The 164,053-nt window shown below is 67.2% G+C and carries 158 protein-coding genes, 1 pseudogene and 1 riboswitch; of the genes and pseudogenes, 74 read left to right on the plus strand and 85 right to left on the minus strand.

The window, feature by feature from the left end:
* Positions 1 to 21 precede the first annotated feature (21 nt).
* The gene (locus FG99_RS26690; protein WP_043269424.1) at positions 22 to 540 is read right to left on the minus strand and encodes an Hcp family type VI secretion system effector; all 519 of its coding nucleotides are present in this window, start codon (positions 538 to 540) and stop codon (positions 22 to 24) included.
* A gap of 693 nt (positions 541 to 1,233) precedes the next feature.
* On the opposite strand from FG99_RS26690, the gene tssA reads away from it, so the two are divergent.
* The 29 genes from tssA to FG99_RS26800 all read left to right on the plus strand — a co-directional run bounded on the left by tssA (position 1,234) and on the right by FG99_RS26800 (position 35,997).
* Positions 1,234 to 2,790: a type VI secretion system protein TssA gene (gene tssA, locus FG99_RS26695; RefSeq protein ID WP_043273228.1), complete on the plus strand. Its 1,557-nt coding sequence runs from the start codon at positions 1,234 to 1,236 to the stop codon at positions 2,788 to 2,790.
* A 32-nt stretch (positions 2,791 to 2,822) separates the two neighbouring features.
* Positions 2,823 to 3,326 carry a type VI secretion system contractile sheath small subunit gene (gene tssB / locus FG99_RS26700; protein WP_043273230.1) on the plus strand — a complete coding sequence of 168 codons (504 nt, stop codon included), beginning with the start codon at positions 2,823 to 2,825 and terminating at the stop codon, positions 3,324 to 3,326.
* Positions 3,327 to 3,353: 27 nt separating this feature from the next.
* Entirely contained in the window at positions 3,354 to 4,829 is a 1,476-nt protein-coding gene (gene tssC / locus FG99_RS26705) for a type VI secretion system contractile sheath large subunit (protein WP_043273232.1), read from the plus strand.
* Positions 4,830 to 4,843: 14 nt separating this feature from the next.
* On the plus strand, positions 4,844 to 5,251 hold the full coding sequence (gene tssE, locus FG99_RS26710) for a type VI secretion system baseplate subunit TssE (protein ID WP_043273235.1): 408 nt from the start codon (positions 4,844 to 4,846) through the stop codon (positions 5,249 to 5,251).
* A gap of 10 nt (positions 5,252 to 5,261) precedes the next feature.
* Positions 5,262 to 5,786: a PAAR domain-containing protein gene (locus tag FG99_RS31680; protein WP_081884740.1), complete on the plus strand. Its 525-nt coding sequence runs from the start codon at positions 5,262 to 5,264 to the stop codon at positions 5,784 to 5,786.
* 11 nt (positions 5,787 to 5,797) lie between these two features.
* On the plus strand, positions 5,798 to 6,769 hold the full coding sequence (locus tag FG99_RS32285) for a DUF6402 family protein (RefSeq protein ID WP_043273236.1): 972 nt from the start codon (positions 5,798 to 5,800) through the stop codon (positions 6,767 to 6,769).
* A 3-nt stretch (positions 6,770 to 6,772) separates the two neighbouring features.
* A complete protein-coding gene (locus FG99_RS31685; RefSeq protein WP_081884741.1) occupies positions 6,773 to 7,159 on the plus strand; it encodes a hypothetical protein in 387 nt (128 codons plus the stop codon).
* A 478-nt stretch (positions 7,160 to 7,637) separates the two neighbouring features.
* Positions 7,638 to 8,198: a hypothetical protein gene (locus FG99_RS32290; protein WP_134163373.1), complete on the plus strand. Its 561-nt coding sequence runs from the start codon at positions 7,638 to 7,640 to the stop codon at positions 8,196 to 8,198.
* Positions 8,199 to 8,413: 215 nt separating this feature from the next.
* Positions 8,414 to 10,192 (plus strand): type VI secretion system baseplate subunit TssF, encoded by a 1,779-nt coding sequence (gene tssF, locus FG99_RS26720; protein WP_043273237.1) that lies wholly within the window; start codon positions 8,414 to 8,416, stop codon positions 10,190 to 10,192.
* Positions 10,156 to 11,172, plus strand: a complete 1,017-nt coding sequence (tssG, locus tag FG99_RS26725; protein WP_043273238.1) for a type VI secretion system baseplate subunit TssG — start codon at positions 10,156 to 10,158, stop codon at positions 11,170 to 11,172. Before tssF ends, tssG begins: the two co-directional genes overlap by 37 nt.
* A 13-nt stretch (positions 11,173 to 11,185) precedes the next feature.
* The gene (gene tssH / locus FG99_RS26730; RefSeq protein WP_043273239.1) at positions 11,186 to 13,762 is read left to right on the plus strand and encodes a type VI secretion system ATPase TssH; all 2,577 of its coding nucleotides are present in this window, start codon (positions 11,186 to 11,188) and stop codon (positions 13,760 to 13,762) included.
* Positions 13,763 to 13,772: 10 nt separating this feature from the next.
* A complete protein-coding gene (locus tag FG99_RS26735) occupies positions 13,773 to 15,287 on the plus strand; it encodes a sigma-54 interaction domain-containing protein (protein ID WP_043273240.1) in 1,515 nt (504 codons plus the stop codon).
* A 54-nt stretch (positions 15,288 to 15,341) separates the two neighbouring features.
* A complete protein-coding gene (locus tag FG99_RS26740; protein WP_043273242.1) occupies positions 15,342 to 15,482 on the plus strand; it encodes a hypothetical protein in 141 nt (46 codons plus the stop codon).
* Positions 15,483 to 15,501: 19 nt separating this feature from the next.
* A complete protein-coding gene (gene tagH / locus FG99_RS26745) occupies positions 15,502 to 16,701 on the plus strand; it encodes a type VI secretion system-associated FHA domain protein TagH (protein WP_043273243.1) in 1,200 nt (399 codons plus the stop codon).
* Between the two features lie 5 nt (positions 16,702 to 16,706).
* Positions 16,707 to 17,192, plus strand: coding sequence for a type VI secretion system lipoprotein TssJ (tssJ, locus tag FG99_RS26750; protein ID WP_043273244.1), 486 nt, complete (start codon positions 16,707 to 16,709; stop codon positions 17,190 to 17,192).
* Positions 17,193 to 17,194: 2 nt separating this feature from the next.
* Positions 17,195 to 18,526, plus strand: coding sequence for a type VI secretion system baseplate subunit TssK (tssK, locus tag FG99_RS26755; RefSeq protein WP_043273245.1), 1,332 nt, complete (start codon positions 17,195 to 17,197; stop codon positions 18,524 to 18,526).
* A 4-nt stretch (positions 18,527 to 18,530) separates the two neighbouring features.
* Complete coding sequence (icmH, locus tag FG99_RS26760) at positions 18,531 to 19,400, plus strand: type IVB secretion system protein IcmH/DotU (protein WP_043273246.1); 870 nt, start codon at positions 18,531 to 18,533, stop codon at positions 19,398 to 19,400.
* 16 nt (positions 19,401 to 19,416) lie between these two features.
* Positions 19,417 to 22,953 carry a type VI secretion system membrane subunit TssM gene (gene tssM / locus FG99_RS26765; RefSeq protein ID WP_043273247.1) on the plus strand — a complete coding sequence of 1,179 codons (3,537 nt, stop codon included), beginning with the start codon at positions 19,417 to 19,419 and terminating at the stop codon, positions 22,951 to 22,953.
* Positions 22,953 to 23,681, plus strand: a complete 729-nt coding sequence (locus tag FG99_RS26770) for a PP2C family protein-serine/threonine phosphatase (RefSeq protein WP_043273249.1) — start codon at positions 22,953 to 22,955, stop codon at positions 23,679 to 23,681. The genes tssM and FG99_RS26770 overlap by 1 nt, the downstream gene beginning before the upstream one ends.
* A complete protein-coding gene (locus tag FG99_RS26775) occupies positions 23,678 to 24,697 on the plus strand; it encodes a serine/threonine-protein kinase (protein WP_232245033.1) in 1,020 nt (339 codons plus the stop codon). Before FG99_RS26770 ends, FG99_RS26775 begins: the two co-directional genes overlap by 4 nt.
* A gap of 22 nt (positions 24,698 to 24,719) precedes the next feature.
* Positions 24,720 to 26,762: a type VI secretion system Vgr family protein gene (gene tssI / locus FG99_RS26780; protein WP_043273251.1), complete on the plus strand. Its 2,043-nt coding sequence runs from the start codon at positions 24,720 to 24,722 to the stop codon at positions 26,760 to 26,762.
* Between the two features lie 61 nt (positions 26,763 to 26,823).
* A complete protein-coding gene (locus FG99_RS26785; RefSeq protein WP_051879286.1) occupies positions 26,824 to 29,448 on the plus strand; it encodes a lysozyme family protein in 2,625 nt (874 codons plus the stop codon).
* Position 29,449: 1 nt separating this feature from the next.
* The gene (locus FG99_RS32295; RefSeq protein WP_141766295.1) at positions 29,450 to 29,962 is read left to right on the plus strand and encodes a hypothetical protein; all 513 of its coding nucleotides are present in this window, start codon (positions 29,450 to 29,452) and stop codon (positions 29,960 to 29,962) included.
* Between the two features lie 67 nt (positions 29,963 to 30,029).
* Positions 30,030 to 31,073, plus strand: a complete 1,044-nt coding sequence (locus FG99_RS32300) for a tetratricopeptide repeat protein (RefSeq protein WP_160336946.1) — start codon at positions 30,030 to 30,032, stop codon at positions 31,071 to 31,073.
* An 81-nt stretch (positions 31,074 to 31,154) separates the two neighbouring features.
* A complete protein-coding gene (locus FG99_RS32305; protein ID WP_141766293.1) occupies positions 31,155 to 31,865 on the plus strand; it encodes a hypothetical protein in 711 nt (236 codons plus the stop codon).
* 258 nt (positions 31,866 to 32,123) lie between these two features.
* Positions 32,124 to 32,897 (plus strand): tetratricopeptide repeat protein, encoded by a 774-nt coding sequence (locus FG99_RS32310; protein WP_141766292.1) that lies wholly within the window; start codon positions 32,124 to 32,126, stop codon positions 32,895 to 32,897.
* Positions 32,898 to 33,367: 470 nt separating this feature from the next.
* Positions 33,368 to 33,679: an ArsR/SmtB family transcription factor gene (locus tag FG99_RS26790; protein WP_043273253.1), complete on the plus strand. Its 312-nt coding sequence runs from the start codon at positions 33,368 to 33,370 to the stop codon at positions 33,677 to 33,679.
* 47 nt (positions 33,680 to 33,726) lie between these two features.
* On the plus strand, positions 33,727 to 34,890 hold the full coding sequence (locus FG99_RS26795; RefSeq protein WP_043273254.1) for an MFS transporter: 1,164 nt from the start codon (positions 33,727 to 33,729) through the stop codon (positions 34,888 to 34,890).
* A 57-nt stretch (positions 34,891 to 34,947) separates the two neighbouring features.
* Complete coding sequence (locus FG99_RS26800) at positions 34,948 to 35,997, plus strand: alkene reductase (RefSeq protein ID WP_043273255.1); 1,050 nt, start codon at positions 34,948 to 34,950, stop codon at positions 35,995 to 35,997.
* Between the two features lie 430 nt (positions 35,998 to 36,427).
* Here the strand turns inward: FG99_RS26800 and FG99_RS26805 are convergent, their stop codons facing one another.
* The 3 genes from FG99_RS26805 to FG99_RS26815 form a co-directional block, all read right to left on the minus strand.
* Complete coding sequence (locus FG99_RS26805; RefSeq protein ID WP_009615887.1) at positions 36,428 to 36,673, minus strand: hypothetical protein; 246 nt, start codon at positions 36,671 to 36,673, stop codon at positions 36,428 to 36,430.
* Positions 36,670 to 37,155, minus strand: a complete 486-nt coding sequence (locus FG99_RS26810; RefSeq protein ID WP_043273256.1) for a hypothetical protein — start codon at positions 37,153 to 37,155, stop codon at positions 36,670 to 36,672. Before FG99_RS26810 ends, FG99_RS26805 begins: the two co-directional genes overlap by 4 nt.
* A gap of 262 nt (positions 37,156 to 37,417) precedes the next feature.
* Positions 37,418 to 38,257: a kinetochore Spc7 family protein gene (locus FG99_RS26815; protein ID WP_043273258.1), complete on the minus strand. Its 840-nt coding sequence runs from the start codon at positions 38,255 to 38,257 to the stop codon at positions 37,418 to 37,420.
* Between the two features lie 263 nt (positions 38,258 to 38,520).
* Between FG99_RS26815 and FG99_RS26820 the strand changes: the two genes are divergently transcribed.
* Positions 38,521 to 38,790: a hypothetical protein gene (locus FG99_RS26820; RefSeq protein ID WP_024128440.1), complete on the plus strand. Its 270-nt coding sequence runs from the start codon at positions 38,521 to 38,523 to the stop codon at positions 38,788 to 38,790.
* A gap of 81 nt (positions 38,791 to 38,871) precedes the next feature.
* Here the strand turns inward: FG99_RS26820 and FG99_RS26825 are convergent, their stop codons facing one another.
* Complete coding sequence (locus tag FG99_RS26825; protein WP_043273260.1) at positions 38,872 to 39,861, minus strand: NAD-dependent epimerase/dehydratase family protein; 990 nt, start codon at positions 39,859 to 39,861, stop codon at positions 38,872 to 38,874.
* A gap of 178 nt (positions 39,862 to 40,039) precedes the next feature.
* Between FG99_RS26825 and FG99_RS26830 the strand changes: the two genes are divergently transcribed.
* Positions 40,040 to 41,092: a saccharopine dehydrogenase family protein gene (locus tag FG99_RS26830; protein ID WP_043273261.1), complete on the plus strand. Its 1,053-nt coding sequence runs from the start codon at positions 40,040 to 40,042 to the stop codon at positions 41,090 to 41,092.
* On the opposite strand, the gene FG99_RS26835 is transcribed toward FG99_RS26830, so the two are convergent.
* A complete protein-coding gene (locus FG99_RS26835) occupies positions 41,079 to 41,978 on the minus strand; it encodes a LysR family transcriptional regulator ArgP (RefSeq protein WP_009615882.1) in 900 nt (299 codons plus the stop codon). The two genes, FG99_RS26830 and FG99_RS26835, sit on opposite strands and share 14 nt — an antisense overlap.
* A 175-nt stretch (positions 41,979 to 42,153) precedes the next feature.
* Here FG99_RS26835 and FG99_RS26840 point away from each other — a divergent pair, with 175 nt between their 5' ends.
* The 9 genes from FG99_RS26840 (at position 42,154) to FG99_RS26880 (ending at position 55,767) form a co-directional block, all read left to right on the plus strand.
* Positions 42,154 to 42,756: a LysE/ArgO family amino acid transporter gene (locus FG99_RS26840; RefSeq protein ID WP_009615881.1), complete on the plus strand. Its 603-nt coding sequence runs from the start codon at positions 42,154 to 42,156 to the stop codon at positions 42,754 to 42,756.
* A gap of 309 nt (positions 42,757 to 43,065) precedes the next feature.
* Complete coding sequence (sodB, locus tag FG99_RS26845) at positions 43,066 to 43,647, plus strand: superoxide dismutase [Fe] (RefSeq protein WP_009615879.1); 582 nt, start codon at positions 43,066 to 43,068, stop codon at positions 43,645 to 43,647.
* A 192-nt stretch (positions 43,648 to 43,839) separates the two neighbouring features.
* Positions 43,840 to 45,912, plus strand: coding sequence for a putative bifunctional diguanylate cyclase/phosphodiesterase (locus FG99_RS26850; RefSeq protein ID WP_043273262.1), 2,073 nt, complete (start codon positions 43,840 to 43,842; stop codon positions 45,910 to 45,912).
* Between the two features lie 128 nt (positions 45,913 to 46,040).
* The gene (locus FG99_RS26855; protein ID WP_043273263.1) at positions 46,041 to 47,387 is read left to right on the plus strand and encodes an imelysin family protein; all 1,347 of its coding nucleotides are present in this window, start codon (positions 46,041 to 46,043) and stop codon (positions 47,385 to 47,387) included.
* A gap of 174 nt (positions 47,388 to 47,561) precedes the next feature.
* Positions 47,562 to 48,980, plus strand: coding sequence for a di-heme oxidoreductase family protein (locus FG99_RS26860; protein WP_043273265.1), 1,419 nt, complete (start codon positions 47,562 to 47,564; stop codon positions 48,978 to 48,980).
* A 10-nt stretch (positions 48,981 to 48,990) separates the two neighbouring features.
* A complete protein-coding gene (locus FG99_RS26865) occupies positions 48,991 to 50,052 on the plus strand; it encodes an imelysin family protein (RefSeq protein ID WP_009615871.1) in 1,062 nt (353 codons plus the stop codon).
* Between the two features lie 139 nt (positions 50,053 to 50,191).
* Positions 50,192 to 51,289: a DUF1513 domain-containing protein gene (locus FG99_RS26870; protein WP_043273266.1), complete on the plus strand. Its 1,098-nt coding sequence runs from the start codon at positions 50,192 to 50,194 to the stop codon at positions 51,287 to 51,289.
* Between the two features lie 223 nt (positions 51,290 to 51,512).
* Positions 51,513 to 52,625 carry an efflux RND transporter periplasmic adaptor subunit gene (locus FG99_RS26875; RefSeq protein WP_043273267.1) on the plus strand — a complete coding sequence of 371 codons (1,113 nt, stop codon included), beginning with the start codon at positions 51,513 to 51,515 and terminating at the stop codon, positions 52,623 to 52,625.
* An 88-nt stretch (positions 52,626 to 52,713) separates the two neighbouring features.
* Complete coding sequence (locus tag FG99_RS26880; protein WP_043273268.1) at positions 52,714 to 55,767, plus strand: multidrug efflux RND transporter permease subunit; 3,054 nt, start codon at positions 52,714 to 52,716, stop codon at positions 55,765 to 55,767.
* Between the two features lie 277 nt (positions 55,768 to 56,044).
* Here the strand turns inward: FG99_RS26880 and FG99_RS26885 are convergent, their stop codons facing one another.
* The 4 genes from FG99_RS26885 to FG99_RS26900 all read right to left on the minus strand — a co-directional run bounded on the left by FG99_RS26885 (position 56,045) and on the right by FG99_RS26900 (position 58,956).
* Positions 56,045 to 57,415 (minus strand): spinster family MFS transporter, encoded by a 1,371-nt coding sequence (locus tag FG99_RS26885; RefSeq protein WP_043273269.1) that lies wholly within the window; start codon positions 57,413 to 57,415, stop codon positions 56,045 to 56,047.
* Positions 57,416 to 57,871: 456 nt separating this feature from the next.
* Positions 57,872 to 58,489 (minus strand): SOS response-associated peptidase, encoded by a 618-nt coding sequence (locus FG99_RS26890; RefSeq protein WP_043273271.1) that lies wholly within the window; start codon positions 58,487 to 58,489, stop codon positions 57,872 to 57,874.
* Positions 58,490 to 58,507: 18 nt separating this feature from the next.
* Positions 58,508 to 58,774 (minus strand): putative signal transducing protein, encoded by a 267-nt coding sequence (locus tag FG99_RS26895; RefSeq protein ID WP_043273273.1) that lies wholly within the window; start codon positions 58,772 to 58,774, stop codon positions 58,508 to 58,510.
* Positions 58,774 to 58,956 (minus strand): CPXCG motif-containing cysteine-rich protein, encoded by a 183-nt coding sequence (locus tag FG99_RS26900; RefSeq protein ID WP_043273275.1) that lies wholly within the window; start codon positions 58,954 to 58,956, stop codon positions 58,774 to 58,776. Before FG99_RS26900 ends, FG99_RS26895 begins: the two co-directional genes overlap by 1 nt.
* A gap of 136 nt (positions 58,957 to 59,092) precedes the next feature.
* Between FG99_RS26900 and FG99_RS26905 the strand changes: the two genes are divergently transcribed.
* Positions 59,093 to 60,250: a 1-acyl-sn-glycerol-3-phosphate acyltransferase gene (locus FG99_RS26905; RefSeq protein ID WP_043273277.1), complete on the plus strand. Its 1,158-nt coding sequence runs from the start codon at positions 59,093 to 59,095 to the stop codon at positions 60,248 to 60,250.
* Between the two features lie 119 nt (positions 60,251 to 60,369).
* Entirely contained in the window at positions 60,370 to 61,680 is a 1,311-nt protein-coding gene (locus FG99_RS26910) for an IS4 family transposase (protein WP_043268243.1), read from the plus strand.
* A gap of 68 nt (positions 61,681 to 61,748) precedes the next feature.
* On the opposite strand, the gene FG99_RS26915 is transcribed toward FG99_RS26910, so the two are convergent.
* Entirely contained in the window at positions 61,749 to 62,036 is a 288-nt protein-coding gene (locus FG99_RS26915) for a hypothetical protein (RefSeq protein ID WP_009615852.1), read from the minus strand.
* A gap of 271 nt (positions 62,037 to 62,307) precedes the next feature.
* Here FG99_RS26915 and FG99_RS26920 point away from each other — a divergent pair, with 271 nt between their 5' ends.
* Entirely contained in the window at positions 62,308 to 62,517 is a 210-nt protein-coding gene (locus FG99_RS26920) for a hypothetical protein (RefSeq protein WP_009615850.1), read from the plus strand.
* A 64-nt stretch (positions 62,518 to 62,581) separates the two neighbouring features.
* Here the strand turns inward: FG99_RS26920 and FG99_RS26925 are convergent, their stop codons facing one another.
* The gene (locus tag FG99_RS26925; protein WP_009615848.1) at positions 62,582 to 63,169 is read right to left on the minus strand and encodes a YajG family lipoprotein; all 588 of its coding nucleotides are present in this window, start codon (positions 63,167 to 63,169) and stop codon (positions 62,582 to 62,584) included.
* 513 nt (positions 63,170 to 63,682) lie between these two features.
* On the opposite strand from FG99_RS26925, the gene mqo reads away from it, so the two are divergent.
* The gene (gene mqo / locus FG99_RS26930) at positions 63,683 to 65,167 is read left to right on the plus strand and encodes a malate dehydrogenase (quinone) (RefSeq protein WP_043273278.1); all 1,485 of its coding nucleotides are present in this window, start codon (positions 63,683 to 63,685) and stop codon (positions 65,165 to 65,167) included.
* Positions 65,168 to 65,228: 61 nt separating this feature from the next.
* Here mqo and FG99_RS26935 read toward each other — a convergent pair whose 3' ends face one another.
* The 3 genes from FG99_RS26935 to FG99_RS26945 form a co-directional block, all read right to left on the minus strand.
* Positions 65,229 to 65,630, minus strand: a complete 402-nt coding sequence (locus FG99_RS26935) for a VOC family protein (RefSeq protein WP_009615843.1) — start codon at positions 65,628 to 65,630, stop codon at positions 65,229 to 65,231.
* 208 nt (positions 65,631 to 65,838) lie between these two features.
* Positions 65,839 to 66,126 carry a PA4642 family protein gene (locus FG99_RS26940; protein WP_043273279.1) on the minus strand — a complete coding sequence of 96 codons (288 nt, stop codon included), beginning with the start codon at positions 66,124 to 66,126 and terminating at the stop codon, positions 65,839 to 65,841.
* Between the two features lie 81 nt (positions 66,127 to 66,207).
* Positions 66,208 to 66,693 (minus strand): hypothetical protein, encoded by a 486-nt coding sequence (locus FG99_RS26945; protein WP_043273280.1) that lies wholly within the window; start codon positions 66,691 to 66,693, stop codon positions 66,208 to 66,210.
* A 133-nt stretch (positions 66,694 to 66,826) separates the two neighbouring features.
* On the opposite strand from FG99_RS26945, the gene FG99_RS32315 reads away from it, so the two are divergent.
* Entirely contained in the window at positions 66,827 to 66,991 is a 165-nt protein-coding gene (locus tag FG99_RS32315) for a hypothetical protein (protein ID WP_156060103.1), read from the plus strand.
* Positions 66,992 to 67,245: 254 nt separating this feature from the next.
* Here the strand turns inward: FG99_RS32315 and FG99_RS31690 are convergent.
* From FG99_RS31690 to FG99_RS26955, 3 genes and pseudogenes are all read right to left on the minus strand, one after another.
* Positions 67,246 to 67,419: pseudogene (locus FG99_RS31690) on the minus strand (aldehyde dehydrogenase family protein); the annotation flags it as partial.
* 7 nt (positions 67,420 to 67,426) lie between these two features.
* Positions 67,427 to 67,903 (minus strand): WbuC family cupin fold metalloprotein, encoded by a 477-nt coding sequence (locus tag FG99_RS26950; RefSeq protein ID WP_043273282.1) that lies wholly within the window; start codon positions 67,901 to 67,903, stop codon positions 67,427 to 67,429.
* A 3-nt stretch (positions 67,904 to 67,906) separates the two neighbouring features.
* Positions 67,907 to 68,464: a hypoxanthine-guanine phosphoribosyltransferase gene (locus tag FG99_RS26955; protein WP_009615834.1), complete on the minus strand. Its 558-nt coding sequence runs from the start codon at positions 68,462 to 68,464 to the stop codon at positions 67,907 to 67,909.
* Positions 68,465 to 68,680: 216 nt separating this feature from the next.
* Between FG99_RS26955 and upp the strand changes: the two genes are divergently transcribed.
* The 3 genes from upp to FG99_RS26970 all read left to right on the plus strand — a co-directional run bounded on the left by upp (position 68,681) and on the right by FG99_RS26970 (position 71,824).
* A complete protein-coding gene (gene upp, locus FG99_RS26960) occupies positions 68,681 to 69,319 on the plus strand; it encodes a uracil phosphoribosyltransferase (protein ID WP_009615833.1) in 639 nt (212 codons plus the stop codon).
* A gap of 3 nt (positions 69,320 to 69,322) precedes the next feature.
* Positions 69,323 to 70,612 (plus strand): uracil-xanthine permease family protein, encoded by a 1,290-nt coding sequence (locus FG99_RS26965; RefSeq protein ID WP_043273283.1) that lies wholly within the window; start codon positions 69,323 to 69,325, stop codon positions 70,610 to 70,612.
* Positions 70,613 to 70,822: 210 nt separating this feature from the next.
* Entirely contained in the window at positions 70,823 to 71,824 is a 1,002-nt protein-coding gene (locus tag FG99_RS26970) for a glucosaminyl phosphatidylglycerol flippase (protein WP_043273284.1), read from the plus strand.
* Between the two features lie 408 nt (positions 71,825 to 72,232).
* On the opposite strand, the gene FG99_RS26975 is transcribed toward FG99_RS26970, so the two are convergent.
* From FG99_RS26975 to purU, 3 genes are all read right to left on the minus strand, one after another.
* The gene (locus FG99_RS26975) at positions 72,233 to 73,216 is read right to left on the minus strand and encodes a zinc-dependent alcohol dehydrogenase family protein (protein ID WP_043273285.1); all 984 of its coding nucleotides are present in this window, start codon (positions 73,214 to 73,216) and stop codon (positions 72,233 to 72,235) included.
* A 26-nt stretch (positions 73,217 to 73,242) separates the two neighbouring features.
* Positions 73,243 to 73,428 carry a hypothetical protein gene (locus tag FG99_RS26980; RefSeq protein ID WP_043273286.1) on the minus strand — a complete coding sequence of 62 codons (186 nt, stop codon included), beginning with the start codon at positions 73,426 to 73,428 and terminating at the stop codon, positions 73,243 to 73,245.
* Positions 73,429 to 73,613: 185 nt separating this feature from the next.
* On the minus strand, positions 73,614 to 74,465 hold the full coding sequence (purU, locus tag FG99_RS26985) for a formyltetrahydrofolate deformylase (RefSeq protein ID WP_009615828.1): 852 nt from the start codon (positions 74,463 to 74,465) through the stop codon (positions 73,614 to 73,616).
* Positions 74,466 to 74,716: 251 nt separating this feature from the next.
* On the opposite strand from purU, the gene mvaT reads away from it, so the two are divergent.
* Positions 74,717 to 75,091 (plus strand): histone-like nucleoid-structuring protein MvaT, encoded by a 375-nt coding sequence (gene mvaT / locus FG99_RS26990; protein WP_009615827.1) that lies wholly within the window; start codon positions 74,717 to 74,719, stop codon positions 75,089 to 75,091.
* 83 nt (positions 75,092 to 75,174) lie between these two features.
* Here the strand turns inward: mvaT and sbcB are convergent, their stop codons facing one another.
* Positions 75,175 to 76,608, minus strand: a complete 1,434-nt coding sequence (sbcB, locus tag FG99_RS26995; RefSeq protein ID WP_043273287.1) for an exodeoxyribonuclease I — start codon at positions 76,606 to 76,608, stop codon at positions 75,175 to 75,177.
* Between the two features lie 116 nt (positions 76,609 to 76,724).
* Between sbcB and FG99_RS27000 the strand changes: the two genes are divergently transcribed.
* The 7 genes from FG99_RS27000 to FG99_RS27030 all read left to right on the plus strand — a co-directional run bounded on the left by FG99_RS27000 (position 76,725) and on the right by FG99_RS27030 (position 84,440).
* Positions 76,725 to 77,480 carry an integral membrane protein gene (locus FG99_RS27000; protein WP_043273288.1) on the plus strand — a complete coding sequence of 252 codons (756 nt, stop codon included), beginning with the start codon at positions 76,725 to 76,727 and terminating at the stop codon, positions 77,478 to 77,480.
* A 90-nt stretch (positions 77,481 to 77,570) separates the two neighbouring features.
* A complete protein-coding gene (locus FG99_RS27005; protein ID WP_043273289.1) occupies positions 77,571 to 78,296 on the plus strand; it encodes an RDD family protein in 726 nt (241 codons plus the stop codon).
* Positions 78,293 to 79,276 carry a stage II sporulation protein M gene (locus FG99_RS27010; RefSeq protein WP_009615817.1) on the plus strand — a complete coding sequence of 328 codons (984 nt, stop codon included), beginning with the start codon at positions 78,293 to 78,295 and terminating at the stop codon, positions 79,274 to 79,276. The genes FG99_RS27005 and FG99_RS27010 overlap by 4 nt, the downstream gene beginning before the upstream one ends.
* Entirely contained in the window at positions 79,263 to 80,834 is a 1,572-nt protein-coding gene (locus FG99_RS27015; RefSeq protein WP_043273291.1) for a DUF4129 domain-containing protein, read from the plus strand. The genes FG99_RS27010 and FG99_RS27015 overlap by 14 nt, the downstream gene beginning before the upstream one ends.
* Positions 80,831 to 82,105 (plus strand): DUF4350 domain-containing protein, encoded by a 1,275-nt coding sequence (locus tag FG99_RS27020; protein ID WP_043273292.1) that lies wholly within the window; start codon positions 80,831 to 80,833, stop codon positions 82,103 to 82,105. The genes FG99_RS27015 and FG99_RS27020 overlap by 4 nt, the downstream gene beginning before the upstream one ends.
* A complete protein-coding gene (locus FG99_RS27025; protein ID WP_009615810.1) occupies positions 82,102 to 83,112 on the plus strand; it encodes an AAA family ATPase in 1,011 nt (336 codons plus the stop codon). Before FG99_RS27020 ends, FG99_RS27025 begins: the two co-directional genes overlap by 4 nt.
* Positions 83,109 to 84,440 (plus strand): DUF58 domain-containing protein, encoded by a 1,332-nt coding sequence (locus FG99_RS27030; RefSeq protein ID WP_043273293.1) that lies wholly within the window; start codon positions 83,109 to 83,111, stop codon positions 84,438 to 84,440. Before FG99_RS27025 ends, FG99_RS27030 begins: the two co-directional genes overlap by 4 nt.
* 380 nt (positions 84,441 to 84,820) lie before the next feature.
* On the opposite strand, the gene FG99_RS27035 is transcribed toward FG99_RS27030, so the two are convergent.
* From FG99_RS27035 to FG99_RS27045, 3 genes are all read right to left on the minus strand, one after another.
* The gene (locus FG99_RS27035) at positions 84,821 to 85,180 is read right to left on the minus strand and encodes a PilZ domain-containing protein (protein ID WP_009615807.1); all 360 of its coding nucleotides are present in this window, start codon (positions 85,178 to 85,180) and stop codon (positions 84,821 to 84,823) included.
* Positions 85,181 to 85,239: 59 nt separating this feature from the next.
* Positions 85,240 to 85,665 carry a DUF4124 domain-containing protein gene (locus tag FG99_RS27040; protein ID WP_009615806.1) on the minus strand — a complete coding sequence of 142 codons (426 nt, stop codon included), beginning with the start codon at positions 85,663 to 85,665 and terminating at the stop codon, positions 85,240 to 85,242.
* Positions 85,666 to 85,741: 76 nt separating this feature from the next.
* Complete coding sequence (locus tag FG99_RS27045) at positions 85,742 to 86,113, minus strand: tetratricopeptide repeat protein (protein ID WP_043273299.1); 372 nt, start codon at positions 86,111 to 86,113, stop codon at positions 85,742 to 85,744.
* Between the two features lie 101 nt (positions 86,114 to 86,214).
* Here FG99_RS27045 and FG99_RS27050 point away from each other — a divergent pair, with 101 nt between their 5' ends.
* The 3 genes from FG99_RS27050 (at position 86,215) to pyk (ending at position 89,532) form a co-directional block, all read left to right on the plus strand.
* Positions 86,215 to 87,021: a tetratricopeptide repeat protein gene (locus tag FG99_RS27050; protein WP_043273300.1), complete on the plus strand. Its 807-nt coding sequence runs from the start codon at positions 86,215 to 86,217 to the stop codon at positions 87,019 to 87,021.
* A gap of 64 nt (positions 87,022 to 87,085) precedes the next feature.
* Positions 87,086 to 88,015, plus strand: a complete 930-nt coding sequence (locus FG99_RS27055; RefSeq protein ID WP_043273301.1) for a universal stress protein — start codon at positions 87,086 to 87,088, stop codon at positions 88,013 to 88,015.
* Between the two features lie 65 nt (positions 88,016 to 88,080).
* Positions 88,081 to 89,532, plus strand: a complete 1,452-nt coding sequence (gene pyk, locus FG99_RS27060) for a pyruvate kinase (RefSeq protein ID WP_043273302.1) — start codon at positions 88,081 to 88,083, stop codon at positions 89,530 to 89,532.
* A 634-nt stretch (positions 89,533 to 90,166) separates the two neighbouring features.
* Here the strand turns inward: pyk and FG99_RS27065 are convergent.
* The 3 genes from FG99_RS27065 to FG99_RS27075 are packed head-to-tail and all read right to left on the minus strand — an operon-like array spanning position 90,167 to position 93,044.
* On the minus strand, positions 90,167 to 90,940 hold the full coding sequence (locus FG99_RS27065; RefSeq protein WP_043273304.1) for an enoyl-CoA hydratase: 774 nt from the start codon (positions 90,938 to 90,940) through the stop codon (positions 90,167 to 90,169).
* Positions 90,941 to 90,988: 48 nt separating this feature from the next.
* Entirely contained in the window at positions 90,989 to 91,924 is a 936-nt protein-coding gene (locus FG99_RS27070) for an iron-sulfur-binding ferredoxin reductase (RefSeq protein WP_043273305.1), read from the minus strand.
* Positions 91,917 to 93,044, minus strand: coding sequence for a GGDEF domain-containing protein (locus FG99_RS27075; protein WP_043273307.1), 1,128 nt, complete (start codon positions 93,042 to 93,044; stop codon positions 91,917 to 91,919). The genes FG99_RS27070 and FG99_RS27075 overlap by 8 nt, the downstream gene beginning before the upstream one ends.
* A 254-nt stretch (positions 93,045 to 93,298) precedes the next feature.
* Here FG99_RS27075 and FG99_RS27080 point away from each other — a divergent pair, with 254 nt between their 5' ends.
* Positions 93,299 to 94,822, plus strand: coding sequence for a fumarate hydratase (locus tag FG99_RS27080; protein ID WP_043273308.1), 1,524 nt, complete (start codon positions 93,299 to 93,301; stop codon positions 94,820 to 94,822).
* Between the two features lie 143 nt (positions 94,823 to 94,965).
* Here FG99_RS27080 and FG99_RS27085 read toward each other — a convergent pair whose 3' ends face one another.
* The 10 genes from FG99_RS27085 to FG99_RS27125 all read right to left on the minus strand — a co-directional run bounded on the left by FG99_RS27085 (position 94,966) and on the right by FG99_RS27125 (position 105,321).
* On the minus strand, positions 94,966 to 95,562 hold the full coding sequence (locus tag FG99_RS27085; RefSeq protein WP_043273309.1) for a putative adenosine monophosphate-protein transferase Fic: 597 nt from the start codon (positions 95,560 to 95,562) through the stop codon (positions 94,966 to 94,968).
* Positions 95,563 to 95,564: 2 nt separating this feature from the next.
* Positions 95,565 to 95,732 carry a YhfG family protein gene (locus FG99_RS31695; RefSeq protein WP_009615782.1) on the minus strand — a complete coding sequence of 56 codons (168 nt, stop codon included), beginning with the start codon at positions 95,730 to 95,732 and terminating at the stop codon, positions 95,565 to 95,567.
* Between the two features lie 420 nt (positions 95,733 to 96,152).
* On the minus strand, positions 96,153 to 96,455 hold the full coding sequence (locus tag FG99_RS27090) for a ribbon-helix-helix domain-containing protein (RefSeq protein WP_024128433.1): 303 nt from the start codon (positions 96,453 to 96,455) through the stop codon (positions 96,153 to 96,155).
* A gap of 33 nt (positions 96,456 to 96,488) precedes the next feature.
* Positions 96,489 to 97,070 (minus strand): DJ-1/PfpI family protein, encoded by a 582-nt coding sequence (locus FG99_RS27095; RefSeq protein ID WP_009615778.1) that lies wholly within the window; start codon positions 97,068 to 97,070, stop codon positions 96,489 to 96,491.
* A gap of 93 nt (positions 97,071 to 97,163) precedes the next feature.
* Positions 97,164 to 98,813: a GMC family oxidoreductase gene (locus tag FG99_RS27100; protein WP_043273311.1), complete on the minus strand. Its 1,650-nt coding sequence runs from the start codon at positions 98,811 to 98,813 to the stop codon at positions 97,164 to 97,166.
* A gap of 53 nt (positions 98,814 to 98,866) precedes the next feature.
* Positions 98,867 to 100,084 carry a mandelate racemase/muconate lactonizing enzyme family protein gene (locus tag FG99_RS27105; RefSeq protein WP_043273313.1) on the minus strand — a complete coding sequence of 406 codons (1,218 nt, stop codon included), beginning with the start codon at positions 100,082 to 100,084 and terminating at the stop codon, positions 98,867 to 98,869.
* Complete coding sequence (locus FG99_RS27110) at positions 100,081 to 101,379, minus strand: MFS transporter (protein ID WP_256568159.1); 1,299 nt, start codon at positions 101,377 to 101,379, stop codon at positions 100,081 to 100,083. Before FG99_RS27110 ends, FG99_RS27105 begins: the two co-directional genes overlap by 4 nt.
* Positions 101,380 to 101,467: 88 nt before the next feature.
* Entirely contained in the window at positions 101,468 to 102,892 is a 1,425-nt protein-coding gene (gene aldA / locus FG99_RS27115) for an aldehyde dehydrogenase (protein WP_043273316.1), read from the minus strand.
* A gap of 212 nt (positions 102,893 to 103,104) precedes the next feature.
* Positions 103,105 to 104,049 carry a LysR substrate-binding domain-containing protein gene (locus FG99_RS27120; RefSeq protein ID WP_043273317.1) on the minus strand — a complete coding sequence of 315 codons (945 nt, stop codon included), beginning with the start codon at positions 104,047 to 104,049 and terminating at the stop codon, positions 103,105 to 103,107.
* Positions 104,050 to 104,139: 90 nt separating this feature from the next.
* Complete coding sequence (locus FG99_RS27125; RefSeq protein ID WP_051879288.1) at positions 104,140 to 105,321, minus strand: porin; 1,182 nt, start codon at positions 105,319 to 105,321, stop codon at positions 104,140 to 104,142.
* A gap of 233 nt (positions 105,322 to 105,554) precedes the next feature.
* Here FG99_RS27125 and FG99_RS27130 point away from each other — a divergent pair, with 233 nt between their 5' ends.
* Both FG99_RS27130 and FG99_RS27135 read left to right on the plus strand, forming a co-directional pair.
* Entirely contained in the window at positions 105,555 to 106,430 is an 876-nt protein-coding gene (locus FG99_RS27130; protein ID WP_009615764.1) for a LysR substrate-binding domain-containing protein, read from the plus strand.
* A 174-nt stretch (positions 106,431 to 106,604) separates the two neighbouring features.
* Positions 106,605 to 106,865: a hypothetical protein gene (locus FG99_RS27135; protein WP_009615762.1), complete on the plus strand. Its 261-nt coding sequence runs from the start codon at positions 106,605 to 106,607 to the stop codon at positions 106,863 to 106,865.
* A gap of 173 nt (positions 106,866 to 107,038) precedes the next feature.
* Here FG99_RS27135 and FG99_RS27140 read toward each other — a convergent pair whose 3' ends face one another.
* The 17 genes from FG99_RS27140 to FG99_RS27205 all read right to left on the minus strand — a co-directional run bounded on the left by FG99_RS27140 (position 107,039) and on the right by FG99_RS27205 (position 122,135).
* Entirely contained in the window at positions 107,039 to 107,581 is a 543-nt protein-coding gene (locus FG99_RS27140) for a GNAT family N-acetyltransferase (RefSeq protein WP_043273318.1), read from the minus strand.
* Between the two features lie 22 nt (positions 107,582 to 107,603).
* The gene (locus FG99_RS27145; protein ID WP_009615760.1) at positions 107,604 to 108,056 is read right to left on the minus strand and encodes a hypothetical protein; all 453 of its coding nucleotides are present in this window, start codon (positions 108,054 to 108,056) and stop codon (positions 107,604 to 107,606) included.
* A 158-nt stretch (positions 108,057 to 108,214) separates the two neighbouring features.
* Positions 108,215 to 109,576 carry an MFS transporter gene (locus FG99_RS27150; protein WP_043273319.1) on the minus strand — a complete coding sequence of 454 codons (1,362 nt, stop codon included), beginning with the start codon at positions 109,574 to 109,576 and terminating at the stop codon, positions 108,215 to 108,217.
* A gap of 119 nt (positions 109,577 to 109,695) precedes the next feature.
* Positions 109,696 to 111,135 carry an NAD-dependent succinate-semialdehyde dehydrogenase gene (locus FG99_RS27155; protein WP_043273321.1) on the minus strand — a complete coding sequence of 480 codons (1,440 nt, stop codon included), beginning with the start codon at positions 111,133 to 111,135 and terminating at the stop codon, positions 109,696 to 109,698.
* Positions 111,132 to 112,166, minus strand: a complete 1,035-nt coding sequence (locus tag FG99_RS27160) for an aldo/keto reductase (RefSeq protein WP_043273323.1) — start codon at positions 112,164 to 112,166, stop codon at positions 111,132 to 111,134. Before FG99_RS27160 ends, FG99_RS27155 begins: the two co-directional genes overlap by 4 nt.
* A 10-nt stretch (positions 112,167 to 112,176) precedes the next feature.
* Positions 112,177 to 112,689: a formaldehyde-activating enzyme gene (gene fae / locus FG99_RS27165; RefSeq protein WP_043273324.1), complete on the minus strand. Its 513-nt coding sequence runs from the start codon at positions 112,687 to 112,689 to the stop codon at positions 112,177 to 112,179.
* 275 nt (positions 112,690 to 112,964) lie between these two features.
* Positions 112,965 to 113,564, minus strand: a complete 600-nt coding sequence (locus FG99_RS27170) for a DUF2846 domain-containing protein (RefSeq protein ID WP_043273325.1) — start codon at positions 113,562 to 113,564, stop codon at positions 112,965 to 112,967.
* Between the two features lie 85 nt (positions 113,565 to 113,649).
* Positions 113,650 to 114,927, minus strand: a complete 1,278-nt coding sequence (locus tag FG99_RS27175; RefSeq protein ID WP_043273326.1) for an acyltransferase family protein — start codon at positions 114,925 to 114,927, stop codon at positions 113,650 to 113,652.
* Positions 114,928 to 114,972: 45 nt separating this feature from the next.
* Positions 114,973 to 116,052 (minus strand): phospholipase D-like domain-containing protein, encoded by a 1,080-nt coding sequence (locus FG99_RS27180; protein WP_141766258.1) that lies wholly within the window; start codon positions 116,050 to 116,052, stop codon positions 114,973 to 114,975.
* A gap of 74 nt (positions 116,053 to 116,126) precedes the next feature.
* A complete protein-coding gene (locus FG99_RS27185) occupies positions 116,127 to 116,702 on the minus strand; it encodes a YceI family protein (RefSeq protein WP_043273328.1) in 576 nt (191 codons plus the stop codon).
* Positions 116,703 to 116,810: 108 nt separating this feature from the next.
* Positions 116,811 to 116,966: a hypothetical protein gene (locus FG99_RS32320; protein WP_232244833.1), complete on the minus strand. Its 156-nt coding sequence runs from the start codon at positions 116,964 to 116,966 to the stop codon at positions 116,811 to 116,813.
* Positions 116,967 to 117,363: 397 nt separating this feature from the next.
* The gene (locus FG99_RS31700; RefSeq protein WP_081884742.1) at positions 117,364 to 118,086 is read right to left on the minus strand and encodes a DUF4225 domain-containing protein; all 723 of its coding nucleotides are present in this window, start codon (positions 118,084 to 118,086) and stop codon (positions 117,364 to 117,366) included.
* A complete protein-coding gene (locus FG99_RS31705; RefSeq protein ID WP_081884743.1) occupies positions 118,083 to 118,568 on the minus strand; it encodes an Hcp family type VI secretion system effector in 486 nt (161 codons plus the stop codon). Before FG99_RS31705 ends, FG99_RS31700 begins: the two co-directional genes overlap by 4 nt.
* A gap of 278 nt (positions 118,569 to 118,846) precedes the next feature.
* Positions 118,847 to 119,167 carry a hypothetical protein gene (locus FG99_RS27190; RefSeq protein ID WP_043273330.1) on the minus strand — a complete coding sequence of 107 codons (321 nt, stop codon included), beginning with the start codon at positions 119,165 to 119,167 and terminating at the stop codon, positions 118,847 to 118,849.
* Positions 119,164 to 120,291, minus strand: coding sequence for a serine hydrolase domain-containing protein (locus FG99_RS27195; protein ID WP_043273331.1), 1,128 nt, complete (start codon positions 120,289 to 120,291; stop codon positions 119,164 to 119,166). The genes FG99_RS27190 and FG99_RS27195 overlap by 4 nt, the downstream gene beginning before the upstream one ends.
* Before the next feature lie 90 nt (positions 120,292 to 120,381).
* Positions 120,382 to 121,167, minus strand: coding sequence for an oxygen-binding di-iron domain-containing protein (locus FG99_RS27200; protein ID WP_043273332.1), 786 nt, complete (start codon positions 121,165 to 121,167; stop codon positions 120,382 to 120,384).
* Between the two features lie 71 nt (positions 121,168 to 121,238).
* Positions 121,239 to 122,135, minus strand: a complete 897-nt coding sequence (locus FG99_RS27205) for an acyl-CoA dehydrogenase middle domain-containing protein (protein WP_043273334.1) — start codon at positions 122,133 to 122,135, stop codon at positions 121,239 to 121,241.
* A 143-nt stretch (positions 122,136 to 122,278) separates the two neighbouring features.
* On the opposite strand from FG99_RS27205, the gene olsB reads away from it, so the two are divergent.
* Together olsB and FG99_RS27215 are read left to right on the plus strand one after the other, a co-directional pair.
* Entirely contained in the window at positions 122,279 to 123,037 is a 759-nt protein-coding gene (olsB, locus tag FG99_RS27210) for an L-ornithine N(alpha)-acyltransferase (protein ID WP_043273335.1), read from the plus strand.
* The gene (locus FG99_RS27215) at positions 123,037 to 123,801 is read left to right on the plus strand and encodes a lysophospholipid acyltransferase family protein (protein WP_043273336.1); all 765 of its coding nucleotides are present in this window, start codon (positions 123,037 to 123,039) and stop codon (positions 123,799 to 123,801) included. The genes olsB and FG99_RS27215 overlap by 1 nt, the downstream gene beginning before the upstream one ends.
* A 156-nt stretch (positions 123,802 to 123,957) precedes the next feature.
* Here the strand turns inward: FG99_RS27215 and FG99_RS27220 are convergent, their stop codons facing one another.
* Positions 123,958 to 124,824, minus strand: a complete 867-nt coding sequence (locus FG99_RS27220) for a universal stress protein (RefSeq protein WP_009615728.1) — start codon at positions 124,822 to 124,824, stop codon at positions 123,958 to 123,960.
* A gap of 51 nt (positions 124,825 to 124,875) precedes the next feature.
* Positions 124,876 to 125,490 carry an acyl carrier protein phosphodiesterase gene (locus FG99_RS27225; RefSeq protein ID WP_009615727.1) on the minus strand — a complete coding sequence of 205 codons (615 nt, stop codon included), beginning with the start codon at positions 125,488 to 125,490 and terminating at the stop codon, positions 124,876 to 124,878.
* Between the two features lie 119 nt (positions 125,491 to 125,609).
* Here FG99_RS27225 and FG99_RS27230 point away from each other — a divergent pair, with 119 nt between their 5' ends.
* The 3 genes from FG99_RS27230 (at position 125,610) to dxs (ending at position 129,243) form a co-directional block, all read left to right on the plus strand.
* Entirely contained in the window at positions 125,610 to 125,852 is a 243-nt protein-coding gene (locus FG99_RS27230; RefSeq protein ID WP_009615726.1) for an exodeoxyribonuclease VII small subunit, read from the plus strand.
* A complete protein-coding gene (gene ispA / locus FG99_RS27235) occupies positions 125,849 to 126,736 on the plus strand; it encodes a (2E,6E)-farnesyl diphosphate synthase (protein WP_043273337.1) in 888 nt (295 codons plus the stop codon). Before FG99_RS27230 ends, ispA begins: the two co-directional genes overlap by 4 nt.
* Before the next feature lie 596 nt (positions 126,737 to 127,332).
* Positions 127,333 to 129,243 (plus strand): 1-deoxy-D-xylulose-5-phosphate synthase, encoded by a 1,911-nt coding sequence (gene dxs / locus FG99_RS27240; protein WP_009615724.1) that lies wholly within the window; start codon positions 127,333 to 127,335, stop codon positions 129,241 to 129,243.
* Between the two features lie 16 nt (positions 129,244 to 129,259).
* Here the strand turns inward: dxs and FG99_RS27245 are convergent, their stop codons facing one another.
* The 20 genes from FG99_RS27245 to eutS form a co-directional block, all read right to left on the minus strand.
* Entirely contained in the window at positions 129,260 to 130,444 is a 1,185-nt protein-coding gene (locus FG99_RS27245) for an acetate/propionate family kinase (protein WP_043273338.1), read from the minus strand.
* A gap of 98 nt (positions 130,445 to 130,542) precedes the next feature.
* Complete coding sequence (eutR, locus tag FG99_RS27250; RefSeq protein ID WP_043273339.1) at positions 130,543 to 131,601, minus strand: HTH-type transcriptional regulator EutR; 1,059 nt, start codon at positions 131,599 to 131,601, stop codon at positions 130,543 to 130,545.
* A 109-nt stretch (positions 131,602 to 131,710) separates the two neighbouring features.
* Complete coding sequence (locus tag FG99_RS33115) at positions 131,711 to 132,259, minus strand: BMC domain-containing protein (protein ID WP_009615720.1); 549 nt, start codon at positions 132,257 to 132,259, stop codon at positions 131,711 to 131,713.
* Complete coding sequence (locus tag FG99_RS27260; protein WP_043273340.1) at positions 132,259 to 133,614, minus strand: 4Fe-4S dicluster domain-containing protein; 1,356 nt, start codon at positions 133,612 to 133,614, stop codon at positions 132,259 to 132,261. The genes FG99_RS33115 and FG99_RS27260 overlap by 1 nt, the downstream gene beginning before the upstream one ends.
* Positions 133,611 to 134,105: a BMC domain-containing protein gene (locus FG99_RS27265; protein ID WP_043273341.1), complete on the minus strand. Its 495-nt coding sequence runs from the start codon at positions 134,103 to 134,105 to the stop codon at positions 133,611 to 133,613. Before FG99_RS27265 ends, FG99_RS27260 begins: the two co-directional genes overlap by 4 nt.
* A gap of 13 nt (positions 134,106 to 134,118) precedes the next feature.
* Positions 134,119 to 134,778, minus strand: a complete 660-nt coding sequence (gene eutL / locus FG99_RS27270; RefSeq protein ID WP_009615714.1) for an ethanolamine utilization microcompartment protein EutL — start codon at positions 134,776 to 134,778, stop codon at positions 134,119 to 134,121.
* A 25-nt stretch (positions 134,779 to 134,803) separates the two neighbouring features.
* On the minus strand, positions 134,804 to 135,685 hold the full coding sequence (gene eutC, locus FG99_RS27275; RefSeq protein ID WP_043273342.1) for an ethanolamine ammonia-lyase subunit EutC: 882 nt from the start codon (positions 135,683 to 135,685) through the stop codon (positions 134,804 to 134,806).
* A gap of 10 nt (positions 135,686 to 135,695) precedes the next feature.
* Positions 135,696 to 137,057 (minus strand): ethanolamine ammonia-lyase subunit EutB, encoded by a 1,362-nt coding sequence (locus tag FG99_RS27280; protein ID WP_043273343.1) that lies wholly within the window; start codon positions 137,055 to 137,057, stop codon positions 135,696 to 135,698.
* Positions 137,058 to 137,066: 9 nt separating this feature from the next.
* Positions 137,067 to 138,485: an ethanolamine ammonia-lyase reactivating factor EutA gene (locus tag FG99_RS27285; RefSeq protein WP_043273344.1), complete on the minus strand. Its 1,419-nt coding sequence runs from the start codon at positions 138,483 to 138,485 to the stop codon at positions 137,067 to 137,069.
* 9 nt (positions 138,486 to 138,494) lie between these two features.
* A complete protein-coding gene (gene eutH, locus FG99_RS27290) occupies positions 138,495 to 139,751 on the minus strand; it encodes an ethanolamine utilization protein EutH (RefSeq protein WP_043273346.1) in 1,257 nt (418 codons plus the stop codon).
* The gene (locus tag FG99_RS27295; protein ID WP_009615706.1) at positions 139,748 to 140,995 is read right to left on the minus strand and encodes an iron-containing alcohol dehydrogenase family protein; all 1,248 of its coding nucleotides are present in this window, start codon (positions 140,993 to 140,995) and stop codon (positions 139,748 to 139,750) included. Before FG99_RS27295 ends, eutH begins: the two co-directional genes overlap by 4 nt.
* Before the next feature lies 1 nt (position 140,996).
* Entirely contained in the window at positions 140,997 to 141,833 is an 837-nt protein-coding gene (gene eutJ, locus FG99_RS27300) for an ethanolamine utilization protein EutJ (RefSeq protein ID WP_043273348.1), read from the minus strand.
* Between the two features lie 7 nt (positions 141,834 to 141,840).
* Positions 141,841 to 143,262 (minus strand): aldehyde dehydrogenase family protein, encoded by a 1,422-nt coding sequence (locus FG99_RS27305; protein WP_218187154.1) that lies wholly within the window; start codon positions 143,260 to 143,262, stop codon positions 141,841 to 141,843.
* Between the two features lie 94 nt (positions 143,263 to 143,356).
* Complete coding sequence (gene eutN, locus FG99_RS27310; RefSeq protein WP_009615703.1) at positions 143,357 to 143,644, minus strand: ethanolamine utilization microcompartment protein EutN; 288 nt, start codon at positions 143,642 to 143,644, stop codon at positions 143,357 to 143,359.
* A gap of 115 nt (positions 143,645 to 143,759) precedes the next feature.
* On the minus strand, positions 143,760 to 144,053 hold the full coding sequence (gene eutM / locus FG99_RS27315) for an ethanolamine utilization microcompartment protein EutM (RefSeq protein ID WP_009615702.1): 294 nt from the start codon (positions 144,051 to 144,053) through the stop codon (positions 143,760 to 143,762).
* A 96-nt stretch (positions 144,054 to 144,149) separates the two neighbouring features.
* Positions 144,150 to 145,151 (minus strand): phosphate acetyltransferase, encoded by a 1,002-nt coding sequence (locus tag FG99_RS27320; RefSeq protein WP_043273350.1) that lies wholly within the window; start codon positions 145,149 to 145,151, stop codon positions 144,150 to 144,152.
* Positions 145,148 to 145,990 carry an ethanolamine utilization cob(I)yrinic acid a,c-diamide adenosyltransferase EutT gene (gene eutT, locus FG99_RS27325; RefSeq protein ID WP_043273351.1) on the minus strand — a complete coding sequence of 281 codons (843 nt, stop codon included), beginning with the start codon at positions 145,988 to 145,990 and terminating at the stop codon, positions 145,148 to 145,150. The genes FG99_RS27320 and eutT overlap by 4 nt, the downstream gene beginning before the upstream one ends.
* A gap of 7 nt (positions 145,991 to 145,997) precedes the next feature.
* Complete coding sequence (eutQ, locus tag FG99_RS27330) at positions 145,998 to 146,693, minus strand: ethanolamine utilization acetate kinase EutQ (protein ID WP_043273352.1); 696 nt, start codon at positions 146,691 to 146,693, stop codon at positions 145,998 to 146,000.
* Positions 146,690 to 147,157 carry a EutP/PduV family microcompartment system protein gene (locus FG99_RS27335; RefSeq protein WP_009615695.1) on the minus strand — a complete coding sequence of 156 codons (468 nt, stop codon included), beginning with the start codon at positions 147,155 to 147,157 and terminating at the stop codon, positions 146,690 to 146,692. Before FG99_RS27335 ends, eutQ begins: the two co-directional genes overlap by 4 nt.
* Before the next feature lie 2 nt (positions 147,158 to 147,159).
* On the minus strand, positions 147,160 to 147,495 hold the full coding sequence (eutS, locus tag FG99_RS27340; RefSeq protein WP_009615694.1) for an ethanolamine utilization microcompartment protein EutS: 336 nt from the start codon (positions 147,493 to 147,495) through the stop codon (positions 147,160 to 147,162).
* Positions 147,496 to 147,805: 310 nt separating this feature from the next.
* A riboswitch (cobalamin riboswitch) is annotated at positions 147,806 to 148,007 on the plus strand.
* A gap of 84 nt (positions 148,008 to 148,091) precedes the next feature.
* On the opposite strand from eutS, the gene FG99_RS27345 reads away from it, so the two are divergent.
* On the plus strand, positions 148,092 to 149,957 hold the full coding sequence (locus tag FG99_RS27345; RefSeq protein ID WP_043273353.1) for a TonB-dependent receptor domain-containing protein: 1,866 nt from the start codon (positions 148,092 to 148,094) through the stop codon (positions 149,955 to 149,957).
* Positions 149,958 to 150,765: 808 nt separating this feature from the next.
* On the opposite strand, the gene FG99_RS27350 is transcribed toward FG99_RS27345, so the two are convergent.
* From FG99_RS27350 to FG99_RS27365, 4 genes are read right to left on the minus strand one after another with little or no spacing between them, the layout of a single operon-like run.
* Entirely contained in the window at positions 150,766 to 151,365 is a 600-nt protein-coding gene (locus FG99_RS27350; RefSeq protein ID WP_043273354.1) for an HAD family hydrolase, read from the minus strand.
* Entirely contained in the window at positions 151,362 to 152,231 is an 870-nt protein-coding gene (tesB, locus tag FG99_RS27355; protein ID WP_009615691.1) for an acyl-CoA thioesterase II, read from the minus strand. The genes FG99_RS27350 and tesB overlap by 4 nt, the downstream gene beginning before the upstream one ends.
* Complete coding sequence (locus FG99_RS27360) at positions 152,228 to 153,844, minus strand: nitroreductase family protein (protein WP_043273355.1); 1,617 nt, start codon at positions 153,842 to 153,844, stop codon at positions 152,228 to 152,230. Before FG99_RS27360 ends, tesB begins: the two co-directional genes overlap by 4 nt.
* Positions 153,841 to 154,404 (minus strand): GNAT family N-acetyltransferase, encoded by a 564-nt coding sequence (locus FG99_RS27365; RefSeq protein WP_043273356.1) that lies wholly within the window; start codon positions 154,402 to 154,404, stop codon positions 153,841 to 153,843. The genes FG99_RS27360 and FG99_RS27365 overlap by 4 nt, the downstream gene beginning before the upstream one ends.
* A gap of 110 nt (positions 154,405 to 154,514) precedes the next feature.
* On the opposite strand from FG99_RS27365, the gene FG99_RS27370 reads away from it, so the two are divergent.
* The 4 genes from FG99_RS27370 to FG99_RS27385 all read left to right on the plus strand — a co-directional run bounded on the left by FG99_RS27370 (position 154,515) and on the right by FG99_RS27385 (position 158,232).
* Positions 154,515 to 155,435: a histone deacetylase family protein gene (locus FG99_RS27370; RefSeq protein WP_043273357.1), complete on the plus strand. Its 921-nt coding sequence runs from the start codon at positions 154,515 to 154,517 to the stop codon at positions 155,433 to 155,435.
* A gap of 479 nt (positions 155,436 to 155,914) precedes the next feature.
* On the plus strand, positions 155,915 to 157,156 hold the full coding sequence (locus FG99_RS27375; RefSeq protein WP_081884747.1) for a TIGR03862 family flavoprotein: 1,242 nt from the start codon (positions 155,915 to 155,917) through the stop codon (positions 157,154 to 157,156).
* Between the two features lie 37 nt (positions 157,157 to 157,193).
* Positions 157,194 to 157,799: a GNAT family N-acetyltransferase gene (locus tag FG99_RS27380; RefSeq protein WP_043273358.1), complete on the plus strand. Its 606-nt coding sequence runs from the start codon at positions 157,194 to 157,196 to the stop codon at positions 157,797 to 157,799.
* Between the two features lie 61 nt (positions 157,800 to 157,860).
* Positions 157,861 to 158,232, plus strand: coding sequence for a VOC family protein (locus tag FG99_RS27385; RefSeq protein WP_043273360.1), 372 nt, complete (start codon positions 157,861 to 157,863; stop codon positions 158,230 to 158,232).
* A gap of 34 nt (positions 158,233 to 158,266) precedes the next feature.
* Here FG99_RS27385 and FG99_RS27390 read toward each other — a convergent pair whose 3' ends face one another.
* The 3 genes from FG99_RS27390 to FG99_RS27400 all read right to left on the minus strand — a co-directional run bounded on the left by FG99_RS27390 (position 158,267) and on the right by FG99_RS27400 (position 160,945).
* Positions 158,267 to 159,598, minus strand: a complete 1,332-nt coding sequence (locus FG99_RS27390) for an RNA helicase RhlE1 (protein WP_043273361.1) — start codon at positions 159,596 to 159,598, stop codon at positions 158,267 to 158,269.
* A 45-nt stretch (positions 159,599 to 159,643) separates the two neighbouring features.
* Positions 159,644 to 160,120, minus strand: coding sequence for a LabA-like NYN domain-containing protein (locus FG99_RS27395; RefSeq protein ID WP_043273362.1), 477 nt, complete (start codon positions 160,118 to 160,120; stop codon positions 159,644 to 159,646).
* A gap of 87 nt (positions 160,121 to 160,207) precedes the next feature.
* Complete coding sequence (locus FG99_RS27400) at positions 160,208 to 160,945, minus strand: DUF2076 domain-containing protein (RefSeq protein ID WP_009615682.1); 738 nt, start codon at positions 160,943 to 160,945, stop codon at positions 160,208 to 160,210.
* Between the two features lie 172 nt (positions 160,946 to 161,117).
* Here FG99_RS27400 and FG99_RS27405 point away from each other — a divergent pair, with 172 nt between their 5' ends.
* Positions 161,118 to 161,771, plus strand: a complete 654-nt coding sequence (locus FG99_RS27405; RefSeq protein WP_043273363.1) for a YciC family protein — start codon at positions 161,118 to 161,120, stop codon at positions 161,769 to 161,771.
* A gap of 27 nt (positions 161,772 to 161,798) precedes the next feature.
* On the opposite strand, the gene FG99_RS27410 is transcribed toward FG99_RS27405, so the two are convergent.
* On the minus strand, positions 161,799 to 162,638 hold the full coding sequence (locus tag FG99_RS27410) for an SDR family oxidoreductase (RefSeq protein WP_043273365.1): 840 nt from the start codon (positions 162,636 to 162,638) through the stop codon (positions 161,799 to 161,801).
* A 208-nt stretch (positions 162,639 to 162,846) separates the two neighbouring features.
* Between FG99_RS27410 and FG99_RS27415 the strand changes: the two genes are divergently transcribed.
* Entirely contained in the window at positions 162,847 to 163,596 is a 750-nt protein-coding gene (locus tag FG99_RS27415; RefSeq protein WP_043273366.1) for a substrate-binding periplasmic protein, read from the plus strand.
* Positions 163,597 to 164,053 lie beyond the last annotated feature (457 nt).

Consider the following 164,053-nt stretch of genomic DNA (forward strand, 5'->3'; position numbering starts at 1 on the left):
GACAGCACGTGTCGCGACCGATCAGGAAGCGATCGGGGTGCGCCAGTCGTCGGAGCCGGAGGTACCGGAAACCTCATGGGTCCAGACGATCTTGCGGTAGGTGAAGTAGACGTCTTCCAGGTGGGTGAAATGCGCCATGTTCGGGTCCTGGCAGTTCGGCATGCGCGACTGCACGTCGACGATCACCGCGTCTTCCAGTTCGATGGTGAAGTAGTGCTCCTGGGTGCCGGTGGAGGAGGTGCGGTACCACTCCAGGCGGCACTTGTTCAGGCGCTCGCCGGAAGTCAGGGCGTTGAAGATCAGCGGCGAGGACTTGTCGAAGACCTTGGTGATCATCAGCGGCTTGTGCACGCGCTGGCCGGTCGGCTGGCCGGACTGCGGGTCGCGCGGGATGATGACCTGGTGGTTGAACGCCTGGACCAGGACCTGGTCTTCGTGGCCTTCCTGGAAGATGTTGCCGACCGAGTCCTCGGTGAAGGTGCCGGCGGTGATCAGGCCCTGTTTGGTGCCTTCGAGGGACAGGTATGCGGGTGTTGGCATGAAAGCTCTCCTTGCCGTGTGAGTTGATGGCCCCGGGGTTCAAAACCCTGTGGGTGGCCGGGCTATAACAATTTGCGTGCCAATCACTTCTCAGCGCCCGGAATACAAGGCTTTCGATAAAACATCCATTGTTCTTGAACAACTCATGCCGCGATTACTGCGCAACTTCTTGCACACCACTGCGCAACTTCTTTCACACCAGGCATCCATCCCTACTCCCATCTGTTCGGAAGCAGCTCAACCCTTGCTTTCTCGATGAAAATCTCGGCAAGAATTTGCACACCTGGAATATCGCCCCCAACACACCAAGGCTGTAAAAAGTTCCCGGGGAAATGATATCAAACCGATATCAAACGACACGAACCGAAGATTAAGAAATTTCTTAGCAATGCCATAAGAGTGCGACAAAGCGTCTGGAAAACCGCTGAAAACCATCGTTCTAGAGCCATCCGCGAGGAGTGAAGATTGTGTGCGCCAACTCACACGACCTCATTTGGGCTTGAAAAGCCTACAAATAAAATAGCCAATGTCCTACAAGACATCCCTGGCCAATACATGCACTATTGCCCGCCACTTGAGTGGCAGTTTTTTGCCACCCAGGAACGTCCCGTCGCTTGCCCGGGTATCTCATACCGGAACTTTTAGTACGGCGTCATATAGATAGTTCAGCCTAATCACGGAACGATTGCAGGGATGAGCCACACCAGAAAACTTGCATCGCATTATCTCGAACTGGCCGATACGCCTGCCTCGCGGGAGAGCTACGCCGGTGAGGACGTCCGTTATTCGGTGGAATTCGAAGCGCTGGAAACCGAGCTGGGCAAGGCCACTTCCCTGCATGGCAGCGGCCCGATCGACTGGCAGAAGATTCTGGAGGGCAGCGAGCGCCTGCTGCGGGAGCAATCCAAGGATCTACGCGTCGCTGCCTGGCTGACCTGGGCCCTGCAGCAACGCGAATCCTTTTCCGGCCTGCTGGCCGGCCTGGGGATGCTCCTGCGGCTCTGCGAGCAGCACTGGGATGATCTCCACCCGCGCAAGCCGCGGACCCGCGCGGCAGCCCTGGAATGGCTGGCGACACGTCTGGAGCCCCTGTTCGCCGACGACGTTGCGGTAAAGGAGCAACTGCCGCTGTTCCGCCAGTTGGCCGACACCCTCAAGAAGCTGGAAGAGTTCCTCCACGAGAAGCTGGGCGATGATGTCCCCAGGTTGCTTCCGCCGCAGAGGGCCCTGGAGGCGATGGTCGAGCGGGCCTCCCAGGCGCAGCCCGAACAGGGGCCGGTCGGCGCGGTCATGGCCCAGATGAAGCAGGCCGCCACTCAGTTGCTGGCGCCTGTCAGCAGCATCGAGAACGAGAAGGATGCCCACAAGGCCCTGCGCGCCCAGCAGGATGGGGCCCGCCCGCTCTGCGCCTGGTGGCTGAAGCAGAAGGCCACCGACCTGCGCGCACTACGCCTGAACCGCACCCTGCTGTGGCTGCCGATCGACAACCTGCCAGAGCGCAATGCCGAACAGCTCACGGCGCTGCGCGGCCTGCCCCAGGACAAGCTGAACAACTACCGCGAGCGTTTCGAGAAAGGCCACTACGCCGACCTGCTGGTCGACCTGGAAGGCAGCCTCGCGCGTTCGCCCTTCTGGTTCGACGGCCAGCGCCTGGCCTGGGAGTGCCTGCAGGCGCTGGACGCCGAACACGCCATGCGTGAAGTGGAAATCCAGCTGGCGCTGTTCCTGCAGCGGCTGCCCGGGGTGGTCGAGTTGCGCTTCCACGATGGTAGCCCTTTCGCCGACCCAGCCACTCGCGCCTGGATCAGCGCCTATGTCCTGCCCCATCTGCAGGCGCCGGCCAGCGTCCGCGAAGTGCCGGTGAGCCAGGAACTCCCGGCCTGGGAACAGGCCCTGCAGGAAGCCTTGCCGGTGTTGCGCAAGGACGGCCTGAAACCCGCGGTACAGCAGCTCAAGCAGGGGCTGCAGAGCGCCTATGGCGGCCGCCAGCGCTTCTTCTGGCAACTGAGCATGGCGCGCCTGTGCTACCAGGCCAAGAAATACGAACTGGCTCGCACCCAACTGGAATCCCTCGACCAGGAACTGCAGGACACCGGCCTGCACGACTGGGAACCCGACCTCGCCCTGGAGGTGCTGCACCTGTTGCACAGCTGCTGCGAACTGCTACCGCAGAACCATGCCGTGCGCGAGCGCAAGGACGAGGTCTATCGCAGGCTGTGCCATCTCGACCTCGAGATGGTGCTCGACTAGGCCTTCGGGCCCTAACGCAAAGGAGACATGCCATGGCCAAAGAAGGCTCGGTAGCCCCCAAGGAACGCATCAACATCACTTTCAAGCCGGCTACCGGCGGCGCTCAGGAAGAAATCGAGCTGCCGCTGAAGGTACTGGTACTCGGTGACTTCACCCAGCGCGCGGACGAACGCAAGGTCGAGGATCGCAAGCCGATCGGCATCGACAAGAACAACTTCGACGAAGTGCTCGCCAAGCAGGAACTGGGCCTCACCCTGAGCGTGCCGAACCGACTGCAGGACGAAGGCGGCAGCGACGAGTTGGCCATCGCCCTGAAGATCAATTCGATGAAGGACTTCAACCCCGCCAACCTGGTCGACCAGGTACCGGAGCTGAAGAAACTGATGGAGCTGCGCGAAGCCCTGGTCGCCCTGAAGGGCCCGCTGGGCAATGCCCCGGCCTTCCGCAAGGCCATCGAAGGCGTGCTCGCCGACGAGGAATCGCGTGGCCGCGTACTCAACGAGCTCGGCCTCGACGGCAACGAGCAGGACGCCTGAGCCAAGGACTGAAAAGGAAGCCAACACATGAGCACCAGCGCAGTACAGCAAAACGGCGGCGCCAGCGCCGAATACGGCATTCTCGACCGCATCATCGCCGAAACCCGCCTGAGCCCGGACGACGACGCCTACGGCATCGCCAAACGCGGCGTGTCGGCCTTCATCGAGGAGCTGCTGAAGCCGCAGAACCAGGGCGAACCGGTGAAGAAGGCCCTGGTCGACCGGATGATCGCCGAGATCGACGCCAAGCTCAGCCAGCAGATGGACGAAATCCTCCACCACGCCGAGTTCCAGGCGCTGGAGTCGTCCTGGCGCGGCCTGAAGCTGCTGATCGACCGCACCAACTTCCGCGAGAACATCAAGGTCGAGCTGCTCAACGTCTCCAAGCAGGACCTGCTGGATGATTTCGAGGACTCCCCGGAAGTGGTCCAGTCCGGCCTCTACAAGCACATCTACACCGCCGAGTACGGCCAGTTCGGCGGCCAGCCGGTGGGCGCCATCGTCGCCAACTACTACTTCGACCCGAGCGCGCCCGACGTCAAGACCATGCAGTACGTGGCCAGCGTCGCCAGCATGTCCCACGCACCCTTCATCGCCGCCGCCGGCCCGAAGTTCTTCGGCCTGGAAAGCTTCACCGGGCTGCCGGACCTGAAGGACCTGCGCGATCACTTCGAAGGCCCGCAGTTCACCAAGTGGCAGAGTTTCCGTGAGCAGGAGGACGCGCGCTACGTCGGCCTGACCGTCCCGCGCTTCCTGCTGCGCAACCCGTACGACCCGGAAGACAACCCGGTGAAGACCTTCGTCTACAAGGAAAACGTCGCCAACAACCACGAGCACTACCTGTGGGGCAACACGGCCTATACCTTCGCCAGCCGGCTGACCGACAGCTTCGCCAAGTTCCGCTGGTGCCCGAACATCATCGGCCCGCAGAGCGGCGGCGCGGTGGAGGACCTGCCGCTGCACCACTTCGAGAGCATGGGCGAGATCGAGACCAAGATCCCCACCGAGGTGCTGGTATCCGACCGCCGCGAGTACGAGCTGGCCGAGGAAGGCTTCATCGCCCTGACCATGCGCAAAGGCAGCGACAACGCGGCGTTCTTCTCCGCCAACTCGGTGCAGAAGGCCAAGAACTTCGGCATCAGCGAGGAAGGCAAGATCGCCGAGCTCAACTACAAGCTCGGCACCCAGCTGCCCTACCTGTTCATCGTCAACCGCCTGGCGCATTACCTGAAGGTGCTGCAACGCGAGCAGATCGGCGCCTGGAAGGAGCGCACCGACCTGGAGCTGGAGCTCAACAAGTGGATTCGCCAGTACGTCGCCGACCAGGAGAACCCCAGCGCCGAAGTCCGTAGCCGCCGTCCGCTGCGCGCCGCGCAGGTGGTGGTCAGCGATGTCGACGGCGAGCCGGGCTGGTACCGCGTCAGCCTGAGCGTGCGTCCGCACTTCAAGTACATGGGGGCGGACTTCACCCTGTCGCTGGTCGGCAAGCTCGACAAGGAATGAGCAGGAGCTGAGCGATGAGCGGATACGGCAGCCTTTTCGAACGCCTCGGCGGCGAAGCCGGCCAACGCGCCGGCTGGAGCCGGGAGGTCGCCGCCATGGCGTCGGTGGCTGCCCATCTGGCCAAGATGCTCAGCACCCGTGCGGGCAGCGTGCAAACGCTGCCCGACTACGGGCTGCCCGACCTCAACGACATGCGCCTGAGCCTGCACGACGCCCTGAACCAGGCCCGCAATGCCATCGAGCGCTTCATCGAAGCCTATGAGCCGCGCCTGTCGAATGTCCGTGTGAGCCCCCTGCCCCGCGAACGCGACCCGCTGCACCTCGCCTTCTCCATCGAAGGCGTGCTCGAGGTCGACGGCCTCAAGCGTCCGGTCAGCTTCGCCGCGAGCCTGAATGGCAGCGGCCAGGTCCAGGTCAGCTAAGGAGAACCCCATGTCCGGAAAACCCGCCGCCCGCGTCACCGACCCGACCGCCTGCCCCGTCCCGGGCCACGGCGTGAACCCGATCGCCGCCGGCTCCCCCGACGTGCTTTTCGACGGCCTGCCCGCCGCCCGACAAGGCGACCCGTCCGCTTGCGGCGGCGCCATGGTCGACAATGTGATCCCGAACGTGCTGATCAACGGCAAGCCGGCCGTCGTGGTCGGCAGCGTGGGTAGCCATGGCAATGTGGTAGTTGGTGGGTCGGGGACGGTGGTGATTGGAACCAGTCATTCGGCAGCCGCCTTTATACCACCGACTCCGCTCGCTCTTTCTGGTCAATTCGATGAGTACTTCATCCTCAGTCACTCTGTGACAGGCGAACCTTTAGCAGAGCATCCCTATCGTATTGAAACCGAATCGGGGAAGGTGCTTACAGGCGTCACCGATGCGAATGGCAAGACTCAAAGAGTTACGTCTTCAAAGGCTGAAAGTGTATCGCTGAGACTCATGCCTCAAACTTCGCTCGTCATTGGTTGAGGAAATAACCGATGCCTACCGATTTCATCCTCTCCAAGACGACACCTAGCAATCAGACAGCCGGCAAAAGCGCCGTGGTGGACGTATTCAAAATTACCGAAATCCCCACATCCATGGATCGATTGGGGTGGACGCAAGGTGCTCGCTTGATGCGCAAGTGGTTCGACAATCCAGCCTACGAACTACCAATGGATGTGAAAACCGGTAAAGCATCGGCCTCCATGCTGAGTCCACAGCAATTGCTGACGGACCTTCCATTCGAGTGGCTGTTTAGCACATCGACACGTGTAAAAGCCCCCATCGACGAACTAATAAATAATCTTCGAAATGTAGAAGAATTCAACGAATTCATCGGCCGATTGAGAAATCCACTGACTCAACTCTCCACAGGACTTCTTGTGTTCCTGATGCGGCTCAAGCGTATCGGGCACATCGATACAACTAATGGCTTACTTCAAAACGCTGATGAAGATTTCAGCGGACTTTCGGCTATGCAACTTGAGGAGACCTCGCAGTTCAATTTTATCCGTATCGGAGCGAGCCTCTGGGAGAAAGCAACAGACGATTTAGATGACGTTTACGGAGCCTTGGGTAGCTTCGCCATAAAAGTGGCTGCAACCAGGTTCCGTACTCGGACCAACGATAATGGCTGGCCTGCAATATTCATCGATGAGATCGGCCTATACATTCGTGACAGCTATGATTTCCTAAATGTCGGAGACGACCAACTACTCGGCTATTGGAATCGAGAGAAAGTCATTCGGCCCGGCCCGATCGACTACTTCGTGGAGCCCGATTACCTCGAAAAAGGTGGCTCTCGCCACTTCAAAGTCTCCAACGAATCCTTCAGCCAGTATCGCAATAAGAAGAAAAAAGGGGGTGACTTTATGGTTTTTTCTACAGTGAAGCACTACCCGGTATCGATCCGCTTACATCTGAGTAATGTAGACTTTCAGGAGTTTGCGGATCGGAGTGCGGACTGAAAAATGTTAAAGACCAACTCCATTCTTTCCGTGGCATTCATTCTCATCCTAGTGGCAACGCCAGGTATCTGTTGGCTCTATGTGAAACTCAGTCTAGCCAAGGAGACAGAGCCGTTCATGACGTACTGGAACGACTCTCGCAGTTGCTATATCAACGCCTATGTCCCTCGATTCTCCTCTTATGGGGTCGCAGGGAAACTCGTGAAGCTTTTCAGCAGCGATGCATTTTTTCGCGTGTATAGCAAAGATGGCGCTCTTCTCAAAAGCTCCGAGTGGCGACTCTGGCAACGTGAGTTTGCCGAGTCCGAAAAGGCCATCTGGGTCGGCAATCGCGCTGTCTATCCAACAAACAATGGGTATGAAGGATGGGCACTTGATGAGTGTCATTAAGTCTTACCCAACGAAGGAGGAGCAGTCTCTTCCGGGAAGAAGTTACCCGAGACTGCTATTGACTGCCTGCCTGTGCCACCTGACTCCATGCGTTGCTTTCGTGATGGTTAACGACGTCGGCCTAAGCATTCATCAGAACCTCCTGACAGATACCGGCTCACGCGGAATCGCCCCCGGAGCAGTAACACGGCTCGCACTACTGCAGTTCGTCATCAGCGGTGCCCTCATTGCACTTGTCCCAGCACACAGACTCAAGCTGGCCGTGATTGCGGTGGCCATGGCGGTACTCGCTTGGTGCCTGCTCCCGCTGTATCCGATAAGAACGATCTTCTATTGCACCTTGAGCGGCGTACTTACCGCAGCAGCAGTCATGGCCACACGCTGGAGTGCGCAAAGGCTGGACGCTTATTGGCCCGCGAGATAGGCGACCAGCGAAACCCTGGGCGTCGACGAAGTTTAGCGAATCGGTGAACTATAGATGAAAGCAATGAATTCTCCGTTAGAAAAAGTCCGCCAACAGTGGCCTAGCTCCCATTTCCCTTATCTGCCAGAAAATCCAGAGATCACCAAGGGTAGTGAGAAATTTCATACCTACCCACCCAAGTGGTTCCTGGGGAGCCAAGGTAATTACGCGTACTATGTGGAAATGGCTCTCGAAAATGAAGAGCTGCCCATACTGCTAGCTCTCATCAAATCCCACTTCCCAACCACCGAACCAATAAACCAATCGATGTTCAGTAATGAAAATCAGGAATCGCTAGCCCTTTCCTATCGAGATGAATTCGGCGGAATACTCGTGGAGGCAACAACCAACTCCATATCATTATTACAGTCATTTGATGAGCGATTCAGGTGTCCGCCAGCACCATGGATCGCTTTCCCGGACATGGCCCCCATAGAAGCAAGCCTCCCCAAACAAGGTAGCCTTGAGTACTGGTGGGATCACATCTGGACGCCATTCTGGACGAGTCAATCTGCGAGCGAGAAAGAACAGTATCTACACAACGCTACCGAAGAATGGCGGGAGGTTCTCTCTTGAGCGCCTTTCTCAAAAAACCCTGCATCTATTGGATCAATTTCGACAAAGAGAAATAAGGCATTAGAGATGGGTGAGCCGAACCGGCAAAACATCGGATTAAGCATCTTCATCAGCAATACGCCATACCGGAGCAATGAGAACTGACGCCTCGGCGTCAACAAGTGCATCGCAGGGCGGGACGCCCGGCAGACAGAGAAATCCTCAGGGACTGCAGCATGTCATTCAACCACTACTACCAAAGCGAACTGAGCGCCCTGCGCCAGCTGGGCCGGCGTTTCGCCGAGCGCAGCCCGGCGTTGGCGCCGTTCCTTGCGCAGAGCGGGCGCGATCCGGATGTCGAGCGCCTGCTGGAGGGTTTCGCCTTCCTCACCGGGCGCCTGCGGCAGAAGCTCGACGATGAACTGCCGGAGCTGACCCATTCGCTGATGCACCTGCTGTGGCCGAACTACATGCGGCCACTGCCGGCGTTCAGCATCCTGCAGTTCGATCCGCTGCCGCATCCCGGCCCGGCGCTGCTGGTTCCGCGCGATACGCCCGTGGAAAGCCAGCCCATCGCCGACGTGCGCTGCCGCTTCCGCACCTGCTATCCCACCGAGGTCCTGGCCCTGCGTACCAGCGGCCTGAACTACTCGGTGAAGGGCGATGGCGCGCTGCTCAGCCTGCGCCTGGAAATGACCTGCGATGGCCACCTCGGCGAACTGCAGCTGAACCGTCTGCGCTTCTACCTGGCCGGCGAGCGCTACATCAGCCAGATGCTCTACCTGGGCCTGGTGCACGACCTCGACAACGTCGAGCTGGTACCGCTGGACGGCGACCACAAGCCCCTCGTCGAAGGCGAGAAGCCGATGCGCCTGCCGGGCGACCGGGTACAGCCGGTCGGCTTCGCCGAAGACGAGGCGCTGATCCCCTACCCGCTCAATACCTTCCGCGGCTATCGCTTCCTGCAGGAATATTTCGCCTTCCAGGACAAGTTCCTGTTCGTCGACCTGCTGGGCCTGGACCGCCTGCGCACCCTCCCCGAGGACAAGCTCAAGCAGGTACGCGGCCTGGAGCTGCGTTTCGACATCCGCCGCAGCGGCATCCAGCGTCTGCGGCCAACCCTGGACAACCTCAAGCTGCACTGCACGCCAATCGCCAATCTGTTCAGCCACGACGCGCTGCCGATCCGCCTGGATGGCAAGCAGGACGAATACCTGCTGCTGCCCGCCGAGTACGACGTGCAGAACTGCGGCGTCTTCGCCGTGGAGAACGTCACCGGCTGGCGTCCCGGCGGCCTGGGCCACCAGGAGTACGTGCTGTTCGAGTCCTTCGAGCACGACGCCAGTTTCGACGTGCCCAGCAGCCGCCCGCACTACAGCGTGCGCCAGCGTTCCTCGCTGCTGCACGACGGCCTGGACACCTACCTGAGCTTCGGCGTGCGCGACTACGAAGAGCACGAGACCCTGTCCATCGAGCTGACCTGCACCAACCAGAACCTGCCGCGCCGCCTGAAGCTGGGCGACATCAACCTGGCCAGCGAGAAGACCCCGGAGTTTCTCAGCTTCCGCAACATCACCCCGGTGACGTCCAGCTACGCGCCGCCGCTGAATCGCGACTTCCTCTGGAAGCTCATCAGCAACATGTCGCTGAACTACCTGTCGCTGGCCAACATCGAGGCGCTCAAGGTGATCCTCGAGACCTACGACCTGCCGCGCTACTACGACCAGCAGGCCGAGAAGGTCAGCAAGAACCTGCTCAACGGCCTGCGCTCGGTCCGTCACGAACCGGTCGACCGCCTGCACCGCGGCCTGCCGGTACGCGGCCTGCGCACCGAACTGACGATCGACCCGCAAGGCTACATCGGCGAAGGCGACATGTTCGTCTTCGCTTCCGTGCTCAATGAATTCTTCGCGCTCTACGCCAGCCTCAACTCGTACCACGAGCTGCAGGTGAAAAGCACACAGGGAGAGGTGTACCAATGGACACCGCGCATGGGACAGCAGCCCCTGCTCTGAGCCGGCTCAGCCGGGACATTCGCGAGTACTCGCTGTTCCAGGCCGTGCTCCTGGTCATCGAGCGCCTGCGCCAGGCGACCCCGGAGGGCCTGCCGTGCAGCGACGAGGCGCTCTACGAACGCCTGGAGTTCCAGGCCAACCCGAGCCTGGGTTTTCCCGGCAGCGATATCCACAGCGTGCAGTTCTTCGAGGAGAACGGCGAGCCGCGCGCGCGCCTGCGCCTGAACCTGGTCGGCCTGTGCGGCTCCGGCTCACCGCTGCCGGCCTTCTATGGCGAGCAGGCGCTGGGCGACAGCGAGGACGGCAACCCGACCCGCGATTTCCTCGACCTCTTCCATCACCGACTGCACCGGTTATTGCTGCCGATCTGGCGCAAGTACCGCTATTACGCCCGCTTCGAAACGGGCGCGCTGGACGCCTTTTCCGAGCGTCTGTTCGCCCTCATCGGCCTGGGCGGCGAGCAGTTGCGCCGCGCCGAGGAGCTGAACTGGAAGCGCCTGCTGCCGTACCTGGGCCTGCTCAGCCTGCGAGCCCATTCCGCAGCGCTGATCGAGGCGGTGCTGCGTTACTACTTCAAGCACGCCGCGCTTTTCATCGAGCAGTGCATCGAGCGCAGCGTGTGCATCCAGGCGGACCAGCGCAACCGCCTCGGCCTGGCCAACAGCCGCCTGGGCGAGGACCTGGTGCTGGGGGAACAGGTACGCGACCGCAGCGGCAAGTTCCGCATCCACATCCGCGAACTCGACTGGGAGCGCTTCCACGACTTCCTGCCGATCGGCAACGGCTATCAACCGCTCTGCGCCCTGGTGCGCTTCACCCTGCGCGACCCGCTGGACTACGACCTGCGCCTGGAACTGCACCACGAGGCCATCCGCGAGCTATGCATAGGCGCCGACAACCCTTGCCGCCTGGGCTGGACCAGTTGGCTGGGACGGGAGCATGCCGACGGCATCGTCACCCTGGGCAGCCGCATTCATTAAGGACCGATGACCCATGATCAACCTCGACCTGCAACAACTCGTCCAGGCCCTGGACACCGAGACCCGCCGCGACCTGGAAGGCGCCGCCGAGCGCTGCGTGGCCCGCAACGGCAGCAAGATCCTCGTCGAGGATCTGCTGCTGGCGCTGCTGGAACGCCCCCAGGGCCTGTTGCAACGCGCCCTGCAGGATGCCGGAGTGGACGCCGGCGAGCTGGCGGCGGCGCTGCAGCCGCGCGCCGAGAACAGCGCCTCGCGCAACCCGGTGTTCGCCGTGGAGCTGATGCAGTGGCTGCAGGACGCCCTGCTGGTGGCCAACCTGGAACTGCGCCAGAGCCTGATCGACCAGGCCGCGCTGATCCTCGCCCTGCTGCGCAATCCCCTGCGCTATGCCGGCAGCCACTACCAGGAGCTGCTGGCCAGGCTGAACGCCGAGCGCCTGCGCGAATACGCCCTGGCCCAGCAGGAGCGGCAGCCCGCCGCAGGCGGCGCCAATTCCGGCGAGTCGATGCTCGAGCGCTTCACCCACAACCTCACCCGCCAGGCCCGCGAAGGCCGGCTGGACCCGGTGCTGTGCCGCGACGACGCGATCCGCCAGATGATCGACATCCTCGCGCGGCGGCGGAAGAACAACCCCATCGTGGTCGGCGAGGCCGGGGTGGGCAAGACCGCCGTGGTCGAGGGGCTGGCCGCGCGCATCGTCGCCGGCGAGGTGCCCGAGGCGTTGCAGGGCGTCGAACTGCTGTCCCTGGACATGGGCCTGCTGCAGGCCGGCGCCAGCGTCAAGGGCGAGTTCGAGCGCCGCCTGAAGGGTGTCATCGAAGAAGTGAAGGGCGCGGCCCAGCCGACCATCCTGTTCATCGACGAAGCCCACACCCTGATCGGCGCCGGCGGCCAGGCGGGCGGTTCGGATGCGGCCAACCTGCTCAAGCCGGCCCTGGCGCGCGGCGAGCTGCGCACCATAGCCGCGACCACCTGGGCCGAATACAAGAAGTACTTCGAGAAGGACCCTGCGCTGGCGCGGCGCTTCCAACCGGTGCAACTGCACGAACCCAGCGTGGCCGAGGCGGTGACCATCCTGCGTGGCCTGGCCAAGGTCTACGAGGCCAGCCACGGCATCTACCTGCGCGACGACGCCGTGGTCGCCGCGGCCGAGCTCTCGGCGCGCTACCTGGCCGGCCGTCAGTTGCCGGACAAGGCCGTGGACGTGCTCGACACCGCCTGCGCCCGTGTGCGCATCAGCCTGGCCGCCGCGCCGGAAAGCCTGGAGCGGCTGCGCGGCGAACTGGCCGAAGGCGAGCGCCAGCGCCAGGCCCTGCGCCGCGACCGCGAGGCCGGCCTGGCGGTCGACGAGCAGGCCCTGGAGGCATTTCAGCAACGCCTGGAACAGGCCGCTGTGGAACAAACCGAGCTGGAACAGCGCTGGCAACGTCAGCGTGAGCTGGCCAACGAACTGCTCGACCTACGCCAGCGCCTGGCCAAGGCCCGCGAGGACGCGGAAGAAGATTCGGAAGGCCTGGAAGAACGCCTGCACCAGACCCACGCTGCCCTGCGCGACGCCCAGCAGGACGAACGCCTGGTCAGCTTCGAGGTCTGCCCGCGGCTGGTCGCCGAGGTCATCAGCCACTGGACCGGCGTGCCCCTGTCGCAACTGGCCCGCGAGCACAACGCCAAGGTCGCCAGCTTCGCCGCCGACCTGCGCCAGCGCGTGCGCGGCCAGGAACAGGCGGTGCAGGCGCTGGACCGGGCCATGCGCGCCACCGCCGCCGGCCTGAACAAACCCGACGCGCCGGTGGGCGTGTTCCTGCTGGTCGGCCCCAGCGGCGTCGGCAAGACCGAGACCGCCCTCGCCCTGGCCGACCTGCTGTATGGCGGCGAGCGCTTCCTCACCACCATCAACATGTCCGAGTTCCAGGAGAAGCACACCGTGTCCCGGCTGATCGGCGCGCCCCCCGGCTACGTCGGCTACGGCGAAGGCGGCATGCTCACCGAGGCCGTGCGCCAGAAGCCCTACTCGGTGGTGCTGCTGGACGAGGTGGAGAAGGCCGACCCGGACGTGCTCAACCTGTTCTACCAGATCTTCGACAAAGGCATCGCCAACGACGGCGAAGGCCGCGAGATCGATTTCCGCAACACGCTGATCCTGATGACCTCGAACCTCGCCAGCGAGCGCATCGCCGCACTCTGCGCCGATGGCCAGCGGCCCACCGCCCAGGCGCTCGAGGAAGCCATCCGCCCGGCGCTCAGCCGTCACTTCAAGCCAGCCCTGCTGGCCCGCATGCGCGTGGTGCCCTACTACCCGGTGGAGGGTGAAGTGCTGCATGAGCTGGTGCGCCTCAAGCTGGCCCGCCTGGGCGATCGCCTGCAGCGCCGCCAGCTGCAGTTCAGCCATTGCGATGCCCTGGTCGAGCACCTCGCCGCTCGCTGCACCCAGGGCGACAGCGGCGCCCGCCTGATCGACCAGTTGCTCGACCAGCACCTGCTACCACAGATCGCCGACCGCCTGCTGCAGGCCATGGCCATGGGCGAAACGCTGAACCGCGTGCACGCCACCCTCGAGGGTGGCGTGGCCGTTACCTGCGAGTTCGCCTGAGGTGCCGGTCATGTTCAAGCGCATCTCCCAGCCGCTGCGCTACGCCGAAAGCCTGCTCGGCCACTACAACGAGCTGGCCCGGGCAGCGGACGCCCAGGGCCTCCTGGGCGGGTTCGTCCGCGCGGCCGGAGCGCTCAGCGGCTGCGAACTGGTCCAGCTGTACCTGCTGGATGCCACCCACACCAGCCTGGGGCTGCATGCGGAGTGCCTGGAGGGGCGCCTGCAACCGCGGGAGGCAACCAGCCTGCCGGCCGACTACAAGGACCAGCAACTGCTGCAATACAGCCTCTGCCAGAACCGTGTGCTGAGCCTCGCCGAGCTCAACCCCAGCCTGCACGAAACCGCCTTCCTGCCGAACGGCGGGCAACCGTGGCGCGCCCTGCTCTGCGTACCCCTGCGGAATGGCCAACAGGCGGTGCAGGGCCTGCTGCTGTGCGTCGGCCGCCAGGCCCATGAACTGGGGGGCTTCGCCGCCTCGCTGGAACAACTGGGCACTTTCGCCCTCTCGCAACTGCAACTGCTGCAACGCCTGCGCCTGCGCCGGGGCGAAGCCACTCCGCCATCCACCCCGGCGAGCCCCTGCGCCAGCGGCTACGGCCTGATCGGCGACAGCCCGGCCATGCGCCAGACCTACCAGATGATCGGCAAGGTGCTGCACAGCCCCTACACCATCCTGCTGCAGGGCGAGACCGGCACCGGCAAGGAACTGGTGGCACGCGCCATCCACGACTGCGGTCCGCGCCGCAGCAATGCCTTCATCGTGCAGAACTGCTCGGCGCTGCCGGAGCATCTGCTGGAAAGCGAGCTGTTCGGCTACCGCAAGGGGGCGTTCACCGGCGCCGACCGCGACCACCGGGGCCTGTTCGACGCCGCTGACGGCGGCACCCTGCTCCTCGACGAGATCGGCGACATGCCCCTGCCGCTGCAAGCCAAGCTGCTGCGAGTGCTGCAGGAGGGCGAAGTGCGGCCGCTGGGCAGTACCCGCACCCACCGCATCGACGTGCGGATCATCGCCGCAACCCACCGCGACCTGAATGCGATGGTCGCCACCGGGGAATTCCGCGAAGACCTCTACTACCGGCTGGCGCAGTTCCCCATCGAATTGCCGCCGCTGCGCCAGCGCGGCGAAGACATCCCGCGCCTGGCCCGGCACTTCGCCGACAAGGCCTGCGCCTTTCTCCAGCGCGACCTCTGCCACTGGTCCGACGCCGCGCTGGACTGCCTGTCCGCCTATGCCTTCCCCGGCAACGTGCGCGAGCTCAAGGGCATGGTCGAACGCGCCGTGCTGCTTTGCGAAAGCGGCGAACTGCAACCCTCGCACTTCGTCCTGCGCGAAGAGCCAGTGGACCCCGACCGCAGCCTCAACCTGCGCGAACGCCTGGAACAGGTGGAACGCGCCCTGCTGCTCGACTGCCTGCGCAAGAACGGCGGCAACCGCACCCTGGCCGCCCGCGAGCTGGGCCTGCCCCGACGCACCCTGCTGTATCGCCTGGGGCGCCTGAACATCCATTCGACGGAGGCCTGAGCCGCCATGTCGAGCCCATCCACCACCGCTCTGCCATCAACCGGAGGTCGTCCGATGTCCCCTCTTTCCTGGCGCGCCGCGCTGCTCACCCTGGCCGTTCTGCTCGGCCTGGCCGGATGCAGCGGCAACTACAAGTTCAACGACAAGGACTACCGCCCGCTGGGCGACCCGCAGACGCTCAACCGCGGCAACTGACCGCAAGGAGTCCACGACCATGGAACTGGTTTTCGAAATGGTGAGCGCCCAGCAATTCGTGCCCGGGCTACTGACCAACAAGACCTTCAAGCAGGCCGGCGGAGTGATCGGCCGTGCCGAGGACTGCGATTGGGTGATTCCCGATCGCCGCCGGCACCTGTCCGGCCACCACGCCGAAATCAGCTACCGCGATGGCGCCTTCTACCTGACCGACACCAGCAGCAACGGCATCCAGCTCAAGGAGAGCGGGGCCCGCCTGCGCAAGGGCGAGGCCCTGCGCATCGAGCACGGCTGCGTGTACTGCCTGGGCGACTTCGAGATCCGCGCGCGTCTGGTCCAGGACCCGGCGCAGTTCCTCGACCAGGTCGGCCGCCCGAGCGCGGCCGGCAGCATCATCCCGGACGACGCCTTCCTCGACCTCGACCCGCTGACCGCCCTCAACCAACAGGAGCGGGCCTACGTGCAGAGCGACGATTTCGGCCTGCTCGGCGCCCACCAGCAGACGGCGCGCCAGCAGGCCGACTATGCGCGCATCGACATGGAAAGCCTGCCCCTGCCGGAACTGGTGCCCGCCCCGCAGCCGGCGCCGGCCGCCGAGCCGCCTGCCGAGCCGCAACGTCAGCCGGACGGCTTCTGGCAGCGCTTCGCCGGCGCGCTGGGGGTAACCCTCGACGACCTCGACCAGGATGCCCGCGAAGCCCTGGCAGTGGACGCCGCGCGCCTGCTGCGCCAGTGCGTGGGCGGCCTGCAACAGAGCCTGCGCACACGCACCGAGCTGAAGAACGAATTGCGCCTGGCCCTGACCACCGTGCAAGGCGCTGGCAACAACCCGCTCAAGCACAGCGCCGACAGCCACGATGCGCTCAACGCCCTGCTGCGCCCCGGCAAGCCCGGCCAACTGCCCGCCGAACAGGCCGTGGCCCGCGCCTTCCGCGACCTGCAGGCGCACCAGGTGGCGTTGCTCAGCGCCAGCCGCGCCGCCGTGCGCGAGGCCCTCGAACACTTCGCCCCGGAACAGCTGGCGCTGCGCTTCGAACGCGACGGCCAGGTCTCGCGCTTCGCCGGCGCCGCCGGCCGCTGGCGCGCCTATGGCCGCTACCACCAGAGCCTGCGCCAGGACGACGAGTGGAGCGAACGCCTGCTCGCCCGCGATTTCGCCCAGACCTACGAAGAACAGGTCCGGCTGATCGCCACCCTCAACAGCGACTCCCAAGGATGATCTCCATGCCCCGCATGAAACCCTTCGCCGTGCTGGCCCTGCTGCTCCTGTGCAGCGCCTGCTCGAGCCTTTCGCCCTATTCCCGGCTGACCAAGCTCGACCTCGAGCTCAGCGCCAGCGAGCAGCTCAACCCCGATCTCAACGGCCGTCCCTCGCCGATCGTGGTGCGCCTGTTCGAACTCAAGCATCCCGTGGCTTTCGAGAACGCCGACTTCTTCAGCCTCTACGAGCGCGCCAAGGAATCCCTCGCCCCCGACCTGGTGGCGAGCGAGGAACTGGAACTGCGCCCCGGCGACAAGCGCGAACTGAAGCTCAGCGTCAACGACGGCAGCCGCTACGTCGGCGTGCTCGCTGCCTACCGCGACCTGCCGGAAAGCCAGTGGCGCTACGTGGTGCAACTCGCCCCGACACGACAGACCCGTGCCCAGCTGCGCCTGGAACAGGACGGCATCCACGATCTGGGCGCCAGCCTGGCGAAGAAGGGTGACTGAGCATGACGGCACACAAGGTCATCTGGCGCGAAGGCATGCTCCTGCGCCCGCAGCACTTCCAGCAGAACGATCGCTACTACGATCACCAGCTCAAGGCCCGCACACGCCTGTTGAACCGCTACAGCTGGGGCTTCTTCGAACAGGAAGTGGACACCCAGGGCCTGGCCATCGGCAAGCTGGTGCTCAACCGCGCCTCCGGCGTACTGCCCGACGGCACCCTGTTCGACCTGGGCAAGCTCGCCCAACCGCTTGCGGTGGACGTTCCGTCGAACACCAGCAACACCCCGGTGTACCTGGCTCTGCCGCTGGTCACCGGCAACCACATCGAGGCCCGGCGCCCGGAACAGCTGGACTTCCTCGCGCGCTATACCTGCCGCGAGCAGGAAGTGGCCGACTCCAACGCCGGTGACGACAGCAGCAGCCAGGTCACCTGCGCCCACCCCGACTTCCAGCTGCTGCTGGGCGAGCAGCGCAACGACCAGGCCTACGTGCGTCTGAAACTCTGCGACATCCTCGACACCTCGCTGGAAGGCGGCATCACCCTCGACCCCGAGTTCATTCCCACGCACCTGCACTTCCACGCCAGCGGCTACCTGCTGTCGTGCCTGAAGGAAGTGGTCAGCATGCTCGGCCACCGCGGCGAAACCCTGGCCGAACGCATCCGCTCCACCGGCACCGTGGGCGGCGCCGAGGTCGGCGACTTCCTCATGCTGCAACTCATCAACCGCACCGAACTGGTCCTGCGGCATTGCATGGACCTGGAGCAGGTGCACCCCGAGGAGGTCTACCGCACCCTGCTGGCGATGCTCGGCGAACTGGCCACCTTCGCCAGCGACAGCAAGCGCCCGCGCCTGGATGGGCGCTACCAGCACAGCGACCAGGGCGCCAGCTTCCGCAAGCTGATGGAAGCGATCCGCCAGGTGCTGTCGATGGTGCTGGAACAGCACGCCATCGAGCTGGTCCTGCAACAGCGCCAGTACGGCATCCTGGTCTCGCCGCTGCATGACCACAAACTGCTCGGCAGCGCCTCCTTCGTCCTCGCCGCCAGCGCCCAGTGCGACGCCGAGACACTGCGCCAGCGCCTGCCAGCGCACCTCAAGGCCGGCCCGGTGGAGCGCATCCGCCAACTGGTCAACCTGCACCTGCCGGGTGTCCGCATCAAGCCGCTGCCAGTGGCTCCGCGGCAGATCCCGTTCCACGCCAACAAGACCTACTTCGTTCTCGAACTCAGCCCGGAAGAACAGGCGCAACTGGAACGCTCCGGCGGCTTCGCCTTCCACGTCACCGACGAATTCCCGGGACTCGAGCTGAAGTTCTGGGCCATCAGGAACTGAGCGCATGATCAAGGAAATGGACTATTCGCAGGACGACAAGACCGTCCTGCTCGACCGTCGCACCGAGGAGCCGGCCCGCGGCCCGCTGACCGACCTCGAGGAGCCGCCACGCTTCGAGCACCTGGAGCAGCGGATGATCTACGCCGCGCGCCTGCGCCCGGCGGAAGCCATCAACATCGGCCTCAATCCGCTGGTCAGCGCCGCCGCCGAACTGCTGTCGGAAGTGGTGCGGCTGAAGCACAGCCCGGCCGGCGAGGAGTTGCAGGGCCTCAACCAGCACCTGTCCGATGGCGTTCGCCAGTTCGAGCTGCTCGCCCTGCAGGACGGCGCCGACAACGGCCAGGTCATGGCTGCCCGCTACGTGCTCTGCACCGTGCTCGACGAGGCGGTGGTCACCACGGCCTGGGGCAACGAGAGCGAGTGGGCGCAGATGAGCCTGCTGAGCAACTTCCACAACGAGACCTTCGGCGGCGAGAAGTTCTTCCAGCTGCTCGAACAGGTCACCCGCAACCCGGTCAAGCACCTGCACATGCTCGAACTGATGTACCTGTGCCTGGCGCTGGGCTTCGAGGGCAAATACCGGGTGCTGCCACGCGGCCTGCTCGAACTGGAGGCGATCCGCGACAGCCTCTACCGGCAGATCCGCCAACTGCGCGGCGACGTGCCGCGCGAACTGTCCCCCCACTGGGAAGGTCTGCGCGACCAGCGCCGCGGCCTGGTGCGCATCGTGCCCTGGTGGCTGGTGGCGCTGTTCACCCTGGTCTGCCTCGGAGTGATCTATTCAGGCTTCGCCTGGGTCCTCGGCGAACAGCGCGAAAGCGTCCTGCAACCCTATCAGCAGCTCGACCCGGCGACGGTCGAGCCCACGTCGTAACACAGGGATTGGTGCAATGAAGAACTTCCTCAAGAAGACCGGCGCCTTCCTGCGCCGGACCTGGGTCTGGAGCCTGCTGCTGGTGCTCCTGCTGGCCCTGCTGGTGTGGTTCGCCGGCCCGCTGCTGGCGGTGGACGACCACAAGTTCTGGGCCGGCGCCAGCGCGCGGCTGCTGAGCATCGCCGTGCTCTTCCTGGCCTGGGGCCTGTTCATGGTCTTCGTCAGTTGGCGCAGCACGCGCCGGCGCAAGCAGGAACAGGAGAGCGAAGATGGCCAGCAGCGCCTGCGCCGCGAAGAGATGATGGACGAGGAGCAGCGCGAGCTGCGCAGCCGTTTCAAGGACGCCCTGCACACCCTCAAGGTCTCCAGCCTCTACCGCGGCCGCAGCGAGCGCTGGCGCCAGGAACTGCCCTGGTACCTGCTGCTCGGCCCGCAGGGCAGCGGCAAGACCAGCCTGCTGGACTTCTCCGGCCTGGAGTTCCCGATCAACCGTATCGACCGCAAGCTGACCCGCGACACCAGCGGCACCCGCTACTGCGACTGGTACTTCGCCGAGCACGGCGTGCTGATCGACAGCGCAGGGCGCTACCTCACGCAGCCGGCCAGCGAGGTCGACAGCAGCGCCTGGCACACTCTCCTCGACCTGCTGCGCAAGCGTCGTCGCGCACGCCCGCTCAACGGCGTGCTGGTGAACCTGCCGGTGGACCTGCTGCAGCGCGGCAACGAGGAGGAACTGACCCTCCTGGCGCACCAGGTGCGCGCGCGCCTGCTGGAAATCCACCAGCGCCTGCACGTCGAGGTACCGGTGTACGTGGTGCTGAGCAAGGCCGACAAACTGGCCGGCTTCGAGGAATTCTTCGACCAGCTGTCCCGCGAGGAAAGCGACCAGGTGCTCGGCACCAGCTTCCGCAAGGAACAGAACGGCACCGATATCACTGTGTTGCGCCAGGAGTTCGAGGAACTGCTGCGCCGCCTGCACAGCCAGATCATCATGCGCATGCACCAGGAGCGCGATACCCAGCGCCGCGGCCGCATCCTCGACTTCCCGCACCAGCTCGGGCAGATCGGCGAGCTGTTGTGCCTGTTCGTCGACACCGCCTTCACCGGCAACCGCTACCAGCGCGCCACCCAGTTGCGCGGCTTCTACCTGACCAGCGCGCCGCACCTGACCGCCAAGGTGGACAACAGCACCGCCCAGGTCGGCGCCAACGCCGGGCTCGCCAGCAAGGCCCTGCCGACCTTGCGCAATGGCCGCTCGCGCTTCATCCAGCACCTGTTCAGCCGGGTGATCTTCCCCGAAGCCGACCTCGCCGGGCTCGACCACAAGGAGCGGCGTCGCATCAACTGGGGACAACGTGCGGTCTACGCCACCGCCCTGGTCGTCCTCGGCCTGTTCGGCCTGCTCTGGGCCAACAGCTTCTCCAGCAACCACGGGCGCCTGGAGCAGGTGCGCGACATCGACCGCCAACTGCAGGAGCAGCACGCCGCGCTGGCCCCGCAGGACGACGCCCGGGCCGCGCTCAAGGCGCTGGACAGCGCCTATGCCGCCAGCCAGGTATTCCCGCCCAAGGGCGATGTCTCGCTGCTCGAACGCAGCGGCCTGTACCAGGGCGAGAAAAGCACCCCGGTACTGCAGGCGGCCTACCAGCGCGAACTGCAAAGCCAGCTGCTGCCGCGCGTCGCCCGCACCCTCGAAGGGCAGATCCGCGCCAACCTCGGCGACCGCGAGCGCCTGCTCGGCAGCCTGCGCGCCTACCTGATGCTCAACCTGCCGGAACGCCGCGACCCGGCCTTCCTCAAGGATTGGCTGGCGGCCGACTGGTCGCTGCGCTACAGCGGCGACGCCGTGGTGCAGAACGGCCTGGGCAGCCACTTCGCACGCCTGCTCGAACTGCCCTTCGTCCACCCGCTAAACGACCAGTTGGTGGCCCAGGCACGCCAGGTGCTGCGCGCCGAATCCCTGGCCAGCGTGGTCTACCGCGTGCTCCGCGAACAGGCCCGCGACCTGCCGCAGTACCGCCTCAGCCAGCATCTGGGTCCGCAGGGCGCGCTGTTCTCCGGCACCGACTACGTGATTCCCGGTCTGTACACCCGCAACGGCTACCAGCAGTACTTCATCGCCCAGGGCACGCCCATGGTCCGCGAGATCCTCCGCGACAACTGGGTGCTCGGCGAAGGCAGCAGCCTCAGCGGCCAGGACCTCAGCCGCCTGATGGTCGAACTGCAGCAGCTGTACTTCCGCGACTACGCCAACCACTGGAGCGAAGCGGTCAACCAGGTGCGCCTGCAACCGGTGGTCGACGCCGGCCGCGGCGCCGACGAAGTGGCCGGGCTCACCGCGGCCAACTCGCCGCTGCTGCAACTGCTCCAGGAAGTGCGCGACAACACCCGTATCCCGGGCCTGGCGGACAACGCTGGGGACGTCGCCGCGGCGGCCGGCGCGGCCAGCGATGCCGGCGGCAAGCTGGGCAAGGTCGGCAAGATGGCGGCGGCCGCCGCCGAACAGGCCCAGGACGCCCTCGCCAAGAACCTGCCGGATACCGCGCGGCAAGCCATGCAGCGGCGCTTCGAGCCACTGCACCGCCTGCTCGACGACAACGGCGGCCCCACCGCCGACCTGGCGCCGGTGATGCAGGCGCTCAACGACCTGCAACTGCAACTGGCCGCCCTGGCCCGCGCCAGCCAACCACAGCAGGCCGCCTTCGAACTGGCGCGCAACCGCATGGGCGGTCAGCTCGACGCCCTGGCCAACCTGCGCAACGCCGCCACGCGCCTGCCGCAGCCGGTCAGCGGCTGGCTGGCCCTGCTCGCCGAGGACAGCTGGACGCTGGTGCTGGGCGACGCCTACATCTACCTCAACCAGCGCTACCAGAGCGAGCTGTACAGCTTCTACTTCAAGGCCATCAACAAGCGCTATCCGTTCAACCCGCAGAGCAGCAGCGACGTGGCCATCGCCGACTTCCGCGAGTTCTTCAAGGCCCAGGGCGTCGCCGACCGCTTCTTCGAAAGCTACCTGCAGCCCTTCGTCAGCGGCGATCCGGGCAACTACCGGCTGCGCAGCGTCGACGGCCACAGCCTGCCGATGTCGCGCGCCTTCCTCGAGCAGATGGGCTACGCCCAGGCGATCCGCCGCAGCTTCTTCGCCGACAACCCGGCCGAGCCCCAGGTGCAGTTCAAGCTGGAGCCCTACTCCATCGACTCCAGCCTGAGCCGCGCCGACTTCCGCTTCGGCGACCAACAGCTGGAATACCGCCACGGCCCCATCGTGCCGGTGGCCTTCAAATGGCCCACCGACGCCGACGACGGCCGCACCAGCCTGGTTCTCGAGGAACTCGGCGGGCGCCGCGTGAGCCTGGAGAAGAACACCGGCCCCTGGTCGCTGTTCCGCCTCTTCGACCAGATGCGCACCGAGTACCACAGCGGGCGCGACGTGCTGATGCTCAAGGCCGACCTGAGTGGCCTGCGCGCCAACTACCTGGTGCTGGCGCAGCGCTCGCCGAACCCGTTCGACCTCGGCACCCTGCGCAGCTTCCGCCTGCCGGTGTCGCTCTGATGCCGTCTGCCAGGCCCTGGCGCAGCGCCGCGCGCACCGACCCCGGCAAGGTCCGTGCGCGCAACGAGGACGCCTTCCTCGACTGCCCGGAGCGCGGCCTCTGGGTGGTCGCCGACGGCATGGGCGGCCACCATGGCGGCGACCGCGCCAGCCGGCTGATCGTCGAAAGCATCGCCGCGCTGCCGGGCGATTGCGGTTTCGAGGCTCGCCTGCAGCAGTTGCGCCAGTGCCTGCACTGGCTCAACCGCCGCTTCGGCCAGGAACTCACGGTCACCGCCGACCAGCCCTCGCGCATCATGGGCAGCACCGTCGCCGCCCTGCTGCTCGACGGCCAGCGCGCCGCCTGCGTCTGGGCCGGCGACAGCCGCTGCTACCTGTGGCGCGGCGGGCGCCTGTACCAACTGACCCGCGACCACTCGCTGCAACAGCAACTGATCGACGAACAGGGCCTGAGCCCGGAGGACGCCCGCCAGCACCCTTCGGCCCACGCCCTGACCCGCGCCATTGGCGCCAGCGACGACCTGACGCTCGATATTCTCGAGCTACAGGTCTACCCCGACGACGCCTTCCTGCTGTGCAGCGACGGCCTCTACCAGTACGTCAGCCAGGAAGCCCTGGGCTACGCCCTCAGCCTGGCCTCGCCCACTGCCGCGCTGGAACGCCTGTTCGACCACGCGCTGCTGGGCATGGCCCGCGACAACCTCACCGCCGTGGTGGTTCGCCGATGAGCAAGCAGAGCATGGCCACGGACCAGGCCGAAGCCGGCAACCTCACCTACTTCGCCTTCATCGACCCGGAGCGCGCCGTGCCGCTGGCCGGCAGCGAACCGCCGCCGGCCCCGGCCACGCCGACCTTCAGCCCCCAGGCGCTCCCCGAAGTGCTGGGCGGCCGCTACCGCCTGGAACGCCTGCTGGGCGTCGGTGGCATGGGCGCCGTGTACCGCGCCCGCGACCTGCTGCGCGAGCAGTTCGGCGATCCCGATCCCTACGTGGCGCTCAAGGTGCTGAGCGAAGAGTTCGCCGAATACCCCGACGCCAGCGCCCTGCTCTACAGCGAATACGCCCTGACCATGCGCCTGCGCCACCCGCACGTGGTGCGCCTGCACAGCTTCGAAGTGGACACCGCCTGCCAGCGCGCCTTCATCACCCTGGAACTGATGCGTGGCCTGACCCTCGACCAGCTGCTCAGCGAGCGCCCGCAAGGGCTGCCCTGGGACGAGTTCCGGGAAGTGGCCGGCGCGCTGCTCGACGCCCTGGCCTATTCCCACGAACGCGGCGTGCTGCACGGCGACCTCAAGCCCAGCAACGTGATGCTCGGCGAAGACGGGCTGCGCCTGTTCGACTATGGCCTGGGCCAGGCCCGCGATGGCCTGCTCGACGGCCTGCCGAAACTCTGCCGCGCCCGCATCGCCGCCTGGACGCCACGCTATGCAGCCCTCGAACTGCTCGAAGGCGCGCCACTGTCACCGGCCAGCGACCTCTACGCGGTGGCCTGCGTGCTCTACGAACTGCTGTGCGGCACCCACCCGTACCGGCGCCTGAACGCCAAGCAGGCCAAGGCCATGCAACTGGAGCAACAGCTGGCGCCTCCCGCGCAGCTGCCGCGCCCGGCCTGGCAGGCCCTGCGCTGTGCACTCGCACTGAATGAAGCGGACCGCCAGATCAGCGTCGCGCAGCTGCGCGATGCGTTCCACACACTGCCACCCCAGGGGCTGCGCCGCTGGTTCCGGTGGCGCAACGGATGACTTTCGAACAGGGAGCCCGAGCATGTTCAACCCGGCCAACCAGACCCACTTCAGCCTGACCCTCGACGGCCTGGAGCACGACTTCCAGGTCCTGCGCTTCCACGGTCGCGAAGCCATCAGCCAGCCCTACCGCTTCGAGCTGGAACTGGTCAGCGAACGCCCCAGCCTCGACCTGGAAGCCCTGCTGCACAAGCCCGCGTTCCTCGCCTTCAGCCCCGCCGGGCCGGGCGTCCACGGGCTGATCCAGCAGGCTGGGCAAGGCGACGCCGGCCAGCGCCTGACCCGCTACCGGGTGGTCCTGGCGCCGCAGCTGGCCTACCTCGCGCTGCGCAGCAACCAGCGCATCTTCCAGCAGCTGACGGTGCCGCAGATCATCGCCCGGGTGCTGGAGGAGCACGGCATCCTCGCCGATGCCTACCGCTTCCAGCTCGGCCCCACCGTCTACCCGCCGCGCGACTACTGCACCCAGTACGACGAGAGCGACCTGCACTTCGTCCAGCGCCTGTGCGAAGAGGAAGGCCTCCATTACCACTTCGAGCACAGCCCCGACGGGCACCTGCTGGTGTTCGGCGACGACCAGACCGCCTTCCCGCGCCTGGGCCAGCCCACGCCCTACATCGCCGACACCGGCCTAGTGGCCGACGAGCCGGTGATCAAGGGCTTCGTCCTGCGCCTGGAAGGCCGCACCAGCCGCGTGACCCGCCGCGACTACGACTTCCAGAAGCCGCGCCTGCGCATGGAAGCGGCCTACCGGCCGCAGCAGAAACAGGACCAGCCGGACCTGGAAGACTACGACTACCCCGGCCGCTTCACCGACCGCGAGCGCGGCAAGCTGCTGAGCCAGCGCAGCCTGGAAAGGCACCGCGCCGACTACCGCCAGGCCGAGGGCCGCAGCGACCAGCCGAGCCTGCGCAGCGGCCATTTCCTGCCCCTGCGCGAGCACCCGCGCGGCGAGTGGAACGACCTCTGGCTGCTCACCGAAGTGCGGCACGAAGGCAGGCAGCCGCAGGTGCTGGAAGAGTCCATCACCAGCGACACCGCCGACAGCCAGGACGACTTCCACCAGGGCTACCGCAACCGCTTCCTCGCCACCCCCTGGGACGTGCACTACCGCCCGCCGCTGGCCCACCCCAAGCCGCGGGTGCTGGGTACCCAGACCGCCGTGGTGACCGGCCCGGCGGGCGAGGAAATCCACTGCGACAAGTACGGGCGGGTCAAGGTGCAGTTCCACTGGGACCGCGAGGGCCAGGCCGACGACAAGACCAGCTGCTGGCTGCGCGTGGCCAGCGGCTGGGCCGGCAACGCCCTGGGCGCCGTGGCCATCCCGCGCGTCGGCATGGAAGTGCTGGTGGACTTCCTCGAAGGCGACCCGGACCAGCCGCTGGTCAGCGGCTGCCTGTACCACGCCGAGCACCTGCCGCCCTACGAACTGCCGGCCCACAAGACCCGTACCCTGTTCAAGAGCAACAGCTCGCCGGGCGGCAGCGGCTACAACGAACTGCGCATCGAGGACCGCAAGGGCCAGGAACAGATCTTCATCCATGCCCAGCGCGACTGGGACGAAAACATCGAGCACGACCAGAAGATCCGCGTCGGCCACGAACGCCACGACACCGTGGAAGCCAACGCCTACAGCGAGTTCAAGGCCGAGGAGCACCAAACCATCCACCTCGACCGCAAGGTGGAGGCCAAGCTCGACGACCACCTGGCGGTGGCCAACAACCAGCACATCCGCCTGGGCAACGCCCAACTGACCCGCGCCGGCCGGGAAATCCACCTCAAGGCCGGGCAGAAACTGGTGATCGAGGCCGGCCAGGAACTGACCCTCAAGGCCGGCGGCAGCTTCATCAAGCTCGACGCCAGCGGCGTCACCGTGTTCGGTCCGCTGGCGAAGATCAACGCCGGCGGCTCGCCGGGCAGCGGTTCGGGCATCGCCCTCAAGTCCCCCCTGCAACCGGGCGCCGCGGATGCGGACAAGGCCGGCGGGCCGATGGACGAGGCGCTGGCCAATCAACCGCTGGAGCGGACGATCGACAGGCCCCGAATGGTCAATTTCTCCTTCTGAACACCAGGCAAGGTCGCGCGCTGGTGCGCCGTCCCAACGGAACTGAAAACGGAACATCACCATGGAAAAGCAGAAGAAAGTCGAGCGCTGGTCCTACCCCTTCAAGGCCAAGGGCAGTAACGGCGGCGCAAGCAGCGAAATCACCGATCCGCAGGTCTACTACGACGCGCTGGCGAAGGCCGGAAGCGGCTTCTACCCGGTCTCCAGCAACGGCCTGTGGCACGGTGGCGTGCACTTCGACCAGAACACCGGCGCACAGCTGGACCAATCGTCCGTCCGCTGCATCGCCGACGGTGAAGTGGTCGCCTATCGCATCGACGGGAAGTACAAGACGCTCACCTATGGCGAAGGCGCGAGCGCTCACGAGACGATCTACTCCACCGGCTTCGTGCTGGTGAGGCATCGACTGGAATTGCCACCGGCTCCCGCCCCGGCCACTCCAGCTGCCGGCGGCACCCAGCCCGCCGCGACGCCCCCGGCCGTGGAACCGGACCTGACGTTCTACAGCCTGTACATGCACCTGATGGACTGGCAGGGCTACCAGGACAAGCCCGAGCTGGAACGGCCGGCCTTCTGGGCAGGCGACACCCGTACCGTCAAGCAGAGCGCTCCCGACAAGCTCCAGGGCCTGCGGGTCCGCGCAACGCCGAACGGCACCGTACTGGGTGTGCTGCCCCGCGGCACCCTGGTCGAGGCGGAAGCCGCCGGGCCGGGCATCAACCCGAACTGGTTGAAGTTCATCCGCGCCACCCCCGCCGTGGCGGGGCTCGCGGAAAACACCGGATACCTGCACAAGGGCCCTGCCGACGGTTCGGTGCTGAAAGCACTGGGTGAAGGCCGCTATATCGTCAACCACAAGGCCAAGGACCCCATCGAGCCCGCTCAGAAAGGCGCGAACATCCGCTTGGCCGCCAACGGGAACTCTCCCATCCTTGGCCTTCTCCCTGCGGGAACCCAGGTACGCGTCTCCCCCACCGCCACCACCAAGAGCTACCACAAGCTCCTCGCGATCACCCAAGGCAGCGCCACGCCCGCGGTGAGCGCCGAGCAACTGGCAAGCGAAGGCTACGTGTGGGTGAAGGACCTGGAAGCAGTCAAGGAACCACAAGCGCGCGACAGCGTGTTCCTCGTCGAGCCGCCCGTCCCCATCCAGGCCGGCGCGCTGATCGGCCACCTCGGCAAGTACCAGGCCGCGACGCAAGGCGCCCCGCAGGATCTCCTGCATCTGGAAGTCTTCACCTGCGACGACATGGAGTCCTTCGTTACCCAGAGCCGCGCCAGGGCGAAGCAACTCAAGCCGGAACAGAAGACCCTGCTGAAGATCCCCTCCGAAACCAAGCTCATCACCCGGGAAGACGCCACCCAAGAGAACCCGCCGCAGGTCTCCGACCCCGGCCAGCCCACCGCCTACGACATGATCCTGCCCCTGGCCGTACTCGAAGCCCTGCCAGCGGAAAGGAAAATCACCCTCACCACGACCACGGGCGGCACCACCACCACCGAACGATGGTGGAAGCTGGAAAACATGCCCGGCAAGGATGGCCAACCGATCGGAGGCTGGGTGAAGGAAGACGAACTCATCACCCCCCGCCTGCATCCCTGGGACTGGGAAGGCTTCGACTTCATCAAGGAAACCAGCACCCTGAGCGACCAGTACGCGTGCAAGCTCAGCAGCGATGGCGTACTGGACGATGGCGAGAAGACCAACTACCAGGCCCAGATCAACCAAGGCGACAGCGGCCCCATCAAGGAACGGCTGTACGACATCATCGACACCAACCACGATGAAAAACTCACCCCCGAGGAGATCAGGAACGCCCTCGGCAAACCCTGGCACGCACAGTCGATCAGCCGGCTGATTGTTCAATATGAGAGTGAGTGGTATGCCGACCCTGGTTTAAGTAAGTGGGAGGCGTTGAATTGCTATATGACCAAGGAAGGTGAGAAGGATTGGGCAAAGGAAAAAGAAAGAATAAAGTCACTTATCTGGTGGACCGGTTCGATGGTTAGCAACGAGCAATCTGATACAGGAATAGCATCCCACCTCCATCCTTTAGGTTTATTATCGCACTTTTCCAAAGTAGCGAAGCGAAGTGACTTGCTTGTTCGGAGAGGCCAGGTGACCTTTGATGCAGAAGGCAATGACATTCCCGGAAATCTTTACTTCAGCCGACGACTCCATTGGCCTGGTGGTGCTTCAGGCGTAACTTTAGGGCGAGGCTATGACATGAAGCAACGTACACCTACCACAGTTTATGCAGATTTAATTGCTGCAGGTGTTGAACCCAGTGCTGCTCAAAATTTTTCACAAGGAGCTCAACTCTCGGGCCATGCGGCCAGAGATTTTGTCAATAATAATAGAGAGACATACGGAGTAATATCCAGGAAAGCTCAACGCATACTTTTCGAAGACATAACCTATCCAAGATACGAGACAGCTGCAAAGACTAGATATACAAATGGGACAGCTGGAGAAACAGATGCAACACCATGGGAGAGCCTAAACGACCGGATAAGAGATATTGCTGTTGACCTAACCTATCAACAGGGGAGCATATGGGACAGACAGCTCCCACATATATCATCTAATGACCCAGAAGCACTTGCTGAATACATTCGCAATACACCAGAACTGTCTCAATATGAAGGCGGCCGACAAAGGGCCAGATACTTAACTGGAAACTAAGATGAACAAAGCAATCCTAGCGATAACTTTACTACTAACCACCAGCTCATGCTTTTCCACTGAGGATCAAAAAAATAACCATGATAACAAAGTAGACACTGCTTCAATGCATAAAATATCTTGGACTGGATGCTATAAGCAAAAAAGCTATCTCTGCACATCACCACAAGATGGCAGCAACTGTGAAGACAAATTCAATGACACACTAAAAATAACTTACACCCCCCCTAGGTATGCCGTTCAACTAAATAGTACGCAAGCCAATCAAAATATTTGCTCCTTCAACTTTGAGATGACAGAAAGCAACGGCCAATTAGTACATGAAACAGAGTTTGGTCGAATTCTAATTTTCCTCAAAGGAAATACCATAGAGATATCATCAAAAGGTATCGACCCAACCGCTCTCGGTTTGGGAGTTTGCGGTAATCATGCAGACATAAATGAATTGACATACAGTCTCGCAAACAAATCTGATAATGACTCAGATTGCGCCAAAATGGAGAGCGACCAATAAGAACGTGAATAAACCAAACCTCGTAGAGAAAAATTACAATCCTATTTAAAGCATGCATAAACATAAAATGAGACTTCTTTATGCCATACCAACTTTACTCATGGCATCATCGGCCACATTTGCAAGCTCTCCAACCGAAAAGCTATCTAATCCTTCTGGTGCCACGCAGAAATACATAATATCAATTCATGCTCCAGAGGCCGATGGCACACAACGCTTAGTTATTCGCACATCGGATAGTGATCATGTACTCATTGACTCCACCACTATACTCTCCCTAATTCCAAGCAAGAGTCCATTTGGCGGCCATGATGGCTTCATGCTCAGAACAAGCAGTAATCAGAAGGGTTCCTTGTTTTTAATAGACAACCAGTCAGAAACTCTCGAAATACCTCAGGCTACCAAAGACCCAATCGACAGAATCGTCCTAATTACTGAGGAGGAGGAGAACACTCAAAATAATTTCAACTTAGTTTATGACTACAAGGATGACACAAAGGACTTCGTGCTCAATGCGTTATATTCTGTACAGAATAACAGCCAGTGTGATCAGTCCGCCACAGCCATTTACAAGATAGCAAGCCCTTCAATAGAGAAAACTCTCAGTAAATTTGACGGAACTGAGACCTTCGGGCGCTTAAAAGCCATCAGAAAACAGTTGAACTCAAATGAGTCCTATGGAGAAAAGATCCTAACCAACCAAACATTATCGATCTATGAAAACGCCATAAAAGAATACAAATTGCGAAACAAAGGCAAACTAAAAGAAATAATTACCTCCCTGATTGAATCAGGCGGCGACTCCGAAACATGCCCACCAGAAAGCTATATCATCTCAAAATATTACCTTCCACAAGATCTTACTTTCAGCAACAACCTAGGGTTCCTCTTTGAGCAGACCGGCCACTATGCTGAAGCAATTACGCTACTACGAAAGGTAATCCAGGATAACCCACAGCGAACAGTTGCATACCTCAACCTTGCTGACAGTTATTGGGGAGCAGGGAATCACGCTTCAGCCAAGGAGAATTATCTTCACTATGTGAAACTAATGAGATCTGCAGACAAAGGTGGAAAAATTCCATCACGAATTTTGGAGCGCACACAGTAATACTGACACAGGCCAACTTAATATAATGAAAATACAGAAGCATAGTATTTCCATAGACTTTGAAGGAAAAGTCGAATGTGCATGAGATATAAGGACCTATATCTATACATAGGAGCGTTACTATCTGCATTTTCAAGCATGGTAAACGCCAGCACTAATGCCGAGTGCCCTAAAGAAGCTGGCTACGTAAAATATAGCGAAGTAAGATTTGAAAACTCAGTAGCTTGCATAACAAGCAACAACAGGTTAGCAAAATTAATAATAAAAAATGCGAATCCCGCCCAAACAGCAACGGAAAACACCACATTAATAGAACCATCTGACATACAAGAGAGAACAGTTCACCTTGAGAAAATCAATAACCAGGCAAACCTATACTTTGAATACCCAAACAATATATATCTTATAGCTATAAATACGAACAATACAAAATTAATTTATGCCACTCATTCAATAAAGGTCCCAGCATCAAGCGAAAATCTAGCCAACTCAGAGCTCACTCTAAAAACAAAAAATCAATTCTTAGAGTCAGCCAATATAAAAAGTATCACAAAAGATTTCCTGTTCAACAGCAGCAAGTTAGAGCTTTCATCTGAAACAAGATTAAAAATCACATCCAAAAAAGCTCTGCTTTGGGACTCACCGACTGCTGAAACCCCGACAAAAATGTATTTGATAAAAGGAGATATAGTCAGAACCACAGAATATAAGGATGGAAAACTAAAAATAAAATACATAACAGCCAAAGGAAAAGAAATCGAGAAGTGGATAAAAATCTCCGCCATCCTGTAATACAAGGCACCGTATTTCATGGCTAAAAAATAATACATATAAAACTAATTCCTTATCCAAGCACACCGTCCGCCAACTCAGATCAGAAGCAATTCTTCTTTATCTGTCTAGTAGAGTGATGTGACACGGTTGAGAACAATGATTAACATGTCAAAACCTATAGTTACGTCTATCACCTTAGTTCTCTCGGTTTACACTTGTGAATCCAAGGGAATGACAGGCGCACCGGAGTTACTCAAAGGAGTGGATACCCAAGTCATGCTGGATAACTGGAGCGATCATGCAAAAGCATGGCAAAAGATAACATTTAAAGACCAACAAAAGCAGTTCCAGATATACCAGAAAGAGCAACCCGCAGGACATAGCAGTATAGATAATACAAAAGAGTTCTTCTCTATATTTGGCGAATCACTCTCTCCAAGTAAAAAATTCCTTATTCTCCAGCGCGGAGAAACTGGGACACTTTATCTTGAAGATGGATCAACGAAAGAAACTGAATTATCGCATTGCGAAGTTATCAACATGAGCAATGGCTGCGTAATGCAGTCAAGATCTGCAGCGTACTGTACTGGACAATGGACATCCGATGATGAATGGATAAACCAAATCTCAGGAGGTGGTCAACAACCTCCAGTACTGGAGACTCCATCCCCTGTACAGCTAAAAGAAAAGATAGCAAAATTTTCTAGCCTAGATGAAAAAGCGTCAATAATCCAAGACCAGATGTACATGGGCTCCGCATCCTATCTGGCTTGTTTTCCTCCGTCTAAAAGGAACATTACCGATCTAAATGATATCGCTTACTTCTTAGCTGAGTCAGGAAAAAACCAGGAAGCATTAGAAATATACAAAGCACTAGAGATTGCTATCCCATCTAGGATGGTACTGAAACTGAATATGGCAGACTCTCTTTGGGCTGAAAACCAAAAACCAGAGGCCAAATCATACTACTCCGACTATAAGGAGTTAATGACAAAGTCCGGATTGACAAAAAAGATTCCTGCCAGGGTTTTTGAGCGAATATCAGATTAAGCAAAAGAAGTTCATGCGAATGAAGGCGTACCTCACCATCATACTTGCCACGCAAGTACCTTTGCTTGTCTCGGCCAATGCAGCTGAAATAACAAAAGAACAAGACGGAAGCATAATCTTAGAACATTCTTAAGACATGTAGAACAACATTCAGAAAATATGAGTAAATGGATTTTTATGCAACCGCCTCATTTCTGAGAGATTTACAGTTTTCGCATAGCGGGAGAAGATTTATTCTCTCTCCCTTACTAACCAGACCGAACCAACACAGTAAAAGTACATCATCCCCTTCTGCCCACGATCTCCCCTGCCCCTTGGCCGGCCCCACGCCAATCGGCCTAGTGACATCCCCTCTCTCCCACCACCCGCCTACTATCAACCCCATCGATCATCATCATCAGCTCAAACGAATTCATATCGCTTTTCACCGATATATAGTTCGTTCCCAAGCGATACACACAAAGGCAGCGATGAGCGAAGCACTGAACCTCGACGAGATCTTCAAGGCCCTGGCCCACCCCGTGCGGCGCGACATGCTGCGCTGGCTGAAGGAGCCGGAGCGCTATTTCGACGAGCAGGAGCACCAGCCTTTCGCCATCGGCGTCTGCGCCGGGAAGTTCGACCAGCGCACCGGGTTGTCGCAATCCACCGTGTCGGCACATCTGGCCACCCTCCAGCGCGCCGGATTGGTGACCAGTCGGAAAATCGGTCAGTGGCACTTCTTCAAACGCAATGAAGACACCATCGCGGCTTTTGTTCGCCACTTGAGCGAAGCGCTGTAGTCGCAGCGATCTGCCTAGAACGTCCCACTTTTTTCAGGAGCAGGCGCATGCCCCTTCCGCTTCTCGTCCTCGCTTTGTCCGCGTTCGCCATCGGCACCACGGAATTCGTCATCATGGGGCTGCTGCCGGACGTGGCCGGCGACCTCGCGGTGTCCATCCCCAGCGCCGGCTGGCTGGTCAGCGGCTATGCCTTCGGCGTGGCCATCGGCGCGCCCATCATGGCGATGCTCACGGCGAAACTGCCGCGCAAGCGCGCGCTGCTGATGCTCATGGGCATCTTCATCCTCGGCAACTTCCTCTGCGCGGTGGCTGCCAGCTACGGCATGCTGATGCTGGCGCGGATCGTCACCGCGCTCTGCCATGGCGCCTTCTTCGGCATCGGTTCGGTGGTCGCCGCCGGCCTGGTGCCGGCCAATCGCCGGGCTTCCGCCGTGGCGCTGATGTTCACCGGACTGACCCTAGCCAACGTGCTCGGCGTGCCCCTGGGCACCGCGCTGGGCCAGGTCGCCGGCTGGCGCTCGACCTTCTGGGTGGTGACGGTGATCGGCGTGTTCGCGCTCATCGGCCTGTGGCGCATCCTGCCCGCCGGGCACGACGAAGAGGCCGTGGACCTGCGCCAGGAAGCCGCGGCCCTGCGCAGCGGCCAACTGTGGCTGGCGCTGGCCACCACCGTGCTGTTCTCCGCCGCGGTGTTCGCCCTGTTCACCTACGTCGCGCCGCTGCTCGGCGAAGTCACCCAGGTGTCGCCGCGCGGCGTGACCTGGACACTGGTGCTGATCGGCCTGGGCCTGACCTTCGGCAACATCCTCGGCGGCCGCCTCGCCGACTGGCGCCTGGGCACCACCCTGGCCGGGGTGTTCGCCACCATGGCCGTGGTTTCCGCGGCGCTGAGCTGGACCAGCCACGCGCTGCTGCCGGCCGAGATCACTCTGTTCGTCTGGGCCGCGGCCGCCTTCGCCGCCGTGCCGGCCCTGCAGGTCAACGTGGTGCGCGTCGGCCAGGCCGCGCCGAATCTCGTCGCCACCCTGAACATCGGCGCCTTCAACGTCGGCAACGCCATCGGCGCCTGGGTCGGCGGCAGCGTCATCGACCACGGCCTGGGGCTGACTCGCGTGCCCCTGGCCGGCGCCCTGCTCGCAGTATTGGCGCTGATCGCGGTGATGATCGCCTTCAGCGGTAAGCCCAACCAGGCCCAACCCGTCCTGGACTGAACCCACCGTGCATCTACCGAACATCCACCGAACATCCCGTAACGGAGCACCGCAGCAATGACCACGCTCTTCGACCCGATCACCCTCGGCGACCTGCAACTGCCGAACCGCATCATCATGGCCCCGCTGACCCGCTGCCGCGCCGACGAGGGCCGCGTGCCCAACGCGCTGATGGCCGAGTACTACACCCAGCGCGCCGGCGCCGGCCTGATCCTCAGCGAAGCCACCTCGGTGACGCCCATGGGCGTCGGCTACCCCGACACCCCCGGCATCTGGTCCGACGACCAGGTGCGCGGCTGGAGCAACGTGACCAAGGCCGTGCACGCCAACGGCGGGCGCATCATGCTGCAGCTGTGGCACGTCGGCCGCATCTCCGACCCGCTGTACCTGAACGGTGAAACGCCGGTGGCGCCCAGCGCCATCAAGCCGGCCGGGCACGTCAGCCTGGTGCGTCCGATCAAGGAGTTCGTCACCCCGCGCGCGCTGGAGACCGAGGAAATCGCCGACATCGTCGAAGCCTACCGCCAGGGCGCCGAGAACGCCAAGGCCGCCGGCTTCGACGGCGTAGAGATCCACGGCGCCAACGGCTACCTGCTCGACCAGTTCCTGCAGAGCAGCACAAACCAGCGCACCGACCAGTACGGCGGCTCCATCGAAAACCGCGCGCGCCTGCTGTTGGAAGTCACCGACGTCGCCATCGAGGTGTGGGGCGCCGGCCGCGTCGGCGTGCACCTGGCGCCGCGCATGGACTCCCACGACATGGGCGACGCCGACCCGCTGGCGACCTTCGGCTACGTGGCCCGCGAACTGGGCAAGCGCGGCATCGCCTTCATCTGCACCCGCGAGAAGGAAGGCCCCGACAGCATCGGCCCGAAACTGAAGGAAATCTTCGGCGGCCCCTACATCGCCAACGAGCGCTTCACCAAGGCCAGCGCCAACGCCTGGCTGGCCAGCGGCAAGGCGGACGCAGTGGCCTTCGGCATCCCCTTCATCGCCAACCCGGACCTGGTGGAGCGCCTGGCCAAGGACGCGCCGCTGAACGAAGCGCATCCGGAAACCTTCTACGCCAAGGGGCCGGTCGGCTATCTGGATTACCCGCGGCTGTAAGGACAGGGCATGAAGAAAAGGGCGCCTCCTGGAGGCGCCCTTTTCGTTTGCGGCGGATATGTTGCCAACTGCGCCGGCGCGCTTTTCGTAGGATGGGTTGAGCCTGCGAAACCCATGCGGTGGTGGGTGATGGGTATCGCTTCGGTTGAGGGTTAAGAGCCTAGAGCCCTCTCCCCAGCCCTCTCCCTGAAGGGAGAGGGGGCTTGTCCGTGCCGAGAGGGGGCCTGGTTTTAACCGGTAATCTCTGTGCTAGCCGGCTGACTCCATCCAAGCGCTCCGAACGATCCCCTCTCCCTTCAGGGAGAGGGAACGGAGCCAACCCAAAGCACGAAAGCCACCGGTGAATACCGTTACAAACCATGTAGGAGCGCGCCCTGCGCGCGAATCGCGGGCAGGGCGCGCTTGCGACAATAAATCTTAGCGAGGTCCCTCACTCGTCTGCCGCCTTGTTGCGTTCGTAAAAGAAGCAGACGCCGATGATGAAACCGAACAATCCCACTGTAGGCAAGTCGATCATCCACAGCCGGAATGGTGGCTGCCAATACATCAACACACCCCCTATCAACACCAGCGCCACCGCCAGCCAAGTCCTGCTGGAACTTTTCCTCACGCAGCGGAACAGCACCAGCATCAGGACAAAGGCGACGAACAGATGGATCAACTCGCTGAGCATCATGTCGGGTGGGCTCGGGTAATCAGAGTCGATTGCAAGGTGGCCTGGGGACCGATACCGCCACCGACACTGGCCGCCACGCTCAATATCCTGTCGCCGGCATGAAAACTCCTCAGCCGAGAAAGTGAGTACTTTCTTACCGCCCCACCTGCGGCAATACCGGCAAACTTGTTGCCGAAGCCTACCAGGCCCCCGGCAATGCCACTCAGGGTGAGCGCGACCTGGAGATTCTGCCTATTTAGAGCATCCGCCACTTGTCGAGTCAGCGGTTCGGACAGGGCGACTTCAAGACTGCATTCCCTGTCTTTGACCTGCATATAGTCGAAGACTTCAATGACGAAGTCGGCGACATCCTGATTCGGCAGCGACGTCGATGAATAGCGCAGCAACCTCAGGCGATTGCGTTCATGGGGCTGCAAATGGATGCTGGTCAGCGCAAAACAGATGCCCCGGCTGCTGCAAATCGATCGTTGTTGCGTCTCCACATACCGAGCCTTTGTCCATAAAAGGCCCTAGCAGAATGGAATCGCTTTGCCCGGCATAGCCCGCGGAGCACAAAGACGAAAGTGCTGACATGCATACAAGAGCCTGGACATTCCAGGTCGTATGAGCGCTATAGGATTTATCCGCGATCCAGCCCCAGTGCAGGCCTGATGCTTATCGCGGATAAGATTCGCCCCGCACATTCCCATGTAGGAGCGCGCCCTGCGCGCGAATCGCGGGCAGGGCCCGCTCCTACACGGGCGCTCAGCGATTGGTCAGCTGCTGCTGGAGGTTCTGCACCTGCGCCTGCAGCGCGTTGATGTTGCGCGTGACCTGGGCGCGGAAGGCGTCGAATTCGGCGGTGCTGCCGCCCTGCTGGCCCTGCTTGCCTTCGACTTCGCTGCGCAGGATCAGCAGGTCGTCCTGGATGCTCTTGATCGACTGGCTCTGGTCGCCGCGCTTCTTCAGCGCCGCGACGTCGGCGCTCAGGTTCTGGATCTGCGCGTTGGCGGTGGCCAGGTCGCCCTGCAGGCTCTTCACCTTGGCCTGTTCGTCGGCCAGCGACTTGATCTTGCCGTCGAGCTGGGCGATCAGCTGCGCGGCGCTGTCCTGCTGGGCCTTGAGTTCGTTGCTCAGTTGGTCGAGGCGCTTGGCCTGCTGGCCATCGATCTGCGACAGCGAGTCCTGCTGCTGGCGCGCCTGGTCGGCGAGCCGGCCCTGCAGCTGCTTGACCTGCAGCTTGAGCTGCTCGCGCTCGCTGGTCACCGAGGACTCGTTCTGGACGAACTTGCCGCGGATGTCGTCGAGGCGGCCGGCGGCTTCCTCGCTGATCTTGGCGAAGCTTTCCTGGGTGGCGATCAACTGGTGCTCCATCAGCGCCAGTTGCTGGTGGCTCCACCAGGCCAGGCCGCCGAGGGCGATGGCCATGGCCGCCACCAGCGCCCACAGCGGCCCGGTGCTGGCGCCGCCCTTGGGCTGGGGCGCCAGGCGCTGGCCACCGGGCTCGTAGACGCGGCGCGGATGGTGGCCGAACTCGTCGCGGTCGGCGGCGTCGGTGGTCAGGCTGGGCACATCGTCGAAGTCGTCGAAACTGTCGTTACGCATGAAGGAAACCTGTGGGGGGAAAGCGGCATGGCGCCTGCGCAGGGCGCAGTATATCCGTTCGCGCCGGCGGCTTGGACAGCGCGCCATCGGGGGGCGCGGCGCACCGCGGCGGCGCGCACGGGCCCTGGCAGAGACCACGCCGGCGCGGCCGGGGTTCCCGCCAGGCCGCGGAAATAGTGGCAAGGCGACAGTATGGCATGTGCCTTGCTCCGCCTCCGCACCGGCGCCGCCCTGGCGCCCACTGCGGGGGAGGGAGTTGGGTGATCGAATTCAACAAGGCCATCCTGGACTGCATGCGCGAACTGCGCCGCCGTCTGCGCGAAGAACAGGCGCTGGACATCCGGTTCCAGCAAGCCGACGCCATCGCACTCATGCTGCGCGCCTGCGAGGGCTCCAGCCGGGACGACACCCGCGAACTGGGCCAGCGCCTCAGCGAGCTGAGCGGCGTGCGCCTGCCGCGGGTGGTGCAGGAGCCGAGCTTCCTGCCCAGCGAGTCCGGGCAGCGGCATTACTCGGGGCCGCTGCGCGGATGACGGCGGGGTCGGGTGCAGCATGGGCCCGGGCGATGGGTTTCGCTGCGCTCTACCCATCCTACGAAAGCCGCGAAGGGCTCTTCAGAGCCCGCTGGCCTTCCACCAGTCGCAGAACTCGTCCACCGCGTCCCACAGGCTGGCGCGTGGCTCGTAGCCGAGGAACTGGCGGGCGCGGCCGATATCCAGGCTGAAGTCCTTGGCCAGCACCGCCATTCCCATGCGCGTCAGCACCGGCTCGGGGCGGCCCGGACGCAGATAGCAGAGGCCTTCGTTCAGCGCCGCCACCGACCAGGCCAGGGGATAGGGCATGTGCGCGGTCACCGGTGGCAGGTCGAGGCGGCGCATCACGTAGTTGACCACGTCCCACAGCGGCACCGGTTGGCCGTTGCTGATGTTGTAGGCCTGGCCCAGCGCGGTGCCGGTGACCAGCAAGGCGCTGAACAGGGCGTCGTTGAGGTTCTGGATGCTGGTGAAGTCGACCTTGTTCAGACCCTTGCCGATGATCTTCAGCTTGCCCTTGCGCTGCGCCGCGATCATCCGCGGGAAGATGCTGGTGTCGCCGGCGCCGGTGACGAAACGCGGGCGCAGCGCCAGCACCTCCAGGCCGAACTCGGCGGCGCCCAGGGCGACCTTCTCCGACTGGTACTTGGTGGCGCCGTAGTGGTTGGCGAAGCGCGTCGGCACCTGGTCCTCGTTCAGGCCGACGTGGGCGCGGCCGTCGAAGTAGATCGACGGCGAGGACAGGTGCACCAGGCGCCGCACGCCCTGCTTCAGGCAGGCCTCGACCACGCTCTCGGTCATCACTACGTTGGCCTGGTGGAAGTGTTCGTAGGGGCCCCACACGCCCACCGCGCCGGCGCAGTGCACCACCGCATCGACGCCCTCGCACAGGCGCCGCACCAGGGCCGCGTCCGCCAGGTCGCCCGGCATGAACTCCGCGCCCCGCCGCACCAGCGGCTCCAGGGCCTCGGCGCGGCGGCCGTTGACGCGGACCGCCAGGCCCTGCTCCAGGGCGAAGCGGGCGAAACGCCCGCCGATGAACCCGCTCGCGCCGGTGACCAGAATCTTCATGCACGCACCTCTATAGTTGTTGTCTGCCGACTCTAGCAGGCCACCCGCCCGGCCACGCTGGCCGCGCACGCCAGAACGGCATCCTTGCGAGCCGCCCGACTCGCGGCCGGGTGACAGCCGGCGGCAAGGCCGGTTAGAACCCCGGCGATCCTTCCCCGTTCCCTGTGCGAGGCCCCGAATGAGCAAGCCCTACTGGATGATCTATGGCGCCAACGGTTATACCGGCCGCCTGCTGGCCGAGGAGGCCCGGCGCCAGGGCCTGAGCCCGCTGCTGGGCGGGCGCGATCCCGCCGCCGTGCAGGCGCTGGGTAGCGTGCTGGGCCTGGAGTGCCGGGTATTCGGCGCCGAGGGCGCGGGCGCGGCCCTGGCCGACGTCGCCGTGCTGGCCAACTGCGCCGGGCCCTTCTCCGCCACCGCCGCGCCGCTGCTGGAGGCGTGCCTGGCCAATGCCACGCACTACGTCGACATCACCGGCGAGATCGGCGTCTTCGAACACGCCCACGGCCTGGACGAGCGCGCCCGCGCCGCCGGCTGCGTGGTCTGCCCCGGCGTCGGCTTCGACGTCATCCCCACCGACTGCGTCGCCGCCTGCCTGGCCGAGGCCCTGCCCGACGCCACCCAACTGGCGCTGGGCTTCGACACCGGCAGCGGGCTCTCGCCGGGCACCGCCGCGACCACGGTGGAAGGCCTGAAGCTGGGCGGCAAGGTGCGCCGCGACGGCCGCCTGGTGGAGGTGCCGCTGGGCTACAAGCGCCGCGACATCGACTTCGGCCGCGGCCTCAAGCATGCCGTGAGCATTCCCTGGGGCGACGTCGCCACCGCCTTCTACAGCACCGGCATCCCCAACATCGAGGTGTACCTGCCGGCGCCGCCGCTGGCGGCCATGGGCATGCGCCTGATCGACCCACTACGCCCGCTGCTCGGCCGCGACGGCGTCCAGCACTGGCTCAAGCGCCAGGTGCAGCGGCGCGTGAAGGGCCCCGACGAGCAGGCCCGCAGCCGGTTGCGCACCTGGGTCTGGGGCGAGGTGCGCAACGGCCGCGGCGAGCGGCGCACGGCGCGCCTGGAGACCGCCAACGGCTACGACGTCACCGTACACGGCGTGCTCCTGGCCGTGCGCCACCTGCTCGGCCACGACGGCCCCGGCGGCTACTTCACGCCCTCGCAGCTGTTCGGCCCGCGCTGCGTGGAGGCCCTGCCGGGCAGCGGGCGCATCGTCATCCGCGGCTGATCGGCACCAGGCTGGCGGCGGCCCGGCGCAGCAGGTGGGCGGTCAGCGCGGCGAGCAGCTCGCCGCCGTTGCGCCAGTGGTGCCAGTACAGCGGCACGTCGATGACCTGGCCCGGCAGCAGTTCCACCAGCTCGCCGCGGGCCAGTTCGCCCTGCACCTGCTGCTCCGGCACCAGGCCCCAGCCCAGGCCGCCGCAGGTCATGCGCACGAAGCCCTCGGACGAGGGGCACAGGTGGTAGATGAAGGTGCCGTCCACGCCGAGGTCGGCAAGGTAGCGGTGCTGCAACTGGTCATCCGGGCCGTAGACGATCGCCGGCGCCCGCGCCAGGGCCTCGACGCGCACGCCCTCGGGGAAATGCCGGGCGACGAACGCCGGGCTGGCCAGGCCGCGGTAGCGCATCGCTCCCAGCGGCTCGCTGCGCGCACCCGCCACCGGCCGCGGGCTGGCGCACAGGCAGCCAGCCACCTCGCCGGCGCGCATGCGCTTGAGGCCCACCTCCTGGTCTTCCACCACCAGGTCCAGCAGCACCCGGCGCTCGGCGCAGAAATCACCGATGGCAGCGGCCCACCAGGTCGCCAGACTGTCGGCGTTGAGCGCCAGGCGCAGGCGCTCGGGCGAGCCGCCCTCGTCCAGCGCCGGCACCCACTGCTGCAGGTCGCCCTCCAGCAGGCGCACCTGCTGCACGTGGTTGAGCAGGCGGCGGCCCAGCTCGGTGGGCTGCGGCCGCGCCGCGCGCACCAGCACCGGCTGGCCGACGCGCGCCTCGAGCAGCTTGATGCGCTGCGAGATCGCCGACTGCGACAGGCCCAGGGCCTGGGCGCCGCGTTCGAAGCCGCCCTGCTCCACCACCGCCGCCAGGGCGGCCAGCAACTTGTAGTCGAACATCAGTTTTCCTAATGAGCCATCAACAGGATTCGTTTTCCTTATACAGGCACAAGCCCCAGACTCGCCAGGCATTCCCCCTCGAACCCGCCCACCGGAGCCCGACCATGCCTGGCCTGACCCTCCCCGTTCCCTCGCCGTCCCGCCAGTGCTCCAACTGCCAAGGGAGAGCCTGAACATGTGGCAGAGCTACCTCAACGGCCTGCTGGTGGCCGCCGGCCTGATCATCGCCATCGGCGCGCAGAACGCCTTCGTCCTGGCCCAGAGCCTGCGCCGCGAGCATCACCTGTCGGTGGCCGCGCTCTGCGTGCTGTGCGACGCCGTGCTGGTCAGCGCCGGGGTGTTCGGCCTGGCCAAGGTGCTGGCAGAGAACCCCACGCTGCTGGCCGTGGCCCGCTGGGGCGGGGTGATCTTCCTGACCTGGTACGGCGCCAAGGCGCTGCGCCGCGCCATCGCCCCGCAGGCCATGGCCGACGCCGGGCAGACCGGCCCGCGCTCGCGCCGGGCGGTGCTGATGGCGGCGCTGGCGGTGACCCTGCTCAACCCCCACGTGTACCTGGACACCGTGCTGCTGATCGGCTCCCTCGGCGCCCAGCAGGCCGCGCCCGGCGCCTATGCCATGGGCGCGGCCAGCGCCTCGCTGCTGTGGTTCTTCACCCTGGCCCTGGGCGCCGCCTGGCTCGCGCCCTGGCTGGCGCGCCCGGCCACCTGGCGGCTGGTCGACCTGATGGTGGCGGTGATGATGCTCGGCATGGCCAGCCAACTGGTGTTCGCCGCCTGAGCCCGGCGACGAAACAGATCGAACCCCGGAGCCCCACGGCAGTCGACCCCAGTGCGCGGGAACGCCCCGCACCGGCACTGGCGCGCGGCTTTGCCCCTACAGTTGCTGCGTGGATATGCCGGGGGGCGGGTGCTATGATCCGAGGTTCGCGGCGCCAGCCTGCCAGGCCTGCTGGACGCACCCGACGCGCGCCTCGCTCTGCGGAGCAGGGGCGCTACGTACGGATGCCGCGACAATCACGAACCGGCCCCGTGTACCGGTCGCGCGTTCGCCGCGCTAGCCCTGACCTGAGGAAATAGGAGAAACACCATGGCTTTCGAATTGCCGCCGCTGCCTTACGCCAAGAACGCCCTTGAGCCGCACATTTCCGCGGAAACCCTCGAATACCACCACGACAAGCACCACAACACCTACGTCGTGAACCTGAACAACCTGATCCCGGGCACCGAGTTCGAAGGCAAGAGCCTGGAAGACATCGTCAAGACCTCTTCGGGCGGCATCTTCAACAACGCGGCCCAGGTGTGGAACCACACCTTCTACTGGGAATGCCTGACCCCCAACGGCGGTGGCCAGCCCACCGGCGCCCTGGCCGATGCCATCAACGCCGCCTTCGGTTCCTTCGACAAGTTCAAGGAAGAGTTCACCAAGACCGCCATCGGCACCTTCGGCTCCGGCTGGGCCTGGCTGGTGAAGAAGGCCGACGGCTCCCTGGCCCTGGCCAGCACCATCGGCGCCGGCAACCCGCTGACCAGCGGCGACACCCCGCTGCTGACCTGCGACGTGTGGGAACACGCCTACTACATCGACTACCGCAACCTGCGTCCGAAGTACGTCGAAGCCTTCTGGAACCTGGTCAACTGGGACTACGTGGCGAAGAACTTCGCTGCCTGATACCCTCGGTTGCTCCGCGGAAACCCGGCCTGAAGCCGGGTTTCTGCTTTCTGCGCGCCAGAAGGACAAGGCTCGGCTAACCTGAGAGTCGGATTTGGTCGGAAAAGGGTGATGGCCCTTTGACGTCAAAGCTCCGTTTGCCAATACTCAGACCTGTCTTTCGCCGGATGGCGATGAACAAGGAAAGCACCCTTGAAACTGGACCCCCGGCACAGGCTCTCCCTCAAGCTGCTGCGCGTCGTATTGCTCGCGGCGCTGGTGGTGGGTGTCGTCCTGAGTTGCGCGCAGATCGTCTTCGACGCCCACAAGGCGCGGCAGGCGGTGCACAACGATGCCCAGCGGATCCTCGCTATGGTCCGCGACCCGTCCACCCAGGCGGTCTACAGCCTGGACCGCGACATGGCCATGCAGGTGCTCGAAGGCCTGTTCCAGCATGAAGCAGTGCGCTACGCCGCCATCGGCCACCCCGACGAACCCATGCTGGCGGAGAAATCCCGCCCGCTGCTGGACTCCCCCACCCGCTGGCTCACCGACCCCATCCTCGGCCCCGAGCAGCACTATGCCATCCGCCTGGTCGGCCGCGGCGAGCCCGGCGAATACTACGGCGACCTGAAGATCACCCTGGACACCGCGCCCTACGGCCAGGACTTCGTGGTCACCTCGGTGATCATCTTCCTCTCCGGCATCCTCCGCGCCCTGGCCATGGGCCTGGTGCTGTTCCTGGTCTACCACTGGCTGCTGACCAAGCCGCTGTGGCGCATCATCGACCACCTCACCAGCATCAACCCCGACCGCCCCGGCGAGCACAAGCTGCCGATGCTGGCCGGCCACGAGCACAATGAACTGGGGTTGTGGATCAACACCGCCAACCAGTTGCTGGAATCCATCGAGCGCAACGGCCACCTGCGCCGCGAGGCGGAGAACAGCCTGCTGCGCATCTCCCAGTACGACTTCCTCACCGGCCTGCCGAACCGCAAGCTGCTGCAGCAGCGCCTGGACCAGATACTCGCCGACGCCGGCCGCGAGGAGCGCCGCGTGGCGGTGCTGTGCCTGGGCCTGGACGACTTCAAGGGCATCAACGAACAGCACGGCTACCAGTTCGGCGACCAGTTGCTGATCGCCCTGGCCGACCGCCTGCGCGGCCACAGCGCCCAGCTCGGCGCCCTGGCGCGCCTGGGCGGCGACCAGTTCGCCCTGGTCCAGGCCGACATCGAGCAGCCCTACGAGGCGGCGGAACTGGCCCAGCAGATCCTCGACGACCTGGAGCTGCCCTTCCAGCTCGACGAGCAGCCGGTGCAGCTGCGCGCCACCATCGGCATCACCCTCTACCCCGAGGATGGCGAGAGCACCGAGAAGCTGCTGCAGAAGGCCGAGCAGACCATGACCCTGGCCAAGACCCGCTCGCGCAACCGCTACCAGTTCTACATCGCCAGCGTCGACAGCGAGATGCGCCGCCGCCGCGAGCTGGAGAAGGACCTGCGCGAGGCGTTGTCGCGCAACGAGCTGCACATCGTCTACCAGCCGCAGGTGGACTACCGCGACCACCGCGTGGTCGGCGTCGAGGCCCTGCTGCGCTGGCAGCACCCGACCCAGGGCTGGGTCGCGCCGGACCTGTTCATCCCCCTGGCCGAGCAGAACGGCAGCATCTTCTCCATCGGCGAATGGGTGCTCGACCAGTCCTGCAAGCAACTGCGCGAATGGCACGACCAGGGCTTCGACGACCTGCGCCTGGCGGTCAACCTGTCCACCGTGCAGCTGCGCCACAACGCCCTGCCCAGGGTGGTCAGCAACCTGTTGCAGATCCACCGCCTGCCGCCGCGCTCGCTGGAGCTGGAAGTCACCGAGACCGGCCTGATGGAAGACATCTCCACCGCCGCCCAGCACCTGCTCAGCCTGCGCCGCGCCGGCGCGCTGATCGCCATCGACGACTTCGGCACCGGCTACTCCTCGCTCAGCTACCTGAAGAGCCTGCCGCTGGACAAGATCAAGATCGACAAGAGCTTCGTCCAGGACCTGCTGCAGGACGACGACGACGCCACCATCGTCCGGGCCATCATCCAGCTGGGCAAGAGCCTGGGCATGCAGGTCATCGCCGAGGGCGTGGAGACCCTCGAGCAGGAGGCCTACATCATCGACCAGGGCTGCCACGAGGGGCAGGGCTACCTGTACAGCAAGCCGCTGCCGGCGCGCGAGCTGACCCTCTATCTGAAGCAGGCGCGGCGCCTGGCCGAGGCCGCCGGCAGCTCCAGCATCGAACGCCGCTGATCCCCCCGCTGTGAAGGCTGCTGGCAAATCGCAAGCGCGGCCTTTTCAAAAATGCAAATCTTTCGCATTATGTTGCCGCTTTCGTTGCGCACACCTTTTTGCGCCACCCTCATGCTAAGGAACCCGCCATGACTCGTATGCCCTGGGCCACCGCCAGCCTGCTGGCCATCGCCATCTCCCTCGCCGGCTGCGGCGACGACAAGAAAGAAGCTTCCGCCCCGGCCAGCCAGGCAGCCACCCCGGCCGCCAGCACCCAGAGCGCCGCCCCGGCCGCCGCCAAGGTCGACGAGGCCGCGGTCAAGGCCGTGGTGAAGAACTACGCGGACATGGCGGAGGCCGTCTTCAGCGACTCCCTGACTACCGCCCAGGCCCTGCAGAAGGCCGTCGACGCCTTCCTCGCCAAGCCCAGCGAAGAAACCCTCAAGGCCGCCCGCGAGGCCTGGCTGGCCGCGCGCGTGCCCTACTCGCAGAGCGAAGCCTTCCGCTTCGGCAACAAGGTGGTCGACGACTGGGAAGGCGCGGTCAACGCATGGCCGCTGGACGAAGGCCTGATCGACTACGTCGCCAAGGACTACCAGCACGCCGAGGGCAACCCGGCCGCCAGCGCCAACATCGTCGCCAACACCGAGATCCAGGTCGGCGAAGACAAGATCGACGTCAAGGAAATCACCGGCGAGAAGCTGGCCAGCCTGAACGAAGTGGCCGGTTCCGAAGCCAACGTCGCCACCGGCTACCACGCCATCGAGTTCCTCCTCTGGGGCCAGGACCTCAACGGCACCAAGCCCGGCGCCGGCAACCGCCCCTACACCGACTACGTCCAGGGCAAGGACTGCAGCAACGGTCACTGCGACCGTCGCGCGGCCTACCTGAAGGCCGTCACCGACCTGCTGGTGGCCCAGCTGGAAGAAATGGTCGGCAACTGGAAGGCCGGCGTCGCCGACAACTACCGCGCCAAGCTGGAAGCCGACGGCGCCGACGCCAACCTGCGCAAGATCTTCTTCGGCATGGGCAGCCTGTCCCTGGGCGAGCTGGCCGGCGAGCGCATGAAGGTGGCCCTGGAAGCCAACTCCACCGAAGACGAGCACGACTGCTTCAGCGACAACACCCACCACACCCTGTACTTCAACGCCGAAGGCATCCGCAACATCTACCTGGGCGAGTACAAGCGCGTGGACGGCAGCCTGGTCAAGGGCCCGAGCGTGGCCGACCTGGTGGCCAAGGCCGATGCCCAGGCCAACACCGACCTGAAGGCCGACCTCGACGCCACCCAGGCCAAGATGCAGGCCATCGTCGACCGCGCCGAGAAGGATGGCGTGCACTTCGACCAGATGATCGCCCCGGCCGACGAGGCCGACCACAAGATCATCAGCGACGCCATCGCTTCCCTGGTCAAGCAGACCGGCGCCATCGAGAAGGCCGCCGCCGCCCTGGGCATCCAGGACCTGAAGCCGGACAACGCCGATCACCAGTTCTGATCGACGCCCGCGCTGCGGCAACCAGCCGCAGCGCACTGGCCAAGCCAAGGCCCCGTGAACCGGGGCCTTGGCGTTTCATCCGGGCCACACGGCAATAGCGAATACAAATTTTTCATATTTGCATTTGCCCAACTGCTAAGATGGCCCGCCCGTTTTTCAGCCTGGATCGCCTCGATGTACCGCCGTCCAACCGTCGCCCTCGCCGCCCTGCTCGCTACCCTGGCCCTCGCCGGCTGCGGTCGCGAAGAGCCCAAGGCGGTGGCCGAACCGGGCGAGGCCCTGTCCGGCGGCGGCGCCACCGTCTACCAGGCCGACCGCAACGCCTACTCCATGCCCTCGGGCAACCTCACGCCCAGCCGCCGCCTGGACTTCAGCGTGGGCAACAGCTTCTTCCGCAACCCCTGGGTGATCGCGCCCACCACCACCACCGCGCGCGACGGCCTGGGGCCGCTGTACAACACCAACGCCTGCCAGAACTGCCACATCAAGGACGGCCGCGGCCATCCGCCGGGGCCCAGGGACATCAACGCGGTGTCCATGCTGGTGCGCCTGTCGATTCCCGCCGGCGCCGAGGACGCACGCACCCTCAAGCGCCTGGGCGTGGTGCCCGAGCCGGTCTACGGCGGCCAGTTGCAGGATTCGGCGATTCCCGGCGTGGCCCCCGAGGCGCGGGTGCGCATGGACTACCAGCCGCTGAAGGTGAGCTTCAAGGACGGCACCGAGGTCGAGCTGCGCAAGCCGATCCTGCGCCTCACCGAGCTGGGCTACGGCCCCATGCACCCGGACACCCAGTTCTCCGCCCGCGTCGCCCCGCCGATGATCGGCCTGGGCCTGCTGGAGGCCATCCCCGAAGCGGCGATCCTGGCCAATGCCGACGCCGAGGACCGCAACGGCGACGGCATCCGCGGCCGCGCCAACCGCGTCTGGGACGACGCCCGCCAGCAGACCGTGCTCGGCCGCTTCGGCTGGAAGGCCGGGCAGCCCGACGTGGCGCAGCAGAACGCCCACGCCTTCTCCGGCGACATGGGCCTGACCAGCCCCCTGCTGCCCGGCGACGACTGCACCGAAGCCCAGACCGCCTGCCGCCAGGCCGTCGACGGCGGCAAGCCCGAGGTCAGCCAGCGCATCTTCGACCAGGTCGCCTTCTACGCGCGCAACCTCGCGGTGCCGGCGCGGCGCAAGGTCGACGACCCGCAGGTGCTGGCCGGCAAGGCGCTGTTCCACCAGGCCGGCTGCGCCGGCTGCCACACCCCGAAGTTCACCACCGGGCCCGACGCCGCCGAGCCGGAGCTGGCCAACCAGGTGATCCGCCCCTACAGCGACCTTCTACTACATGACATGGGCGAGGGACTCGCGGACAATCGCCCGGAATTTCTCGCCAGCGGACGCGACTGGCGCACCCCGCCGCTATGGGGCATCGGCCTGACCGAGGTGGTCAACGGCCATACCCAGTTCCTCCACGACGGGCGCGCGCGCAACCTGCTGGAAGCCGTGCTCTGGCACGGCGGCGAGGCCGAGGCGGCCAGGCAGCGGGTACTGGCCTTCGACGCCGCGCAACGCAGCGCCCTGCTGGACTTCCTGAATTCACTCTAAGGAGCCGAACATGTTCCGCCCCCGACTACTGCTCACCAGCCTCGCCATCGCCCTGGGCGCCTGCTCGCCGCAGGACCCGCAGGCGACCACCAGCGCCGCGCTGGCCCAGCAGGTGATCCTGCCGGCCTACAGCCGCTGGGTCGACGCCGACCGCGCCCTGGCCGCCAGCGCCCTGGCCTTCTGCCAGGGCAAGGAAGAGCTGGCCAAGGCTCGCGCCGATTTCGTCGCCGCGCAGAAGGCCTGGGCCGAATTGCAGCCGCTGCTGATCGGCCCGCTGGCCGAGGGCAACCGCGCCTGGCAGGTGCAGTTCTACCCGGACAAGAAGAACCTGGTGGCGCGCCAGGTCGAGCAACTGCTCAACGGCGACGCGCAGATCACCCCCGCCACCCTGGCCAAGTCCAGCGTGGTGGTGCAGGGCCTGACCGCCTACGAATACATCCTCTTCGACGCCAGGATCGACCTGGCCGACGCCGCCACCCGCGCGCGCTACTGCCCGCTGCTGGAAGCCATCGGCGAACACCAGCAGGCCCTGGCCCAGGACATCCTGACGCGCTGGAAGGCCGACAACGGCATGCTCGCGCAGATGAGCAAGTTCCCCAACGAGCGCTACGCCGACGCCCACGAGGCCATCGCCGAGATGATGCGCGTGCAGGTCACCGCCCTGGACATGCTGAAGAAGAAGCTCGGCACCCCGCTGGGCCGCCAGAGCAAGGGCATCCCGCAGCCGTTCCAGGCCGAGAACTGGCGCAGCGACATCTCCCTGGCCAGCCTGGAGTCGAGCCTGAATGGCGCCGAGGCGCTGTGGAAAGGCACCGACGGCAAGGGCCTGCGCGCCCTGCTGCCGAGCGAGCAGAAGGACCTGGCCGGCAAGATCGACGCCGCCTACGCCGACGTCCACGGCAAGTTCGCCGCGCTCAAGCAGCCCCTGGGCGAACTGCTCAAGGACGATGCCGGCGTCAAGCAGCTCAACGAGCTGTACGACAGCCTGAACGTGGTCCACCGCCTGCACGAGGGCGAACTGGCCAAGGCGCTGAACGTGCAACTGGGCTTCAACGCCAACGACGGCGACTGACCAGTCGAGCGTCGGCCATGCGTCGTTGGACAGACACGTCGAATTCGCAGATGCGAACTCCGCATTCGCCGTGTCTCTCCGCCTGGCCTGGCTCTAGCTCGCCGGATCAGGGGTGAATGAAGTGAAAGAGGTGAACGCCATGCTGCGACGTCACGTGATCGGCCTGGGCAGCCTGCTGCTCGGCGCCCTCTCCTTCGGTGGCTGGACGCTGTCGCGCAAGGGCAAGGAGCCCCTGCTGCTGTCCGCCCGCGACGACGCGGATGGCAAGCACTACGCGGTGGGCTACCGCCTGGACGGCAGCTGCGCGTTCGCCACCGAGGTGGGCCTGCGCTGCCACGCCATCGTCCAGCACCCGACGCTGCCGCTGGCGCTGTTCGTGGCCCGCCGCCCGGGGCGCCAGAGCTACCTGGTGAGCCTGGAGGACGGCCGCCTGCTGCAGACACTGGACTCGCAGCCGGACCGCCACTTCTACGGCCACGGCGTGTGGCACAAGGACGGCGAGTGGCTCTACGCCACCGAGAACGACACCACCGACCCCGGCCGCGGCCTGCTCGGCATCTACCGCTTCGACGGCGAGAAGCTGGCGCACGCCGGTGAAGTGCCGACCCATGGCCTGGGCCCCCACGAAGTGGCCTGGCTGCCCGACGGCGAAACCCTGGTGGTGGCCAACGGCGGCATCCGCACCGAAGCCGAAAGCCGGGTGGAGATGAACCTCGACGCCATGGAACCGAGCCTGGTGCTGATGCGCCGCGACGGCTCGCTGGTCTCCAAGGAAACCCTGCCCCAGCAGATGAACAGCGTGCGCCACCTGGCCATCGCCGCCGACGGCACCATCGTCGCCTGCCAGCAGTTCATGGGCGACGCCCACGAGGCCGCCGACCTGCTCGCCATCAAGCGCCCCGGCCAGAGCTTCCAGCCTTTCCCGCTGGGCGAGGAACAGCGCCAGGCCATGGTCCAGTACACCGCCAGCGTGGCGGTGCACGACGAACTGCGCCTGGTGGCCCTGACCGCGCCGCGCGGCAACCGCTTCTTCATCTGGGACCTGGACAGCGGCGCCCTGCGCCTGGACGCGCCGCTGCCCGACTGCGCCGGCGTCGGCGCGGTGAAGGACGGCTTCGTGGTCACCTCCGGCCAGGGCCGCTGCCGCCTCTACGACTGCCGCGGCGAAAAGATCGCCGCCGAGGTGCTGCAACTGCCGCCGGCGTTCTGGGACAACCACCTGCACCTGGCGTCCTGAACCGCGCAGGGCCGCGCTAAATCCCCCGCGAGGGGAAACGTCCTGCAATCAAGGCACTTTGACGCGGCAGCGAACTCCGTCTAATGTGCGCACTTCTGCCCCGCAACGGGGCATTCCCGCCAGGCTCCGGGAACCGATGCAGTCCCGCGAAGGCAGGGCCGGTCATACAGGAACGGGCCCCTCGCAGCGCAGAGCCGCCAGGCACTTACCAAGGAACAGGAACATGTTGCGCCGCATGCTGATCATGCTCGGCGCGGTCGCCGTCATAGTCGCGGTGCTCGCCGGCTCCAAGTACTTCTCCATCCAGAAGCAGATCGCCCAGTTCACCGCGCCGCGCCCGCCGGTCAGCGTCACCGCGGTCAAGGCCGAGGAACTCACCTGGCAGAGCCGCCTGCCGGCCATCGGCACCCTGCGCGCCAACCAGGGCGTGGTGCTCACCGCCGAAGCCTCGGGCACCGTGCGCCAGGTGCTGTTCGCCTCCGGCGAGAAGGTCCGCGTCGACCAGCCCATCGTGCAGCTGGAGAACGACGTCGAGGCCGCCACCCTGCGCACCGCCGAGGCCGACCTCAACCTGGCCCAGGTGGAATTCGAGCGCGGCCGCAGCCTGGTCGGCCGCCAGGCCATCTCCAAGAGCGAGTTCGACCGCCTGGCCGCCCAGCTGCAGCGCTCCAGCGCCACGGTCGCGCAGCTCAAGGCGGCGCTGGCGAAGAAGCGTGTGCTCGCCCCCTTCGGCGGCACCATCGGCATCCGCCAGGTGGACGTCGGCGACTACGTCTCGCCGGGCACGCCCATCGCCACCCTGCAGGACCTTTCCACCCTGCTGGTGGACTTCTTCCTGCCGGAACAGGACTTCCCCCGCCTGCAGGTCGGCCAGCGCGTGCTGGTCACGGTCGCGGCCTACCCGGGCCAGGTGTTCGAGGCGCGCATCCAGGCGCTGAACCCGCGGGTGGACAACGAGACGCGCAACCTGCAGGTGCGCGCGGCCATGGCCAACCCCGACGGCAAGCTGCTGCCGGGGATGTTCGCCAGCCTCGAGGTGCAGCTGCCGGAAACCGCGCAGCGCGTGGTGGTGCCGGAAACCGCCATCGCCTTCACCCTGTACGGCAACTCGGTGTACGTGGTGGGGCCGAAGCAGGACAAGGACGGCAAGCCGCAGAACGATGCCAAGGGCCAGCCGCTGCTGGGCGTGGAGCGCCGCTTCGTCAAGGTCGGCGAGCGCCGCGAAGGCAAGGCGGTGATCCTCGACGGCCTGAAGGTCGGCGAACAGGTGGTGACCAGCGGCCAGCTCAAGCTGGACAGCGGCACCCCGGTGGCCATCGTCGACGACGTGCGCTGAGCCGCAACCCAAGCACCAGGGCCGCCCGCGCGGCCGCCGAACCCCGCCCGGCCACGGCCGCGCGGGCGCAACGACAAAGGACTGAACCATGGCCTTTACCGATCCCTTCATCCGCCGCCCGGTGCTGGCGACGGTGGTCAGCCTGCTGATCGTCCTGCTCGGCATGCAGGCCTTCAGCCGCCTGGTGATCCGCGAATACCCGCAGATGGAGAACGCGCTGATCACCGTCACCACCTTCTACGCCGGGGCCAACGCCGAGACCATCCAGGGCTACATCACCCAGCCGCTGCAGCAGAGCCTGGCCAGCGCCGAGGGCATCGACTACATGACCTCGGTGAGCCGGCAGAACTACTCGGTGATCTCCATCTACGCGCACATCGGCGCCAACACCGACCGCCTGGTGACCGAGCTGCTGTCGAAGATCGGCGAGGTGAAGACGCAGCTGCCGCCCGACGCCGAGGACCCGGTGCTGGACAAGGAAGCCGCCGACGCCTCGGCGCTGATGTACATCAGCTTCTACAGCGAGCACATGGACAACCCGCAGATCACCGACTACCTGTCGCGGGTGATCCAGCCCAAGCTCGCCACCCTGCCGGGCATCGCCGAGGCGGAAATCCTCGGCAACCAGGTGTTCGCCATGCGCCTGTGGCTGGACCCGGTGAAGATGGCCGCCTACGGCATCACCGCCAGCGACATCGACGACGCCGTGCGCAAGTACAACTTCCTCTCCGCCGCCGGCGAGGTGAAGGGCGAACTGGTGGTCACCAGCGTCAACGCCGCCACCGACCTGAAATCGCCGCAGGCCTTCGCCGCCATCCCGCTGAAGACCCTCGGCGATCGCCGCGTGCTGATGAGCGACGTGGCGCGGGTGGAACTGGGCGCGGCCAGCTACGACTCGGTCAGCTCGTTCAACGGCATCCCCTCGGTGTACATCGGCATCAAGGGCACGCCCAGCTCCAACCCGCTGGACGTGATCAAGGAAGTCCGCGCCAAGATGCCCGAGCTGGAGGAACAGCTGCCGCCGGACCTGAAGGTGTCCATCGCCTACGACGCCACGCGCTTCATCCAGGCCTCCATCGACGAGGTGGTGAAGACCCTCGGCGAGGCCATCCTCATCGTCATCGTGGTGGTCTTCCTGTTCCTCGGCGCCTTCCGCTCGGTGCTGATCCCGGTGGTGACCATCCCGCTGTCGATGATCGGCGTGCTGTTCTTCATGCAGCTGATGGGCTACTCCATCAACCTGCTGACGCTGCTGGCCATGGTGCTCGCCATCGGCCTGGTGGTGGACGACGCCATCGTGGTGGTGGAGAACATCCACCGCCACATCGAGGACGGCAAGTCGCCCTTCCAGGGCGCCATCGAAGGCGCCCGGGAAATCGCCGTGCCGGTGGTCACCATGACCATCACCCTGGCCGCGGTGTACGCCCCCATCGGCTTCCTCAGCGGCCTGACCGGCGCGCTGTTCAAGGAGTTCGCCTTCACCCTGGCCGGCGCGGTGATCATCTCCGGGGTAGTGGCGCTGACGCTGTCGCCGATGATGTGCTCGCGCCTGCTGCGCCACGACGAGAACCCCAGCGGCCTGTCGCACCGCCTGGACCTGCTCTTCGAAGGCCTGAAGCGACGCTACCAGCGCAGCCTCCACGCCACCCTGGACAACCGCCCGGTGGTGCTGGTGTTCGGCGCGCTGGTACTGGCGATCATCCCGCTGCTGCTGGTGTTCACCCACAAGGAACTGGCGCCGGAGGAAGACCAGGGCATCGTCTTCCTCATGGCCAACGCGCCGCAGACCGCCAACCTGGACTACCTGAACAAGTACACCGGCGAGTTCGAGCGCATCTTCCGCAGCTTCCCCGAGTACTATTCGGCGTTCCAGATCAACGGCTACAACGGTGTGCAGAGCGGCATCGGCGGCATGTTGCTCAAGCCCTGGGACGAACGCGAGCGCAGCCAGATGGAGCTGCTCCACGCGGTGCAGGCAGAGCTGGACAAGATCCCCGGCCTGCAGATATTCGGCTTCAACCTGCCGTCGCTGCCAGGCACCGGCGAGGGCCTGCCGTTCCAGTTCGTGATCAACACCGCCAGCGACTACGAGTCGCTGCTGCAGGTGGCCGAGCGGGTGAAGAAGCGCGCCGAGGAATCCGGCAAGTTCGCCTTCCTCGACCTCGACCTGGCCTTCGACAAGCCGGAGCTGGTGGTCGACATCGACCGCGCCAAGGCGGCGCAGATGGGCGTGTCCATGCAGGACCTGGGCATCACCCTGGCCAGCCTGCTGGGCGAGGGCGAGATCAACCGCTTCACCATCGACGGGCGCAGCTACAAGGTGATCGCCCAGGTCGAGCGGCGCTTCCGCGAGAACCCCGAATGGCTGGGCAGCTACTACGTGAAGAACGGCCGCGGCGAGCTGCTGCCGCTGTCCACCGTGGTGACCCTGCACGAGCGCGCGCGGCCGCGCCAGCTCAACCAGTTCCAGCAGCTGAACTCGGCGATCGTCTCCGGCGTGCCGCTGGTGAGCATGGGCGACGCCATCGACACCGTGAAGCAGATCGCCGAGCAGGAGTCGCCGCGCGGCTTCGCCTTCGACTACGCCGGCGCCTCGCGGCAGTTCGTCCAGGAAGGCAACGCCCTGCTGCTGACCTTCGGCCTGGCCCTGGCGGTGATCTTCCTGGTGCTGGCCGCGCAGTTCGAGAGCTTCCGCGACCCGCTGGTGATCATGGTCACGGTGCCGCTGTCGATCTGCGGCGCGCTGGTGCCGCTGTTCCTCGGCCTGTCGAGCCTGAACATCTACACCCAGGTGGGCCTGGTGACGCTGATCGGGCTGATCAGCAAGCACGGCATCCTCATCGTCGAGTTCGCCAACCAGCTGCGCCACGAACGCGGCCTGGGCGTGCGCGAGGCGGTGGAAGAAGCCGCGGCCATCCGCCTGCGCCCGGTGCTGATGACCACCGCGGCCATGGTCCTGGGGGTAATCCCGCTGCTGCTGGCCACCGGCGCCGGCGCGGTGAGCCGCTTCGACATCGGCGTGGTGATCGCCACCGGGATGACCGTGGGCACGCTCTTCACCCTGTTCGTGCTGCCGTGCGTGTACACGCTGGTGGCGAAGAAGGACCTGACGCCAGAGGGCGATCCAAGCCCGGCGCACTGAACACGGACAGAGTCCTACCCCTCCCCCGTAGGATGGGTGGAGCGAAGCGACACCCATCACCGTGACTGCATGGGTTTCGCAAGCTCAACCCATCCTACGAAAGGCACCTCGGCGCAACGTAGGGCGGATAACGTTCGACGTTATCCGCCGTTTGACCTCGGCCCCGGACCGCTGCGGATTCGAACCCGCAGCGCCTGTCCGGAGCGCTCCGATCATGACCGCGAAGCCGGGCATGGGTTTGGGTGTGGCGGCGTATAACCGCGAACGGTTATACGCCCTACGCCGGCTGCCGCTGCATCCTGCCCTTGTCCTGCCCGGGTTCGCGCTGCAGGCTCCAGTTCTGCAGGTGCTCGCGGCTCTGGCGGTAGGGCTTCAGGCCCATGCCCAGCAGCACCACGCCGCCCAGCAGCGCCAGGCTGGTGACGATCAGCAGCGAGTAGCGCAGCGCCATGTCGTCGTGGAACACGAAGTCGGTGACCAGCGCCACCGCGGTGGGGCCCACGCCCAGGCCGAACAGGGTGACCACGAACAGGTAGATGGCCGAGGCCTGGCCGCGCATGGAGTTGGGCATGATCTCCTGGATCGCCGCCGGCGCCACGCCGAAGGGCATGCTCAGGCAGAACACCGTCGGCGCCATCAGCAGGGCCACCAGGTTGGCGTCGTCCAGCAGCGGGAAGGTCACCGACAGCGGCAGCGCCAGGCAGGCCGCCAGCAGGCCCACGCGCATGTTGGCGTCGGTCCTGCCGCGCTTGGCCCAGCGGTCGGCCAGGCGCCCGCCGAAGACGATGCCCAGGCAGCCGAACACCGCCACTATGCTGCCGTACACCACGCCGACGTGGCCGGCGTCCCAGCCGTAGGTGCGGACGAAGAAGGTCGGCACCCAGGCGCCGCTGCCGTAGCTGGCGAAGGAGATGCAGGCAAAGCCGAAGTTGTGGCAGATCACCGTCCTGCGGTTGGCCCGCAGGTAGGCGCCGACCTCGCGCATCGGCACCTCGACGCCGGCGCCCACGCCGTGGCGCTGCGGCTCCTTCACCGCCAGCATCAGCAGGGTGAAGAGCACACCGGCGGCGCCGAGAATGAGGAAGATCAGCTGCCAGGGGCGCACTTCGCCGAGCAGCGGCAGGTGCACGTCGCCCTGGGCCGAGGCGAACTTGATCACCAGCCCGCCGAGCAGGAAGGCCAGCCCGGAGCCTAGGTAGATGCCCATGGAATAGACGCTGATGGCGGTGGCCCGGCGCTGCGCCGGGAAGCTGTCGGCGATCAGCGAATAGGCCGCCGGCGACAGCGCCGCCTCGCCCACGCCGACGCCGACGCGGAACAGCAGGAACTGCCAGTACTGCCGGGCCAGGCCGCAGGCCGCGGTCATGGCACTCCAGATCAGTACGCCGACGGTGATCAGCCCGCGCCGGCTGCGGCTGTCGGCCATGCGCCCGAGGGGGATGCCGCAAAGGGTGTAGAAGAGCGCGAAGGACAACCCCATGAGCAGGCTCATCTGGGTGTCGCTGATGGCCAGGTCGCGGCGGATCGGCCCGACCAGCAGGTTGAGGATCTGCCGGTCGATGAACGACAGGACGTAGGCGACCATGAGGATCGCCACCGTGGACCAGGCCACGGCACTGGAGGGGTAGCCGTTGTTGTTATTGTGCATGCCGAACTCCTGTTCGCCGCCAACGCGGCCAGAGCGAAGGGGTGGAGTGCAGCTTAGGCAAGCGCAGGGGAAACTGGCGCGCACTATCAGGCTGCTGAATGCGAGTGGGGGCCTCTGGATGATAAGGCGGAGGCTTTTCGTAGGAGCGAGCTTGCTCGCGAAGGGGGGTGCGTGGGTGCCTACCCTGAAGAGCGCCCTCTCCCTAACCCTCTCCCTGAAGGGAGAGGGGACCGTTCGGCGTGCATGGGTATTCCTGCGTCAGCCGGCAAGCGCGGTGGTTTCCGGCTGAAACCATGCCTGTTCTCGGCACGGTCTAGCCCCCTCTCCCTTCAGGGCGGGGCGCGCAGCCGAGGGCTGGGGAGAGGGAGCGGAGTCAATCTGTCGCACCTCGACAATCGGGAGGCGCCATTCGCGAGCAAGCTCGCTCCTACGAAAAGCCCCTTCAGCGCTCCCGCATCAAGCCGGCGTCAAACACTCCGGCCCATCGCAAGCCGGATCGTTGACTATGCTCGCCAGCGCCTGCTCCCGCAGCCGCACCTGCGGTCGGGCCAGCAGGCTCAACAGCTTGGGCAGCGGCGTCTCGTCACCCAGCCAGAGCGCCCTGTCCTCCTCGCTCTCCAGCAGCAACGGGCGGCGCAGCGGACCGGCCGCCTGGGTCACCAGGGCCAGGCTCAGCCAGGTGTGGCCGCCCACCGGATAGGCCTCCCAGACCGCGGCGAAATAACTCAGGCCACTGGCTCCGGCCACCCAGTAGGGCCGCTTGCGCACCCCGCGCCATTCGTAGAAACCGTTGGCCGGCACCAGGCAGCGGCGGCGGGCGAAGGCTTCGCGGAACATCGGCTGCTCGTGCAGCGTCTCGGCGCGGGCGTGGGCCGGGGTGCGCGACAGGTCGGTGAGCCAGGCCGGGGTCAGGCCCCAGCGCGCCAGGTCGGCGCGGCGCGCGCCGGCCTCCTCGCGCAGCATCAGCAGCTGCGCGCCGGGGGCGAGGTTCCAGTGCGGCGGGTGGTCCTTGGGAAAGCCCGGCAGCTCGGCGAGCTCGCGGGTCCAGCGGAACAGGGCAAAGCGGGCGGTCATCGGCGCTCCAGCGCGGACTCAACAGAGCAGCACGCCACTGGCCGGGCCGAACTCGTCGGCCGGGCCGGGCAACGGCTGCGCGGCATTGTACGCCTGGATCAGCTCCCGCGCCTGCTGCGCCTCCCCGTCGTCGACCCACAGGTGCAGCAGCCCGTGCAGCGGCAGCTCGCCGATGCCACCGAGCAGGTGGCGGCCGCCGAGGTGGCAATCGATGCCCTCGCTGGCCAGCATGCCGGCCAGCAACTCGGCCTCGGCCAGGTCGGCCGGTTCGTAGACTCGCTGCATCAGTCGTCCTCCCGGTGAACCTCCAGCGTCCACTGGGCGCCGTCGGTGTACAGCTGGAACAGGATGGGCCGGCAACACACCGGACAATCTTCATAGTAGCTCTGGTCGCCGCCGGAGAGGTCTAGCACGGCCTCGACCGCTTCCCCGCAATAGGGGCAGTGGTAAGCCTGGGTCTCGAGCATCTGAAGGTCCCCTGTGACTTCCGTTATACTCCCGCGGTCTTTTTATCCGGCCAGGCCCGCGGGCATGGTCGGTTTTCCGGGGGAGAGGCCCGCGCCAGACGCGTGCCGTGCCAGTTACACCCATGAACAAGAGAGCATGATGGGCGAGTTCGAAGCCATCCGACCGTACAACGACGCCGAAGTCCCGGCCGTTCTCCAGCGCCTGCTGAGCGACGACGCCTTCCTGGGTATTCTGGCGCGTTATCGTTATCCGCGCCTGTCGCGCCCCTTCGGCTGGCTGCTGCGCCCGCTGATCGCCCACCGCCTGGCCCGCGAGGTCACCGGCATCCGCAGCGTGGTGGAACTGCAGGACAAGTGCGAGCCCTACGTCGACCGCACCATCGAGCACGCCACCGACGGCGTCACCTACTCCGGGCTGGACAACCTCAAGAGCGGCCGCGCCTACCTGTTCATCGCCAACCACCGCGACATCGTGATGGACCCGGCGTTCTGCAACTACGCCATCTACCACGCCAAGCTGCCGACGCCGCGCATCGCCATCGGCGACAACCTGCTGCAGCGGCCCTTCGTCAGCGACCTGATGCGCCTGAACAAGAGCTTCATCGTGCACCGCTCGATCAGCGGCCGGCGCGAGAAGCTGGCGGCCTACACCACCCTTTCGGCCTACATCAACCATTCGATCCGCCACGACGGCGAGTCGGTGTGGATCGCCCAGGCCGAGGGCCGCGCCAAGGACGGTGACGACCGCACCGACTCGGCGATCCTCAAGATGTTCCACATGAGCCGCAAGGACGAGCCCTTCGCCGAGGTGATCCGCGAGCTGCACCTGATCCCGGTGTCGATCAGCTACGAATACGACCCCTGCGACGCCGCCAAAGCCCGCGAGCTGTACACCCGCGCCACTACCGGCGAGTACCGCAAGGCGCCGGGCGAGGACGACGCCAGCATCGCCCAGGGCATCACCGGCTACAAAGGCCGCGTGCAGATCAACTTCGGCGCCGAGATGGACGGCGACTACGCCGACGCCAAGCAGCTGGCCGCCGCCCTGGACCGGCAGATCCTCGGCAACTACCGGCTGTTCCCGGTGCACTACCTGGCCTACGAGATGTCCGAGCTGCGCGACCCGGCCCTGGCCGTGCCCGGCGCCGAGAGTCTGTTCGGCACCGAGGAACTGCGCCGGGCCCGCGAGCAGTGGCAGCAGCGCCTGCAGGCCTGCCCGCCGGAGCACCGCCCCTACCTGGTCCTGCAGTACGCCAACCCGGTGCTGAACCAGTACCGGCTCAAGCAGGCCTGAGCCACCGCATGAACGAAAAGGGCGCCCATGGGCTAATGCCAGTCAGTTAAGGCTGACACATTGACCTTTAGTCTGCAGGCCGCAAAATCCGATGCTTGGAAACGAGCATCGGATTTTTTATGCGCCTGTCACAAGCCCTGTCCCTCACTCACGAAATGGCATCGCGGCCTCATGCGCTGGAGGGGCTGGGAGCTTTGCTCGATCCAGACATCGTGAAACAGGCTTTCGAGACTGCAGGTGTCTCGACCATTCGCAAGCGTCGTCTTCCGCTTGAAAGCCTGGTGTGGTGCATCATCGGCATGGCGTTGTTCCGCCGGATGTCGGCTTGGGATGTCGTGAACCACATGGACATCATGCTACCGGGCAAGCGGCCGCTGGTGGCGCCCAGCGCTGTTGTGCAAGGGCGGCAGCGGCTGGGTAGCGAAGCTGTACGCGAAGTCTTTACGCTGACCCAGCAGCGATGGCACGAAGAAACCAAACATCCGCAGTGGTTGGGATTGACGCTGCTTGGCGTGGACGGCGTTGTCTGGAATACGCCTGATACCGCAGAAAATCGTGCGTGCTACGGCAGCGCGACCAACCAGCATGGTGACGGCAGCTTTCCTCAAGTTCGGATGGTCTGTCAGATGGAGCTGACCAGCCATCTACTGATAAGCAGCACTTTCGAGGGCTATCACAGTAGCGAAATGAAGCTGGCAGAACAGCTGATCGCCACCACGCCGAATCATTCGTTGACCCTGTTCGACAAAGGTTTCTACTCGTTGGGCTTGCTGCATCACTGGCAATCGCACGGCGAGCATCGACACTGGCTGATCCCTTTGAAAAAGGGCACTCAGTATGAGGTAGAGCACAAGCTTGGGCGCAATGATGCCCAGGTCGTTCTGCGTACATCGCCTCAGGCTCGCAAACAATGGCCAGACTTGCCGTTGGAAATTCGAGCGAGGTTGCTGAGCAAAACGATCAAAGGAAAGGTGGTGAGCGTCTTGACCTCAATGACCGATCCGCTGCGTTTCCCTGGCGATGAGATCGTCGATCTTTACAGTCAGCGCTGGGAAATCGAACTGGGCTATCGGGAGATCAAGCAAGGACTTTTGGGCGGCGAATACACCCTGAGAAGCAAGACTCCGGAGATGATTGCGCAAGAACTGTGGGGCGTGCTGCTGGGCTACAACCTGTTACGTTATCAGATGGTACAGATGTCGAGGCAGTGCCCGGGGGTATACCCATGCGAAATGAGTTTTACCGCCTGCAGTTGGGCAATCCTGGGCTTGCTGCATGGCACGTCGCTGAACCATCCCGGTAACTTGCCAGGATTTCTGGCAGATTTGCAGGCCTCAGCGGCGCAGTATGTCCTACCTCATCGGCGACCTGATCGCTGGTTCCCGAGAACGGTGAAGCAGCGACCAGCAAAATATTCGACACGAAAATGAAAATGCCAGTCAGCTTAACTGACTGGCATTAGCCCATGGGCGCCCTTTTGCATCGCGACGGTGCGTTTTCAGCCCGGCAGGTGCGTGCTGTACTGGCTCAGCGCGACGGCCAGGGCCAGGCAGGCGAAGCCGAAGAGGTAGAAGAAGCGGTTGATCCTGGCCGTCGAAGGCTCGGCCTCGGCCAGCGGCGCGGCCACGCCCTCGCCACCGGCGACCAGGCGTTGCAGGGCCTGGCGCTCGCGCCGGCGGGTGGCCAGCAGCAGCCAGGCGCCGGCCAGGGCGAAGAACAATGCCAGGTCGTTGAGAACCCGGGCGGGATGGGCCTGGAACAGATTCCAGAGCGCCTGCAGCGACATCACGACCTCCACACTTCAGGACTGCACGCCCGGAAGCCAGAAAGCGCCAAGGCCGAGTTCTGTACGAAGCGACGAACCGCAGCGGGTGCGTCACAGGACTGAAAGAAAGACGCCCGATTGTATCTGTCAGGAGGAAGGCACAGCCAGTTCGGTCGTCTTATTCACGACGAACGTCAGCCTTATCGAGAAGGGTTCTAAGCCTTTTCCGACACCTGGCACGTGACTGGCTAGTCACCTTTCGCCATCCGGTATCCCGCCTAGGAGATTCGCCATGCTCGAAATCGTACCCCACGAAAGCGCCTACCTGATCGAACATCTGGATGAAATCGAAGCCGTGGTCACCGACCTCTCCTTCAACGTCCAGGACGACCACTGGCTGGTGTACTGCCAGGCCTGCGGCCACGAACACCTGGACCTGCCGGAAGCCGACGAGCGCCAGCCGGCCTACGAGACCGACCCGTTCCGCCAGGCCGCCGCCTGAATTCCCGCGACCATGAACGAAAAAGCCCGGCGAGTGCCGGGCTTTTTCATTCGCGCCAGGACGATCAGCGCTGGTTCAGCGTCTGCCCGATGGTCGGGTCCTTGAACACGCGGTCCAGGGCGTCGCTGAGCACGTCGCTGACCAGCTTGGTGTTGGTCTGCTGGTTCGGCGCCATGCCGAAGCGCTGGTTCAGGCTGGAGCCGTAGCGGCCGTTGTAGCGGCGCCCGCCGGCCTGCACGTCGACGCGGAAGGTCGCGCCTATGGTGGCCTCGGTGACGTAGATGCCGTCCTTGGGCGACTGGTACTTCAGCTCGGCCAGGGTGAGGGTCAGGGTCGGGGCGTTATAGGCATTCGGCGAGGGAGTGAAGCCGAGCAGGCGCACCGCCGCCTCGGTCTGCGCCTGCAGCTTGGGAATCACGTCCTGGCTGCGCACGGTGACCGCGCTGGTCTCCGAGTAGAGGCCGCCACGGGTGCCCAGCTCGGTGCTCTGGCGGCCGTCGACCACCTTCACCACCACCGGCTGGCCCTGGCCGACGGCGACCGGCTGGCCCTTGAATACCGGGTCCGGGTTCAGTTGTTGCGGGCTGAGGGCACAGCCGGACAAGGCCAGGGTGCCGGCGGCGATCAGACTGAGCAACAGGCGCTGCAACATGTTCGTGTCTCCATGGGTTGGGCTCGGAACGGCGGGCAGTATACCGGCCGTCGGAGCGCCCTGATAGCGCTCTGCAGCTTGGACGCTGGCACTTTGTTGCAGGTTCCTTGGCGGCGACATGCGCAAGGGCATGGCGCACCATATTGGTGCAAAAATAGGAAATCCGGTGACTGGAACTCGGAAAAAAGTCTAAGTACGAGGGCTTTTTTTGCTTTTCGTCGTTATAATCGCGCCCCGATTATAAGGACGCCTCCTGATCGGGTCCCACAGCACGACAGCCTTGCGCCCGTCGGCCTGTCACACCCTCCTAGAGAGTCGCCAATTGCGCCGTGGCCACCGGTCCCGCGCTTTGTACCGATCGTTGCGACGACACTTTCAGGCAAGGATTGCCGCGAGTCCCCTCCGTACCGAGTCCGGACCCGCCCGCAGCGACGACCCCCTTTGAGCTTCACGTCTCCATAAGAGCGTGATTTGAAGGTTTTTCACTACTTCACGAGAGTGTGGCGAGCGAGAATGGCGAACGAACACGAAGCGTTGGATGTGCTGCTGGTTGGCGCCGGCATCATGAGCGCAACCCTGGCGACCCTGTTGAAGGAAGTCGAACCCGGCACCCGCCTGGAGATCGTCGAACTGCAGGAGTCCGGAGCCATCGAGAGCTCCAACCCCTGGAACAACGCCGGCACCGGCCACGCCGGCCTCTGCGAGCTGAACTACACGCCGCAGGCCGCCGATGGCTCCATCGACATCAAGAAAGCGGTGCAGATCAACGCCCAGTTCGAGGTGTCCAAGCAGTTCTGGGCGCACCTGGTGGACAAGGAAGGCTTCGGCAATCCGCGCAACTTCATCAACCCGGTGCCGCACCTGAGCTTCGTCCGTGGCAAGGACGTGCCCTTCCTGAAGAAGCGCTTCGAGACGCTGAGCCAGCACCACGCCTTCGAGTCCATGGTCTACACCGAGGACCGCGAGCAGCTGGGCCAGTGGGCGCCGCTGACCATCCCCGGCCGCCCGGCCGACGAGCAGGTCGCCGCCACCCGTGTGGAGCATGGCACCGACGTCAACTTCGGCGCCCTGACCAACCAGCTGCTGGCCCGCCTGGGCAAGCAGGACGGCGCGAAGGTCAGCTACTTCCAGAAGGTCGTGGGCCTTGAGCGCGACGGCCAGGACTGGATCGTCGACATCAAGAACACCCAGAACGGCCAGTCGCGCAAGCTCCGCGCGAAGTTCGTCTTCCTCGGCGCCGGCGGCGGCGCGCTGCCGCTGCTGCAGATGTCCGGCATCCCGGAAAGCAAGGGCTTCGGCGGCTTCCCGGTGAGCGGCCAGTGGCTGCGCTGCGACAACCCCGAGGTGGTCAAGCAGCACCAGGCCAAGGTCTACAGCCAGGCCGAGGTCGGCGCCCCGCCGATGTCCGTGCCGCACCTGGACACCCGCGTGGTCGATGGCAGGAAGTCCCTGCTGTTCGGGCCCTACGCCGGTTTCTCCACCAAGTTCCTGCGCCACGGCTCCTTCCTCGACCTGCCGCTGTCGGTGCGTGGCAGCAACCTGATGCCGATGCTGGCGGTCGCCCGCGACAACATGGACCTGACCCGCTACCTGGTGCGCGAAGTCATGCAGTCCATGGACCAGCGCCTGGAAAGCCTGCGCAAGTTCTACCCGCTGGCCAACCCGGCCGACTGGCGCCTGGAAACCGCCGGCCAGCGTGTGCAGATTATCAAGAAAGACGCCAAGAAAGGCGGCATCCTGCAGTTCGGCACCGAGCTTGTGGCCTCGGAGGACGGCACCATCGCCGCCCTGCTGGGCGCCTCCCCGGGCGCGTCGGTCACCGTGTCGATCATGCTCGGCCTGCTGGAGCGCTGCTTCCCGCAGCAGTACAAGTCCGAAGCCTGGGGCGCCAAGCTCAAGGAAATCTTCCCGGCCCGCGAGAAGCAGCTGGAGACCGATGCCTCGGCGTACCGCGAGATCAACGCCTACACCTGGCAGAAGCTGCAGCTGGATCAGTGATCCAGCGCCAGCGCAAAAGGCCCGCCATCCGGCGGGCCTTTTCGTTTGTGCAGCCTTCGTTTCAGCGAGCGCTGATCATCCAGCCGACGCCGAAGCGGTCGTGGAGCATGCCGAAGCGCTGCGCCCAGAAGGTCTTCTCCAGCGGCATGTCCACCTGCCCCTCCTCGGCCAGCGCGGCGAAGGCCTTCTCGGCGGCGGCCACGCTGTGCAGGGCCAGGTGCAGCGAAAAGCCATTGAACGGCGCTTCGTGCTCGCCGCGGCCGTCGGACATCAACACCTCGGTCTGGCCGATCTGCAGGCTGGCATGCATGACCTTCTCGCACCAGCCGTCGGGCACCTGCAGCGGCCCCGGCGCCTCCTCGTAGCGCATCAGCGCGTTGAGCTGCGCGCCGAGGGCCTGCTGGTAGAAGGCGATGGCTTCGTCGCACTGGCCGTGGAAGAACAGATAGGGCTGTACATGCATGTCGGCGTCCTCACCTTGTCGTTGTTCTACCTGCAAGTCTAGGCGGGGGCGGGGGATCTGCGCCGATGCGCTCTTCGTAGGATGGGTTGAGCTTGCGAAACCCATGCGGCCATGGCGATGGGTATCGCTTCGCTCCACCCATCCTACGGGGCCAGGCATCAGGCACGAAAAAGCCCGCACACGGCGGGCTTCTTCACGGCGAGATCGATCAGCCGCGGGCGGCTTCGATCACCTCGATGTAGGGCTCGGCCTGGCGCTGGTCGTGGATCAGCGCGACGAAGTCCTCGCCCTTGGCGTTCTTCGCGCCGAGGTCGTAACCGGCCTCGACGAAGAACTTCACGAAGCGCTCGAAATCGTCGATGCGCAGGCCACGGTAGGCCTTGATCAGCTTGTGCAGCGACGGCGGGGTGTCGTCGGCCGGTTCGACCTCGAGGAACAGCTTGATCGACTCGTCGCCGATCTCTTCGCCAATCACCTGCTTCTTGTCTTTACGCATCGCTCGCTTCTCTCTACGGCACCAGTCGACGGCCCGGCCGTCATCAAAGGCGGGCAGTGTAACCCCGCGGCGGGCGCCGGCTCAACGCAGGCGCACGGCGCCGCTGTGCAGGTCGGCCCAGACGTGGCCGTTGGGATAGCTGAGGAACTGGCAGAACACCGGGCCATGGCGCAGCAGGTCGAGCAGTTGGGTATAGGACGAGGCCGGGTAGGACAGGCTCAGGGTGCGGCTGGCGGCGTCGTAGCTGGGCTTCTTCAGGCTCTTGCCCTCGCTGTCGAAGCTGATCAGCACCTGGGTCACGGCGCCGCCCTTGTTCAGCGGCTTGCCCTTCAGGCGCAGCAGCGCCGGGGTGGTGATCGGGATCGGCTGCTGGTTGGACTGGCGCTGGTTGCCCAGCACCACGCTGTATTCGGTGACCTGCAGCAGTTGCTGCTGCTCCGGCGCCTCGCCGCGCAGGTTGTTGTCGTCCGGCGGCAGGAACTGGGCATGGGCCACCGGCGCAGCGGCGGCGAACAGCGGCCCGGAGAAGGCCAGGAAGGCAAGGCAGAACAGGTGGCGCAACGTCATCGTGAACCCCGCGGGAAAACTCGTCCGGCACTCTAGCACGGGCCCGGCGGCACTCGTACAGGTACGTGGTGGGGGCTTTCACGCATCGATAAGATTCGATGCATTCGCTCCGCCAGATGGATGCAGAGGCCCCATGCTGCACAACGTTTCCGACCTCGACCTGCGCCCGCTGCTCGCCGAACGGCTCGGCTACGGCATCGAGCACAGCCTGCTGCTGTGCGACGATGCGGGCCACAACCAGGCCCTGCAGGCGCTGGTGGAGGACCTTTGCGCCGTGCATGGCGTATCCCTGCCCTAGCCTGTGAACACGCTCAGGAATCCGGCTATCGCGGACAAAGTCCGCTCGTTGCAGGCGAGCTCGGCGCTGCCTGCAAGACGGGCGTAGGCGCTATGCGCCCTACATTGCTATGCCCTCCGGCAAACACAGCCCCCCGTAGGATGGTGTTGAGCGAAGCGATACCCATCACCATGGCCCGATGGGTATCGCAAGCTCAACCCATCCTACGAAGAGCATCTCGGCGCAGCCTGCAAGACCGTGCTTCCTACGATGTGTCAGCGCGGCGCGGTGATGTGCTTGATGCCGAGGAACGCCGACAGCCCCCAGGGCCCCAGCTCGCGCCCTATGCCGCTGGCCTTGCCGCCGCCCCAGGAGGTCTGCGGGAACACCACCTGCGGCGAGTTCAGCCAGACGTGGCCGGCCTCCAGGCGCTCGCTCCTACGAAAAGCCTCGCACTCAGGCGGGAAACTGCGCCCGCATCCAGGCCAGGTATTCAGCCGCGCCGGGCTCGCCCTCGCGCGGGGCCCAGACGCCGCGTTCGTCGTCGGCCAGGGCCTGGTAGGGGCCGGCCTTGCACTCGAACATCAGGCTGTCCGGCGCCAGCGCCACCAGGGCGTGGAAGGTGCCCGGCGGCAGGTCCACGCCGGGGCAGTCGCCTTCGGGCGACAGCTCACGGGTGGCGAGCAGTTCGCCGGCCTCGGAGAAGATCAGCAGGCCCAGGCGCCCCCTGAGCACGATGATGCTCTCGGCCTTGTCGGGGCTGCGGTGGCAGTGCGGCTGCACGTAGGTGTCCGGCTGCAGCGCATTGAGCAGGCGATGGCAGGGCTCTTCCATCGCGTGCAGGTTGTGATGCTGGCGGCGGCGCGGGCTGGCGGCCGCCTGACCGGCCAGCCCGGCGAACAGGACCTGGTCGAGGAAACGCGGCCCGGCCACGGCTCAGAGGCCCTTGACGGCGAAGATGCCCGGGGCGTTGCGCCAGTAGCCCTTGTAGTCCATGCCGTAGCCGAAGATGTAGCGGTCCACGCAGGACAGGCCGACGTAGTTGGCCTTCAGGTCCGGGCGCGCCTTGCGGTCGTGGTCCTTGTCGATCAGCACCGCGGTGTGCACTTCGCGGGCGCCGGCGTGGCGGCAGAAGTCGATGATCGCCGAGAGGGTGTGCCCTTCGTCGAGAATGTCGTCGACGATCAGCACGTCGCGGTCGATAAAGGAGATTTCCGGCTTGGCCTTCCAGAACAGCTCGCCGCCGGTGGTCTCGTTGCGGTAGCGGGTGGCGTGCAGGTAGGACAGCTCCAGGGGGAAGTCCAGCTTCGGCAGCAGCTTGCCGGAGAAGATCAGCCCGCCGTTCATCACGCAGAACACCACCGGGTTGCGCTCGGCCAGGTCCGCGTTGATCGCCTGGGCGACGCGACCGATGGCGGCGTCCACTTCGGCGTCGTTGTACAGGCAATCGGCTTCGGCCATGACTTGGCGGATGTGCGCGAGATCGACGGACATTGGCGGGCTCTCCCGGAAAAAGTGCGCAAAGGTACCCATCCCTCTGCCCTGGAGCAAGTACCGGCGGACGAAAGTCGCCGACAATCCCGGGCCAGGCCAGGCGGGTTCCGGCAGTAGGCGGCCGGCGGCTATTTGTCGCGCACCGACTGCCAACTGCCCCTAAGATGCTTTACGCTACCGCAATTTTTTGCCAGCCCCCTCCCGGAGACCCCGTCCATGCCCGTGCACGAGATTCGCCATCCCCTGATCCGCCACAAGATCGGACTGATGCGCCGCCACGATATCAGCACCAAGAATTTCCGCGAGCTGGCCCAGGAAGTGGGCGCCCTGCTGACCTACGAGGCGACCGCCGACCTGCCGCTGGAGAACTACGAGATCCCCGGCTGGGCCGGCTCGGTGCAGGTGGAGAAGATCGCCGGCAAGAAGATCACCGTGGTGCCCATCCTGCGCGCCGGCATCGGCATGCTCGACGGCGTGCTCAGCCTGATCCCCGGGGCCAAGGTCAGCGCCGTGGGCGTGGCGCGCAACGAAGAGACGCTGCAGGCGCACACCTACCTGGAGAAGCTGGCGCCGGACATCGCCGAGCGCCGCTCGCTGATCATCGACCCGATGCTGGCCACCGGCGGCTCCATGGTCGCCACCATCGACCTGCTGAAGAAGGCCGGCTGCAGGGAAATCCGCGCCATGGTGCTGGTGGCCGCGCCCGAGGGCATCAAGGCGGTGGCCGAGGCGCACCCGGACGTCATCATCTATACCGCCTCGATCGACCAGGGGCTGAACGAGAACGGCTACATCATCCCCGGCCTGGGCGATGCCGGCGACAAGATCTTCGGCACCAAGCAGAAGGAAAACTGATCCATGGCCGATGAATTCCATGACCCGCTGTGGCGCCAGGTCATCGCCGGCGCGCAGATGCTCTTCGTCGCCTTCGGCGCCCTGGTGCTGATGCCGCTGATCACCGGCCTGGACCCGAACGTGGCGCTGTTCACCGCCGGCTTCGGCACCCTCATGTTCCAGCTGGTGACAGGGCGCCAGGTTCCAGTGTTCCTGGCCTCCAGCTTCGCCTTCATCACCCCGATCATCCTCGCCAAGGGCCAGTTCGGCCTGGCCGCGACCATGGGCGGGGTGGTCGCCGCCGGCTTCGTCTACACCTTCCTGGGCCTGGCGGTGAAGATCAAGGGCACCGGCTTCATCGACCGCCTGCTGCCGCCGGTGGTGATCGGCCCGGTGATCATTTCCATCGGCCTGGCCATGGCCCCCATCGCCGCCAACATGGCCATGGGCAAGGCCGGCGACGGCACCGAGCTGATCCCCTACCGCACCGCCATGCTGATCTCCATGCCGGCGCTGGTCACCACCCTGATAGTCGCGGTGTTCGGCAAGGGCATGCTGCGCCTGGTGCCGATCATCAGCGGCGTGCTGGTGGGCTACGCGCTGTCGTTCATGTTCGGCGTAGTCGACGTGGCCAAGATCGTCGCCGCGCCCTGGCTGGAGCTGCCGAAGTTCACCGCGCCGGAATTCAACTGGCAGGCCATCCTGTTCATCGTCCCGGTGGCCCTGGCCCCGGCCATCGAGCACATCGGCGGGGTAATCGCGGTGGGCGGGGTGACTGGCAAGAACTACCTGAAGACCCCGGGCCTGCACCGCACCCTGCTGGGCGACGGCATCGCCACCTCCGCCGCCGGCCTGTTCGGCGGCCCGCCGAACACCACCTACGCGGAAGTCACCGGCGCGGTGATGCTGACCAAGAACTACAACCCGAAGATCATGACCTGGGCGGCGGCGTTCGCCATCGGCCTGGCCTTCGTCGGCAAGTTCGGCGCCATCCTGCAGAGCATCCCGGTGCCGGTGATGGGCGGCATCCTCTGCCTGCTGTTCGGCACCATCGCCTCGGTGGGCATGAACACCCTGATCCGCCACAAGGTCGACCTGTCCCAGGCGCGCAACCTGTGCATCGTCTCGGTGACCCTGGTGTTCGGCATCGGCGGCGTGCTGATCGGCTCGGGCACCGGCCCGGACGACTTCGGCCTGAAGGGCATCGCCCTGTGCGCCATCGTCGCCATCGTCCTGAACCTGATCCTGCCCGGCGAGGAAGGCTGGCAGAACAAGGCGCTGGAGGAAGGCGCCAAGGAAACCGAACACCCGTGAGCCCCGGATGCCCCGGACCGACGAAAGGACCGGGGCGCCACTGCCGAGGCTGCCGTAGACTCCCCTCAGCGACTGCGAACGCCTGCCCGAAGCGGTAGTCCACAGAAGAGGGAAGCGCACAGTCCCGGAGGTAACCGTCATTTTCGTCTGCCGCAACACCCCGCGCCCCGAACTGAACGGAGCGCGCCCCACTCGCCGCGAGGCCCGGCCATGAGCCGCGCCTGGTGGCTGCTGATCGCCCTGCTCGGCGCCTCGCTGGTGCCGCTGGTGCTGGGTGGCCGGCCGATGCTCGAGCAACTGGCGAGCTTCCCGCTGGACAACCTGCTGCTGTTGCTCGGCATGATCCTGCTGTGCTGGCTGATCAACGCCCAGAAGCTGCGCGTGCTGCTGGCCGGCCGCGCCGGGCCGCTGAGCCAGCGGCAGTCGATCGGCATCATCATGGCCTCGGAATTCGCCTTCTACGCCACCCCCGGCGGCAGCGGCGCGCCGCTGACGCTGATGGCCCTGCTGGCCCGCCGCGGCCTGCGCCCGGCGCAGAGCAGCGCGATCTTCGCCGTCGACCAGTTGAGCGACCTGCTGTTCTTCCTCAGCGCCCTGCTGGTGGTGCTGTGCTACACGCTGTCCCACAGCCTGAGCCCGAACCTGGAATCCTCGCTGCTGGTCAGCGCCGTGCTGCTGGGCGGCATCCTGTTCGGCGTGGTGCTGCTGGCGCGCTTCCAGCGCCGTGTGATCCGCGCCAACGGCCGCCTGCTGGCGCGCCTGGGCGTCAAGCCGCGGCGGCGCCTGCACTGGGCGCGCAAGCTGCTGCACTTCCGCGACAGCATCGCCACCAGCCTCAAGCAGCCGCGCAGGCGCCTGGCGCTGGTGTTCCTGCTCACCAGCAGCCACTGGCTGCTGCGCTTCTCGGTGCTCTACCTGATCCTCCAGGCCATGGGCGTGGAGCTGCATTGGGCCTGGACCTTCCTGATCCAGCTGCTGTCCCTGGCCGCCGGCCTGGCCACCCTGCTGCCGGGCGGCGCCGGCGGCACCGAGCTGACCTCGCTGGCGATGCTCAGCCCGCTGGTGGGCAAGCCGACCGCGGCCGCGGCCATCCTGGTCTGGCGGGTGGTGACCTACTACTTCTACCTGGTGGCGGGCGCGCCGGTGTTCGCCATCATGGCCGGACGCCCGCTGCTGCGCCGCCTGATCGGCTTGCGCAACCGCGACGCCTAGCGCCGGCCCTGCCGGCGATTTCGCGCGCAGGGCGCGCTCCTACAGGGGAATGGCGCGGATGGGGCAGTGTAGGAGCGGACCTTGTCCGCGATAGCCGGAACCACCGGCGCGTTTCGCGGATAAGATCCGCTCCTACACCGTCCGGCAAACCCATCGCCATGGTCCGATGGGTATCGCAAGCTCAACCCATCCTACGAAAAGCACCTCGGCGCAGTCCTACCGTACGGACAGGCACGGCTTCCCGTAGGAGCGAGCTTGCTCGCGAACCGCATGTCACCGCAGCTGCCGGGAAAATCTGTTCGCGAGCAAGCTCGCTCCTACGAAGAGCACCTCAACTCAGCCCGCAGCACGGTCGTAGGAGCGGACTCCGTCCGCGATGGCCGGGCCTCCACACCAGGCCCCCACCCTTTACGGCACCAACACCGCCGCGCCCTGGAAACGCCCGTGGCGCAGATCGTCCAGGGCCTGGTTCGCCTGCTCCAGCGGATAGCGCTGCACCTCGGTGCGTACCCCGGCCCGGGCGGCGACGGGGAAGAACTCCAGGCCGTCGCGGCGGGTCAGGTTGGCCACCGAAACCAGCTCGCGCTCGCCCCACAGGATCGAATAGGGGAAGCTCGGAATGTCGCTCATGTGGATGCCGGCGCACACCACCCGGCCACCCTTGCGCACGGCACGCAACGCGGCAGGCACCAGCTCTCCGGCCGGGGCGTAGATGATCGCCGCGTCCAGCGGCTGCGGCGGCGCCTGGTCGGACGGCCCGGCCCAGACGGCGCCCAGCGAGCGGGCGAAAGCCTCGGCGGCGTGGTCGCCGGGACGGCTGAAGGCATAGACCTCGCGCCCCTGCCAGCGCGCCACCTGCAGCACGATGTGCGCCGCCGCGCCGAAGCCGTACAGGCCCAGGCGCCGGCCGTCGCCGGCCTTGACCAGCGAGCGCCAGCCGATCAGCCCGGCGCAGAGCAGCGGCGCCAGCTCGGCATCGTCGCCCGCTTCGCCCAGGGCGAATGTGAAACGCGCATCGGCCACCACGTACTCGGCATAGCCTCCCGGCCGGGTGTAGCCGGTGAACTGCGGCGCGTCGCAGAGGTTTTCCTGGTCGCGGGTACAGGGCGGACAGTGACCGCAGGTATGCCCCAGCCAGGGCACGCCGACCCGCTGGCCCAGGGCGAAACCCTCGACGCCTGCGCCTAGGGCATCGACGTAACCGACGATCTCGTGCCCGGGGATCACCGGCAGGGGCACCGCCGGCAGTTCGCCGTCGACCACGTGCAGGTCGGTACGGCACACCCCGCAGGCCGCCACGCGCACGCGCAGCTCACCTGGGCCGGGTTGCGGCACGGGCAGCTCGCGCAGTCGCAGCGGCTGGCCCACCTGTTCGAGCAGCATGGCGCGCATGGGTCACCTCCACACGGGCGATTCGGCTAGGGTTTCTTCGGCAGCGCCTCGGGGCGCGCCCCGTCGTCCTGCAGTTCGCGCCAGAGTTCGGCGGCGCCGGGGAACTCGGTGCCGTCCTCCTCGCTCAGCGCATCGATGTCGTAGCGGCTGGTACAGCCCTCGCCCAGGGTGGGCGGCGGGGTGGCTGTGCCGGGGGCTTTCTCGTCGGACATGGCCGGACTCTCCTGCAATGCGGGTTCGCCCGGCCGACGCGGCTCAGGGCCTGTTTACGATCTCGCGAGCTAGAGCAGAACAAGGCAGAAACAGGCGAGAGAGCGCAGTTTAGTCCGCTAAATGAGCATCGCTCGCCTGTTTTTAACGCCGTTATGCCGACGCGCAGCAGATCGTGGACAGGTCCTCAGTCGAACACCACTGTCTTGTTATCGTGCACCAGCACGCGGTCTTCCAGGTGATAGCGCAAACCGCGCGCCAGCACCATCTTTTCCACGTCCTTGCCCAGGCGCACCATCTCCTCGACGTTGTCGCGGTGGCTCACGCGCACCACGTCCTGCTCGATGATCGGGCCGGCGTCCAGTTCCTCGGTGACGTAGTGGCAGGTCGCCCCGATCAGCTTCACGCCGCGCAGCGACGCCTGGTGGTAGGGCTTGGCGCCGATGAACGAGGGCAGGAAGCTGTGGTGGATGTTGATCACCTGGTGGCGGTACTTCTGGCACAGGTCCGGCGGCAGGATCTGCATGTAGCGCGCCAGCACCACGTTGTCGGCCTGGTGCTCGTCGATCAGCCGCGACACCTCGTCGAAGGCCGGCTGCTTGTTCTTCGCATCCACCGGCACGTGGAAGTAGGGGATGCCGTGCCATTCGACCATGCTGCGCAGGTCGTCGTGGTTGGCGATCACGCAGGGGATCTCGCAGTCCAGCTCGCCACTGTGCCAGCGGTGCAGCAGGTCGGCCAGGCAGTGCGACTCGCGGCTGGCCATCAGCACCACGCGCTTCTTCACCGCCGAGTCGGTGATGCGCCAGACCATGTTGAACTCGCGGGCGATGGGGGCGAAGGCCTGGCGGAACCCGTCGAGGTCGAACGGCAGGGAGTCGGCGCGAATCTCGTGCCGCATGAAGAACCAGCCGTTGTCGTTGTCGGAGTGATGACTGGCCTCGGTGATCCAGCCGTTGTAAGTGGCCAGGAAATTACTCACCTTGGCGACGATGCCGACCCCGTCGGGACAGGCGATCACCAGTCGGAAAGTGCGCATGGGTGTGGCTCCAGATACTTCGCGAAGGCCGCCATTCTAGCGGCTGCCCGGGAAAACCGCGACCGCCGCCAAGGGACATTCGGACAGGTCCTGATTTAAGTGCGCGGACAATACGTCTATCGAAGCAACTTAAATATTACGTTAAGTAGCCAGAAAACTTTATCCAATGGTTTACTCGAACAAATCGGCTGACTATTATTGGGAGTACTAATATTCCAGCAACGCTTGACCTCAAGACAAGGTACGCCGACATGTCACTGATCAATGAGTACCGCGCCACCGAAGAAGCCATCAAGGAACTTCAAGAGCGCCTCAAGTCCCTGGAAAAGGACGACAAGCTGAAGAAGGAACTGGAGTTCGAAGAGAAACTCCGCACGCTCATGGGCAGCTATGGCAAGTCCCTGCGCGACATCCTCGCGCTGCTCGATCCGGACGCCAAACTGAGCAAGGCCCCGCGTGCCGCCAAGGCCACCGGCAGCAAGCGCGCGCGCAAGGTCAAGCAATACAAGAACCCGCATAACGGCGAAGTCATCGAAACCAAGGGCGGCAACCACAAGACGCTCAAGGAATGGAAGGCCAAGTGGGGCGCCGACACCGTCGAGAGCTGGGCCACCCTGCTGGGCTGAGCCCGCCCCGCCGCGTCACGCGCATTGCGAAAACGCCAGCTTCGGCTGGCGTTTTTTATTGCCCGCGAAGAACTCGTCGAACACTAAAGGCAATAACGCTGACGCAAGACTGCGGCATATGCCTGCCACTCCTGCAGCAATGCCCTGCCCTGCAGCCCAGTATTTTCGAGCTGTTCGGCCAGAGCCACTTCGAAGTTCGCCAGGGTATTGGGCGCGCCGTACTCGTCGAGCATCAGCCGGCAACGGCAGAACTCCCGCCATTGTTCCTGCTCGGCCGTAGACAAAGTTTCCGGAAAATTCCGCGCGCGATAACGGAACAGAAGTTCCACCAGGCGCGGATCGTCGAATGGCCATTGTTCTCGTCCCAGGCGCACGGGGTCCGCCTGGCGTACCTGTTCGCAGAGCCGCCGGTCACGGTCGCCGATAAAACCGTCATATAGCTGCTGTTCCGGATCGGCGACGCCGGGGAAGTTCTCTTGTTCATATATCGCGGCCAGCTTGTCCTGCCACTGCGGCTTGCCTTCGACCAGCACCTGCGCGCGCGCTTGCCAGGCCGCCAGGTCGATGCCCAGGCGCGCCTGGTCCTGCTCGCGCAGCACCGCCAGCGGCGCCAGCACCGGGCAGCGGTTGACGTGCACCAGCTTCAGCGGCACCGGCAGCTCGCCCTCGCCCAGCTCCTCGCGGCGGGTGTACAGGCGCTGGCGCAGGGTCTCGGCGTCCAGTTCCAGCAACGGCGCCGGGTCCAGCCCCAGGTCGCAGACGATCAGGGCGTTGCGGTTGCGCGGGTGCCAGGCCAGCGGCAGCACCAGCGACAGGAAGCTGCGCGCCGCCGAGAAACGCCCGGACACGTGCACCAGCGGCTTGAGCAGTTGCACCTGGTCGAGCACCGCGTGCTTGCCGCGCAGGCGGTAGAGGAAGTCGTAGAGCTTGGGCTGGCGCTGGCGGAGCAGCCGGGCCATGGCGATGGTCGCGCGCACGTCGTACAGCGCGTCGTGGGCCTGGCCGTGCTCCAGGCCGTTGGCCTCGGTCAGGCGCTCCAGCTTCAGGGTGACCACGCCCTCGTCGTTCAGCGGCCACTGGATGCCTTCCGGGCGCAGCGCGTAGGCGGTGCGCACCAGGTCGATGAGGTCCCAGCGGCTGTTGCCGCCCTGCCATTCGCGGGCGTAGGGGTCGAAGAAGTTGCGGTAGAGGCTGTAGCGGGTGACTTCGTCGTCGAAGCGCAGGGTGTTGTAGCCGGCCACGCAGGTGCCCGGGCGCGACAGCTCGGCGTGCAGGCGGGTCATGAACTCGGCTTCGCCCAGGCCCTGCTCTTCCAGGCGCTGCGGAGTGATGCCGGTGATCAGGCAGGCCGCCGGGTGCGGCAATATGTCGTCGCTGGGGCGGCAGTAGAAGTTCAGCGGCGCCTCGATCTCGTTGAGCGCCTCGTCGGTGCGGATGCCGGCGACCTGCAACGGGCGGTCGCGGCGCGGGTCGATGCCGGTGGTCTCGTAGTCGTACCAGAAGATGCTGGCGGTCATGACGCTCTCCCTTGGCCTGGCCGGGCAGTCTACCATCCCCCCGCGGGCTGCCCGGAACCTCGGTATGGGTTATGGTGTAGGCGCGGTTTCCTTCACATCACCAAGGATTGGCTCATATGAACCAGGAATTCGAACAGAACCCCTACGCGACACCGGCCAGCCAGCTGCAGCAGAACCCCACGGGCGCGGGCGCGCCCAGCATCGAGGAAGCCCTCGCCCGCGGCTACGACTTCCGCATCGGCGACGTGCTGGGCGAAGCCTGGCACAAGGTCAAGGGCATGAAGGGCACGCTGGTGGTCGCGGCGATCATCTACGCCGTGGCGGTCAACCTGCTGAGCTTCGTCATCGCCTTCGTCCTCGGCCTGCTGGGCCTGATCCACGACTCCGAACCCAGCGTGCTGCAAATCCTCGTCAGCGTCCTCGCCGGCGCGCTCTGCTACCCGCTGCTGGCCGGGCTGAACATGATCGGCATCCGTCGCGCCGCCGACCAGCCGGCGACCATCAACGAGCTGTTCGCCTACTTCGGCCTGTTCGTCCCGCTGCTCGTCACCGGCCTCGCGATCACCGTGCTGACCTACCTGGGCCTGATCCTGCTGGTGCTGCCGGGCATCTACCTGGGCGTCTCCTATGCCCTGGCCATCCCGCTGGTGGTGGAGCGCGGTCTGTCGCCCTGGCAGGCCATGGAGGCCTCGCGCAAAGCCATCGGCCAGCACTGGTTCAAGGTCTTCGGCCTGTTCCTGGCGCTCGGCCTGATCATGCTGCTCAGCGCCATCCCGCTGCTGATCGGCCTGGTCTGGACGCTGCCGCTGGCCTTCATCGCCATCGGCGTGCTCTACCGCACCATCTTCGGCGTCTTGCCGCCGGCCAACTGAGAAACAGCCCGGAATTGCCCGCCGCCCTGGTTGCCTAGCAGGGCGGCGCTGGCTAGCATCGGACTTTCCCTCTAGCGACTGCCAACGCCCTTGATCGCCGCCGCGCCACCACGCCCCGCCAGCCCACCGCTGGACACCCGCTACCAGGTGGAAACCCCGGAAGGCATCGACCTGCTGCTGCGTCCGGCCGGGCCGGTGGCCCGCGCCCTGGCGTACCTGATCGACCTGGGCATCCGCGTGCTGCTGATGCTGGTGATGTACATCCTGCTGGCCTTCCTCGGCCAACTGGGCACCGGCCTTGGCCTGTTGCTCACCTTCCTCGTCACCTGGTGGTACATGGTCCTGTTCGAAGTGCTCAACCAGGGGCGCTCGCCCGGCAAGCAGGTCATGGGCCTGCGCGTGGTCCACGACGACGGCACGCCGGTCGGCTGGCCTGCCTCGCTGCTGCGCAACCTGCTGCGCTTCGCCGACATCCTGCCCTTCGGCTATACCCTGGGCCTGCTCGCCTGCCTGTCCAACCCGGCGTTCAAGCGCCTGGGCGACCTGGCCGCCGGCACCCTGGTGATCTACCGCGACCCGCCACCGAGCCGGCCGCCGGTTCCCCAGGTGCCGCCGCAACTGCCGCCGTGCCCGCTGAGCCTGGCCGAGCAGCGCGCCGTCACCGGCTTCAGCGAACGCGCCGCGGGCCTGTCGGCGGCGCGCCGCGAGGAGCTGGCGGGGATTCTCGCCGAGCCCCTGGGCGTGCCCGCGGAACAGGCCGAGGCGCGCCTGGCCGGCATTGCCAGCGGCCTGCTCGGCGGAGGCCTGGCGCCATGAAGCAGAGCCTGTTCGAGCAGCGCCACCGCAACGACTGGAAACGCTTCGCCAAGCGCCTGGAGCAGTTGGAGAGCGGCAAGCGCGAGGAATCCACCCGCGACGGCGACTTCGCCAGCGACTACCGCAGCCTCTGCCAGCAACTGGCCCTGGCCCAGGACCGCGGCTACAGCAGCCACCTGATCGACCACCTGCAGCAGCTGGCCATGCGCGGCCACCAGCAGTTCTACCGCCACCGCAGCCACCTCGGCTCGCGGCTGATCGGCTTCCTGCTGGCCGGCTTCCCGCGCCTGGTGCGCGAAGAGTGGCGCGCCATCGCCGTCGCCAGCCTGCTGTTCTACGGCACCCTGCTGCTCATGGGCGTGCTGGTGTACTGCTTCCCCGACCTGGTCTACAGCGTGCTCAGCGCCGAACGGGTGGCGGAGATGGAAAGCATGTACGCCCCCGACGCCGCGCGCCTGGGGCCGCTGGGCGAGCGCGGCGCCGGGGACAACTGGCAGATGTTCGCCTTCTACGTGATGAACAACATCGGCATCGCCTTCCAGACCTTCGCCAGCGGCCTGCTGTTCGGCCTGGGCAGCCTGTTCTTCCTGTTCTTCAACGGCCTGATGATAGGCGCGGTGGCCGGCCACCTGACGCAGATCGGCTACGTGCAGACCTTCTGGTCCTTCGTCATCGGCCACGGCGCCTTCGAGCTGACCGCCGTCACCTTCGCCGGCGCCGCCGGGCTCAAGCTCGGCTGGGCGCTGCTCGCCCCGGGGCGCCTGAGCCGCGGCGAGGCACTGCGCCAGGCCGCGGCCAAGGCCATCCAGCTGGTCGCCGGGGTGATCCTGCTGCTGCTCGTCGCCGCCTTCGTCGAGGGCTACTGGTCCTCGCTCACGCGCTTCCCGGCCACGGTCAAGTACGGCGTCGGCGCCGCGCTCTGGCTGCTGGTCGGCAGCTACTTCCTGTTCGCCGGACGCCAACGCCATGCGCCTGACTGACGCCAGCGTGGCGATCCGCCCGCGCAGCGCCTGGGAGGCGCTGGACCTCGGCGTGCTCCTGGCGCGGCGGCATGCCGGGCTGCTGATGGCCAGTTGGGCGCTGGTCACGCTGCCGGTGTTCGCCGTGCTCAGCCTGCTGCTGTGGGACTACTCCAGCCTGGCCATCCTGATCTTCTGGTGGCTGAAGCCGGCCTTCGAGCGCCTGCCGCTGTACATCCTCTCCCGCGCCCTGTTCGCCGACACCCCGACGCTGCGCGAGGCCCTGCGCGCCTTCCCCGGCCTGCTGCGGCGCCAGCTGCTGCCCAGCCTGCTGTGGCGGCGCTTCAGCCCGACGCGCAGCTTCGACCTGCCTGTGTTGCAACTGGAGGGCCTGGCCGGCGCGGCGCGCAGCCAGCGCCTGGTGGTGCTGGGCCAGCGCAACGCCGGCGGCGCCACCTGGCTGACGGTGGTCGGCATGCACTTCGAGCTGGCCCTGTACCTGGGGCTGATGGCGCTGCTCTACCTGATGCTGCCGCAGCAATGGCTGTCGGACTGGAAGTGGCAAGCCCTGCTGGACGCCCTGCAAGGCGACTGGCAATGGCTGGAGCACCTGTCCAACCTGCTCTACGCGCTGGTCCTGGTGGTCTGGGAACCGGTCTACGTGGCCTGCGGATTCACCCTCTACCTCAACCGCCGCACCGAGCTGGAGGCCTGGGACATCGAACTGGTGTTCCGCCGCCTGCGCCAGCGCCTGGTGGGCAGCGCCTACGCCCTGCTGCTGGTGTGCGCCGGCGCCCTGGCGATGCTGCCCGGCAGCGCGCCCTGGGCCGCGGAAAGCGCCACCAGCTGCCCGCTGCCCAACCAGGACCCGAACGGCCCCGAAGCCGCGCGCCTGCTGCACCAGAAGCTGACCAGCGAACAGTCGCGCCAAGCCGTCGATGCCCTGCTCGACGCCCCGCCCTTCCGCAACAGCGAGACGGTCACCCGCTGGCGCCTGGGCGAACCGCCCAGGGAGAAGGCCGGCAAGGGCAACGAGGACGACCTCAAGGCCTTCTTCGAGGCCCTGGCCCACTGGCGGCCGCTGGGCCTGATCCTGCAATCGCTGCAGACGCTGCTGTGGGCCGCGCTGATCGCCGCCGTGGTCCTGCTGCTGTGGCGCTACCGCGAATGGCTGCGCCTGTTCGCCAGCCGCCTGGGCCTGCCGCAGAAGGCCCCGCGCGAGGCGCCGGCGGTGCTGTTCGGCCTGGAACTGGCGCCGGAAAGCCTGCCCGAGGACGTCGCCAGCGCCGCCGAACGGCTCTGGGACGAGCAACCCCGCGCGGCGCTGGGCCTGCTCTACCGCGCCCTGCTCAGCCGCCTGCTGCACGACTACCGGGTGCCGCTGCGCGACTCCAGCACCGAAGGCGAAGTGCTGGGCCAGGTGGAAGGCCTGCAGCAACCCGAGCTGGACAGCTACGCGCGGGAACTGACCGGCCACTGGCAGGCCCTCGCCTACGGCCACCGCCCGCCGCCCGGCGAACTGCGCCAGGCGCTGTGCGACGGCTGGCGCCGGCTATTCGGCCCGGGAGCGCCGGCATGAGCCGCTCCACTCGCTGGCTGCTCGGCCTGCTGGTGCTGCTGGTCGGCGCCGCCGTGGGCTGGTACCTGTACCAGAACCTGCGGCCCTACCCGGAGAAGATCGAACACGGCCCCTCCCCCGAGGTGCGGGCCAATCCCTACCTGGCCGCCGAACGCTTCCTCCGCAGCCGCGGCCTGCGTGTCGACAGCGCCAAGGGCCTGGAGGTGCTCGACAACCTGCCCAGCCAGGGGCATACCCTGATCCTGCTGGGCGGCCGCGAGAACGTCACCCCCGCGCAGAACCGCGCCCTGCTCGACTGGGCGCGCCGCGGCGGCCACCTGATCGTCACCGCCGAGCGCCTGTGGGACGAGAAGGACGGCAAGAGCGGCGACCTGCTGCTCGACCCGCTGGGCATCCAGCAATACCTGACCGAGGACCTGGACAAGGGCGCCAGCGCCGACAAGCCCGAGGCCGACGGCGAGACCGCACCGCCGGCCAAGGTGCCGCCGCCCAAGGGCGTCGAGCAGCCAGCGTCCCCCGCGGCGGACCCGGCCAAGGCCGGGGAAGAAGAGGACGCGGACGCCTACCCGGACCTGACCAAGCTCTACCTGGAGAACGAGCAGGCCCCGGCCTACATCGGCTTCGACACCGAGTACCACCTCTACGACTCGAAGAACCTCGCCTACGCCTGGGCCAACAGCCACGACGCCACCCACCTGCTGCAACTGCAGCTGGGCGACGGCCTGGTCACGGTGCTGACCGACAACTGGATCTGGCAGACCGCCAACCTCGACGCCTACGACAACGCCTGGCTGCTCTGGTACCTGACCCAGGACAGCTCCGTCACCCTGGTCTACCGCGCCGACGGCGACAGCCTGCTCAACCTGCTGCTGCGCAACTACCCGCAGGCGCTGGTCGCCCTCGCCCTGCTGCTGGCGCTGCTGCTGTGGCGCGCCGGCCAGCGCCAGGGCCCGCTGCAACCGGTGCCCAGCGGCGCCCGCCGGCAGTTGGTGGAACACCTGCGCGCCGGCGCCGACTTCCTGCTCCGCCAGCGCGGCCACGTGGCCCTGGTGCAAGGCCTGCAGCGCGACGTGCTGCGCCGCGCGCGGCAGCGCCAGCCGGGCTTCGAACGCCTGCCGATCGCCGAACAGTGGCAACTGCTCGGGCGCATGACGCGCCTGCCGGTCAGCGCCATCAGCCAGGCCATGCGGCCCTACCCGGCGCCACGCATGAGCGCCGCCGAATTCACCCGCCAGGTCGCCCACCTGCAAAGCCTCAGGAATGCCCTATGAGCGAACAGACGCCCGAACCCAGCGCCACCCCGTCCGCCAACCCGGCGGCCCAGCGCCAGCGCGCCAGCCAACTGGCCCAGGCCCTGCGCCACGAACTGCAGAAGGCCCTGATCGGCCAGGTCGGGGTGATCGACGACGTGCTCACCGCCCTGCTCGCCGGCGGCCACATCCTGGTCGAGGGCGTGCCGGGGCTGGGCAAGACGCTCCTGGTGCGCGCCCTGGCCCGTTGCTTCGACGGCGCCTTCGCGCGCATCCAGTTCACCCCCGACCTGATGCCCAGCGACGTCACCGGCCACGCCGTGTACGACCTGGCCAGCGAGCAGTTCAAGCTGCGCAAGGGCCCGGCCTTCACCAACCTGCTGCTGGCCGACGAGATCAACCGCGCCCCGGCCAAGACCCAGGCGGCGCTGCTGGAAGTGATGCAGGAACGCCAGGTCACCCTGGAAGGCCGCGCCCTGCCGGTGCCGCAGCCGTTCATGGTGCTGGCCACGCAGAACCCCATCGAGCAGGAAGGCACCTACCCGCTGCCCGAGGCCGAGCTGGACCGCTTCATGCTCAAGCTGCGCATGGACTACCCGCAGGAGGCCGAGGAACAGACCCTGGTGCGCCAGGTGACGCGCTCGGCGCGCAGCGACATGCTCGACGTGGCGCCGCTGCGCCCGCTGCTCAAGGACAAGGACGTGCTGGCGCTGCAGAAGATCGCCGCCGACCTGGCCATCGACGACCAGGTGCTCGACTACGCCGTGCGCATCGCCCGCACCACCCGCAGCTGGCCCGGCCTGGCCCTGGGCGCCGGGCCCCGCGCGTCCATCGCCCTGGTGCGCTGCGCCCGCGCCCGCGCGCTGCTGCGCGGCGGCGACTTCGTGATTCCGGACGACGTGAAAGGCTGTGCCCTGGCCGTGCTGCGCCACCGCGTGCGGCTGTCGCCGGAGCTGGACATCGAAGGCCTGTCGGTGGACCAGGTGCTGCAACAGTTGCTCGACCAGGTACCGGCGCCGCGCCTATGAAGCCATCGCGCGTCCTGCTCGCGCTGCTCGCCGCGCTGGCCCTGGCCGCCATCGGCCTGGGCAGCGCCACGGCCCTGGGCAGCCCGGCGCCGGCCTGGCTGCAACAGCTGTGGTGGGTCCTGCTGCTGGCCCTGCTCGGCCTGGCCCTGGGCGATGCCCTGTGGCTGCGCCGCCTGCCCAGCCCGCGCCTGCAACGCCAACTGGCCGGCAACCTGCCACTGGGGCGCTGGAGCGAGGTACGCCTGCAACTGCAGCATGGCTTCGATCAGCGCCTGCGGGTGACGCTGTTCGACCACCTGCCTTCGGGCATGGACTTCGAGCACCTGCCCCTGGCCGCGGAACTGCACCCGGGCGAGACCACCCAGCTCGGCTACCGCGTGCGGCCGCTGCAGCGCGGCCACTTCGTCTTCCCCCGCTGCGAGCTGGAACTGCCCAGCCCGCTGCGCCTGTGGCGCGGCCGGCGCTTCCTCGAGGTGCGCGACGAAACCCGCGTCTACCCCGACTTCGCGCGCATCTACGGCGCCGAGCTGATGGCCGTGGACCACTGGCTAAGCCGCATCGGCGTGCGCCCCGGCCAGCGCCGCGGCCTGGGCCTGGAATTCCACCAGCTGCGCGAATTCCGCGACGGCGACACCCTGCGCCAGATCGACTGGAAGGCCACCGCGCGCAAACGCACGCCCATCGCCCGCGAATACCAGGACGAACGCGACCAGCAGATTCTCTTCCTGCTCGACTGCGGCCGCCACATGCGCAGCAAGGACGGCGACCTCTCGCACTTCGACCACGCCCTCAACGCCAGCCTGCTGCTGGCCTACGTGGCCCTGCGCCAGGGCGACGCCGTGGGCCTGCAGACCTTCGCCGGCGAGCGGCCGCGCCACCTGCCGCCGGCCAAGGGCAATGCCCAGCTGGGCGCGCTGCTCAACGCCGTCTACGACCTGGACAGCAGCCAGCGCCCGGCGGACTACGCCGCCGCCGTGCAGGCCCTGCTCACGCGCCAGCGCCGCCGCGCCCTGGTGGTGCTGGTGACCAACCTGCGCGACGAGGACGACGAGGAACTGCTGGGCGCGGTGCGCCGCCTGGGCCGCCAGCACCGCGTGCTGGTCGCCAGCCTGCGCGAGGAAGTGCTCGACCAGTTGCGGCAAACGCCGGTGCAGGGCTACGAGGAAGCGCTGACCTATTGCGGCGCCCTGGACTACCTGAACGCCCGCGCCGGCCTGCACGAGAAACTGCTGGCCAATGGCGTGCCGGTGCTGGACGCCAGGCCCAGCCAGCTGGGTCCGGAACTGGTCAGTCGCTACCTGGGCTGGAAGCGCGCCGGGACGCTGTGACCGGCGCCTGCATTGCGCGTAGGTTCCAGGGAAGCACGGATGTAGGAGCGGACTCCGTCCGCGATTGGATTCACCGGCCCCGCCGGACGTCCCGGTGGCACGGCCGACGGTGGCGATGGGTATCGCTTCGCTCAACACCATCCTACGACGGCGTTTCTCCCGCACTCGTAGGAGCGGACCTTGTCCGCGATAGCCTGGCGTATCGGCGCGATTCGCGGATGAGATCCGCTCCTACGGGTCGCCCCACACGCCACGCACATGTAGGAGCGCGCCCTGCGCGCGAATCGCGGGCAGGGCCCGTCCTACACGTATCATTCGCGTACCGCCGATATTTCCCTTTCCTTCACTACCGCCCAGGTCGGTTCAGCGCATCCCGCGGCTCAGACCGACTCCACCTGGCGGCGAAAACTGAAATAACGGCGCAGCGCTTCGACCAGCTCGACGTACTCCGCCGGCGGCGCCACCAGGCTGAAGCCGGAGTCGAAGCTGCCCGGGGTGACGTCTTCGTGGCACCACTGGCAGGTGCCGCTGAAGTCGATGTGCTGGAGCTTGCCGTCCTGCCCGGGAATCTTCAGGCGCATGTCGAATCGCCCGCCCACCAGCATCGGCAGCTGGCTGATCAGCAGCATGCCGTCCAGCGATACGTTGCCCAGGTAGCCCATGGGCTTGTCGGTGATGCTATTGAACACCTTCAGGTAGTACGGCAGCTGATGGCGCTCTATGTGTCGTTGATGACGCATAATGGCTATTCGCTATGAGTTTTACCCAGTATGACGGCGCGACCGCCCTGCGGCCAGCACTAACGGCAACCTTCGGCCACTCGCTCGGCCAGCGAGCGACGAGCGGCATCGATCTGCTCGTCGCTATAGTAGAGGCGTTCACCCTTGGTATCTGTGGAGTAGTAGCGGCCGCCGCGCTGCAAGGTCGCCAACTGGTCGCGCAGGCGGTCGCACTCGGCGCCCGCCTTGGCCTGCTGCTCGGCGGCACGGCTGCGCGCCGCGGCCTGCTCCTCGCTGCGCGCCTGGTAGAACTGGCGGGTACGCTCCTCGCGCTCGCGCGTGGCGGCATCGCGCTCGACCACCTGCGGCCGGACCTCGACGCGCTGGGCGCCGGGCGGCGGGGTTTCGCTGAAATGCACCTTGCCCTGGGCATCGGTCCAGCGATAGATGTCGGCCGCTGCCAGCAAGGGGGCCAGGGCCATGCACAGGCATAGCAACGCACGCATCGCAACCTCCTCCTTGAAGGCAGCCTCTTGAGCTTAGCGAGCACCCGGGCCCGCTCAAGCCGGCAACGACCGGCGGTCAGGGACGCGCCGGCAACGGTTGGGCGGCCTCGCCCGTCAGGCGCCCATTCTGGCGCAGCGTCTCCAGGCGCGCCTTGGCGCGGTAGGCATATTCGCTGCTCGGGTAGCGGGCGATGATGAAATCGTAGGTCTGCGCCGCGTCGACGTAGTACTTCTGGCGCTCCAGGCACAGGCCGCGGAGCATCGAGATCTCCGGCTGCAGCCAGGGCCGCGCGCGGCTCTTGCGCTCGGCGCGCGACAGGTCGAGCATCACCTGCTCGCAATCGCCGCGCTCGTAGGCGCGGTAGGCGTTGTCCAGGTTCTTGTTGGTCGACCAGCTGTTGCAGCCGGTAACACTCGCCGCCAGGGCCAGGATGCACAGGGTTCGCATGGGGCATATCCTCCGTTGGGAACTGTATCGGCGCGCCTTGGCCGCGCTGAAGGGCATCACTAGACTGCGCAGGGAACCCGCCCCGGCGCCAAGGAGATGCCATGCGCTTGCACCCCGCCCTGCCCCTCGCCGTCCTGCTGGGCCTGCTGGCCGCCTGCTCGCCGACCACCCCGCTGTTCGTCGCCCAGGTCACCACCGGCGAAGTCGCCGAGTACAAGAAGCTCAAGAGCGACCGCATGACCGCCGCGGTGGAGGAAGAAGGCGACCTGCTCACCTACAGCGCCCAGGCCATCCGCGACAACCAGAGCGCCGAGGCCGAGCGGCTCTACCTCAGCGGCTACGACAATAGCCGCTACAGCCCGGACGTGCGCGCCATCGCCCTGTACCAGATCGGCCTGATCTACATGAGCCGCTACAACGACCAGCGCGACGACGCCAAGGCCCTGGACTACTTCCAGCGCATCGACCGCGAGTTCCCCGGCACCGCCGCGGCCAGCCACGCCGACGCGCGCATCCTGATGATCCGCCAGCGGGCGAAGGAGCCGGTGCAGAAGAACGCCCGCGAGCTGCTGGCCACCTGGAAGCCGCAGCAGAACCTCGACCTGAACAAGACCAGCCTCGACCCGGACATGACCCTGCTGTCGCGCCGCGCGGTGCTCAAGGACCGCGTCGCCGAGGCCGAGCAGCTGTACCTGCTGGCGGTCAACGACCCGGCCATCCCCGCCGACATCAAGCAGAAGGCGCTGTACCAGTTGGGCCTGATGTACATGGCACCCGACAACCCGCACCCCAGCCGCGCCAAGGCCATCGGCTACCTGCGCCACCTGCTGGTGGACTACCCCGACGGCGAGCTGGCGAACAAGGCCGCGCGCCACCTGGACCAGGCGCTGAACCAGGGCGGCGACTGACGCAGGTCAAGCCGGGCCGGCTACGCTTGCACTGCAATGGCAGCAGCCAAGCGAGGAGCCGACCATGAAACTGCAGCACCTGCTGGTGGTCATCGACCCCACCCGCGACGACCAGCCAGCCCTGACCCGCGCCCAGTGGATCGCCGAACGCAGCGGCGCCAGCGTGGCGCTGCTGGTGTGCGACTACAACCCGGCGCTGGACAACGGCCTGCTGATCCCGCAGCACGAACTGGAACGGGTGCGCATCCTGCAGCAGACCGAGCGCCTGGACTGGCTCGACAAGCTGGCCGCGCCGCTGCGCCAGGCCGGCCTGGACGTGCGCTGCCACACCCGCTGGGGCAAGCCGCTGTACCGCGAGATACTCGCCGCGGTGGCCGAGCACCAGCCCGACCTGGTGCTCAAGTCCAGCAGCCGCCACGGCCTGCTCAAGCGCCTGTTCCTGACCAACACCGACTGGCAGCTGATCCGCCATTGCGAGACGCCGCTGTGGCTGGTCCACCACGGCACCTGGGAAGGGCGCAAGCTGTGCGCCGCCCTCGACCCGCTGCACGAGGGCGACAAGCCGGCGAAGCTGGACCGCCGGCTGATCGCCACGGCGCTGGAGCTGAACCGCCGCCTGGGCCTGCACGCGAGCTACCTGCACGCCTACGTGGCGCTGCCGCAGACCCTGGCCTTCGACGCCCAGCTGCTGGGCAGCTACGACGAACACCTGAAGGCCACCGAGGCGCACCACCGCCAGGCCCTGCACATGCTGATGGCCGCCCACCCGGCCATGTCCGCCGGCGACACCCACCTGCTGCAGGGCTTCCCCGAGGAGGTGATCCCCGAGTTCGTCCGCAACCAGGGCATCGACCTGCTGCTGATGGGCGCGGTGGCCCGTGGCCAGCTGGAGAGCGCGCTGATCGGCCACACCGCCGAGCGCGTGCTGGAAGAAGTCAAGTGCGACCTGCTGGTGCTCAAGCCGGCAGGCGAACCGTCATCGGAAAAGGGGTAAGATGGCCGCCGGGCCGGCCCGGCTCCCGCCGCCGGCCCGCACGCTCGTCTTCCAAGGAGTCCCGCATGTCCGTCCGCCGCACCAAGATAGTCGCCACCCTCGGCCCAGCCAGCCAGTCCCCCGAAGTCCTCGAGCAACTGATCCTCGCCGGGATCGACGTCGCCCGCCTGAACTTCTCCCACGGCACCCCCGACGAGCACCGTGCCCGCGCCCAACTGGTGCGCGACCTGGCCGCCAAGCATGGCCGCTTCGTCGCCCTGCTCGGCGACCTGCAAGGGCCGAAGATCCGCATCGCCAAGTTCGCCAACAAGCGCATCGAACTGGCCGTGGGCGACAGCTTCCGCTTCTCCACCAGCCACCCGCGCGACGCCGGCACCCAGGAAGTCGTGGGCATCGACTACCCGGACCTGGTCAAGGACTGCGGCGTGGGCGACGAGCTGCTGCTGGACGACGGCCGCGTGGTCATGGTGGTGAAGCAGGTGAAGGCCGACGAGCTGGTCTGCGAAGTGCTGATCGGCGGCCCGCTGTCCGACCACAAGGGCATCAACCGCCGCGGCGGCGGCCTGACCGCGCCGGCCCTGACCGAAAAGGACAAGGCCGACATCAAGCTGGCCGCGAGCATGGACCTGGACTACGTCGCCGTGTCCTTCCCGCGTGACGCCAAGGACATGGAATACGCCCGCAGCCTGCTCACCGAAGCTGGCGGCAAGGCCTGGCTGGTGGCCAAGATCGAACGCGCCGAAGCCGTGGCCGACGACGAGGCGCTGGACGGCCTGATCCGCGCCAGCGACGCGGTGATGGTGGCCCGCGGCGACCTCGGCGTGGAAATCGGCGACGCCGAGCTGGTCGGCATCCAGAAGAAAATCATCCTGCACGCCCGCCGCTACAACAAGGCGGTGATCACCGCGACGCAGATGATGGAGTCGATGATCCACAACCCGATGCCGACCCGCGCGGAAGTCTCGGACGTGGCCAACGCCGTGCTCGACTACACCGACGCCGTGATGCTCTCGGCCGAGAGCGCCGCCGGCGAGTACCCGGTGGAAGCGGTCCAGGCCATGGCGCGCATCTGCCAGGGCGCGGAGAAGCACCCGACCACCAAGAAATCCAGCCACCGCCTGGGCCAAACCTTCGAGCGCTGCGACGAGAGCATCGCCCTGGCGGCCATGTACACCGCCAACCACTTCCCGGGCATCAAGGCGATCATCTGCCTCACCGAGAGCGGCTACACCCCGCTGATCATGTCGCGCATCCGCTCCTCGGTGCCGATCTTCGCCTACTCCCCGCACCGCGAGACCCAGGCCCGCGTGGCGCTGTTCCGCGGCGTCGAGACCATCCCCTTCGACCCCGCCGCGCTGCCGCCGGAGCGCGTCAGCCAGGAAGCCGTGGACGCGCTGCTGCAACGCGGCGTGGTGACCAAGGGCGACTGGGTGATCCTGACCAAGGGCGACAGCTACACCACCCAGGGCGGCACCAACACCATGAAGGTGCTGCATGTGGGGGACCTGCTGGTCTGAGTGGGATGGTGAGTGATGGAGGCCGCCTTTGGGCGGCCTTTGTTTTTTGGGGATTTCGCCGGGGGTATCGCGGCGTTGGCTCGGCTCCGTTCCCTCTCCCCAGCCCTCTCCCTGAAGGGAGAGGGGGCCGTCCGTGCAAGTGGGAAATAATGGTTTTCGCCGGCAACACCGAAGTTGCCGGAAAGCACCGCGGTTACAGTTCGCGCCGAACCAGTCCCCTCTCCCTTCAGGGAGAGGGTTAGGGAGAGGGCAGCGGCCAAGCCACCATCCAAGACCAACCGGCGTGTGCCCCCATCGCCACGGCCGCCTTCAAGTCAGTTGATCAAAACCCGGCCAGCGCCGCCCAACCCTAGCAACCACGCGCCCCCGGCCCTTCCGCCCCAAGCTTATCCACAGGCCTTCCCACAGTTATTGTGGGCAAGCCCGGTGCGCTGATCGCACAACTCGCGCCACCGGCTGACTGTAGGACAATTCCAGCAAATCAGGCACTTACGAAGGCCCCGGCCGGCAGCGGAACGGGCGATGGATCAAATACCGCACAACATCGCACAACCCAGGCCCGGCGGGCGCCCGGGCAGTTGGCCCCAAGGTTATGCACAGCTCTGCCCACAGTTTCTGTGGGCAGCCGTCCAGCTCAGGCGAGGCGCGAGAAGTCCGGCTGGCGGCGCTGGGTGAAGGCGCTCAGGGCCTCCAGGGCTTCCGGCGAACTGAGGCGCTGGACGAACAGTTCGCCCTCTTCCGCCACCACCTTGCGCAGCTCGTCCATGTATGGCGCCTTGAGCAGGCGCTTGCTCAGCGCCAGGGCCGCCGGCGGCAGGGCCTGCAGGCTCTGGGCCACTTCGCGGGCGCGTTCGAGGGCGGCGGCGCCGTCGGCCAGGGCCTCGTTGGCGATGCCGAAGGCCACCGCCTGTTCACCGCTGAAGCCGTCGCCGCGCATCAGCAGGCTGGCGGCGCGGACGTGGCCGAGCAGGCGCGGCACCAGGAAGCTGGAGCCGAATTCCGGGCACAGGCCGAGGTTGACGAAGGGCATCTTCAGCTTGGCGCCGCGGGCGACGAAGACCTGGTCGCAGTGCAGCAGCAGGGTGGTGCCGATGCCCACCGCCGGGCCGGCCACCGCCGCCAGCACCGGCTTGCTGAACTCCATCAGCGCGCGCATGAAGCGGAACACCGGGCTGTCCTGGCCGCTGGGCGGGTACTGGAGGAAATCGTGGATGTCGTTGCCGGCGGTGAAGCACTCGGCGTTGCCGGCGATCAGCACCACGCGCACGCCGCGGTCGTGCTCGGCGGCCTCCAGGGCGTCGGCCAGGGCCGCGTACATTTCCCGGGTCAGCGCGTTCATCTTGTCCGCGCGGTTCAGACGCAGGGTCAGCAGGCCCTGCTCGCGCTCGACGAGAATCTGTTGGCTCATGGCAACTCCTTGGCAGCAGGCTGTGGCGGCCGGGCTCTGCGGCCCGGCTCAGGCGTGGGAGAGGAACAGGTCGGCCAGGGTCTGGCCGCGCGGCACCCCGGCCAGGTACAGGTGGCGGGCGAAGCGCTCGACGCTGGCGGGCTGGCCGCAGAGTAAGGCGATGCTTCGCCGCGAGACAAGGCGGAATTGCGCCAGATGCGCGTCCAGATCGGCCGGCAGCGCCAGCGCCACCTGCAGGTCGGGATGGGCCGCGGCCAGCGCCGCCAGTTCCGCCGCCAGGTAGTGCTCGGCCGGCGTGCGCGCCAGGTGCAGCAGGCGGATCGGCCCCTGGTGCCCTTCGTCCAGGGCCTGGCGCAGGATGCCCCACAGCGGCGCCAGGCCGGTGCCGCTGGCCATCAGCAGCAGCGGGCGCTCCTGCCATTCGGCGTCGTAATGCAACGCGCCGCCGCGCAGTTCGCCCAGGCGCAGTTCGTCGCCCACCCGCAGCTGGCGCGCCGCGTCGCAGAAGGCGCCGGGGGCCTGGCAGGCGATGTGGAATTCCAGCCAGGGCTCGGCGTCCGGCAAGCTGGCGAGAGAGTAAGGACGCGCCACCTCGCCCAGCCACAGCACCAGGTGCTGGCCGGCTCGATAGCGCAAGGGCCGTTGCGGCTGCAGGCGCAGGCGCAGGATGTCCGCCGCCGGCCAGTGCAGTTCGGCGACCGTCGCCGGCAGGCCGTCACGTTGGGGGTCGAAGACCTCGACAACGCAGTCCGCTACCACCCGGCACTGGCAGGCCAGGCGCCAGCCCTCGGCGCGGCGCGCGGCGTCCAGCGCCTCGGGGCGATCGTCGAGCAGCTCGCCGCCACTGCAGCGCACCAGGCAGGCATGGCAACTGCCCGCGCGGCAGCTGTAGGGAATAGCGATCCCCTCGGCGCGCAGGGCATCCAGCAGGTTGCTTCCGGCGGCCACTTCCCAGTGTCGGCCGCCGGCATGCAGTTCAGGCATCGCTCTCCTCCCATGCCGCCTCGCAGCGATTGCGTCCGCTACGTTTGGCACGGTAGAGCGCCTGGTCGGCCCGCTGCAAGGCCTCGTCGAGATCGTCGCCGCTCTGCAGCAGCGTCATGCCGGCGGAAAGGCTCAGCACCGGCACTTCCACACCCATCGGCTCGGCCGCCGCATAGGCCTGGCGCAGGCGCTCGCAGCAGGCGGCGAGGCGGTCGCTGTCGGCCTCGGGCAGCAGCAGCACGAACTCCTCGCCGCCGTAGCGCGCCAGCACGTCGCCCTCGCGCAGGCAGGCCCGCGCCACCGCGGCGAAGGTCTGCAGCACGCGGTCGCCGGCGGAATGGCCGTGGACGTCGTTGATGCGCTTGAAGTGGTCCAGGTCGATCAGCGCCAGGCCGTGGCGCTGCCCCTCGTCCAGATCGTCCAGCGCGCGCCCGGCCAGGCGCAGGAAGTGGCGGCGGTTGAACAGCCCGGTGAGTTCGTCGGTGGCCACCAGGTCTTCCAGCTGGCGCATCATCCCGCGCAGGGTGTCCTGGTGCGCCTGCAGCGCGTAGCGGCGTTGGCGCATGCGCTGGCGCAGGGCCTGCACATAGCCGGCGAACAACGTCAGCCAGACCAGCACGATGAACAGCACCAGCAGTTGCAGCACGGCCTGCCCGGGCAATTGCAGGCGCTGGCGGAAGGCTTCCCAGAGGTTGAGGCCGGCGAAGGCGATGAAGGCCAGGCCCGCGCAACGGGCGAACACCCGCGGCTGCAACTGGAACACGCCGAACAGCAGGATCAGCACGTAGAGCACCATCAGGGTGCCGCGCACGCTGTCGACATGGGCCAGGAAGAAGGTGGTCCAGACCAGCGCCACCAGCACCTGCGGCTCGGTCAGGCTGGCGTCGACGAAGCGCTGGTTGCGGCCGCTGGCGAACAGCCAGAAGAACACCGCCTGGCTGGCCACGGCGCACAGGGTGGCGGCCAGCGCCAACGCCGGGGAGCCATGGTAGAAGTCGCCGATCACGGTCAGCCAGAGCAGCAGCAGGGCCATCGCGTAGGTGCCGAGGGCCATGCCGAACCGCCTGAACAATAGTTTTTGGAGGGCGCGCTGCTTCAGCGGGGAACTCGGTGTGCTCATGGGGGCTCCATCCCGTAATGGCACTTGGCCCTCACTCTACTATCAAAGCCACAGCATGCCTAGCCGACCGGAAAGTGGGCGCTTGCCGCCCCTGCCGACCAAGGTCGGATCGCCGGCGCGTGCGCCCGGCCCTGGCACGGCGCTATACTACGGCGCCCTTTTTGCGCCGGTGCCTGACCGGACGCGTTCGGTGTACGTGGCTTAGCCGCCTGAAATACCCGCCTGACATACCCGCCTGAAGAGGACCGTGCTCCATGGCCGTGATCAAGCAAGACGACCTCATCCAGAGCGTCGCCGATGCCCTGCAGTTCATCTCCTACTACCACCCGGTCGATTTCATCCAGGCCATGCATGAGGCGTACCTACGCGAAGAATCGCCGGCCGCCCGCGATTCCATGGCGCAGATCCTCATCAACTCGCGCATGTGCGCCACCGGCCACCGCCCGATCTGCCAGGACACCGGCATCGTCACCGTGTTCGTCCGCGTCGGCATGGACGTGCGCTGGGACGGCGCCACCATGAGCGTCGACGACATGATCAACGAAGGCGTGCGCCGCGCCTACAACCTGCCGGAGAACGTCCTGCGCGCCTCCATCCTGGCCGACCCGGCCGGTGCGCGTAAGAACACCAAGGACAACACCCCGGCGGTGATCCACTACTCCATCGTCCCGGGCAACACCGTGGAAGTGGACGTCGCGGCCAAGGGCGGCGGCTCCGAGAACAAGTCGAAGATGGCCATGCTCAACCCGTCCGACTCCATCGTCGACTGGGTGCTCAAGACCGTCCCGACCATGGGCGCCGGCTGGTGCCCGCCGGGCATGCTCGGCATCGGCATCGGCGGCACCGCCGAGAAGGCCGCGGTGATGGCGAAGGAAGTCCTGATGGACCCGATCGACATCCACGAGCTGAAGGCCCGCGGCCCGCAGAACCGCATCGAGGAACTGCGCCTGGAGCTGTTCGACAAGGTCAACCAGCTGGGCATCGGCGCCCAGGGCCTGGGCGGCCTGACCACGGTGCTCGACGTGAAGATCATGGACTACCCGACCCACGCCGCCTCGCTGCCGGTGTGCATGATCCCCAACTGCGCCGCCACCCGTCACGCCCACTTCGTGCTCGACGGCTCCGGCCCGGCCGAGCTGGAAGCGCCGCCGCTGGACGCCTACCCGGAAATCGTCTGGGAAGCCGGCCCCTCCGCGCGCCGCGTCGACCTGGACAAGATCACCCCGGAAGAAGTGCAGAGCTGGAAACCGGGCGAGACCCTGCTGCTCAACGGCAAGATGCTCACCGGCCGCGACGCCGCGCACAAGCGCATGGTCGACATGCTGAACAAGGGCGAAGAACTGCCGGTGGACCTGAAGGGCCGCTTCATCTACTACGTCGGCCCGGTCGACCCGGTAGGCGACGAAGTGGTCGGCCCGGCCGGCCCGACCACCGCCACCCGCATGGACAAGTTCACCCGGCAGATCCTGGAAAGCACCGGCCTCTTGGGCATGATCGGCAAGTCCGAGCGCGGCCCGATCGCCATCGAGGCGATCAAGGACAACAAGGCCGTGTACCTGATGGCCGTCGGCGGCGCCGCCTACCTGGTGGCCCAGGCGATCAAGAAGTCCAGGGTCCTGGCCTTCGCCGAACTGGGCATGGAAGCGATCTACGAGTTCGACGTGAAGGACATGCCGGTGACCGTGGCGGTCGACACCAACGGCGAGTCGGTGCACATCACCGGTCCGGCGATCTGGAAAGACAAGATCGCCCACAGCCTGGCGGTGGAAGTGAAGTAAGCCTTCGCTTCAGCGCCAGGAAAAAGCCCGGCCATGCGCCGGGCTTTTTCATATCTGCGGAAACCGTAGGGCGCATAACGCCCCAGGCGTTATCCGCCACCACGCCAACGCCAACGGCGGATAACCGCGAACGGTCATCCGCCCTACGATCCGATGGGTTGGCCGATGCAGCGCGCGAAGATGCGTTCCAGCGCCCTGTAGTCGCAGAGCACTGCGTCGATGTTGGCGCCAATCCACTCGTTCTCTTCCACCGCCCACCAACTGACCTCGAAGCCGACGTTGACGATCAGGTGCTCGAACAGGATGCGCTGGGCCCGGCCATTGCCCTCGCGGAACGGGTGGATCATGTTGAGGTCGCCGTAATGCTCGGCCACGGCCACTATCAGTCGCTCATGCTCGTAGCCCTCGAACCAGTTGGCTCGCGCCATGGCGCGGAAAATCTTGTCCGCTTCCGGTTCGATGCGATTGACGTTGCAGAAATGGGTGTCGCGCTTGGAGATATCCACGCTGCGAATCTGCCCGGCCCAGTCGTAGAGGTCCTGGAACAGGATATGGTGGATGCGTTTCAGGTATGCCAGGTCGTAAGGCGGCGGTTCGAAGTCGAGATGACTGGCGGCGATTTCGGAAAGGTCGCGCTCGGCGCGGGACAGCAGGTCATCGCTGTGAAGATCGAGACGATTGCGCAGGACGCTCGTACCCGGATAGCAGTACGGGTCCTGGCCGGCACCGTACTTGTCCAGGCTCAGGCCTGCTTGCGGTAGGCGCGCAGGACCGCTTCGCGGCTGGGCAATTCGCGGGCGGCGTCGCTCTCAGTAACTTCGTAGCCTTCCAGACGCAGGCTGGCCGCGTAGTTGGAACGACGGGTCTTGGCGCAGTAGGCCTTCTTGGCTTCCAGGCTGGGGGTTTTCACCAGTCGATGCCTCGCTTCAGGGGCTGAAATTCCATTATACGTGAGCTGGCGCGACTTGGCCGCGTATTCCCCGGCGCGGATTCCTCCGCGATTGCGCCAAGGCGCTCTTCGTAGGATGGGTTGAGCTTGCGAAACCCATGCGGTTGCGCTGATGGGTATCGCTTCGCTCAACACCATCCTACGAAAAGCGCCCCCTGCGGCATTCCCATGTAGGAGCGCGCCCTGCGCGCGAAATCGCGGGCAGGGCCCGCTCCTACAGGGCCGGGGATCAGGCGCTGCGCGGCACCCGGCTCAGTTGCGCTGGTGGGTATCGCTTCGCTCAACGCCATCCTACGAAAAGCGCCACCTGCGGCATTCCCATGTAGGAGCGCGCCCTGCGCGCGAAATCGCGGGCAGGGCCCGCTCCTATAGGGCCGGGGATCAGGCGCTGCGCGGCACCCGGTTCAGCTCCACTATGTTGTCGCGGCGCTGGGCCAGGTAGCGGGTGCAGCTCACGCGCAGGAAGGAGGCGAAGTTGACCACTTCGCCGCGGTAGTCCATCACCTCGTCGTAGAGCTTAGCGATCAGCTGGTTGGTGGTCATGCCGTCCACTTCGGCGATCTCCCGCAGGATGTCCCAGAACTGGTTCTCCAGGCGCAGGGTGGTGACCACGCCGCGGATGCGCAGGGAGCGGGAGCGCGACTCGTAGAGGATAGGGTCGGCCTTCACGTAGAGTTCGCACATGCTCTGCCTCCTTCTATAGACGCGAACGCCAGTCTACAGGCTGATCTTCGTGCCGAGCACTTCGAGGAACTTCGCCAGCCACGCCGGGTGCGCCGGCCAGGCCGGGGCACTGACCAGGTTGCCGTCGACGTGGGCGGCGTCCACCGGGATGTCCACGTATTCGCCGCCGGCCAGCTTCACTTCCGGGCCGCAGGCCGGGTAGGCGCTGCAGGAGCGGCCCTTGAGCACGCCGGCCGCGGCCAGCAGCTGGGCGCCGTGGCAGACGGCGGCGATGGGTTTCTTCGCGGCGTCGAAGGCTTTCACCAGTTCGATCACCCTGGCGTTCAGGCGAAGGTATTCCGGGGCGCGGCCGCCGGGGATCAGCAGCGCGTCGTAGTCTTCAGCGCGAACAGTGGCGAAGTCGGCGTTGAGGGCGAAGTTGTGCCCCGGCTTCTCGCTGTAGGTCTGGTCGCCCTCGAAGTCGTGGATGGCGGTGCGCACGCTCTGCCCGGCCTTCTTGTCCGGGCACGCCGCGTGGACGACGTGGCCGACCATCTGCAGCGCCTGGAACGGCACCATGGTTTCGTAGTCCTCGGCGTAGTCGCCGACCAGCATCAGGATCTTCTTCGCGGCCATCGCAGCATTCCTCCGGGCAGAGGCCCGGCCATGGGCGGCCGGGCATGCCAGACAGGTTAGCCACTCCCCGCCGCGGCGGGTAATAGGCCGCTACTACACCGCCAGGCGCTGCGGCACTTCGGCCCGGACCTGGCGGGCATCCTCCAGGATCAGCTCGGCGCCCTTCTCCGCCACCATCATCACCGCCGCGTTGGTGTTGCCGGAGGTGACGTTGGGGAAGATCGACGCATCCACCACGCGCAGGCCCTCGATGCCGTGCACCCGCAGGCGCTTGTCGACCACGCTGGACTGCGGGTCGGCGCCCATGGCGCAGCTGCCGCACAGGTGGTAGATGGAGCCGCAGTTCTCGCGGAAGTACTGCAGCATCGCCTCGTCGGACTGCACCGCCGCACCCGGCAGCACCTCTTCCACAGTCACAGCCTTGAGCGCCGGTGCATTCATGATCTTGCGGATCAGCCGGCTGCCCTGGATGGCTTCGTCTATGTCCTTCTGCGTGCTCAGGTAGTTGGGGTCGATCAGCGCCGCGTCGGCCGGGTTCTTCGAGGCGATGCGCACTTCGCCGCGGCTGGTCGGCCGGCACGGGTTGAAGCACAGCAGGAAGCCCGAGTACGGCTCCGGCTTGAGGCTGGCCTTGCTGCTCTTGGGAATCTGGTAGGACAGCGGGTTGAAGTACAGCTGCAGGTTCGGGTGCGCCTGGCCTTCGTCGCTGCGGAAGAAACCGCCGCTCTGGTTAACGCTCATCGACAGCGGGCCCTTGCGGGTGAACAGGTACTCCAGGCCCAGCTTCGCCTGGCCCAGCAGCGAGCCGAAGTCGTCGTTCAAGGTGCGCACGTTGGCCTTGTAGTAGTAGCTGACGCACAGGTGGTCCTGGAGGTTCTTGCCCACCGCCGGCAGGTGCAGCACTTCCGGGATGTGGTGCTGGCGCAGCAACTCGCTGTCGGCCACGCCGGAGAGTTGCAGCAGCTTCGGCGAATCCACCGCGCCGGCCGCCAGTATCACCTCGCGGCGGGCGCGGAATTCGCGCTGCACGCCATGCTGGCTGAGGCTCACGCCGATGGCGCGCCTGTTCTCGTCGAACAGCACGCGCTCCACCTGGGCGTGGCGCTCGATGTTCAGGTTCGGCCGGCCCAGCGCCGGGTGCAGGTAGGCGAAGCTGCTGGAGCAGCGCTGGCCGTCGCGGGTGTTGACGTCGTAGATGCCGGCGCCTTCGAAGTGCGCGCCGTTGAAGTCCTCGCTGCGTGGGTAGCCGAGCTCCTCGCAGCCCTCGAGGAAGGCGTCGCAGATCGGGTGGGTGTGGCCCTTCATCGGGCTGATGCGGATCGGCCCGCTGGCGCCGTGGTACTCGCTGGCGCCCAGCGGGTGGGACTCCAGCTTGCGGAAGTACGGCAGCACTTCCTTGAACGACCAGCCGTCGTTGCCATTGGCCGCCCAGTCGTCGAAGTCGTGGGCCTGGCCGCGCACGTAGATCATCGCGTTGATCGAGCCGGAGCCGCCCTGCACTTTCCCGCGCGGCGCGTACAGCTGACGGCCGGCGAGCTGCTGCTGCGGCTGGCTGTAGTACATCCAGTTGAAGGTCGGGTTGTAGTAGAGCTTGGCGAAGCCCACCGGCACCTTGAACCAGGGCGAGGAATCCTTGCCGCCGGCTTCCAACAGCAGCACGCTGTGCTCGCCGGATTCGCTCAGGCGGCTGGCGAGGATGCAGCCGGCCGAGCCGGCGCCGACGATGATGTAGTCGTAAGTCATGAATCTCGTACCGCAAGTAAGGGGACCCGCGCCGGCCGGCGCGGGCGCGGGTGTCAGCCCTTGGCCGGGGCGTTGTCCTTGACGTCGACCGGCTCCGGGCCCATCTGCAGGTGCAGGCGCTCGCCGGTGTAGGGGGAATGCCGGCGCACCACGTCCATGTCCAGCTCCACGCCCAGGCCGGGCTCGCTGGAGGGGATGATGTAGCCGTCTTCCCAGTGCAGCGGCTTCTTGAGGATTTCCGCGTGGAAGCCGTCCCAGGTGCCGATGCTTTCCTGGATCAGGAAGTTCGGCGTGCAGGTCGCCAGCTGGAAGCTGGCCGCCGCGCCAATGGGGCCGTTGTACAGGTGCGGGGCGATCTGCGCGTAGAAGGCCTCGGCCATGGAGGCGATCTTCTTGCCTTCGAGCAGGCCGCCGCAGCGCCCCACGTTCATCTGCAGGATCGACGCGCCGCCGGCCTGCAGCAGGCGGAAGAACTCGTACTTGGTGGTCAGCCGCTCGCCGGTGGCGATGGGGATGCTGGTCTTGGCCGCGACCTGGCCCATGGCCTCTTCCTGGCCCGGCGGGATGGGCTCCTCGAACCACAGCGGGTCGTATTTCTCCAGGCGCCGGGCGAGGCGGATGGCCGAGGACGGCACCATCTGCCCGTGGGTGCCGAACAGCAGGTCGCACTTGCTGCCCACCGCTTCGCGGATCTTGCGGCAGAAGGTTTCGCAGCGCTCCAGCACTTCCAGCGACAGCTGGTGGCCGGAGAACGCGGTGTAGGGCCCGGCCGGGTCGAACTTCAGCGCAGTGAAGCCCAGGTTCATGTTGTGCACCGCGCATTCGGCGGCCAGGTCCGGGTCGGAATAGTCGTACTCGCCCCGGGCGTTCTTCGGGTACAGGTAGGTGTAGGAACGCAGGCGCTCGTGGACCTTGCCGCCGAGCAGCTCGTACACCGGCTTGTTCGCCGCCTTGCCGACGATGTCCCAGCAGGCCATCTCCAGGCCGCTGACCACGCCCATCATGGTCAGGTCCGGGCGCTGGGTGAAGCCGCTGGAGTAGGCGCGGCGGAAGAAGCGCTCGATGTGGTGCGGGTCCTGGTCCAGCAGGTAGCGCTGGAACACGTCCTCGATCACCGGGACCATCGCCCTGGGGTGGAAGGTGGCGGCGTAGATTTCGCCGACGCCCTCGATGCCGCAGTCGGTCTTGAGGGTCACGAACAGCCAGTACATGCCGCCGATGTGCGGCGGCGGGACGGCGACCACGTGGGTCTGCAGGGAGACGACTTTCATGCTTGGCGCGCTCTCTTGTCGATGCGTTTCTTCAGGATCAGGGTGGCGACCACGCCCAGCAGGCCCACCGCCACGACGTAGGAGAAGTAGATCTGGTAGCCGACGAAGCCGGGGAAGCGGTCGGTGATCCAGCCGTTGAGCAGCGGCAGGAAGACGTCCGGCGAATAGCCGACCAGGGAAATGATGCCGATGGCCAGGCCGGTGACGCGCAGCGGGATGTGGCAGTCGTCGAGGATGGCCCAGTACAGGCCGCGGATGGCATAGGTCATCAGGCCGATGAAGATCACCAGGAACACCAGCACACTCAGCACGTGCAGGCTCGGCAGCAGCACCAGGCCGAGCATGCCCAGGGCCGAGAGCAGCATGGCCCAGGTCAGCACCCCGGTCTTGGAGAAGCGGTCGCCCAGCCAGCCGCCGCCGATGCCGCCGACCGGGCGCATCCACAGCTTGATGGTGGTGATCAGCCCGGCCATGGTCGCGCTCAGGCCGAAGCCGCCTTCCTGCAGGTAGGCCGAGAAGCTGTAGGTGGCCCAGAAGAAGTGGTAGCCGCAGAAGACGATGGCGGTCACCAGCCACAGCTCGGGGATGCGCGCCAGGGTGCGCAGGTCTTCCAGCAGGTTGCCCTTGCCCGAGGCGGCGCGCTCGCCCTGCGCACCTTGCGGGTCGCGCAGCATCATCAGCACCACGCCGAGGACGATGCAGCAGGCGGCGTAGAGGTGGATGACCAGTTGCAGGCCCTCGGCGTTGCGCTCGCCGCGGGTTTCGGTGACGTAGGCGAACAGCGCGATGGCCACGGTGGCCAGCAGCGCCTCCACCAGCCCGCGGCCGCCGTCGAGCACGCCGAAGAAGCGGCCCTGCTCGGCCTCGCCGGCGAGCATGTTCACCCGCTTGATCAGCGAGGCCCAGAAGGTCAGCCCGGTGGTGATGCCGAAGCCGCAGAAGATCGCCAGCAGCGCCTGGAAGCCGGGCAGCTGCGCGTACCACAGGCCCAGCACGCCGGTGCCCAGCAGCGAGAAGCTGATCAGGTAGCGCGGCGAGATGCGGTCGGCCAGCCAGCCGCTGGGCAGGTAGCTGACCAGGAAGGCGCTGCCGAGGATGGAATACAGGTAGCCCAGCTCGCTGTTGCTGATGGCCAGGGCCTCGAGCATGGTGCTCTGGTACACCTGGCGCAGGTAGAGCATGGGGTAGATGGCGCCGGCGGCGAGCACCAGCAACGCCAGTTGCAGGTAGCGCGACAGGTTGGCGCTGGACGGAACGGCCATGGGCATGGCCTCTGCACTTATTGTTTTTTTCATCATGCGTCTCGTGGCCGGCGCTGGCACCGGCGGGTTGTCGGAAAAGCGCGGCGCGCGCCGGGCGCAGGCAGGCGCCCGGCGCGGCTCGTCAGTACTTCAGGACCACCAGGCGGGTCTGGGTGAACTCCAGCATCCCGTGCTTGCCGTCGTCGCCGCCCAGGCCCGAGCGCTTCCAGCCGGCGTGGAAGCCCTGGTAGGGGTCGGCGGGGGTGCGGTTGACGTACAGCTCGCCGGCCTCGATGGCGTTGGCCACCTTCATCGCCGTGCGGTAGTTCTCGCTGTAGAGCACCGAGGACAGGCCGAACTGATGGTCGTTGGCCATGGCCAGGGCTTCGTCGAGGGTCTCGTAGCGCAGCACCGGCAGCACCGGGCCGAAGATTTCCTCCTGGACGATCTCCATGTCCTGGCGGCAGTTGCTCAGCAGGGTGGCCGGGTAGAAGTGGCCCGGCCCTTCCGGCAGCACGCCGCCGCATTCCAGCCGGGCACCTTCGGCCAGGGCGCGCTGCACCTTGGCATGGATTTCCTGGCGCGAACGTTCGTTGACCAGCGGGCCCATGCGGCTCGGGTCCTCGCTGCGGTCGCCGCTGCGCACCGCGGCAAGCTTGTCGCGCAGCAGGGCGAGGAAGCGGTCGTGCACGCTGGCCTGCACGTACACGCGCTCGATGGCGGTGCACAGCTGGCCGCAGTGGGTGGTCTTGGAGGCGGCGATGGCGCTGGCCGCCTGCTCCAGGTCGGCGTCGGCCTCGATGATCGCCGGGGTCTTGCCGCCCAGCTCCAGCGACGGCTTGGCGATGTTCGCCTTGCAGTAGTCGAGCACGGTGCGCCCGGCGCCGACGCTGCCGGTCAGGGTGATCATGCCCACCGCCGGGTGCTGGCAGAGCGTGGCGGCGACCTCGTGGACCATGGTCAGCACGTTGAACACGCCGGCCGGCAGCTCGGCCTCGGCGGCGGCGCGGGCGATCTCGAAGGCCGAGGTCGGGGTGTTGTTGCTCGGCCGCACCACCACCGTGTTGCCGGTGATCAGCGCCGGGGCGACCTTGCGCAGCAGGGTGTAGACCGGGTAGTTGAAGGGGATCAGGCAGGCCACCACGCCGATCGGCTCGCGTTGCAGCAGGATGGTCTCGTCGCGGGAATCGCTGGGGATCACCTCGCCCTCGATGCGCCGCGCCCATTCGGCGTGGTAGCGGGTGATCTGCGCGGCGTAGACGGCCTCGTTGGTGGCGTCCTGCAGGCTCTTGCCGGACTCGCGGGCCAGCGCCTCGCCGATGCGTGCGGCGTTGCGCTCGATGGCCTCGGCGAAGCGCCGCAGGTATTCGCCGCGCTCGATGGCCGGCAGCCTGGCCCAGTCGCGCTGGGCGCGTTGCGCGGCTTCCACGGCCTGGCGCACCTCGGCCTCGCTGGCGGCCGGCACCTCGGCGATGCAGGCCCCGGTGGCCGGGTCGGACACGGCGATGCGGGCGGCCACGGAGCCGTCGCGGAAACGGCCGTCGATGAAGTTCTGGTCAGTACGCATGGGCATTCCTGTGGTTCAAGCAGCGCGGTGGCGGAGGAACGACAGGAGCGACGCGGGGCGGGCGCTAGGCCGCGCCGGCAGGCGGGTGCGGGCAGGCATGGGAAACACTCTTGTCGTTCTTGGATGGCCAAGTTTCGACAGGCGCGGCAGGCCGGACAAACGATTAATAGCGCCGGGCAACCTGCGTTTTTCGCATGTTACCCGGCGGCGTTTCAGCGCGGGCTGACGATGTGCGCGGCGTTGTCCAGGCTGCGCTCGGCCAGGCGCACCTCTTCCAGCAGCCAGTCGCGGAAGCGCTCCACGTGCTCCGGCAGTTCCTGCCCCGGGCGGCTCACCCACCAGTAGGACTGGTGGCCGTCCACCTGTACGTCGAGCAGCTGCACCAACTGCCCGGCCACCAGCTCGCGGGCCACCATCTGGCGGTCGGCCATGGTCACGCCCAGGCCGTCGATGGCGGCGCGGATGGCCATGTCCAACAGGTCGAACTCGTAGCCGCCCTGCAAGTCGACGCCCTGGATCTTCGCCGCGTCCAGCCAGTGGCGCCAGGTCAGGTAGCGCTGGTCGTCGCGGGCCAGCACGTGCAGCAGGGTCATGCCGTTGAGCGGCATCCCCTGCTCCGGCTCCTCGCGCTGCGCCAGCAGGCCCGGCGCGCATACGGCGATGTGCTTCTCGTGCATCAGCAGCGAACTGTCCAGGCCCTCCCACTCGCCGTTGCCGAAGCGGATGGCGCAGTCCAGGGTGCCGGTCTCGGCCAGGCTGTCCTGCAGGTGCGTGGTGAGGGTCACCTCCAGCCCCGGATGGGCCTCGCGCAGGCGCCCCAGGCGCGGCAGCAGCCAGCGGCTGGCGAAGGTCGGCGGGGCGTTCAGGCGCAGGCGGTTGAGGTGCTGGCGCTGCTGGATGCCGCGCACCGTCAGTTCGATGCGGTCGAACGACTGCTGCAGCGCGCGCAGCAGCATGCGCCCGGCGTCGGTCAGTTGCAGGTGGTGGTGGCGGCGCTGCAGCAGCGGCTCGCCGAGCTGCTCCTCCAACTGGCGCACCTGGCGGCTGACCGCGCTCTGGGTGACGTTGAGCAGTTCGGCGGCGCGGGTGAAGCTGCCGGTGCTGCCGGCCACCTCGAACGCCTTGAGTGCATTGAGCGCCGGGATCTTGCGCTTCATCGCTGGCCCTCCCCTCGCGCCCCCGTTGGACGCGGCATGCGCATTGGAGTATGGCAGCAGCCCTAGAGTCACCAGGGCCGCCGCCGAGGCTCAGAAGTAATAACCGACGTTGGCGTAGAGCTGGTTCTCCCAGTGGTCGGTGCCACCCTGGGCCAGGCTGTCGGTGTAGCTGCTGCCGCCGATGTAGGGGTCGTTGCGGCCGTTGAGCCATTCCACGGCGATGTAGAAGGAACGCACCGAGAACGAGGTGCCGAGGATGAAGCGCTCGGAGGCGTCGAAGCCGCTGGCCGACTTGTCGAAGCGGCTGTAGTTGCCGTACACCTTCAGGCCGCTCACCCAGCCGCCGACGAAGGTGCCGGGGAAGCTGTAGCTGAGGTCGCCGACGTAGAGGTTGCCGCGGCTGGCGACGTTGAAGGTGCCGTCGTAGCCGCCGAAGCTGACCACCTCGTCGCTGCCCGGGTTGCGCGGCGACATCTGCTGGCGCCCGGCCTGCAGCTGCACGCCCCAGGGGCCGTTCTGCCCCAGGTAGTGCAGGGCGTAGGCGTTGCGCCGGCCGGCGTCGTGGGTGTCCTTGTTCTCCAGGCGCGAAGTCAGGGCCGACACGCCCACCTCGGACTTCCAGTCGCCCAGCTGCAGCGAGCGCGCCAGGCGCGCGACCACTATCTGCCGTTCCTGGTTGCGGGTGCCCTCGGGCACGTAGTCGTCGGCCGAGGTCACCACCGTGGAGTAGGTGCTGCCGTTGCTGGTGCCGCGCCCCGGCCAGGCCGGGCGGCCGTACAGGCCCGCCTGCAGGTTCCAGTCGCCCTGCTGCTGGATGTACTTGGCGCCCACCGCCGAGACGTCCTCCAGGCCCACCACGTTGCCGAGGGTCTCGTAGAAGGTGCTGCCGAAGAACGGCTGCAGGCCGAAGGGAATCTGGTTGAGGCCGACCTGCACCTGGCGCTCGGCGTCGAAGCGGTAGCCGACCCAGGCGTACTCGGCGAAGGCGACGTCGCCGATGTGGTCGGTGTACTGGTAGGGGTACTGCTTGCCGTAGAAGCGGTAGCGCGCCGCGCCTATCCAGCTGTCGGAGGTATAGGTGGCGCGCAGCATCAGGGTGTCGAAGCCGGCCTTGTCGATGTCGCGGTCCGGGTCGTGGTCGAAGCGCGCGCGGATGGCGCCGCCGACGTCGAGTTCGTCCGTCACCGGCACCGCCAGGGCGGCGGCGCTGCAAGTCAGCAGGACGGGAAACAGCAGGTGCGCACAGCGGCGCGGCAGGGGAAATCTGGCCACAATGGAAAGCCTCGGCGAAGTTCTTGTCGTTATTCGGCGCACCGGCGCGGACACTCCCCCCACACCTTGTGCGCGGCCGAAACTAGCCCCTGGCGCGAGCCGCGCACAAACGACTAAATCGCCGGGCGAACCGGAGAAAAACGCATGTTTGCAGAACCGGCCCCGGCGCTAGAATCGGCGCACCACGACCAGCCCGCGCGCGCCACCCCGCGCGCCCTTTCGGAAGCCGCCCCATGCGCAGCCTGCCGCCCCTGAACATGCTCCGGGTCTTCGAGGAAGTCGCCCACCACCGCAGCTTCAACCGCGCCGCCGAGGCGCTCAACGTCACCCAGGGCGCGGTCAGCCGGCAGATCAAGCAACTGGAGGACTACCTGGGCGTCAGCCTGTTCGTGCGCACGCCGCGCGGCCTGACCCTCACCGAGACCGGCAGCGCCCTGGCCCCGCACCTGGGCGAGGCCTTCGACCGCATCGAGCGCGCCCTGCAGGCGGTGCGCGTGCCCAACCTGCGCCAGCGCCTGCGCATCCTCGCGCCGCCGACCTGGGGCACGCGCTGGCTGTCGCCGCGGCTGCGCAGCTTCCTCCAGCGCTACCCGGACATCAGCCTGAGCGTGACCAACGCCCAGGACGCGGACAACCCCGGCGAACTGGACTGCCGCATCCGCTTCGGCCTGGAAGCCGCCGCCCACTGCCACAGCCAGTTGCTGGTGATGGAACGGCACATCGCCGTGGCCAGCCCGGAACTGTTCGACGGCGAGCGCCCGCCGGAGCTGCACGCCCACCCGCTGCTGCACATCCTCCACGAGGGCAAGCGCCTGAAGGTCTGGGAGAACTGGCTGGAAGCCGTGGGCCGCAACGACGTCGACGCCGGCAGCGGCATCGAGTTCAGCACCCTCGACCAGGTCATCCACACCGCCCTGGCCGGCGGCGGCCTGGCGGTGATCGACCGGCAGATGATCGAACGCGAACTGGCCGCCGGCAGCCTGCTGCCGATCACCCCGGTGGAAGTGCTCGGCCCCTACGGCTACTGGCTCGACATCCCCGCCGACAAGCGCGGCCTGTCCAAGGTGCAGCGCTTCCAGGACTGGCTGGAACTGATGAGCAACCCCTAGCCGTTTTGAGGATTTGCCGACAGCTTCGCCCCTCGCGTGGAAATCTCCCCCGTCCGACTCGGAGGAATTGCACAGGCCTTCGCGCTCCTCCCAAAGGCATGGCGGTCCAAGATCATGCGCTGGAGTCCGCCCCCGCTCACGGACGCCGGAAATCGCCACCGCAAGGACCCGATCATGTCTATCAAGCACACACTGAACCTGCTGGACGAGCGACTGCTGAAGGAGTTGCTCGACGCAGCCCAGGAAGCCCTGAACGACACCGCCACCGCCAAGCGCGTCGCCCACGTGCTGGGCGTGGAACCCGCGCGGGTCCACGCCCTGGCCAACGTCGCCCTGGGCCTGTCGCAGGCGGACGACGAACGCGCCCACGACGTCGGCACCCTGCGCCAGCTGGACGACCTCACCCGGCGCATCCGCGGGCTGATGAGTCCCTGAGGCCACGCGGCCGTCTCCCGGCGCCTAGCAGCCCTGGAGGGCACCCTCGGCGTGGCCCTCTTCGACCAGGCGCCTGGAGCAGGACATCCCCCGACCGTAGGGCGCATAACGCGAAGCGTTATCCGCCGTTGTCGGATGGCACCTCCAGAACAGCCTGAGGTGCCTAGCGGTATCTACTTACGGATGCCGGTAGCTGGGGGTCGCCCGCTCGAATCCTGATGGGCAAGCTCTTCAAAAAGAGGCGCTGTCGGATACACCAGGCGTAACCGGTCCATATCGGAAGATTCGAAACCCAGCGACTTGTAGTACCTTGCCGCCGCCTCATCCTTGGCGTCGACTGCCAGGAAAGCGATACCGGCATGCTTCGACATTGCATAGAGGCGGCGAAATACATCAGCGAGTAGTCGTTGCCCCAACCCCTGCCGTTGGCACGACCTATCCACTGCCAGACGACTCAGCAGCACTGCCGGAAGCGGATAGCGCGGGAGCCGTTTCCGCTCCTGCTCGGCCACGTCCTCGAGGCGAACCGACGTATTCGCCAGCGTGTAGTACCCGAGGAGCGTTCGCTCCCTTCCCAGCGCCAGGAATGTCCTGGACAGATGGCGCTTCTGATCCTGGGAGGCGTATTTGACGATGTAGTCGTTGAGGTCTGGAGAGACGCAGTCAAACGTCCTGCGGTTCACCGACTTGTCGAAGTCGACAGTGATGAAATCCATTCATTCTTCTTGGCGCCAGCAGTCAGCGCAGCGAGAGGATCTTCTTCAAGGCCTTGTTAGCCTTCGGTGGGTTCTCCAGCATGTCCAGTGCCCGTCGGACATTCAGAACCGTCTCACCACAAGCTGCGAATCGATCGGTATCACGTGACGCATCCCTCGCCTGGAGCGACGCCACGTGCATCGGCTCATGACCTCTCACCGCTTCGGACAAGGCGCTCGCAATCCGACTGCTGCTGTATTGGAAACTCCGCATGGCATGATTGTATGGCTCGATATGTTCCGCCACGATTTCCGGGCTTTTCATGTCCGCAGCACGAATGATGGCGGCATAGAGATTCTTCTGCTCTTCCTCGTCGTCCAGATGGACATGCAGGTAGCGTCCGGTCTCTTCAGGATCGGTAACAGGCACTTCAATGGGAACAGCTCCGGGCTGGATAGCCTTTCTTTCCTTCCCTGTCTTCGCTTTTGCAGTCATGAGCACCTCGTGCAGTGCTCAATTATTGCACAAGCTCATACAGCGCATGCATCCCCGCTCCATGTCCGAAACGTCCCGATCGGGAATGGGAGAAAAGCCATTTCGCCTCCCAACCTGAACAGGGAGCCCCTTCACCGCAGGCTCCCTGACACGGCCGGCTAGAGCACCGCCATCACCTTCGCCGCCGGCTGCGCCGGCCCCGCCTCGCCTTCACCCTTGCCGGCATCGGTCAGCGTCAGGTACTTGGTCTCCGGCGCCCAGGCCATGGAGATCAGCGCGCCGAACAGGAGGATGCCGGCGAGGATGGCCATGGTCGGGTTGAGGCCGATGCCGGCCACGCTGACCGGCAGCAGGAAGGTGCTCAGCGCCGAGCCCAGGCGGCTGGCGGCGGTGGCCAGGCCGATGCCGCCGGCGCGCACTTCGGTGGGGAAGCTTTCCGCCGGGTAGACGCCGACCAGGTTGCTCACCGCCGAGAGCACCAGGGTGAACAGGCCGAAGGTCGCCACCATCAGCCAGGCCAGGCTGCCGGGCAGCAGCACCAGCAGGAAGAGCGCGGCGGAGAGGATCAGGAAGGAGCCGATGAGGAAACCGCGGCGGGTGAATTTCACCGTGCACCAGATGCCCAGCAAGGCGCCCACCACCAGCAGCGCGTTGAGCAGCATCTCGGTGCCGAAACCCTCGGCCAGGCCCATCTTCTGCAGGATCGACGGCAGGAAGGTGTAGATGGCGAAGTACGGCATGACGATGCAGATGAAGAACAGGCAGTTGAACGCGGTGCGCTTGCGGTACTGCGCGCTGAACAGCTGGCGGAAGCCGCCCTTGTGCTCCTCGGCCATCTCGTCGTCGAGCACCACGTGCGCGCCCAGGTGCTTGCGCACTATGGCCCGCGCTTCTTCCACACGGCCCTTGTGCACCAGCCAGCGCGGCGATTCCGGGGTGCCGATGCGGGCGATCAGGATCATGGCCGCGGGGATCGCCGAGGACGCCAGCATCCAGCGCCAGGCGTCGTCGCCCAGGCCGAGCATGGCGGTGCCGACGAAGGTGGCGGCGACGTAGCCGAAGGTCCAGATCACGCTGAAGGAGCCCAGCAGCACGCCGCGGTGCTTCTTCGGCGAGAACTCGGCGAGCATGGCGTGGCCGACGCTGAAGTCGCCGCCCAGGCCGATGCCGATCAGCACCCGGCAGAGGAACAGTTGCAGCGCCGTCTCGGCGAAGAACTGCAGCAGCGAGGCCAGGGTGATCAGCACGAAGCTGATGAGGAAGATTTTCTGCCGCCCCAGGTGGTCGGAAATCCAGCCGAAGAACAGGCTGCCGAAGAACAGGCCGAGCAGCGCCGAGCTGCCGATCAGGCCCTGCCAGAAGGGGTCGAGGTTCAGTTGCGGGTTGATCAGGGTGAAGGCGATGCCGATCAGCCCGAGGATGTAGCCGTCGGTGAAGTGGGCGCCGAAGGTGAGGCCGGCGATCTTGATGTGGAACCTGCCGATGGGCAGGTCATCGATTCTGACTGTGTTACCCGACATGATCGTCTCCGAGTTTTTTTCTTGTTGTCTGAACGGAAAGGTGACCGCCGCACCGGTCGGGGCGGCGGCGGTTGGCGGAACTCCTTAGCGGCGTGGCCGCGGCTGCATGCGGGGCGGCGTCAGTCGGACAGGCCGCCGAGCAGCAGGTACTTGATCTCCAGGTAGTCGTCGAGGCCGTACTTGGAGCCCTCGCGGCCCAGGCCGGATTCCTTGATGCCGCCGAAGGGCGCCACCTCGGTGGAGATGATCCCTTCGTTGATGCCGACCATGCCGGCCTCCAGGCCCTCGGCCATGCGCCAGACGCGGCCGATGTCGCGGCTGTAGAAGTAGGCGGAGAGGCCGTAGGGCGTGTCGTTGGCCAGGCGCAGCGCCTCGGCCTCGTCGCGGAAGCGGAAGCAGGCGGCCACCGGGCCGAAGGTTTCCTCGCCGGCGATCAGCATCCCGGCGTTCGCCTCGGCCAGCACCGTGGGCTCGTAGAAGGTGCCGCCCAGGGCGTGGCGCTGGCCGCCGCAGAGCAGCCGGGCGCCCTTCTCCAGGGCGTCGCCGACGTGCTGCTCGACCTTGGCCAGGGCCGCTTCGTTGATCAGCGGGCCCTGCTCGGTGTCGCCCTCCAGGGCGTTGCCCACGCGCAGCGCGCGCACCGCTTCAGCGAGCTTGGCGGTGAAGGCTTCGTACACCTCGTCCTGCACGTAGAAGCGGTTGACGCACACGCAGGTCTGCCCGGTGTTGCGGAACTTCGAGGCCATGGCGCCGCGCACCGCGGCGTCCAGGTCGGCGTCGGCGAAGACGATGAAGGGCGCGTTGCCGCCCAGTTCCAGGGAGACCTTCTTCAGGGTGTCCGCAGCCTGGCGCATCAGCAGCTTGCCGGTGCGGGTGGAGCCGGTGAACGACAGCTTGCGCACCACGCCGGAGGCCTGCAGCGCGCCGCCGATGGCCGGGGCGTCGCCGGAGACGATGTTGAACACCCCGGCCGGGATGCCCGCCTGCTCGGCCAGCACGGCCAGGGCGAAGGCCGACAGCGGCGTCTCTTCCGAGGGCTTGAGGATCAGCGTGCAGCCCGCCGCCAGAGCCGGGCCAACCTTGCGGGTGACCATGGCCAGGGGGAAGTTCCACGGGGTGATGGCGGCCACCACGCCGATCGGCTGCTTGGTGACGACGATGCGCGCGTCGGCCTTGGGCGAAGGGATCACGTCGCCGTACACGCGCTTGGCTTCCTCGGCGAACCATTCTAGGAAGCTGGCGGCGTAGGCCACCTCGCCTTTCGCCTCGGCCAGCGGCTTGCCCTGCTCGCGGCTGAGCAGGCGCGCCAGTTCGTCCTGGCTGGCCAGCATCAGTTCGGCCCAGCGGCGCAGGCGCGCCGCGCGTTCCTTGGCCAGCAGAGCGCGCCAGGCCGGCAGGGCGCGCTCGGCGGCGGCGATGGCGGCGTTGGTTTCCTCGGCACCGCCGCGCGGCACCTCAATGATCACCTCGCCGGTGGCCGGGTTGCGGACCGCGTAGGTCGGGCCGCCGCTGTGCCACTGTCCGTCGATGTAGTGGCCGGCTTTCAGCAGTACGCTCATGCCACGGCCTCCGTCAGCGAAAAGGTCTCGCGCATCGGCCGGGCCACGCGGAGGATGCGCTTGCCGGCGGTGTAGTCGTTGATCAGGTCGCAAGGCGTGTAGTTGCGCTCCAGTTCGTAGAGTTCTTCCTCGTCCAGGCGCGTCTCCAGGGCGGCCAGGGCGCTGTCGAACTGCGCCGTGGTGTCGGCGCCGACCAGCATGCAGTCCACGCCGGGGTGGTTGAGCACCCAGGCCTGGGCGACCTGCGCGTTGCTCACGCCGCGGCGCTGGGCCACGCGCTGCACCGAGCGGGCGATCTCGAAGGAGGCCTCGTCGGCGTACATCTGCTGGGTGAAGAAATCGGTCTGGTTGCGCGTGGATTGCGCATCGCCGGTCAGCAGGCCACGGGCCAGCGGGCTGAACACCGAGACGCCGAGGCCCTGGTCGCGGCAGAAGGGGATCATCTCGCGTTCTTCCTCGCGGTAGGCGCAGTTGAGCTGCAGCTGCATGTTGATCGGCTTGACCCAGCCGTTGCGCTCGCAGGCCATGAGGATTTTCGCCAGTTGCCCGGTGAGCATGGTGGATACGCCGATGTAGCGGGCCTTGCCGGCGCGGACGATGTCGTTCAGCGCGCCCATCGCCTCTTCCACCGGGGTGTTCACGTCATAGAAATGCAGCATGTAGATGTCGACGTAGTCCATGCCCAGGCGCGCCAGGGAGGCGTCGATGCTGTCCATGATGTGCTTGCGCGAATGGCCGCTGGCGTTGATGCCCTGGCGGGTGCCGTAGCCGACCTTGGTGGTGACCACGATGTCCTCGCGGCGCACCAGGCGCTTGAGGATGCGCCCCACCACTTCCTCGCCGACGCCGGCGGAGTAGAAGTCGGCCAGGTCGATGAAGTTCACCCCGGCGTCCAGCGCGTGCTTCACGATCGGTTCGCTGCGCTGTTCGTCGAAGATCCACGGCTTCCAGTCCGGGGTACCCATGTTCATGGTGCCCAGGCACAGCTTGGAGACCTGCAGGCCGGAGTTGCCGAGACGGATGTATTGCATGGCGGCGACCTCAGGCTTTGGGGGTGTAGAAGGGGTTGGCGATCTGCCCGACTACGTCGGCCAGCTGCGCGCGCTCGGGCTTGCAGGCCAGCGCCGCGCGGATGGCGGTGCGGCAGGCGTTGTAGTTGTTCAGGTAGACGGCATCCAGGTCGTCGCAGGCCGGGTTGACCCAGTTGGCGGTGACGATGGCCCACTCGTCCTCGGCTTCGGCCGGCAGGGTGCCGTCCAGCAGGGCCTCGGTGACGGCCTTGGCGATGCCGGCCTGGGACGCGCCCCAGGTGGCGTTGGCGTGCAGGTCGCCGCCGATCGGGGCCTTGTTCACGTAGAGGGTCATCGGCTTGACCGGGAGGTTCGGCTGGGCGATCACCATGAACGGGCAGTGGCCCTGGCTGGGCGAGGCCAGGCTGCTGGCGAAGGCCTGGCCGGCGGGGCCGTTGCGCGGGCCGAGCAGGATGTTGATGTGCGCGGCGTTGACGCCGGGGCCTTCGAAGCCTTCACCGATGTAGAGATCGAGCTGTTTCATGGGTACCTCGTGGGATCGTCAGGGCGAGCGGGGGCGCGGACCGCGAAGGTCCGTGCGCAGGGCTGCGGGGCAGCCGGGTTCAGTAGGCGGTTCGCGACGGAATTGGAGGAGGAACGAGCGGGAAGCGGGAAAGCAGCGGGAGGGATGAAGGCATGGCGCAATCGCTCGTTGTTGTTGTCGGGAGCCGTTGCGCGATTTTTTAGCACCGGCCCGTTGCGGGCCGGTAAGCATAAAAACTCAAGGAGCTATGAGTTCAACTCATAACCTGGAGGGGTTCAGATGCCGACCTTGTCCAGGGCCTTGCCGACACCTTCCCAGAAGCGCCGTTGGCGCCGCACCTCGTAGCCGCTGGCAGCGATCTGCGCCGGTTCCTGGACCAGGCGGGTGCTGGCGATCTCGGGCTCGGCCAGGCGCGCCTCGATCAGTTGCAGCGGGCCGTCGCCCTCGCTGTGGCTGCGCTTGGCGGGCACGCGGTCCTCGTCGTAGCGCAGGTAGTAGACGCCGCCGGCCTTGGCTTCGAGCATGAAGCTGGAAATACGGGTGAAATCCAGCGGGCCGTCGGCGAAGAAGGTCCAGAAGCTGCCGAACAGCGGCCGGCGCATTTCCAGCTTGAAGCTGCCCGGTTCGAACTCCAGGGCCAGGTAGCCGTTGCTCGGCAGGCTGCCGATCAGCTCGTTGTTGAGGAACAGGCCGGGGGCTTCCAGTTCCTCGTCGGCCCACTGGTTCTGCGGGCGATAGAGGTAGACCAGGGCGTGCTGCGCGTCGCCGGGTAGCAGCGGCGCGAAGGCCTGGCCGTCGGTGGCGCCGAAGAAGGCGCCGGGGGAACTGCAACCGGCCAGCAGCAGGAGAACCAGGCCCAGCAGCGATCGCAACATGCGTCAGTCCCTTCTTGTGGTCATGCCGCGAGCATAACCAGCGCCGGCCGCCTAGCCACCCGCCGAAAGTCCGGGTGGCGGCGCCTCAGGGCAGCGTGGCCGGGCGCCTCTGCGCCGCCTGCGGTAACAGGTGACGCACCAGCCACTTGCGCGTGGGTACCACCAAGCGCTCCTGGAACAGCACGCAGCTGACCACCATGAACAGCAGGAACAGCGGGTACAGCCACAGCGACAGCTGCTGCTCGGTGGCCGCGGTGATGCAGTAGGCCCAGTCGGCCAGGCAGTCGCCGGGCGCGCGGATCAGCTTCTCGGTGCGGGAGAACAGGGTGAACAGCGGCACGTGCAGGGCGAACAGCGACAGCGAGGCCGCTCCCAGGCGCGGCGACCAGTGGCGGATCGCCGGGCTGTGCGGGTCGCGCGGCAAGGCGCTGATGTACACCAGCACCAGCTGCGCCGGCAGCAGCAGGCCGTTGTGCAGCAGGAAGTACCAGTGTCGCGCGCCCTGGGTGTAGAGGTAGTCGGCGGCGAGGAAGTTGGCCACCACGAAGGTGCCCAGCGCCAGCACCGCGCCGGTGCCGGGCAGGCGGCCGCTGTCCTTGTGCTCGCGGAACAGGCCGTAGGCGAGGATGCCGCCGAGGAATTCCGGCAGGCGCAGGATCGGGTTGCGGTGCAGCAGGCCGGTCCAGGGCATGCCGTACTGCTGGTGCAGCGCCAGCAGCAGCGGCGGCACCAGGTACAGCAGCCAGAGCGCCAGCAGCGCCCGCCGCTTGTTGCCGATACGCATCAGCCGCGGCGCCAGCGCCGGGAAGCAGAGGTAGAAGAAGAACAGCGTGGACAGCGACCAGAGCGGTGCGTTGAAGGTCAGGTACAGCGGGTTCCAGGCCTGCAGCATGGTCAGCTGGAGGATGCTGTTGAGCAGCAGCTCGCGGTCGCTCATCCAGTGGCGGAACAGCTCCGGGTGGCTCTGGCCGAGGCGCTCGTGGGTGTCGTAGACCACGAAGCGCGGGGTGGCCTGGTCCAGGTCCGGGCCGATGCCCAACTGGCTGATCAGCAGCAGCACGCCGATGGTCAGCAGGATCGAGAAGATGTGGATCGGGTAGAGGTTGGAGAAGCGCTTGGTGAGGAAGCTGCGCGGGCTCTCGCGCAACTGGCCGTCGGTGACGTAGACGTGGGCCAGGAGGAAGCCGGAGAGCACGAAGAAGGTGCTGGTGGCGAAGAAGCCCAGGCTGGTCAGCTCGTCCAGCCCGCGGAACTTCTGCTCCGCCGGGTAGGCATGGAGGGTGTGGTAGACCACCACGTATATCCCGAGCAGGAAGCGCAACCACTCCAGCCCGATGAACCTTTCCTTGCCGATCTTGTTCACGACCCTGCTCCCGTTCTCCCCGGGGTGCCTGCCCCGGCGGACCGCTCAACGGCGGCGGTCAAGGAAGTTGACCACCACCCGGTCGAGCCAGCCCCACAACCGCTGGTGCAGGCGCATCCACAGGGAGCGGCCGTGCCACAGCGTGAAATCGATCTCCCGGCTGGCGGCGAAGTCGGCGATCAGGCAATCGGCCACCGCCGCCGTGAAGTCGGCGTCCAGTATCTCGATATTGGCATCCAGATTGAACCGCAAGTTCCAATGATCGAAGTTGCACGAACCGACGCTCGTCCAATCGTCCACCAGCACCACCTTCATGTGCAGGAAGCGCGGCTGGTATTCGAAGATGCGGATGCCGGCGCGCAGCAGGCGCGGGTAATAGCGCTGCCCAGCATAGCGCACGGGGGCATGGTCGGTGAGCCGGCCGGTCAGCAGCAGGCGCACCTCCACCCCACGCCGAGCGGCCTTGCGCAGGGCCCGGCGGACCTTCCAGGTGGGCAGGAAATACGGCGTGGCCAGCCAGATGCGCTGCTGCGCGCCGTTCAGGCTGCGCACCAGCGACTGCAGGATGTCGCGGTGCTGGCGGGCGTCGGCGTAGGCCACCCGGCCCAGGCCGCTGCCACCGACGGGCGTGGGCGGCAGGCGCGCCGGCGGCAGCATCTGCTGCGGGCGCCAGGCCTTGGCCTGCAGGCAGGCATGCCACTGGCGCTCGAACAGCACCAGCCAGTCGGCCAGCACCGGGCCCTGCATTTCCACCATCACCTCGTGCCAGGCGCTGGCGTTCTCCGGCACCGACCAGAACTCGTCGGTGGCGCCGGCGCCGCCGACGTAGCCCAGGTCCTGGTCCACCAGCAGCAGCTTGCGGTGGTCGCGGAACAGGTTGCGCCAGCCGCCGCGCCAGCGCAACGGGTTGTACAGGCGCAGCTCGCCGCCGGCCTCGCGCAGCCGGCGGCCCCAGGCGCTGCCCAGGCGCAGGGCGCCGAAGCCGTCGAACAGGCAGCGCACCGCCACGCCGCGGCGCAGGGCGTCGATCAGGGTTTCCAGCAGCAGTTCGGAACAGGTGCCGCCCTCCACCAGGTACAGCTCCAGGTCCACCTGGCGCTGCGCCCGGGCGATGGCCGTGAGCATGCTCGGGAAGAAGTCCTCCCCGTCCACCAGCAGGGCGAAGCGGTTGCCGCTGCGCCAGGGGAAGACCGGCCCGCTCACCGCTGGGCGAAGATCAGCACGGCGCCCACCGGCACCGCCAGGTTGATGGTCTGCAGGCCGGCGAGCTTGCGCAGTTTCTCCACGCCCGGCGCCAGGCCGAAGTCGGCGGCGTCGAGGATCAGCGGCGACAGCGTCACCACCTGGAAGCGCCGTTCGTCCAGGCGCGTCACCAGCACCTCGGCGCGGTAGGCGCGGCTGGCGCCGTGCAGGTCCAGGCGCAACGGCAGCGGCATTTCCAGCTGCGCGCCGTTGGCCAGGCCGAGGATCGGCCCCAGGTCCAGTTGCGCCTCCACGCTGGCCTCGGGGTAGCGTTCGGTCTCGAACAGCAGCTCGCGGATGCGCTCGTCGCGCAGCGGCACGCCGCTGAGCACCGAGTCCAGCTCGATGCGCAGGCTGGCCTTGCCGTGGTCGTCGACGCTGCCGTGCATGACCAGGAAGCGGTTGTTGTCGGCGCCGGCGGCGCCGCGGCCGGTGACGAAGTTCAGCCGCGAGGACTCGTAGTCGAGGTACCAGGCCGCCTGGGCGGAGGCGGCGAAGCAGGCCGCGAAGAGGAAGGCGAACAGCGAGCGCATGAAATCCCTTACATGGAAAACGGCTGGATCAACGGCCAACGATAGCCGCCCGCCGTCGGCTTGCAAACCGGCCGGCGAGCCCGTTGGGCAGGCGGCAAGGCCAATGGTTCAGTCGGCCAGCAGGGCGGGAATTCCGGCCACCAGCGCATCGATGGCGCAACGGATCTTCAACGGCATGTAGCGGGTCTTGGGCCATACCGCGTGGATGTCCAGCGGCGGCAGAGCGATGGGACGACATGCAGGTGAGTAGCCAGAGCACTTCATTGAGGCGTCTTGGCTTGAGGAAGGGACACTCGTGCCCTAATTAATCAGGATGGAAACATCCTGCGGGATTGTTTAGATGTGAGTTTACTTTCGTGAAAACCAGCGTCTTGGGTTGTCTCTACTCGGGAGACAAAACGTTTGGAGCAGGGCACTTATAAAAGCAATCCATCGAACCACATAATTACTCTCAAAAATCTCTTTGGATGGTAAATATAAAAAAATATAACCATAGCGAGCCACGCTGAGTTGGCTTGCCCCCCAAAGCATAAGCAACACAAAAAATAACCAAAACCTTCGATGCGTAAGGCTAACCCCTGAAATCCTTCTTGAGATTGAGTAGAAAGCCCAAAAGACCATCAGCGATATAAGTGAATACAATATTGCAACAAGCAATGAATCACCTGTCACGACTTTTGCCTTCCAGATACATAGAGTTCACTGTTGCAGTATCGGAGATAACTTCAAATGTTAATGCAGCCTTGCTTGAATTTTCATACCCGCGAACATAATCAGCGCGCACATATCTAAACAAACGCCATGCATCAGGCTTTAATATCAGCCTACCAACGCCGTATGCGGAAAGCCCCAAGTCAACGGTTCCATAAGCCATATCCCCTTCAAAGGCTCCTCCGCCCATCATTTTTGCAGCCTCTTGGTAACCCTTCCTGACAGGCCCCTGTATATCTGAGCGACCTTCCCATAAGTTTCGCCCATTTTCATACGCATTATTGGCACCATGTGCCATCAGAGGGGCCCCGGCAAAAAGGCACAGCATACCAGCTGAGCCGTAGCATATCCCGGCACCTGCTGCGAATTGAAGCGCTCCGGCGATAGCTCCCACACCTTTTTGAGCCACCTCTAGTGATTGGCTCAACAGGCTGTTCTGTTCGTTCTTGAGGTCGTTTAGACCCTGCTCAGGGCTTTTTTTACCCTGTTCGACATCATTAACAATGCTTCTAGCGTAATAAGCAACTTCACGGTTAAATTGCAAGCGTAGCGTGCCGTCTTTGATGTGCCTAGCACCTAATGTGCCGGCTTGACTTCCAAGTTTTCTAGCGGCGTCACTGACCATCCAGTAATCACAACTGCCAGGCATGCAACTTTCGCTTGTCGGTTTCATTCGTCATTTCCCCACGTGCTATATCCGCTGGTGCCAGCAGAGTGGTGGGTCCAAGTGATATCTCGGTAACGGATGGCGACATGTTCTTGCGGTTCTGCGTCGTGCAGCAAAATAGCGTGAGGCATTTCGAGTGTCAGGTCAGCAATAATTCCACCATTGATCGAAATAGAATAGAACTTCTCCTGCATGCCAAAGGAAGACACGCGGTAAAAACTGATGGTACAGTTTATTTCCTCTCTGCTTGAGAGCGCCTGAGCCAGGAGCGGTGAGGATTTATCAACGTTTTTGGTTATGATAATCGGATGATGTGTTGGCTTATCAATATTTCCGACATTGGCCATATTGTGACTACAAGACAGCACCATGATTTCGTCGGCATGCTCCGCTTGGCATTTGTTACCGATGGAATCCTGAGTTGAGCAGCCTGCCGAAATCAACCCTTGAGCCTTGCCGGTTATAGTCATGTAACCGTGATTAGCCATATGTAAAGCTCCTTTTAGTCAGCTGAGCATCCTATTACAAGGGTTTCAGTCGTTCTGTAGGTAGTTCTCGAGAGTCTTTACGGATATTTCTAGTTTAGGGCTGTCGGCTATCGGCAGTTCGGTGAAAAACCCGGTCAGGCAAGTCTGTGGTCAGGTCGCAAACCAGGTTGTCCAAGCTTAAGCTCGTAGAATGGGCCGAGCGAAGCGATACCCATCGCCAAGGCCGCCACCGACCGGAATACTGGTGCCCAAGGACAACGCCGTAGGCGTTATCCGCCCTACGGCTGCGGCAGCAGCCGGCAGCCCTCGCGCGGGCCGAGCCAGGCGGCGGTCTGGGTGCTGCCCAGGCCGCGGGCGGTCACGCGCTTGTGCTCGGCGTCGTCGAGGAAGGCGCTGGTGGGCACGTACTGCTTGGTGTAGCCCTGGCAGTACTCGGCGCTGTTGCCCATGACGTAGCGGCAGGAGCAGTACTCCTTGGCCGTGTAGGCGCCGATGATCGGCGGGAAGGATTCCAGGTGCACGCGGTTGGCCCAGGCCCAGCCGGCCAGGGCGACGAGCAGCAGGAGCAGCAGGCTGAGCAGCGGGTGGCGGCGGATCATGGCTTGGCCTCCGGCTGGGCGAAGGCCGCGAGGGCCCGCTTGAGGAAGTCGTCGTGGCGGTAGCTGCCGTCGCGGTCGTCGGCGTAGCGCACTATCACCAGCTTCTGGTCGGGCAGCACGTAGAGCGCCTGGCCCCAGTGGCCGAGGGCGGCGAAGGCGGTTTCCGGGGCGTTCGGCCAGGGCAGGCCGGCGCCGGCCGGGGCGCGGTTGAGCCACCACTGGCCGCCGGGCACGCCGTCGCTGGCGTCTTCCGCGCTCGGGCGGTAGTTGGCGAACGGCGTGAGGGCGAACTGCATCCAGGCCTGGGGCAGCAGCTGGCGCTCCTTCCAGCGTCCGCCGCGCTGCATCAGCAGGCCGATGCGCGCCAGGTCGCGGGCGCTCATGTAGGCGTAGGAGGAGCCGACGAAGGTGCCGCTGGCGTCGCGTTCCCACACCGCCGAGCGGATGCCCAGGGGCTCGAACAGCGCGGTCCAGGGGTAGTCCGCGTAGGCGTCGCCGACCATCTGCCTGAGGCTGGCGGCGAGCACGTTGCTGTCGCCGCTGGAGTAGCGGAAGCGCTGGCCCGGTTCGGCGTCGGCGGGGAAGCCGGTGACGAAGCCGGCCATGTCGTCGCGGCCGCGGGTGTAGAGCATGGCCACCACCGAGGATTTCAGCGGGGCGTATTCGTAGTCCTCTTCCCAGGCCAGGCCCGAGGCCCAGTTGAGCAGGTGGCGCATCTTCACCTGCGGGTGCGCGGCGAAGGGCGCGAAGTGCTGCGCCACCGCGTCGTCCAGCTGGAAGCGGCCCTCGCCGTAGGCCACGCCGAGCACGCAGGCCATGATGCTCTTGCTCATCGACCAGGCCAGGTGCGGGGTCTGCGCCCGTGTCGGCCCGGCATAGCGTTCGTAGACCAGCTGGCCGTCGCGGATCACCACCACGGCGTCGCTGCGCACACCCTGGCGGGTGGCGTCGTCGCGCGCCGGGAAGGCATAGGCCTCGAAGGCCTGCAACGCCGGGCCACTGGGCGCGGGGCCGGACTGCCAGTCGGCGTCCGGCCAGGTTTCCGCATGGGCCGGCGCCAGCAGGCACAGGCCGGCGGCCAGGGTGAGGCCACGCAGCAGCGGGCGCAGGGAGGGCATGGGCATCGGCGGGCCTCTTGTCGTCAGCTCCGGCGGAACCCTAGCATGCTGCCATGACGGCTATAAGCGCCGATCACGCCGTAATGGCGGACGAATTCAGCGCGGCACCTGGTAGTCGGCCGGGCCGAGCAGGTCCATGCCGCATTCCAGGCCGCTGATCCAGTCCAGGAAGGCGTCGATCATCGGCCGCCCGACGAAGGGCCGGCCGTGCTGCGGCACCATCATCTGCACGTCCAGGCCGCGCACCATGTCCGCCCACAGCCGGCACACCTTGTTGCTGGCCATGTAGCGGCGGTGGAAGCCGAGCATGTGCGGCAGGTGCTCGGCGAAGTCCTGCACCGGGCTGGCGTCGTCCACCAGGGAGGCGCCCATGTCGCCGGAGAAGAGGATGCGGCTGACCGGGTCGTAGATCTGGAAGTTGCCCACCGAGTGCAGGAAGTGCGCCGGCAGCACCTTCAGCTGGCAGCGCCCGAGGCTTAGCGACTGGCCGCGGTCGGGCACGGCGATGACGCGGTCGTAGGTGGAGATGCCGTGGCTGACCGCCAGGTAGCTGGCCGTCAGGTGCGGCAGGAAGCGCGCCCAGAGCTTGGAGCAGACGACCTTGGCGCGGGTGTGCAGCAGCCACTTGTCCAGCGCGGCGATGATGTCCGGGTCCTGGTGCGAGGCGAAGATGTAGTCCAGGTCCTGCAACGGCATCAGCTTCGACAGTTCCAGCGACAGCGGCGTGTAGGTCAGGTCGCCGCCCGGGTCGAGCAGCAGGTACTGGCCGTGGTCGACGATGAGGAACTGGTTGGACTGCACCCCGTCGCCACTGACGAGGTCGTCGAAGCACAGGCATTGGTGGGTGCCGTTGTCGAACAGCACTATGGGTTCGCGACGCATGGAGCTTCCTGCGGGTCATGCCGGTGGGGCGGCGGAATGTCGCGCAGGGTACCCAGGCGCGCGCGCCGGCCTCACTGACCTGGGTCAAGCCCCAGTGCCGCCCAGGCCTTGTCCAGGCGCCTGGCGCGGGCGCTGCCGCCCAGGGCGAGCACCGCGCGGTCGCGCTTCCACAGCTGCGCCCAATGCTCCGGGCCCTGGCCGATGGCGGCGTCCAGCGCCGGGGCCAGGGCGTCGAACTGGGCGAACAGGCCGCCCAGCAGCAGGTGCGTCGCCGTGTCGCCCACCGGGTGCCGCGCCACTTCGGCGCAGCCGGCCAGCAGCCCGGCCAGGCGCAGGGGCAATTCCCGCGGCCAGTGGCTGGCCAGGCCCACGCCGTACAGCCAGGCCAGCAGCGCGGCCATCACGTGCAGGTCTTCCAGGCCGCGGAACGGCTTGCTGTAGGCGTCCCAGCCGTCGCCCGGCAGGCGCTCGCAATGGGCGCCCTCGAGGATCAGCCGGGCGTGGGGGATGTCGGGGATCAGCGGCATGGCCGGCATCGGCTCCAGGCGCGCGCCGGGGGCGCCGGCCAGCACCACGGTCATGGCCAGGCGCGGGGCCTCGCCGTCCGGCTCGTCGCGCGCGGCCACCAGGTACCAGGCGGCGCTGTCGGCGGCGGTGGCGAAGTCCTTGCGGCCATGCAGGGTCAGGCCGTCCAGGCGGGTGGCCAGGTCCGCCGGGCGCAGGCTCTTGCCCTCGCTGACGCAGAGCGCGCCCAGCCCGGCCGGGGCCGCCGGCCACAGGGCGCGCAGGGCCGCCTGGTAGCCGCCGAGGAAGGCCAGGCCGGGGGTGGCCGCCAGGCGCCCGGCGAGCACCGCCAGCTCCAGCGGCCCGGCGCCTGCGGCGCAGGCCAGCAGTTCGGCGTACCAGTCCTCCAGGGCCAGGCCGGCGGGCAGTGGCTCCAGCGGGCCGAGCAGGCGGTTCCAGGGCATGGGGCGATCCTCATCGGGGGGTGGTGTTGTCATACAAGCATCACGCCAGGGTCACAAGCGTGACACCGCCGCTTCCTAGCCTGAGCTTGCACAACAAAGGCGACCGGCCGCAACCCGCCTGGCCGGCCCATGGAGGCCTCCGCATGAGTCAGACCGCCCACGCCTGCGACACCCCGCGCGAAGAACGCCGCCTGAAAGCCGTGCGCCTGCGCGGCGCCCGCGCCCTGCGCGAAGCCCAGGCCCTGCGCTTCCGCGTCTTCAGCAGCGAGTTCGATGCACGCCTCAAAGGCGCCGAGCTCGGCCTGGACCTGGACGACTACGACAGCCACTGCCTGCACATCGGCGTGCGCGACCTGGCCAGCGGCGCCCTGGTGGCCACCACCCGCCTGCTCGACCACCGCGCCGCCGAGCGCCTGGGGCGCTTCTACAGCGAGGAGGAATTCCACCTCGACGGCCTGGCCGAGCTGCAGGGCCCGGTGCTGGAGATCGGCCGCACCTGCGTCGACCCGGCCTACCGCAACGGCGCCACCATCGCCGTGCTCTGGGGCGAGCTGGCCGAGGTGCTCAACGAGGGCGGCTACCGCTACCTGATGGGCTGCGCCAGCATCCCCATGCGCGACGGCGGCATCCAGGCCCTGGCGGTGATGCAGCGCCTGCGCGAGCGCTACCTGTGCCGCGAGAACCTGCGCGCCGAGCCGAAGACGCCGCTGCCGGCGCAGGAACTGCCGGACAACCTCACCGCCGAGCTGCCGCCGCTGCTCAAGGCCTACATGCGCCTGGGCGCGAAGATCTGCGGCGAGCCCTGCTGGGACCCGGACTTCCAGGTCGCCGACGTGTTCATCCTGCTCAAGCGCGACGAGCTGTGCCCGCGCTACGCCCGCCACTTCAAGGCGGCCGTGTGATGCGCGGCGCCTGGCGAAGCGCCCGCCTGCTGGCGGTGATCGGCCTGGGCCTGGCGCTGGCCGCCGGGGTGGCGCTGCTCGAACGCCTGCCCGGCTACGACTGGACCGCCCTGCGCCAGGGCCTGACGCGCTGGTGGCTGGCGCGCCTGCGCCGCGCCCTGCCGCTGCGGGTGAAGGTCTACGGCGAGCTGCCCCCGGGCCCGGCGCTGTGGGTCAGCAACCACGTGTCCTGGCTCGACATCCCGCTGCTCGGCGCCCTGGCCCCGCTGACCTTCCTGTCCAAGGCCGAGGTGCGCCAGTGGCCGCTGGCCGGCTGGCTGGCGGAAAAGGCCGGCACCCTGTTCATCCGCCGCGGCTCGGGCGACGGCAGCCGCCTCGGCGAGCAGATCGCCGGGGCCCTGCAGCTGGGCCGCTCGACGCTGATCTTCCCGGAAGGCACCACCACCGACGGCCGCGGCCTGCGCAACTTCCACGGGCGCCTGCTGGCCGGCGCCATCCAGGCCGGGGTGCCGCTGCAGCCGGTGGCCCTGCGCTACCTGCGCGACGGCGAGCCGGACCACCTGGCGCCCTTCATCGGCGACGACGACCTGCTCAGCCACCTGCTGCGGCTGCTGCGCAACGACCGCGGCTGCGTGGAGATCCACCTGCTCGCGCCGCTGCCCAGCCAGGGCCGCGACCGCGCCCAGCTGGCGCAGCAGGCCCATGCCGCCATCGGCACGGTGATCTACGGGGAAGTCGCTCGGGAGCAGGCGCTGGCCGCCTGAAAGAGCCTGAAAGAGAAAGTCGAACCTGCCGGGCGCCACGGCTGGCAGGTTCCGCCCCGGACGGCGGCGCAGGCTTGAACTCCAACCGGAAAGACCGGCGCCCGCCATTGGCGGGCGCCGTCGTTCCCTTGGCGCGCGGGCCTGCGCCGCGCCGTCCTACACGCCGGTTTCCGGCGGCACGACCAGGATGTCGCAATCCAGTTCGCGCAGGGCGTAGTCGGCGACACTGCCGATCAGGGCACGCTTGATCCCTCCCATGCCCCGGGTACCCATCACCAGCAGGTCCGGCCGGTGCTTTTCGGACATGCGCTCCAGCACGTTGCCCGGCAGGCCGACGGCGACCAGCTGTTCGTCGATCCAGGGTTCCAGCTGCTGGTCGCGCAGGAACGCCTTGAACTCATCCACCGCCTGGCGCGTCTCGGTGCCGACGAACTCGTCGATGCGCTCCTCGCTGACCCCCGAGTACTGCATCATGCCCTTGGCCAGCGGGCTGAAGGCATAGATGGCGCGGCGCACCGCGCCCTGCAGCAGGCCCAGGCGCTCGGCGACGCGCACCGCGTTGGCCGAGGCCGGCGAGGTGTCCAGCGCCAGCAGCAGGTCGCGGTATTCGCCGACCGCCGGCTGGTTGACCATCAGCACCGGCAGCTTGCCGGCGCGCACCACGCGTTCCACCGTGGTGCCGACGAAGATGTCGCGCAGCACGCTCTTGCGGTGCGAGCCCATCACCAGCAGGTCGACGTCCTCTTCCAGCGCGCAGCTGACGATCTTCTGGTTCGGGTCGCCGACCTCGACGCGGATGCGCGGGCAACCGCCGCCCAGGGCGGTGAGTTCGACAAGGCGCGCCTCCAGCAGCAGCCGGACCTGCGTCGCCTCCTGTTCGACCAGCGCCACCGGCTGGTCCTCGTCCACCACGCAGAGCACCGTCCACGGGCAGCCGAAGCGCTTGGCCAGGGCACCGGCGCGTTGCAGGGCCTTCTCCGAGCGCGAAGACAAATCCGTGGCGATCATCAATGATTTGAGCATGCTGCACCTCCCTCTCCGTCGTGGGTTCTATTGCATCCTTTCATGGCTTTCCTACGTTTGATGCATATCAAGCCGGGGGCGATCCCCAGGCAGATTGTCGCGCCGCCCGGCCAGCGCCAGCAGTTGCGGGTAGAACGCGCGGAAGTCGTCGCTCAGCGGCTGGTAGCGCTCGGCCAGTTCCTCCCAGGCGCCGTCCAGCAGGCCCGGGCGCGACAGCCGGCGGGCCATGCCGGCGAGCACGTCCTGCAGCACCGTGAACTCGCGGTAGCTGCCCAGCCAGTCCTGCGCCGCCATGCGCGGGGCGATGCGCGCCAGGCGCTCGGGCAACTGCGGGGTGGTGTTCAGTACACCATAGACGCGGCGGGTGAATTCGCTGAGCGGCTCGTTGCTGAATGTGTCCCAGTCCCGCGCCAGGCAATGGTCGAAGAACACGTCCAGCAGCACGCCCGCCAGGCGCCGCCGCTCGGCGGGAAAGCGCAGCTTCGCCGCATGCACCAGCGGATGGCTGTCGGTGAAGGCATCGATGCGCCGGTGCAGGCGGATGGCCGCCTCGATGTCCGCCGGCCAGCGTCCGGCCAGCGGCCCCTTGACGAAATCGCCATAAAGGCTGCCGAGCAACTGCGCCGGCTGCGAACCGCCGAGGTGGAGATGGGCGAGGTAGTTCATGGCCCAAGCTTAGCGCGAAACCCGCGTCGCCGGGATGCCGGGCAAGGCCCGCGGATTTGCCCGCAAGGCCCGTCTCTGCTAGTGTCGCCGGGTTCCGAATACCCCGCCGAGATGTCCCCATGGCCCGCAAGAAAGCCGTCGATTTCGAACAGTCCCTCGCCGAACTGCAAACCCTGGTGGAACGCCTGGAAAGTGGCGAGTTGTCCTTGGAGGACTCGCTCGGCGCCTTCGAGCAGGGCATCCGCCTGACCCGCGAATGCCAGGCGGCGCTGAGCCAGGCCGAGCAGAAGGTGCAGGTGCTGCTGGAGCGCGACGGCGAGCTGAGCGAGGCGCCGTTCGACAGCGAAGGCGAAGACGCATGATCGCCGCCTACCAGGCGCGCTGCCAGGCGCGCGTAGACGCCGCCCTGGAAACCCTGTTCACCCCGCCCCGCGAAGACCTCCAGCGCCTCTACCGGGCCATGCGCTACAGCGTGGTCAACGGCGGCAAGCGCGTGCGCCCGCTGCTGGCCTACGCCGCCTGCGAAGCCCTCGGCGGCGACCCCGCCCGGGCCGACGGTGCGGCCTGCGCGGTGGAGCTGATCCACGCCTACTCGCTGGTCCACGACGACCTGCCGGCGATGGACGACGACGACCTGCGCCGCGGCCAGCCGACCACCCACATCGCCTTCGACGAGGCCTGCGCCATCCTCGCCGGCGACGGCCTGCAGGCGCTGGCCTTCGAAGTGCTGGCCGAGGCCCGGCTGAACCCGCAGGACGCCGAGACGCGCCTGGCCATGGTCACCGCCCTGGCCCGCGCCGCCGGTTCCGCCGGCATGGTCGGCGGCCAGGCCATCGACCTCGAGGCGGTGGGCCGCAGGATCGACCAGGCGGCCCTGGAAACCATGCACCGGCACAAGACCGGCGCGCTGATCGAAGCCAGCGTGCGCCTCGGCGCCCTGGCCAGCGGCCAGGCCGACGCCGAGCGCCTGGAAGCCCTGGCCCGCTACGCCGGGGCCATCGGCCTGGCGTTCCAGGTGCAGGACGACATCCTCGACGTGGAAAGCGACACGGCCACCCTGGGCAAGACCCAGGGCAAGGACCAGGCCCACGACAAACCCACCTACCCCGCCCTGCTCGGCCTGGAAGCCGCCAAGACCTACGCCATGGCCCTGCGCGACCAGGCCCTGGCGGCCCTGGAAGGCTTTGGCGAGGGCGCCGAGCCGCTGCGGGAGCTGGCTCGCTATATCGTCGAGCGGCGTAGCTGAGGGGTCGGCGGTACGGGCCAGGCGGCGAGGTGTCGGCGAAGTCCGCAACCCTCACCCCAGCCCTCTCCCAGAGGGAGAGGGGGCCGTCCTGAGTGGGTGGATAACACAGCGTCAGCCGGCAGGTTCCGCGGTTATGCGCCGTAGGCCAAATGCACCGGGACGCCCGGTGTGGCCGGTGAGTCCGCTCCTACGGTTCCAGGAAGCACGGCTTTTCGTAGGATGGCGTTGAGCGAAGCGATACCCATCAGCGTAACCGCATGGGTTTCGCAAGCTCAACCCATCCTACGAAGAGCACCTCGGCGCAAGACAGTTGCTCCTACGGTTCAGGGAAGCACGGACGTAAGAGCGGACTCCGTCCGCGATTCGGCGCATAACGCCGCACGGATTTCCAGAGAAACATCCGCGCGCACCGGAACGCCCCTTGGAAGGCCAAGCGCTCTGGCCCAAGGCCCACAGGCAAAACCAGCCCCGCCCCGCAGGAACGACCGCAAGAAAACCACCCCCTCCCCCAACCAAACAGCACCCCCACCTTGCTTGGGCCTGTCAGAAGCATCAGGTAAACTGCCGCATCTTTGCCTCTCATAACGATCAGCCTGATGCCCACGACGTTCCACGAGATCCCCCGCGAGCGCCCCGCCACCCCCCTGCTCGACCGCGCCAACACGCCGGTCGAGCTGCGCCGGCTGGGCGAGGCGGAGCTCGTCAGCCTCGCCGACGAACTGCGCCAGTACCTGCTCTACAGCGTCGGCCAGACCGGCGGCCACTTCGGCGCGGGCCTGGGGGTGATCGAGCTGACCATCGCCCTGCACTACGTCTTCGACACCCCGGACGACCGCCTGGTGTGGGACGTCGGCCACCAGGCCTACCCGCACAAGATCCTCACCGGCCGCCGCGAGCGCATGGGCACCCTGCGCCAGAAAGACGGCCTGGCCGCCTTCCCGCGGCGCTCGGAGAGCGAGTACGACACCTTCGGCGTCGGCCACTCCAGCACCTCCATCAGCGCCGCCCTGGGCATGGCCATCGCCGCGCGCATGCAGGGCTCGGGGCGCAAGTCGGTGGCGGTGATCGGCGACGGCGCGCTGACCGCCGGCATGGCCTTCGAGGCGCTGAACCACGCCTCCGACGTGCAGGCCGACATGCTGGTGATCCTCAACGACAACGACATGTCGATCTCGCACAACGTCGGCGGCCTGTCCAACTACCTGGCCAAGATCCTCTCCAGCCGCACCTACAGCAGCATGCGCGAAGGCAGCAAGAAGGTGCTCTCGCGCCTGCCCGGCGCCTGGGAGATCGCCCGCCGCACCGAGGAATACGCCAAGGGCATGCTGGTGCCCGGCACCCTGTTCGAGGAACTGGGCTGGAACTACATCGGCCCCATCGACGGCCACGACCTGCCCACGCTGATCGCCACCCTGCGCAACATGCGCGACCTCAAGGGCCCGCAGTTCCTCCACGTGGTGACCAAGAAGGGCAAGGGCTTCGCCCCGGCCGAGGCCGACCCCATCGGCTACCACGCCATCACCAAGCTGGAGCCGGCCGGCGCTGCGCCGAAGAAGGCCGGCGGGCCGAAGTACTCCAACGTCTTCGGCCAGTGGCTGTGCGACATGGCGTCGCAGGACCCGCGCCTGGTCGGCATCACCCCGGCGATGAAGGAAGGCTCTGACCTGGTGGCCTTCGCCGAGCGCTTCCCGGAGCGCTACTTCGACGTCGCCATCGCCGAGCAGCACGCCGTGACCCTCGCCGCCGGCATGGCCTGCGACGGCATCAAGCCGGTGGTGGCGATCTACTCCACCTTCCTGCAGCGCGGCTACGACCAGCTGATCCACGACGTCGCGGTGCAGAACCTCGACGTGCTCTTCGCCATCGACCGCGCCGGTCTGGTCGGCGAGGACGGCCCGACCCACGCCGGCAGCTTCGACCTTTCCTACCTGCGCTGCATCCCCGGCATGCTGGTGATGACCCCCAGCGACGAGGACGAACTGCGCAAGCTGCTGACCACCGGCTACCTGTTCCAGGGCCCGGCAGCGGTGCGCTACCCGCGCGGCAGCGGACCGAACACCCCGATCGACCCGACGCTTGCGCCGGTGGAGATCGGCAAGGGCGTGCTGCGCCGCCAGGGCAAGGCCGGCAAGGTCGCCATCCTGGCCTTCGGCGTGCAACTGGCCGAGGCCCTGCAGGTGGCCGAGCGCTTCGACGCGACCGTCGCCGACATGCGCTTCGTCAAGCCGCTGGACGAGGCCCTGGTGCGTGAGCTGGCCGACAGCCACGAGCTGCTGGTGACAATCGAAGAAAACGCCGTGATGGGCGGCGCCGGCGCCGCGGTCGGCGAGTTCCTCGCCCGCGAGAACCGCCAGCAGCCGCTGCTGCACCTGGGCCTGCCGGACTACTACGTGGAGCACGCCAAGCCGGCGCAAATGCTCGCCGAATGCGGCCTGGACGCCGCCGGCATCGAACGCGCCATCGCCGAGCGCCTGGCCCTGCTGGCCACCCCCGCGCCCGAGGCCTGAGCCCCGGCGCGCGGCGTCAGCCCAGCAGCGCCAGCGTGTCCAGGGCGATCATCCGTTCCTCGGCGGTGGGCACCACCAGCACCCGCGGCGAGCCGGGCTGGTGGATTTCCCGGCAGCGGCCGCCCACGCAGGCCGCGTTGGCCGCCTCGTCGACGGCGAAGCCGAGGAACCCCAGGTGGGCCAGGGTCCTGGCGCGCACCAGCACCGAGTTCTCGCCGATCCCGCCGGTGAACACCAGGCCGTCGATGCGCGGCATGGCGCAGCCCATCGCCGCCAGGGACTTGGCCAGGCGGTAGCAGAACACCTCGATGGCCAGGGCCGCGCCCGCGTGGCCCCGGGCGCGCGCCTGTTCCAGGGTGCGCATGTCGTTGGACAGGCCCGACAGGCCGAGCAGGCCGCTGTCTTCGTTGAGCATCCTGTCGACTTCCTCGATGGTCCAGCCCAGGCTGCGGATCAGGTGGCCGTGCAGGTTGGGGTCGACGTCGCCGCTGCGCGTGCCCATCACCAGACCCTCCAGCGGCGTCATGCCCATGCTGGTGTCGCGGCTGCGGCCGTTGACGATGGCGCAGGTGGAGCAGCCGTTGCCCAGGTGCGCCGACAGCCAGCAGCTGTCCTCCGGCGGCAGGCCGCACAGGGTGGCGGCGCACTGGCTGACGTAGCGGTGGCTGGTGCCGTGGAAGCCGTAGCGGCGCACGCCGAAATGCCGGTACAGCCTTTCCGGCAGGGCGTAGCGGTAGGCGTGCTCGGGCAGGCTCTGGTGGAAGGCGGTGTCGAACACCGCCACCTGCGGCAGCTGCGGGTACAGCGCCAGGGCCGCCTCGATGCCGGCCAGGGCGCCGGGGTTGTGCAGCGGCGCCAGGGCGACGGTGTCGCGGATGTTCTGCATGACCTGCGGGTCGATGCGGCAGGCCTGACTGAAGTGCTCGCCGCCATGCACCACGCGGTGGCCGATGCCTTGCAGGCGCCCTTCGGCGGCTACCTGCACCAGCGGCAGCAGGCGCGCCAGGGCCTGGCGGTGGTCGGCGTTCGGCAGGGCGAGGTCGACGCGGCCGCCGGCGTCGACGATGCGCAGGCTGGCCTGGGGCGTGCCCAGGCATTCGACGATGCCGCTGGCGCGGAACTCGGGGGCGCTTTCGTCGACCAGGGCGAACTTGATCGACGAACTGCCGCAGTTGATGACGAGGATGCTTCGGTCGGACATGGAAGGGTTTCCTGCAGGGCAAGGGAGAGCCCGGCGCGCTACGCCGCCCCGGACCGCGAAGGGCCGGGCGCGGGCGCGCCGGGGAGAAGAGGTGCGGCCTACCAGGCCGCGCTCAGGCGTTCGCGGTTGGCCAGGGTGGCCGAGGGCCGCTCACCGAAGAGCCGCTGGTAGTCGCGCCCGAACTGCCCCATGTGCCAGAAGCCCCAGGCCATGGCGGCGTCCTGCACGGTCGCGTAGGGCGAGTGGGGGCTGCCCAGCTCGCGGTGCACGGCGTTCAGGCGCACGGCCTTGAGGTAGTGGATGGGGCTGCGCCCGAGCACGTCCAGGAAGCAGTTGCGCAGCGTGCGCTGGCTGACGTGCAGGAGCCGGCAGAGCTCCAGCGCGCTCACCGGCCGGCTGGGGTTGTCCAGCACGTATTCGCGCGCCCGGGCAACCACCCAGTGCTTGCGCAGCAGGGTGCGGGAGCAGGCGTGGCGGGCGGGTTCTGCGCCCTGCAGCAGGTCCAGCAGGCAGAGCAGCAGGTCGTGGTTCAGCTGCCGCGCCACCGCGGGCTCGCGCAGGCTCAGCGGCTCGACCTGGGCCAGCGCCAGCGCGGCGCGCATGAAGTCGCACAGGCGCCGCCGGGCGCCGGGCCCGACCTGCAGCAGGCGCGACTCATCCAGCAGCAGGCCGAGGTGGCGCAGTTCCTCCAGTTCCAGGTGCTCCAGCAGCGCCTCGCGCTCCACCACCAGGCCGAGGATGTTGTAGTCGTCCGGGGTGCTCAGCTCGAACTCGCGGCCGCCCGGGCGCACGGCGATGGCCTGGGCGTCGATGCAGTCGCGGCCGATGTAGCCGACGTCCTTGTCGCCGTAGGGGATGCCGAACCAGAAGGCGCCGGGCCAGACCATGCAGGACTGGTGCAGCGCGTGGCTGGTGTATTCGCGGAAGAACTGCAGGCCGTCGAGCCAGACCTCGGTCAGCTCGCCGCGGAAGGGCCCGGGGTCGAGCTGGTCGTAGAGCTGCTGCCAGGCGGTGATGTTGCAGGCGTGGGCGTAGACGTCGCGGGTCTGCCGCCGGCGCACGCCGTCGCAGTGGCCCAGGGGTTCGTCCAGCCTGCCCGGCGTGTCGTCGCACGCCCAGAGGTGATGCAGATCGATTGCGCTTTTCTTGTCCGACATGACGCCTTGCCCGATAGCTTCAGGGACCCGCGCGAGCGGGTCGGGTTTCGTCATGCAAGGCACTGCCAGGTGGGTGGCTCTATGGCTACCTCACACTGTGGGGAATTGCTCAGAGCAGGTGTTGCCACAGGTCAAGGTGCGGCCTGGGCACGGTCATGCCGTGGACCAGCAGCCCCTTTTCCCCGGCGCTGGCGCAGGCCACCCGCACCGCCGCCTCCACGTCGGCGACCTCGCCGGTCAGCACCAGGTAGCACTTGCCGCCGATGCCGAAGGCCATGTGCACGCGCACCAGGGTGACGTTGGCCGCCTTCACCGCGGCGTCGGCGGCCTCGATGCAGGCCGCCACGCTGAAGGTTTCCACCACCCCCAGCGCGCGCGGCCGCTCCACCGGGTTGACGCCGCTGATGGCCGGCAGCACCGACTCGTGGATGTTCGCCAGGACGAACTGGTCCACCAGCATCTGCCCGCCCTCGGCCGCGCCGGCCTGCACCGCCTGGCGCACCGCGGCGACCTCGCCGCCGACCATGGCGATGTATTTGCCGGGGCAGATGGTCTTGGCCGCCAGCAACTGCACGTCGGCGCTCTTCAGCATCAGGTCGGCGAGCTGCACGCCGCGGGCGATGCTGGTCAGTTCGATCAAACCTATGGCGTGGTGCATCAGGCTTCTCCTGGCGGGTTGGCGACGAGGCGGACGTGGCTGTCGCCGACCTCCGCCACGCGGCCGGCGATGCTGGCGTGCAGCGGCACGCCGAGTTGTCCTTCGGGCGCTTCGGCGATGCATTCGCCCAGCGCCACCTGCTGGCCCACGGCGACGCAGGGCCGGGCGGCCACGCCGATGTGCTGGCGCAGCGCCAGGCGCACTTCGGCGGGGTGATGTTCCTGCGCCAGCAATGGCGCCTTGTGGTTATAGGCCTGCAACTCCAGGCGCGAGACCAGGCGGCTGACCGGCAGCAGGCGGTATTCGGCCATGGGGTCGGCGCCGCGCAGTTCGCCCTGGTAGCGGGCGCCCTCTTCGCGCAGGCGGGCCTTGAGCGCCTGGTTCAGGCGCATCGGCGAAATCTCCACCGGGCAGGCGTAGGCCTCGCAGATGCCGCACTCGGAGCAGGTCAGCGCCGACAGCAGCACGCTGGGCTGGGCGACGTGCTGGTAGTTGGTGGCGCGCACGATCAGGTGCGGCGGCAGCTCGTGGCCGATCATGTGCCGCGGGCACAGCTCGGTGCACAGCGTGCACTGCTCGCACACCGAGCGGGCCATGGCCAGCACCGAGTCCATGCTCTGCCGGCGGCGGCGCACCAGCAGGTGATCCTGCGGCAGCACCAGCAGGCCGCCGGTGGTCTTGCTGACCGGTTCGTCGAGGTCGTCCAGCAGGCGCCCCATCATCGGCCCGCCATTGATGAAGGCCGGGCGCTCCAGGGTGCTGCCGCCGGCCAAGGCCAGGGCCTCGCGCAGCGGCGTGCCCAGCGGCAGGCTGAGGGTCAGCGGCTGGCGCACCGCGCCGTTCACGGTCAGGGTGCGGTGGGTCACCGGCAGTTGCAGCTCCACCGCGCGGCCGACGTTGATCAGCGTCTGCACGTTGCTCACCACCACGCCGATGGCCAGCGGCAACGCCGCCGGCGGCACGCGCCGGCCGGTGGCCAGCCAGATGGTGATGACCTCGTCGCCGGCCGGGTAGACGTCCGGCAGTATGTGCAGGCGCACGCGCTCGGGCAGCAGCGGCTGCAGGCGCTCGATGGCCGCGCGGTACTTGGCCTTGAGGGCGATGATGCCCTCCTTCGCGCCGGTGGCGGCCATGCCGTGGAGCAGGCCCTTGAGCAGCCATTCGGCCTGTTCCACGGCGAGCTGCTGGTCGACCTTGAGCAGAGGCTCGCACTCGGCGCCGTTGACCAGGTAGATCTCCGCCTCGGCCTCGAGCTTGACGTGGGTCGGGAAGCCCGCGCCGCCCGCCCCCACCACGCCGGCGGCGAACACCCGGCGGCGGATTTCCCCGGCGTCCAGGGCCTCGACGGCGATCATCGCGGCGCCCCTCCCGGCAGGCGGTAACGGCTACTGCGGCGGCGCAGCCGGCCCTGGGCGAAGAGGCCTTCCAGCCAGGCCCGGGCCTGCGCCACCGGGATGTCGAAGGCCGCCGCCACCTCGCTGGCGCTGTAGCCGTGCTTGCGCCGGGCGAGCAGGCCGAGCAGCGCCTCCTGCGGGGCCGGCGCCGGCGCCGGGGCCGGGCCTTGCCCGGCGTCCAGCAGGCTGCCCAGCAGGTAGGCGGTGTCGTCTTCCGGGCGGCCGATCTCCTTGCGGCCGACCAGGCAGCCGCGCCGGCTGGCCAGCGCCGCGCCGGCGTCCAGCGCGGCGCGGCAGGCGGCCAGGTCGCCCTCCACCACCAGGGTGACCAGCGCCGGGTTGGTCACGGCCTGGCGCAGCAGGCGCACCGACGCCGCCTTGAGCATGGCGTCGGCGGCCTCTATGCCGCAGGCCAGGCCCCTGACTTCCAGCAGGCCCAGGGCATCGATCATGGCGCTCACCTCCTCAGGCCCGCTGGATGGGGTTGCGGGCGATCTCCAGCACCGCCTCGGAGAAGGCGTTGCAGGCGGCGCGGCAGGCCGCCTGGCTGCCGGCGAGGAAGGCCGCCGAGTAGTTGGTTTCCGAGGGCGGCGGCACGTAGGTCACCAGTTGCACGTCGGCGGCCTTGAGCGCGGCGTCGATGCCGTAGGTGGCCTCCAGCGGCGGCGCCACCAGGTAGGCGATGGGGTCGCCCAGGGCGATGCCGGCGCCGGCCGACAGGTAGCTGCCGGTACGCGATACCACGTGGGCGAGGAAGGCCACGCTGTGGGCGTCGTCGGCCCAGCGGAAGCTCGGGCCGGCCTCGATCACCTCGTTCATGGCGTCGAGCCCGGCGCGCACCTCGGCGGGGTTGGGGCCGCCGAGCATGATCAGCACCTCGCCGGCGGTGGACGAAGGCCCGTTGGCCGCCCCGGCGTACAGCGAACGGCCGTACACCACTTCCACCTGGGCCTGCTTGGTGGCCTCGTCGGCGGCGATGTAGGCGACGTCGTCGGAGTCGACGCTGATCAGCCCGAGGCTGCGGATGTGCTCGCCCACCTTCAGCTCGCGGCGGAAGTCTTCCTGCAACGAGGCGATCAGGCGCATGGCCGTGACGCTCGGTTTGATCGGATCGAGAATGCTCATGTCGGGTTGCTCCTCAGCAATGGGCTCAGCGGTTCAGGGCGATGCCGGAGGCCTGCTTCTCCAGCATCCGCCGGGCCAGGTCGACGATCACCGCCGCCGCTTCCACCGGCGGCGTGCCGCCGCGGTGGATGTTCGAGATACAGGTGCGGTCGGCTTCCACGGTGCCGGCCAGGGTCGGCTTGTACACGGCGTAGCAGGACAGGCTCTCGGACTGGCCCAGGCCGGGGCGCTCGCCCACCAGCAGGATCACCACCTGGGCGCCGAGCAGTTCGCCGATCTGGTCCTCGACCTTGACCCGCCCGTAGCGCACGAAGAACGGCGTGCCGACGTCCAGCCCGGCGTTCTTCAGGCCCTCCAGCAGCGGCGGGAGGATTTCCTGGAAGTTCACCGTCACCGCGTCGGTGGACAGGCCGTCGGAGATCACCACCTGTACCTGCGGGTTCTTCTTGCACTCGGCGAGCAGGGTCGCCACCGCCTTTTCGCTGAGGCGGCGGCCCATGTCCGGGCGGGTCAGGTACTGGTCCTTGGTGTCGATTTCCGACTGCACTTCCAGCAGGCCCTGCTGGGCCACCCACTCGGCGGGCACCTCCTTGAGCACGGTGTCCTTGGAGCGCGAGTGGTCGGCGAGGAAGCGCAGCAACGCCTGGGTACGCGGGCGCACGCCGGCGCGGCCCAGGCACACCCGCGCGGCGGTGGCCTTGCGGAACTCCTCCAGCACCTCGGGGCGCTGCGGGGCCTGGACGCCGATCCACTGGCGGGCCTGTTCCGAGCCCAGGTCCCAGGCGCACAGGCCCTCTTCCACGGCGCTCGGCGCCGCTGCCGGAACGTCAGGCGCCGCCGGCGCGGGGCGGGCCTGGAGTTCATTCAATACCGAACGGACGATGTCCTCGATCTGCTGCTGATGCATGTCGCTTCCCTCAGAAGAAAATGGATGGATCGCCGGCGCGGGCGGTCAGCCGGCCGTCGCTCATCAGGCCCATGCGTTCGAGCCAGCGCTCGAACTCCGGCGCCGGGCGCAGGCCCAGCAGCTGGCGGATGGTGGCGGTGTCGTGGAAGGCGTTGGTCTGGTAATTGAGCATGATGTCGTCGCCCATCGGCATGCCGATGATGAAGTTGCAGCCGGCGGTGGCGAGCAGGATCATCAGGTTCTCGTTGGAGTTCTGGTCGGCGTCGGCGTGGTTGGTGTAGCAGCAGTCGCAGCCCATGGAGATGCCGCTGAGCTTGCCCATGAAGTGGTCTTCCAGGCCGGCACGGATGATCTGGCGGTCGTTGTACAGGTACTCCGGGCCGATGAAGCCGACCACGGTGTTGACCATGAAGGGGTCGAAGTGGCGGGCCAGGCCGTAGTTGCGCGCTTCCATGGTCAGCTGGTCGGCGCCGTAGTGGGCGCCGGCGGACAGCGCCGAGCCCTGGCCGGTCTCGAAGTACAGGCAGTTGGGCCCGGCGATGCGGTTGTACTCGGCGCCCACCGCGCGCGCCTCTTCGAGCATCTCCAGCTCCACGCCGAACTCGCGCAGGCCCTTCTCGCTGCCGCAGATGCTCTGGAAGATCAGCCCGCCCGGCGCGCCGCGGCGGATCGCCTCCATCTGCGTGGTGACGTGGGCCAGCACGCAGCCCTGGGTGGGGATGGCGAACTTGTCGATGGCCTCGTACACGGTGTGCAGCACGCGGGTGAGGTTCTCGACGTTGTCGGTCACCGGATTGACGCCGATCACCGCGTCGCCGATGCCGTAGGACAGGCCCTCGTACATCTGCGCGGCGATGCTCTGCACGTCGTCGCGGGTGTCGTTGGGCTGCAGGCGCGCGCTGAAGCGGCCGGGCAGGCCCATGGTGTTGTTGGCCTTCTTCACCACCGGCATGCGCTTGGCGGCGTAGATCAGGTCGGCGTTGGAGCAGATCTTCGCCACCGCCGCCACCACCTCGGAACTCAGGCCCTTGCGCAGGAAGGCGATGTCGTCGGCGCCGGTGTCGTCGGCGAGGATGTATTCGCGCAGCTCGCCGATGCGCCACTGGGCGATGCGCGCGTAGGCGCTCTCGTTGATGCCGTCCTGGATCAGCCGGGTGACGCTGTCCTCCTCGTAGGGGATCACCGGGTTCATGCGCACGTCGGCCACCGTCAGCTCCGACAGCACCTGCTTGGCCGCCACCCGCTCCTGGGCGGTGCCCGCCGCCACGCCGGCGAGCACGTCGCCCGAGCGCGGCTCGTTGGCCTTGGCCAGGACCTCCTTGACGTCCTTGAACTGATAGGTCTTGCCGAACAACTGGGTCTTGAGTTTCATCACACCACCTCAGGAAGGGAAAGCCAGTGACTTGACGGTGACCGGAAGGATCTCGCCGTCGAACAACGGGCTGCCGATATCGATGTAGTCGCCATCGCTGGTCGCCACCTCGTCGATTACCGCCAGGGCGCGGCCGGCCAGGCGCGGCTGCAGGAGCATGCCGAGGACCTTGCCGAGGTCCTGGGCGGCCACCACCAGCAACGGATGGGCTTGGGATTCATGGCGCTGGAAACCGGCGAGTTCTTCCACGCAGCGCTGGATGGCCCGGTAGGCCACCGGCAGGTCCGCCGGCAGGGCCAGGGCGTAGAGGTCTTCGTCGGCGCGCAGGTCCATGCGCAGCAGGTTCTGCCGCCAGCCGTCGGCGATGCCCGCGCCCTGGCCGGCGGCCCAGTCGGTCGCGCAGGGCACCACCGGCACGTTGCGCATCGGCAGCTGCATTTCGCGCAGCCAGATGGTGCTGCCGGACAGCGACAGGCTGTGGGCGCCGGCGCCAATCACCGTGGCGCGCACGGTCTGCTTCGGCTCGGCCAGCGGCAGGCGCTGGAAGCCGGGGTCCTCGTGCAGCGCCGCGGCCAGCAGCGGGCCGATGTCGCCGAAGCGGAACGGCGCCTGCTCCGCGCCGTGGTAGAAGCATTCGCCGACGCCGCCGGAGAGGGTCAGCGCCTGCAGCCGGCCCACCGCCGGCAGCGGCTCGGTCATCAACAGTTCCCGGGCCAGCGGCGAAAGCGCGCCGTCGATCACTTCGTAGAGCAGCGCCGCCATGCGCCGCGCCACCGTGCGCAGTTGCTCGCTGGACAGCGCCTGCGGCTCGCCACCGAACAGCTCGCGGCAGATCGCCCGCGCCGGCCCGTGCAGGCGCAGCAGCGCGCCGCGGCTGTCGGTTTCCACCAGGCGCCCGCCGACGTTCAGGCAGGCCGAACCGATCACCCGGCCGGCCTCGAACAACACGTAGTTGGCGGTGCCGCCGCCGATGTCGATGTTCAGCACCCGCCCGGCGCAGGCGGCGGACAGCTCCGCCGCGCCGGCGCCGCGCCCGGCGATCACCGATTCCAGGTGCGGCCCGGCGCTGGCGACCACGAAGTCGCCCAGCCGCTCGGCCAGGCGCAGCACCGCCGGGCGGGCGTTGCGCGCCTTGGAGGTCTCGCCGGTGATGATGATGGCGCCGGACTCCACCTGCGCGGGCTCCAGGCCCGCGGCGCGGTACTGTTCGAGGATGAAGGCGAGCAGCTCGTCCTCGCGCAGGTGGCCCTCGAAGTCGATCGGGGTGAAGGCCACCGGGCTGACGTAGGTGACCTCCCGCGCGGCGAACTCGTAGTGCGGCACCTGGGACAGCGAGGCACGGTTGACCAGCACCAGGCGCGAGAAGATCACCTGGGTGGTGGTGGTGCCGACGTCGATGCCGACGCTGCGCAGTTCGCGCCTGCTCATGGCCGCGCCCTACTCGGCCCGCTGCAGGTCGGCGTCGGGCAACGCCACCGGCTCGGGCTGGGCTTCGGACCTGGGCGCGATGAGCATGGCCACGGCCACCGCGGTGATGCCGCCGAACAGCTTGCCCACCAGCATCGGGAAGATCATCGCGGACATGTTCGCCGCGGTGAAGCCGAGGTGGTCGCCCAGGGCGAAGCCGGCGGACACGGCGAAGGCGCAGTTGATGATCTTGCCGCGCGCATCCATCTTGCCGAACATGCCGAACATCGGGATCACATTGGCCAGAGTCGCCACCATGCCGGCGGCGGCGTCCTTGTTCATGCCCAGCAGGCCGCCGACTTTCATCAGCGGGGTGCCGAACCAGCGCGTCAGCAGCAGCACCATGGGGTAGGCGCCGAGCAGCACGCAGGCGATCGAGCCGATCACCTCCATGGCGCGCATCACCGCGCCGGGCTCGTCGCCTTCGGCCATGAAGATCGGGTCCAGCCCCGGGATCAGCGTCCAGCCCACGGTGAACTCCACCACCGCGGCGGCCAGGCCGAGGGTGATCAGCCCCACCAGCAGTTTGGCGAACACCTCGAAGCCGGCGATGATCTTCTCCGGGCAGAACTTCAGGCCCAGGGCGATCAGCGCCGCGACCACCAGCACCGGGATCATGTTGATGAGGATCATCGCCAGCGAGAAGCTCACCGGCTCGCCGTTGACCTCGATGCCCGAGTACATCGCCACCAGCCCGCCGGCGATGCAGCCCAGGGGCACGGTGACGATCCCGGCCAGGGTGCCCAGGGCCAGGTAGCGGCGGTCGGCGGGGTCGATGATGCCCAGCGCCACCGGGATGATGAACACCAGGGTCGGGCCCATCATGGCGCCGAGGATCAGCCCCGAGTACAGCCAGGCGGCGGTGTCGCCGCCGGCCAGCTCCTTGGCCAGGGAAAAGGCGCCCATGTCGTTGGCCAGCAGGGTGCCGGCGAACATCGCCGGGCTCGCCCCGACGCTCTCGTACAGCGGGATCACCAGCGGCCCCAGCAGGTTGGCCAGCACCGGCGCCAGGGCGGTGATGCCGACCATGGCCAGACCCAGCGCGCCCATGGCCATGAAGCCTTCCTCGAACTGCCCGCCGGAGCCGCCGATGCCGCGCCCGAGCCAGCCCAGGCCGAGATGGCCGAGGACCTTTTCGGAGCCGCCGAACTGGCTGAATACCCGGTCCACCGCCCCGATCAGCAGGAAGACCATCATCACGTACAGGATGATTTCGTTGATGCTCATGACAACTGCTCCTGAACAGAATTGTTTCCTTGCTGGCAGGCGCCTCGGCGCTGCCAGGCGTCCTGGTAGATCGCGACGATCTGTTGCGCGCAGGCGCTGCGCGGGTTGCCGGCCAGGCAGATGTCCTGCAGGGCCGCCTCGGCCAGCGCGGCGAAGTCCTCGCGGCGCACGCCGTGGGCCTGCAGGTCGCGGCCGGCGGCGCCGACTTCGTCGATCAGGCGCTGCACCGCGGCGATGCTGCGCTCGGCATCCAGGCTTTCGCGGCTGAGGGCATGGCCGATGTCGGCGTAGGCGCGCTTGCACACCAGTTGGTTGAAGCGCATCACCGCCGGCAGCATCAGGGCGTTGGCCTGGCCGTGGGGGATGCCGTAGCGCGCGCCGAGGGGGTGCGCGGTGGCGTGGCACAGGCCCAGGCCGGAATTGGAAAAGGCCATGCCGGCCATGTACGAGGCGAGCATCATCGACTCGCGGGCGCCGACGTTGCCGCCCTGCCCCACCGCCAGCGGCAGGGCCTCGCCGATCAGCGCCACGGCGCGCAGGGCCAGGCCCTGGGTCAGCGGCGTGGCGCTCGGCGCGACGTAGGCTTCGATGGCGTGGGTCAGCGCGTCGATGCCGGTGGCGGCGGTCACCGCCGGCGGCACGCCGAGGGTCAGGCAGGCGTCGATGATCGCCAGGTCGGGAATCAGGTCGGTGTGCACCAGCACCTGCTTCAGGTGCCGCTGGCTGTCGGTGATCACCGCCACGTTGGTGGCCTCGGAGCCGGTGCCGGCGGTGGTCGGCACGGCGATCAGCGGCATGCGCCGGCGCAGCGCCGGGCCGTCGCCAAGCTCGCTCACCCGGCGCTCCGGGTTGGCCGCCAGCAGCGCGGTGGCCTTGGCCGCGTCGAGCACCGAGCCGCCGCCGAAGGCCAGCACGCCGTCGCAGTCGGCGGCCAGCAGTTGCCGGCCGGCGGCCTCCACCACTTCGCTGTGCGGCTCGCCGCCGGCGTAGACCAGGCATTCGCAGCCCAGCCCGGCGTCGTCCAGCGAGCGCAGCAGGCCCTGGTCCAGCGCCTGCTCGTGCAGGCGGCCGTCGACCATCACGAACAGCCGGCGGATGCCCAGCGCCGCGCAGGCCTCGCCGGCGCGCACGGTGGCGCCGGGGCCGATGTAGGTGCTGGGCGGCACGCGGAATTCGCGCACCGCGCGGGCATTGAGCATGTCCAGGGCGCGATAGATCACCCGGCCGACGTCCTGCTCGTGCATGTCAGCGTTCCTCCTCGGCTTGCAGGCCGCAGGCGGCGATGGCCAGCGGCGTGGTGAACAGCGGCGGCGCGGGCAGGATCACCCGCTGCGCGGGGAAGGCCGCGGCGAACAGCGGCTGTACGCCGGGCAGGGTGCAGGAGCCGCCGGACAGGTAGATGGCGTCCACGTCCTGGCCTTGCAGGTGCGTGTGGACGATGTCGGCCATCTTTTCGAACACCGGGCGCACCAGCGGCCACAGGATCTGGCCCTCCTCGCGCTTGCGCCGTTCGGCCATCTCCAGCGACACGCCGAGGTGGCCGGCCAGCACCAGGCTGACGTGATGCCCGCCGGTGGGTTCGTCGGCGGAATAGGTCACTTCGCCGTCGTGCACCACGGCGACGCCGGTGGTGCCGCCACCGATGTCCACCACCGCGGCGCGGTCCAGGCGCAGCATCCGCGCCACCGCCGAGGGCTCGTCGATCACGTGGGAAACCTCCAGGTCGACGGCCTCCAGCACGTGGGTGGAAATGCTCGGTTCGGTGCCCGGCGGGTACGAGGTCGCGGCGCGCTGGAAGCACACGCCCAGTTGCCGCTCCAGGCTTTCCACCTGGCTGCGCACCAGCTTCACCGCGCCGAAGAAGTCCCAGACCACGCCGTCGCGCACCACGTCGGCCCAGTCCAGGCGCACCGCCACCGGCAGCGCCTGGGCGTCGAGCACCACCGAGACCACGGCGCTGGTGCCCAGGTCGATGCCCAGGCTCAGCGGCCCGCGGTCGCCCGGTTGCGCGACGGGGTGCGCCAGGCAGTAGGCGGCGCGTTCCAGGCGCGGCAGCAGCCAGTTTTCGAGATCGCGTTGCATGGCCGCCTCAGACGATCCGCAGGTGGTCGACCATGACGCAGCGGCGCAGGCGCACGAAGGTGCGCGCCGAGGTCACGCCCTCGCCGGTCGGCGTGGTGATGGTCATGGTGGTCCAGCCCTCGCCGCCGAAGCCCAGGCCGGCCAGGCACGGCCCGTTCTTGACGAAGATGCTGGTGTCCATGGCGTTGGCCATGCGGTCCAGGTGGTCGAGGTTGCGCGAGTGCATGGCCGCCGTGTGGTGGCAGCCGCCCTCCAGCTTCACGACCAGGGCGATGGCCTGGTCGACGTTGGCCACGCGCACCATCGGCAGCACCGGCATCATCATTTCGGTGATGGCGAAGGGATGGTCGGCGGCGGTTTCCAGCAGCAGCAGGCGCGTCTGCTCCGGCACCTGCAGGCCGATGGCGGCGGCGATCTTCGCCGCGTCGCGGCCGACCCAGTCGCGCGAGACGCTGCCGCGCCCCTGCTCGTCGACCTTCGGCAAAAGCAAGGGCAGCAGTTGCTGGCCCTGGGCGGCGCTCAGCTCCACGGCCTGCTGCTTGAGCATCTCGGCCTTGAGGGCGTCGGCCACGCTGTCGACCACGATCAGCACCTTTTCGTCGGCGCAGATGATGTTGTTGTCGAACGAGGCGCCGAACACGATGTCGCGCGCGGCGCGGGCCAGGTCGGCGGTCTCGTCCACCACCACCGGCGGGTTGCCGGCGCCGGCGGCGATCAGGCGCTTGTCGGTGTGCTTGCGCGCGGCTTCCACCACCGCCTCGCCGCCGGTCACCACCAGCAGGCCGATGCCGGGATAGCGGAACAGCCGCTGGGCGGTCTCGATGTCCGGGCGCTGCACGGTGGTGATCAGGTTGGCCGGCGCGCCGGCCTCGACCATGGCCTCGTTGAGCAGGCTGACGGTACGCTGCGACACCCGCTTGGCCGCCGGGTGCGGGGCGAACACCACGCTGTTGCCGGCGGCGATCATGCTGATGGCGTTGTTGATGACAGTGGCCGCCGGGTTGGTCGAGGGCGTCACCGAGGCGATCACGCCCCAGGCCGCGTTCTCGATCAGCGTCAGCCCGCGGTCGCCGCTGAGCACCTGCGCCTGCAGGCATTCGCTGCCGGGGGTGTGGCGGGCCTGGGCGATGTTCTTGGCGGTCTTGTCGGCCACCCGGCCCATGCCGGTTTCCTCCACCGCCAGCTCCGCCAGCTCCTGGGCGTGGCGCTCGCCGGCGGCGCGGATGGCGGCGATGGCCCGGTCGCGCATGGCCACCGAGCGCAATGCCTTCTGCGCCTGCGCGGCGGCGGCCACGGCGGCGTCCAGTTCGACGAACACGCCGGGGGCGCAGGTCGCGCCCGGCGATGCGACAGCGGCCGTGGAGGTCGCCCCTATCGAGGCGAGCACCGCCTTGACCACCTGTTCGATTTCCTTCGGGTTGATGTCCACGTCGTGCCTCACAGAATTCAGGGATGAGCCGGGCCACTCCACCTGGCGCGGGCCGGTGGAGGACGCTTGTCGTGAATGACCGCCGGGGGCGGGCCTATTTGCGGTAGAGCAGGCTGCCGTCGAGCACCGCTTCGTCGACGATGCCGACCACGCACAGGTCGATCGGCGCACGCACCTCGGCCAGGGCCTGGCGCGCGGCGCTGCCGCCGGCCAGCATCACCCACTCGCCGTTGCCGGCGCCGAGGCTGTCGCTGGCCACGTGCCGTTCACCGTCGGGGCGGCCGGCGCGGTCGAGCATCTCGACCAGCAGCAGCCGGTCCAGGCCCACGCCCGGATGCTTCACGGTGCACACCACCTGCCCTACGACAATCGCCAGTTTCATCGCCTGTTACCTCGTCGGGCCGCGTCCCTCGCGGCATACGCATGGATCCTCGGTGGCGGCGCCCGGAACGCGCAGGGCGGGCTCGGGCACCGCTCGGACGGTCGCGGCGGGCCGCTCAATCCACCGGGCGATCCGCCGCCAGCTTGATCGGAAAGACCTCTTCCAGGTCCGAATGCGGACGCGGGATCACCTGCACCGAGACCACTTCGCCGACGCGCTGCGCGGCGGCCGCGCCGGCATCGGTGGCCGCCTTGCAGGCTGCTACATCGCCACGGACCATGGCGGTGACCAGGCCACCGCCGATCTGCTTGACGCCCACCAGCTTCACCCGGGCGGCCTTGACCATGGCGTCGGAGGCCTCGATCAGCGCCACCAGGCCCTTGGTTTCGATCATGCCTAATGCTTCCATCTCACTCTCCTCGAACAATCGATCGCCCTTCGCAGGGCCTCTTCGGAGTGGCTAGCCACTCGCGTTACCCCCGGACGGCGGGGGCCGCCGTCCGGCTCAGGCGACTCGCCCGACAGCCTCGGCGCCGCCGGCCATCTTGTTGGCCAGCAGCACCGTCTGGATCATTTCCTCGCTCGTGCAGCCGCGCGACAGGTCGTGCAGCGGCGCGTTCATGCCCTGCAGCATCGGGCCGATGGCGTTCATGCCGCCGAGCCGCTGGGCGATCTTGTAGCCGATGTTCCCGGCCTCCAGGCTGGGGAACACGAACACGTTGGCCGCCCCGCCCAGCGGGCTGCCGGGCACCTTCGCCACGGCCACCTCGGGGACGAAGGCGGCGTCGAACTGGATCTCGCCGTCGACGCACAGCTCCGGCCGGCGCTCGCGCACAAGCTCGCAGGCCTGGCGCACCGCCTCGGCGTCGGCGTGCCTGGCGCTGCCGTGGCTGGAGAACGAGAGCATCGCCACCCGCGCCGGCTCGCCGGTCACCTGCTCGAAGCTGGCCGCCGAGGCCAGGGCGATGTCCGCCAGTTGCTCCACCGTCGGCCGCGGCACCACGCCGCAATCGGCGAAGGCCAAGGGGGCGCCGCCGTCCGCTGGCAGCATGAAGAACACCGAGGACAGCGTGCGGTTGCCCGGCGCCAGGCCGACCACCCGCAGGCCGGCGCGCAGCACGTCGGCGGTGGCGCTGAGGTTGCCGGCGATGCACAGGTCGACCTGGCCGGCCGCCAGCAGCGCCGCGCCGAACCACAGCGGGTCGTGCAGTTGTTCCAGGGCCTGCTCGGGGCTGAGCTTGTCCTGGCGCCGGGCCAGGTCCTGGGCGAAGCCGTGCAGCCAGGGCGAGCGCGCGGGATCGATCAGCCCGAGGTCGCCCAGGCGGATGTGCCGCTCCAGGCAGTAGCCGCGCAGGGCGAAGGGGTTGCCCAGCAGCAGCGGCTCGGCCAGGCCCTCGGCCTTGAGGAACTGCGCCGCCTCGATGGCGCGGCGGTCCAGGGCGTCGGGGAAGACCACCCGCGGCGGGTTCTGCCGGGCGGCCCGGCGGCAGTCGTCGAACAGTTTCATGGGGCCTCTCCCTGCACGCGCCGGCTCAGTTCCGCGGCGCTCGGCCAGGGTTGCCCGCGCAGGTGCAGCAGGCTCAGCAGCATGGCCACGTAGAGCGCGCTGGACAGCCGGTTGAGGGCGTGCAGCAGGTCCGCGCGGCGCAGCTTGAAGCCGGCCTCCATGAACACCTGGGCGGCGCAGATTTCCACCTCGCGGACCTTGGCCCGCAGCAGGTTGAGCAGCGCCGGCGCGCGGCCGTGGCCGCACTCGGGCACCAGGTGGTCGTGGCCCAGGTATTTCAGCGGCGCGTGGGACAGGCGGTGCAGCACGGCCTGGTCGAGCCCGCCGACGGCGAACCCGGCCAGCTCCTCGTCCAGCACGTCGGCGCGCATCAGCTGGCCGAGCAGCGAACGGATGTCGGCCAGCCAGGCGGCCAGCTCGGCCGGCTCCGGCAGCTCCACCTGCAGCCACACCGCCAGGGCGATGGCCGCGTCCAGCTGGGCGCGGAACTGCAGGCGCGGGTCGTTCTTGGCCACCAGTTCGTGGGCGTTCAGATGGGTCATGCCGGCGGGCTTGTCGGCCGGCGCCGAGCCGCACAGCTGGCAGGTCGCGGCGACGCGCCAGGCGCTGCCGGTCAGCCCGTGCACCGCCTGCAGGCACGGCGCGCCGTCCGCGTCCGGCTCTTCGGTCGCCCGGTACAGGCGGCCCTGTTCGTCATGGAACTTCAGCGACAGGTGGCGCTCGTCGATCAGCGCGCGGGCGGCGGGAGTCAACCGCGCATCGGCGGGCAGCCGCAGCTCGGTGCCTTCGCTCAGGCCGTGGCGCTCGCGCAGCCAGCTTTCGGTGATGAAAGTGCTCATGGCCGCCTCACTGTTCCTGCCAGTTGGCCGGCCAGGCCACGTAGAGGAAGCGCACCCGGCTGGGGGTGCCGAACTCGATGGCGCTGCCCTTGGGAATGAACAGCAGGTCGCCGGGCTGGCCCACCAGGGTCTCGCCGTTCTGGCGGATGTGCAGCTCGCCCTCCAGCACCAGGTCCACTTCGTCGTAGTTCAGCGTCCAGGGGAAGAAGGCGTTTTCCCACTGCATGAAGCCGGCGCCCATGCTGCTGCCGTCCTCGGCGCCGACCACGTCGGTGATGCCGATCTGGTATTCGCCCGGCACGCCTTCCAGGCGGCCGAAGCGCACGCTGCCGCCCTTCACCAGCTTGATCCCGCCGGCGCCGGTGCGCGCCTCGAAGGCCGCCCGGGCCACGCAGGCGCCGCCCTGTTGCGCGGCCTTGCGCACCAGTTGGTCGACCAGTTGCGCGTCCACTTCGGCGGGCAGCCGCGCCAGCACCTCGGCGCGAATCCGCGCCAGCTCGTCCTCGCTCGGCCCGGCCGCGGCCGGTTCACTCGCGGCCGCCGCCGGCTCGCCGGCCACCCGCTCGACCAGCGCCAGGCCCGCCTGTTCGGCGACCGTGCGCGCCTCCGGGGTGACGATGCAGCGCGGCAGCTCCACGGCCAGGGAACTCTGCCCGGCGGCGATGGCTTCACGGATGTCATTGGCGGTAATCAGCTTCTTCATCTCAACAGGTCCTCGATCGGATTCCGTGCGTTCAACAGCGCGCGCAGGCGCTCGATGCTGGCGGGGTCGTCGCTGGCGGTGTGGACGATCGCGCCGTCGATGCCGTGGGCGCGCAGCAGGCGTTCGATGGCGGGCAGGTCGACGCCGGGCAGGTCGCACTTGCTGATCACCCCGATCAGCCGCTTGCCGGCATGGATGTCCAGCAGCCCGGGCGGCAGCCGGCACTCCGTCGAGTCGGCGGGGTGCACGTAGACCAGGGTGTCGACGTCGTCGGTGCTGGTGATCAGCGCGCGGTACAGGCGCGGGTGGCTGACGAACTCGCCGGGGGTGTCCAGCGCGCCGCCGGGGCCGTAGTCCAGCGCCTGGGTCTTGCGCGCCGCTTCGGGGTTGCCGCACAGGGCGTTGAACAGGGTGGTCTTGCCGGCTCCGACGCCACCGATCAGGGCATAACGCGGCGCGTCCATGGTCAGCTCCTGGTCACCGGGCAGACGCTGTAGTCCAGCAGCCGGCCGAGGGCGGCGCAGGTCTGCGCCAGCGCCTCCTCCACCGCGCCGACGCTGCCGTGCAGCACCAGCGCGCCGCTGAAGCGGTCGAGGAAGCCGATGCGCACGTCGGCGGCCTTGGTGGCGAAGTCGCCGGCGATCATCGCGGTCTCGCCCGGGGTGAGGGTCATGATGCCGATGGCCTGCGCCCCGGGAACGCCGATCTTGCTCGACAGCTCCTCCTGGGGATGCGCGATCAGGTGCGCCAGGGTCACCTGCTTGCCCGGGACGAATTCCTGGATGATGCGCTCTTTGGACACGTGCTCCCCTCCTCTACTGCTTAGGAAGCTAACAAGTGCCCGGACGGCGGCCCTATCAAAATCCGGCAAAGTTTTCCGCCGCCCCGAAAGACCAGAAAACTCCTACAAAAACCGGCTGGAACGCCCGCGTGGCGCCGCATTCGCGGTTGCCGGCCGGAGCTTTCCGGCCGCGGTTCGCAGCGTGCTGAGTGACTTTGTCGCAGCCGCCGGAAAGCGCCCGGGCGCAGGCGGGGCGCCGCCATGGACGTGACGGGCCGCAGAGGAAAGGGGCGTCTGACGGACAGGTTCCGCATCGGCCCGACTTGCCCGGCCGTCGCGTTGTTCGTAAGGTGCGCACGTTTTCGTTCGAGGTAACGGGAAGCAGGTGAAAGGCCTGCGCTGCCCCCGCAACGGTAACCGACCGCAGGCCTTGCGCCTGCCGCGCTCCAATCCGCCACTGTGCGCCACGCATGGGAAGGCCGGGAGCGTGCGAGTCGGCAGCCCGGAGACCGCCCTCGACACGCATGACAGGTGTTGCGGAGGGCCGCACCTTCAAGCGCGGCCACTCCCGCCCTTGCCAGCCCTCCTCGAAAGTCCACTTTTGAGGAACCCCAGCGATGAAACTTTCCCGTCTTGCCCTGGCCGTCGCCGTGCTGCCCGCGGCGGCCTTCGCCGGCGACGATGCCGAACAGGCCTACCAGTTGCCGTCGATGGTCATCACCTCGGCGCGCCAGGCCGAACCCCGCGGCCAGGCCACTGCGGCCAACACCGTCTTCACCCACGACGACATCGAGCGCCTGCAGGCGCGCAGCGTGCCCGAGCTGCTGCAGCGCGTACCCGGCGTGCAGCTGAGCAACGCCGGCGGCCTGACCAGCTACTTCCTGCGCGGCACCAACCCCGGCCAAACGCTGGTGCTGGTGGACGGCCAGCGCATCGCCTCGGCCAGCAGCGGCATCGCCCGCCTGGACTACCTGAGCATCGACAACATCGAGCGCGTGGAAGTGACCCGCGGCCCGCGTTCGGCGCTGTACGGCGCCGACGCCATCGGCGGGGTGATCCAGATCTTCACCCGCCGCGGCGAAGCCGGCCTGCACCCGCAAGTGCGCCTGGCCGCCGGCAGCAACGGCACCTTCCAGCGCAGCGCCTCGCTCGCCGGCGGCGACGAGCGCACCCGCTTCGACCTCGGCGCCAGCCTCGACGAGAGCCGCGGCTACGACTACACCCGCGACAACGTCGGCGCCGACAGCGACCACGACGGCCAGCGCAACAAGGCCGTGCACCTGAACCTGGACCACCGCCTGAACGACGACTGGAAGGCCGGCTTCAGCCTCAACGACCAGCGCGGCGACAGCGAATACGACGACGCCTACAGCTACGCCCCCGCCGAGCCCCACGACGAGTTCCGCGTCAGCAGCTACAGCGGCTACCTCGAAGGCCAGCTGACCTCGATGTGGAACAGCCGCGTGGAGCTGGGCCGCAGCTTCGACCGCAACAAGGCCGTCGGCGCCGCCGAGGTGTGGAACAACGGCACCCTGGAAACCACCCGGCATTCGGCCAGCTGGCTCAACCGCCTGCAGTTGGACGCGCGCAACCAGCTCGCCCTGGGCGCGGACTGGTACGAGGACAAGGTCGAGGGCAGCACCGCCTTCGCCGAGGACAGCCGCACCAACCACGCCTTCTTCGCCCAGCACAGCTTCAAGGGCGAGGCCTTCTCCACCGAGCTGGGCCTGCGCCACGACGACAACGAGCGCTACGGCTCGCAGAACAGCTGGAACGCCGCCGTCACCCTGCCGGTAGGTGACAACCAGAGCTGGATCGCCAGCTACGGCGAGGGCTTCCGCGCGCCGACCTTCAGCGACCTCTACTACCCCGGCGCCAGCAACCCGGACCTGAAGGCCGAGACCTCGAAGACCTACGAGCTGCAATGGCGCGGCGACTTCGCCGGCACGCACCTGGAGGCCGCGCTGTACCGTACCGAGGTGGACGACCTGATCGCCTGGGACAGCGCCAGCAACATGCCGCAGAACATCGCCAAGGCGCGCATCGACGGCTTCGAGGCCAGCCTGGCCCGTGAGGTCCTCGGCTGGCAGGCCAACCTCGGCCTGAGCATCATCGACCCGCGCGACCGCGACACCGGCCACACCCTGCCGCGCCGCGCCCGGCGCACCCTGAGCCTGGACCTGGACCGCCAGTTCGGCGCCTTCGGCGTCGGCGGCACCTGGCGCGCGCTGAGCAACAGCTACGCCGACGCGGCCAACCAGGACCGCCTGGGCGGCTACGGCGTGCTCGATCTGCGCGGCAGCTGGCAGTTCAGCGAAACCCTGCGCTGGGACCTGAAGCTGCAGAACCTGCTGGACCGCGACTACGCCCGCGCCAGCTACCAGCGCCCGACCGATCCCATGGGTTTCCCCAGCGAAACCCTGCACTACAAGGAAGCCGGCCGCACCGCGCTGCTGGCGTTGACCTGGACGCCGGAGTTGTAGCCATCGCGGGCAAGGCCCGCTACGAAGAGCACCTCGTCACGGCCCAGTAGGGGCAACTGTCTTGCTGACCGCGCCGAGACGCTCTTCGTAGGATGGGTTGAGCCTGCGAAACCCATGCTGCCGTGATGATGGGTATCGCTTCGCTCAACCCATCCTACGACGGCGTTTCTCCGCACTTCGAGCGGACCTTGTCCGCGATAGCCGGAACCACCCGCGCCATTCCAATGTAGGAGCGCGCCCTGCGCGCGAAATCGCGGGCAGGGCCCGCTCCTACAGGTTGCCGTGAGGCATGGCATTCTCACCCGTAGGAGCGGATTCATCCGCGATTCCGCCGGCAGGGCGGACGGCGCCCAGGCCAACCTCGGCGCCGCCGGGGATCGCCGTTAAGCGGCGGATAACGCGGAGCGTTATTCGCCCTACGCATTCGCCATGCTGCACGGCATGTCCCCGTTGGGACAACTTGCGCCGAGGCGCGCTTCGTAGGATGGGTTGAGCCTGCGAAACCCATGCTGCCGTGGTGATGGGTATCGCTTCGCTCAACCCATCCTACGACGGCGTTTCTCCGCACTTCGAGCGGACCTTGTCCGCGATAGCCAGAACCACCCGCGCCATTCCAATGTAGGAGCGCGCCCTGCGCGCGATTTCGCGGGCAGGGCCCGCTCCTACAGGTTGCCGTGAGGCATGGCATTCTCACCCGTAGGAGCGGATTCATCCGCGATTCCGCCGGCAGGGCGGACGGCGCCCAGGCCAACCTCGGCGCCGCCGGGGATCGCCATTAAGCGGCGGATAACGCAGAGCGTTATTCGCCCTACGCCAACACCCCGGCCAGGCGTCCCAGGGCTGCGCAATCCGCGGCGTGCCAGTCGCTCAGTTCCGGCCAGGGGTTTTCCGCCAGGTTGACCAGCGCCGTGTAGCTGCCCGCCGCGCGGCCGCATTCCAGGTCGAAGCGGTAGTCGCCGACCATCAGCATGTCTTTGGGCTGCACGCCCCAACGCTCGGCCAGGTGCAGCAGGCCGTCCGGGTTGGGCTTGGGCCGGGCTTCGCCGCGGCCGAGGATGTCGCCGCTGGCGAAGCAGTCGCCCAGGCCGATGGCCTGCAGGGTCACCAGCGCCAGCTCGTGGGCGTTGCGGGTGAGGATGCCGAGGCGGTAGCCGGCCTCGTGCAGCGCGCGCACCAGGTCCACCGCGCCGGGCGCGGCGGTGGAGGCCAACGCCAGCTCGCGTTCGTGCTCCAGCAGCCAGGCGTGCTTGGCCGCCGCCTCGGCCGCGGGCAGCGCCGCCAGGTGGGTGAGGATGTCGTCTTCCTGGGGAATGCCCAGGGCCCGCTTGATCGCCGGGAAGTCGTGCACCGCCAGGGTCAGGGTGCCGTCCATGTCGAACACCCAGTGGCGGATCAGGCCCGGTTTCATGCCCAGTCCTCGCGGCGGCGGATCAGGCCTTCCTGGGTCGACGAGGCCACCAACTGGCCGTCGCGGTTGAAGATGCTGCCGCGCACGAAGCCGCGGCCGTTGCCGGCCCAGGGGCTGTCGATGGCGTACAGCAGCCACTCGTCCGCGCGCAGGTCGCGGTGGAACCACACGGAGTGGTCGATGGTGGCCACCTGCATGTCCTTCTGCCACACCGAGCGGCCGTGGGGCAGCAGCGAGGTGGTGAGGAAACCGAAGTCCGAGGCGTAGGCGAGGATGTACTTGTGCAGCGCCGGCACGTCCGGCAGCTTGCCGTCGGCGCGCAGCCAGAGGTACTTGATCGGCTCGCCGACCTGCGGGTCGTAGGGGTCGTTCTGGGTGACCGGGCGGATCTCGATGGGCTTGGGGTACAGCAGCTTGTCGCGGATACGCTCGGGGAACTGGGCGATGCTGCGCTGCTTGAGCTCCAGGTCCGTCGGCAGGTTCTCCGGGCCGACCACATCGGGCATCGGGATCTGGTGCTGGAAGCCCTCCTCGTCGTACTGGAAGGAGGTGCTCAGGGCGAAGATCGGCTGGCCCTTCTGGATCGCCGTGACGCGGCGGGTGCTGAAGGTGCCGCCGTCGCGCACGCGGTCGACCTGGTAGACCACCGGCATGCTGGCGTCGCCCGGGCGCAGGAAGTAGCCGTGCATGGAGTGCACGTGGCGCGCCGGCTCCACCGTCTGGCTGGCCGCCGACAGCGCCTGGCCGAGCACCTGGCCGCCGTACAGCTGGCGGAAGCCGAGGTCCTGGCTGATGCCCCGGAACAGGTTCTCCTCGATGGGTTCCAGGCTCAGCAAAGCCACCAGGTTGTCCAGGATCTGGGTCATGACGTTTCCTCGGAATCGGTACTGCGAATGGGATGCGGGCGGCGCGGCTGGGGGTACGCGGGCGAACTGCTCAGGCGAGTGTCCCATACCGCGCGGCCGATGGTGAAATGATAGAGGCTGACCGGGCGGTCCGGGCCTTCGCCGAGCAATTCCCGCAGCGCCTCGTCGAAGTAGCAGCCGATGCCGGTGCCCGAGAGCCCGGCGGCCTCGGCCTCCAGGTAGAGCAGTTGGCCGATCTGCCCGGCCTCCCAGTACAGCCGCGGGTAGGTCCAGGGGCCTTCGGCCAGGGCGGCGTCCAGGTCGGCGAGCATGGCGAAGGCCACGCAGCCGTCGCTGGCGATGTCCTGGCCGCAGGAAAGGAAGGCCGAAAGCTGGCGGGCGTCGCCTTCCAGCAACAGGTACAGCGGTAGTTCGGCATCCGCCCGGCGCCACTGGAAGTCCCCGCGCAACCCGCCCGGCGCGCGGCCGCTGCGGCCCAGCCAGTAGAGCCCCGGCGCCAGGCCCTGGACGCGGTGGACGAACAGCAGCAGGTCGAGGCGCGGCGGCTCGCCCGAGCAGGCGAAGGGCACCGGCGAGTTTTCCGGCAGCAGGCGGCGCAGCCAGGCCAGCAGCAGTTCGGCGTGGATGCCGCTGCGGCCGTCCAGGCTCTGCGCGCTGCGCCGGCGGTGGAGGATCGGGCGCAATGGCAGGCCGGGGTTGTCCGCAGTCGCCTCGGCGCGCGGCAGGCGCCAATCGGCGGGAGCCAGCGCCGGCGCGCGGCACAGCGCGTGGACGCGCTCCAGCTCCGGCCAGTGCCGGTAACTGCGCGAGAGGCGATTCGGAGCGCCTTGCAGTTCCAACGCCGCCAGTCCCCGCAGTAGCGCCTCGGGCACACGGGGCTCGCCGTCCTGGGGCGGACCTATCCACAGCAGCGCATCCACCGCTTCGCGCTCGTGGAAACCTTCGCGGTCGAGGCCGAACGCGGCATCCAGACTGCGCTCGTCCACCGCGCGCAGCAGCCGCACTTCCCAACCCTGGATGGCCGCGGCGATGGCCAGGGCCGCCAGCGCGTGGCCGAAGTCGTGCTGGCAGTAGCGGTAGGCGCGCTCGCCGTACTTCCAGGCCTCGCGCCAGGGAATGCTGGCCAGCGCCAGCAGCAGGCCGGCGCCTGGCAGTTGCTGCGCCATGGCGGGCGGTAGCTCGGCGCGCACTTCCAGCAGGTGTTCGTCGGCAGTGTAGTGGGCCAGCACGGCGGACTTGTCCACAGCCCCGGCCGGCAGCAGCAGGTAGGCCTCGGTGGGGTGCAGGTTGCCGCTGGAGGGGTTGACGCGCAGCGCCCAGCGGCTGCCGCCGGCTTGCTTCCAGGCGGAGATCGCCAGGCTGTCGTAGAGCAGTTGCGAGACGCTTTCCAGGCCCAGCGGCGCGGGCTCGCCGAGGGGGCCGGCGAACACGCCGTCGTAGCCCGGCGATTCCTCCTGCGGGCGGTGCAGCAATTCGATCGGCCGCGCCCCGGCGTAGCGGCGGAAGGGCGCCGGCTGGGTCGCCCAGTCCAGTTGGCCGGGCCCAGGGGCGAAGCGCTCCGGGGCGTGGCAGCTCAGCGCGTGGTAGGCGCGCACATCGTCGGCGGCGCTCATGTCTGCGCCTCCAGCCATTGCTCGCGGCTGATGCGGAACAGCACGTGCGGGCGCAGCGCGTGGCCCTGGGGCAGGCGCGGGTGCTCGAAGTCGGCGGCCGCATCACGCCGCATGCCCAGGCGTTGCATCAGGCCCTGGGACGGCAGGTTGGCCGGCACGGTGAAGGCCACCACCTCGGTCAGGCGCAGGTGCGCGAAGGCGTACTCCAGCACCGCCCGCGCTGCCTCCAGCGCATAGCCCTGGCGCCAGAACGCCCGGCTCAGGCGCCAGCCGATCTCCACCGCCGGGGTGAAGGCGGCCTCGAAGCCCACGTGCTGCACGCCCAGCACGCCGAGGAAGGCGCCGTCGTCGCGGCGCTCGACTATCCACTGGCCGAAGCCGTGCTCGGCGAAGTGCGCGTGGATGCGCGCGGCCAGGGCGTCGCTGTCCTCGCGGCCCATGCAGGCGGGGAAGTGGCGCATCACCTCGGGGTCGGCGTTGAGGGCGGCGAAGGCCTCCAGGTCGCCGTCGCGCCAGGGGCGCAGCAGCAGGCGCGGAGTGCTCAGGCTGGGCAGGTGCATGGTTCGCCTCGGCAAGATTCGTCAGCTGCCTATTGTGCCCCATGCGCGGCCCTGGCGCCCGGCCGCGGGGCCGGCTTACCCTTGCTGCTGAACCGCCCGAGCCCTGCCCCATGCCGTTGCCCCTGGTCTACCACGACGACTACAGCCCGCCCTTTCCCGCCGGCCACCGCTTCCCCATGGAGAAGTTCCGCCTGCTCAAGGAACACCTGGTGGACAGCGGCCTGACCAGCGACGCGGCGCTGCTGCGCCCCGAGCCCTGCCCGGCGGACATCCTCGCCCTGGCCCACGACCGCGGCTACATCGAGCGCTACTGCAGCGGCGACATGAGCCGCGAGGAACTGCGCCGCCTCGGCCTGCCCTGGAGCGAGGCCCTGGCCCGGCGCACGGTGCGGGCGGTGGGCGGCTCGCTGCTGGGCGCCGACCTGGCGCTAAGGCACGGGCTGGCCTGCCACCTCGCCGGCGGCACCCACCATGCGCACCACGACCACGCCTCGGGCTTCTGCATCTTCAACGACCTGGCGGTGATCGCCCTGCACCTACTGGCAAGCGGCCGCGCCGGGCGCGTGCTGATCTTCGACTGCGACGTGCACCAGGGCGACGGCACCGCGCGCATCCTGGAGCAGGTGCCGGACGCCATCACCGTCTCGCTGCACTGCGAGAAGAACTTCCCCGCGCGCAAGGCGCACAGCGACTGGGACATCCCCCTGCCGCTGCACATGGGCGACGCCGACTACCTGCGGGTGGTGGACGAGGCGCTGGACTACCTGCTGCCGCTGTACCAGCCGGACCTGGTGCTCTACGACGCCGGGGTGGACGTGCACAAGGACGACGCCCTGGGCTACCTGAACCTCACCGACGCCGGCCTGGCCGCCCGCGACGAGCGCGTGATCGAACGCTGCCTGGCCCGCGACATCCCGGTGCTGGGGGTGATCGGCGGCGGCTACGACAAGGACCGCGCGGCCCTGGCCCGGCGCCACGGCATTCTCCACCACAGCGCGCAGCGCGTCTGGCAGCGCCTGGGCCTGGGCTGAGTTGTCCACGGCAACTGTGGAGCAACCTGTGGAAAACCTGCGGGGAGTCTGCCCTGGCCCACGCCGGGCCTGGGCCGCAGCCGGATGTACGAAAGATGACCAGACAGCGTTCGGAGGAAAAGGTGCGACTTTTCCACGGATGCTGTGGAACCTCCTGTGGAAAAACTGCGGGGTATTCGCTGCAGCCCAGTATTCACGGGACCTCCAGCCCAACGAACAAAATATGACCAGCACACCCGTAGGATGGGTTGAGCTTGCGAAACCCATGCTGCATTCGATGGGTATCGCTACGCTCCACCCATCCTACGTGTGGCAACGTTGTCCCCGAAAGCTGTGGAGCCGCCTGTGGATATCCTGGGTACAAACCTGTGACTTGCTTACGCGCCGGGGCCCCCGCGCAGGCGCCGGCGAATTGACCAGCCCCGGCCGCCAGCGGCTAGGCTAGAATGCGCGCCCTTTCCACCGACCATGCCCAGCCCATGACCGAGCACAGCTCCCTGCCCTCCCCCAGCGCCATCGTCATCGGCGGCGGCCCCGCCGGCCTGATGGCCGCCGAAGTACTGGCCGGCGCCGGCGTGCGCGTGGCGCTGTACGACGCCATGCCCTCGGTGGGGCGCAAGTTCCTGCTGGCCGGCGTGGGTGGCATGAACATCACCCACTCCGAAGATCAGGCGGCCTTCGTCGGCCGCTACGGCGAACGCCGCGGGGAAATCGGCGCGCTGCTCGCGGATTTCGACAGCCAGGCCCTGCGCGAGTGGATCCATGGCCTGGGGATAAATACTTTCGTCGGCACGTCCGGCCGCGTCTTCCCCACCGACATGAAGGCCGCGCCCCTGTTGCGCGCCTGGCTCAAGCGCCTGCGCGACAGCGGCGTGGTTATCCACACCCGCAGCCGCTGGCAGGGCTGGGACGAACAAGGCCGCCTGCTGATCGACGGCCCCGAAGGGCGCCAGGCCCTGCAGGCCGACGTGACCGTGCTGGCCCTGGGCGGCGGCAGCTGGCAACGCCTGGGTTCCGACGGCGCCTGGGTGCCGACGCTGCAGGCGCGCGGCGTGGCGGTCGCGCCCCTGCGGCCGTCGAACTGCGGCTTCGAGGTGGCGGGCTGGAGCGAGTTCTTCCGCGACAAGTTCGCCGGCGCGCCGGTCAAGCCGGTGGCCATGGGCCTGGAGGGCGAGGCGCCGCGCCAGGGCGAATTCGTGGTCACCGCCGGCGGCATCGAGGGCAGCCTGGTCTATGCGCTGTCCGCCGGCATCCGCGAGCGCATCGCCCGCGACGGCTCGGCCAGCGTATTGCTCGACCTGCTGCCCAACCGCAGCATCGAGCAGGTGGCGAAAGCCCTGGCCCAGCCGCGCGGCTCCAAGTCCATGGCCAACCACCTGCGCGGCCGCCTGGGCCTGGACGGCGTGCGCGCCGGCCTGCTGCGCGAGTTGTCCACAGCCGCCGACTACGCCGAGCCGCAGCGCCTGGCCGCGCTGATCAAGGCCCTGCCGCTGACGGTGGTGCGCCCGCGCCCGCTGGACGAAGCCATCAGCAGCGCCGGCGGCGTCACCTTCGAGGCTATGGATAAGCAGCTGATGCTGGACGCCCTGCCCGGCGTGTTCTGCGCCGGCGAGATGCTCGACTGGGAGGCGCCCACCGGCGGCTACCTGCTCACCGCCTGCTTCGCCAGCGGCCGCGCCGCCGGCCTGGGCGCCTTGCGCTGGCTGAAATTGGAACCATAGTGCTAGATTGCGGATTCTCCCCAGCAGAGTCCGCGCCATGCCCCTGAGCTTCCGCCCGGCCCGCCCCGAGGACGTCGACGCCGCCGTCCCGCTGATCTACAGCTCCGGCCCCGATGCCTTCGACTATGCCTTCGCCCGCCCGGGGCGCAACAGCGCCCAGGACTTCCTGCGCCACGCCTTCGTCCAGGGCGGCGGCCAGTTCGGCTGGCGCCAGCACACGGTAGGCGAACTGAACGGGCGGGTGGTGGCGGTGGGCACCGTGTTCGGCGGCGAGGCCAACCTCGGCTACCTGCTCGCCGCCAGCCGGCAGATATTCGGCTTCTTCGGCCTGGGCGCGGCGGCGGTGATCCGCCGTGGCCTGCAACTGGAGCGGATCATCTGCCCGCCGCCGAAACGGACGCTGTACCTCGCCCACCTCGGCGTGGCGCCGGAACTGCGCGGCGAAGGCCTGGGCAGCCAACTGGTCGCCCACTTCCTCGAGCGCGGCCGCCGCGCCGGCCTGCCCATGGCCGCCCTCGACGTGTCGGTGGCCAACCCGCGGGCCCAGGCGCTGTACGAGCGCCTGGGCTTCGCGGTGCAGGCCGAGCGACACTCCAACCTGCCGGGCGTGGCCAGCCACCGCTACATGCAGCGCGCCCTCTGAGCCTGCGCTAGACTGCGCGCCAGCCGCCCGGCAGAGGCCAGTGCCACGACAAGGAAGCGCCATGAGCAAGCTGAACAGCGTCGAACTGAAAGTCTTCGTCCCGGCCCGCGACTACGCCCAGTCCCAGGCCTTCTACCGCGACCTGGGCTTCGCCAACCCGTGGAGCTCGGAGGAGCTGAGCTACTTCCATCACGGCGACCACTGCGCCTTCCTGCTGCAGAACTACTACGTGAAGGAATTCGCCGAGAACCTGATGCTGCACCTGCTGGTGGAGGACGCCGATGCCTGGTGGCAGCGTCTGCGCGGGATCGATATCGCCGGGCGTTATGGGGTGCAGTTGGGGGAGCCGGAGGATCGGGCTTGGCGGATGCGGGACTTCACGCTACATGATCCGAGCGGGGTGTTGTGGCGTATCGGCCACAACCTCGATTGAGCGGGGGCACGGCCTTTCGTACCCCCTCGCGCCCTCAACGGCCCTTCGGCTTGCCCTTGCCGGCCGGCGCCTTGGCGAAGCCCGGCGCCTTGCGCACCGCCTTCACCTGCGGCTTGTCGGCCAGCAGCTCGCCCAGGTGGATATTGCCCGGCTTGGCCGGCACCTTGGGCTGCTTGGGTTTCTTCGGCTTCTTCAGCACCTGGCCGCCCAGGGTCGTCTGCGGCACCCTGTGCTCGGCCTCGAAGCCGTCTTCTTCGGAACGCGGCAGCAGTTGCCCGATCAGCGTCTCGATGGCCGCCAGTTGCTGCACCTCGTCGGCGCACACCAGCGACAGGGCCTGACCGCTGGCGCCGGCGCGGCCGGTGCGGCCGATGCGGTGCACGTAGTCCTCGGCGACGATGGGCAGGTCGAAGTTGACCACCAGCGGCATCTGGTCGATATCCAGGCCGCGGGCGGCGACGTCGGTGGCCACCAGGAAGTCCACCTCGCCGTCCTTGAACCGCTGCAGTGCGCGCAGGCGCGCCGGCTGCGGCTTGTCGCCGTGGATGGAGTCGGCGGCGATGCCTTCGGCCTGGAGCACGCCGACCAGTTCGTCGACGCCCTTGCGCGTCTTGGCGAACACCAGGGCCTGGCGCCAACGGCGGGCCTGCAGCAGGTGCAGGAACAGCTCGGCCTTGCGCTTCTTGTCCACGGTGATCAGTTGCTGCTTCACCGTCTTCGCCGCGGTGTTGCGCGGCGCCACCTCGATGGACAGCGGGTCGCGCAGCAGGCCGCCGGCCATCTGGCGGATCGCCTCGGAGAAGGTGGCGGAGAACAGCAATGTCTGGCGCCGCTTCGGCAGCGCGGCGAACACTTCTTGCAGCTCGCGGGCGAAGCCCAGGTCGAGCATGCGGTCGGCCTCGTCCAGCACCAGCACCTGCAACTGGGTGAATTTCAGGGCGTTCTGCCGGTACAGGTCGAGCAGCCGCCCGGGGGTGGCCACCAGCACGTCGACGCCCTTGCGCAGCTTCATCATCTGCGGGTTGATGCTCACCCCGCCGTAGGCCACCGCCGTGCGCAGCGGCACGTGCTGGCCATAGGCGCGGAAGCTGTCGTGCACCTGCTCGGCCAGTTCGCGGGTGGGCACCAGCACCAGGGCGCGCACCGAGTTGGCGGCCACCTGCGGGCCTTCCTGCAGCAGCTTCTGCAGCAGCGGCAGGGCGAAGCCGGCGGTCTTGCCGGTGCCGGTCTGCGCCGCGGCCAGCAGGTCGCGGCCCTTGAGCACGGCGGGGATGGCCTGGGCCTGCACGGGCGTCGGGTTCTGGTAGCCGAGGCCGTCGAGGGCGCGCAGCAGGGGTTCGATCAGGCCGAGGGCGGCGAAGGTCATGGAGCACTCACGCAACGGAAGGGGGAATGGGCGGCATTGTAGCCGCTAGTGGCGCAGCAGCAGCTCGCCCTCGATGGGCACGTAGCGCGTCGCCGAGCGGATCAGCGCCTGCGCGGTCAGGCCCGGCACGCCATAGGCGGCGGCCGTCTTGCCCTGGGCGCGGACGCGTTGCAGCAGCAGGTCGAAGTCGCCGTCGCCGGAGCACAGCACTATCTCGTCCACCCGCGCCACGGCGTCGAGCACGTCGATGGTGATGCCCACGTCCCAGTCGCCCTTGGCCGAGCCGTCGCTGCGCTGGATGTAGGGTTTGAGCTTCACCTCGAAGCCGAGGTTGCGGAGGATCTGCTGGAACTGCTGCTGGCGCGGGTCGCCACGCTCGATGGCGTAGGCATAGGCCTCGACTATGCGGCCTTCGCGGCTCAACTCGCTCCACAGGGCGGCGTAGTTGAAATGGCAGCCGTAGGCCTGGCGAACCGTGTAGTAGAGGTTCTGCACATCGGCAAACAGGGCGAGGGTTTTCAACGGCGGCTCCGGATCAGGCGGTGGGCACGCATTATCGCAGCCCACCGCCGCGCCGCCAGCCCCGCGTCGTCGGCGCGGGGCCATCGATCAGCTGAACATGTCGCCGTCGTCGTCGAAGAAGCTGGAGTCGTCGGCGAAGCCGCCATCGTCGTAGCCGGTGTCGGTGAAGCCGTTGTCGGCGTAGCGATCACCGTCGAGGGAGGACTGGCTGGAGTCGTCCAGCCCGGAGGATTGCGGGTCGAAATGCTCGGCCGGGACCTCTTCCTGGATCACCTCGACGATTTCCTGCGGCTGCGAGTGGTGGAACATGTTGGTCAGCAGGTCCGCCACCATCATGCCGCCGGCCACGCCCGCGGCGGTCTGCAAGGCGCCACGCAGGAAGCCGCCGCCCTGGGCCGGCGCGGCCTGGGGTGCCGCGGCGGGGCGGAAGTCGTTGGGGTTGCTGGCGTAGCTGGCATTGGCGCCGGGCTGGGAGAAGCGCGTCTGGCCCCAGCCGTCCGGGCGCTGTTGCGCTTGCTGGGGTTGCGCCGCTGCTTCGCGCTGGCCGCCGCCGAACAGGCCGGCGAGGAAGCCGCCGCTGCTGGGGCGGTTCTGCTGCAGGCTGGCGACCTGGGCTTCGAGTTCCTTGACGCGCTGGTCCAGGCGCTTGATCGCCGCCTCCTGGATCAGCATCGCCTGCGCCATGTAGTAGGGCGCGGCCGGCTGGCGCACGAGGTGCTGGTTGATCTGCGCCTCGGCCTGGGCGTCGCGCGGCGCGGTTTGCCGCTCGGCTTCCTGCAGGCGAGTGAACAGGCCATCGATCAGGGTTTGCTCTTCGGAATTCATCTGGGGCCTCGAGTGAGCACCGGGGGAGGGAACGCATCACTAGATTGGATCGACCGGCGAAAAAACAAGTTCCGGTCGATGAAAACTTCTTCATCCACGCTGGCGGGGACTCTGGTCTGCGCCGCCGGGCATGGGTTAGAGTCGATTGCCAACTGGTCCCCTAGACGAGCCGATGAATCCCATCTCCATCCTGCGCGATACCTGGTACTTCTTCAGCCGCCACATCGGCACGCTGCTGCCGCTCTGTCTGCCCTGGATCGTCCTGGAGACGCTCACCCAGCAACAGCTGAGCATGGCCGCCAATTCCCAGCAGTTCGCGCCCTGGGGCATGGCCGCCGGGTTGATCTTCTACCCCATCTACACCGCCAGCCTGCTGCTGTACCTGGTCGACTTCGGCGAGGGCCGCCAGCGCGGCGTCGGCGAACTGTGGCGCGCGGCTCTGCGCCTGTGGCCGGCCTTCGCCCTGCTCTCGGCGCTGAGTTCGCTGCTGATCGTCATCGGCCTGTCGCTGATGGTGCTGCCGGGCATCTACGTGATGATCAAGCTGGCCTTCGCCGAGGTGCTGCTGGTCAAGCGCGGCCTGCGCCCGATCGATGCCATGCGCGAGAGCTTCCGCCTCACCGGCGGGCACTTCTTCCTGCTGCTCAGCACCGTGCTGGTGATCCTCGCCCCCACCTGGGCCCTGCAGGGCTGGATCGAGCAGCTGAGCGAGAACGCCCTCGGCTACAGCCTGGCGCTCAGCGCCCTCAGCGGCTTCTTCCAGCTGCTGCTGACCGTCGCCGCCTACCGCATCTACATCCTCGGCCCGGAACGCGAGGAAGCCTGAGGTCTGCTCCGCGCAGCGCAGGAGCGCTCAGCGCCGGCTCGGCTTCAACCCGGACATGCGCGGCACCAGCAGGCGCTCGAACAGCCAGGGGCAGTAACGGGCCAGGATGCGCGCGCGCCAGTTGACGTTGGACAGCACCAGCAGGCGCTTGCGCTGCAGGGCGCCCTGGTAGATCGCCTCGGCCACGTCGCGCGGGGAAGCCACTTCGCTGCCCAGCACCACGGCCGGCTGGCGGATAACCGAGCCGTCGCCGACCAGGGCGTTCTTGCGCAGGTCGGTGGCGGTGAAGCCGGGGCAGGCCAGGGTCACCGAAACGCCGGTGCCCTCCAGCTCCATGCGCAGGGTGTCGAACAGGCCATGCAGGGCATGCTTGCTGGCGTTGTAGGCGCTGCGATAGAGCAAGGGGGCGAAGCCGGTCAGCGAACTGAGCACGACTATCTGCCCCTGGCGGGCGATCAGGCTGGGCAAGGCCGCCCGGGTGCAATGCAGGGCGCCGTAGAAGTTCACCGCCATCACCCGCTGGAACACCTTCAGGTCGGTCTCGGCGAACAGGCTGCGGTGGGTGATGCCGGCGTTGTTGATCAGCACGTCGATGCCGCCGAAGCGTTCGATGGCGACGGCCACGGCCTGCTCCACCACGGCGGGTTCGGTGATGTCGCAGCGCAGCCCCAGGGCCTCGACGTTGAGGTGCTGCTGCAGGTGCTGCACCAGGCTGTCGAGCGCGGCCTGGTCCAGGTCGAGGATCACCGGCCTGGCGCCCGCCTGGGCGAAGCGCAAGACCAGCGCACGGCCGATGCCCGAGCAGCCGCCGGTCACCAGGACCGTCTTGTGCAGGTAGACCTTGCTGGAGAAGACCTTGCGTGGCATGTGCGGAGCCCTCGGCCAGGCCCGGGTGCGGCCGGCAGCCCCTCAAGCATAGCCCCGTGGCGGTCGCGCTCCGGCCGCCCCTTGTGCCGCTGGTCGCAGCTCTTGAATGTCGCCGCCGCTTTGCCGGCCGCGGACTGGACAAGCCCCGGTTGGCGACTCATGCTCAATGCAGACACCAACACAAGAACGATAAAGGTGCGGCGCAGCAATGCTCAAGAAACTCCTGTTCCCGTTGGCCTCGTCGCTGCTCCCGGCGTCGCTGGCCCATGCCCTGCCAGGCCCTGCCGGTGGCCCCCAGTCGCTGGCGGTCGGCTATTACGAGTTCCCGCCGTACATCTATACCGACGATGACGGCAGCACCCAGGGCGAAGGTGCCGAACTGATCCGCAAGCTGCTGCGCCAGGCCGGCTACCGCGCCGAACTCCGGGCCCTGCCCAGTGCCCGCCTTTACCAGGGCCTGCGCGACGGCAGCGTGCAACTGTGGGCCGGGGCCCCCGGCAAGCCCGAGCTGGCCGAAAGCACCCTGGAGTGCGAGCACGTGCTCGGCCAGGTCACCCTCAACCTCTATCGCCTGGCGTCCCATCCCGCCCCGCGCCTGCCCCAGGGGCTGGCCGGCAGCCGGGTGATCCTGATCAGCGGCTACAGCTACTGGCGGCCCGCCACGCAGTTGCTGGACGACCCGCGGCTCAACCTGGAAGTCCACCGCACCAGCACCCACAGCGCGGCGCTGCAGATGCTTCTGCGCGAACGAGGCGACTACCTGCTGGACTACCAGGCCCCGGTGGAAGAAGCCCGCAACGCCGCCGGCCTGCCGTCGCTGGCCTACGACACCCTCTACCGTCTACCGTTAAAACTCATCGTCTCCCGTCGCACGCCCGATGCGGAACAACTTCGCCAGCGCCTGGACCAGGCGTTCGAGCAGTTGAGTGCGAAGGGGGAGAAGGTCGAGCTGAACTGAGGCCACCGGCCTGCCGGCCGGATCGCGGATGAATCCGCTCCTACGGGATGCAGCCCCGTAGGATGGCGTTGAGCGAAGCGATACCCATCAGCGCCATGGCTTTCACGGGCCCTGCCCGCGATTCGCGCGCAGGGCGCGCTCCTACAGGGCGAATGGCGCAGGTGGGGCGGCGTAGCGGATCTCATCCGCGAATCGCGCCGGGACCGCCGGCAATCGCGGACAAGGTCCGCTCCTACGGGTGCAGGACGTACCCTCGTAGGATGGCGTTGAGCGAAGCGATACCCATCGCCATGGCGAGGATCCATGTAGGAGCGCGCCCTGCGCGCGAATCGCGGGCAGGCCCCGCTCCTACAGGGAGATGTTCCGGCTTTTCCGCGCGCCAAAGCAAAACCCTCGACCAGCCAGGCTGATCGGGGGTTTTGGGATAGGTGCTTGACGATGACCTACTCTCACATGG

Origin of the sequence: Pseudomonas sp. AAC (genome assembly GCF_000725445.1) — a bacterium.
Lineage (GTDB): Bacteria > Pseudomonadota > Gammaproteobacteria > Pseudomonadales > Pseudomonadaceae > Pseudomonas > Pseudomonas citronellolis.

Excerpts from the sequence above, each read along its gene's own strand:
- dxs (WP_009615724.1), top strand. The coding sequence starts at position 127,333 with ATGCCCACGACGTTCCACGAGATCCCCCGCGAGCGCCCCGCCACCCCC.
- tssK (WP_043273245.1), top strand. The coding sequence starts at position 17,195 with ATGACGGCACACAAGGTCATCTGGCGCGAAGGCATGCTCCTGCGCCCG.
- FG99_RS27370 (WP_043273357.1), top strand. The coding sequence starts at position 154,515 with ATGCCGTTGCCCCTGGTCTACCACGACGACTACAGCCCGCCCTTTCCC.
- icmH (WP_043273246.1), top strand. The coding sequence starts at position 18,531 with ATGATCAAGGAAATGGACTATTCGCAGGACGACAAGACCGTCCTGCTC.
- FG99_RS27030 (WP_043273293.1), top strand. The coding sequence starts at position 83,109 with ATGAAGCCATCGCGCGTCCTGCTCGCGCTGCTCGCCGCGCTGGCCCTG.
- FG99_RS26770 (WP_043273249.1), top strand. The coding sequence starts at position 22,953 with ATGCCGTCTGCCAGGCCCTGGCGCAGCGCCGCGCGCACCGACCCCGGC.
- FG99_RS27110 (WP_256568159.1), bottom strand. The coding sequence starts at position 101,379 with ATGAAAAAAACAATAAGTGCAGAGGCCATGCCCATGGCCGTTCCGTCC.
- FG99_RS27415 (WP_043273366.1), top strand. The coding sequence starts at position 162,847 with ATGCTCAAGAAACTCCTGTTCCCGTTGGCCTCGTCGCTGCTCCCGGCG.
- FG99_RS27100 (WP_043273311.1), bottom strand. The coding sequence starts at position 98,813 with ATGACTTACGACTACATCATCGTCGGCGCCGGCTCGGCCGGCTGCATC.
- eutQ (WP_043273352.1), bottom strand. The coding sequence starts at position 146,693 with ATGAAGAAGCTGATTACCGCCAATGACATCCGTGAAGCCATCGCCGCC.
- tssG (WP_043273238.1), top strand. The coding sequence starts at position 10,156 with ATGGACACCGCGCATGGGACAGCAGCCCCTGCTCTGAGCCGGCTCAGC.
- FG99_RS27135 (WP_009615762.1), top strand. The coding sequence starts at position 106,605 with ATGTCTATCAAGCACACACTGAACCTGCTGGACGAGCGACTGCTGAAG.
- eutJ (WP_043273348.1), bottom strand. The coding sequence starts at position 141,833 with ATGCAACGCGATCTCGAAAACTGGCTGCTGCCGCGCCTGGAACGCGCC.
- FG99_RS26690 (WP_043269424.1), bottom strand. The coding sequence starts at position 540 with ATGCCAACACCCGCATACCTGTCCCTCGAAGGCACCAAACAGGGCCTG.
- FG99_RS27265 (WP_043273341.1), bottom strand. The coding sequence starts at position 134,105 with ATGATCGATGCCCTGGGCCTGCTGGAAGTCAGGGGCCTGGCCTGCGGC.
- ispA (WP_043273337.1), top strand. The coding sequence starts at position 125,849 with ATGATCGCCGCCTACCAGGCGCGCTGCCAGGCGCGCGTAGACGCCGCC.
- FG99_RS27190 (WP_043273330.1), bottom strand. The coding sequence starts at position 119,167 with ATGATCCGCCGCCACCCGCTGCTCAGCCTGCTGCTCCTGCTGCTCGTC.
- tssA (WP_043273228.1), top strand. The coding sequence starts at position 1,234 with ATGAGCCACACCAGAAAACTTGCATCGCATTATCTCGAACTGGCCGAT.
- FG99_RS27220 (WP_009615728.1), bottom strand. The coding sequence starts at position 124,824 with ATGCTCAAATCATTGATGATCGCCACGGATTTGTCTTCGCGCTCGGAG.
- tssF (WP_043273237.1), top strand. The coding sequence starts at position 8,414 with ATGTCATTCAACCACTACTACCAAAGCGAACTGAGCGCCCTGCGCCAG.
- FG99_RS27225 (WP_009615727.1), bottom strand. The coding sequence starts at position 125,490 with ATGAACTACCTCGCCCATCTCCACCTCGGCGGTTCGCAGCCGGCGCAG.
- FG99_RS32305 (WP_141766293.1), top strand. The coding sequence starts at position 31,155 with ATGAGATATAAGGACCTATATCTATACATAGGAGCGTTACTATCTGCA.
- FG99_RS26975 (WP_043273285.1), bottom strand. The coding sequence starts at position 73,216 with ATGCGCGCCATGCTGCTCGAACAGGTGGGCCAGCCGCTGCGACTGCGC.
- FG99_RS27295 (WP_009615706.1), bottom strand. The coding sequence starts at position 140,995 with ATGCACGAGCAGGACGTCGGCCGGGTGATCTATCGCGCCCTGGACATG.
- FG99_RS27180 (WP_141766258.1), bottom strand. The coding sequence starts at position 116,052 with ATGCTCACGGCCATCGCCCGGGCGCAGCGCCAGGTGGACCTGGAGCTG.
- fae (WP_043273324.1), bottom strand. The coding sequence starts at position 112,689 with ATGAAACAGCTCGATCTCTACATCGGTGAAGGCTTCGAAGGCCCCGGC.
- FG99_RS27045 (WP_043273299.1), bottom strand. The coding sequence starts at position 86,113 with ATGCGAACCCTGTGCATCCTGGCCCTGGCGGCGAGTGTTACCGGCTGC.
- FG99_RS26945 (WP_043273280.1), bottom strand. The coding sequence starts at position 66,693 with ATGACGTTGCGCCACCTGTTCTGCCTTGCCTTCCTGGCCTTCTCCGGG.
- FG99_RS27140 (WP_043273318.1), bottom strand. The coding sequence starts at position 107,581 with ATGGATTTCATCACTGTCGACTTCGACAAGTCGGTGAACCGCAGGACG.
- FG99_RS27000 (WP_043273288.1), top strand. The coding sequence starts at position 76,725 with ATGAACCAGGAATTCGAACAGAACCCCTACGCGACACCGGCCAGCCAG.
- FG99_RS27360 (WP_043273355.1), bottom strand. The coding sequence starts at position 153,844 with ATGAGCGCCGCCGACGATGTGCGCGCCTACCACGCGCTGAGCTGCCAC.
- FG99_RS26940 (WP_043273279.1), bottom strand. The coding sequence starts at position 66,126 with ATGCGTAAAGACAAGAAGCAGGTGATTGGCGAAGAGATCGGCGACGAG.
- tssC (WP_043273232.1), top strand. The coding sequence starts at position 3,354 with ATGAGCACCAGCGCAGTACAGCAAAACGGCGGCGCCAGCGCCGAATAC.
- mqo (WP_043273278.1), top strand. The coding sequence starts at position 63,683 with ATGGCGAACGAACACGAAGCGTTGGATGTGCTGCTGGTTGGCGCCGGC.
- sbcB (WP_043273287.1), bottom strand. The coding sequence starts at position 76,608 with ATGACCGCCAGCATCTTCTGGTACGACTACGAGACCACCGGCATCGAC.
- FG99_RS26740 (WP_043273242.1), top strand. The coding sequence starts at position 15,342 with ATGTCCCCTCTTTCCTGGCGCGCCGCGCTGCTCACCCTGGCCGTTCTG.
- FG99_RS26900 (WP_043273275.1), bottom strand. The coding sequence starts at position 58,956 with ATGCTCGAGACCCAGGCTTACCACTGCCCCTATTGCGGGGAAGCGGTC.
- FG99_RS26790 (WP_043273253.1), top strand. The coding sequence starts at position 33,368 with ATGAGCGAAGCACTGAACCTCGACGAGATCTTCAAGGCCCTGGCCCAC.
- FG99_RS27195 (WP_043273331.1), bottom strand. The coding sequence starts at position 120,291 with ATGCCCATGCCCTCCCTGCGCCCGCTGCTGCGTGGCCTCACCCTGGCC.
- FG99_RS26915 (WP_009615852.1), bottom strand. The coding sequence starts at position 62,036 with ATGTCGCTGCAGGCGCTCTGGAATCTGTTCCAGGCCCATCCCGCCCGG.
- FG99_RS26795 (WP_043273254.1), top strand. The coding sequence starts at position 33,727 with ATGCCCCTTCCGCTTCTCGTCCTCGCTTTGTCCGCGTTCGCCATCGGC.
- olsB (WP_043273335.1), top strand. The coding sequence starts at position 122,279 with ATGAGTCAGACCGCCCACGCCTGCGACACCCCGCGCGAAGAACGCCGC.
- FG99_RS27200 (WP_043273332.1), bottom strand. The coding sequence starts at position 121,167 with ATGCGTCGCGAACCCATAGTGCTGTTCGACAACGGCACCCACCAATGC.
- eutM (WP_009615702.1), bottom strand. The coding sequence starts at position 144,053 with ATGGAAGCATTAGGCATGATCGAAACCAAGGGCCTGGTGGCGCTGATC.
- FG99_RS26735 (WP_043273240.1), top strand. The coding sequence starts at position 13,773 with ATGTTCAAGCGCATCTCCCAGCCGCTGCGCTACGCCGAAAGCCTGCTC.
- FG99_RS32320 (WP_232244833.1), bottom strand. The coding sequence starts at position 116,966 with ATGAAGTGCTCTGGCTACTCACCTGCATGTCGTCCCATCGCTCTGCCG.
- eutH (WP_043273346.1), bottom strand. The coding sequence starts at position 139,751 with ATGAGCATCAACGAAATCATCCTGTACGTGATGATGGTCTTCCTGCTG.
- FG99_RS26880 (WP_043273268.1), top strand. The coding sequence starts at position 52,714 with ATGGCCTTTACCGATCCCTTCATCCGCCGCCCGGTGCTGGCGACGGTG.
- FG99_RS27365 (WP_043273356.1), bottom strand. The coding sequence starts at position 154,404 with ATGCACCTGCCCAGCCTGAGCACTCCGCGCCTGCTGCTGCGCCCCTGG.
- FG99_RS27035 (WP_009615807.1), bottom strand. The coding sequence starts at position 85,180 with ATGCGTCATCAACGACACATAGAGCGCCATCAGCTGCCGTACTACCTG.
- FG99_RS26840 (WP_009615881.1), top strand. The coding sequence starts at position 42,154 with ATGTGGCAGAGCTACCTCAACGGCCTGCTGGTGGCCGCCGGCCTGATC.
- FG99_RS26980 (WP_043273286.1), bottom strand. The coding sequence starts at position 73,428 with ATGTCCGACGAGAAAGCCCCCGGCACAGCCACCCCGCCGCCCACCCTG.
- eutN (WP_009615703.1), bottom strand. The coding sequence starts at position 143,644 with ATGAAACTGGCGATTGTCGTAGGGCAGGTGGTGTGCACCGTGAAGCAT.
- tssJ (WP_043273244.1), top strand. The coding sequence starts at position 16,707 with ATGCCCCGCATGAAACCCTTCGCCGTGCTGGCCCTGCTGCTCCTGTGC.
- FG99_RS26815 (WP_043273258.1), bottom strand. The coding sequence starts at position 38,257 with ATGCGTAACGACAGTTTCGACGACTTCGACGATGTGCCCAGCCTGACC.
- FG99_RS27055 (WP_043273301.1), top strand. The coding sequence starts at position 87,086 with ATGAAACTGCAGCACCTGCTGGTGGTCATCGACCCCACCCGCGACGAC.
- FG99_RS26875 (WP_043273267.1), top strand. The coding sequence starts at position 51,513 with ATGTTGCGCCGCATGCTGATCATGCTCGGCGCGGTCGCCGTCATAGTC.
- FG99_RS27095 (WP_009615778.1), bottom strand. The coding sequence starts at position 97,070 with ATGGCCGCGAAGAAGATCCTGATGCTGGTCGGCGACTACGCCGAGGAC.
- eutT (WP_043273351.1), bottom strand. The coding sequence starts at position 145,990 with ATGAGCACTTTCATCACCGAAAGCTGGCTGCGCGAGCGCCACGGCCTG.
- FG99_RS27245 (WP_043273338.1), bottom strand. The coding sequence starts at position 130,444 with ATGTCCGACCGAAGCATCCTCGTCATCAACTGCGGCAGTTCGTCGATC.
- FG99_RS27320 (WP_043273350.1), bottom strand. The coding sequence starts at position 145,151 with ATGAAACTGTTCGACGACTGCCGCCGGGCCGCCCGGCAGAACCCGCCG.
- FG99_RS27075 (WP_043273307.1), bottom strand. The coding sequence starts at position 93,044 with ATGAGCACACCGAGTTCCCCGCTGAAGCAGCGCGCCCTCCAAAAACTA.
- FG99_RS33115 (WP_009615720.1), bottom strand. The coding sequence starts at position 132,259 with ATGCACCACGCCATAGGTTTGATCGAACTGACCAGCATCGCCCGCGGC.
- purU (WP_009615828.1), bottom strand. The coding sequence starts at position 74,465 with ATGCGCACTTTCCGACTGGTGATCGCCTGTCCCGACGGGGTCGGCATC.
- FG99_RS26825 (WP_043273260.1), bottom strand. The coding sequence starts at position 39,861 with ATGAAGATTCTGGTCACCGGCGCGAGCGGGTTCATCGGCGGGCGTTTC.
- FG99_RS27105 (WP_043273313.1), bottom strand. The coding sequence starts at position 100,084 with ATGAAAGTCGTCTCCCTGCAGACCCACGTGGTCGCCGTCCCGCCGCCG.
- FG99_RS26835 (WP_009615882.1), bottom strand. The coding sequence starts at position 41,978 with ATGTTCGACTACAAGTTGCTGGCCGCCCTGGCGGCGGTGGTGGAGCAG.
- FG99_RS27380 (WP_043273358.1), top strand. The coding sequence starts at position 157,194 with ATGCCCCTGAGCTTCCGCCCGGCCCGCCCCGAGGACGTCGACGCCGCC.
- FG99_RS27040 (WP_009615806.1), bottom strand. The coding sequence starts at position 85,665 with ATGCGTGCGTTGCTATGCCTGTGCATGGCCCTGGCCCCCTTGCTGGCA.
- FG99_RS27160 (WP_043273323.1), bottom strand. The coding sequence starts at position 112,166 with ATGCAATACATCCGTCTCGGCAACTCCGGCCTGCAGGTCTCCAAGCTG.
- FG99_RS26920 (WP_009615850.1), top strand. The coding sequence starts at position 62,308 with ATGCTCGAAATCGTACCCCACGAAAGCGCCTACCTGATCGAACATCTG.
- FG99_RS27260 (WP_043273340.1), bottom strand. The coding sequence starts at position 133,614 with ATGATCGCCGTCGAGGCCCTGGACGCCGGGGAAATCCGCCGCCGGGTG.
- FG99_RS26905 (WP_043273277.1), top strand. The coding sequence starts at position 59,093 with ATGATGGGCGAGTTCGAAGCCATCCGACCGTACAACGACGCCGAAGTC.
- FG99_RS26800 (WP_043273255.1), top strand. The coding sequence starts at position 34,948 with ATGACCACGCTCTTCGACCCGATCACCCTCGGCGACCTGCAACTGCCG.
- FG99_RS32310 (WP_141766292.1), top strand. The coding sequence starts at position 32,124 with ATGCTGGATAACTGGAGCGATCATGCAAAAGCATGGCAAAAGATAACA.
- FG99_RS27170 (WP_043273325.1), bottom strand. The coding sequence starts at position 113,564 with ATGTTGCGATCGCTGCTGGGCCTGGTTCTCCTGCTGCTGGCCGGTTGC.
- FG99_RS31700 (WP_081884742.1), bottom strand. The coding sequence starts at position 118,086 with ATGAAACCGACAAGCGAAAGTTGCATGCCTGGCAGTTGTGATTACTGG.
- tssI (WP_043273251.1), top strand. The coding sequence starts at position 24,720 with ATGTTCAACCCGGCCAACCAGACCCACTTCAGCCTGACCCTCGACGGC.
- FG99_RS26955 (WP_009615834.1), bottom strand. The coding sequence starts at position 68,464 with ATGTCCGTCGATCTCGCGCACATCCGCCAAGTCATGGCCGAAGCCGAT.
- FG99_RS27090 (WP_024128433.1), bottom strand. The coding sequence starts at position 96,455 with ATGTGCGAACTCTACGTGAAGGCCGACCCTATCCTCTACGAGTCGCGC.
- FG99_RS27010 (WP_009615817.1), top strand. The coding sequence starts at position 78,293 with ATGAAGCAGAGCCTGTTCGAGCAGCGCCACCGCAACGACTGGAAACGC.
- FG99_RS27375 (WP_081884747.1), top strand. The coding sequence starts at position 155,915 with ATGACCGAGCACAGCTCCCTGCCCTCCCCCAGCGCCATCGTCATCGGC.
- FG99_RS32300 (WP_160336946.1), top strand. The coding sequence starts at position 30,030 with ATGAGACTTCTTTATGCCATACCAACTTTACTCATGGCATCATCGGCC.
- FG99_RS27205 (WP_043273334.1), bottom strand. The coding sequence starts at position 122,135 with ATGCCCTGGAACCGCCTGCTCGGCCCGCTGGAGCCACTGCCCGCCGGC.
- FG99_RS26965 (WP_043273283.1), top strand. The coding sequence starts at position 69,323 with ATGGCCGATGAATTCCATGACCCGCTGTGGCGCCAGGTCATCGCCGGC.
- FG99_RS26870 (WP_043273266.1), top strand. The coding sequence starts at position 50,192 with ATGCTGCGACGTCACGTGATCGGCCTGGGCAGCCTGCTGCTCGGCGCC.
- FG99_RS27070 (WP_043273305.1), bottom strand. The coding sequence starts at position 91,924 with ATGCCTGAACTGCATGCCGGCGGCCGACACTGGGAAGTGGCCGCCGGA.
- FG99_RS27020 (WP_043273292.1), top strand. The coding sequence starts at position 80,831 with ATGAGCCGCTCCACTCGCTGGCTGCTCGGCCTGCTGGTGCTGCTGGTC.
- FG99_RS26895 (WP_043273273.1), bottom strand. The coding sequence starts at position 58,774 with ATGCAGCGAGTCTACGAACCGGCCGACCTGGCCGAGGCCGAGTTGCTG.
- FG99_RS27410 (WP_043273365.1), bottom strand. The coding sequence starts at position 162,638 with ATGCCACGCAAGGTCTTCTCCAGCAAGGTCTACCTGCACAAGACGGTC.
- FG99_RS27155 (WP_043273321.1), bottom strand. The coding sequence starts at position 111,135 with ATGAGCGTACTGCTGAAAGCCGGCCACTACATCGACGGACAGTGGCAC.
- aldA (WP_043273316.1), bottom strand. The coding sequence starts at position 102,892 with ATGCGTACTGACCAGAACTTCATCGACGGCCGTTTCCGCGACGGCTCC.
- tssM (WP_043273247.1), top strand. The coding sequence starts at position 19,417 with ATGAAGAACTTCCTCAAGAAGACCGGCGCCTTCCTGCGCCGGACCTGG.
- FG99_RS27215 (WP_043273336.1), top strand. The coding sequence starts at position 123,037 with ATGCGCGGCGCCTGGCGAAGCGCCCGCCTGCTGGCGGTGATCGGCCTG.
- FG99_RS32315 (WP_156060103.1), top strand. The coding sequence starts at position 66,827 with ATGCTGCACAACGTTTCCGACCTCGACCTGCGCCCGCTGCTCGCCGAA.
- FG99_RS27345 (WP_043273353.1), top strand. The coding sequence starts at position 148,092 with ATGAAACTTTCCCGTCTTGCCCTGGCCGTCGCCGTGCTGCCCGCGGCG.
- FG99_RS32285 (WP_043273236.1), top strand. The coding sequence starts at position 5,798 with ATGCCTACCGATTTCATCCTCTCCAAGACGACACCTAGCAATCAGACA.
- FG99_RS27120 (WP_043273317.1), bottom strand. The coding sequence starts at position 104,049 with ATGAAGCGCAAGATCCCGGCGCTCAATGCACTCAAGGCGTTCGAGGTG.
- FG99_RS27080 (WP_043273308.1), top strand. The coding sequence starts at position 93,299 with ATGGCCGTGATCAAGCAAGACGACCTCATCCAGAGCGTCGCCGATGCC.
- FG99_RS26830 (WP_043273261.1), top strand. The coding sequence starts at position 40,040 with ATGAGCAAGCCCTACTGGATGATCTATGGCGCCAACGGTTATACCGGC.
- sodB (WP_009615879.1), top strand. The coding sequence starts at position 43,066 with ATGGCTTTCGAATTGCCGCCGCTGCCTTACGCCAAGAACGCCCTTGAG.
- FG99_RS26925 (WP_009615848.1), bottom strand. The coding sequence starts at position 63,169 with ATGTTGCAGCGCCTGTTGCTCAGTCTGATCGCCGCCGGCACCCTGGCC.
- FG99_RS27285 (WP_043273344.1), bottom strand. The coding sequence starts at position 138,485 with ATGAGCAGGCGCGAACTGCGCAGCGTCGGCATCGACGTCGGCACCACC.
- FG99_RS27150 (WP_043273319.1), bottom strand. The coding sequence starts at position 109,576 with ATGTCGGGTAACACAGTCAGAATCGATGACCTGCCCATCGGCAGGTTC.
- eutL (WP_009615714.1), bottom strand. The coding sequence starts at position 134,778 with ATGAGCATTCTCGATCCGATCAAACCGAGCGTCACGGCCATGCGCCTG.
- FG99_RS27390 (WP_043273361.1), bottom strand. The coding sequence starts at position 159,598 with ATGACCTTCGCCGCCCTCGGCCTGATCGAACCCCTGCTGCGCGCCCTC.
- eutR (WP_043273339.1), bottom strand. The coding sequence starts at position 131,601 with ATGTCGGACAAGAAAAGCGCAATCGATCTGCATCACCTCTGGGCGTGC.
- FG99_RS27065 (WP_043273304.1), bottom strand. The coding sequence starts at position 90,940 with ATGAGCCAACAGATTCTCGTCGAGCGCGAGCAGGGCCTGCTGACCCTG.
- FG99_RS27050 (WP_043273300.1), top strand. The coding sequence starts at position 86,215 with ATGCGCTTGCACCCCGCCCTGCCCCTCGCCGTCCTGCTGGGCCTGCTG.
- FG99_RS32295 (WP_141766295.1), top strand. The coding sequence starts at position 29,450 with ATGAACAAAGCAATCCTAGCGATAACTTTACTACTAACCACCAGCTCA.
- FG99_RS27130 (WP_009615764.1), top strand. The coding sequence starts at position 105,555 with ATGCGCAGCCTGCCGCCCCTGAACATGCTCCGGGTCTTCGAGGAAGTC.
- FG99_RS27280 (WP_043273343.1), bottom strand. The coding sequence starts at position 137,057 with ATGAAACTCAAGACCCAGTTGTTCGGCAAGACCTATCAGTTCAAGGAC.
- FG99_RS32290 (WP_134163373.1), top strand. The coding sequence starts at position 7,638 with ATGAAAGCAATGAATTCTCCGTTAGAAAAAGTCCGCCAACAGTGGCCT.
- tesB (WP_009615691.1), bottom strand. The coding sequence starts at position 152,231 with ATGACCCAGATCCTGGACAACCTGGTGGCTTTGCTGAGCCTGGAACCC.
- mvaT (WP_009615827.1), top strand. The coding sequence starts at position 74,717 with ATGTCACTGATCAATGAGTACCGCGCCACCGAAGAAGCCATCAAGGAA.
- tagH (WP_043273243.1), top strand. The coding sequence starts at position 15,502 with ATGGAACTGGTTTTCGAAATGGTGAGCGCCCAGCAATTCGTGCCCGGG.
- pyk (WP_043273302.1), top strand. The coding sequence starts at position 88,081 with ATGTCCGTCCGCCGCACCAAGATAGTCGCCACCCTCGGCCCAGCCAGC.
- tssE (WP_043273235.1), top strand. The coding sequence starts at position 4,844 with ATGAGCGGATACGGCAGCCTTTTCGAACGCCTCGGCGGCGAAGCCGGC.
- FG99_RS26885 (WP_043273269.1), bottom strand. The coding sequence starts at position 57,415 with ATGCACAATAACAACAACGGCTACCCCTCCAGTGCCGTGGCCTGGTCC.
- FG99_RS27335 (WP_009615695.1), bottom strand. The coding sequence starts at position 147,157 with ATGGACGCGCCGCGTTATGCCCTGATCGGTGGCGTCGGAGCCGGCAAG.
- FG99_RS26865 (WP_009615871.1), top strand. The coding sequence starts at position 48,991 with ATGTTCCGCCCCCGACTACTGCTCACCAGCCTCGCCATCGCCCTGGGC.
- FG99_RS27015 (WP_043273291.1), top strand. The coding sequence starts at position 79,263 with ATGCGCCTGACTGACGCCAGCGTGGCGATCCGCCCGCGCAGCGCCTGG.
- FG99_RS27400 (WP_009615682.1), bottom strand. The coding sequence starts at position 160,945 with ATGAATTCCGAAGAGCAAACCCTGATCGATGGCCTGTTCACTCGCCTG.
- FG99_RS27145 (WP_009615760.1), bottom strand. The coding sequence starts at position 108,056 with ATGACTGCAAAAGCGAAGACAGGGAAGGAAAGAAAGGCTATCCAGCCC.
- FG99_RS26910 (WP_043268243.1), top strand. The coding sequence starts at position 60,370 with ATGCGCCTGTCACAAGCCCTGTCCCTCACTCACGAAATGGCATCGCGG.
- FG99_RS27185 (WP_043273328.1), bottom strand. The coding sequence starts at position 116,702 with ATGCGCTCGCTGTTCGCCTTCCTCTTCGCGGCCTGCTTCGCCGCCTCC.
- FG99_RS26860 (WP_043273265.1), top strand. The coding sequence starts at position 47,562 with ATGTACCGCCGTCCAACCGTCGCCCTCGCCGCCCTGCTCGCTACCCTG.
- FG99_RS27025 (WP_009615810.1), top strand. The coding sequence starts at position 82,102 with ATGAGCGAACAGACGCCCGAACCCAGCGCCACCCCGTCCGCCAACCCG.
- FG99_RS26970 (WP_043273284.1), top strand. The coding sequence starts at position 70,823 with ATGAGCCGCGCCTGGTGGCTGCTGATCGCCCTGCTCGGCGCCTCGCTG.
- eutC (WP_043273342.1), bottom strand. The coding sequence starts at position 135,685 with ATGCATCAGCAGCAGATCGAGGACATCGTCCGTTCGGTATTGAATGAA.
- FG99_RS31685 (WP_081884741.1), top strand. The coding sequence starts at position 6,773 with ATGTTAAAGACCAACTCCATTCTTTCCGTGGCATTCATTCTCATCCTA.
- tssB (WP_043273230.1), top strand. The coding sequence starts at position 2,823 with ATGGCCAAAGAAGGCTCGGTAGCCCCCAAGGAACGCATCAACATCACT.
- FG99_RS31705 (WP_081884743.1), bottom strand. The coding sequence starts at position 118,568 with ATGGCTAATCACGGTTACATGACTATAACCGGCAAGGCTCAAGGGTTG.
- FG99_RS26890 (WP_043273271.1), bottom strand. The coding sequence starts at position 58,489 with ATGACCGCCCGCTTTGCCCTGTTCCGCTGGACCCGCGAGCTCGCCGAG.
- FG99_RS27405 (WP_043273363.1), top strand. The coding sequence starts at position 161,118 with ATGAATCCCATCTCCATCCTGCGCGATACCTGGTACTTCTTCAGCCGC.
- upp (WP_009615833.1), top strand. The coding sequence starts at position 68,681 with ATGCCCGTGCACGAGATTCGCCATCCCCTGATCCGCCACAAGATCGGA.
- FG99_RS27385 (WP_043273360.1), top strand. The coding sequence starts at position 157,861 with ATGAGCAAGCTGAACAGCGTCGAACTGAAAGTCTTCGTCCCGGCCCGC.
- FG99_RS27350 (WP_043273354.1), bottom strand. The coding sequence starts at position 151,365 with ATGAAACCGGGCCTGATCCGCCACTGGGTGTTCGACATGGACGGCACC.
- FG99_RS26775 (WP_232245033.1), top strand. The coding sequence starts at position 23,678 with ATGAGCAAGCAGAGCATGGCCACGGACCAGGCCGAAGCCGGCAACCTC.
- FG99_RS27230 (WP_009615726.1), top strand. The coding sequence starts at position 125,610 with ATGGCCCGCAAGAAAGCCGTCGATTTCGAACAGTCCCTCGCCGAACTG.
- FG99_RS26805 (WP_009615887.1), bottom strand. The coding sequence starts at position 36,673 with ATGATGCTCAGCGAGTTGATCCATCTGTTCGTCGCCTTTGTCCTGATG.
- FG99_RS26855 (WP_043273263.1), top strand. The coding sequence starts at position 46,041 with ATGACTCGTATGCCCTGGGCCACCGCCAGCCTGCTGGCCATCGCCATC.
- FG99_RS26935 (WP_009615843.1), bottom strand. The coding sequence starts at position 65,630 with ATGCATGTACAGCCCTATCTGTTCTTCCACGGCCAGTGCGACGAAGCC.
- FG99_RS26785 (WP_051879286.1), top strand. The coding sequence starts at position 26,824 with ATGGAAAAGCAGAAGAAAGTCGAGCGCTGGTCCTACCCCTTCAAGGCC.
- FG99_RS31680 (WP_081884740.1), top strand. The coding sequence starts at position 5,262 with ATGTCCGGAAAACCCGCCGCCCGCGTCACCGACCCGACCGCCTGCCCC.
- tssH (WP_043273239.1), top strand. The coding sequence starts at position 11,186 with ATGATCAACCTCGACCTGCAACAACTCGTCCAGGCCCTGGACACCGAG.